The sequence below is a fragment of the Citricoccus parietis genome (assembly GCF_042433045.1).
Classification (GTDB): domain Bacteria; phylum Actinomycetota; class Actinomycetes; order Actinomycetales; family Micrococcaceae; genus Citricoccus; species Citricoccus parietis.
The window spans coordinates 1-230,686 of the sequence record NZ_JBHLWH010000014.1 but is presented as its reverse complement, the minus strand read 5'-3'; the positions used below and the strand labels follow the sequence as shown (position 1 = coordinate 230,686).

Here is a 230,686-nt window from a genome sequence, read left to right as displayed (position 1 = left end):
CCCGCTGCTCAAGCTCTCCCTGTTCCGCAACGTGAACTACTCGATCACCTCGATCATCGCCGTGGTGGGCATGTTCGCCTTCCTGGGCATCTGCTTCTCCTTCTCCATGTGGCTGGGCCCGGTCCAGCACCAGAACCCCATCAACATCGGCCTGCTGTTCCTGCTGCTGCAGGGCCCCGCGTTCGTGCTGATCCCGCTCATCTCCTGGCTGATGACCCGCGTTGCGGACCGCTGGATCCTCACGGCCGGGCTCGGTCTGCTGGCCCTGGGCGGCTTGCTCGGGGCCACCACCCTGGACGCCACCGACCACTCCATGGGCCAGTTCCTGCTGCCGGCCCTGCTGACCGGTCTCGGCTTCGCCTTCACCCTGAGCCCCATGACGGCGCTGGCCATCAACACGGTGCCCCGGGAGCTGGCCGGCATGGCCAGTGCCACCACCAACCTGCTGCGGGACCTCGGCTTCGCCCTGGGCCCGGTCCTGGTCGGTGCGGTGGCCCTGTCCGGCGCGGCCGGTCAGCTGGGTGCCTCCCTGGCCACCTCCACCCTGCCGGCGGACCAGCTGGGGCCTGCCCAGGGAATCTTCGAGGCAGGCGGACCGTTCGCCCTGAACTCCATCCCGGCGGAGGCCCCCGGCGGCGCGGCCGCGGAACTGGCCCTGCAGGCGCTCGGCAGCGGCTTCGGCACGGCGTTCCTCGTGTGCGCCCTGGCCGCCGCGGCCTCGGCCCTGCTCGTGCTGTTCGGCCTGCGCAGCGCCCCGGAGCCCGTCGACGCGCAGGAGCTGATGGCTGAGCCGCTGCCCGGAGCCGTGACGGCCCGGCCGGAGGGCGTCAGCGCCAGCTAGCCCCGCACCCCGCCCGGCCTGAAGGCCGTTGAACGACGGCGGCGCCTCCCCTTACGCAAGGGGAGGCGCCGCCGTCGTGGTGTGGGGATGGTGGTGACGGGTGGGCCGATCAGCCCTGGTTCAGGAAGCGCCCGACCTCCGTGAACGCCTGGTAGAGCTCCGGGATCCAGGCGAAGTTGACCATGAAACCGTGGTTGGCGCTGCCGTAGCGGCTGACGGTGGCCTCCACGCCGGCCTGGCGGAGGCGTGCGGCATAGGCCTCGCCCTCGTCCCGCAGCGGGTCGAACTGGGCGGTGATGACGAGGCCCTTCGGCAGCCCGGAGAGGTCGTCCCGGCGGATGGGGGAGACCAGGGGGTCGGCCGGGTCGGCACCGGAGTCCAGGTAGAAGGAGTTGTGGCCCACCAGCCCGGCGGTCTCCAGGCCGTAGCCGGTGGCGTTCTCCGTTCGGGAGGGGTATCGCGCGGTGCCGGCCTCGGTGAAGTCCAGGTCCACGGAGGGGTAGAGCAGCACCTGGTGGGTGATGCCCTCGAAGCCGTCGTCCCGGGCCATGCCGGTGACGGCGGCGGCGTAGGTGCCGCCGGAGCTGTCCCCGGCCACCGCGAGGGTGCCGCCGTCCCAGCCCAGCTGCTCGCTGCCATGCTCGGCGGTCCAGCGGAGCACCCCGTAGCAGTCCTCCAGACCGGCCGGGAAGGCGTCCTCTGGGACCCGTCGGTAGCCCACGGACACCACGGTCAGGCCGGACTCGGCCGCCAGGGCTCGGGCAGCGCCGTCGTGGGTGTCCAGGGATCCGGAGAAGAAGGCACCGCCGTGGAAGTACACGATCACGCCGCGCTGCTCCCGCTCGTCCGGGGTGTAGATCCGCACCGGGACGTCCCCGTGTGCGGCGGCGGCCACGGCGTCCCGCACCCGGGGAAGCTGCGGGGTGCGCTCGGCCGGAGCGGGCACACGGGACTCCTCGGCCCCGCGCCAGCCCTCGACGCTGGGCGCGGAGCCGTCGGACGCGGGGATGTGGGCGAGGATCTCGGCGATCTGCGGGTGGATCCGGGGGTCGGTCTGGGGCTGCTGGCTCATGGGGGTGATCCTTTCATCGGGGGGGGACTTCCGGGGAGTCCGCGGGAGAACCGGTGGGGGAGACGGGCATGGCGACGGCGCCCTGAGGCTCGATCGGGGTGATCGGGTCAGGGCACCGTCGCCGGGCGGTACGGGGACTGACGTGGTCAGTAGTCGATGGCTTCCTTCTCGGGGAAGGCGGTGGTGATGGCGTTGGGATCCCACGAGGCACGGGAGATCTTCTGCAGGGCCTGGGTGGGCTCCTTGCGCTCGGCGGTGTAGGCGTCGAGGGCCTCGGCCACCGTGGCGGAGGCGACCAGCTGGTCCGCGAGGATGCCGCCATCGAGCACGGCGGAGTTCGCACCCTGGCCCTGGTGGTGCAGCATGGCGTGCGCGGCGTCGCCGATGAGGGCCACGGACCTGGAGTTCCACACGTCCACCGGGTCGAGGTCATGGGCCGAGCGGGCGTTCAGCTGGTCCATGTCCAGCTTCTCCACGATCCGCTTCAGCCGGTCGTCGAAGTTCCGGATCGAGTGCAGGACCTCCTCGCGCGTGACCTGCGGGTTCCAGGAGGAGTCCTCGCTGGGAACGGTGATGTCGAAGGAGACCTGGTTGCGGTGGCGCAGCGGCAGGAAGTAGATCATGCCGTTGGTCTCCTTGTCGATGTACATCCGGAAGGCGTCATCCGTCATCAGCCCCTCGGCATCCTTTGCGTCGATGACGATCCGGTAGGCGTGGCAACGGGCGAAGACCGGCTGGTGGTCCGAGAACAGGGTGCGCACCTTGGACTTGATGCCGTCGGCGCCGATCACGAGGTCCGCGGTGACCTGAGAGCCGTTGGTGAAGGCCACGGTGGCGGAATCCCCGTGGTCCTCGATCCTCTCGGCCTTGTGGTTGAGCTTCAGCATGCCCTCGGGCAGCAGGCCGGTCAGCACGTCGATGAAGTCACCGCGGTGGATGAAGCGGGTGCTGTTGTCCTCGCCGTCGTCGTTGAGGTGCGGCCACTCCTCCGAGTGGATCAGGTTGCCCTGTGCGTCGAAGATGTCGTGGGAGGGGGAGGCCGTGGTGACGGCCGCGATGTCCTCGTAGACCCCCAGCTTGCGGAACAGTTTGATGACGGCCGGGCGAAGGCCGATGCCCGCACCGACCTCGTGGATCTGCCTGGCCTGTTCGTAGACGGTGACGTTCGCACCGATCTGGTGCAGGGCCAGCGCGGCGGTGGCACCGGCATACCCGCCGCCGATGATGGCGATCTTCAACTTCTGGAGGTCTTCAGCCTTCATGGTCTTCTCTTTCGTGGTTCCGGGTTGTGCCCGAGGGGAGGCCCGGGAGACAGGGGTCAGGGGGTGATCAGTTCTTCATGCCGAGGAACTCGGCGGGACTGTCCACGAGGAGGTGGTGGAGGGTCTGGTCGTCGATGCCGGCGGCCTTGAGGTCCGGGATCATGTCCTCGAAGAGGTAGTTGACGGTGTGGCCCTTGACACCGGGCCAGCCCAGCGGGCTGCAGTTGGCGTCCACGCCGACCATCAGCTTGTCCGTGTAGCCCTTGTCTACGAGCCGCTTGAAGTGCGCCACGCGCTCGGTGCGCTTGCGGCCCCAGAAGGGTGGGTCCGGTAGCTCGAGGTCGTAGCCGAAGGTGTCGAAGCCGATGCGGCCACCCTGCTCATAGATGTAGTCGTGAGGGGTAATCGGGGCATTGAGACCGTCGTCAGCATGGCCGAACAGGACGCGGTCCAGGTCCAGGCCCTCTTCCTTGAAGATGGCCACGGCAGGTTCGGGATCGATGGCCAGGTGCGTGAGGATCGGCACGCCGGTCACGACGGCGGCGCGGGCGCCGGCGCGGTAGATGCGCCGGTCCAGCTCGGTCATCTTTCCGCCACGACTGACACCGACCTTGATGACGCCGGCCTTGGCGCCGGTGTTGCCGATGCCCACGGTGATCTCGTGGATGAACACCTTCGCGAGGTAGTCCACGGTGGCCCGGGAGAAGTGGGGCAGGGCAGTGTCCCCGCCCACGAAGCCGGTGCAGGCGATGATGTTGACGCCGGTCTTGGCGGAGAGCGACTGGTAGTAGTTCGGGTCGCGACCGTTGCAGATACCGGTGACGTCCACGAAGGTCCGCCCTCCGTACTCATGGAACTTCCGCAGCTTCGGCACGGTCTCCTCGTAGGCCTGCTCCGGGCTCTTCCACCACTGGGTGTCGAGTTCGGAGCCCGGCATGCCGTAGCCGATGTGCTCGTGGATGGCCACGATGCCCAGTTCTGCGGCCGGGATGGTGCCCAGCACGGTGTTCACTCTGGTCATGGTTCTACCTCTGCTTGCCTGAGGGGTTCGAAAGCTGGTGTGTGGGGGTACTCGTCGTCGGCCAGCTCGGTTCCGTGCTCAGCGCACGGTGAGCAGCCGGGCGGGGTTGTCCACGAGGATGCGCCGGGCGTCCTCGTCGCTGAGCCCATAGCCCATCAGGAACGGGATGAACGTCTGCAGGACATGGCCATAGGGCAGGTCGTAGTCCGGAAGTCCCTTGGCGACGCCGATCGCGTTGGAGGACAGGATGATCTTGTCGGTGTGGCCGGCGGCGACCAGGTCCAGGACCAGTGCGGCGCGCTCGGTGTCGGTGAGGTAGCCGGCGTCGTCGTTCAGGCCCACGTGGTCGATGCCCACGAAGGCCCCGCGTTCGGCCACCGCGGCGGCGACACTGCTGGCGACCTTGCCGGCGTTCTCGGCGGTCGCACTCGGGGTGGGCCGGCGGTCCAGGTCTCCCACGAGCACGCGATCCGCGGAGATCTTCTCGTCCAGGACGATGTCCAGGTCGTGCACGGCATCGGCGCCGAAACGGATGGAGACCGAGACGCCGGTGTTCCGGGCCGCGCGGGCGGAGCCGCGGAACAGGGACTCCTCGGTGGCGGTCATGCCCGCCCGGTCGGCAACGGTGGCAACAATTCCGGCGGCCGCGCGGCGCTCGATGCGGGGGACCACCATGCCTTCCGTGACCTCCTTGCCGAAGAGATCCTCGAACTTCTCGGCTGGCCACGGCGTCGGCGGGTTGGTCTGCGGGGTCAGGAAGTAGCCGCCCAGCTCCTCTTCAGGGCCCAGGCCTGTCGAGGCGACGATGTGCACTCCAGTGGCCTTGGAGAGTGCTTCGTAGAGCGTCAAATCCCGTCCGTGGAACATGCCGGTGGAGTCGACGATGGTGCCTCCGCCGGCCTCACGGAAGGCGAGGACCTTGGCCGCCAGTGCCTCATAGATCTCCGCGCGGTCCATCGAGATGAACGGCGAGTACTGCGCCCCCGGCAGCACCGAGAGCAGGGCCTCATGGACGGCCACGACCCCCAGGTCCCCTGCCGGAACCGGACCCAGCACGGTGTTGACGGTGGGGGCATGGGGTGCGGAGTGTCGGTCCGCCGCGGGGGTTGCCGTCATGGGCACGACCTTTCGTGAGCGCCACGGTCGGTGGCGTAGTGTGATCCCGATTACCTGTCCACTAGATTGACACTGTGTCTTGTTAAAGTCAAGCAGGTCACAGCAGGCAGGTCACAGCGCGCGGATCACATCCCGCGGGTCAGGGCGAAGGGCCGGGGAGGCGCTCAGCGGCGCTCGACGAACCGGTACTTGAAGTCGTCGGCGCGGTGCACGGCTGAGCGGAAGCCGGCCGGCCAGCCGCCAGCGGCGAAGAACAGGGTCTCGATGGCGAGCAGCGGGCTCCCCACAGCCACCGCGAGGGCCTCGGCCTGGAGGGCCGTGGCCTCCGTGGCCCACACGTCGTGCTCGGCGTGGTCCAGGACGAGTCCGTGGTCACGCTCCAGCAGGGTGAAGGCCGAGCCGTGCTCCTCGAGCTCCGCGGCGGTCGGATCGAAGCCCCGGGGCACGCGCAGGTGCACCTCCGGGCGGGCGATGGGCCGGCCGTCCACCGAGATGAGGCGGGTGATGTGCAGCAACCGATCGTCCGCCGTGAGGGATCCGCCGGCCAGGGGCCCCGGCCCAGAATCCAGGTTCAGGGCCGTCCGCAGCCGATCGGTCGGTTCGGTCCATTCCAGGCCGATGACGTTCGAGGTGGGATTCAGACCCCGGTCCGCCAGGTAGTCGTGGAGGGCGCCCAGCCGCACATCGGCGGGCCGGTGGACGCGGGACCCGGGGACCGGGAACGTGCCCTTGCCCTGCTTGCGGTAGACGTAGCCTTCCGTGGCCAACTCCCGGAGGGCCTGACGGATGGGGGCCAGGCTCACCTCAAAGCGCTCCAGCAACAGGGCTTCGGTCATGGGGGTTTCGGGCCCGGCCGTCCCGTCCGCGATTTCTCGTCGCAGGATGTCCTTGATCTGCCGGTAGAGAGGGACGCCGGAGGAAGGGTTGAGCTCGGCCGAAGCCATGGGCTGTCCCCTCTCGTGTTGAACCCGATGAAATTCAGTGAAACCTCAGAAAAGTCAACCATAGAACGACGTCGGTGCCAGGGTTCCAGGCTTCTCCTCTCCCTTCTTCCGCTCTACCCCCTCGTGTCTATCCCCTTGCAGCCTCGCCTGGCCCGGACCCCTGGTGCCATCATGAGTCCATGGAGATCCGGCTACCCGACGACTGCGACAACGCCCCGCGCATCGGCATCCTGAACGAATTCCTGGTCCACTGGACCGGCGGTCGGCACATCGACGTGGCCGACAGGATGGCCACGGATGTCCGCTGGTCGATGGCTGGCGGGATCGCAGAAGGAACAGCATGAACCACGACGCCGGCCGCGGCCGTATCGAGGTCATCACCGGTCCGATGTTCGCCGGCAAGACCGAGGAGCTCATGCGCCGGGTCCGGCGGGCCACCATCGCCGGGCTCCGGGTGCTGGTCGTCAACCACGCCCTGGACGACCGGCGCGGTGCGAGCACGGTGTCTTCGCACGCAGGCGGCCGGATCCCGGCCCGATCCGTGAACGGCTCGGCGGATCTGTGGAGATTGGTGGACGGCACTGATCGCACTGACGGCCCGGGCGTCGGCACCCTGGATCTCCTGGCCATCGACGAGGCCCAGTTCTTCGGAGCGGACCTGGTGCCAGTGGCGATCGATCTGGCGGGCCGGGGCGTCACCGTGGTGGTGTCCGGGCTGTGCCTGACCTTCGATGACCAGCCTTTCGAGCCTCTGCCCGCGCTCATGGCCTCCGCCGAGTCGGTCACCAAGCTACTGGCCGTCTGCGCCGTGTGCGGGGCCGATGCGGCCTTCCACCGGCGCGTCGACGGCACCGAGACCGCGGTGCCGGTCGCGGGGGAAGGTGCGGGCGCCGTCGTCGGGAATTCCCTGGTGGCCGCTGCCCAGCACGTAGGCGGGGCGGAGCAGTACCAGGCACGGTGCCGCCGGCACCGCTGAGAAGTACATCCGGCGCGCAGACTGACGTGGGCTGACACAGAACTCACGCGAACTGACGCGGCGCGCGCTCGGACACCCGGACCGCCCGCCGAACGCCAAGGTTTCGTTCAGAAAACCCTGACAACGTGACTCAAATGAGTTTTGTCCGCAGAGCCACGTCCACCACGCTCGGCAAGATCCTCTCGTTCTTCGGGGTGAGCGCGCTCGCCGGACTCCTCGTGGCGGGGCTGTTCCTGCCGCTGGCCGTCACCGGCGGGGCCACGGCGTCCACGGGTTCGGACATGATCGATCAATTCCCCGCGGAGCTGCGGGAGGAGCCCGTCAGCGTGCCCTCCCGCATCCTCGCGGAGGACGGCACGGAGCTGGCCACGTTCTATGCGGAGAACCGCCAGCCGGTCGAGCTGGACCAGATCAGCCAGAACATGCAGGACGCCATCATCGCGATCGAGGACGAGCGCTTCTACGAGCACGGCGGCGTGGACCCGCAGGGCATCGGCCGCGCGCTGGTCACCAATGCCTCCTCGGGGTCCCAGCAGGGTGCCTCCACCATCACGCAGCAGTACGTCAACAACATGCTCATCAACGCGGACATGCTCCGGGGGGAGGAGCGGCTGACGATCTCCGGCACGAAGACGTACGCGGACAAGCTCAAGGAGATGAAGCTGGCGGTCTCGGTGGAGCAGGAGATGTCCAAGGAGGACATCCTCGAGGGATATCTCAACATCGTGCTGTTCGGCGGCCGCACGTACGGCGTGGAGGCGGCCGCGCAGTACTACTGGGGCATTCCCGCCGCAGAGTTGGACATCGCCCAGGCGGCCACCCTCGCCGGGGTGGTGAAGTCCCCGAACGGCTACAACCCGGAGACGAACCCCGAGGCGTCGGTGGAGCGGCGCAACATCGTGCTGAACTCCATGCTGTCCCAGGGGAAGATCACGGAGCAGGAGCACGAGGAGGCCACCAACGCGGAACTCGGCCTGGACATCCACCAGGAGGCCACGGGCTGCATCTCTGCGTCCCAGGCCCCCTACTTCTGCGACTACGTGCACCGCGAGATCCTCGCGAGCGAGGCCTTCGGACCGGACGTCGAGTCACGCGAGCAGCTGCTGAACCGCGGCGGACTGGAGATCACCACCACGCTGGACTCCGGGCTGCAGAACCAGGCCCAGCAGTCCGTGGAGAAGACCGTCCCCGCCGGGGACGCCTCGGGTGCGGGTGCCTCCCTCGTGACGGTGGAGCCGGGGACCGGCAACATCAAGGCGATGGCACAGAACACCAACTACTCGCCGGAGGAGAACGAGGGCGCCGGCAACACCGTGCTGAACTTCAACGTGGACGCGGCCCAGGGTGGCGGCAACGGATTCCAGGGCGGCTCCTCGCTCAAACCCTATGTGGCGGCGTCCTGGCTCGAGAGCGGCCGGTCCATGTATGACATGGTGGACGCCTCCCAGGACCACTGGCCGGCGAGTTCGGAATTCCAAGCCTCCTGCCTGGAGGGCGGGTCCACCGCCATCTCGGAGGACTGGAAGGTCAACAACGTCATCGACAACATGAAGCGGGAGATGACCGCCGACTTCGGCCTCTACTGGTCCACCAACACCGTAATGGTCAACATGGCCGAGGAACTGGACCTGTGTGACATCACGGACCTGACCACGCGCCTCGGCGTGCACCGCGCGGACGACGGCCAGCCCCTGAATCCCGCCAACCCCTCGTTCATCCTCGGTGCCGAGGAGTTCGCGCCCATGACCCAGGCCGCCGCCTACGCGGCCTTCGCGAATGACGGCCAGTACTGCGCCCCGCGCTCCCTGGTCTCCGTCAAGGACATCAACGGCAAGGAGTACGACGTCGGCGCACCGGAATGCGACCAAGCGCTCGATCCCGAGGTGGTCGCCCAGCTGAACGAGACACTCACCAACATCGCCCAGCGCACCGCGGACGAGACCGGCCAGACCGAGACGGTCGAGCAGGCTCCGATGGGCGGCAAGACCGGCACCAACAACGCGCAGTCCTCCACCTGGTACATCGGGTACACCTCCGGGCTGTCCACGGCCAGCTGGGTGGGGCGCTACCAGGACCTGAAGTCCCTGGCCGGCGTTCCCGTCAACGGGCAGCGCCACGAGGACTTCTGGGGCAGCACGCTCGCGGCACCCCAGTGGTTCGACTACATGGGCCAGACGGCGCAGCAGTACCCGGCCGAGGAGTTCCGAGCAGCCCAGGACTCACCGATCCAGAACCCGGGATCCCGTGACCGCTACCAGATGGGCGGAGACGGCACCGAACCGGGCAACGAACCCGAGCGGCCCGGCGATGCCGCTGATGGGACTCCGGACAACCCCGATGCGGACTCACCCTCCGGGCCGGCGCCCAGCGGGACGGCCCCGACGCCCGCCGAGTCCGGATCGCCGAGCCCGACGCCGTCGGGCTCCGGTGCGCCCGCGGCGCCGTAGTCCAACGGTCTGCGGCCGGACCACTGCCATGCCGGACGGTGGGACTCTCGGTGTATCCCAGTGGACCAGGGGTCGAAACCTAAGCTACTCATGAGTAGTATCTTGGTGTCACACCCAGTCACCACCGCTCCGGGAGGATCACCGTGCGCCGCCGCATATTCGAGACCGAACATGAAGACTTCCGCGATGCCGTAGCCGAGTTCGTCAGCCGCCAGGTCACCCCGAACATCGAGGCGTGGGCCGAGGCCAAGGGCCTGCCGCGGGAGTTCTGGCTGCAGGCTGGCCAGCAGGGCCTGCTCGGACTGGAGGTCCCGGAGGAGTTCGGCGGCGGCTATCCGCAGGACTACCGCTTCAACGCCGTGGTCTTCGAGGAACTGGCCAAGGCCAGCTTCGCCATCTCCTCCTGCGTGGGCATCGACGCGGACATCGTGCCGCCCTACATCGTGGACCTCGGCACCCCGGAGCAGCACGCCCGTTGGCTGCCCGGCGTGGCGGAGGGCTCCGTCGTCACCGCCATCGCCATGACCGAGCCGTCCGGCGGCTCCGACCTGGCCAACCTCAAGACCACCGCAGTGCGCGATGGCGACGAGTGGGTCGTCAACGGTTCCAAGACCTTCATCACCAACGGCTACTCCGCCGACCTGGTGGTGGTGGCCGCCCGCACCAGCCCGGAGAAGAAGGCCAAGGGCATCACCCTGTTCGGCGTGGAGACCGGGATGGCGGGCTTCGAGCGGGGCCGCAAGCTGGACAAGGTCGGCCAGCCCGAATCGGACACCGCCGAACTGTTCTTCACGGATGTCCGCGTCCCGGCCGAGAACATCATCGGCCAGGTGGACACCGGTTTCATCCAGATGATGAAGAACCTCCCGCAGGAACGTCTGGGCGCCGCCGTCTACGGGCTCGCCCACGCCCGTCAGATCCTGGACGAGACCATCGGCTACGCGAAGGATCGCAAGGCCTTCGGCCAGTCGATCGGGGCCTTCCAGCACAACAAGTTCCTGCTGGCCGAGCTCGTGACCAAGGTCGAGGTCACCCAGGCCTTCCTCGACGACGCCATCATGGCCCACACCGCAGGCGAGCTCTCCGCCGTGGATGCGGCCAAGGCCAAGTACTGGGCCTCGGACGTGCAGAACGAGGTCATCGACCACTGCGTCCAGTTGTACGGCGGCTACGGCTACATGAACGAGTACCGGGTGGCCCGCGCCTGGAAGGATGCCCGCGTCAACAAGATCTGGGCCGGCTCCAACGAGATCATGAAGGAGCTCATCGGGCGCGATCTCGGGCTCTGAACCGAGGATCACGTTCTGAGATTCGGTTGCGGGGGATCTCCCGCCGCGGGCACATCGGGCGCACCGGGCGCGTCAGTGGGCGGCGGCGTAGGACTCCGCAGCGGAGATCGAGAGCGGGAACTCCACCGGGGCCGCCCCGAACAGCAGCCGCCCGGCGGCCTGGGCCGCTTCCGTGACGATCCGATGCACGGCCGGCGCCTCCTCGGCGGGGCCGTGCAGGACCACCTCGTCGTGGACGAAGAACACCAGGCGGGTTTCCAGGGGACGCAAGCTCCCTTGGGCTGTGGTGGTGCCGTCGCGCAACCGCCGGCGGATCTCACCCATCCAACACAGGGCCCATTCTGCCGCGGTGCCCTGGATGACGAAGTTGCGGGTGAACCGGCCGGCCGACCGGCGCACGGTCCGGGCCCGCGCCTCCGCCTCGGCCGTGGACACGTTTCCGGTGACCTCCAGCCACTCCGGCGCGGCCGGCGGGGAGGTCCGCCCCAGCCAGGTGGAGACCTGTCCGCCCTCCTCACCGCGCCGCGCCGCGCGCTCCAGCAGGGCGATGGCCTCGGGGAACAACCGGCGCAGGTGGGGCATCAGCGCCGCTGAATCACCCGTCGTCGCGCCATACATGGCACCGAGCAGTGCCACCTTCGCCCGGGAGCGCTCGCCGAGCTCGGAGCCGGCGCGCCGGCCCTGCTCGGCGACGGCCAGGTAGAGGTCGTGACCGGAGCCGGCCTCGGCCAGGGCTCGGTCCCCGGACATGGCGGCGAGGATGCGCGGCTCCACCTGGGAGGCATCGGCCACCGTGAGCAGATGACCCGGGTCGGCTCGGACAGCGTCCCGGACCACGGCCGGGATCTGCATGGCGCCCCCGCCGTGGGCGGCCCACCGGCCCGTCACCACCCCGCCGACGGAGTAGGCCGGATGGAAACGGCCGTCCTGCACCCACTCGTCCAGCCAATGCCACCCGTTGGCCGTCCACAGCCGGTACAGACGCTTGTACTCCAGCACGCCGGAGATCAACCCGGACCGCCGCTGCGAGTCGGCGCCGCCCTCAGCGGCCCAGCCCTTCAGGTCCCAGGCCCGGGTGGAGGCCACGCGGATGCCGGCGAGGTTGAGCCCGCGCAACAGGTCCTGGGGTGAATCCGGATTGAGGCCGGGCACTCCGAGGGTGACGGCGATGTCCTCCGCGAGCTCCTGCAGGAGTCGGGGGCGCTGTCCCTCCGCCGGACGGGGGCCCAGCATCTCGGCGAGCATCCGCTCGTGGAGGTCCCGGCGCCACGGCAGGCCCTCGTGCAGGATCTCCGCCGCGATGAGAGCGCCCTGGGACTCGGCGGCCAACAACAGCTTGAGCCGGTGGCGGTGCCGAGATCCCGCCACCGCGTCCAGCTGGGCCACCAGTTCGCGCGCCAGCTCGGGCGCTGTGGGGGTGTCCTGCCCTCGACGGTTGGTTGAGGGCAGATCGAAGAACGTTCCCTGATCCGCCCGTGCGGCCGGTGGCTCTGCTTCCCACGGCTCGGGTTCCAGCACCGGGATGGGGACGGTGGGGGAGTAGGGGGTGCCGGGGGACGTGGAGGTATCGGCGGAACCGGTGGGGGTGCCGGCGGGGCCGGTGAAGGTGGAGGTGTCGGCGGGACCGGTGAAGGCGGTGGTTAGGATGCGCTGGCACAGACCCAGGTCCCAGCACCGGCCGATCTCCACGCCGGCCTCGAGCAGTGGCCGGTAGTCCCTCGCCACGGAGGCGAACACCCAGCGCACGGTCTCGGGGCTCAGTCCGAGCCGGCCGGGCAGCGAGCGCACCACATCGGGCAGCGCGGCGGCGGTGACCGGCGAGAGGGACTCGATCCGGCCGTCGTCGACCAGCACAGGTAGCCAGTGCCCGGACTGCCCGGAGCTCGAGCCGGGTGCCGGATCAGGGGCCGGGCCCAGGACGATGTGCATCCACCCATTCAACCCGACCCGGGCACTCAACCGTCTCCAGGTGCCCCTGGACACGGTTGGACCCGCTGGGGGCCGGCGCCAGCCAGTCAGTTTCAGTCAGTCAGTTTTAGCCAGTCCAGTCCGGACCCGGTCGGTCCGATGGGTGCGAGCGCGAGCGGAGGAATTCGCCCACGACGGCGGCGCCCAGGTCGTCCGCCTCCGGTGCCACCACGCGGCCGTCCACCCGGCGCGCCATGGCGGCGAGGAAGTCCACCAACCCCGGGTCGGATCCCAGCCGGAAGAAGGTGGTCTCCGCACCGAGCCGGCCGACGCGGTCGAGTTCGGCGATGGTGGCGCGCAGCGTTTCGCGGTCGGGCGGATAGGAGAACCACGCCTCGGGGCCGGCACCGCCGTGGTGCAGGAGATGCGCGGTCGGTTCGCCGTCGGTGACGATGAGCAGCACCGGCTGCAGGGTGGGGTGCTGGCGGAAGAATCGGGTGGCGAGCATCAGCCCGTGGTGCAGGTTGGTGCCCTGTTCGCGCATGGGCGGCAGGGCGGTGAGCTCGTCGATGTCCACTCGCTGGGCGTAGCGGCCGAACTGCACGAGTTGCAGCTGGTCGCCGCGGAACCGGGTCGCGACGAGGTGGTGCAGGGCCAGCGCGGTGCGTTTCATGGGCACCCAGCGCCCCTCGGCCGCCATCGAGAACGAGGTGTCCACCAGGAGCGCCACGGCGGCCTGGGTGCGGGCCTCGGTCTCCTGGACCTCGACGTCGGCCACCTCGATCCGCAGGGCGGTCCGGGGATTCCTGCCCTCGGTGACCGTGCGGCTGATCGCGTTCGTGATGGTCTGTGTGACGTCCCAGGGCTCGACATCCCCGTACTGCCACGCCCGGCTCGAACCGGTGAGTTCGCCGGCAGCCCCGGCCAGCCGGGTATCGCGCTGGCCCTGCCGGCCCGAGAGGCGGCCGGCGGCGTCCTTGAGCAGGGACGTGCCGAGCTTGCGCACGGCCTTCGGGGAGAGCCTCAAGTCCCCGTCAGCGCCGCGTCGCAGCAGACCGCTGTCCCTGAGGGCCTTCTCGAGTCGTTCGAGGGTCCTGGCGTCGGCGGCGGCCTCGTCCCCGAGCTGGCGGGCCAGCCGGTCCACATCCACGTCTGACAAGGTGGAACCGAGAGAGGATTGGGAGAGCTGGTCGCTGAGCTGATCGAGTTCGGCCAAGTCTTGGAAGGCCCCGGTGCCGTCTCCGAGGCCGAGCCCCTGGTCGCCGTCGAACTGTTCGGCACCGGTCCAGTCCTCGCCGGGGCGCAGGCCTTGGAGATTGGCGTCGAGACGGTTCAGCTGGTCCAGCAGGTCCGCCGAGCCGAAGGCCTGTGCAGACAGGGCCATCAAATCTTCACGCTGTTCCGGGGACATGGAGCGGAGCATGCGCTGGGCCGCAGCGGAGCGCTCGGCGAGGGTATCGATCAGCTCGTCGATGTCTTTCGGGTCTTCGGGGAACTGGTCACCGTGCTGGGCCATGAAGTTCTGGAAGTCCTCGGGGGTGTCCTCGCCACGGGCATGCTTGTCCAGCAGATCGTTGAGGTCCCGGAGCATGGCGGAGATCGCCGTTCGATCCTGCTCGGTGGCGTTCTCCAGCGCGTTCTTCATGCCGGCGAACCGCTGGTCGAGCAGCTCGCGGCCGAGCAGGTCCTTGATCTCCTCGAAGGCGCGGCGCGCGGTGTCCGACTGCCAGTCATACTCGGTCAATTCCGTGACGGCGGCGGCCGTGGAGGCAGGGAGGTTCTGCAACTGCATCTCCCGGAAGGCCCGGTCGGTGCCATCCATCCGGATGTCGCGGGCCAGCTGTTTGCGCTCCTCGAGGACGGCCTCATCCAGCAGCTTCTTCGCCTCCTGGAGGGTGCCGTCCAGGCGGTGCCGGCTGAGCAGGTCCCGGCGCTTCTGCTGGACGCGACCGGCGAGTTCGTCCAATCCGGCCATCGTCCGTCCGCCGCGGCGCAGGAACTCGCGCAGGGCCTGCGCGGGAGAGTATCCGGCCATGACGTCATCGGCCACGGCGTCGAGTGCCTCGGAGAGGTCGATCGGCGGTGCTAGTGGATCGGGGCCGCCGTCGTAGCGGCCATAACGTGAGGACTGGTGATGTCTCACGGTGACTCCTTCCCCTGACGAGGGGCCTCAGCCTTCCACCGCCACTCTACGTCTTCCCGACGCCGGCACCACTAGGTTCTTCCGCTTCTCCGGGCCCACCTTCCCGATGCCGGCACTGCTTGGTTCTCCGTTCCATCATCTTCCCGACGCCGGCATCATCAGATTCTCCGGTTCCGTTGTGGGGTCTTGGGGTCTTGGGGTCGACGGTGGCTCTCCGGTGCCGCTGTGCGGCGTGCGGCGGCCGCCGCCTGCACAGGAGTCCCATGCTCGGAGTGTTGTCCCCAGGCCCAGGACGCGGCCTCGTACCACGTCCGTGCCGTGTGTTCGAATATGTGTACTAGCCCACCCGGTGGGCATCGATCGACGGTCTCAACTGTCGAACAGCCGGCGAATCGTCATCGGGCATGACATGGATGGGCAGTGCCGGTATGAGAGGAACGGGGGTGGCAAGGACAGTGTTGATCGATAAGGATGGGGCGTCCTCTCTGGACCTGCCCGAACTCCTGGCGGTCGCCCGCGTGCTGGTGGAGGAGGTGGCGGCACGGGCCGCTGATCCCGGCCTGTTGGGATACCTCGACCGCTTCGCTGAGGAGCCGGAGGTCGATCGGTCGGCGGAGTGGGGCCTCTATGCCCATGTTGCCGACGAGGCACCCGGTGAGACGGCGACCGGTCCTGGTGCTGACAATCCCCAGCGGAAGGGATCGGCGGCGTCCTTGCCCATCGTTCTGGCTCAGGTGGAGGAACTGTCCCGGTGGCTCGACTCGGCTCGGACCGGATTGGCGGGGCATACGGATCGGATCTTCGACCTCCACACCACCCGGCGTGAGGTGTTGGGAATACCGGAGGGCAAGACTGCGTACCGCAATGGCCCGGACTATCTCCGGCAGACCTTGCGGATCCACCGAGTCGAGGCGAAGAAGAGAGTGGCGCGGGCGCAGTGCGTGCTGGCCAGCCATGACCCGACCAGCTTGCAGCCCGATGCCGTGGTCGCTCCGAAAATGCCGGAGCTGGCTCGGGCCGTGGCCGAGGCAACCATGGATTCGGCCTCGGTGGACACCGTGGCGGCAACCCTGGCTGAGGCTGCCCGGGATGCTGGGCTGGCCGGTGTCGATCCAGACCTCGTACACGGCCTGGTCACCGAGGGGGAGCGGATCCTCGTCGAACATGCCTGCCAGTCGGATCCTGAAACCGTGAAGAAGGTCTGCTCGCACTGGCGCCAGCGCTTCGATGCGCTGGTCAACCCGGATGGCCTGGAGCCGACGGACGCCCAGGCCAACGCAGCTCAAGGGTTGTTCTACCAGGGCAGAGGCCAAGCCAACCTGCATCGGTGGCTGCTGATGGCTACGGATCTCCAGCATGAGGTCCTGCAGACCATCGCCGCCGATGCCACCAACCCGCGCAAAGACCCGCGCAAGGACGAGGGCACCGGTACAGAAATCGACGCCGGGGTTCAGAACACAGGCGGCGACTCTGGGGTTCAGAGCACAGACGACATCGCGGTCGAACGCGAACGCGAACGCGAACGCAAGCCCGACGTCGACTCCGGTGTGTTGACTGGGTACGAGGGGGGAACGACGACTCGAAGCGCGGCTGACCTGGGAATCGGGGCCGCTGCGGAGCCCTGGGCCGGCCAGGTCCGAGAGATGGCGGCCCTGGATCCACGCAGTCTGGCGCAGAAACGGCTCGATGGCCTGGTGAGTGCCCTGACCGGCGCCTTGGCCCTCACCTCGACGCCCGCACAGTGGTCGAAGGACGGTGCCGAGGGCAGTATGGGCAACGACCGGCCAGATCTCGGCGGCGGCGCGTCACGGCCCCAGGTGCTGGTGACGATCGACTACCAGACCCTGGCCGGACGGTTCCGGGAGCATCAAGCCACCGTTTCGCCGGAAGCCACCGGTTCTCTGCTCTCCCAGGCGGCCTATACCGGTCCGGTGAGTCCGGCCATGATCCGGCAGCTGGCCTGTGACAGTGACCTGATCCCGATCGTGCTCGGCGGCAAGGGAGAGGTGCTGGACGTGGGACGGTCCCAACGGCTCTTCACGCGCAAGCTCAGACGGGCGATCACGGCCCGGGACGGCGGCTGCGCGGCACCGGACTGTTCCATCTACGCCCCGTGGTGCGAAGCGCACCACATCCAGCACTGGGAACACGGCGGTCCCACGAGTGTGGACAACGGAGTCCTGCTCTGCTCGCATCACCACCATGCTGTGCATGCCGGAGCCTGGGAGATCGAGGTCGTCGACGGGATTCCGTGGTTCATTCCGGCTCGCTATCACGATCCCACCCAGACGCCGCGTCGCAATCACTATTGGCGGACGGGCTCCAGTAATTCCACCACGATGAACGGTAATAAACCTTCAAGCAAGAACGAGGGTGACGGTCATGGTTGCGGTGAGCGCGACGACAGCCACGACGGCGAAAGCGGTGGCGAAGCAGACCAGCAGGGTGCGGCGTAACCGGTTCGATGTGGTGGGGTGGCCAGTGGCACCTTTAGCCGTAGACGGTCTGGCCGTCGTCAGACTCCTTGGAGAGTTCGCGGGCCAGGTACAGACCCTCGAGGGCCAGCTCGATGGCGCCGGCCCGATGCCCGAGGGATTGCCCGGCGGACGCATCCGGTGCCTGTCCTCCAGCATTGTGTCCTGCGGCAGTGTGTCCTACTGTGAGGTCTCCTGCTGTGGGGCCTCCTCCGGAGTCCGTCTGCGAAGTGGAATCTTGGGCAGCCAGGCCACGCAGCCGTTGGTCGATCTCGTCGTACAAGGTCGGATCCTCGAGTTCGGGCAGATCCGCCAGGAACTCGGCCGCGGTCACGCGTTCGCCGGTGGTGGTGCGGTGCCCGTCGAAGGCGTCGACCAGCGGTCCGAAGTCGAGGCCGGCAAAATGCTCCCGCACGGTCTGGGCGGTTGCGGTCCGCAACAGGTGCTCGAGGATCTCGTCCTCCCGGCCCTCCTCACCCGACTCGAACTCGATCTTGCCACCGAGCACTTCCGCAGCGGATTCCAGGTCCACGAGGCGTGCCACGGGTTCGTCGCCTCGAACGGTCGCCCGATGGCGGGCTGCGGCGGCGACGGTCTCGGCACCGGCAATGGCAAAACGAGCAGAGACTCCCGAGGACTGATTGACAGCGCTCGAGGATCGCAGGGCACGGGTGAACCTGGCCAAGATCTCCAGCACCACGTCCGGGACCTCCGCGGTGAGTCGTGCCTCCTGCCGGATCACCGCGATCTCGTGGGCCAACTCAAGGGGGTAGTGAGTGCGGATCTCCGCTCCGAAGCGGTCCTTGAGCGGAGTGATGATGCGGCCACGGTTGGTGTAGTCCTCCGGGTTGGCGGAGGCGACCACCAGCACATCCAAGGGCAGACGCAGCACGTAACCCCGGATCTGGATGTCCCGTTCCTCCATGACGTTCAAGAGAGCCACCTGAATCCGTTCGGCCAGGTCCGGCAACTCGTTGAGGGCGACGATCCCACGATTGGACCGCGGGACCAGCCCATAGTGGATCGTCTCCGGGTCGCCCAGACGGCGGCCCTCAGCCACTCGCATCGGGTCCACGTCGCCGATCAGATCGGCCACGGAGGTATCCGGCGTCGAGAGCTTCTCCACATACCGCTCCGAACGATGCCTCCACGCCACGGGCAACCGGCCGCCGTCGCGCGCAGCCCGTGCCCGGCTCTCAGAGGTGAGGGGCTCGTAGGGGTGCTCGTTGAGTTCGGACCCGGCGATCACCGGCGACCATTCGTCGAGCAACCCGCTCAGGGTTCTGAGCAGACGGGTCTTGCCCTGGCCTCGTTCACCCAGCAGGACGACGTCGTGCCCGGCAATCAGGGCCCTCTCCAGTTGGGGAATGACCGTTCGATCGAAGCCGTGCAATCCGGGCCATGGGTTCCGGCCAGCGGCCAGGGCTGCCAGGAGGTTGGCCCGGATCTCCTCCCGCAGAGACCGCTGCTCGTGGCCGGCGGCGCGCAATTCGGCGAGGATGCCGATGGAGGGCGGGGCCGTCTCAGGCGAGGTGGCCGAAGGCGAAAGGGCCGTGGGTGGCGTGGGAACCGTGGGGGGCGTGGGATCAGGAACAGTGGCCATGACGCTCACGCTATCGGCGGCGGCCCAGCGCGTACAGAGACCCACCTCATCCATAGGCTCACATCATGGGAGGGCCCGAATCGCGCCGGGACCCGCTTCGGACCAGCCGGGACCCGCTGCGGGCCAGCCAGGACCCCCTTTGGGCCACGACCCATGGTGAGCAGGTGGACGGACGGTGTCCACGCCGTGACTGTTCCGGGTCGCCCGCCTAGGCTGGCCGTGATGCCACGAGACGAGACGACGTCATCCCCACTTGAGGCCACGACCACCCTGATCCTGCTGGTTCGGCACGGTCAGACACCGACCACTGGGACGGTGCTGCCGGGCCGTGCGCCCGGCTTGCACCTCTCTGAGGCCGGGGTGGAGCAGGCAGGCCGGGTCGCCGAGCGGCTGGCGGCACTGCCGATTGCCGCCATCTATGCCTCACCCCTGGAGCGAACCCTCGAAACGGCGCGCCCGACGTCGGCTCGGACCGGGATGCCCGTCCTTGAGGACGAGGGGCTGATGGAGGGGGACTTCGGCGACTGGACAGGAGCCCGGCTCGCCGACCTGTACCGCAAGCCCGAATGGAAGACCGTTCAGCAACGCCCCTCGGCGTTCAGGTTCCCCGAGGGGGAGAGCTTCGTGGAGATCAGGGACCGGATGGCGGCCACCCTGGAACGGCTACGGCATGCCCATGACGGTGGGACGGTCGTATGCTTCTCCCACGCGGACCCCATTCGAGTGGCCGTTTCCGATGCCATGGGCACGCCGCTGGACCGATTCCAGCGGTTGAGCATCGGTCCCTGCTCGGTCTCCGCGCTGTCCTACCAGGACGGACACGATCCTGTGGTGCTCACGGTCAACTCGACGCAGGACACCCTGGCTCAGCTCAGGGCGTCGTAGGCGTCCGGGCAGGGAGGGGGGGCGAGGATTCATGGACGAGATTGACCGAGGGGATGAAAGGCGTGACGCACGATGCGCTGACCGAGACATCGATCTGCTTGAACGGGGCCCGATCCGACTCCTCGGTCAGTTGGCCCACAGCAGTAACGAGACGTTTCTCGTCGAGGTGGGCAACGACGCCGACCAGGCCGGTTCCTCACCCGTAACGCAGCGGTGTTGGGCGATCTACAAGCCGGAGTGGGGCGAAAGACCCCTGAGAGACTTTCCGCCCGGGCTGTACCGCCGTGAGCGCGCCGCCTTCCTGCTCAGCGAGTCGCTGGGGTGGGGTGTGGTCCCGCCGACCGTCATCCGGGAGGGAGGGCCCTTCGGGGTCGGCTCGTTGCAGCTGTTCATCGACCATGACCCGGCCGAACACTACTTCACACTGGTCGACGGCGATCCCGCCCACCTCGACGAGCTGCGGCGCTTGGCCGTCTTCGACCTCGTGGCAAACAACACCGACCGGAAGGCCGGGCATGTCCTGCACGGCTCGGACGGTCGTCTGTGGGGAATCGACCACGGGCTCTGTTTTGCCGCACCGTTCAAGTTGCGCACCGTGATCTGGGATTTCGCCGGAGAACGAGTCGACGCCGGCCTCTTGGCCGACGTCGCCCCGCTCGCCGATGAGGTGCCTGCGGCGCTGGCCGAACACCTCACGTGGTTCGAGGCCGCGGCACTCCAGCAGCGGGTGCAGCACCTGCTCGAGGAGCAGGTACTCCCGGAAGATCCCACCGGCATGAGGTTCCCGTGGCCGCTGGTGTGAACCGAGCCCCGTGGCGGAGTGAAGCGGACTAGAGCTTTACCTCGACGTCAGCTCCCTCGCGGAGCTCCCCCATCTTCTGGGTCAGGGCCTCGTTCTCCTTCTGGGACTTGACCTGCTGTTGCAGCTGAGGCTTGAGCTCCTCAAAGGACGGGGTCTCAGGCTGGGCGCTTTCGCCGCCCTCCGCAGGGGCGCTCGCGCCTCCCTGGGCCTCGGACTGAGCCGCGATCGAGGAGTCGTAGAGCTTCTTGAGTTCCTCGTCAGAGGGGTCCGGGATGTCCATCTCCTCGATGGACTTGTCCAGCATCACCTGCTTCTGGGCGTCAGTGCGGACCTGGTCCTCGGGGTAACCCTGCTCCTCGAACGTGGCCATCAGCTCGTCCACAGAGGCCAAGCCACTGGCCTTCGCGGTCTCCTCCAGGAAGGCGTTGACGTCCTCCTCGTTGGCCGAGTGGCCTTGTTCCGCTGCGTCCTGAACCAACAGCTCCGTGCCCACCATGGACTCGGCCAGCTGCTTCTTCATCTCGTCCTGGTTCATCTCCTGGCCGGACATCTGCGACTGCATGGCCATCTGCGGGAACTGTGCCTGATAGGCCGCTGTGAATTCCTCCCCGGTGATCTCCTCGCCGTTGACCGTGGCCACGACGTCAGGGACATTCTCGACGTCCGGTTCCGGCATGGACGGCTGGGCATCCTCGGGAGCCGCCTGGGCACCTTCGGAAGCGGGCTGGGAGGCCCCAGCGCTCGCGCCCTGGCTGCCGTCAGCCTCGGCGGAGCCCCCGGCATCGCCGCCGCCGCCACACGCGGCGAGACCGAACAGGGAACCGACCAGGGCGACGCTGGTCAGGAGCTTCTTGCTCGTGCTGAATCGTGCACTGGATCGCGTGGTGAGTGGCACTGCGAATACCGTCCTTTCGATGGTGGCTTGGGCAACCTAGCAAGCGAGTCTGGGAAATGCGGTCAGGTGGTGACCAGCCCGCGTTCAGATGACTGTCCGCAGTGGGGCGGGACCAACAGTCCCTCCGGCGCCGCCCCGGCGTCCTGCCCACCCTTTTGCCAACCCTTTGCCAACACTCTGCCCAACCATCTGCATTCACGCCTGCCGATGACGTGAGCATCAGCAAAGAACCTCTTGACGCGGCCGTCCGAGCTCACTAATGTACAACCACATGGTTGTATATAGAGCAGCCGACGTCACGTCTGGCACTGAGGCTTCCTGGCGGCAACTGGGCGACGACGAGGTGGACCGGATCTTCCAGGCCCTCGCCGACTCGACCCGCAGGGACATCATGAGCCGGACCCTCACGGAGCCGCTGTCCGTCTCCGTGCTGGCCGATGACTACGACATGTCGTTCGCGGCCGTCCAGAAGCACGTTTCCGTCCTCGAATCGGCGGGTCTCGTGAAGAAGAACAAGAAGGGCCGCGAGCGGCTCGTCAGTGGAGATCCAGACACCGTCCGCAAGGCCCAACAGTTGCTGGACCGCTATGAACAGCTGTGGCGCCAACGGATCGGACGTCTCGACTCTCTGCTGGCGGACGAGCCGGGCCCGGAACCAGATAGCCCCATCGGAAAGGCATGACCATGCCCGTCACCAACGTTTCCAAAGACCCCCAGGCCATGACGATGACCATCGTGGCTGACTTTCCCGTCCCCGTGCGCCGGCTCTGGGACGCCTACGCCGATCCCCGCCAGCTCGAGAAGTTCTGGGGACCTGTGGGCTGGCCGGCCACCTTCACCCGGCACGACATGTATCCGGGGGGTGAATCGCAGTACTACATGACCGGTCCGGACGGCGAGAAACCAGCCGCCTGGTTCGAGTTCATCGCCGTCACCGAGGGGCAGTCCTTCGAGGTCCTGGACGGTTTCAGCAAGGAAAACGGAAGCCGGGACCTGGGATCACCGGTCATGCGCATGGTGTTCGCCTTCGAGGAGACCACGGAGGGCTCCCGATTGGTGCACACCACCCACTTCAACTCCGCTGCTGAGCTGGAGCAGATCCTCGAGATGGGCATGGAAGAGGGCACGCTCTCGGCCATGAGCCAGATCGATGCCGTGGTGGCGGACCTGCAGTCCTTCGCCGCCGGCCAGGCCGTGAAGACCCAGCTCATCGGGGATCATCAGGCCCGGCTGAGTCGAGTCATCCGCGGCACCCTCGACCAGGTGTGGAAGGCCCACCACGACCCCGAGTTGCTCCGCAAGTGGCAACTCGGGCCGGCGGGCTGGACCATGCCGGTGTGCGAGGTCGGCACAGTGGTGGGGGAGACCTATCGCTACGAATGGGAGCGAGAGGGCGGTCAGGACCGCTTCGGGTTCACCGGCACGGTCCTCGAGATCGAGGCACCGCACCGGTCGGTCACCACCGAGGCCATGATCGGCCAGGAGGAGACCGCCACGACCAACGAGCTGACGCTCACACCGGTCGACGGCGGCACCCTCCTGTCCCTCCTCGTCACCTATCCGGACGAGACGCTTCGGGAAACCATCCTCGCCACCGGCATGGCCGACGGGATGGAGACCAGCTATGCGCGGTTGGAGTCCGAGGTGTTGTCAGTCTGAGGGGTGTTGTCCGGCTGGGAGGTGCCGTCCTGGCCGGGATGTCCTGCGGTACCGGTCGCCTGGCGGACGCGCCGCCCGGTGTGCGGACCGACGCGCTGGTGGATCTCCCGCTGCCGTTCGCGGCTGAGGGAGGACCACCACGTGTTGGCCGAGACGGGCCCGGAGTCCACGGCATCGTCGTCGCTCTCCAGGCCGAAGCGGTCGGAGATGTCCGCCAGGAACGCCATCCGGCGAATGGCCTCGGTCCGCTGGACATTGACGTGCAGCGCCTTGAAGACGGCGATGCACATCAGAACCATCAGGATCGTGAACGGCAGTCCGATGGTGATGGCCAGTGTCTGGATGGCGGACAGTCCGCCCGCCAGCAGCAGGGCGGCGGCCATCACGGCGGTGGCCACGGCGAACATCACGCGGATGCGGTTCGGGGGTTCGGGGTTGCCGCCGGTGGCGATCATGGCCATCACGAGGGACCCGGAGTCGGAGGACGTGATGAAGAAGATCGCCGAGAGCAGGATCGCGCCGACCACCAGGACGGCACCGCCCGGCAACTGTTCCAGGACCTGGAAGAGCGCCGAGTTGACGTCCACGGCACCGTCGGGGCCGACCACCGAGGTGTACCAGTCGGGCCTGGTGTTCTCGTAGTAGATGGCCGTGCCGCCCAGGACACCGAACCAGAGCACGGAGATCAGGGTGGGCACCAGGATGACGCCGAGCAGGTACTCACGGACCGTGCGGCCCCGGGAGATGCGCGCGATGAAGACGCCCACGAACGGGGTCCAGGACATCCACCAGGCCCAGTAGAACGTGGACCAGCTGGCCTGCCAGGCATCCCCCTCGGCGCCATAGAAGGCCGAGGAGTTGAGGGAGTTGCCGATGAAGTTCTGCAGGTAGTGGCCGAAGGTCTGGACCATCTCCTTGGCCAGGTACTGGGTGGGACCCACGATGAGCAGGAACAGCACCAGGCCGGCGGCGATGATCATATTGGTGTTGGATAGCCACTTCATCCCACGGTTCACCCCGGACACCACAGACCAGATGACGAAGCCGGTGACGACGGCGATCATGGCGTACTCGACCCAGAGGTCGCCTTCACCGACGACGCCCATGGACCGCAGGCCCGCAGCCATCTGGGTGACGCCCAGTCCGAGTGAGGTGGCCACACCGAACACGGTGCCGATCAGGGCGAAGCTGTCGATGGCATGGCCCCACCCGCCCCGGGTCGCCTTCTCACCGATCAGCGGCTCGACGGCCCAGCGCATGGACAGGGGCCGTCCGCGCCGGTGGATGGCGTGCGCGATGGCCAGCCCGACGACGGCGTAGATGGCCCAGGGCTGCAGGCCCCAGTGCAGGTAGGTCAGTGCGAGGGCGTCCTCGGCCATGGCGCCCGTGGAGGGGTCGGTGGCCTCCAGGCCGGGCCGGGGCGTGGCGAAGTGGATGAGGGGTTCGGTCATGCCATAGAACACCAAGCCGATGCCCATGCCGGCCGCGAAGAGCAAGGACAGCCAGGACAGCGTCGAGAACTCGGGCTCATGCTCGGGCCGGCCGAGCTTGATGTTGCCCTTACGGGAGAACCCGAGATAGACGCAGAACACCACGAATCCGAAGGCCAGGATCAGGTACCACCAGCTGAAGTTGCTGATGACGGTCTGCTGGACGGCCGAGATCCCGGATTCCATGGCCTCGGGGAAGGCAATCGTCACACCGACGAACAGCACGATGATGATCAGCGTCGGCCACAGGACCCACGGGATGAGCCGGGTGCTGTACTGATTCTCGGTGCCGGTGTCACCGTTGGTGGGCGGTTTCGGCTGTTTCTCGGTCGTGTTCTCGCTCGTGCCCGGCGGGTTACCGCCGGCGGATTCGATGGATGACATGGTCTCCACCCTAAACCGGCCGGTAATGAGGATCCTATCGACGGGACCACCGGGCTAGGCTCGGACCGTGTCTGACCTTCCTGTAAGCACCCTGCACACCAGCCGCATCGGCAACGCCGAGACCGCCGGGGACAGCATCGTCTTCCTGCACGGACTGTTCGGCCGCGGCAAGAATTTCACCCGGATCGCCAAAGACCTGGCACCGGAGTACCTCAGCCTGCTGGTGGACCTGCCCAACCACGGCGAGTCCGAGTGGACCGGCGTGGTCGACTACTGGCAGATGGCCGATTCGGTGGCCGCAACGCTCCGGTCCGGCGTCGCCGCAGACGGGCCGGTGGCCGTCGTCGGGCATTCCCTGGGCGGCAAGGTGGCCATGGTGCTGGCACTGCGGCACCCGGACCTGGTCTCCCGGCTCATCGTGGTGGACATCGCACCCACGCAGGCAGGCGGAGCGGAGGGCGAGTTCGCACACCTGCTGGACAGCCTGGCCGCCGTGGACCTGAGCGCCATCGAACGCCGGTCCGACGCCGACGAGGCGCTGAAGGATCCAATCCCCTGGGACACCACCCGGCTGTTCCTGCTGCAGAACCTGCGCAGCGGGCCGGACGGGTACACGTGGGAGCCGAACCTGGAACTGCTGCGGACCAGCCTGGACGCCATCGGCGGGTTCCCGGACACCGGCGGGGCCACGTTCGAGCGCCCCGTGCTGTGGGTGGCCGGCGGCCGCTCGGACTACGTCCGCGATGAATACACGGCACCCATGCGGGCTCTCTTCCCCAAGACCCACAAGGTCACGATCCGCGAGGCAGGCCACTGGGTCCATTCCCAGGCGCCCGAAAAGTTCGTCGAGGTCCTTCGCGGCTTCCTGGAGCACAGCTGAGCATGATGTTGAGCGCTCGACGCCGGCCCCTGGCCGCCGTCTGTGCGTCCACCTGCCGCCATCTACACTGGCGCCGTCATGTCCACCTGCACCGCCACGTGAATCTCAGCCTGCGGCAGCCTCCGGATTGAGCTGGGCCTGCGCCGCCTGCCGGTGTTCGGCCACGCCGGACTGAAGGGCGAACAATCCATAGGCCACCGGACCGGCGGCCATGATCTCCGCGCCGTGATCACCCAGCCGGGACCAGACGCGCCCGCCACGGCGGACATATTCATCCAGCGTGGCGGCGAACACCTCCGGGGGCACCACGGCGTGGTGGATCGCGAAGTCCTTGGCGGGGTCGCCCACGGACGCCGTGGTCCAATCCAGCACCGCCGTGATCTCCTCGTCCACCACGAGGGTGTGGGCGGGGTACACCTCCCCGTGGGTGACGACCGAGAATGCCGGCCAGAAACTGTCCTCGGCCAGCCACGCAGACCAGCGGTCCTGCAGTGCGGGGGACACCTCGAACTCCGCACCCACCTGCGCGATGTCCTGCGCCCACTGGGTCCTCACCTGATCCGGATCGCGGACCTCGACGCCGGCCGCGGCGGCTTCGGCGGGATCGATCGCATGCAGTTCGGCCAGGAACGCCCCGAGGGACCGGGCATACCGCTCTGAGGTGACGTCGAGGTGCCAGACGGGGGCGCCGTCCGGGTCCAGGGTGAGCCCGGGATCCCCCGGAAGCGCTGGATAGGCGATGAGGTCGGTGGCCTGGACGCGCCACTGGGGAACAGCCACGGACAGCTGCGGTCCGACCAGGTCCAGGAGCCGGGACTCGACCTCGGCTCGCTTCAGGGCATCCGGGCGGCGCGGGACCCGGAGGACCCAGCGCTCCCGGGCGGAGTCGTTCGGACTGGTGGCGCTGGAGGACGCCGTGGTGGCCAGTGCCACACGGAAGTCGAGGCCCATCTCATTGATGGACAGAGTGGACGGGTCGAGGTCGAAGCCATGGGTTGCCGCGAGGTCCAGCAGTTGTGTGGTCAGGTCAGGACTGCGCATCCCTCCACGGTGGCATCCCCGGCCCGCCCTGTCACGGCCCGGGGCGAGTTCGGCGGAGACGGAGAGAGACGGAGGACGAGACCGGGACCGGTGGTGAGGACCTCTACGCCGGGTGCATGCCGGCGATCCGGTCGAGTTCCACGGAGGTCGCCTGATAGGCCAGTTCGGCCCGCTCCGCGGTGTGCTCGAGGGACATCAGCGCCTTGAGGCCGCGGACCTTGGGCTTGCCACCGGTGGGCAGCACATAGACGGTGACCCCCTCGGGGACGTGCTCCAGGGCGTGGGTGAAGCTGTGCCGGCGGGTGATGTCCACGTAGACGTTGAGCGTCTCGACCATGGAGGTGGGGACCGTCATCTGCTTGTCGAGCTGGCCGGCCTGGAGTACGTAGATCGTTGTTGCCCCGCGGCGGACGGCCTGTCCCAGGGGCACCGAGGCCACCAGGCCGCCGTCGAAGTAGTGCTCGTGATCGATGACGGCGGGAGGCAGGAGTCCCGGCACCGTGGCCGAGGCGACGACGGCGGGCACCAGCGGTCCCGTGTCGAACGAGCGCTCCGCCGCCCGCTCGATCGAGGTGGCCACCGTGACGAAGGGAAGGTCGAGGTCCTCGATCTGGGTGCGGGGCGGGAAGTGCATGGAGATCAGGTCGACGAGGGGCTTGGCGGACAGCGTGTAGGTGCGGCCGCGGACCACCCGGCCGGCCTGGCGGGTCCATGACTGGCCGAAGACGGCCCGGGCCTCGTCCGTCTGCCACATCTGCAGCATCTCGTGGGCGACGTCCGGGTGCGGGTCGCGGGCCACGACGGCGCCATTGATGGCCCCGACGGAAGTGCCGACGACCAGATCCGGGGTGATGCCACGCTCGAACAAGGCTCTCAGCTGCCCTACGTGCACGGCACCGCGAACACCTCCGCCCGCGAAGACGAATGCGGTTCCCGACGATGTCGCTCTCACACCTCGACTGTATTCCGGCCGTCTGGACGGTCCAAGCCCCCGGTTTCGTGCCCTGGGTCTCGTTGAACTGTCCGCCTGGCTGCGCAGGATCGGAGGTGCGGTCCTCTCCCCGAGGGAACATGCTGGTGTCACAGCCTGAACAACCTGTCACAGCCCGAACCACCCCGCATGGGGCGCGACACCGCCCCGAAAACGACACCGCCCCGAAAACGACACCGCCCCGAGAACTAGGAGCACCCCATGAGTACCTCCCTTGCGACGTATATCTCCCTGCCCGGGCAGACCGCCGAGGCGTTCGAGCACTGGCATGAGGTGTTCGGCGGCACGCTGGACCTGTTGCGCTATGGCGATGTGCCCATGGAGGGCATGCCCTTCGAGCCAGACCCGCAGGCGGTGGCCCATGTGACCCTGTCCCTGCCGGGCGGCGAACTCGCCGGCGGCGACTCCATGGACGGCAAGGACTACCCGATCAGGGACACCGCTTACTCACTGCTCTACACGGTGGAGAGCCCGGAAGCCGCCCGAGAGCTGATCGGCAAGCTGATCTCCGGCGGCGGGTCCGAGAACATGCCGTTCGAGAAGGCCCCCTGGGGGGATTGGTACGGCCAGGCCTTCGACCGCTTCGGCGTGATGTGGGCCTTCTCTGTCGAGTCCGGCGAATCCGGCGAAGCGGCCGGCTAGGCCGACGGCTCGGACTCCGGGCCCTGACCCTGACCCGGACCCGGGCCCTGCGCTGTAGACCGGCGGCCCGGACGGTGACCGGCTACAGCGGCCCGGAGGGAGCCCTCCTCGTGGCCGGTGTCCTCCACGGCTTCGGAGGACTTGCCGATCGGCAGCAGCCGGAGCAGGGGATGCAAGATGGCCATGACGGCCAGGCCCCAGATCAGCCCGATCACGGCCGAGCACAGCGTGTTCACCAGCCAGCCGAGGAACCCGCCCACGGCGGGCAGCGCGGCCACGGGGGCCTCGAGGGCATGGACCAGGTCGTAGGGGGCATGCAGCCCCAGCTCCGCCGACTGCTGGAGCAGGATGTGCCCGCCGACCCACAGCATCGCGATGGTCCCGATGAACGTGATGGCGGCCAGGACCCGGGGCATGGCCTTGACCAGCATCTCGCCGAACCGCCGCGTTCCGGTGCCCTCTTTCTGCGCGAGGTGCAGGCCGACGTCGTCCATCTTGACGATCAGCGCGACGGCGCCGTACACGAGCACGGTGATCGCCACCGCCACCACGACCAGGATGAGGGCGCGGAACCAGATGCTCTCGTCGGCGACCTCGTTCATGGAGATGACCATGATCTCGCAGGACAGGATGAAATCAGTGGTGATGGCCCCCTTGATCACCTTGTCCTCGGCCTCGGGACCCTTCTCCGTGGCCGGGGCCTGCTTCTCGGCATGATGGCCGCGGAGCTTGTGCCAGACCTTCTCAGCACCCTCGTAGCAGAGGTAGGTGCCGCCCAGGATGAGGATCCACGGGATGATCCAGGGGATGAAGGCGCTGACCAGCAGGAGCGCCGGCAGGATGATCAGGAGCTTGTTCCGCAGCGAGCCCCAGAAGATCCTCTTGATCATCGGCAGCTCGCGGGACGGGTCGGCCCCGGACATGTACTGCGGCGTGACGGCCGCGTCGTCGATCACCACGCCCACCGCCTTGGTGCCGGCCTTCGCGGCCCCGGCAGCGATGTCATCCACCGAGGCCGCCGCGATGCGGGCGAGGGCGGCGACGTCGTCCAGGAGGGCGACCAGTCCGCCGCTCACCGGTTGCCCCGTGACTGAACGCGCCGTGCGGATGGCACGGCGGAGGGGCCCGGTTGTATTGGGTGCACCGGGGGCACCGGGGCTACCGAGGCGGGCAGGGTCTCGCGGTCATCTCGCGTGATCGGCATGCTCAGAGCATACGACGACGGCGGCGCGCCGACCCATGACAGGGCCGGCGGCGCCCCGGGCACCAGTCTCGGCCGACGCCGTTCGGTCAACCAGCTCGGTCAACCTGTTCGGTCACACATCCCGGCGGATGAGTTCCTCCAGGGCGACGGGGGAGAGCAGGTACGGGGCGACCTCCAGCACGGTGAACGCTCCCGTCTTCCCCTCGGCCGTGAGCCGGGCGGCGGCCCGGCCGTAGGCGACCTGGGAGGCGGCGGTGAAGTCCGGATTGGACCCCAGCTCAAGGACGAACTCCACCGAGCTGCGCGAACCGCCCAGATCGCCGGAGGTGACCACGTGGCCGCCGTGCGGCATGCCCTGGTGGTCGCGTTCGAAGACCTCATCGGAGATGAAGTGCACGGTGGTGTCATAGGGGGCGAAGTAGTCCGGCATGGTGGTGATCGCCTCGCGGATGTCGGCGTGGTCGGCCTCATCGGCCACCACGTAGCACTCGCGGACGTGCGCGGAGGTGGCGCTGATCTCGGCGCCGCGGCCGGCCTTGGCCTCCACGATCGCGTCCTCGTTGGGAATCGTGTACTGGACGCCCCGCCGCACTCCGGGTACCCGGCGGACAGCATCGGAGTGGCCCTGGGAGAGGCCCTTGCCCCAGAACGTGTTCTGCTGGGCGTCGGGGAAGAGGGCGGCGGCCAGGGTGCGGTTCAGGGAGAACAGTCCCGGATCCCATCCGGTGGAGATCATGGCGACGTGCCGGCCCTCACGAGCCGCAGCGTCCATCCTGGCGTAGTGGTCCGGGATCAGCTGGTGGTTGTCATAGGTGTCCACCGTGGTGAAGTGACGGGCGTAGCCGGCGGCCTGCTCCGGGATGTCGGTGGCGCTGCCCAGGCACAGGAACAGTACATCGATGTCCTGCGCATGATCAGCTGCTGCGGCTGAGGGAAATACCGGGGTGTCCGTGTCCAGCTCAGAACGTCGGGAGAAGATCCCCACCAGGTCCATGTCCGGCTGGGCGCGGATCAGCTTCTCCACGCTCTTGCCGAGGTTTCCGTATCCGACGATGGCGGCCCGGATGATCATGGGTGAGCTCGACATGGGTGGGAGCCTCTTTCTGTTCAGGCCTGGTGGTGTCTGTCCTCATCGTAGGTGTTGACCCGGGCCCAGGGCCCGAGCGGCGGGGACTACGGCCAATGAACCGTGACAGGGAGTGACGGGGAATAGCCGCGTCGGCCCAGGGGTTCAACCTTGGTAGAATCACCACACGGCGTCACGGGACCACCGGTCCCCATCGATCCGCATCCGGTCAGCCTCGGGTTTTCCCCGGGCCTGCCGGTCGATCGGTCCACGACGCCGAGCATCCGCTTCCATGGACGCGAAACCGGTCGAGGACTTCCCATGGACACATCTTGGAGGTCTTCTCGTCATGCCCGGCACTGTGCCCCACTCCACCAGCGACCCCACCCGCGACCCCACCGTCGAGCCCACCGACCCCACGTCAGACGCCGTCCAACGTGAGGTGCCGTTGGCCCCCGGCGGCCGCCGGGCCCTGATCGGTCGCCGCGTCTTCCCGACGCCGGCCGTCCGCCGCGTGGTCTACGCCGTCGTCTTCGAGGCGCTCGCCATCGGCTTCACCACGGTCATCCTCGCGCTGATGGGCAACCCGGCCGGCGCCAGCGCCGCCGTCGGGGTGTTGTCCTCCGTGGTGGCGCTGATCTGGAACATGGTGTTCAACACGCTCTTCGAGCGTTGGGAGCGGCGCTCGGGCCACACCGGCCGGCCCCTGCGGATCCGCCTGCTGCACACGCTGCTGTTCGAGCTCGGCCTCGTGATCGTCCTGGTGCCCGCCGTCGCGCTGCTGCTGCAGGTCAGCCTGTGGGAGGCCTTCCTCTACGAGGCGGCCCTGATCGTCTTCTTCCTCATCTACAACGCGGTCTACGCCTGGCTCTTCGACCGCGTGTTCGGGCTGCCTGACTCCGCCCAGTAGCGGTCAGCCAGCAGCGATCACACCGCCGGCAGGCCGAGGAACTCCCGGATGGCCGGCAGCTCCCGGCGTGCCTGGGCCAGCCCGGCCTCGTGGGCGGCGGCGAGCTTGACCACGTCCTTCTCGCCGTTGGACACCGGCATGGTCTCCGGCACGAACAGGTAGGCCCGGCCCTCCCGCTCGAGCTCGAACAACCGCTCCCGCGTCGCGTTGTACCGCTGCCACCGGGTGAGCAGGGCCTCAGCGATCGCCGGGTGCTTGCGGAAGTAGCGCAGGTAGAACCGGGGGAACCGTTCGGGGGCCTTGACGTAGTCGCGTTCGCGGGTGAGCACCGCCAGGAACCGGTCGTGGCCGGCGTCGATGGCAGCGGACAGGGGGATCCCGCCATCCGGGCCCAGCGCCCCGTCCACATAGGTCCGCCCGTCCAGCAGCACCGGCGGCATGAGCACCGGCATCGTGGAGGAGGCGCGGACCCGCACCATCAGGTCGGGGAGCTCCTGGATGTCCTCCCGACCCCACCACACGGGCTGTCCGGACTCGGCGTCGAAGGCGCCCAGACGCAGCGTCGCAGGGTTGGCCAGGAAGGTCTCCCAGGGGTAGGGGAGGGCCTGGTCCGGCAGGCCCGTCTCCTCGTAGATGTACTTGGCGTTGAACAGGCCGTCCCCGCGCAGGAACGTCTTCCAGCTGCCGAACTTCGGGTCGGCGGCGAAGTCCACGAACGAATGCCGCGCCCGCCACGGATCCCGCGCCAGGTAGTTGGCCGTATTGGACGACCCGGCCGAGATGCCGGCCACGAAGTCCAGGTGGATGCCCGACTCGAGCAGGGCGACCGCCACGGCGGACGTATAGGACGCCCGCATCCCACCGCCCTCGAAGAGCAGTGCGGTATCGGTGACATTGCTGCGCAGTTCCACCTCGCCAGCCTAAACCGCTAGGTTGGAGCGCATGGCAACCACCGCATTCAAGTCCAGCCCCGTCAACACCGTCGGGGAGCTGCCCGCCGAGGGCACCCCCGCCCCCGCGTTCACCCTCACCGGGTCCGACCTGGCTCCGGTCACCCTGGAGTCCCTGGCCGGACGCACCATCGTGCTGAACATCTTCCCCTCCATGGACACCGGCGTCTGCGCCCAGTCCGTCCGCACGTTCAACAAGGCGGCCGCGGACCTGGAGAACACCACCGTGGTGGCCGTCTCCGCTGACCTGCCCTTCGCCGCCGGCCGCTTCTGCACCGCCGAGGGCATCGACCACGTCACCACCGGCTCGGTGTTCCGCTCCACCTTCGGCGAGGACTACGGGGTCACCCTGGCCGACGGCCCCATGGTCGGTCTCCTGGCCCGCGCCGTCATCGTTATCGACCCGCAGGGCACCGTGACCTACACCGAGGTGGTCCCGGAGATCACGACCGAACCGGACTACGACTCCGCACTGGCCGCCGTCCGCGGCTGATCTGGTTCCGCCCGGTCCACCACGTCCCGTCCTGATCACCGGAGTACCGTGAACGACCCTGAGAACCCGGGGGATCCCGACCGCCCGCCGGTCGGGATCCCGCCCCTTCCGGACCGGCCCCCCGCGGTCGGCCCGATCTATGGCGTGCCCCCGCAGCAGTACCAGCGCTCGCAGCAGTACCGTCCCTCGCAGCAGTACCAGCCCCCGCGCCCACAGCCACGCCGCCGACGCCGGAGCCCCGCCTACCGCCTGATCGTCGCCTCGGGATTCCTGGCCGCAGCCATCCTGGCCGGTGGCGTGGGCCTGCTGATCTTCGAGGAGATCCAGGACATCGTGGCGGCGCAGGACCACGGACCGGCGCTACCGGCCACCGGAGGCGTTCCCCTCGGCGAGGCCCTGCAGCACAGCCACGACGGGATCCAGGTGGATTGGGCTGCCGGCCCGAACCTGGACGACGCCGGCCTGGACCAGGGCTCCCGGGTCACGGATGCCCCGGGGGTGCTCATGGTGGACACCCAGCTGATGAGCGGGATGGGCACCGGCACGGGCGCTGTCCTCACCGGCGACGGGCTGGCCATCACCAACTACCACGTCGTCGAGGACGCCTCCGAGGTCACGGTGACCGTCGCTGACTCCGGCGAGGTCTACACGGCCACGGTGCTGGGACGGGATTCCCTGCATGATGTCGCCGTGCTGCAGATCGAGGACGCGCCCTCCCTGGCCACGGCCTCCATCAACACCGAGCTCCCGGACCGGGGCGAGCCCACGGCGGCCGTCGGCAATGGTGGTGGCCAGGGCTATCTCACCGCCGTGACCGGTGAGTTGACGGGACTGGACGAGTCGATCGTGGCCTCCTCCAGTGTCCCCGATGACATGTCCCGGCTGTCGGGTCTCATCGAGACCAGCGCGGACGTGGTTCCGGGCTACTCGGGCGGGCCCTTGGTGGACGGGGACGGCCAGGTCATCGGCATCACCACGGCTGCATCCCAGGGGGAGACGGCCGAGGAGGTGGACGGGTATGCGATTCCGGTGACCGTGGCCCTGGATGTGGTGGAGCAGGTCCTTTCCGGTGAGGAGACGGACTCCGTCAGCATCGGGATGGACGGCGCCCTGGGCATCGTGGTGGGCACCGAGCAGGAGCAGGCGGTCGTCATCGAGGTGACGCCGGGCTCCTCGGCCGAACAGCTCGGCCTCCGGGAACGGGACATCGTCCGCACCGTGGACGGCCAGCCCGTGACCTCGGCCGCCGAACTCTCACAGATCGTCAACGACCACAACGTGGGGGACGTCATCACGGTCGAATGGACCACCGAGGCGGGCGAGGACCGCTCGGGTGAGGCCACCCTGCAGGAGGCCGTCGTCTACTGACCGGCGACCCGTGATCGATCAGCCCCGCTGCACCGTGATCTCGTCGTCCACATAGACGCGGGCGGAGACGCGGAGCCCGGCCAGTGCCATGACGAGTCCGGAGCAGGCCAGCAGGATGAGCACCAGGGTCCAGTTCCCGGTGGCCGCATGGATCAATCCGACGGCCATCGGGCCGATCGCGGCGACGATGTAGCCGTAGGGCTGGACGAATCCGGACAGCCGTGCGGTGACATGTGGCTGCCGGCTGCGGGCGGGGATCAGGGCGATCGCCGTCGGGAAGGCGAAGCCGCCCAGGCCCAGCAGGATGGCCCACCACAGGCCACCCTCGGCCGGGGCCAGCAGCATCCCGGCCCACCCGCCGGCGGTGGCGATGCCGAAGCCGATCATCCACGGCGCGAGGGTCCGGGACCGGTCGATCACGGTGGGCATCACGAGCCCGCCGACCACGCCCAGCGCCGCGACCACGGACAGCAGGGCTCCGGCCAGGTTGGCGTCCAGTCCGGCGTCCCGGAACATCTGTGGCAGCCAGCCGAACTGCACATAGGCGTTCATGGACTGGACTCCGAACAGCACCATGAGGAACACGGCCGTGGGGGAGGACCGCAGGGGCCGGTCCGGTTCATCCTGAGGCGGGGTCCCCGGGAAGTCGTGCCCCGTGCGGCGGGCCACCAGCAACCACAACACCAGGGGGACGACGGCGGCCAGCCCCCAGAATCCGAGCGACCACCTCCAGCCCTCGGCCGGGTCAGCGGCGGACAGGGTGGTCCCGGCCGCTTCGGCCAGGGGTGCGGCGAGGCCCGAGCCTGCGGATCCGCCCACGGTGAGGAACATGCTGTACAGGGTCATCAGGGCCACCGTGCGGCCGCCGCCGTGCCGCTTGATCCACGCGGGAACCAGGACGTTGCCCACGGCCATGCCAGCCAGGGCCAGGGCGGTGAACGGGATGAAGACCCAGATGGACGGGGCGAAGGGGCGCAGCAGCAGGCCGAGGACCATCACGATCAGGCTGAGGGCGATGGTCAGGGACAGCCCGGCCCGGCGACCCAGGCTCACGGCCACGAATCCCACGAGTCCGAACATCAGCCCCGGCAGTGCCGTGATGACCCCGGCCACGGTGCCGTTGATCTGCAGGGAGGCGGACACCTCGGCCAGGACCGGTCCGAGGGCGGTGGCCCCCGGACGCAGGTTGATGGCGATGAACACCACGGCCAGCACAGCCAGGGTGAAACCGACGGCCCGGCGGCCGCTGATGGCCTCGGCGGCAGTGCTGGTGTCGGTGCTCGGGTTGTTGCCGGGGTCGGTGGTCATGGGTCAGTTCTACAGCGTCGCGAACAGCAACAGCGAAACGGCCATGACGGCCATGCCGGCCACGAGCCCATACATGGCCAGGTGGTGCTTGCCGTACTCGCGGGCGGTCGGCAACAGCTCATCGAGGGAGATGAACACCATGATGCCGGCCACCAGGGCGAAGGTGAGGCCCAGGGTGAAGTCGTTCATGAAGGGCATCAGCAGGGCGAAGCCGATCAACGCTCCGGCCGGTTCGGCCAGTCCGGAGAGGAAGGACCACCGCACGGCCTTGCGGCGGGATCCGCTCGCCTCGCGGATCGGCACGGCCACGGCCACACCCTCCGGGATGTTGTGCAGGGCGATCGCCAGGGCCACGGGCAGTGCCACCTGCAGGTCGGTGAGTCCGGCGATGAACGTGGCGAAGCCCTCAGGGAAGTTGTGCACGCCGATGGCCACGGCGGTCACGGTGCCGGTCTTCATCATCCGACGGCGCTTCACGGCCGCAGCCGGATCGTGGACCAACCCGGGCTCGTGCGGGTTGATCTGCTCAGGCACCAGCCGGTCGATGACGCCGATCAGCAGGATCCCGGCGAAGAACGCGGCTCCGGCAGCCCATGGTCCAGCCGCCGGTCCATTGGCCGCGGTCAAGGAGTCCAGGGCCTTGGGCATGATCTCCATGAAGGAGACATAGAGCATGACGCCGGCCGAGAAGCCGAGCGAGACGGACAGGAATGCGCCGGACGCGCGCCGCGGGACCACCGAGATCAGCCCACCGATACCGGTGCAGAGGCCGGCGAGCAGTGTCAGCCCGAAGGCCAGCCAGAAGTTCTCCACCAGCCGAGTGTAGGGCGGCGAGGTCCCCATACCGGTGCGGGACATGGGGCAATGAGCTTCATTACGCTGGGTCCGTGCATGCCTCCGATCTCCTCGAGCTGGCGGCCTCGCGTGGGGCCTCGGTGCAGCTGGCGGTGATCCACTGCGGCCGGACCGTGGTGGAAGGGGCCGTCCGCTGCCGCCCCGACGCCCTGGGCTGGCTGTTCTCCGCGTCCAAGCCCTTCACATCTTTGCTGGTGCACCGGCTCGCCGGCGAAGGCCTGCTCGATCTTGACGCGCCCGTGGCCACGTACTGGCCCGACTACGGTTCCGGCCGCCGGTGGCCGCGGAGCGAGAGGACCTCGAAGGCCGGCACCACCCTCCGCGACGTCCTGACCCACCGCTCCGCCGTCCCCTCGGCGGGGCCCTATCCGGCCGCCGTGATGGCCATGCACCGCACCGAGGCCTCCCTGCAGCGGGTGGCGGGAGGCCGGCGTCGGAACCGGAGATATGGTGCCGGTCCCGCCTACCAGCCGTTGGACTTCGGATTCATCCTCGCGGAGGTGGCACGGCGGGCCACCGGGCAGGCCAGCGGTGGGGACGGAGACCTGGGGTGGGCCGGGCTGCTGCGGGAGCTGGTCCTGGAGCCGGCCGGACTCCAGGACGTCCATCCCGGCGTGCCGGATGCCGAGCTGCACCGCTGCCTGCCGTTCGACGGCTCCCTTCGCGCCGCTCCGGGCGGGCCGGTGGTCGCGGCCCTCCTGAACCGCCGGATCATCCGGCAGGCTCAGATCCCGGCGGCCGGGATCTCCACGACCGCGCTGGAGCTGGCGCGGTTCTACCGGTACCTGCTTCACGCCCCGGAGCGGGAGGCGCTGTGTACGCCGAGCTCGGACGGGGGCCCGGACGGCTGGACCAGACTTCCCACCCGCTGGGGGACCGGGGTGCAACTGGGCGGCACCGGAGCGGGATGTCCGCTGGGGCAGACCAGCACGGAACGGACCTTCGGGCACAACGGATCGGACGTCTGCCTGGGCTGGGCGGACCCGGATCTGGACCTGGCCGTCGGGATGGTGACCGACCGGGCCAGCGGCCACCCGGCAGATCGGAGGCTGCTGGTGGAGGTCTCCGACGCCATTCGTTCGCTGGCAGCGAACAGGCCCGAGAGCAGTCCTTGAATCCTGACTGCTTAAAGGAGCTCGCTCCGACCACCGCCGAATCCGGCTGAACGGTGCCGCCATGGGCCGTCTGGGCCGCCCTGCTTGGGTAGGGTGAACTGCATGTCCATCGCCCTCACGCTTGCCCTGCTGGCGGTCGGACTCATCCTCACCCCGCTGTTCTGCCGCTGGCTGGGACGCAACGCCGGTTGGCCGCTGGCCGCCGTGTACCTGGGCGCCGCGGTGCTCTACCTCCCGGCCCTGCAGGCCGGCGGCTCCGCTGGAACGGGAGTCGACGCCGGCCCGGCACCGAATGCGTGGTCCATCCCCTGGATCCCGGCGTGGGGGATCGACCTGTCCTTCGCCGCCGACCCCATCTCGAGCGTCTTCACGCTGATCTCCCTGCTCATCGGCGCCGTCGTGCTGGTGTACTCGACCCGGTACCTCGACGCCGGGATGCCGCCCTCGGCCTACCTGAGTTTCTACCTCGGCATGGCCCTGTTCACGGTGTCCATGGTCGGCCTGGTCACCGCCGATGACCTGATGGTGCTGTTCCTGTGCTGGGAACTGACCTCGCTGGCCTCGTTCCTGCTCATCGCCCGCTCAGGACGGGACGCCTTCGCTCCGTCCATGCGCACCCTGCTGGTGACGTTCCTCGGCGGGCTGGCCCTGCTCGTGGCGGTCGTCCTGGTGGCCGTGCGCGCCGGCACCACCGACCTCTCGGTGATCCTGGACCCTGAGGCTGCTGGTGGCCTATGGACGTCCGACCCCGCGTTCACCACCACCATCGGGCTGCTCATCGCTCTCGCCGCCATGACCAAGTCGGCCCAGTTCCCGTTCCACTCCTGGCTGCCGGACGCCATGGCCGCGATCACCCCGGTGTCCGCCTACCTGCACGCCGCCGCGGTGGTCAAGGCGGGCATCTTCCTGCTCCTGCGGTTCTCCCCGGTGTTCCATGACAACGCGCTGTGGTCCGTGCTGCTGGTCATCGCCGGCCTCGTCACCGCCCTCGTCGGCGGCTGGCGCGCCCTGCAGCAGCACGACCTCAAGAAGCTGATGGCCTATTCGACGGTGAGCCAGCTCGGGCTCATCGTCGCCGCCATCGGCACCGGCACGGAGGCCGGCATCGCCGCCGCCCTGATCCACACCATCGCGCACGCGCTGTTCAAGTCCGGGCTGTTCATGATGATCGGCGTGGTGGACCACGCCAGCGGCACCCGTGACCTGCGTCGGATGCCCGCGCTGCGCCGCGCCCTGCCCGGCACCTTCGCGGTGACGGTGCTCGGCGCCGGGGCCATGGCCGGCATCCCGCCTCTGCTCGGCTTCGTCTCCAAGGAGTCCATCTTCACCGCGCTCAACGCCTGGTCCACGGACTGGGTGGCCGCCGGAGGCGCGGCTGGAGGCGCGGCCAGCGGCGCCGCCGGCGCCCTGCCCGCCTGGGCGGGCCCCGTGGCCCTGGCCGGTGCGGCCCTCGGCTCCGTGCTGACGGTGGCCTACTGCGCCAAGATCGTGGTGGGCGGCTTCTTGGATCCCCAGCGTGCACCGGCGCCGGAGTCCGCACCAGCTCTGAGCCAGTCCCACGACTCCCACGACGACGCCGGGCACGCACCCGGTGCGATCCTCGTCGGCGCCACCGCGCTGCCGATCCTGGCCTCCGTGGCCGCCCTCTTCGCCCTCCCGCTGCTGGACACCGCCGTCGGCGCGGCGGCCACGGCGGCCCTGCCCGGAGCGGAGGTGCACCCGCACTTCGTCCTGTGGCACGGCGTCACCCCGGAACTGCTGACCACCGTGGCGGTGTTGGCCGTGGGCCTGGGCACCCTGGCGGTCCGTCACCGCCTGTGGCCCGCCCTGGAACGCGCCCAGCTGCCGTTCAGCGGGTCCGGCCTGATCGAGTCCGCCACCTCGGCGCTGACGGCGCTCGGCTCAGGCGTCAACCGCCTCACCGCCCGGGACGCCGCCGCCTCCCACGCGGCCATGATGGTGCTCTCCCTGGCCGCCATCGTGGTGCCCGGCGTGCTCCTGCTGAACGCCGGCGGCGTCCTGCCGCCGCTGCAGCCGAACCTCAACCGGGCGTCCGACGTCGTGCTGCTGATCCTGCTGGCCATCTCGGCCCTGGGCGTGGCCATGGCCCGCTCCCGCCTCGGCGCCACCGTGGCACTGTCCGCCGTCGGGATCCTGGTGACCGTGCAGATCGTCTCCCTCGGCGCCCCGGACGTGGCCCTCACCCAGCTGTTGGTGGAGTCCCTGACCGTCATCGTGATCATGCTGGTCCTGCAGAAGCTGCCGCGGACCTTCCAGCGCGTCCGCGCCCGGCGCGCGGTGCCGGCCGCCCTCATCGCCGTGAGCGCCGGACTGGCGACCGGCCTGGCCGTCTGGGGGCTGACCAGCCGGCGGGACAAGTCGGAGGTCGGAACGTACCTGCTGGAGAACGGCCAGGACATCACGGGCGGGGTCAACATCGTCAACGTCATCCTGGTGGAGTTCCGCGCCCTGGACACCCTCGGGGAACTGTCCGTTCTGGGCATGACCGGGGTGGCTATCGCCGCCATCCTCTCCACCATCCGCAACCGCCACCTGGACCCGGAACTGATCCCGGCAACGCCTGGCGAGGACGACGGCTCCGACGCCCCGGAGGGTCCCGACCTCGGCACCCCGACCGCCCGGCGCGCCATCCTGGACTCGTGGGGCAACACCAGCCAGCTGCAGCTGATGCTCAAGGTCATCCTGCCGATCCTGGCGGTCGTCTCCGCCATCCTCTTCCTGCGCGGCCACAACGAGCCCGGCGGAGGGTTCATCGCGGCACTGGTCGGCTCGGCCGTGGTCGGACTGCTGTACCTCTCGACCTCGAAGGACCGTCAGATCGGCCCGCCGCGCGCCCCGTTGTACCTCATCGGCGGCGGCGTGGTGATGGCCGTGGTCATCGGCCTGGTGAACATGGCCTTCACGGGGACCTACATGGAGCCCCAGCACGGTTATCTCCTGGGACAGCACGTGACCACGTCCATGATCTTCGACGCCGGCGTCTACCTCGCCGTGATCGGGCTGGTCATGCTGGCCTTCAACGTCCTCGGCACGGCGCCGGCCTCCGCCGAGCAGGAGGGCGGCGAGAGCACCCGGGAGCGGGTGGACGAGGCATTCCTGGGGGAGATGGACACCCCGGCACCGGACACCCTGGAGGAAGCCGAACCCGTGACCAGCTCCATCCCCGTCCGGCCGCAGACGCAGCACATCTCCTCCGGTGTCCCGCCCGAAGAATGGGGGCGGTGACATGTTCGACTCCACCTTCGTCCTCGCCATCACCGTGGGCGTGCTGACCACCGCCGGGGTCTGGCTGCTGCAGCAGCGGGACATGGTGCGCGCCATCTTCGGGCTCACCCTGATCTCCCACTCCGCGAACCTGCTGCTGCTCGCCACCGGGGTGCCCGGCTGGCGCCACGAGCCGCTCATGGACGGCACCACCGCAGCCGAGGCCGCCGACCCCCTGCCGCAGGCCTTCGTCCTGACGGCCATCGTCATCGCCATGGCCACCACCATCCTCATGCTCGCCCTCGCGGTCATCGGCCGGAACGACGACCAGGAGAGGGCGCCCACCGTCAGCGACCACGACGACGACCACGACTACGACTACGACGACCAGCCAGACGACCAGCCAGACGACCGGCCGGCCGGCCAGCCAGCCGGTCAGTCCGGCGGCCAGTCCGACGGCCAGCCAGAGAACCAGCGGGGGGTGGACCGCGCATGACCGACCAGTTCATCGGTTCCCTGCTGCCGCTCTTCGTGGCCGTCCCCCTGCTGTTCGCGGGCGTCTCGGTGATCCTGCGCCGCCGGATGCTGGACCGCGTCCTCATCATCGCCGTCCCGGTGCTGGTGCTGGCCGCCGCCATCGCGCTGATGATCCACCACGGGGACACCCCGGTCCTGGCCAGCGCGATCGGCAGCTATGAGGGCGGGATCGCCATCCCGTTCGTCTCGGACACCCTGACGGCGGTGATGCTGGCGACCACCGGCCTGGCCACCGCCGCCTCGTGCTGGTTCCTCACCGCGTCCGGTGAGGACCGCCTGCGGTTCGTTCCCGCCCTGGCCCTGATGCTGATGTCCGGCGTCAACGGCGCCCTGCTGACCGGTGACCTGTTCAACCTCTTCGTGTTCGTCGAGGTCATGCTGCTGCCCTCCTATGCGCTCATCGCGGTGACCGGCTCGTGGCGCCGGCTGGGGATCAGCCGCATGTTCGTGATCGTCAACCTCGTCACGAGCGCGATCCTGGTGATGGGCGTGGGTCTCGTCTACGGCTCGGCCGGCACCGTGAACCTGGCCGCCCTGGCCGGGCGCGCCGGCGAGGACCCGCAGGTGGCGCTGGCCGTCACGGTCGTGTTGCTGGCCCTGGCCATCAAGGCCGGCGTGGTCCCCGTCCACGGCTGGATGCCGCGCGCCTATCCGGGCACGTCGGCCGGCATCATGGCGCTGTTCTCCGCGCTCCACACCAAGGTCGCGCTGTACGCGATCTTCCGGATCTACTTCACCGCGTTCGCTCCCGGGGGCTCGGCCGGCACGGCCGGAAGCACGGTCACGACGCCGGCCCCCCACGGCACCGCGACCACGGTCGCGGTGGTGATCGCCGTCGTCGTGCTCGCCACCATGGTGATGGGGGCGCTCGGTTCCCTCGGAGAGAGCCGCTTCCGCGGGGTCATGGCCTTCCAGATGATCGCCGGGGTGGGCCATATCCTCATCGGCGTGGCCATCGCGTCACCGGCTGCCGTGGCCGCCGGCCTGTTCTACCTCATCCACCACGTGGTGACCATGGCGTCCCTGCTGACCACGGCCGGCGCCGTCGAACAGACCTATGGCACCGGGATCCTCGGCAAACTCTCCGGACTGCTGCACCGGGACCGGCTGGCCGCCGTGGTGGTGGCCCTCGGTCTGCTGTCCCTGGCCGGTCTCCCGCCGACCTCGGGCCTGTGGGCCAAGCTGGGGCTGGCCCTCTCGGTGGCCGGGCCCGAGGGTGGTGGCGGCAACCCCGAGTGGTACGCCCCGGTGTTCCTGACCGCGATCGTGCTGGCCTCCGTGGCGACCCTCGTGGCCCTGCAACGCTTGTGGGGCAGGTCCTTCGCGGGCGAGCCGCTGCGCACGTATCGGCCGGTCCTGGCCGACGGCAGCCGGGATCGAGGCCCTGAGGAGGCGGTGCCGGACTCCGTCCGCATCCCGGGCCGGCTGTTGGCTCCCGGTGTGGTGATGATCGGGGTCTCCGTGCTGCTCTTCGTCTTCGCCGGTACGCTGATGCCGTTCATCGAGACGGCCGCGGCCGGCCTGTTCGAGACCGGCCCCTATGTGGAGGCTGTCCTGGGAGGTGGCAGCGAATGAGTGACCATTGGCGCTTCAGCACCTGGAACATGGTGCGCTATCTGGTCTGGCTGATCGGCCAGGTCATCTCAGGTTCGCTGCAGGTCGCGCGGCGGGCCCTCACGCCCGGAACGTTCGCCGAACCGTCGATCGTGGGCTTTCCCCTGCGCTGTGCCACGGACCTGGAGGTGACGTGGATGGCCTCGTCCATCACCATCACCCCGGGCACCCTGGTGGTCGGCACGGCGCACGGCACGGACACCGAACCGGCCACGGTCTTCGTGCACTCCGTGTTCGACTCGGACCGGGACTCCGTGCGAGATGGACTGCGGGAGATGGAGGACCGGTTGCTGAGGATGACGCGGGGCAGCGGCTGGGAAACCCGATCCGGAGGGGCTTCCGGAGTGGGACCCGGAGCGGGACCCGGAACAGAGCCCGGAGCAGGAAGGGGGCGGCGCCCATGAGCATCGACTCCGTCCCTGACCTCCTGCTGGTCCTGGCCATGGGCGTCCTCGCCGTCGCGGTGGTCCTGGGCATGTTCCGGATCTATTCCGCCACCTCGGCCGCCGAACGGGCAGTGGTCGGTGACCTCGTCTACTTCGCGGCCCTCGGCATCCTGATGATCATCGGCATCCAGACCGGCTCGGCCATCATCCAGGACGCCGCCATGCTGGCAGCCTTCCTGGGCATCCTGGCGACCGTGGCGCTGGCCCGCATCCTGACGAGGGGGGAACGCTGATGGCTGGATTCGAGGTTTATGAGTTGACAGCCGCCGTGCTCATCCTCGGCGGGGCCCTGCTGGTGCTGCTCTCCGCCGTGTCCATGCTCCGGGCCAAGGACGCGCTGCAGATGATGAACGTCTTCTCCCCGGCCGCCGGGATGGGACTGCCCCTGGTGGTCATCGGGATCTTCGTCCACCTGACCGGCCGGGACGGTTTCGAGTGGTGGACGTTGATGATGGCGGCTGTGACGATCTGCGCCCTGGTGATCGTGTCCTCCCTGGCCTCGAACACCCTGGCGCGTGCCGTCTACCAGTCCGGTGCGCCCCTGGACCCGGCCACCCATCCGCAGGACCTGGCCGACGCCGGCTCTGGCCGGCAAGAGTCTGCAGAGTCAACAGAGTCAACAGAGTCAACAGAGTCAACAGAGTCAGGGGAGAGGACAGGCCGGGCGGCATCCGACGACTGAGCGCGGCATTCATCGATATCTCATCCACGGCTCATCCACGTCTCATTCCGACCCTGCAGGATATTCACAGGATCTTCAAAGGACGGAAGCAGACTCCATGGCTCAGCACACACCGCAGAACAGTGCAGGTACGCAGGCGGCGCGTACCAGCGGCGGCCGGCGGGCCGTCGTCGTCGGCTCCGGGCCGAACGGGCTCACCGCTGCCGCCGTGCTGGCCCGGGCCGGCTGGGCGGTGGACGTCTATGAGCGCCACTCAGCCTACGGCGGCGCCTCCGCGTCGACGGACCTCCTGGGGCCGGGAACGATCGTGGACCTGGGGGCGGCCGGGCACTCCTTCGGGGTGGCCAGTCCTGTCTTCCGCGACCTGGGCCTGACCGATCACGGCCTGGAATGGCTCCACCCCGAATACCCGATGGCGCACCCGCTCGACGGGCGGCCCGCGGCCCTCCTGCAGGACTCGATGGAGGCCACGGTCAGTGGACTGGGCCGTGATGGAGCGGCCTGGCAGCGGCTGCACGCACCATTGGTCGGGAACATCGACGCCCACCTGGAGAACATCCTCGGGCCCTCCCTGGTCCGTCTGCCCCCGCACCTGGTCAGCATGGCGAGGTTCGGGGTGCGTGCTCTCTGGCCGTCCGGGGCCCTCGGCCGCACGATCTTCCGCGACGAGCCGGCCCGGGCCCTGTTCGCGGGATCCTCGATCCACGCCATCCTGCCGCCCTCACACCTGTTGACCTCGGCCTTCGGCCTGATCTTCGGGGCCCTCGGCATGACCCGCGGCTGGCCCGTCGCCCGGGGTGGCTCCCAGGGGATCGCGGACGCGCTGGCCTCCGTCCTGCACGCCCACGGAGGCCGCATCCACCTGAATCACGAGGTCACCGACCTCGGTGAGTTCGCTGGTGCCGATGCGATCCTGCTCGACCTCACGCCTCGGCAGCTGCTGCAGCTCAAGGGCGCCGACCTCACCGATCGGTACGCCGGCCACCTGAAGCGGTGGAGATACGGTACCGGGGTGTCCAAGATCGACTACCTGCTCGATGGACCGGTCCCGTGGACGGACCCGCGGGTCGGTGGTGCCGGCACCGTCCACGTGGGCGGGTCGCTCGCCGAGATGGAGCACGCCGAGCGCGAGGCCAAGGCCGGACGGATCCCGGAGAAGCCCTTCGTCATGGTCTGCCAGCAGCAGGGGGCAGATCCGTCCCGGGCGACCGGTGAGGCCGCCGGCAAGACCGTGCTGTGGACCTATGCCCACGTGCCCGGCGGCTACGACGCCCCGGTCGATGACCTGATCGAATCGCAGATCGAGCGCTTCGCCCCCGGTTTTCGGGACCGCATCGTCCACCGGGTGGCCACCCCGCCGTCGGCCCTCGAGTCCTGGAACCCCAACCTCATCGGAGGGGACGTGGCCGGAGGGTCCATGGGCGGGCTGCAGCAGATCCTGCGCCCCGCACCGGTCCTCAGCCCACACCGCACCTCCACGCCCGGCCTGTACCTGGCCTCCTCCTCCACGCCACCCGGCGGGGGAGTCCACGGCATGGCCGGACTCCACGCTGCCCGGGCCGCCATGGCCGACGCCGCCGCACACCGCTGACGCGGCCCGGCCGCGCAGTGCCGCTCTGCCCCGGACCCGTTGCTCGCCGTACCCACACCGTCTCAGCCGTACCCACTCGTATCCGCATCCGCCCCTATCGCACTCACCCGTATCCGTTTCCACCCGCACCCACACCGAAAGGATCGATCGTGACCATCGACCTCTCGCACGACCTCTCGCACCGCATCTCACAGAGCCTCTCTGCGGCAGACCTGACTGCCGCCGTGAGCCGGTCCGCCATCCCCGCGTCACTCCACCCGGCTGCGCTGCCGGCGGCGGTGAGGGCCATCGTTCCGGCACCGCGCGCGGCGGAGCGCGACCTCTGGGCGCTGGCGGCCGGCGTCGCCTTCGCGGCCGTGTTGCTCTCTCCTGTACGCCACTACTTCAACGGCAAGGACAAGAACGAGGAGGACTCCTTCCCGCTGTCCACTTATCCGATGTTCTCCGATGACCGCAAGGACCGGACCCGGATCCCGCACGTGGCCGGATTCACCGCCGACGGCGAACGGATCGTCCCGCACTACAGTCACTTCGGTGCCGGTGGGCTGAATCAGGTCCGCAAGCAGATCACCCGCATGGTCCGCCAGGGCCGCGCGGTGGAGGTCGCCCAGCGCTACGCCGACGCCCTGGCCGAACAGCAACGCCGAGCCGCGGGTCAGGGCGCGAGCCCCGCAGCCCTGAGGCGGCGCAAGGAAGCCGGCATCGTCCGCGTGGAGATCGTGCGGTCGCGGTATTTCTTCGACACCTACTTTGCCGGCAACACCACTCCGCAGATGGAGACCGTCCATGCGCGGGCCGACGTCGGCGGGACCGCGACGGCCGTGGCCGAGACCCGGCATGACGACACGCAGGATGCACAGGGGCCGCCCACCGGACCCATGGCCCGCTCCGAGTTGGGCAACGTCCCGCCGCGGCCGATCGGCACCGGCAACACCGCAGGCGACTATGTCACCGAGAACACCGTCCAGACCGCACCCCGCACCGCAACCGAGCAGGAGGCCACACCGTGAACGGCGCCGGCAACACCTTCCCATCCTTCGATTCCCCGGCGTTCCAGAAGGCCGTCGACCTGTTGCGGCCCGCGGCCCAGCCGATCCGCCCCGCGGTGCTGAGGGTGGCCACCGGAATCTTCTCGGCGGTCCACAACATCAGGCGGCGGGCCATGTTCCGCAGGCTCCATGCCCAGGACGCCTCCCAGTTCACTCCGGTGGGAGTGGTCAAGATCCTCAAGAAGCCCCTGCCGCCGCGGGTGGCCGACGGGATTTTCGATGCGGCCCAGGCCGTGAACATCGCCGCCACCCTGGGCGTGGGTCACAAGTTCACCGGACCGCTCAATGCGGCCCTGCAGCTGTGGACCATCAGCTATCGCAACTCCTGGACCATGCTTCTGCACAGTGACAACATGCTCACGATGCACCAGATGGTCCTGGGTACCACGCGGTCCGCAGATGCCCTCAGCCTCGACTCACTGCTGCGCGATGGCACCCTCTTCCCCCAGCGCTACCACCGTGCCTATGGGGCTGTGCCGACCGCCATGAACGTGGCCACTGTGGTGGTGTACTTCATCTCCGGCATGGCGAAGGTCCGCGGACCGCTCGGTCTGAAGTGGGCCGGGGGAGACGTGTTGCGCGGCCAGATCGCCGTGGACGGGATGCGCAAGGACCTCTTCGGCTCCACCAAGCCGGAGGCCGGGGCCGCGCTGTACCGGCAGAAGGAGCTGTTCACCGTGATGGCGGTCGTGTCCCTGGCCGTGGAGCTCGGGGCGCCCCTGTCCCTGGTCAACCGCCGGCTGGGTCAGCTGTTCGCGGCCGGGGCGTGGGGGATGCACGTGGGCATCCGCATCATCATGGGGATCAAGTTCAAATACAACATCTCCGGAGTGTCCTACCTGCCCTACTTCCCGATAGGCCCGCAACTTCCTCGCTGAGCCGGAGCCGCAGGCCTGGCCGGACGGCCTGCGGCAGGGGTCACTTTCGGCGGAAACCTGCGGGTGGTGATGTGAAACACCCGTTTCGAGGACATTGTCTACATAGATAGTCACCTGCTGTAACGCCCCGGAAACACGCGGGATTACGGGACACCCGGCTAAGTTACGGGATGGTAACGATTGGCTCTTCGGCGGACTATTCAATGTTGCTTTCGTATGTTGCGGGGCTATTCTCTTTCACACCTTGTGGTGCTGCTCACCCTCTGTTGCCGAAGCGGAATCCCGCTTGGGCGCCGGAATCGGACCGGCCCTCCCACCCCATACCGGGTCGGATCGGGAGCAACCCCACGTCTCGCACCTGTTCGAATGGAGACGCTTTGATGAAGTACACAAAGCTTTCTGCCGCTGCTGCCCTCTTGGCCAGCTCGGCACTCGTCATGACCGCCTGCGCGCCGGGTGGTCCGGCCGAGAACAACGACTCCGGCAGTCCCGCTCCGGAAGGCAGCAATGGTGAGGTGTTCACCGGCGAAGCCGGCAACAAGCTCACGGTCGAACCCACGGACACCGGGATGGCCGACCTCGGCGATATCGAGACCCAGGACGGCTCGATCTCCTACTCCGTGGGCGAGGACGAGTTCATCTCCTACAACTCCATGACCCCGGAGACCTACTCCACCTACAACAACGCGATCACCGAGCGCATGATCTCGACCTTCGCGTACTTCGGCACCGACGGCGAGATCTACCAGAACGAGGAGTACGGCACCTACGAGAAGATCTCCGATGATCCGCTCCAGGTCAAGTACACGATCAATGAGGACGCCGTGTGGTCCGACGGCACCCCGGTGACCGCCGCGGACTACATCCTCAAGTGGGGTGCGGAGAACCCGCGGATCGCCACCGGAGAGGGCGAGAACGCCACGCCACTGTTCAATGCCATCGCCCAGGAGTTCGGTGGCCGCGTCCCGGAGGCGCCGGAGGGCGATCCGGCTGGCAAGGAATTCACCATCACCTTCGCGGAGCCCTATGCCGACTGGCCGATCCTCCTCGATGCCGCGCAGCCGGCCCACGTGGTCGCCGAGCAGTCCGGCATGGGCATGGACGCCATGATCGAGTCCATCCAGAACGAGGATGCCGAGGCGCTGGCCCCGGCCGCCGAGTTCTGGAACACCGGTTGGAACACCTCGCCGGGTGAGCTGCCGTCCGAGGAGATCGCCCCCTCCAACGGTCCGTACAAGTTCAAGAGCTGGGAACCGGGCCAGTCCATCACCCTGGAGGCCAACGACCAGTGGTGGGGCACCCCGCCGGCCACCCAGGAGCTGGTCATCCGCTTCGCCGCGGCTGACACCCACGTCCAGGCCCTGCAGAACGGTGACCTCAACGTCATCGAGCCGCAGGCCACCGTGGACACCCTTGAGCAGCTCAAGGGCCTGGGAGATCAGATCGTCATCCAGCAGGACGCCTCCCTGACATGGGAGCACCTGGACTTCAACTTCATGGAGGACTCGCTCTTCGCGGACAGCCCGGAGCTGCGCGAGGCCTTCGCCCTGTGCGTGCCGCGGCAGAACATCGTGGACAACCTCATCAAGCCGCTGGACCCCGAGGCGATCGTCATGAACGCCCGCGAGGTCTTCCCCTTCCAGGAGAGCTACCAGGAGGTCGTGGACGCCTCCTATGAGGGCCAGTACGACGAGGTCGACATGGAGCGTGCCACCCAGCTCGTCGAGGAGTCGGGGGAGTCCAACCTGGATGTCCGCATCGGCTACAGCATGCCGAACCCCCGCCGTGCCGAGACCGTCGCCATGATCAAGTCCTCCTGCGATGAGGCGGGCTTCAACGTCATCGACGCCGGCCACGCCGACTTCTTCGGCGTGGTCCAGCCGCAGGGCGACTGGGAGGTGGCCCTGTTCGCATGGTCCGGTTCCGGCCAGATCGCTTCCGGCCGCAACATCTACCACTCCGAGGGCGCTCAGAACTACGGCGAGTTCTCCAACGAAGAGGTCGACGCCGCCTGGGACACCCTTGCCAGCTCGGTGGACCCGGAGGTCCACGCCGAACAGGTGAAGGTGATCGAGAAGGCCCTGTGGGACAACCTCTTCGGTATCCCGCTGTACGCCCACCCGGGGATCGTGGCCCACTCCGCGGACATCGCCAACGTCCGCAACACTGCCACCCAGACCGGGGCCGTGTGGAACGCGGAGCAGTGGGCACGTGTCGAGTGAGTGCGTGAGCTGATCAGGTCTCTCTGATCTCCTGACACGCCTCCGCAGTCGGGGCCCGACCATCGCCGGCCGGGCCCCAGCTGTTTCCCCTCCTTGCATGGAAGGCAACGCCCCGTTGTGCTGAAATTTATCCTCCGCCGCTTCGGCAGCTCATTCCTGGTACTCCTCGGTGCCTCCCTGTTGTTGTTCGTCCTCACCATCAACTCCGGTGACCCGCTCAAGGACCTCCGGGAGTCCAATGCGGACAACCGCGAGTACCTGATCGAACAGCGCATCGACTTCATGGGGCTGGACCAGCCGTGGTACGCGCGGTACTGGGACTGGCTGACCGGCGTCGGCAAATGCGTCATCGGCCAGTGCGACCTCGGCACCAACCGCTCCGGCCAGCAGGTCATCGACCTGCTGGGGCTGGCGGCGGCCTCGACCCTGCGGCTCGTGGTGCTGGCCACCGTGATCGCCATGGTCTTCGGCGTCCTCATCGGCATCCTGACGGCCATCCGCCAGTACTCCGGGATCGACTATGTGGTGACCTTCCTGACCTTCATGTTCTTCTCCCTGCCGGTCTTCTGGGCTGCCGTACTTCTGAAGGAGTATCTGGCCATCGGCTTCAATGACTGGCTCGCCAGCCCGGACCCCGGATTCTCCTGGCCCACGATCATCGTCGTCGGCCTGGTCCTCGGCCTCGCCCTGCAGGCCATCCTGGCCGGAAATGCCCGACGCCGGCTGTTCACCTTCCTCGGCGCCTTCGCCTTCACCTGTGTCGCCCTGCCCTACATGGACTGGCTGAACTTCGCCCGTTATCCGCAGCTCGGGCCGGTCGTGATCACGTTGGTCGGCGTGGCAGCGGCCGTCGGGGCCACCGTCCTGGGAGCGGGCCTCAAGAACCGCCGCGTGCTGTACGCCGGCCTGACCACAGCCGTGCTCGGCCTGGTCGCCTACTACGCCACCTATGGCCTGCTGTGGGATCCGAACTGGCTGATCATCCTCATCCTCGCCGTGGTGGCCATCGGTGTGGCCATCGCCATCGGCCGCCTGATGGGCGGGTACTCCAAGGGCGCGGCGACCCTGGTCTCCGTGTTCACCGCCGTGGTGATGGGCGGACTGATCATCGTCGAGCACCTCTTCCGCTCGTGGCCGTCCTACCTGGAGATCGTGGGACGCCCGATCGCCACCATCGGCTCGGAGACCCCGAACTTCGCCGGCACGTTCTGGGAGGACTTCCTGGACAAGGGCACCCAGCTGCTGCTGCCGACCATCCTGCTCGCCCTGATCTCCCTGGCCAGCTACTCGCGCTACACACGGGCCTCCATGCTCGAGGTCAGCCAGCAGGACTACATCCGCACGGCACGGGCCAAGGGCTTGAACGAACGGCAGGTCATCCTCAAGCATGCCTTCCGCAACTCGCTCATCCCCATCACCACCATCATGGCCTTCGACTTCGCCGGCCTGATCGGCGGCGCGGTCATCACCGAGCAGGTCTTCGGATGGAAGGGCATGGGCGAACTGTTCCGCACCGGCCTGGAACAGGTGGACCCCGCGCCCGTCATGGCCTTCTTCCTGGTCACGGGCACGGCCGCCGTCCTCTTCAACCTGTTGGCAGACATCCTGTACGCCGTCCTCGACCCCCGGATTCGAGTGTGAGTCGCATGAGCAACGAAGACGGGACCCCCCGCAACATGCCCGAGTACACCCCGGAGGAGAACGCCCGCAACGGAGCCGGTCCCTCCCAGACCGCCGTGGACATGGCCAACCTGGCTGAGGTCGAGGATGCCAAGCTGCGCCAGCAGACCGGCAAGTCCTACAGCCAGGGGCAATTGGTCCGGCGGCGCTTCCGCAACCACAAGGCCGCCATGATCTCCGCCGTCTTCCTGGCGCTGATCTTCATCCTGGCCTTCACCTCCATCGGCTATGCCGGCATCCCGGGCTGGTGGGACAAGGACTATGCGGCGGCCGGCGCCGTGGTCAACGGCGGCAACCCCACACTGTCCCTCGTGCCCCAATGGCTGGGCGGCCAGGGCATCCAGTGGGGGGAGCACCCCTTCGGGCAGGACTCCACCGGCAAGGACTACTTCGCCCTCACCATGCGGGGGACCCAGCAGTCGCTGATCATCGCCCTCGTGGTGGGCATCGTCTCCACCGTGATCGGTTCCGTGGTCGGCTCCCTGGCCGGGTACTTCCGCGGTTGGATCGATGCCGTCCTGATGCGGGCTACCGATCTGGTCATCGTGATCCCGCTGCTGGTGCTTGCGGCGGTCCTCGGTCAGATGTCCGCGGGGCTCGGTGCCGGCATCCTGCCGCTGGCGTTGGTCCTCGGGCTGGTCACCTGGACCTCCCTCGCCCGCCTGGTCCGCGGTGAGGTGCTGTCCCTGCGGGAGAAGGAGTTCGTGGCCGCTGCCGTGGCCATGGGAGCCAAACCCGGGCGCGTGATCCTGCGGCATCTGCTGCCCAACACAGTGGGTGTGATCGTGGTGAACGCGACGTTCGCCATCGCCGCGGCCATCCTGCTGGAGACCTCTCTGTCCTTCCTCGGCTTCGGGGTGCAGCCACCGGACTCTTCCCTCGGTTTGCTCATCAGCCAGTACCAGAACGCGTTCACCACCCGGCCGTGGCTGTTCTGGTGGCCCGGCATGTTCATCCTGGCGATCGCCCTGTCCGTGAACTTCATCGGTGACGGCCTCCGGGACGCCTTCGATCCCCGTCAGGGCTCCCGCGGCAGGAAGCGGGGCTTCCTGGGCTTCTCCGGCCGGTCCAAGGACCTGGCTGCCGCCACCGCCGGCGCCGTCCACCCGAGCGTGGACACCGGGCCCAGAGTTCCCGGAGGCGGCTCGCAGATCGGCGGCAACACCCCGACCCAAGGACCCTCCGACCCTCGTGGCTCGGGAACGATTGGAAACCCATGAGCATCTTCGGACGCAAGAGGAACACGAACGACCAGAACGACCGCAACGACCAGGGCGCCCGCGGTGACCAAAGCGCCGGCTCCGGCGGGTCTCAGCGAGCCGGGCAGGCGGGCCGGGGCGCCGGCGTTGCGCGGCCGACGTCGGGCACGTCCCCGGCAACCGGCTCACTGGGGCTGGTGCAACGCCACCCCGACCGCGACGGCAGGCCGATCCTGTCCTTCCAGGACGTCTCCGTCACCTTCAACACCGAGTTCGGTGACGTCAACGCGGTCAAGGGTGTCAGCTTCGACATCAAGCCCGGCGAGGTTGTGGCGCTGGTCGGCGAATCCGGCTCCGGCAAGTCGGTGACCTCGTCGACGGCCATGGGACTGCTCCCGGCCAACGCGAGCGTCACCGGCACCGTCATGCTGGGGGACCGTGAGGTCACCAAGCTGGACGCGAACGGTCTGCGCAAGATCCGCGGCCGGCACGCCGCCATGGTCTTCCAGGAGCCCATGACCGCGCTGAACCCCGTGCTCACGGTGGGGGACCAGCTCACCGAGTCGCTCAACGTGCACGGCATCGCCTACGGCACCGAGGCGGACCGGCGGGCGGTGGAGCTGCTGGAGATGGTCGGGATCCCGGACGCAAAGCACCGGCTGAAGCAGTACCCGCACCAGTTCTCCGGCGGCCAGCGCCAGCGCATCGTCATCGCGATGGCCATCAGCTGCTCGCCCGAGGTCATCATCGCGGACGAGCCGACCACGGCCCTCGACGTGACCGTGCAGGCCGAGATCCTCGAACTGCTGCGCTCGCTGAAGGATCAGCTGAACACCGGCATCCTGCTCATCACCCACAACATGGGTGTGGTGGCGGACATGGCCGACCGGGTCTGCGTGATGCTGCGCGGCGAGCTCGTGGAGTCCGGCGAGGTCCACCAGGTCATGCAGAACCCCCAGCACCCCTACACCGAGCGGCTGCTCGGCTCCGTGCCGCGCCTGGGCACTGAACTGCAGGTGGCGGAGCCGTCACCGGTGACCTCCACGCAGACCACGGCGGTCTATGCGATCGAGGCGCAGGGCCTCTGCATCGAGTACGACCACCGGGGCAAGAAGAACCGCGTGGTCCATGACATCGACTTCACGGTGGCACCGGGGGAGATCCTCGGACTCGTGGGCGAGTCCGGTTCCGGCAAGTCCACGATCGCCAAGTCGGTCCTGGGGCTGTTGCCCGTGGCATCCGGCTCGCTGAAGATCCACGGCAGCGACCTGACCCGGCTCGCCGGGAAGGATGCGCGCGCCCTGCGCAAGCGGATCGGCGTGGTGTTCCAGGACCCGGCGGCCTCGCTGGACCCGAGGTTCCCGATCGGCGATGTCATCACCGAGCCGATGGTCATCCACAACGTCGGCAACCGTCAGACGCGGCTGGACCGCGCCTACGAGCTGCTGGACGCGGTGAAGCTGCCGCGCTCGGTGGTCAACCGGTTCCCCCATGAGCTCTCCGGTGGTCAACGTCAGCGCATCTCCATCGCCCGGGCCCTGACCCTGGACCCGGAGGTGCTGATCGCGGACGAGCCGACGTCTGCCCTCGATGTCTCCGTCCAGGCCGCGGTCCTGGACATGTTCGCCGAGCTGCAGTCCCGCTATGAGTTCGCCTGCCTGTTCGTCTCACACGACCTGGCGGTGGTGGACATGCTGGCGCACCGGGTCCTCGTCCTGAAGGACGGCCGCCAGGTGGAGCAGGGGCTGACGCAGGAGGTCCTGCACCATCCGACGCAGGAGTACACCAAGCGACTGCTCTCGGCGGCTCCGGTGCCGGATCCCGATGAACAGTTGACCAAGCGCACCGAGCGCCGTCAGCTGCTCGAGTCCCTCGGGGAACGCCCCTACTGAGGCGGGGCGGTCCGAGGCGTGTCCGAAGGGATTGGCTCGGTCCCGTATAATCGGACGGGGCCCTTGACGGCTAGCAACCTCTTGGCGCCCGCCAGCCCGCCGCCCTCGATGAACAGGCACCCCTATGACTGAAACCCTCACCCAGCGCACCGACCTCCGCAATGTCGCCATCGTGGCCCACGTGGACCACGGCAAGACCACCTTGGTGGATGCGATGCTGCGCCAGGCCGGCGCCTTCTCCAGCCACGGCGAGGTGGAGGACCGGGTGATGGATTCCGGCGAGCTGGAGCGCGAGAAGGGCATCACGATCCTCGCCAAGAACACCACCGTGTTCTACTCCGGTCCGTCCGCGAAGGGCGAGTCCGTCACCTTCAACGTCATCGACACCCCCGGCCACGCCGACTTCGGTGGCGAGGTCGAGCGCGGTCTGTCCATGGTGGACGGCGTCGTGCTGCTAGTGGACGCCTCCGAGGGCCCACTGCCGCAGACCCGCTTCGTGCTCCGCAAGGCCCTGGCCGCCAAGCTTCCCGTGATCCTCGTGGTCAACAAGACCGACCGCCCCGATGCCCGCATCGACGGCGTGGTGTCCGATTCCATGGACCTGCTGCTGGGTCTGGCCTCGGACCTCTCCGACGAGGTCGATGATCTGGACCTGGACTCCGTGCTGAACCTGCCGATCGTCTACGCCTCAGGCAAGGCGGGCAGGGCCTCCCTCAATCAGCCGGCCGACGGCGGACTTCCGGACAGCGAAGACCTGGAGCCGCTGTTCGCCACCATCATGGAGCACATCCCGGCCCCGACGTACACCGAGGGCGAGGTTCTGCAGGCGCACGTCACCAACCTGGACGCCTCTCCGTTCCTGGGCCGACTGGCCCTGCTGCGCATCTTCAACGGCACCCTGAAGAAGGGCCAGCAGGTCGCCTGGGCCCGTCAGGACGGCCAGCTGAAGAACGTGAAGATCACCGAGCTGCTGGGCACCAAGGGCCTGTCCCGCGCGCCGATCGACTCGGCCGGTCCGGGTGAGATCGTGGCCGTCGCCGGCATCGAGGACATCATGATCGGCGAGACCCTCACGGACGCCGAGAACCCGAAGCCCCTGCCGCTGATCACCGTGGACGATCCGGCGATCTCCATGACCATCGGCATCAACACCTCCCCGATGGCCGGCCGCGTCAAGAACGCCAAGGTCACCGCGCGCCAGGTCAAGGACCGGCTGGATGCCGAGCTCATCGGCAACGTGTCCCTCAAGGTCCTGCCGACCGAGCGTCCCGACGCCTGGGAGGTCCAGGGCCGCGGCGAGCTGGCACTGGCCATCCTGGTGGAGCAGATGCGCCGCGAGGGCTTCGAGCTGACCGTGGGCAAGCCGCAGGTGGTCACCAAGACCATCGACGGCAAGGTGCATGAGCCGATGGAGCTGATGACCATCGACACCCCCGAGGAGTTCATGGGGCCGATCACCCAGCTGATGGCCGCCCGCAAGGGCCGCATGACCGAGATGAAGAACCAGGGCACCGGCTGGATCCGCATGGAGTTCAACGTGCCGGCCCGCGGTCTGATCGGCTTCCGCACGCAGTTCCTCACGGACACCCGCGGCGCCGGCATCGCCTCCTCCTACGCCAACGGCTTCGAGCCCTGGGCCGGTCCGATCGAGTACCGGGACAAGGGCTCCCTCATGGCGGACCGTTCCGGCACTGCCACGCCGTTCGCCATGATCAACCTGCAGGAGCGCGGCACGTTCTTCGTCCAGCCGGGTGCCGAGGTGTACGAGGGCATGATCGTCGGCGAGAACTCCCGCGCCGATGACATGGACGTGAACATCACCAAGGAGAAGAAGCTCACCAACATGCGTGCGGCCTCCTCCGACTCCTTCGAGGGCTTGACCCCGCCGAAGAAGCTCACCCTGGAGGAGTCCCTCGAATTCGCCCGCGAGGACGAGTGCGTGGAGATCACCCCCGAGGAGATCCGCATCCGCAAGCTCATCCTGGACGCCGGGGAGCGCAGTAAGGCCGCCCGCGCCCGTGCCCGCTCCTGATCTGCGGGACCACCAGCAGGGTCCGACGCCGGCCGGGCAGTCCCCGGCCGGCGCGGGGCCGCGCTCGGGCCGGGAGCGGAGGGGCACCCGCCCCACAGGCCGACGCGGCTGGGTGCCGCTGCTGGTCGCGGTCCTGATCGGGGCCGGCGTCGGAATCCTCGGGACCGTGCTGCACCTGCACTTCAGCTGGATCGGAGGCACCACCACCGAGGAGGGCGCCTGGGTCCTGCCCTGGGGCGCCGTGCTGGCTCTGCTGCTCGTGGCCTCCGCCCAGCTCTGGTGGACCTTGAGGTCCTCACTGGCCTGGACCGGGGGAGTCGTCGCCATCGCGGCGTTCACCACGGCCATGGTCATGGGGAACTGGCCGGGCCTGGACACCTTCGCCGTGGCTGCCAATGACTACACCTTCGCGGTGGTCCCCGGTCCGGCCATCGCCGGGACGGTCTGGGTCTGGGGCCTCCCGGCCGTGGCCATCATCACGATGCTGTTGGCTCAGCCTCTTCTGCGCTACCCGGTGGCACGGGACTAGACTGGACGCAGAATCCCAGGTCCGGTGATGTCCGGACCCCATTCCGACCCCCTGGAAGGTGGACGGTTCCACGTGACGTATGTCATTGCCCTGCCGTGTGTGGATGTCAAGGACAAGGCCTGCATCGAAGAGTGCCCGGTCGACTGCATCTACGAAGGTGAGCGGATGTTGTACATCCACCCCGACGAGTGCGTGGACTGCGGCGCCTGCGAGCCCGTGTGCCCGGTCGAGGCCATCTACTACGAGGATGACACCCCGGACGAGTGGGCCGACTACTACAAGGCCAACGTCGAGTTCTTCGACGACCTCGGCTCACCGGGCGGCGCCGCGAAGATGGGCCTGATTCCCAAGGACCATGAGCTGATCACCGCCCTGCCGCCGCAGCCGATGCCTGAAGGCCTCTGACGGCTCCGGCTGACGAACCGACCCGGAGTTGACCCTGTGCTGACGCTGCCCGAATACCCCTGGGAATCCCTGTCGCCCTACCGCGCCACCGCCGCGGCCCACCCCGGTGGGATCGCCGACCTGTCCATTGGCACGCCCGTGGACAGCACCCCCGCGCTCATCCAGGACGCCCTCGCGGCGGCCGCCAACGCGCACGGCTATCCGACCACGCAGGGCACGGCCGAGCTGCGTGAGGCCATCGTCGCCTGGTTCGCACGGCGTCGCGGCGTAGCCGGGCTGGACCCCCAGGCCGTCTTCCCCACCGTGGGTTCGAAGGAGTTCATCGCCTGGCTGCCGCTCCTGCTGGGCCTGGGTCCCGGCGATGTGGTGGTCCGGCCGACCGTGGCCTACCCCACCTATGACATCGGTGCCCTGCTCGTGGGCGCCACCGCCGTGGCCGCGGACTCGCTCGATGAACTGGATGCCGAAACCCGCGCCCGGGTCAAGCTGGTCTGGACCAACTCCCCGGGCAACCCCACCGGGAAGGTGGCCTCGGTCGAGGAGCTGCGGGCCGTCGTCGCGCAGGCCCGCGAGGTGGGTGCCGTGGTGGCCGGCGATGAATGCTATGCCGAACTCGGCTGGGGCAGTTGGGACGGTGACGACAGCGACGCCAGTGAGGGTAGCGCGGACGGCGGGGATCATCGGAGTGGGGACCAGCGGGACGGGGGCACCGCCAGGGTGCCCTGCATCCTCTCGCCCGAGGTGTCTGACGGCGACCACACCAACCTGCTGAGCGTGTACTCGCTGTCCAAGCAGTCCAACCTGGCCGGCTACCGTGCGGCTTTCGCTGCCGGGGATGCCGCGCTGATGTCCACGCTGCTCAACAGCCGCAAGCACGCCGGGATGATCGTGCCGATGCCGGTCCAGGCCGCCATGACGGCAGCCCTCGGGGACGACGCCCACGTGCAGGAGCAGAAGGATCGGTACCGGGCCCGGCGCGCCCTGCTCAAGGACGCGCTCGAAGCCGCCGGCCTCGTGGTGGACCACTCCGAGGCGGGCCTGTACCTGTGGACCCGGGACGGCCGGCGGACCCCGGACGCGGGGGACGCCACCGGTTCGGGGGCCGACGCCGTGGCTGCGGCTCCCACCGAGCAGGACAGCTGGGACCTGGTCGGCGAGTTCGCCGAGCTGGGCATCCTGGTCGGCCCCGGCACCTTCTACGGCTCGGCCGGCAACGGCTACGTGCGAGTGGCGCTGACCGCCACCGACGACGCGGTGGCGCGGGCAGCTGAACGGCTGCGCTCCTGGCGCTGACCTGTGGCCCCCGGCGGTTGGTCCCTCCAGCGGCACTGCCAGGGGCCACAATCGTCACCGATTCCTTGTCTGGGTCCCCGTCTTGGTAGCGTTGACGTGGATTGGACCACCCCCGCTTCACATGGTCGCCGTCCCAGGCGGATGGTTTCCGGTGGTTCGCACACTGAACAACTCATGAGGGAGCACCCATGACCGAAAACACTTCAGCTCAGCTGTCCGTTGACGGCACGATCGTCGAGCTGGGCCGCGAGAAGGCCACCATCGGCAACGACGGTCTGAACATCGGACCGCTGCTGAAGGACACCGGTCAGGTCACCTATGACCCTGGCTTCATGAACACGGCCAACGCCAAGTCGGCCATCACCTACATCGACGGCGATGAGGGCGTGCTGCGCTACCGCGGCTACCCGATCGATCAGCTGGCCGAGCACTCCTCCTTCCTCGAGGTCGCCTACCTGTTGATCTACGGCGAGCTGCCGACCGGGGACCAGCTGGGCGAGTGGGACCAGAACATCCGCCGCCACACCATGCTGCACGAGGACCTCAAGGGCTTCTTCAACGGCTTCCCGCGGGACGCGCACCCCATGCCGGTGCTGTCCTCGGCCGTGTCCGCCCTGTCCACCTTCTATGCGGACTCCCTGGACCCGTTCGACGAGGAACAGGTCCACATCTCCACCATCCGCCTGATGGCCAAGCTGCCGGTGATCGCGTCCTACGCCTTCAAGAAGTCCATCGGCCAGCCGATGCTCTATCCGGACAACTCCCTGAACCTGGTGGAGAACTTCCTGCGCCAGAGCTTCGGTGTCCCCGCCGAGCCGTACGAGCTGGACCCGGACATGGTCAAGGCCTTGGACCTGCTGCTCATCCTGCACGCGGACCACGAGCAGAACTGCTCGACCTCCACGGTGCGCCTGGTCGGCTCCTCGCACGCCAACATGTTCGCCTCCATCTCGGCCGGCATCAATGCGCTCTACGGCCCGCTGCACGGCGGTGCCAACGAGGCCGTGCTGAACATGCTGCGCTCCATCAAGTCGGACGGCGTCAAGCCCGAGGACTTCATGGAGAAGGTCAAGAACAAGGAAGCCGGGGTGAAGCTCATGGGCTTCGGCCACCGCGTCTACAAGAACTACGATCCGCGGGCGAAGATCGTCAAGCAGACCGCGCATGACATCCTCGGCAAGCTCGGCGGCAACGACGAGCTGTTGGACATCGCCATGCGCCTCGAGGAGAAGGCCCTCGCGGACGACTACTTCATCGAGCGCCGCCTCTACCCGAACGTCGACTTCTACACGGGCCTGATCTACAAGGCCATGGGCTTCCCGGAGAAGATGTTCACCCCGCTGTTCGCGCTCGGCCGCCTGCCCGGCTGGATCGCCCAGTGGCGTGAGCTCATCGAGGACCCCGCCACCAAGATCGGGCGCCCGCGCCAGGTCTACACCGGCCACGACTTGCGGGACTACCCCAACCGCTGACGCATACTCGGCCCTGGAGGGCGGACTGCCCGGGATCTGCCGAGAACGTCACGATCAGTGCGTTGACAGTGGTGCCCCTCCCGGTCGGTCAGCTCACCCAGGTCACCGATGCCGTCATCCACGGTGACCTGAGGCGGGCCCGACCTGGGCAGGGGGCGCTGAGCCCTGCCAGGCCCGCGCCCACCACCACATCGACCTCAGGTATCTCCGCGACCCTCCCGGGCGGCGGACTCGACGAGGTTGTCGCCGACGAGGGCCTGCCCGGACCGCACGGCGTCCGTCCAGTCGCTCGTGGCCGCGACCGCTGCCCAGTTGGAGTTCAGGAGGGCCATGACGGTCTCGTGCACCTGCTGGGCGGGCGCAGATCCCGCGGCGTTCACCAGGCCGATGGCGCCCGTCGCATCGGAGAGCACCTCGACGGTGAATCCGAGGGGCTCGGCGGCGGCTGCGGATCCGATGACACAGTTGTTGGTCATGTAGCCGACCAGGGTGATCGTGGTGATCTCGCGTTCGCGTAGCCACGCCTCGAGGCCGGTGCTCGCGAAGACACTGGCGAAGGGCTTGGTGATGCGGTGCGCCGCCGTGTCCGCGCGGCTCGCGATCTCCGGGTGGAGTCCGAAGGTCGGAGACTCCGGTGCGAACACCGGGAAGCCCGCGGGTGCCTCGTGTTGGACGATGACGGTCGGAATGCCGGCTTGCTCGGCGGCGTCCATCGCCTCGGCGATGCGCGTGAGCGACTCATCACGGGCGGGATATTGAATGGGCAGCAGTCCATCGAAGTATTCCTGCTGGACATCGATGACGATCAGGGCGCGTCGTGGTGCTGACATGGGATCTCCGGTGTTTGTTTGGTTGGTTGGTTGGTTGGTTGGTTGGTTGGTTGGTGGAATCGGGCTCCGGCGGTGCCAGGAGCTTTCAGGGCTGGGCCGGTACACCGTAGTGCTCGGCGAGGAGCCTGACGGTGCGTTCATCGGCTCCGCGGGAGTGGGTGCCGAGCACGGTCATCACCTCATCGACAGCAGTCTGTTCCTGGAGCTCCTCGAGGCGGTGGGCCACGGTCTCGGCCGTGCCGGCGTAGGCCCGGTTCGTGTAGAGATCGAGGATCGCCCGCTCGTTGGTGGTGGTCTCGTAGGCCGCGACCTCCTCGGGTGAGAGCAGCGTGTACGGTTCCCGCTTGAACATGCGCAGCATGGCCATCGCCTGGGTGGAGGCCTCTCGTCTGGCCTCGGCGGCATCATCGGAGACGATGGTGCTCACGCTCACCAGTGAGTACGGCCGGTCGAGCACCGATGAGGGGGTGAAGTCCTCGCGGTAGATGCGCATCGCCGTGGTGATGTCGGCGTCACCGAACTGCAGTGCGAAGGCGTAGGGCCGGCCGAGCCGAGCGGCCAACCGGGCGGAGTACGGGGAGGAGCCGAGGACCCACACCTGCGGGTGGGTCTGGGGAGCGGGTGCGTGGTTCTGGGCGTTCTGCCACGGACCGGGCACGGCGTGGACCTCGCTGTAGGGATGACCTGCCGGGAAGTCGTCCGCGAGGAAGCCCAGCAGTTCGTCCACCTGCTGCGGGAACGCATCATTCGCCCCGGCGCCACGGCGCAGGGCCGCCGCCGTCGCCCCGTCGGTGCCCGGTGCCCGTCCCAGACCGAGGTCGACGCGCCCCGGAGCGAGGGCATCCAGCATGCCGAACTGCTCGGCGATCACCAACGGGGCGTGGTTCGGCAGCATCACCCCACCTGCGCCGAGCCGGATGCGCTCGGTGTCCGCGGTGAGTCGGGCGATCATCAGGGGTGGTGAGGCCACGGACAGGCCGGGCATGGCGTGGTGCTCCGACATCCAGAAGCGGTGATAGCCGTGACGGTCAGCAGCCCTCGCTGTGGCGATGGTGTCCGCGAGTGCCTCCTGCGCGGTATGGCCAACGCCTGGACCGCCACCGGTGTGTACGGACAGGGCGAAGGGGGCGGAGCCGAACGTCGGGGCTGATTTCACGGGGAGACCTAACTTATCACGGAATCTTTGGTTCGTTAGCGTGAGACCAGCGTAGCAAATGATCACGGTAAAGGAACACTGCTACCATGAGATACATGAATGAGACGCCTCTTCCACCGAGTCCGGGCGCGCGCGAGCACAGCAGCATCGACCTGGTGAACAGCGAGATCCATCTCCCGGGCGGGAAAGTCCACGAGTCCCTGAGTACTCCCGAGTCGACCACCGCGTGGCTCATCACGCGGGGACTCGTCGGTGAGGGGTCTGTGTTGCAGTCCTACTGCCAAAATCGCCTCGTCGGGCTCCGCGAGGACCTCCGGAACGCCTTCGCCGCACGAGTCTCGGGGGACACCGTCGACTCCCGGGCGCTCGACGGCATCAACGCGGCCCTCGCGGCCGCCCCGAACACCTCATTGCTGCACTTCGCGCCCGGCGAGGGGTTCTTCCGCTCACTGGAGCACCCCGCGACGCGGCTCATCGAGCACGCGATGTCCGTGGTCGCCGAAGACGCCGCGGCCCTGCTCGCCGGCGAGGAGGCCGAACTGCTCGCGCAGTGCGAGGCGGAGCCATGCACCCGGTTCCTGTTGAAGACCCATGGTCGCCGGCAGTGGTGTTCTACCCGCTGCGGAGACCGCGTCCGCGCGGCCCGCTCGTACGCACGCAAGCGGGCCCAGGCGGAGGCGACCGCCTCCTGATCGGAGGGTGGGCTGCCCGGGACCGGCCGAGAGCGTCACGATCACTGCGTTAACTCAGACGCGTCCGGGCCGGTCAACCCGCGAAGGTGAGGGTCACCGCGCCGTCGGTGCCCGTGGCCGGGGCCCAGCCGTGATCCGCCCGGACCCAGCCCTGCCCGCCGAACGAGGCAGAGGTGATGCCGAACTGGTCGGCGTTGGCCACGGCCCACTGCACGAGAGCCCAGCCTCGCGTCCCGGAGGCCGGGATGGTAGCCGTCCGGCCGTCGTCGGACACCCGGGGCTGCGCCGAGGACAACTGGTCCTGCAGTGCAGCGGTCATGGCCGTGGCGTCGCCGGGCTCGGCCGGCGACTTGAGCACACAGTTCAGGGCCGCGGGGGAGTGCCCGGTCAGCGCCGAGGCATAGGCCCGGCCCTCGGGCTCGTGGTCCGCGTAGGCGTCGGGGAACGCCGAGCGCTGGACCTTCTGGGCGGCCACCGTGATGTCGAGGTCCTCGAAGTCCGGCACCAGCTCCTCCAGCTCCTGGTAGAAGCGGTTCGCTGCATAGACCGGATCCATGACCTGTTCCTCGGAGCCCCAGCCTTGGGACGGCCGCTGCTGGAACAGGCCCCGGGAATCCGGGCCCGCCTCGTCCCCGTAGTCGATGTTGCGCAGCTTCGACTCCTGGAAGGCCGTGGCGATGCCGATCGAGGCGGCCCGGGCCGGCAGGCCGCGGTCCAGGGACACCGCGGAGATCAGGGCGGCGTTGGCCGCCTGGTCGGGCGCGAGCCTGAAGGAGTCGGCTCCCACGATCGCCGTGCAGTGCTCCCGGACCAGGATCTCCGAGGAGTCGATGAACCGGGAGGCGGCCCACGCGCCGGCGCTCACCACGGCCAGGCAGATCACGAGGACCACGAGCGCGCGCCAGCGCCGCCGGGAACGCTTGCTCATCGGGGCAGCACCCCTCGTTCGCGGTCCAAGGTGGACGGCCTCAGTGGTCGTGACACGGCTGTACTCGGCATGGTCTGGCTACGGTGGAGTCAGTTGGCGTGCAGGGCGTCGTTGAGCGCCACGGTCTGGCCGGCGCGGGGCAGGGCCTGGACCTGGCCGGTGGAGGAATCGCGGCGGAACAGCAGGTGGGGGACGCCGGAGAGGTCGAGGGCCTTGACGGTGGTCGCGGGAGCGGTTTCTCCACCAGCCTCGCCGCCTGTCTCACCAGTGGATCCGTCACGGTTGCCCATGCGCACGGCCACCCGGGTGCCCGCCGTGATGTAGAGCCCGGCCTCGACCACGGAATCGTCGCCGACGGAGATGCCCACGCCGGAGTTGGCGCCCAGCAGTACCCGCTCGCCGATGGTGATCCGCTGGGATCCCCCGCCGGAGAGGGTGCCCATGATGGAGGCGCCGCCGCCCACGTCGGAGCCGTCGCCGACCACGACGCCGGCCGAGATCCTGCCCTCGACCATGGAGGCACCGAACGTGCCGGCGTTGAAGTTCACGAAGCCCTCGTGCATCACGGTGGTGCCCTCGGCCAGGTGGGCCCCGAGCCGGACCCGGTCGGCATCGCCGATGCGCACGCCGGTGGGCACCACGTAGTCGGTCATACGGGGGAACTTGTCCACGCCGTAGACCTGCACGGGACCGCGGGCGCGCAGCCGGAGCCGCGTGGCCTCGAATCCGGCCGGCAGGCAGGGGCCGAAGTTCGTCCACACCACGTTGGCCAGCACCCCGAACACGCCGTCCAGGTTGATGGTGTTCGGCCGCACCAGCCGGTGGGACAGCAGGTGCAGGCGCAACCAGGCGTCCAGGGTGTCTGCGGGCGCAGCGTCGAGATCGATCTGCACGGTGTGGACCTGCTGGCTGGTGCCCCGGTCGGCGTCGGTGACGGCCACCGCGGCCAGCTCGGCCTCCAGCCCTCCGCCGTCCGTGCCGAGCACCGGGGCGGGATACCAGACATCGAGCACGGTGCCGTCGTCCGCCACGGTGGCCAGCCCGACGCCCGAGGCCGTGCGCACGCCGCCTGGGCGAGCAGCATCGGCGTGGTCGGAATGGTCGGCGGACAGGCTGGAACCCGGCTGGGTGGGGGTTGAGGTCATGGGAAATATCCTACTGGCACGGACTTAGACTGACGGGCATGAACAGCACCAGCCACGCCGGGCCCGCTTCCGGCCATCCGGTCCCCGTCCTGCCGCCCCTCGACTCGGATGTGGCGACGCTGACGGCCGCGCTGCTGGACATCCCCTCGGTCTCCGACCACGAGACCCCCCTGGCCGACGCCGTCGAGGCCGCCCTACGCCAACTGCCGCGGTTGGAGATCCACCGCATCGGGGACAGCGTCGTGGCGCGCACCGACTTCGGGCTGCCGGCCCGCGTCGTGCTCGCCGGGCACCTGGACACGGTGCCCCTGCCCACCACCCCCGGCGCGCGCGGTACGGTGCCCTCCAGCTGGGAGTCGCCGGCCGGCGCTGAGGCCCTGACGCCCGGGTACGAGACGTCCGGCGCCGAACCAGCCAGTCCGTTCAGTCCAGCCAGTCCAGCCAGTCCGGCGGACGCGGACGTGCTCTACGGCCGGGGTGCCACGGACATGAAGTCCGGGGTGGCCGTCCAGCTGGCGCTGGCCGGATGGATCGGGCACGACGCCGGCCCCCTCCCCGCGCACGACGTCACCTGGGTGTTCTACGACCATGAGGAGGTCGGTTCCGAACACTCGGGGCTGGCCCGCGTGGCCCGCGAGGCCCCGGAGCTGGTGCAGGCCGACTTCGCCGTGCTGCTGGAGCCCACCGACGGTGTGGTGGAGGGCGGCTGCAACGGGACCAATCGCTACGTCGTCACGGTGCCCGGGGTGGCGGCCCACTCCGGGCGGGCCTGGAAGGGGGAGAACGCCATCCACGCGGCCGGGCCCCTGCTGGCGGTGCTGGCCGCCTATCGGCCCGCCACCATCACGGTCGAGGGACTCGACTACCGGGAGGGCCTGAACGTGGTCCGGATCCACGGGGGGACCGCCGGCAACGTCATCCCGGACGCCTGCACCGTGGAGGTCAACTACCGGTTCGCCCCGGACAAGGACCTCGAGCAGGCCCATGCGCACGTGTACGCGGTGTTGGCCGAGGCCGGCATCGGACGTGACCGGGTGGAGATCGTCGACGAGTCGCCCTCGGCCCGGCCCGGACTGGACCGGCCGGCCGCCGCCGCCTTCGTCGCAGCGGTGGGGGGAACGCCGATGCCGAAGTATGGCTGGACGGACGTCGCCCGGTTCTCCGAGCTCGGGGTGCCCGCGGTGAACTTCGGCCCCGGGGACGCCCTGCTGGCCCACACGGACGACGAGCATGTCACCGCCGGTGCCATCCGTGACTGCCTGGCCGCCCTGCGCCGGTGGCTGGTGCCGGCCGCCGGCCCGGCATCCGCGTCGTCCTGACCCGCTGCGGATCGGGTTCCGCGCCGACTGTCTGACCTGCTACGGACCTAATGCGGATTTACTTGGCGACCTCGATGGTGGACACCATGGTGGTGGAGGTGGCCGGGGCCGTGTCTCCACCGGTGCGGGAGGACAGGTTGCCGGCCAGCTTCGTTGCCAGCCAGGTCAGGATGAAGTTGATGACGATGAAGATCAGCGCCGCCACCACCAGCGTCTGCAGGATGTTCGAGTACCCGGAGCCCAGCTGGCGGGAATACTGCAGCAGTTCGTAGAAGCCGATCAGGTAGCCCAGGGCGGAGTCCTTGAGGATGACCACGAACTGACTGAGCAGGGACGGCAGCATGGCGGTCAGCGCCTGCGGTACCTCCACGAGCCGCAACGACTGGTTGTTCGTCATGCCGACGGCCGCCGCCGCCTCGCGCTGGCCCTTGGGCAGGGATTTCACACCCGAGCGGACCAACTCGGCGATCACGGCCCCGTTGTACAGCGTCAGGCCCACGATCACGCCGTAGTAGGCGGCGTCCGCTGAGGCGATGAAGCCGGTGGGGGCCACCACGCGGGAGAAGAAGAAGTACAGGAAGAACATCATCACCAGCACCGGGACGGCGCGGAAGAACTCGACGATGACACCGGAGATCCCGCGGATGATGGCGAACGGCGCCAACCGCAGGAAGCCGAAGACCAGCCCGAAGACGAGTGCCGTGACCACGGCGATGCCGGAGGACTGCAGGGTGAACTGCAGGCCCGGCAGGTAATAGTTGGTCCAGGCGTTGGCGTTGAGGGCATTGGTCCACTGGGCGGGGGCCAGCTGACCCTGCCGGTCCAGCTGCATCAGCACGAGGACGACCACGACCAGGACCACGGCGAGGGCGATCGCATTGGAGATCAGGATATTGCGCCGGGCCCTGGGACCCGGGGCGTCGAAGAGGACCGAGGCCTGTGCCTTCATCGGGCCACCGCCAATTTGTCGGAGAGCCAGGTGGTCAGGATGCCCATGGGAATCACGATGATGCAGAATCCGATCGCGATGGTGAGGAAGATGTAGATCATCAGGTCCGGGTTGAACTCGATCATGGTCCTCATCAGCCCGGAGGCCTCAGCCACGGAGGCCGCCGCGGCCACCGTGGTGTTCTTGGTCAGGGCGATGAGCGTGTTGCCCAGCGGCGTGATCGCGCCGCGCAGGGCCTGGGGGAGCACCACCAGGCGGGCGGCCGGGAGGAAGCTGAGCCCGATCGCCCGCGCGGCCTCGGCCTGGCCGAGGGGCACCGTGTTGACGCCCGAACGGATCGCCTCGCACACGAACGCCGCGTGGTACAGGATCAACGAGATCACGGCGTAGGTGAAGAAGTTCAGGTCGAAGTCCGAGGAGAACGTGATCTGCAGCTGGCCCCACACGGCCAGCACGCCGAGCACCATGATGATGGTCAACGGGGTGTTGCGGACCGTATTCACATAGGCCGTGCCGATACTGCGGAGGGAGCCGACGGGAGAGATCCGGAAGACGGCCAGGATGGTGCCGAGGACGAAGGAGCCGATGGCCGCCAGGAATGTCAGCCTGACGTTCATCCAGAAGGCGCCGAGGATGTCATAGTCGGCGAAGAGTTCGAGGAATCCGTTCATGAGCTTCCTGAGTCGGAGGCCGGCAGCTGGGGGTGCGCTGCGGGTGCTGGCCTGAGGGGGACGACGGCGGCGAGCCGGGCGGGTGCCCGGCCCACCGCCGCATCACGGTGCGATGGTGGTGATCAGGCCTCGCAGGATTCCAGCTCCGCCTCGGGGCCGTTGTTCAACTCCTCGTCCGGTGTGTATCCGGTGCCCTCGGTGTTGGCGGTCAGGGCCTCTTCCCAGGCGCCCTCGTCCTTCATCTTGGTGATGGCGTCGTTGATGGCCTGGCAATCCTCGGAACCCTGCGGGATGCCGACGCCGTAGCGCTCCACGGTGAAGGCGTTGCCCACGACCTTGAACTTGCCCGAGTTCTCCGGGGTCGCGGCGAGGCCGGCGAGGATGATGTCGTCGGTGGTGACGGCGTCCACCTGGCCGGACTCGAGGTAGGTCACGCACTCGGCGTAGCCGCCCTGCTCCACCAGTTCCACGCCCTCGGCGTACTCGTCCTGGATGGTCTGCGCGGAGGTGGAGCCGGTCACCGAGCACAGGTTCTTGCCCTCCAGGTCCTCCGGGCCGGTGATCTCGGTGTCGTCGGCGCGGACCAGCAGGTCCTGGCCGGCCACGAAGTACGGTCCGGCGAAGCCCACGCGCTCGGCGCGCTCGTCGGTGATCGAGTAGGTCGCGAAGATCATGTCGACCTCGCCGCCCTCCAAGGCGTTCTCCCGGTTGGCAGAGGGGGTCTGGACCCATTCGATCTGGTCCTCGGTGTAGCCCAGTTCGGTGGCCACGTACTTGGCCACGTCCACGTCGAAGCCGGTCGGGTCGCCGCTGCCCTCGCGGAAGCCGAGGCCCGGCTGGTCGAACTTGATGCCGATGCGGACGGATTCGCCTCCGCCGCCGGCGGTCTCGGAGCCGCCCGGCTCGCCGCCGCCGTCGTCGGCGGAGGGCGAGCAGGCGGACAGGACGAGGGCGGCCGACGCGGCGATGGCGGCGGTGGAAAGGAGCTTCTTGCGCATTGTTCCTCCAGGAGCGGTGCTCGAGTGATGAGCGGTTGGGTGCGGTGTGAGTGCGGTGTAAGGGACGGGGTCAGTGGGTGAGGATCTTCCCGAGGAAGTCCTTGGCCCGGGGGTGCTGCGGATTCATGAAGAAGGATTCCGGATCGGTGTCCTCGAGGATGGCGCCCTGGTCCATGAAGATGACGCGGTCGCCGGCCTTGCGGGCGAAGCCCATCTCGTGGGTGACCACGACCATGGTCATGCCCTCGTGGGCCAACTGGACCATGACGTCCAGGACCTCCTGGACCATCTCGGGGTCCAGGGCGGACGTCGGCTCGTCGAAGAGCATCACCTTGGGCCGCATGGCCAGTGCCCGGGCGATGGCGACGCGCTGCTGCTGGCCGCCGGAGAGCTGGGCGGGCATCTTCTTGGCCTGCTGCGCGACCCCGACGCGTTCCAGCAGCGCCATGGCCTCGTCGTTGGCCTGAGACTTCTTGATGCCCTTGACCTTGATCGGCCCCAGGGTCACGTTCTCCACGATCGATTTGTGGGCGAAGAGGTTGAAGGACTGGAACACCATCCCGACGTCGGCCCGCAGCTGGGCGAGTCCCTTGCCCTCCGCGGGGAGCGGCTTCCCGTCGATGCGGATGGTGCCGCCCGCATCGATGGTCTCGAGGCGGTTGATGGTGCGGCAGAGCGTTGACTTGCCCGAGCCGGAGGGGCCGATGACGATCGCCACCTGCCCCTCGGGGATGGTCAGGTTGATGTCCTTCAGGGCCTGGAACGAACCGAAGTGCTTGTTGACGTTGTCGAGTTCAACGAGGGCTCGCTTCGCGGTGGAGTCGGCTGCGGGGGGATCCGTCGGGGCCGGTGTGCTCTGCGTCATAGGGGAGAGACTATAGGACAAGATCGGGCCAGATCATCAAGAGGTGGTCGTCAGGGTGCATTTAATCCAATCGTTGCCGTTCTGAAACACTTCTTGCGCGATTCGGCCGGGAGTCGTGAGTCCCGGTGCGGCGATAGGCTGGGCTCATGTCACATCACGGCGATGCGGACGCCTCCGGTCCGCGAATCCGGCGCGGCCCTCAAACCCTGCGCGGTGCTGCTGCTGCCGGTCCGACCTTCGACCAATTACTGCTGCGTTCCGACGACCCCCGCTCATCGGAACGGCAGTCCACCACCACGGACGCGTGGCGGGTGCTGCGCATCCAAGGAGAGTTCGTCGAGGGTTTCGGTGCCCTGGCGGACCTCGGGCCGGCCATCTCCGTGTTCGGATCCGCGCGCACCGGACCGGGCGCGGTCGAGTACGAGCAGGCCCGAGAGGTGGGGCGCCGGCTCGCCGAGGCCGGTTTCAGCGTGGTCACCGGAGGCGGGCCCGGGGCCATGGAGGCGGCCAACCGCGGCGCCAAGGAGGCCGGCGGGCTGTCGGTCGGCCTGGGTATCGAGCTGCCCCATGAGCAGGGCATGAACGACTGGGTCGACCTCGGCGTCGACTTCCGCTACTTCTTCGTGCGCAAGGTGATGTTCCTGAAGTACTCCCAGGGATTCGTGGTGGTCCCCGGTGGCCTGGGCACCCTGGACGAGCTGTTCGAGGCCCTCACCCTGGTCCAGACCGGGAAGGTCACCGCCTTTCCGGTGGTGCTGCTCGGGCGGGACTTCTGGGGCCCGTTGGTGGACTGGATCAGGGACAGCCTGGTCGCGCGCGGCATGGTCAATCCCGCCGACGTGAGTCTGCTCCAGCTGGCAGACTCCCCGGAAGAGGCCGTGGACCTGGTGCTCAACACGGTGGCCGGGGGGCGTTGGCCCGACCGGGAGGACTGGGACCCGGACCATCAGCGGCTCACGGCGGACCACGGGTTTGCGTCGGGTGATCCCCAGTGAACGTGTTCATGGTGCTGGTCCTGGTGGCCGCCGTCGTCGTGGTGGGGCTTCTCGCCCTGGCCGTCACGGGCAGGACAGGGTTCGCAGCGCCGCTGTCCGAGCCCGTGCGCGCCCTTCCGCCGGTCCTGCTGCCTCCGGCCCCGGAGGCGGGAGACGTGGACGCGCTGCGCTTTTCGCCGGGCCTGCGCGGATACCGCATGGACCAGGTCGACGAGGTGCTCGAGACACTGTCCGGGGCCCTGGCCGAGCGGGATGCGGAGATCGCGAGGCTGCGTCGACTGGCGGGGAGAATACCCGGCAAAAGTGCAGATGACGTCGTGTGATTAGCGGCACCGCGCCGAATCCGGAATAATAGGGGTGTCAAGCGCTCCGCGGGCCGCCAGGGGATGCCTTTAGCCCTGACGACCGCACGTATATTCTTGCGGCCTCGCTGTGACGAGGGGGACCGCATCGAGAAGGGAACACAGATGGCAGCCATGAAGCCTCGTACCGGGGATGGTCCCATGGAAGTGACCAAGGAGGGCCGGAGCCTGATCATGCGCGTGCCGATCGACGGCGGCGGCCGCCTGGTGCTTGAACTCAACAAGGATGAGGCGAACGCGCTCAAGGAGTGCCTCGTCGGCGTCACCGACGCCTGACCTCCCTGACCGGCGTTGCACGTCCGGTACCAGGAAGCCCCCGGATCCACGGCTCGAAGGCGGTGGAACCGGGGGCTTTCTCCTGCCCGGACGGTGAGGGTCTATGCGTTCAGCGGGAAGCGCGGGCGTTCAGCGGCGCACGGCCAACAGCACGCCGGACCCGGTGGGGACCAGCGAGGAATGCCAGGTCTCCTCGTCCCGCAGCAGCTTGCCGGCCTCCCTGGCGGCCACGGTGGACGCCTCCCGGACGGCGGGCTTGGGGACCCGGTCCTCGTCGAGGGCGTCGTTGACGATCAGCAGGCCCCCGGGACGCAGCAGCCGGGCTGACTGCTCCACGTGGAAGACCAGCGAGGCCTTGTCCGCATCGAGGAACACCAGGTCGTAGGCCTTGCTGTTGAGCCGTGGGACCACGGTGCGGGCCCGGCCCGTGATCATGCGGGTGCGGTTGGCGGGGAACCCGCCCTCGGCGAACCCCTCGCGCGCCGCGCGCAGGGCCTCGGCATCGGGGTCGATGGTGGTCAGCATGGCGTCCCGGGTGAGACCGCGCATCAGGGCGATGCCGGAGACGCCGGCACCGGTGCCGATCTCCACCAGGGTCGAGGGGGAGCGGGTGGCGGCCAAGACGGTCAGCAGGGCGGCGGTGCCCTCGGTGACGGGCACGATCCCCAAGTCGGAGGACCGTTCCCGGGCCCGCAGGAGCACGTCGTCCTCGGCCGGACGGGACTCCGCGAATGCCCAGCTGGCATGCTTGTCCGTCTGGTGGGGGCTCAGGGCCTTCATGGGGCGTGCTCGATTCTCTCGTGCGGCGGGGGAGTCGGGGGTGCCGACCGGCAATCCAGTCTACGGCGATTCAAGCGACACACTCCCATGCTCAGGCTCCTCTCAGCAAAAGGGGCCAGACTGGATGGGTACGGAAAGGAGTCGACTGCAGTGACCATTCCCACCTGCACCACCCCCTTCGTGCCGCTCCCCGCACACACCTCCGGAGGGAAGGGCCCGCGCTGATGGCGGTCTTCCATCCCCGGGCACGATTCGACTCCTATGTGGAGGATGTCCTCTCCCCGGCCGCCCGTGAGCGGATCTCCCTCCATCTCGAGCAGTGTGACGCATGCCGTCACGAGGTGGAGCAGCGCGAACGCATCCTGCAGGCCGCCTCATCCTTGTCCTCCCTTCCCGCTGCCTCCTCGACGTACTCGTCGAACGCGTCCTCGACGTCGTCTCAGTCTGATCCGGCCTCTCCGGCCTCCCAGTGGGCGGTGCCGCCTTCGCCCTACGCCTGGCCGTCTCACGCCGGGGAACCCATCACCGGGTCACGTCCCGCCGTGCCGCCGGTGCTGGAAGAACGCCAGGGCGTGGCCGGCTGGAAGGTGGTCATGGGACTGGGGGCCATCGGCCTGGCTGCCGTGGCGGTGTTGTCCACCGCCTGGATCGCGGGTGATCCGGAGGCCGTCGCCGGCTCGGAGACCGGGGAGAACCTCCTTCTGCCGTCCGCCTCCGTGAACTCCTCCACCGCTGATCCCGACGCCGGCGTGTCACCTGCGCCGTCCGGGTCGCCGAACGCTGGGAGCGCCGGCGCCGCGGACTCCGAGACCGGTGACCCCGGCGCGGGCACCACCGACGACCCCAGCGATCCCGCGGTGCTCTCGCCAGCCGGCATCGGCGGTCCGGCGCTGGCCCCCTCCCTCCCGTCGCCGTCGGCATCCGCCAATCCAGCTGAGGGCAAAGTCTCCGCCGGAGTCGCCCTGGCCGAGACCATGGCGTTGACCCCGGAGATGGTCAACGATCTGCGGCGACTGGGGTGGAACGTCCCCTCCTTGAACGGACTGGGACTGCACCACGAATCCACGGGTTGGACCGTGGAGGAGGAGACCGCCGAGGTGGTGATGTCACTCCAGGGTGAAGAGGCCTCCCTGGTGCTGCACGAGTGCCGATCGCTGGGCGAGGACGCCGGGATCCCCGGTTGTCCACTGGCGAACGGGGACGCCCGCGCCGCAGCCCGGGCCGACTCCGTGGCCGCGTCCGGGGAGACCCGCAGACTGCCCGTCGGCGTGGAGATGTCCGTCCTCGACCTGGGTGACGGCACGTGGACGGCCACGGCGCAGACCGCCAACGCCTCCTACACGGTGGATTCAGACCTGCCGGTGGACCGGGCAGAGCGGGTGATGACCCTCGTGGTCATCTCGGAACAGTCCCGTGTCCAGTCGGGAGAAGGGCCCGAACGGCCTGCGGACCGCCTGGCCCGGGGTTTCGAACGACTCCTGCCCTGGATGGACGAGTACGAGGATGGCACCCGATGACCGCTGCCGAGTTCGGCACGGGCAGATGACGGACGAGCACAGGACGGGCGGCCTGACCACCTCCGGCGACGCCCTGCCGCTCGGGTAGGCTGAGGCCTTGTGACCTTCGGTATCAACGGCGCTGAGCTGATCATCCTGGCCCTGCTGGCCGTGCTCATCCTCGGACCGGAGAAGCTCCCCGAGTACGCGCGGAAACTCACCGAATGGATACGGAACCTGCGGCGAATGGCCGAGGGCGCCAAGACCCAGTTCAGGGAAGAGACGGGCACCGACTTCGACGAGATCGACTGGAAGAAGTACGACCCCCGCCAGTACGACCCCCGCCGCATCATCAAGGATGCCCTCGCCGACCCCGTGGACGGGGAGGCCTCGGGTTCAGGCGCGGCCGGCGCCTCCGGCCCGTCCGGTGGATCCCACACGGTGGCACGGAGCGGACGGAGCGGTCTCCGGGGTGAACTCGACTCCGTGCGCTCCCAGCGCGATGAGCTGCGCGAGGACCTCAAGGACATGGATCCCCGAGCACTGTTCTTCGGCAAGACCTCCAGCCGATCGACGACCCACTCCGCAGGAAGCGCGGGTGGCGGTGGCAACGGCAGTGGCAGTGGCAGTGTCGACGCAAGTGCAAGTGCAAGTGCAAGTGCAAGTGCAAGTGCAGGTGCAGGTGCAGATGCCGATGCAGATGCAGATGCAGGTCAGCCGGCCGGCGCCGCCATTGCGCCGGCTGCCCCGCGCGATCCGGCACCCTTCGACGTGGACGCCACCTAGGCCGACCACCCTTCGACGTCGACGCCAGATAGCCGGGACGCGCGGGAGACCCGACCGGGACGCGCAGGAGACTCGATCAGTCCCGCGGTGTGACCGGCAGCTTCAGGCCGGAGAGACCGCGCGGTCGCACGGCCAGGGAAGCCGCGATGCGCCGCAGCTCCGTGCCCGCCGCGGAGTCCGGATGTTCCAGGACCACCGGGGTGCCGCCGTCGCCGTCCTCGCGCAACAGGGGGTCCAGCGGGACCGAGCCCAACAGCGGCACCGCCTGACCGAGGGACCCGGTGAGCCGGTCCGCGACGGTCTGGCCACCGCCGGAGCCGAAGAGGTCCAGGACGGTGCCGTCCGGCAGGGTCATGGCCGCCATGTTCTCGATGACACCGGCGACCTGCTGGCCTGTCTGTTCAGCGAGCTCACCCGCCCGGGCTGCGACCTGTGCCGCCGCCTGTTGCGGCGTGGTGACGATGAGCAGTTCGGAGGTCGGCAGCAGCTGGGCGGCAGAGATCGCGATGTCCCCGGTGCCCGGCGGCAGGTCGACCAAGAGGACGTCGAGGTCTCCCCAGTAGACGTCCGTGACGAACTGCTCGAGGGCCCGGTGCAGCATGGGCCCACGCCAGGCGACCGGCCGGTCAGCGTCGAGGAACATGCCGATGGAGATGACCTTCACGCCCTGGGCCACCGGAGGCAGGATCATCTCGTCCACCCGGGTCGGCTTGGCCGTGGTGCCGAGCAGGCCCGGAATGGAGAAGCCATGGATGTCAGCGTCCACCAGTCCCACGGAGAGACCCCGCTCCGCCAGGGCGGTGGCGAGGTTGGCCGTGACGGTGGACTTGCCGACGCCCCCCTTGCCGGAGGCGACCGCATAGACCCGGGCCAGCGAGCCCTTCTCGAATTGGTTCTTCGGGCGGCCGGCGGTCAGCAGCTCCTTGAGCGAGGCACGCTGCTCGGCGGTCATGACGGCCATGACGACCTCGGCGCCCGTGCATCCGTCCAGTCCCTCCAGTGCCCGTTCCACGTCCTGCGTGATGGTGTCCCGGAGGGGGCAGCCGGCGATGGTCAGGCGGATGCCGATGGTCAGATGGCCGGTGCCGGTGCCGGTTGATGACTCGGCTGGTTCGGTTGACTCGGTGATCGACGCGACCATGCCCAGTTCGGTGACGGGGCGCCGGATCTCCGGGTCCAGGACCGAGCCGAGCCGGGCCCACGCGGCCCGTTCCAGAGCGGTGGACAGTTCGGGGGTGTCGAAGGTGCCAGCTGCGTCGGATGCGCCGGGGGTGTCGGTCATGCGGAGGGGGTGTCCTTGGGCTCGTCCTGCGAGTCATCGCGGTCAGCCGAGGAGGCAGGCTGGTCTGCCTCCTCGGCGGCCATGATGGCCAACGTGGTGGTCTGGGGGCCGTCCTCGTCGCCCTCGATGCGTTCGCGGGCTTCGCGGCTGGGCCGGTTCTTCTTCTTCTTGTGCTTCCGGGGGCTGGACCCGGACGGCTTCGGCGCCGGGCCGGCGTCGGGATTCTGGTCCATCTCGGCCAGGATCTCGGCACGCATCTTCTCGCGCACCTCGTCCTTGAGCTCCTCGGTGATCTCGGCGACGGCATCGCGCATCTCCGAGCGCACGAAGTCACGGGTGGCCACGTCCTGCAGCGCGATGCGCAGACCGGCCAGCTCGCGGGTCAGGTATTCGGTGTCCGCGAGGTTGCGTTCGGCGCGGTTGCGGTCCTCACGCAGGGACACCTTGTCCCGGTCGTCCTGGCGATTCTGCGCCAGCAGCAGCAGGGGAGCGGCGTAGGAGGCCTGCAGGGACAGCACCAGGGTCAGGGCGGTGAAGCCGATGGCGGCGGAGTCGAAGCGCCACATCTCCGGGGCGAAGGTGTTCCAGCCGAGCCAGACGGCGCAGAAGATGGTCATCCACAGCAGGAACTGGGGTGTCCCCATGAACCGGGCGAAGCCCTCCGTGGCCTCGCCGAACGCGTCCGGATTGGGGTTCAGCCGGGGCCAGCGGCGTCCTCGCGCGCCCAGCGGTGTGTCGAGGCCGGTACGGCGCGGGCCGGTGGTCTCCGGGTTCTTGTCCGCCATCAGGACACCTCCTCAGGATCGTCCATGCTGCGCCAGTCGTCGGGCAGCAGGTGGTCCAGCACGTCGTCCACGGTGACGGCGCCTACCACCCGGTGATGCTCGTTGACCACGGGGATGCAGGTCAGGTTGTAGGTGGCCAGTTCACGGGTCACGACCGGCAGGGGCATGAGGTCGGAGACCGGCTCGAGGTTCTTGTCCAGGATGTTCCCCAGCGGCTCCGGCGGGGGATACCGCAGCAGGCGCTGGAAGTGCACGACGCCGAGGTAGCGGCCCGTGGGGGTCTCCAGGGGCGGCCGGGCCACGATCACCAGCGAGGCCATGGCCGGGGTGAACTCCTGCTGGCGGATGTTCGCCAGGGCCTCGGCCACCGTGGCCTCGGGCGGCATGATGACGGGGACCGGAGTCATGACGGACCCGGCGGTGTTCTCCTCGTACTCCATCAGGCGGCGGACATCGTCGGCGTCCTCGGGCTCCATGAGCTCCAGGAGCAGTTCCTGCTGGGAGTCCGAGAGTTCGTGGAGGAGGTCGGCGGCGTCGTCCGGGTCCATCTCCTCGAGCACGTCGGCGGCGCGCTCGATGTCCAGGTTGGAGATGATCTCCACCTGATCGTCGTCCGGGAGCTCCTGGAGCACGTCCGCCAGCCGCCCGTCCTGCAGCTCGGTGGCCACCTCAACACGGCGCTTCGTGGTCATCTCGTGCAGGACATCGGCGAGGTCCGCGGCCTTGAGGTCCTCGTGGGCGGCCACGAAGCTGGACGCACCCTGTGGTTCCTCGCGGGCGGCCCAGCGGGCCTCGCCCCACCCCACCAGCAGATGCTCGCCCCGGACGCGGCCGAAGGCGCTGCGGCCGGCATGCCGCCGGACATACAGGTCGCTGACCAGCCAGTCACCGTTGCGCTGCTGCTCCAGGCCCAGGTCCTCGAGCACGGCCTGCCCGGTGCCATCGGCGAGGGTGACACGGCGGTCGAAGAGATCGGCCGCCACCATCAGCTCGGCCCCGCGCCGCTCGAAACGGCGCAGGTTGATCAGACCGGTGGTGATGATCTGCCCGGCGCCCATGGAGGTGACCCGTGTCATCGGCACGAACACCCGCTTCTTGCCCGGAACCTCGATGACGATCCCGACGGCGACCGGCGGCTGACCCGGTCCGCGCTCCATGACGACGGCATCACGCATGCGGCCCAGACGGTCACCCAGGGGGTCGAACACGTCCAGGCCCAGCAGGCGGGCGACGAAGATCTTCGGGGCATTCACCCATTCAGCCTAGTCGGCCGGAACGGGGTGTGGTCCCTGCCCTCCGGCCACGGTTGCTCACGTCTCCTTACGCCGGTGGCGGAGAACCCGGGTGCCGTGATGACCCGCACCGGAACCAGCGGCACAATGGAGCCCATGTCCATGCTCTTCGGTCCCACGTCCTCCGACCCCTCGGTCAGCGGCTTGCCCCGCGGTGAGGTGCTGGGGTCCTTCCCCACCTACGCCGAGGCCCGGAAGGTCGTGGACCGGCTGGCCGAGCAGGAGTTCGACGTCCGCACGGTGTCGGTCGTCGGCACCGACCTGCGCACCGTCGAACGGATCCGCAACCGCCTGACCTACCCGTCCGTGGCCCTGCGCTCGGCCATCCAGGGTGCCTTCTTCGGTGCGATGCTCGGCATCCTGATGACGCTGATCGACCCCTCTGGATCCGGACTCCAGATCCTGTACACGGTGGGCCTCGGCGTGGCCATCTGGGTCCTCTTCGGCGTGATCGGGCACGCGATGCGCAAGGGCCGTGGCGTGAACTCGGTCCAACAGCTGGTCCCCTCCAACTTCGACGTGGTCTGCGAGTTCGAGACGGCGCAGCAGGCCAAGCAACTGCTGGGCCGCCCAGCCCAGGCCCCGACGACCGCAGAGCCGACCCCCGCCCCGTCGGCCAACCAGTCCGCCGTCCCACAGCCTCCGGTCAGCCAGACTCCCGCTCAGGAGCCCACGGTCAACCCGGGCCCGACGCCGGCCGCCCACTCCGCGGACACCGCACCGGCGCCGTCGGCACCGGAGACCGAGGCGCCCTCCCGCAACGGCACCTTCCCGGACCTGCCGGATGGCCGCCCCCAGTACGGGGTGCGGCTGCCGGAGGACGAGGCGAAGGTCGTCCAGGAACGCATCCTCAGCGAGAACGCCGCCAAGAACGCTCCGGGCGGCCCGGCCGCGGCGTCCTTCGAGGCACCGTCCTACGGCCAGCAGGGCCAGCAGGGCCAGCAGAATCAGCAGAAGTCGGGCCGCAACGGCCGTGCCGGTGGCTCCGGCCGCCGTTCCGACCCCAGCCGTCCCGTCGACGGGGAGGCCGTACCGACAGCGGGCGGTGACCGGCCGGCGTCGGGCACCGGGTCCGCGGAACAGGACCAGGACAGCACCGCGGCACCGGGCGAGACCGGTTCGGGGGAACCCGGCACGAGCGAGCCGGGCACCTTCGAACGGCCGGCCTATGGACGCCGGGCGGCCGTGGACCAGCCCGAGACCGATCAGCCCGGGGCCGATCAGCCGGACACCGCTCAGGACGAGCCCGAGCGGCGCGGCTGACGTATCAGACGGGCCCGTCAGCCGACCGTCCGTCAGCCGAGGAGCCGGGCCATCCATGCCTCGACGTCGTCGGGCGTGCGCGGCAGGGCGGCGGAGAGGTTCTCGGCGCCCTCGTCCGTGACGTAGATGTCGTCCTCGATGCGCACGCCGATGCCGCGGTACTCCTCCGGCACCGCCAGGTCCTCGTTCTTGAAGTACAGGCCGGGCTCGATCGTGAAGACCATGCCCGGGACGATCTCAGCGTCCAGGTAGAGCTCGCGCTTGGCCTGCGCGCAGTCGTGCACGTCCAGGCCCAGGTGGTGGCTGGTGCCGTGCGGCATCCACCGGCGGTGCTGCTGGCCCTCGGGTGAGAGGGCCTCGTCCACGGAGACCGGCAACAGGCCCCACTCGTGCAGTCGCTCGGCCAGCACCTGCATGGCGGTGGTGTGGACGTCCCGGAACCTCAGGCCGGGCTTCACCGCGGCGAAGGCGGCGTCGGCTGCATCGAGGACGGCCTGGTAGATGGTGCGCTGGATCGGCGAGAACGTGCCGTCGACCGGCAGGGTGCGGGTGATGTCGGCCGTGTAGAGGGAGTCCGCCTCCACGCCGGCGTCCACGAGGATCAGGTCCCCGGGACGCACCTCACCGTTGTTGCGGATCCAGTGCAGCACGGTGGCGTTGTTGCCGGAGGCCGCGATGGTGTCATAGCCCAGGTCGTTGCCCTCGAGGCGCGCACGGGAGAAGAACGCGCCCTCCACGATCCGCTCGCCGCGTTCATGGCCGCGGGCAGCGGGCAGAACCCGGACGATGTCCTCGAAGCCGGCGATGGTGGCCGCCACGGAGCCGCGCAGCTCCTCGATCTCCCAGCCGTCCTTGACCAGGCGCAGCTCGGAGAGGAACTCGGTGAGCTGGGCATCCAGGCCGTCCGAGAACTCCAGGTCCACCCCGGTGTTGATGCGGGAGGTGTCCACCAGTGCCTCGACGTCCAGGTCGGAGCCGCGCAGCAGGCGGATGCGGACCCCTCCGATCTCCACGGCACCGGCGTTCTTGGTGACGGCGACCTCCAGTTCGGACAGGTCGGCGGTGCGGATCCCGGTGCGGGCCTGCAACCCGCCGAGGGTGGGACGGGTGCCGATCCAGAACTCACCGGTGCGGGCGTTGGAGTAGAACTCCTCGGAGTCGCGGCCGGCCATGGGGCGGAAGTACAGGGTGGCCTCGTGGTGTCCGCCGTGGTCACCGGCGCCGTGATCCACCGGCTCCAGGACGAGGGTGGCCTCCGGCTCATGGTCCACGCCCAGGCCGGTCAGGTGGACGAAGGCGGAGTGGGCGCGGAAACGGTAGTCGGTGTCATTGGAGCGGACCTTGAGCGCGCCGGCCGGGATGACGAGCCGCTCGCCCTCGAACTGCTCGGACAGGGCCTTGCGGCGCCGGGCGGCGAACGGGGCCGAGGCATCCGGCAGGACCGGCGTGGTCACGGCGGGGGCCCAGTTCGAGCCCATGAACCGCTTGAACGCATCCGAAGTCGGCTTCTGGGACCGGTTGTTCACGCGGTCTTCTACGGGCTGGTCGGCTGCGGTGCCGGCCTGGTCGGCGGGCGTGGTCTGGTCGGTGGGCCGGGGTGTTTCGTCGTTCATGGTTTCCATCATTCCACTCATCGCCGCATTCTTCCCCGCGAGCCCGGGGCTGTTGGCTAGTCTGGGGGTCATGCCGTTCGACCTGCACACGCACTCCCACATCTCGGATGGCACCGAACCGCCTGCCGATGTGGTGCGGGCCGCTGCCGGGGCCGGCCTCACCGGCCTGGCCCTGACCGACCATGACACCACCGCCGGCTGGGCCGAGGCCGCCCACGCGGCCGTGGAGACGGGCCTGACGTTCATCCCGGGCATGGAGGTCTCCTGCGTCTCGGACACCGGGATCAGCGTGCACCTGCTGTCCTACCTGCACGATCCGCTGGCGCCCGGACTCAATGAGGAGATCGGCCGGGCCCGGTCCTCCCGGCTCATGCGTGCCCAGCGCATGGTCAGGCGGCTGGGGGAGGACTATCCCATCACGTGGGAGATGGTGCTGGCCCACGCCACCCCGGACGCCACGATCGGCCGACCGCATATCGCCGACGCCCTGGTCACCGCGGGCGTGATCCGGGACCGCTCGGCCGCCTTCACCTCGATCCTCACCCCGCGTTCTCCGTACTACGTGGGCCACTACGCCCCGGACCCGGTGGACGCCGTGCGGCTGGTGCTCGAGGCCGGCGGCGTGCCGGTCTTCGCCCACCCCATGGCGTCCATGCGTGGCCGCGTCATCGGCATGGACCTGTTCCGGGAGATGATCGACGCCGGACTGGCCGGCGTCGAGGTCTTCCACCGGGACAACCCGGACGAGGCCCGGCGCACCCTGCGGCTCCTCGCCCTGGAGCACGACCTCTTCATCACCGGCTCCTCCGATTACCACGGTGCCGGCAAGCCCAATCGGATCGGTGAGAACACGACTCCTGACGAGGTGGTCGCCCGGTTGGAGGAGCAGGCCACGGGCACGGAGGTCATCCGGCCGTGACATCGGCCGTGATATTGGCCCTGGCCCTGCCTGTGGTGGCGCCTGTGGCTGTACCTGTACCTGTACCTGTACCTGTGACCTAGCCGATCCGGGCCGCGAGGGCCGCCGTCTGCTCCGGGGCCAGCACCGCTGCCGGATGCGGTCCGGCGGCCAGTAGCCGGATGTGGAGGTCCGCCTGGTCCTGTCCATCGAGAGCGCTGCCGGCCGCCAGGACCGCGTTGCCGGCCTGCAGGCGGTCCAGCATCGTCGCGTCGGCCAGGGTCCAGGCCCCGGTGAGGCCCGCCCTGGCGGCGGCGCTCTCCAGGGCCTGGGCCTGCCGGGACAGGAACCGCAGGCCCGTGTCATCCCCGATGTTCACCAGCAGCACTCCGGATTCCGTCAGATGACCCAGCAGCTCACCGTAGAACTCGCTGCCCGTGAGATGCACGGCGGCGTCGACGGCGGTGTAGATGTCCAGGACGATGGCATCGAACTCCTGGCCCTCCAGGCGGGCGAGCTCGGCGCGGGCGTCTCCGATGACCACGGTCAGGTCCGTCCCCTCCGGCAGGGGCAGGACGGAGCAGACCAGCGTCGGCAGCTCGCGGTCGAGGTCCACCACCGTCTGGTCGGAGCCGGGACGGGTCAGCTGGATATACCGCGGCAGGGTGAGCGCACCCGCGCCGAGGTGGAGGATGCGGAGGGGCCGGTGGCCCGGCCAGCCGGCGTCGAGGACGTTGGCCACCCGGCGCAGGTACTCATAGCGGATCCGGGTGGGGTCGTGCAGGTCGACATGGGACTGGACCGCCCCGCCGATCTCCAGCACCCAGCCGTCGTCGTACTCGTCCGGGAGGATCCGGGCCTGTTCACCGCTCACACTCAGCTGGAGGCTCCGGCGGGTGGGGTGGAACGCGTCAGGATCGGCCATCACGCCATTCTGACAGGCTCCCGGTGCTCAGAGGTGGTCGGCCAGCCGGCGGCGCATGACCTCGAGGGCCTCGGGGTTCTGGTCCACGAGCACGAAGCGCCGCTGGAGCGCGGCCGCGGCGGCCCCGAGCGTGCCGGAGCCGGCGAAGAAGTCGAGCACCCAGTCGTCCCGGCGGGAGGACGCCGCCACCATCCGCTTGAGCAGGCCCAGCGGCTTCTGGGTCGGATAGCCGGTCTTCTCCTTGCCGGTGGGCGAGACGATCGTGTGCCACCAGACGTCGGTGGGAAGCTTGCCGCGGGCGACCTTCTCCGGGGTCACGAGCCCGGGTGCCATGTACGGCTCCCGATCGACCTCCTCGGAGTCGAACCAGTAGCCGTCGGGGTCCTTGACGTAGACCAGGATCGTGTCGTGTTTGCTCGGCCACCTCCGCTTGGACCGGCCGCCGAAGTCGTAGGCCCAGATGATCTCGTTGAGGAAGCACTCCCGGCCGAAGATCGCGTCCAGCATGACCTTGGCGTAGTGCACCTCCCGGTAGTCCAGGTGCAGATAGAGGGTGCCGTCATCGGCCAGGAGCCGCCAGGCCTCGCGCAACCGGGGCTCGAGGAACTCCCAGTAGTCGGCGAAGGCGTCGTCGTAGGAGGCCAGGGCGCCCTTGATGGTCTTGTAGCTCTGCCCGCCGAAGCCGACCCGGTCCGATTCCTCCGCGGCAGCCCGGACCATCGACATCTGCTGGCGCCGTTGGGTCCGCCCCGTGTTGAACGGGGGATCCAGGTAGACCAGGGTGAAGGCCCCGTCCGGCAGTGAGGGCAGGAACTCGAGGTTCTCCGCCCCCACCACCAGGTTGGGGCCGTCCGGCCGGAACTCATCCACAGCGGTCACCGTGCTGTGGCCGGCCACGATGCTGTGGTGACGGCGTACGGGGACACGTGCACGGTCGAGCGCCGGTCACTCGCCGGAGGGTGCCTGACCGCCGGTGGCCTCGCCACCGGCGCCGCCCTGCACCACGTTGCCGTTCTTGCGGCGCGTGCGGGACCGGCTCCGCGAGCGGCTGCGCGTGGCGCCACCCTCGGAGGCCGCGCCGGAAGCGTCTGCGATACCACGACGCCGGCCCGCACCCGCGGAGCGCGTCTCACCCGAGTCGCCCTCGCGCGGGGCGCGCTCGCTGCGGCCCGCGCGGTCTTCGCTGGAGTGCTCGCGGCCCTCGCCCGAACGCTCGCGGCCCTCGCCGGAGCGTCCGCGGCCCCGGCCGCCCTCGCGACCACCATCACGGCCGCCGCGTCCACCGCGCCCGGACCGGCCGCCGTCGCGCCCGCCCTCGCGGTCACCACGGCCCCGGCCGCCACGGTCGCCGCGGCTGTCCGACTTCGCGCCGGGACCGCCGAGGTCCTCGAGCGTCTCGCTCTCCAGGCCCGACTTGGTGCGCTGGTCGCGGGGCAGACGGCCCTTGGAGCCCTTCGGGATGTTCAGGTCCTCGAAGAAGTGCTTCGAGGAGGAATAGGTCTCCGGCGGCTCGGGGACGTCCAGTCCGAGGGCCTTGTTGATCAGACCCCAGCGCGGCATGTCCTCCCAGTCAACCAAGGTCACGGCGGTGCCCTTGTTGCCGGCGCGGCCGGTGCGGCCCACGCGGTGCAGGTAGGTCTTCTCGTCCTCGGGGCACTGGAAGTTGATCACGTGGGTGACATCGTCCACGTCGATGCCGCGGGCGGCCACGTCGGTGGCGACCAGCACGTCGACCTTGTCTCCGCGGAAGGCACGCAGGGCCTGCTCGCGCGCACCCTGGCCGAGGTCCCCGTGGATGGCACCGGCGGCGAAGCCGCGCTTGGCCAGTTCGTCCGAGACGCGCGCGGCGGTGCGCTTGGTGCGGGTGAAGATGATCGTCTTGCCGCGGCCCTCTGCGCGCAGGACTCGGGCGACGAGCTCGTCCTTGTCCATGTGGTGGGCGCGGTAGACCAGCTGGCGGATGTCCTTCTTGGTGATGCCCTCATCGTCGGGGTCCGCGGCGCGGATGTGGGTCGGCTGCGTCATGTACCGGCGGGCCATGGCGACCACGGGACCGGGCATGGTGGCCGAGAAGAGCATGGTCTGGCGGACCTCCGGGACGGCGGAGAGCAGCGTCTCCACATCCGGCAGGAAGCCCAGGTCCAGCATCTCGTCGGCCTCGTCCAGCACCACGATCTTCACGAGCTTGAGGTTCAGGTGACGCTGGCGCATCAGGTCGATGAGGCGGCCGGGGGTGCCGACGACGACCTCGACCCCGCGCTGCAGCTCCTCGATCTGGGGCTCGTAGGCACGACCGCCATAGATGGTGGCGATGCGTACGGAACGCTTGGATGCGGCGGTCGTGATGTCCTGGGCGACCTGGTTGGCCAACTCACGGGTCGGTGCCACGATCAACGCCTGCGGGGCGCCGGGGGAGTCGAGCCGGTCGAAGCCGGGCTCGCCCGGGCCCACCACGCGCTGCAGGGCCGGCAGGCCGAAGCCGAGGGTCTTGCCCGTGCCGGTCTTGGCCTGGCCGATGATGTCATGCCCGCCCAGGGCGACCGGGAGGGTCATGGCCTGGATGGGGAAGGGGTGCGTGATGCCCTTCTCGGCGAGGGCCTCGACCATGTCCGCGCGGACCTTGAAGTCGGCGAAGGTCTTCTCCGCCACGGGCTCGTTGGCCTCGGCGATGTCGATGGAGTCCTCCACCTCGATCGTCTCGATCTCGGAGGTGGCCAGGTCCTCGGTGTCGATGTCGTTGTCCGCGGCGATCTTCTGTTCAGGAGTCATGGGGAAATTCGGTCCCGTCATTCAGGCAGGGCGGCTCGGCGCGATGGCACTGGTTCCAGTGCACTCCGGCGCCTGGCTCCGGCTAGCTCGGCTAGCTGCGGGGTGGCGCGGATCGGCCGGACGCCGTGCGTCCATGGTGGAGCCGATCGCGGGAGGTGCAAGGCCGGCATCGAGGGGATGGGCCCTGGATTCGGGCTGGCCCTTCAGGGGCGCGTGCCGGATCCGGAGAGTCAAATCACGAGGGTGAACGCAGATGAACAATGCGATCGGTCATCCTTGATGAGGCCAGTCTACCGGGTCCGTGTGATCATCCGGTGCGAGGGCCCCTCCCGGGACCTCCGCGGGCCGGGGCGGAGGAGTCTGGCCGGCCACCCGGAACAGCACGGTGCGGTTGGCCATGTCCGAGGTGACGAGCACCGCCCGGATGCGCTGCCCGGCCTCGGCCTCGCCCTCGAAGCGGGCCAGGACCGGGGGCTGTTCCACCTGGATCTCTCCCCAGGGCAGACGCCCCTGGCTGCGGGCCTTCTCGGCCTGCTCGGAGCTCGGCGCGGAGATGACCACGGCGTTGAACTCCTGGCCCTCCATCCCGTGCAGGGACGCCGCCTCGACCAGGTCCAGTGCGGCATTGGTGGCCCGGGACGCCACGAGTGAGGAGTCCCTCATGGCCGCGGGCAGGCTCGGCAGCAGGCCGCGGACACCCAGGGGCACGTCCTCGCCGTTCTCCAGGGCCAGGCAGGTGGCCAGGACGAATCGGTCCACCAACCGCCGCAGTGGTGCGGTGGCGTGGGCGTAGGGCGACGCGATCGCGGACTGGACGGTCACCTCGGGCGTGTCGCCGTCGAAGGCGGTGTATCCGGCACCCCGGAACAAGGAGGTGGCCGCGTGCATGATGGCCAGCTCCTGTGGTCGCGTGATGTCCAGTTCCCGCAGGTATTCGCCGTACGGCTGGTCCTGTGGCCACGGATGTCCGAGGGCCCGCGTCCGGGCCCGGAACGTCGACTCCGCATCCGGGTCTGCCGGCGGCATGGTGCGCAGGATGCCCACGCCGCCTTCGAGCATGATGTGCGCCGCGGCGATGCCGGTCATCAGTGAGATCTGGGCATTCCAGTCCTCCACGTCCAGCGGAGGGGCGGTCAGGACCTGGTAGCCATGGTCCGTGGTGGTGATCTCCTGCTCGGGCAGGCGCAGGCTCGCTCCGCCGCGGGCCGTCTCCAGCCGCGCCCGCAGGAGCCCGACCTCCTTGAGCAGGGCCAGCGTGGAGCCGGGATCACCACCGGCGTCGATCCGGCACTGTGCCTCCTGGTAGGTGAGCTGTTCCCGGCTGCGCACCCGGGCGCGCTCCACCGTGGTGGAGACCACGGCACCGGTTCGATCCAGGCCGAACGTCCACAGGTACGCGCCGCGGTCCACGCCGGGCAGTAGGGACCCGGTGTCCTCACTGATGACCTCCGGGTGCAGCGGAATCCGCCCGTCCGGGAGATAGACCGTCTGTCCTCGGCGAAGGGTCTCGGCGTCCAGTGCGCCCCCGGGAGCGATGAACGCCGGGACGTCGGCGATCGCGTAGTGGACGGTGAAACCGTCATCCTGACCGCCGGAGCCGCGCTGCAGGTGGACGGCCTGGTCCAGGTCCGTGGAGCCCGGAGGGTCGATGGTGAGCAATGGCAGGTCCGTCCGGTCGTTGACCGGAAGGCGGTCCACGGCGTTCGCCGCGGCCTGCTCCGCCTCCGCCAGGACTTCGGGTGGGAACGCTGCGGGCAGCGAGAACTCCTGCCGCAGGGCGGCCAAGCGGCTGGCCAGCTCGGTCTGGGCGGCGGAACGGGCGAGATCCAGATGGTAGTGGGCCACGGGCTCACCCTATCCGGCGGCGGTGGCGTTGCCGAGAGTGCCGGGGGTCAGGAACCCGGGGTCGGGACGAAGCCGACCGGACGCGGGGTCTCGGTGCCGATCTCGACATAGCCGATGATGGCCGAGGGGACCAGAACCAGGCGGCCCTTGGTGTCCTTCAGGCGCAGGGTGCCGCCGTCGGACAACGCATCGGACACCAATCGGGCGGCGTCCTCGTTGGTGGCGTCCGACTCTATGACGACTTCGCGGGCCACGTTCTGAACACCGATGCGGATTTCCATGCCTGTCTCCTTCTGGTCACGGGGGCCGGTGCCCACGGGGTCCGTGGTCCGGCGAATACTGGTCCGACAGCAGACTAGAGGATCACCGGTCGCTGCGCGGTGGGGTCGGGCCCACTTCGGCCACGGGCGTAACGGCCAGTGACCTGTGCGCCCGGGACGTTCGCCAGCGGACTGTCAGCGTTCCTTGGGGAAACGGCTGATGCCGCGCCAGGCAAGACGGAAGGCCAGGTCGGCCGCGGTTTCCAGGTCCGGCCGCGAGTCGTCGCCGGACTGTCCGGCCCAGTGCCGAGCGGAGGACTTCACCAGTCCGGCCAGGCCGTGGCCCAGCAGCAGCGCCTCCTCGCGGGAGAGCGTGGTGTCGGCGGCGATGACCTCGGCGATGTCTGCGGCGAACCGGTGGTCCAGGCCTTCCATCCGCAGGGCGACGTCCGGGTCGTTGTTCAGCCCGGAGTCGAACAACAGGCGGTAGGCCCGGTCCGGACTGTTCACGAACTGGAAATAGGCGTGGATCGTGGCCTGCACGCGGGCCTTGTTGTCCGTCGTCGATTCCAACGCCGCGGTGATGGCGGACCCCAGCAGGTCGACCTGGGTGTCCATGAGGTCGAGGAAGAGCTCGTGCTTGCCGGGGAAGTGCTGGTAGAGCACCGGCTTGGAGACGGCGGCGGCCACGGCGATATCGTCCATCGAGGTCGCGTGGAACCCATGGTCGACGAAGACCTGCCGGGCGGCATCGAGCAACTGCTTGCGACGCTCCTCGCGGGGCAACCTCGACTGGCGCACGGGGGAGGTGCTCACGGTGATGCCTTTCTGGAATGACCCGTCAGGTGCAGACGGTGCAGGCCAGTCTACCGGCCGGTAGCCCCATCAGGCGATCCGGGCTGCTTCGGAGGCCGGCTCCACTGCTCCGGCGGTGGCGTCCGGTGCGACGTCCGCCGGGCAGGACTCGAGACCGGCCTGGGCCACGGGTGCGGAGACCTCCAGGCCGAACAGGATGTTCAGGGCGTTCTCGTACTCCTCGAGACGTCCCTCGGCCGCCATCTCCTTGGCCCGGACCGTGGGCTCGTGGAGCATCTGGCGGACCATGCGGCGCAGGGCGAACTCCACCTCTTCGGCGGCGGCGGTGCAGCCGTGCTTGCCGCGGACCCGCTCCATCTCGGATTCCAGCACCTGTTGGGTGTGCTTGCGCAGGGCGACGATGGCCTCGTTGGCGCTGCGGGACTTGCGCTCCTGCACGTACCCGGCCACCGCGCCGTCCACCAGTCGGGCGGCCTCCACGATCGATTCCTGCTGCCCTTCCGGGGCGGCCATCTTCACCGATTCGAGGGTGATCAGGTCCACGCCGGGCAGGTCGGCGATGGCCGGATCGAAGTCGTGGCTGAGGGCCAGGTCCAACACGGTCAGCCGGGTCTCGACGCCCTCGCGGAGCCGGCGCAGGGTTTCCGCTTCCAGTCGCCGATCGCCACCGGAGCAGCCGATCAGGACGTCGGCCTCGGCGATCGCACCGTGGATCTTCTCCCCGCCGAGGGCCATGGCCCATCCGCCGCGGTCGGCCACGAAGGCCTCCGCGCGGCCGGAGGCGGAGTGCACGCCCACGTGGACGGCGCCGCGATCGGCCAGCTGAGCCAGGGTGGTACCGGCGTAGGACCCGGTGCCGATCACCAGGATGTTGGCCTGCTCCCAGAAGGCGCGGGTCTCGGCGTCGGTGACCCCTGCATGCAGGTCTGCCGTCAGGTCAAGTGCCACGGAGACGATGGAGCGGCCTGCCGATCCCAGCGCGGTCCGCGTGCCGACGTCCTTGGCGGTGCGGGTGGCCGATTCGAAGAGCTTGACCAGGGTGCCGGTGGCGGTCCCCGTCTCTTGGGCGGTGCCCAGTGCGCGGCGCACCTGCCCGGCGATCTCGCGTTCACCCACCACGGCGGACTTCAGCCCGGAACCCACCTCGAACAGGTGGCGTACGGCGGAGTCACCGGTCAGGACCTTGAAGGAGGACTCGACCGTGGACGGAGCCAGGCCGGAGCCACGGGTCACAGCCTGCAGCAGCTCGGCGCGGGCCTGCTCGACCGACTGGTCATCCGGGGCCTCGGCGTAGATCTCCACCCGGTTGCAGGTGGCCAGCACGACCGCACCGCTGACGGAGGATTCGGGGATGACAGAAGCGACCTCGCCGGTGCCGTTGCTCAGCTGCGCCACCGTGTCGAGGTCAAGGTCGGTGTGCGAGGCAACCAGGGAAAACAATGCCACAATGCGCCGATTCTAGTCCCTCCGATCCTGTGGGTCTAAGAAGGGCACCCTGTGTTGATCGCCACGGCGCCGTCGCGATCCGTCCGCGATCCGTCCGCGATTCACCACTGCAGAAGGAAAATGGGACAATGTCGGTCATGTCCGAACCCCTGACCGGCACCTCTTTGCCTGCCGACCATCCGCTGGCCACCACCGACCCGGCCCGATCCACCGTCCGATCGCCCCTGGTCACCGCCTTCCGCGGCGGCACCCCCTCCCGCACCCCGGTGTGGTTCATGCGGCAGGCCGGCCGATCACTGCCGGAATACCGGGAGGTGCGCGAGGGCATCGGCATGCTCGAGTCCTGCCTGAGGCCGGAACTGGCCTCCGAGATCACCCTGCAGCCCGTGCGCCGGCATGACGTCGATGCCGCCATCTTCTTCTCCGACATCGTCGTCCCGCTCCGCCTGGCCGGCGTCGATGTGGACATCGTCCCCGGCACCGGCCCCGTGCTCGGTCAGGCGGTGCGCACCGCCGCTGATGTGGCTGCCCTGCCCGAACTGACGGACGAGTCCCTCGAGCCGATCCGGGAGGCCGTGCGCCTGACGGTGGCCGAGCTGGGCAGCACCCCGCTGATCGGCTTCGCCGGCGCCCCGTTCACCGTGGCCGCCTACATGGTGGAGGGCGGCCCGTCCCGCGACCACCTCGGTCCGCGGACCATGATGCACGCGGATCCCGAGACCTGGAACGCCCTGGCCACGTGGGCCGCCAACACTGCCGGCGCCTTCCTCCGGGCGCAGATCGAGGCCGGGGCCTCCGCCGGCCAGCTCTTCGACTCCTGGGCGGGATCCCTGTCCCTGGACGACTACCAGCAGTACGTCCAGCCGCACTCGGCCCGTGCCTTCTCCCACGTCCGTGACCTGGTGGACGGCAGCGGCCAGCCGGTGCCGCTCGTGCACTTCGGTACCGGCACCTCGGAGATCCTCCCGGCCATGCGCGACGCCGGAGCCTCCGTCATGGGCGTCGACTACCGGTTGCCGCTCGGCGAGGCGCACCGCCGCCTGGGTGCCACGCCGGGCCCCGACGGGCGCGGCACCGTCCCGCTGCAGGGCAACATCGACCCGGCCCTGTTGTCCGCCCCCTGGGAGGTGCTCGAAGCCCACGTCCGCGAGGTCGTCGAGGCCGGTCGCGTGGCCCCCGGGCATGTGGTCAACCTCGGTCACGGCGTCCCGCCCACCACTGACCCGACGGTCCTGACCCGGATAGTGGACCTGATCCACTCGATCCAGCCGTGACCTCCCGGCCGGCAGACACCCCCACCGCCCTCGTGGTCGGTGGGGGAGTGTCCGGGTTGCTCTCGGCCTGGGAACTGGTGCGCGCGGGATACGAGGTCACCCTGGTGGAGGCCGGCGCCTCCCTCGGCGGTTGCGTGGCCCCGCGGACGGTGGCGTTGCCCGAGGGCCGCGAGCTCACCCTCGACGCCGGCGCGGAGTCCTTCGCCGTCCGCACCCCGGCCGTGCGCGACCTGGTGGAGGAGCTGGGACTGGGGGAGGCCGTCGTCGCGCCCCACCCGGGCGGTTCGTGGCTGTATCTGCCGCCGTCCGGACCGGGGCAGGACCACCGCGCCGTGCCCGCACCGCGCCTGGGGATCCTCGGGATCCCGGGTGACCTGGAGGCCCCCGAGGTCGCCGAGGCGCTCGGCGCCGACGCCCTGGAGCGGGCCCGCCGGGACCTCGAGGACTCGCCGGTCGGTTCAGCGGATGCGACGTCTGCCACGCACACGATGCCCGCGCCGCCTTCACTGGACACCTGGCGCCAGGCCGTCGAGGAGGGGACCCCGGTCACCGTCGGCGCCGTCGTCCGGGACCGCATGGGGGAGGGGGTGCTGCAGACCCTGGTGGCGCCCGTGGTCGCCGGGGTGCACTCCGCGGACCCGGACACCCTGGACCTGCGCACCGTCGCGCCCGGCCTGCTGGAGGCCCTGGTCGCCGAGGGGTCACTGGCCCGCGCCGTGGCCGCCCGACGCGCCGCCGCCCCGCCGGGAGCCGTGGTCGCCTCCCTGCGCGGGGGCATGCACACCCTGACCGCTGCGCTCACCGAGGAATTGCGCCGCGCGGGTGCCCGCGTGCTGACCGGCACCCGCGCGGTCACGCTGGCGCGTGCCGCTCGCGAACCGCGTGCCGCAGCCGAACACCGTTGGACCGTGGAGCTGACCGCCGGCGCGGGCGGCACCGAGGCCGTCACGGTGGATCGCGTGGTCGTGGCCACGGACGGTCCCCGAGCCTGGGACCTGCTCGCCCCCGCCTCCGGCGGGGCACTGTCCGCCGAGGACCGCCCGCAGGAGGGGGCCGGCGTCGCGCTCGTGACCTTGGTGGTGGATGCGCCCGAACTGGACGCGAACCCCCGTGGGACCGGTCTGCTGGTCTCACCGGCCGTCTCCTCGGATGTAGTGGGTGCCAAGGCCCTGACCCAAGTCAGCGCCAAGTGGGACTGGGCTCGGCAGGAGCTCGGCGGCCACCGCCACGTGGTGCGCCTGTCCTACGGCCGGGTGACCGACGCCCCCGATTCGGCCGCGCCGGGGTACCGCACGCCGGAGGAGGACCTGCGGGCCAGGGCCCTGGCGGATGCCACCGCCCTCACCGGGGTGGACGTGGCCGCGGGGCTGGTCGACTCGTTCGTGGTGCGGTGGAAGTCCGCCCTGCCCGCGGCCACCACGGACCACCGGACCCGGGTGGAGGCGGTGCGCACCTGGCTGGCGGACCAGCCCGGGCTGGACGCGGTCGGGGCGTGGCTGGCCGGGACCGGACTGGCCGCCATCGTGGCCGATGCCCGCCGGCGGATCGTGCCGTGATCCCTCCACCGGTCCCGCGGGCCGACTGAACCCGGCTGAGGCATCCCGCCGCCGGGAGGGGTAGGCTGGGACCGCTCGTTCTACCGCTTGTAGAAACCGGCGGTGGGGACGGAACCCAGACCCTAGGTGACACCACAGGAGTTGTGACGATGACCGAGAACCAGCCTCATGGCGACGCAGACGCCGGCACCCAGGGAGTAGACAGCCCCGGCGATGCCGCGAAGGTCGAGTGGTTCACCACCTATACCGTCTTCGCGCGGAACGCGGTCGGCAACGGTGCCGGGGGCCAAACCGAGACCGAGCGGAATCGGGCTGTGGAGCAGTTCGACGCGGTCGTCGCCGGGCTCGCCGAGAAGGGCGTGACCGTCCGCGGCACCTATGACGTCTCCGGCATGCGCGCCGATGCCGACCTGATGGTCTGGATGTACGGCCACGTGGCCGAGGACCTGCAGGCCGCCATCCGCACCCTGCGCCGCACCGAGCTGCTGGCCGGAACCACCATCGTGCTGTCCGCCATGGGCTCGGACCGGATGGCCGAGTTCGCCAAGGACCACATCCCGGCCTTCGCCATGGGACGCAAGCCGCTGAAGTGGCTGTGCTTCTACCCCTTCGTCCGCTCCTACGACTGGTACCTGCTGGAGCCGGCCGAGCGTGGCCGGATGCTCAAGGAACACGGCATGCTGGGCCGCGAGTTCCCCATGGTCTGGGCCAACACCACCAGCGCCTTCGCCCTCAACGACTGGGAGTGGCTGCTGGGCCTCGAGGCACCGGAGCTGAACAACCTCGTGGACATGATGCGCCACCTGCGCAACAACGAGACCCGCATGCATGTGCGCGAGGAGGTGCCCTTCTACACGGGCCGCCACATCACCACCAGCGAGATCGCAGAGGTCCTGGCCTGATGACGGACACCGCCAAGCACGCGGCAGGGAACCAGCCCTTCGATCCCCTGGCCGGGGTGGATGAGAACGGCACCATGGCCGCGAAGGACTACGACTCCATCCTGCTGGCCTCCTTCGGTGGACCCGAGGGGCAGGATGATGTGATCCCTTTCCTGCGCAACGTCACCGCAGGCCGCGGCATCCCCGATGAGCGTCTCGAGGAGGTGGCCACACACTACCGGGCCAACGGCGGCATCAGCCCGATCAACGAGCAGAACCGTGCCCTGCTGGACGCCCTGCAGACCGAGCTCGCCGCCCGCGGGATCGACCTCCCGGTCTACTGGGCCAACCGCAATTGGGCGCCCTACTTCCCCGAGACCCTCAAGCAGATCTACGCCGACGGGCACCGGAAGATGCTGACCGTGGCCACCTCGGCCTACTCCTGCTACTCCTCGTGCCGCCAGTACCGTGAGGACCTGGGGATGACCCTGCGATCCACCGGCCTGGAGGGCAAGCTCGAGGCAGACAAGATCCGCCAGTACTTCAACCACCCTGGATTCGTAGCCCCCTTCGCCGAGGGCCTGAGTGCCGCGCTGGCCGAGATCCAAGCCGAGCTGGCGGCCGCCGGCCGGGCCGACGGCCGGCTGCACATCTTCTTCGCCACGCATTCCATCCCGACCTCGGATGCCGAGGCCGCCGGGCCCCGCCCGGTGGCTGCGGAACTGCAGGAGAAGACCGGGCTGGCGCCCGGCGAGGGCAACGGTGCCGACGTCTACTCGGCCCAGCACCTGGACGTGGCCGAGGAGATCCTGCGGCGCGTCCCCGAGGCCGCCGGCATCGAGTGGTCACTGGTCTACCAGTCCCGCTCCGGTGCCCCGCACGTGCCGTGGCTCGAGCCGGACATCAATGATGCGATCGAGCAGCTGGTGGCCGCGCCCGCCGGCGCGAATGCGAACCAACGCGAAGGCGAACGTGAGGGCGAACGCGAGAACCACGGCGAAGGGGCCGACGCCGGCCCGCTCGCCGGGGTGCTCGTGGTGCCGCTGGGCTTCGTGTCCGACCACATGGAAGTGGTGTGGGACCTGGACACCGAGGCCAAGGAGACCGCCGAGGACCTCGGCCTGGCTTTCCGCCGCACCCCGACGCCCGGGACGCATCCGGCCTTCGTCTCGGGCCTCGTCGACATCGTCGAGGAGCGCCTGGGCCGACGAGAGGGCCGGGCCGCTGTGGGCTGCTTCGGCGCGTGGAATGACGTGTGTGCGCCCAACTGCTGCGTCAAGGTCATGCGGGACGGCACCGTCCGCCCCACGGTGGCGGCCTTCGATTCCGAGGTGGGTGTTCCGACCCGATGACCGGTACCTTCACGATCGGCACCCGCGGATCCCGACTGGCCCGCACCCAGACGACCACTGTGGCAGAAGCACTGGCCGGCCTGTCCGGGCTGGACGCCGAACTGGAGATCATCCGCACCGAGGGGGACGTGACCAGGGGCTCCCTGGCCTCGCTCGGCGGCACCGGTGTCTTCGCCTCGGCCCTGCGCGCCGCGGTGCTGGATGCCAAGGTCGACCTCGCGGTGCACTCCCTCAAGGACCTGCCCTCCGTCCAGCCGGACGGCCTGGTCATCGCGTCGATCCCGAAGCGGGTGGATGTCCGTGACGCCCTGTGCGCCCGGGACGGCCTGCGGCTGTCCGAGCTACCGCAGGGTGCGAAGGTCGGCACCGGCTCGCCCCGGCGGGTCGCCCAGCTCAAGGCCGTGCGCCCGGACCTGGACGTCGTGGACATCCGCGGCAATGTGCAGACCCGCCTCGCGCGGGTTCCGGGGCTGGAACAGCACGATGATCACGCCCCTGCGGCTGCCGGCGCCCCGCGCGGCGATCTGGACGCCGTGATCCTGGCCTGCGCCGGACTCGACCGGATCGGCTTCGACTGGGCGATCACCGAACGCCTCGCGCCGACTGTCATGATGCCGGCCCCGGGGCAGGGCGCCCTGGCCGTGGAGTGCCGTCCGGAGACAGCGGTGACCGGCGCCGGGTCCACCCATCCGGTGGCGCAGGCCCTGGCCGGGTACGACGACGCCGTCACCCGGCTGCAGGTCACCGCCGAGCGGGCCCTGTTGGAGCGGCTCGAGGCCGGATGTGCGGCACCGATCGGCGCCCTCGCCCGGGTGGAGAAGGAACCTGCCCGGCTGGTGATGGACGCCGTGGTGGCCGCGACTGACGGCAGCCGCCTGCTGCGTGAGCACGCCTCCGTGGACCTGCCGGCCGTCCGTGTCCGCCTCGAGGACGGCTCCGCCGACACCGAGACGCTCGGGCTGGCCCGCCAGCTCGGCATCGACGTGGCGGAGGCCATGCTGGCCGGCGGCGCCGACCTGCTGCCTGCCCCGCAGTGACCTCCTGATGCCCGTGGCTGCCGGCCGTCCCGTGATCCTGACCCGCCAACCGGCCCAGGCCGGGGCGGTCGAGGCCGGCCTGGCCGAGGCTGGCTACCGGATCGCCTTCCTTCCTCTGACCGACTTCGCCTTGCCGGAGGACCTGACCGGGCTCCGTGGCCTCGTGCGGGACATGGCCCTTGATGAGCGGCCGGCACCCGTCCCGGCGTGGCTGGTCCTCACCAGCCCGAACACCGTCCGGGCCCTGGTCCGCGCCGGCTGGGACGGGCGGGTGGCTGCCGGCATCCGGGTGGCCGTCACCGGCCCTGGGACCGCCCGCGTCCTGGCCGAAGCCGGCTGCACCGAGGTTCCCTGGATGCCGGAGGGCGACGCCTCCGCGGCCGGGATCCTCGCTCAGTTTCCGCCACCAGGTGAGACTCCCCGCCGGGTCCTGTTGTTGCCGCAGTCCGCTCTTGCCACGGACGAGGTCGCAGAGGGGCTGGCCGAACGCGGCTGGGAGGTCCACCACGTGCAGGCGTACCGCACCGTGCCCTACCCGGCGGCCACGGATCGGCGGTTGCTGGAGGGGCCGGGGGGCGAGGGCGTGGCGTCCGCGGATGCCCTGGCGACTGTCGACGACGTGCCTGGGGCCGACGTCGTGCTGACGAGTCCGAGCGCGGTGCGGGAGCTGGTCCGCCGCCGGGGCACCTCCGTCCCGGCCGGTACCCGCTTCATCGCCCTCGGCCAGCCCACGGCCCGGTCGGCCGCTGAGGAGTCCCTGGACCTGGCCGCCACCGCACCGAGCCCGGACGCCCTCGGGGTCCTGGCCGCGTTGGACCTCGGCCGTCGCGTCTAGCCCACGCTGTACGCATCGGATACGTGGGCCCTGGTCAGAGTCGTGGAGGTCGGGCGACGACGTCCCGTAGGGGCCCGGACATCCACCGCTCGACCTGGGCCGGTGAGCGGAGGCGGATGATCGGCAGCTCGGGCCGCGCCGCGGCCAGGGCAGGGATCTTCTGGTGATACTTGCGGCGGCCGGTGACCGCATAGCGGACCACGTGATCGCTGTCCCGGAGGACCGTCCACAGTGGCGGTTCGACATTGCCGTTCCACAGCACTTCGCGGTGCCAACGTCGGCGGAGCGTCCGCTGCACCAGCCGGGGGAGAACGACTCGGGTGAAGGGCAGGTCGAGCCAGATCAGCACGTCCGCACGTTCTGCCAAGAGCTCCCTGACCTGGCTGTACTGCCATTCGGTGATCCACCGTTCCCGGCCGACCAGCTCTCGCACCTCGGTGACGAACTCCCCGCGCGGCACCCAACCGGGTCCATGGTGCAGCGCATCGATCTCCGTGTGCGGTATGCCGGTGAGTGCGGCGATTCGGCCGGCGAGCGTGGTCTTCCCGGAACCGGAGACGCCGGCCACGAGGATTCGGGACGGTGGCAGGAGGAGGGGATCATCCGGACCTGCTGCCGTCCACTCCGCCACCATGGTCTGAGATTACTGGAACGCCTTCTTCGGGACGAACAGCAGCAGGACCGCGGCCGCCAAGGCGGTGGCCGAGCAGACGATCCACACGGTGAGGTAACCGGAGAACGAACCGGCCGTGCCGACGTCGGGAGCTCCCGCGACCTCCGGGAGGACCTCGGGGCCCGGTATCCCCGCCGCGGCGGTGGTGGCCAGTGCCAGCCCGAAGATGCAGGAGGCCACCGCGCCGCCCACGGTCTTGACCGAGTTGGTCAGTCCGGTGGCCACGCCGGTCTGCTCTCGCGGGGCGGCCGCGGCGGCCGCCGCCGGCAGCGAGGCCACCAGGGCGCCGGAACCGAGGCCCACCACCACCATGTTCGCCACCACCTGGCCGATCTGGTCATGGAACGGCAGGAACAGGCCGAAGCCGACCGCCACGCACAGGGTGGCGAACAACAGGGCCAGCCTCGGACTCGTCCACCGCGAGGCCACCGGCAGCAGGCCGGCCCCGGCCACCATGGCGATGAGATAGGTGCCGATGATGAGGGAGGTCTGGAAACCGGTGGTCCCCAGTCCGTAGCCGTAGATCTCGGGGTCGGTCCGGGCGAACGTGGACAGCGGTGCCTGGGCACCGAGGACCGAGACCCCGAACAGGCCCGCGGTGGCGAAGACCGGCCACAGGGCGGGGTCGGTGAACATGCGGATGTCGATCAGGGGATCGGGATGTTCCCGCTCGACCCGGACGAACCGCACCAGTGCGAGGGCGCCGGTCACGAGCATCAGTGCCGAGAGCCAGAACCCGGGGCGGTCCGGTGCGAGGCCGGCACCCCGCAGCACGAACAGCGACCCCATGATCAGCACGAGGGCCACCGTGACCCAGAACAGCCCGGCCATATCGAAATCCCGGCGTCGGAAGTTCGCCAGGGAGGCCCCGGGCGTCTCCTCGACCCCGAGGATGATGGCCACCAGGCACAGTCCCACCACGACGGCCGGGACTACCAGCACGGCCTGGACGTCCATGGTGTCCACCAGGGCGCCGGCGGCCAGGGCTCCGGCGATGGCTCCGACCTCCAGGGCCCCGACCAGCACGGCGGCGGCCCGCCGCGTCAACGCCGCCGGCCCCGCTGTCGGCCCCGAAGTTGCCGCAGCGGCGTCCTCTCGTGCCGCGGTCCGCACGTAGATCAGGGCGACCTCCAACGGCAGCCACACCACATAGAACCCCTGGAAGGCCCACGCGACCAGGAACACCCAGAACTCGGGCGCCACCACGAGGGCGATCGATGCGGCCAGGGTCACGGCGGTGGACCAGATCAGCACCTTCCGGTGACCCACCTGGTCTCCGAGCTTGGAGAGCATCGGCACCACGAGCGCGGACAGCATCAGCTGGGAGCCCTCCAGCCAGTTCACATCCGCGTCATTCACCCCGAGGTGCCGGGCGATGTCCGTCAACAGGGGCGCGTAATAGCCCTGCAGCACCCCGGAGGTGAACTCGACGAAGGCGAGGAACCCCACGACGGAGGCCAGCCCGCCGAAGAGCAGCGCACCACCCCGCTGACGCCGCCGGAGGCCCGCCTTCACCCCTGGCCGCCGGGAGCCGTCATGGCGCCGGGGGCCGTCACGGCGGAGTCGGGGAAGCGGCCGCCTCGGCCGGTGATGAGCTTGCGGTGGAAGCGTTCACCCCGCTCCAGCGAGGCCACGGACACCCACTCGTTCTCCCCATGGATGGAGGCCCTTTGAGCGTCATCCATCCACAGTGGGGCGAACCGGTAGACGTGGCGGCACCAGGCATGGAAATGCCGGGAGTCGGTGGCGGCCATCAACAGGTAGGGCACGGTCGTCGCATCCGGCCAGGAGGTCCCGACGGCGGCGTCCAGCGCCGCGAAGCGATTACCGTCCGCGGGGGATTCGCCGGAGGGGTCCTGTCCGTGGAGGAGCTCGACCTGCACTCCGGGGTCGGCGATGCGGTGGACGATGCCGTCCCGGACACCGGCCACGGTCTCCCCGGGCACGATCCGGCAATCCAGGGTGGCGCTGGCCGTGGAGGGCAGCACGTTGTTCGCTGTCCCGGCCTCCAGCCTCGTCTGGGCCACGGTGGTGCGCACCATGGCGGCCGCCTCGCCGCCCATCGCGCCCAGGGCCCGGGCCGCCACGGTCCCGGAGCGGAGGGCCCACGGCAGCGCGCGGCCGGCCGCCCCGGAGGCGAGAGGGGTGAGCGCGCCGAGCATGGCCGACGTCGTGCCGTTCAGCCGAGCCGGGAAGGGCCGCCGCTCCAGCCGGCGCAGCGCGCGGGCCAGACGCGGGATGGGGGTTCCGGAGGGTGGGGAGGAGGCGTGGCCGCCGGCTCCGGACACGGTGAGCCGCAACTGGGCCTGACCCTTCTCGGCGAGGCCCACCATGGCACACGTGCCCTGGACGAAGGACAGCGGTGCGGGAACCACCGCGCCACCTTCGTCGAGGACCAGCCACGGTTCGGCGCCCTGGCCCTGTTCCTCTCGCAGGCGCTCGCGGAGCAGGTCCGAGATGGCCGCCGCGTTGCGTCCGCCGACCTCCTCGTCGCCGCCGAAGACCAGCCAGACATCGTGATCCGGAGTGAATCCTGCGGCCAGGAGGTTCTCCACCGCCTCCAGGAGGGCCACGAGCGGGCCCTTGTCATCGAGGGCGCCACGGCCCCTCACCACGGGTTCGCCGGACACGTGGTCCTCCGTGCCGGCGAACGGGTCCGTCTCCCAGCCGACGGCAGTCCACTGGGCCTGGTCCGCGGGTGCCGGGACCACATCCCAATGTGCCATGAGGACCAGGGGGTCTGCGGCCCGGGCACCCCGCCAGCGGAACAGCAGGCCGGTGGAATCCACGATCTCGTGATCCAGCCGTTGGTGGACGAGTGGGTAGAGCCGGGCCATGAGCTCCGGGAACGCCTCGAAATCCGCGGCGACGGCGGGCTGCTCCGGCTCACCGTGCAGGGCGGAGACGGTGCGGAGACGGATCAGCTCGGCCAGGCGGTGGCCGGCGCCGGGCCGGGGTGTGACGGGGGATACAGGCATGCCGGTCAGGGTATCCCGAAAGTTCCGGCGGGTAGCCGGGCCGGGACGGTCACATCCGGTTTCTGCCCTGCTTGAGGCGGACCTGCATGCGGGAATCGGCCGTGCGGTGTTCCAGGTAGGGCTGTTCGGAGACCAGGGTGCTCAGCTTCTGATGCCCGAAGTCACGGGGGTCGAAGTCCACGTGGGCGCGGCTCAGGTGCTGGCCGACACGGCTCAGGGAGGCCCAGCCGTCGTCACCGCTGGTGGCGTTGACGGCCTTGGACAGGGCGCTCTCGAGGTTGATCCGCGGGGTGTCCTCGTCCGCTGCATCTGGTGCGTCAGATGAGTCAGGTACGTCGACGGCGCCAGGTGCGTCGGCTGTGCCATCGGCGGCATCGGTGTCGTTGTCGTTGGCGACACCGCCCCTGCGGCCCCGGCGCGTGGCCCGCCGGGGCGGGGCGGGGTCTTCTGGGGCGCCCCCGAGCAGCTCGAGGTAGATGAACTGGTCCACGGCATTGCGCAGGGACTCCGGGGTCTTGCGCTCGCCGAGACCGATGACGCGTTTGCCGGACTCGCGCAGCCGGGTGGCCAGCCGGGTGAAGTCGGAGTCCGAGGACACGATCGCGAAGGCCTCCACGTTGCCCATCCAGAGCAGGTCCATGGCGTCGATGATCAGGGCCGAGTCGGTGGAGTTCTTGCCCACGGTGTAGGAGAACTGCTGGGTGGGCTGGATGGCCAGCCGGTTCAGTTCGTTCTTCCAGCCGCTGAGCTGGTTGGTGGTCCAGTCCCCGTAGGCGCGCTTGATGGTCGGGGTGCCGTACGTGGCCAGCTCCTCCAGCACCGCGCCTGCGTGGGTGGGGGAGACGTTGTCACAGTCGATCAGCACGGCGATCCGGGTGGTGGCGCTCGAGGTTTCGGTCATGGTGTCACCGTACCGGGATCCGCCGGACCCGCCGGAATCACAGGGATGGACGGCGGCGTTCCCGCCCCTCGGCACACCGGTCCTCCAGGACCCTTACATGCGTGCGGAATGTGGGCTACGGTGCGGGGAACGCCGCTACCGGAGAGCGTCCCGACCATTGTTCAGACATCCCTGAGGAGGGATACCGGTGACTGCACCCCTCGATCTCCCTGACCTGACTTCACTTCCGCTCGATCTGGCCAGGCCGCGATTGGTGCAACCGGGGCTGCTGCCCGTGGTGCCGGGACACGAACGGTATTGGGTCCGCCCCGGCGGCGTGACCGCCCTGGAACTCGAGTCCGGGGACGAGCTCACCGTGGTGGACCGCTTCGGGGCCCAGGCCGCCGAGCTGACCGTGCTGGGCAACGGCGGGGAGGACTTCTCCGCCCTCGGACTGCGGGCTGATGCGCCGGCGACGGTGCTGGGCGCGTTGACGGAGGCCTCATCCTTCGACAACCAGCAAGTGGCCACGGTGGTCACCGCCCTGGCCCTGCGCGGGCTGCGGCCGGATGCCGCCCACGGCGTTCGCCTGTTCGGCGGCTGGTCCCCAGCCGGGTCCCGGGAGACGTTCACGGCGCAGCGGCCGGTGACGGCCGTCGTCGGGAACCCCACCTGGGCCATGTCCTTCGAGGAGCAGAACCCGCCCTCGGACCTGATGATCGAGGTCCAGCGGGCGGACCCGTACCGGCCGCGGGAGATCGAGCTGCCCCCGCCCCTGGCCGAGCCGGTCCTGGACGTGCGGATCGACCACAGCACGGCGATCGGCTACGAGGTCAAGAAGGGCGACTACATCCAGATCATCGATGTGGCCGGCCGCCAGTGCTCGGACTTCCTGGCCTTCGATGCTCGGGCCCTGCAGGAGGGCCGGGAGCTGGGGCTGGACGCCAGCACCACCCGGCACATCGTGGGTCAGGCATACGCCCAGCCCGGGCTGCACGGCAAGTTCTACAACCAGGACATGGACCCGCTGGTCTCGATCGTCCGGGACACGGTGGGACGTCATGACGCCTTCACGCCGGCCTGCAACGCCAAGTACTACGAGGACTTCGGCTACCCGGGGCACGTGAACTGCACGGACAACTTCAACGGCCAGCTCAAGCGGTACTCGGTGGCCGCCCGGAAGTCCTGGCCGGCGCTGAACCTCTTCTACAACACCATGTTCGACGAGCACAACATGCTGGTGTTCGACGAGCCCTGGTCCCGCCCGGGGGACTACGTGATGATGCAGGCCCAGCAGGACCTGGTCTGCGCCTCCTCCGCCTGCCCCGACGACATCGACCCCTCCAACGGCTGGGTCCCCACCGACATCCACCTGCGCGTCTACCCCTCGGAGCGGAAATTCTCCATGGCCATCACCCACCGCACCAACCCCGACTCCGTGCCCAAACTCACGCGTGAGACCGCCTTCCACGAGCGGACGAGTGCGCTGACGAAGCAGTTCACGGAGTACCGGAACTTCTGGCTGCCGACGCACTACGACGGCTACGGGCCCAAGGCCGAGTACTGGGCGTGCCGGGAGAAGGCCGCCGTGATGGACCTGTCTACCCTGCGCAAGTTCGAGGTGATCGGCCCGGACGCCGAGGCGCTGCTGCAGTACTGCATGACCCGGAACATCCGCAAGCTCTCCGAGGGGCAGGTGGTCTACACGGCGATCTGCAACGACACCGGCGGCATGATCGACGACGCCACCGTGTTCCGCTGCTCCGACACCAACTTCCGGGTGATCCCCGGGGAGGACTACACCGGTGAGTGGATGCGGCAGGTGGCCACCGAGCGGGGCCTGGACCGGGTCTGGATCAAGGACTCCACGGACCAACTGCACAACATCGCCGTGCAGGGCCCGGCCAGCCGGGACATCCTGAGGGATCTGATCTGGACCCCACCACACCAGCCGGACTTCGACTCGGTGACCTGGTTCCGCTTCACGATCGGCCGGATCGGGGACCACCAGGGCACGCCCGTGATCGTGTCCCGCACGGGCTATTCCGGCGAGCTCGGCTACGAGCTGTTCTGCCATCCCAGCCACGCCAACGCCGTGTGGGACGCGGTCTGGGAGGCGGGCGAGCCCCACGGGCTCACGCCACTGGGACTCGATGCGCTGGACATGCTGCGGATCGAGTCCGGGCTGGTCTTCGCCGGGTATGACTTCAACGACCAGATCGACCCCTTCGAGGCCGGCATCGGCTTCACCGTGCCACTGAAGACCAAGGAGGACGACTTCTCCGGCCGGGATTCCCTGCTCAAGCGCAAGGAGAACCCACAGCGCAGGATGGTCGGCCTCGAACTGGCGGGCAACGAGCCCGCCGGGCACGGGGACACGGTGCACGTGGGCCGCTTCCAGGTCGGCGTGGTCACCTCCGCCACCCGGTCCCCGGTCCTGCGCAAGAACATCGCCCTGTGCCGGATGATGGTGGAGCACGCGGAGGTGGGTGCCGAGGTGGAGATCGGCAAGCTGGACGGCCAGCAGAAGCGGATCCCCGCCACCGTGGTGGCCACGCCCTTCTACGATCCGGAGAAGCTCAAGCCGCGGTCCTGAGGCCCGGGCCCCTCGCCACGGGCCCGGGGCCGGCGTAGCGTTGACGGGAAGACGAATTCCCTAAGGCGGACCTCCCATGGCATCCAAGCAGCGCAGCAAGTGGATCCCGGCCGTGGCGGCGCCGGTGATCGTGGGCGTGGTCGCGCTCGGCGGCGGCCTGACGGCCAACGCCCAGGCGGACCTGCCGGAACGGACAGCCGAGGAGGTCCTGGCGTTCGCCGCGGGGCACCACGACACCTCCTTCTCCGGCACCGTCGAGGCCAGTTTCGCGCTGGGCCTGCCACAACTGCCGACGCGGCAGGGCCCGGAGCGGGGCGGACCGGAAGGGTCGAGTGCCGCCGGAGCTGTGCCGGAGGGCCTCGCCGAGGCGTTCTCGCTGCTGTCCGGAACCCACGAGGCGCGCGTCTTCGCGGACGGTGCCGACCGGCTCCGGGTGCAGGTCTTCGACGGCACGGACGAGCGCAATGTGGTGCGCAACGGACAAGAAGTCTGGGCCTACGATTCGGCGGAGGGCCGGGCCACGCAAGTCATCCTGCCGGAGGGACCCGACGGTGCGGGCCCCGGCCACGGCATGGCGCGTGTCCCGGAAGGGGACATGACCCCGGAGCGGCTGGCCGAGAAGGCGCTGGCGGGGCTGGATCCCACCACGGAGGTCACCGTTGGCGAGGACACCCGAGTCGCCGGCCGGGACGCCTACACGCTGCGGCTCGACCCGCACACTCCGGACACGCTCGTCGAGGACGTCACCCTTGCCGTCGACGCCGCCACCGGCGCGCCGTTGAGCGTCCGTGTCCTGGCCGTGGGTCAGGAGGACCCGGCCATCAGCGTCGAGTACACGAGCTATTCGACCGAGGCCCCGGACGCCGGTCTGTTCGAGTTCACCCCGCCCGCGGGCGCCGAGGTCGAACGGCTCCGGCCCGACGGCGGCATGTGGCCTGATGCGCACCGTTCCGGTCCGCAGGGCGCCGGCGGACATCCGGCCGGCGGTGACGCCGTGCTCGGTTCCGGGTGGGACGCCGTCGCCGTCATCCCCGCCGAGAAGGTGCCCGCGGGCCTGACGGACTCGCCGCTCCTAGACCAGTACGCCATCGACTCCGCGGCGGGCCGGGTGCTGAGAACGCCGCTGGCCACGGTCCTGCTCGCCGACGACGGCCGGGTCCTCGCCGGTCCGGTCCCGCTCGAGCGCCTGCTCGATGTCGCCAGTTCCGGATGAGCACCGGGCGAGCTCCGCGTGAGCGGCCGGTGAGCCCCGGGTGAGCGTGCCCTCCGCCGACCATGGCGAGGCCGAGTCGGCCATCCGTACCCGGGGACTGAGCAAACGGTTCGGTGCCCGATTGGCCGTGGAGGGGCTGGACCTCGAGGTCCCCCGCGGCTCCGTGTTCGGCTTCCTGGGCCCCAACGGCTCCGGCAAGACCACCACCATCAGGATGCTGCTCGGCCTGGCCGCGCCGAGTGGTGGGACGATGAGCGTGCTCGGCCGGCCCATGCCCCAGGCCGCCATGGAGGTCCTGCCGCGCGTCGGGACCCTCGTGGAGGGCCCGGCGTTCTACCCCTACCTGACCGGGACGGCGAACCTGTTGCGCCTCGACGCGGCAAACCGGGCCACCGATCCCGCCACGCGGAAGCGGCGCATCGGCCGGGCCCTGGACCGGGTGGGCCTGGGGCAAGCGGCCGGGCTGGCCGTGCACGCCTACTCACTGGGTATGAAGCAGCGCCTCGGGCTGGCCAACGCGCTGGCCTCCGAGCGCGAGCTGCTGATCCTGGATGAACCGACCAACGGCCTGGACCCGCAGGGCACCCGGGAGGTCCGCCACCTCATCGGATCCCTGGCGGAGGACGGGGCCACCGTCTTCGTCTCCAGCCACCTGCTCAGCGAGATCGAGCAGGTCTGCACCCATGCGGCCGTGGTGGGCCGTGGCCGCCTGCTGGCCCAGGGGACGCTGGCCTCCCTGTTCGACGACGGCCCCCGCCGGATCCTCGTCCGCACCCGGGACGTCCCGCTCGCCGGGGACGTCCTGCGCGGCCTGGGCCTGGCGCCGGTCGATGAGGGCGTGCCCGCACCGGGTGCCGGGACATTGCGCGCCCCGCTGGGCGAGGACGGGCCGGAGCCCGAGCGGATCGTCGCCGCCCTCGTGGCAGCCGGGGTCGGGGTGCGCGGCGTCGAGGTGGAGCACGCCAGCCTGGAGGACCGGTTCGTGGAGCTGACGGGGGAGGGGTTCGACGTTGAGCAGTGACCCCGAGAGCCAGGTCCGTCCCACACGCACCGGAACGGTCCTGCTGGTCTCCGAACTGGGACTGCTCTTCCGGCGCCGGCGCACCTGGACGCTGCTGGCCGCACTGGCCGCGGTGCCCGTGCTCATGGGGGTGGCGGTGCGGGTGACGTCCGGGCCACCGCAGGGCAGGGGCCCGGCCTTCCTGGACCAGGTGGCCGCCAGCGGCCTGTTCCTGGCGGTGGCCGCGGTCATGGTCTGCATGCCCTTCTTCCTCCCCTTGACCGTCGCCGTCGTGGCGGGGGACTCGATCGCGGGGGAGGCCGCCCACGGCACGCTCCGGTACCTCCTGGTGGCCCCTGTCCGGCGGGCCGGTCTGTTGGCCGTGAAGTACGCGGTGGCGCTCGTCTTCTGCCTGGCCGCGGCGCTGGTGGTGGCCGCCGTCGGCGTGCTCACCGGGCTGGCGCTGTTCGGGACCGGACCGCTGGTGCTGCCCTCGGGGATGACCATCACCTCGGCGGAGACGCTCGGCCGGATCGGGCTGATGGTGCTCTACGCGACCGTCTCACTGAGCGGACTAGGCGCGATCGCCCTCTTCGTCTCCACGCTGACGGACGTGCCCGTCGGGGCGATGGCCGCCGCCGTGGTGCTGACCATCGTGGCGCAGATCCTCGGTGCCCTGCCCCAGCTGGCGTGGTTGCACCCCTGGCTGTTCACCCATCACTGGATGGGCTTCGCGGACCTGCTGCGCGCGCCCCTCCTCTGGGACTCGTTCCGGGAGAACGCGCTGCTGCAGGCAAGCTACGTGGCCGTGTTCGGGGCGCTCGCCTACGGCCGTTTCACCACGAAGGACGTGTTGAGCTAGCTCAGTAGACTGGGACGGCACCGACCGACCCACGGACCGTCGCAGACTGCCGAGAAAATGCCGAGGTACCCATGTCCTTTCCCACCCACCGTCCGCGCCGACTGCGCCAGAACGCCGCGATGCGCCGACTGGTCGCGGAGACCAGGATCCATCCGGCGGACCTGATCCTGCCGGTGTTCGTGCGGGAGGGCATCACCGAGCCGGTGGCGCTGCAGTCCATGCCGGGAGTCGTCCAGCACACCCGGGACACCCTGAAGGCCGCGGCCGCCGAGGCCGCCGGGCTGGGTGTGGGGGGCATCATGCTCTTCGGCATCCCCGAGACCCGGGATGCCACCGGCTCGGCCTCGCTGGACCCGGACGGGGTGCTCAATGACGGCATCCGCGCTGTCAAGGAGGAGGTCGGCGACTCCCTGGTCGTCATGTCCGACCTCTGCCTGGACGAGTTCACCGATCACGGACACTGCGGCGTCCTGACCGAGGGTGGGGCCGTGGACAACGACGCGACCCTGGAGATCTACGGCCGGATGGGCGTGGCCCAGGCGGAGGCCGGTGCCGACCTGGTGGGTCCTTCCGGGATGATGGACGGCCAGGTGGCCGTCATCCGTCAGGACCTGGACGACGCCGGCCACCAGGACACCGGGATCCTCGCCTACGCCGCGAAATACTCCTCGGCGTTCTACGGTCCCTTCCGCGAGGCCGTCGACTCCCAGCTCACGGGTGACCGCAAGACTTACCAGATGGATCCCGCCAACCGCCGCGAGGCCCTGCTCGAGGTCTCCCTGGACCTGGACGAAGGTGCGGACATGGTCATGGTCAAGCCCGCCATGAGCTACTTGGACATCCTGCGGGACGTGGCTGACGCCTCTGATGTACCCGTCTCCGCCTACCAGATCTCCGGGGAGTACGCGATGATCGAGGCCGCCGCGGCCAACGGCTGGATCGACCGTGACGCCGCCGTGATGGAGTCCGTGCTGTCCATCCGCCGGGCCGGGGCGGACACCGTGCTGACGTACTGGGCCACCGAGCTGGCCCGCTGGATCAAGGAAGGACGCCTCTGATGACCGAGACCACCTCGAACACCGCCAACACCGCTCCCACCACCAACGCCGCCCTGTATGACGCCGCCCGGGCCGTCATCCCCGGGGGCGTGAATTCCCCGGTCCGCGCCTTCGGCTCGGTCGGCGGTGCCCCGGTGTCCATGGTGAAGGCCGCCGGCCCCTACCTGACCGACGCCGAAGGCCGCGAGTACGTGGACCTGGTGTGCTCCTGGGGCCCCATGCTGCTGGGGCACAACCACCCCGCCGTCGTGGACGCTGTCCACCGGGCCGTGGATGCCGGGCTGTCCTTCGGCACCTCGACCCCGGACGAGCTGAGACTGGCCGAGCTGATCGCCGGGAAGGTCCCCGTGGACCGCGTCCGCATGGTCTCCACCGGCACCGAGGCCACCATGACCGCCATCCGCCTGGCCCGTGGCGCCACCGTACGCAACCTCGTGGTGAAGTTCGCCGGCTGCTACCACGGCCACTCGGACGGCTTGCTCGCCGCCGCCGGTTCCGGGGTCGCCACCCAGTCCCTGCCCGGGTCCGCCGGAGTGACCGAGGCTCAGGCCGCGGAGACCCTGGTGCTGCCCTACAACGACCGCTCCGCACTGGAGGAGACCTTCACGGCCCGCGGGCAGGAGATCGCCGCCGTCATCACCGAGGCCGCACCCTGCAACATGGGCGTGGTGACCCCGGAGGAGGGCTTCAACCAGTTCCTCCGCGGCATCACCGAAAGCCATGGCGCCCTGCTGATCTGGGACGAGGTGCTCACGGGCTTCCGTGCCTCGGAGACCGGCTACTGGGGCCTGTCCGGGAAGGTCGAGGGTTGGACCCCCGACCTGTGGACCTTCGGCAAGGTCATCGGCGGCGGCATGCCGACCGCAGCCGTGGCGGGCCGTGCCGAGGTCATGGACCTGCTGGCCCCCCTGGGACCCGTCTACCAGGCGGGCACCCTGTCCGGGAACCCGGTGGCCATGGCCGCCGGCCTGGCCACGTTGCAGAACGCCACGGGCGAGGTCTATGACGCGATCACCCGGCGCTCGCAGCAACTGGAGCAGATGCTCGTCGGGGCCCTGACCGAGGCCGGGGTGGACCACTCGATCCAGCGGGCCGGGACCCTGTTCTCGGTGGCGTTCGGCACCTCGGCCGGCGGTGTCCACAACTACGCCGACGCCCAGGCCCAGGACACCTTCCGGTATGCACCGTTCTTCCACGCGATGCTGGAGCACGGGGTCTACCTGCCACCGAGCGTCTTCGAGGCCTGGTTCGTCTCCTCCGCGCATGACGACTCCGCCATGGAGCGGATCGCCGCCGCCCTGCCGCATGCGGCCCGGGCTGCTGCCGCCGCGACCGCTCCGACCTCCTAGGGGTCGCCGACCTCTCAGGACGAGGTCCAGGGTGAGGATCAGGTGGAGGACGCGGACGAGCCCTATCGCAGCTGCACGGGCCAGTCGCCGTTGATCACGGCGGCGGGGTCCTTGCGGCGCAGGTAGTCCTGGAAGCTGGCGGCCTGCTCGGCCTTCCAGCGCACCTGGAGCGAGTGGAGCTCGGCCAGCCCGACCTGCAGGGCGGCGTACTTGACCGCCAGGCCGTCCGCCACGCCGACGGCCGCCAGTGAGTCCGCCGCGGAGGTGTGGGCGTCCAGGAGCGTCACGCCGTAGTGGGCGCAGACATCGGTCAGGGTGCGTTTGCCCTTGCGGAAGCGGTCCACCTGCTTGTCGATCACGAACGGGTCGATGATCCACCGGTTCTGCAGCGGTTCGAGGCCACGGCGGGCGAGCTCACGGTCCATGACGGTGAAGTCGTAGCAGGCGTTGAACGCGATGACCGGGATCCCGGCATCGAAGAAGTCCCGCAGGGTGTCGGCGATCTCCACGACGGCCTGGTCCGCGGGCATGCCCTCGGCCTGGGCCCTCTCGGTGCTCACCCCGTGGACGGCGGCGGCCTCCTCCGGGATCGGCACGCCGGGGTCCACCAGCCACTCGTAGCTGGCGGCGAGGTTGCCGTGCGGATCGACCACCACGAGGGAGGCGGTCACGATGAGGGCCTCGTTGGGGTCCCGGCCCGTGGTCTCCAGGTCGAAGCCGACACGGATCTGCTGGTGCCAGGGCAGCGCCGCGACGACCGCCTGGGCTGCCTGGACGGCGGGGTCCGAGACCGGCGCGGGGGCCGGCACTTCAGTGGGGGAGGATGCTGTTACGTCGCTCACGCCATCACGGTACCGCGTGGCACGGACGCCCTACACCCGCAACGCGGCCCGCTGTGGACAGGTCCGGCAGAATGGACACCCGTGGGCACCTTTCCCGACCTTCCCCCCGGACCATATGAGCTCTCTGAGGCGCTGGTCCTGGCTGCCCAGCTCGTCCCGCCGGGCCTTGCCGTGAGCTATGGGGGACTGGCCGGGCTGCTGGGTGCCGGCGGGCCGCGCCAGGCCGGCCGGGCGATGTCCCAGGCGCCCGAGGGGACCTGCTGGTGGCGGATCGTGCGCGCCGATGGTTCCCTGCCGGCGTCGTTGTCCGCGCGGGCGGCGCCGCACTACGCCGAGGAGCGCACACCGCTGAAGGGGCAGGCTGCCGGTCCTCCCGACGCCGGCCAGCTCGTGCGCGTGGACCTCGCCCGGGCACGCTGGTCACCGGACGAGGCCGCGAGGGCGGTGCTCGCGGAGCTGAAGGCCCGGCTGGGCTGATCAGTGGGGGTTTGGGGTCACGAGCCGGATTGACCAGTGTGGTTCGTTAAGTTGTCCGGGGCGGCTGGTTGAATGAAGACATGTCCCCCGAAGCGCAGCATGACGGCCTCCGCCTGACCGCACCGAAGCAGGTCCGCGCCGAGACCTTCACCCCCGATGCCGACCAACAGCAGGTACTGGACCTGGCTCCGGGGCACGGCGCGGTCCTGGTGCTCGGCGGACCCGGCACCGGACGCAGTACCCTCGCGGTGGAGTACGCGGCGCGGCGCATCGAGGCCGGGCTGGACCCCTCCCGGCTGCTGGTGCTGGCTCCGACCCGTCAGGCCTCCGCTCGGTTGAGGGACGCCCTGTCCGTGCGGTTGGACCAGGCCGGCCGGGGCACCCGTGCGGCCACGCCCGTGCGGACCTGGGCGGCGTATGCCTTCGACCTCATCCGCCGGGCCAGGACGGCAGGGTTCCTGCCGACGGTCGAGCGGACCCCGCGGCTGCTCTCCGGCGCGGAGCAGGACACGGTGATCGCGGAACTGCTGGAGTCCTACGCCTCCGGGGAGCGCGGCGGCCCGGACTGGCCCGAGGACCTCTCCGAGGCGGTGACCACCCGGGGGTTCCGCAAGGAGGTCCGCGAGCTGATCGACCGCACCAGCGAATATGGGATCGAACCCGGGCAGCTGGAGGACCTGGGCGGCCAGCACCGCCGCCCCGAGTGGACGGCCGCTGCCGTGCTCCTGCAGGACTACCGGGACCGGCTGGACCTCGGGATGAGCGAGGCGTTCGACCCGGCCGGGCTGATCACCACGGCCTCCCGCCTGCTGGAGGACTTCCCCGAGCTGCTGGACGCCGAGCGGGGAAGCCTGCCCGTGCTGGTGATCGACGACCTGCAGGAGGCGACACCCGCCGTGCACCGCCTCATCCGCGTCCTCGCCACCGGGCAGGACGTCATCGCGACGGCCAGCCCGGACACCGTGGTCCAGGGCTTCCGCGGCGCCCGGCCGGACCTCGTCCGCGACTACCCGGAGTGCCTGGCCACCGCCCAGCGGCCCGGCCGCACCCTGACCCTCACCACGGGCCACCGGATGGGCGGGGGAGTCCTGGCGGCTTGGCAACGGGTGGCCCGCCGGATCCCGGCACTGCCCGGCACACTGGCGCTGCGTCAGGAGCTCCTGCCGTCCCCGCCGGAGCCAAACCCGGAGGTGAAGGCCACGGTCCATGTCGTGGCCTCGCCCCCGCACGAGCAGCTCTTGGTGCTCCAACAGGTGCTGCACCTGCACCACCGCGGCGGCGTGCCCCTCGGGAACATGGCCGTCATCGCCCGCTCGGGGCCGCTCGTCGCCGAACTCGGACGGTACCTCGAGGCTGAGGGCATCCCCGTCAACCGCTCTGTGACGGACACCGTGCTCAAGACCGAGCCCGCCGTGACACCCCTGCTCTCCCTGCTCAGGACCGTCTCCACCCCGGCCGGGGAGCCGGACTCGGTGCTGGACCTGGACCGGGCGCTGTGGCTGGCCGGCGGCAGCTACGGAGGGGCGACGGCCCTGCACCTCCGCCAACTGCGCCAGCGCCTCCTGCAGGACGAACGCGCGGCCGGCGGCACCCGGTCCAGCACCGAGCTGCTCCTGCAGGCCTTCGAGGATCCGGAGGCGCTGGCGGACCACCCCGTCCCGGGGGCCGGCGTGCTGCGTCTAGCCCGGATGGTCTCGGCCGGCCGGGCCGCCGCGGCGGACCCGGCCGCCACCGCCGAGACCGTGCTGTGGGCCCTGTGGGCGGCCTCGGACCGGCCCGCGCGCTGGGAGCGGGAGGCCGTGACCGGTACCGGCCCCGCGGCCCGGCGCGCCGACCGGGACCTGGACGCCGTCGTCGGGCTCTTCCAGGCGGCCGAACGCTATGTGGACCAGTTTCCGGGGGCATCCCCGCTGGCCTTCGCCGACTACATGGAGGCCCAGGATCTGCCGATGGATTCCCTGGCCTCGACCGCCGTCCAGGAGGGGTCCGTGTCCGTGGTGACGCCGGCCTCCGCGGCCGGGAGGGAATGGGACGTGGTGATCATCGCGGGACTGCAGGACGGGGTCTGGCCCAACACCCGGCTGCGCGGACAGCTGCTCGGGGCCACGGACCTCGCCGATGTCGCCCAGGGCAAGGCCACCCGCATGGATCACCGCTCCCGGCTGGCCGAGGTGCGCCAGGATGAGCTGCGCAGCTTCGCCACCGCCGTCTCCCGAGCCCGGGAACGCGTCATCGGCATCGCCGTGTCCTCGGAGAACCACCAGCCCTCCGACTTCCTCGATCTCGTCGAGCCCTGGAGGGACGTGGAGAACGAGCGGCCCCTGACGGACGTGCCGCGACCCCTGACCGCCGGTGCCCTGGTGGCCGGGTTACGCCGCGAGCTGGAGCAGGAGGCCACCACCGGCCTGCAGGAACGTTCGCAGCAGCCCGATACGGTGGCCGCCCCCGGCGTGACGGGACACGGCACGGGGCCCGCGGGGCCGGAGCCGGCGGACGACGTCGGCCCGCCGGCCCGGGTGCGAGCGGCCGCCTCGGCCCTGTCCCGGCTGGCGGACGAGGGGATCCGCGGGGCGGATCCCGCCGACTGGTGGGGGCTGCTGCCACTGTCCACCGAGCAGCCGCTCGTGGACACCGCCTTGACAGCGGTGCCGGTGTCGCCGTCGCGGGTCGAATCGGCCCTGAAGTCACCGTTGAACTGGTTCATCTACCAGGCCGGCGGTCAGGCCGGGACCACCCAGGCCCAGTCCATCGGCACCTTCATCCACGCCATCGCGGAGCGCCACCCGGACGGCCCCGCCGAGGACCTCCTGGCCGAGCTGGAACGCCGGCTGCCGGGCCTCGGCCTGGAACCGGGATGGGAGGCGGAGCGGGTGGCCGCAGACGCGCGGCGCATGATCGGCTACTTCGTCGGGTATCTGCGCCAGATGGAGCAGGACGGCCGGTCGCGGGTCGCCGTGGAGCACCAGTTCCACCAGGAGCTGGAGCGTGACGGGCTGCGGGTCCAGATCAACGGCATCATCGACCGGCTGGAGAAGGACGCCGAGGGGCGGCCCTACGTGGTGGACCTCAAGACCGGCAAACGAGCACCCTCGAACGACGAGCTGCAGGAGTTGCCCCAGCTGGGCGTCTACCAGGCGGCCATCGCCGCGGGGGCCCTGCCGGCGGAGGACTTCGAGAGGCCCACCGAACCGGGCGGGGCCGCACTGGTCCAGCTGCGCACCACCAACAAGAGCGTCAAGATCCAGGGCCAGCCCGCGTTGGACCCGGGTCGACAGTGGGCGATCGAGCAGATCTTCACCGCGGCCCGCGCCATGATCGGGCCCCGGTACCTGGCGATCCACGGTGGTGCGGACAACCCCGGTTGTGCCCTGCCCGCCATCTGCCCGATCCACAGCATCGGAAGGCAAACCACCGAATGGCACCGATGAGTCCGGACGTGAGCACCGCCCGGTACAGCCCGGAGGAGCTGTCCCGGCTGCTGGGACAGCATGAGCCCACCGCCGAGCAGGCAGCCGTGATCACCTCGCCCCTGGAGCCCCGGCTCGTGGTGGCGGGGGCCGGCTCGGGGAAGACAGCGACCATGTCCGACCGGGTGGTGTGGCTGGTGGCCAACGGCTTCTCCGCCCCGGACCAGGTGCTCGGCGTGACCTTCACCCGCAAGGCTGCCGGCGAGTTGGCGCAGCGCATCAACCGCAAGCTCGATCTGCTGGTCGAATCGGGCCTGGACCTGTCCCCGGTGGCCTCCGACGCCGAGACCGAGGACGGACTGACGACGGAGGGTCCCGCCCGGGCAAGCGTCTCCACCTACCATTCCTATGCGAACACGCTCGTGCGGGACCACGGGATGCGCATCGGCCTGGAACCGGACACCGGCATGATCGGTGAGGCCCAGTCATACCAGCTGGTGTCCCGCATCGTGCGCGCCTACGAGGGCGACCTCGGCTTCGCGAACATCCCGGCCTCCACCCTGGTGAGGGGGACCATCAAGCTGGCCGCGGACTGTGCCGAACACCTTGTGGAACCCGACGAGGTGGAGAGATGCCTGGCCGAGAAACAGGTCTTCGGGGAGAACCTGCCGTTCAGCGAGAAGGCCGTCGAGGGCAGCAACGCCACGGTGGCCTCGGTGTTCACCATGCTCCGGCTGCGCCGGGTCATGTCCGAACTCGTGGTCGCGTACCGCCAGGCCAAGCACGACGCCGGCGTCATGGACTTCGGCGATTTGGTCCGGTATGCCGCGCGGATCGCCCAGGAGGTCCCCGCCGTCGGGGAGATCGAACGCTCCCGCTACCGGGTGGTGCTCCTGGACGAGTTCCAGGACACCTCCCATGCCCAGCTGGAGCTGTTCCGCGGGTTGTTCGGGGTGGACGGCCACCCGGTCACCGCCGTCGGCGACCCCAACCAGTCCATCTACGGATTCCGGGGGGCCTCCGCCGGTCAGCTGTTCTCCTTCCCGCACAGCTTCTCGGTGCCCGGCCCGGAGGGTGCGGCGGGCCCGGCGCCCGTCAGCTACCTGACCACGGCGTGGCGCAACTCCCTCACCGTGCTCGCGGCGGCCAATACGGTGGCGGACCCCCTCCGCAGCGAACCGGTGGGCGGAATCCAGGTGAAGCCGCTGGAGCCGTCGCCGGTGGCCGTCGAGGGCGAGGTCCGGGCCTCCTGGCTGCCGGACTCCGAGCAGGAGGCCGCGGCCGTCGTCGCCGCCCTGAAGGAGGCCGCACGCCAGGACCTGCCGGTGGCGAAGCGGCCCACGCGGGCGATCCTGTGCCGCACCCGCAGCCAGTTCGAACCGCTGATGGAGTCCATGAACGCCGCTGGCGTGCCCTATGAGGTCCTCGGGCTGTCCGGACTACTCTCCGTGCCCGAGGTGGCGGACCTCATCGCCGTGCTGCAGGTCATCTCCGATCCCAGCCGGTCTGACCACCTGATGCGCCTGCTGGCCGGTGCCCGCTGGCGCATCGGTGCGGCCGACCTGGTGGTGTTGCAGGAGCGGGCCGCGATGCTTGCCCGCACCCGGCGCCGCAGCCCCGGGGAGCCCGACGGCGGCGGGGCGGCCGAGCAGGACACCTCACCGGAGGAGGACGCCGAGTCCTCCTCCCTGATCGAGGCCCTGGACTGGCTCCCGGACCCCCACTGGACGAGCCGGTCCGGACGGAGCTTCAGCGCCCGGGGCCGGGAACGGCTGGAGCGGCTGTCACGGGAACTGCGCTACCTCGCCGGGCAGACCGGGCTGGACCTGACCGCCCTGATCCGGCTGGTCGAGTCCACCCTCGGGCTCGACATCGAGGTCGCTGCCCGGCCGGGACAGTCCGGAGTCACCGCCCGTCGGCACCTGGACGCCTTCCTGGACGCGGCCCGGGACTTCACCAACGGAGCCGCCGAAGGATCCGGCTCAGACCTCACGGCGTTCCTGGCCTGGCTCGAGGCCGCCGAGGAACGCGAGAAGGGCCTCGGCATCGCCGGCGTGGAACCCCGCCATGATGCCGTCCAGCTGCTCACGGCCCACGCCTCCAAGGGGCTGGAATGGGACATCGTGGCCGTGCCAGGGCTGGTGGACGGGCAGTTCCCCGGCAAGACCTTCGACACCTGGACCTCCGAACGCTCCGGACACCTGCCCTGGGATCTGCGGGGTGACCGGCACAGTCTGCCGCAGTGGAACACCGACTGGGAGAACCAACGGGACTGGGCCGGGCACGCCGTCGGGTGGTTCCTCAAGGGCCAGAAGGAGAACTACCCGGATTCCTACAAGGACAGTGCCGCCGTGCACCACCTCCAGGAGGAGCGGCGCCTGGCCTACGTGGCCTTCACCCGGGCCAGGACACTCCTGCTGCTCAGCGGCAGCCACTGGCGCGGTGTCACCAAGACCCCGTCCACACCGTCTCCGTTCCTGCAGGAGCTCCTCGACTCCAGCCGCGTACACATCACCACCGGCCCCTGGGCGGACCCGTCCGAGGCCGGGGAGGAGAACCCCTTCGCCGAGCGAAGGTTGTCCGCCTGGTGGCCGTTCGACCCGCTGGACGGTCCCGAGGTCCTCGTCATGGACCCCGCGGCCCCCGACGATCTCGACCGGGCGACGGCCCTGCCACCGAGGGCTCGTCCCCGTCGGGCGGCGCTGGAGACGGCAGCCCGCTGGGTGCGGGACGCCGATCCGCTGCGGGTTGAGGCAGACCAGACCGAGGCAGATCAGACCGAGGCCGAGCTGACCGAGGCCGACCTGAGAGAAGTCGGTGATGATGAGCCGGCCAGCGATCTGGCGCGTCAGGTGGAATGGGTCCTCGAACGGTCCACCCCGGTGAACCACCGTGGGAACCTGGTCGAGCTGCCCAGCCACGTCAGTGCCTCGACGTTCGTGGAGATGGCCAACGATCCCGAGGCCCTGGCCCGTCAGCTCCGGCGGCCGATGCCCCGTCCACCGGCCCATGCCGCCCGGCGGGGGACGGCCTTCCACGCCTGGGTGGAGGACCATTTCGGCAGCACCGGCATGCTGGACTTCGACGACCCGGAGGACTCGGCGGACCATTGGGTGGAGGATGCCCTGGACCTGGAGCCGATGAAGCAGAGCTTCCTGGCCAGCCGTTGGGCGGACAGGGTGCCTGCCTACATCGAGCCACCGGCGGAGACCACGGTCGGGGGAGTCACCCTGCGTGGCCGCATCGATGCCGTTTTCCGCGAGGGCGGTTCACCACAGGAGCCGAACGATCCGCAGGCGCGATGGGAGCTCGTCGACTGGAAGACCGGCGCGGTGCCCTCCGGCCGGGACCTGGAGGTCAAGTCCCTGCAGCTGGCCGTCTACCGACTGGCCTGGTCACGGCTGCACAACATCCCGCTGGAGAACATCAGTGCCTGCTTCGTCTACGTGGCGCACGGCACGGAGCGGGCCCTGCACAACCTGGCCGGCGAAGCTGAACTCGAGGCGATCCTGGCGCGGGCAGTCATGCCCCAGCGTGACTGATCCACGTCTATGCCGGGCCGGTCTTCATCGGTTCAGGACGGGTTTGAGGCCCGGCGGATGTCGAGTTGCCGGACCTCGTCCAGGTCCAGGGCCGTCGTCGGGGGCCCCTCCTGGTGGGGTGCCGCGGCATGGCTCCCAGAAAGATTGTGTTCAGAATCGTCGTTCTCGGAATCGCCCTGTTCTTCGGCGTGCTCCTGAACCTCGGTGCTGCTCACATGCTCGGCGTCTTCAGGGTCGTCAGCATTGTCCGGGTCGTCAGCATCGTCCGGGCCGACGGTCTCGCTCGGGTGGCCGGACTCGGCCGCATCTGCCGCCAGTTCGTCCGGCACCAGCTCATCCTCCGAGCCATCCGATGCCGCATCATGCGTCACCGACTGATCTGCACCAGGCGCTTCATCGGTGCCGTCTTGCTCGGGGGAGCGTGCGTGATCCATGATGACGGCGTCGTCATCGTCAGCGCCTTCCCCGGTGTCTTCATCGTCAGCAGGATCATCGGTGCTGGCGGGGGCAAGGCCCTGAGGATGCGCAGCGGGTTCCACAGCGGGCGCAGCGCTGATGACCTGCCCGCCGTGTTCCTCCACATCCGCCTCCAGTTCCTGCAGCATGGCCTCGGCCTCGGCGGCCATCTCCTCGTCATCGGCGGCGATGCCCCGGACGAGCCATTGGGCCAGGGCGAACTCGGCCGCCAGGACGGCCCGGCGCAACAGGTGCCCGTCCTGGACGGTTCCCCCGGACCGGTGCTGCCAGTAGGCCTTGACCACCTGGTCCGTGAACTCCTGGTTCCCGGAGGACGCCAGCCAGGCGAAGTCCTCGGCCGGATCGCCGATGTGCAGATCGGTCCACCCGGTCACCGAGACCAGCCGGCCCTGGTCCACGAGCAGGTTGTCCTCGTGCAGGTCTCCGTGGGCCACCACGGGGGAGAACTCCCAGAGCTCCATCTCCTCCAGCGCGTTCTCCCAGCGACGCAGCAGTATGGCGGGAATGCGGCCCGTGGTCGCGGCCTGGTCCAGCTCATTGAGGCGGCGCTGGCGGAACTGGTCCGCGGTGTAGACGGGAAGGTCGGCGTTCTCGACGACGGCGGCCGGCAGCGCGTGCACCGCGGCGATCACCCGCCCGATGTCATCGGGAGTCTTGCCGCCGAGCTCGGTGAGGTCCTCGAGCTCCATCTCCTCGCCCGGCATGTCGTGGTAGACGAAGGTGCGCATACCGTCGAGGCGAACCGCCCCGGCCACGGACGGCACCCGGAACGGCAGTCCGGCGCGGATGCCGGGCGTGAAGCCGGACAGCACCTGAAGCTCGGTCTCCAGCCGCATCGCCGCCTCCTCGTGGAGGGGGGACCGCACCCGCCACCGGCTTCCGTGGCGGTCGAAGACGACGGCGGCCGAGAAGTCCCGGGGATCGTCCGGGGAGCCGACCACACCGGTCGGGGACAGATCGGGGATGGCGGCGCTGGCCAAGGCAGCAAGTTCCATGGGCGTACGGTTCACACCCACCACCGTACTTTCCCGCCCCGGCGGCAGGGGGGCTCAGGTGCGGCGAGTCGCCGAATGACCGGACGTGGCGGATGGCGCCCTGGTGTGTCGCCGTGATGTGCCGCGGTGGTTCCAGCAGGACCCGGTCCTGCTCCACAGCCACTACCGGATCGACGCAACGGTGTCCGCACCGGGCGGTACCGTGGAGGTATGCGTACCTCGGACGAAATCCTTCCCGCCCTCGGCCGGCTTCCCCTGGCTCGGGAGAACGTGGACCGGGGTTGCGAGGAACGGGCCCGTGAGGGATGGCTGGAACAGGTCTGGGCGCAGCCGGAAGCCCGCGTGCTGTGGTTGACCGGCGGTCGTGCGCCCGTTCTCGGCGGTCAATTGGTCCTGGTCCGACCGGACGGTGAGCTGCCGGACGGTGCCGTGTACCTCGGCCGTTCGGCAGCCGGCGTCGAGCCTGATGCCGACGGGAGCGATCGGGAGACCCAGCCCCGGGCCGAACTGATCCTGCTGGTCGCCGACGAGCAGCCCACCCTCACGGAGGGAGAGGCCGGAGGCCGGCCGGTGAACCAGCCGGAACAGGTCGCCTGGGTCGGCCTGCGGGACGCGGCGGCGGCCCTGACAGACCGGGACGCCGGGGTCTTCGTGGAGGCCGTGGCGATCGCCAACTGGCATGCCGGGCACACGCATTGCCCGCGGTGCGGCACCCCGACCGCGATCACCCAGTCGGGCTGGGTCCGGGTGTGCCCGCAGGACCGCTCGGAGCACTTCCCGCGCACGGACCCGGCCATCATCGTGACGGTCACCGATCAGGATGACCGTGTGCTGCTGGGCAACAACGCCGCCTGGGGACCCGCGATGTACTCGACCTTGGCCGGCTTCGTGGAACCGGGGGAGTCGCTCGAGGCAGCTGTCGTCCGTGAGGTCCACGAGGAATCGAACCTGCGCATCCATTCACCCGTGTACCTGGGATCGCAGCCGTGGCCGTTCCCGCAGTCCCTCATGCTGGGCTATACAGCGGTGACCGACCATCCTGACGAGGCCGACGCGGACCGGGACGAGGTGGCCCACGTGCGGTGGTTCACGCGTGAGGAGCTGGAGGAGACGGTGGCCAGCGGAGACATCACCATCCCCGGGGCCGCGTCCATCTCCCGTGCCCTGATCGAACACTGGTTCGGCGGACCGCTGCCCGAACCGCGCACACTGCAGAACTGAACGACACCCTCCGGAGGACCGTGACCGACCACCCCGATATCGCCACAGACATCCTGGCGGGCCTGGACGCCGAGCAGCGCCAGGCCGCGACCACCCTCAACGGGCCCCTGTGCATCCTGGCCGGGGCCGGGACGGGCAAGACGCGCGCCATCACCCACCGCATCGCCCACGGCGTGCAGACCGGCGTCTACGACCCGCACCGCACCCTGGCACTGACCTTCACGGCCCGCGCCGCCGCCGAGATGCGCACCCGGCTGCGGGACCTCGGCACCCACGGGGTCCAGGCGCGGACCTTCCACTCGGCCGCCCTGCGCCAGCTGCAGTACTTCTGGCCCCAGGCGGTCGGCGGAGCCGTCCCCGAGTTGGTGGACCACAAGGTGAACATGCTCGCCGAGGCCGCTCGGCGCCTGCGCACCACCACTGACCGCGCCGCGCTGAGGGACCTGGCCGGCGAGATCGAGTGGGCCAAGGTCTCCATGCGTACCCCGGACTCGTATGCCGCCGCTGCGGCCGGCCGCGAGATGCCGACAGGCTGGGACGCCAACGGCGTGGCCCGGTTGTTCCAGGGGTACGAGGACGTCAAGACGGACCGGAACCTGATCGACTTCGAGGACGTCCTGCTGATCATGGTGGGCATCCTGGAGACGGAGCCGAAGATCGCCGCCCAGGTGCGGGACCAGTACCGCGTGTTCATCGTGGACGAGTATCAGGACGTCTCGCCTCTGCAGCACAGGTTGCTGGATCTTTGGCTGGGGGGACGGAACGAGCTGTGCGTGGTCGGGGACGCCTCTCAGACCATCTACTCCTTCACCGGGGCCACGTCCCGCTTCCTGCTCGACTTCCGCCAGGAACACTCCGACGCCACCATGGTCAAGCTCGTCCGGGATTACCGGTCCACCCCCGAGATCGTGGACCTCGCCAACCGGCTGTTGTCCGAACGCACCCGGCAACGGGTGCCCGTGCCAGGACCGGACGGTGTCCGTGGGTCGATGCCGCGGTGGGCCGAACCCCTGGAGCTCGTGTCCCAGCGGGACCACGGTCCGGCACCGGTGTTCGCCGAATGCTCGGACGATGAGGCCGAGGCCGGGTGGATCGCGGCCCAGGTGAAGCAACTGCTCGATGAGGGCATCCAGGCCGCAGAGATCGCGGTCCTGTTCCGCACGAACGGCCAGTCCCAGGCGTTCGAGTCCGCCTTTGCCGCCGCCGGCATCGGCTATCAGCTCCGGGGCGGAGAACGGTTCTTCTCCCGACGCGAGATCCGGGACGGCATACTGCAATTGCGGGCCGCGGCCCGGTCTGCCCAGGACGTATCCGGTGACCAGGTCCCCGGCCGGGTCAAGGACGTCCTGGCGTCCCTGGGCTACACCGAGGCGGCTCCGCAGGCTTCGGGTGCCACCCGCGAGAAATGGGAATCGCTCAACGCCCTGGTCGCCCTGTCCGAGGAACTGGCCACCACCCGTGGTGACCAGTTCACCCTCACGGACCTCGTGGCCGAACTGGACGAACGCGCGGCCAGCCAGCACGCGCCCACCGTCCAGGGCGTCACGCTGGCCTCACTCCACTCGGCCAAGGGCCTGGAATGGGACGCCGTCTTCCTCGTCGGACTCTCCGAGGGCCTCATGCCGATCAGCTTCGCGGACACCCAGGAGGACATCGACGAGGAACGGCGCCTGCTCTACGTGGGCATCACCCGCGCCCGGCTGCGTCTGTTCCTCACCTGGACCCTCTCCCGCGGCACCGGCGGACGCTCCACCCGCAAGCCCTCCCGTTTCCTGGACTCACTGGACCCCGAGGCGGACTCCCGGCATGGGGCCCAGAGCCAGGGCCGACGCCGGCCCGGCACCGCGGGAACGTCCGGTTCCGGTGCGCGCGGCTCGGGCCGCAAGCGCGCCCACCCGGCGCAGTGCCGCTCCTGTGGCACGCTGCTGGAGACCGGGGCCGAGCGCAAGACCGGCCGGTGCCTGGACTGCCCGCCGACCTATGACGAGGGATTGTTCGAGAACCTCAAGGCATGGCGCCTGTCCACGTCCCAGGAGGCCTCCATGCCGGCGTTCGTGGTGTTCACGGATGCCACCCTGGTGGCGATCGCCGAGGCCGCTCCGAAGACGCCGGCCGAACTGTTGCGCATCGCCGGGGTCGGCAAGTCCAAGCTGGAGAAGTACGGCGAGGATGTGCTCGAACTCGTCAACGGAACACCAACTGCCTGACTGACGGCCTGATGTCCTGACGGCCTGGCGACATGACGGTTTGGCGGTCCGACGGTTTGGCGGCCTGACAGTGTCATCCGGAGGTGGTACACCCGCACTCCGGGTGGGTGGCAACCGTGAGCGTGTCGATCCGGCTGCCGTCTCCGTGCACGTGCAGGACCGCACCCGCCGGGGCGGTTCCCGTCTCAGCCCATCGGATCACCTGGCGGGCCGCCAGGGCGCCGGCGGTCGTCGCCACGGCCACGTCCTCACGGCCGGCCCGTTGTCCCAGGAGGGCTGCGGTCCGCCGGTTCCGAGCCGGGTCCGCATCCCGGGCCGCGAGGTCCCAGCACAGGGGACACCGGCCCTGACCAGGCACGAACCAGGGGCCGATGAGTGCGTCGTCGTCCCGCATCACCACCGGCAACACCGGATGGTCGGCCGTGCGGGCGAGAGCGATGTAGTCATAGTCCGCGGCACCCCGGGTGACGCTGATCGTGAGGGCGCCCCCGGGGCCCGGGCGTACGGGGGAGGTGAGTGGCAGGACCACGGTGCCGAGGCCGGCGTCGTCCACGCGCCGTCCCAACGCGACGGGCCGGCTCCGGCCGAGGTCTGGGGCCAGGTAGGCGGTACCGAGATCCGCGGCCGTCACCGCCTGCGGATCCCACACCGCCAGCCGGCCGATGCCGGCGGCGGCCAGGACCCGGGCGATGACGGACCCGGTGCGCCCCAGTCACAGGATCTGGACCTGGATGCCCTGACGGCGGTCCAAGACCTCGGACACGCGCTCCAGTGCCTCGGTGCCGCGATTGCCAGGGGCACCATGAATGCCGTCAGTGTCACCAGTTCCATCGGTGCCGGTGGGCGCCGCGTCCAGGGCCAGCGCCATCGCCAGATCGTCGGCAAGCAGGTCGGCGGCATGGCCCGCGCCGGCGCGCGCGGGCGGATCATGCCACCGCAGGAAGTCCTCCAGGGACGACTCCAGGTCCCGGGCAACGGCCGGATCCAGGCCGCAACAGCGGGCGGCGTCCGCCTCCTGTCCGGCAGGGATCCCGTCGACGAGCCGCTGCAGGTACTCGACCGCGGCCGCTGAGCAGCCGGAAAGCTGGGTAGAGCGCGTTCCCGAGCCGATCTGAACGGTGTCCTCGGCGATCTGGAGCAGCGTGAGCCCGGGATCGAGACGCATGGAATCCTCTTTCATCAGGGGTGGACGGCCGGAAGTCGTCGGACGGCCCCCCACGGTGAAAGCGGGATGGTCTGCGCCGGTCGGGTCCGCCTCCGGAACGGGGCCGCCGTCTCATCGTGGCACCAACGTCGGTCCGGCGCGTGAGGTTATCCACAAGGGGGAGTCGATGTCCGCACCCTGGCGGAGGGAGCGGCAGAATGGGACCATGACGTCCTCACGGCCCGATGCCCGGCCTTCCACGCGAACCCCGGCCCGCACTGCGTCCGGGACCGGCCGTCGTCGTGCGTCGGGGCCCGGCGGCCCCGGGCGGGAGATCGAGGACCTGGAGGTGGATGGCACGTTCGTGAGGATCGTGCGGTCCTCGCGACGTACCCGCACCATCTCCGCTGCCTGGCGTGACGGCCGGGTCCAGGTCTCGGTGCCGATGGGCCTGGGCGCCGAAGCGGAACGGGACTGGGCGCGCCGGATGCTGAAGAAGGTGGCCTCACGGCAACCGGCGGGTCCCGACTCGGACGGGGACCTGCTGGCCCGCGCCCGGAAACTGGCCCGCACCTGGCTGGGCGGCGAGGTGGATCCAAGCGAGGTGGTGTGGTCCACCCGCCAGCAGCGCCGCTGGGGTTCGTGCACACCGACGACGGGCCGCATCCGCATCGCCGCCGAGGTGGCGGGGATGCCCGGGTGGGTGCTGGACGGCGTACTCGTCCATGAACTCGTGCACCTGAAGCACGGTGACCACTCGGCGGCGTTCCACGCGATGGCGGAACGCTATCCGCGGCAGAAGGAGGCCATGGCCTTCCTCAACGGCGTCAGCCACGCGACCGGGCGGGGCCTGACAGGGCCGGACGGAGAGCCGGACAGCGGTGAACCGGACACCGGCGATATGGACGACTGACTGGTCCGTTGACCAGCCGGTACCCCTGCTTCTGCCCTACTTCGTGTCGTCCCGAGAGGTGCCGTCGCCGTCGAACCCGCCCTCGAGGAGTCTGCGCAGCTCGTCGTCCAGGCCGGCCGACTCCTGTTCGCGGGTCTCGCGCCGGGTGACGTAGCCGTCCGGGTCGTCCAGGTCCTCGGCCGTGGGCTGCAGGTCGGGATGGCGCCAGATGGTGTCGCGGTATTCGCGGCCGTTGGCCTCGCCGATCTTCTCCCAGAGCGTGGCCGCCTCACGCAGCCGGCGTGGACGCAGGTCCAGGCCGACCAGGGTGCCGAAGGCGTGCTCCGCCGGGCCACCGGTGGCCCGGCGCCGATTGATGGTCTCCCGCAGGGCATTTGCCGCGTCCAGGGGCTTGGCGGCCTCGGTGACCACCACGTCCACCCAGCCCTCGATCAGTGCGAGGGTCAACTCGAGGCGCTCCAGTGCCGCCTTCTGCGTTCCGGTGGGCTCGGGGATGAACGACGCCCCGGCGAAGGCCTCCTGCATGGACTCCGGATCGGACGGGTCGATGGACCGGGCCGCCTCCTCGATCTTGGACATGTCGATGTGCACGCCCGAGGCATACTGCTCGATCGCCGCGTACAGGTCCCGTTCCAGCCAGGGGGAGTGCACGAACAGGCGCATGCGGGCCGCTTCCCGCAGGGCCAGGTAGATGCGGATCTGATCGTCCGGGACCTCGAGCCCGTCTCCGAACTCCTCGATGTTCACCGGGACCATGGCCAACTGGTGCCCGGCCACCGGGAAGCCAGAGTCGGTTCCGGAGAGGACCTCCTGGGCGAGGGCGCCGACGGCCTGGCCCAGCTGGAGGCCGAACATGGTGCCTCCCATGTTCTGCAGCATCGGCTGCATGCCGTCCAGCATGCCCTGCATCTCCTCGGGAACCTGGCCCGGCAGCTGGTCTCTCATGGCCCGGGACATGGCCTCGGACATGGAGACGGCAACGGGCTCGGTGAGTCGTTGCCAGGTGTCCATGGACGCCTCGACCCATTCGGCACGGGACCAGGCCTTGCCGAGCAGGCCGGTGGACTCGATCTCGGTGGCACCGTCCAACCAGAGTTCCGCCAGCCGCAGCGCCTCGTCGATCTCACGCCGGGCGAAGGTTCCGACAGTCGGGTCCTGCCCGGCGGCGGCCTGGCGCGCGGACTGCCGGGCCAGGGTCCAATTCACCGGGCCATCCTCGGGCGAGGACTGCATCATGGCCTGGAACTGCTGCATCATCTGGCTCATCATGGCCGGATCCAGCTGGGAGGGGTCGAACGGAAGGCCCCCGGGGCCGCCAGCACCATCGGCGCCGCCCATCTGTCCGAGGGCACGGCGCAGTTCCTCGGGATCGGGCCCACCCTCGCCGAACATGCGGCGGAGCATGTCGGACAGCGGGTCTTCGCCGTCGTGGGGACCGGGGCCGTTCGGGGGATTCGTCATGTCCACCAGCGTATCGGCGAGCCCTGACCGTGTCCGCAGTGAATCCACCGGTTCACTCTGGGCGCACAGGGGCATTGCGTCCCGCGCCACACCCCGCGCGCAGACCCCCTAGAATGGACGAAGACCAGAGCGGCCCGGGCAGCGGGCCGTACGCCTCTGCCCGCGGCTCGTTGGACCCATCGTCCCGGGGCAGTTTTCGTGAAGAACAGGTGCCCTGACGTGTCAGAGACCGGACACCCGCCGTCGTCGCCGTCGGACGTGCCCGGTTCCGTGACCCCGTCCGCGGACCAGCCACCGGCTGATGCGCCCCACCTGAGTGACGCCACTGACCTCAAGGCCTGGACGCGTCGCGCCCACGCCGGTCGCCGCCGTCGCCGCATCACCGCCGTGGCCGGTGCCGTGGCCGGTCTCCTGACCCTGACCGCAGTTGCCCTGCCCAGCCCGTTCATCATCGAGTCGCCCGGACCGACCTTCAACACCATCGGCGAGTTCGAGGGTGAGCCGGTGATCACCGTCAACGGTGCCGAGACGTACCCGACGGACGGCAACCTGGATCTGACCACGGTGTACGTGTCCGGGCCTCCGACTGGCTGGACGACGTTCCTGGACGTGATGAGCAGCTGGGTCAATCCGACCGCATCCGTCATCCCCCAGGAACTCGTCTACCCCTCCGGGACCACCTCTGAGGAGGTCAACGCGGAGAATTCGGCGGCCATGGCCACCTCCCAGAGCTGGGCCGTGGCCGCGGCGCTCGAGAACCTGGGCATCGACTACCGGCAGACCCTGTTCGTCGCCGGCTTCACCGATGACTCCCAGGCGACCGACCTGCTGCAGCCGGAGGACCAACTGGTCACGGCGGACGGAATCGAGGTCACCGGGCTCGAGGGGCTGAAGAACCGGCTCAACGACTCCGGCGGTGAACCGATTGAACTCGGCATCGTCCGGGACGGCCAGGAGCGCACCGTCGAGGTCCCCGTCTACGAGGGGGCCGAGGGGGAGTGGCTGATGGGCGTCTTCCTGGACTCGGACTTCGAGTTCCCGCTGGACGTGGCGATCACGCTGGAGAACGTCGGCGGTCCGAGCGCTGGGCTGATGTTCGCACTCGGGATCGTCGATGAGCTGACCCCCGGGGCCATGGCTGGCGGCCAGCACATCGCGGGTACCGGGACGATCGATCCGGATGGGACGGTCGGGGAGATCGGCGGGATAGTGCAGAAGGTCGCGGGCGCACAGGCTGGCGGAGCCCGTCATTTCCTGGCACCGGCGGGCAATTGTGCCGAGCTGGCGGGCAGCGTCCCCGAGGCGATCGAGGTCTACTCGGTGACCACCCTCGAACAGGCCCGGACCGTGGTCGAGACCGTGGGGAGTGGTGAAACGCCGCAGGCACCGACCTGCGGCTGATCGGGGCAGCGAAGAGTGAGCACGGCGCGCCACAGCGCGGTAGAACGCAGAACACGTAGGGACAATGCAAGACCAGGGACTTCGGTGGCCACACAGGGCCGCCAACGCAGTGCAGGACACGACCGGCGCCAGGGCGCAGATGGGTAAGGACACGTGAGTTTCGGACAAGGGTTTGGCGGTCTCTTCGGAGGACCGGACGATGGACGCGGCAACGACCGCGGAACAGGGGGCTCCGGCGGCCTGTTCGGTGGCCCGGGAAGCGGCGGACCGGGAGGTCCCGGTGGTCCCGGTGGTCCGGGGCAGCCGGCCGACCGCGGCGGTGATTCCCCGGCAGGACGCCCCGCCGGCTCCCGCCGCCCCTCGGCGCTGGTGCTCACCATCGTCGTCCTGGCCGTGCTCGTGGTCGCCTTCATGTTCTTCGCGGGTGTCTATGCCGATGTCCTCTGGTACAACCAGGTGGACTTCTCCGAGGTGTTCTGGACCGAGATCTGGACCCGTGCCGCGCTGTTCGCGATCGGCGGTGTGTTCATGGGGGCCGCCGTGTGGCTGTCCATGTGGCTGGCGTGGAGGTCTCGGCCCCAGAACGTGCAGAGCCAGACCCGTGATTCCCTCGCGCAGTACCAGAAGCAGCTCGAGCCCATGCGCCGCCTGGTGTTCATCGGCATCCCCGTGGTGATCGGCTTCTTCGCCGGTTCCGCCGCCATGAACGGGTGGCAGGACGTGCTGCTGTTCTTCAACCAGGAGCCCTACGGCCAGGTGGACCCGGAGTTCGGCCTGGACTTCATGTTCTACATGGCGACCCTGCCGTTCCTCGGTCTGATCGTCGGATTCCTGGTCTCGGTCGTGCTGATCGCCGGCATCGCCGGACTGCTCGTCCACTATCTCTACGGCAGCATCCGGGTGAAGGAGCAGGGCGGGGTCGTCATCGAATCGCCCGCCCGCATCCACCTGGGCGTCTTCGTGGCCCTGTTCCTCGTGCTGCAGGGCGGCAACTACTGGCTGGACCGCTACCGCACCCTGCAGTCGCAGAACGGCAATTGGGCCGGTGCCATGTACACCGACGTCAACGCCGTGATCCCGACCTCGACGATCCTCGCGGTAGCGGCTGCCCTGGTGGCCATCCTGTTCATCGTCACGGCCATCACCGGCAAGTGGCGGATCTCCTTGGTCGGCGCGGCTGGCCTGGTCATCGCCGCGATCGTGGCCGGTGCCGCCTATCCCTTCCTCATCCAGGAGTACCAGGTCAGGCCCTCCGAGGTGACGCTGGAGCAGGACTACATCAACCGCAACATCGAGCACACCCGCGAGGCCTACGGTCTGGCCGACGTGGAGTCCACCGACTACGCCGGTGCCACCGACGCCGAGCCCGGAAGCCTGGCCGAGGAAGCGGACAACACCGAGAACATCCGCCTGATGGACCCGAACCTGCTCTCGCGGACGTTCGGACAGCTGCAGCAATTCCGCCCGTACTACGCTTTCCCGGAGACCCTGCACGTGGACCGCTACGACGTGGAGGGAGAATCCCAGGACACCATCATCTCGGTCCGTGACGTCAACGTGGACCCCGCCTCGTCCTGGGTGAACCAGCACATCACTTACACCCACGGCTACGGCCTGGTGGCCGCGGACGCCTCCGAGGTGGCCGCCGGAGGACGCCCGTCCTTTTTGCTCTCCGGGATCCCGACCTCGGGCGCCCTGGGCAGCGATGAGACCTATGAGCCGCGCATCTACTTCGGCATGAACTCCCCGAGCTACTCGATCGTGGGCGCGCCGGAGGGGGCCCCGGAGCGCGAGCGTGACCGTCCGCAGGATGCCGCCAGTGACCAGGACACCACCTATACCTTCACCGGTGAGGGCGGTCCGTCCGTAGGCAGCTTCTTCAACCAGCTGGTCTACGCCATCAAGTTCGGTTCCACGGAGATCCTGTTGTCCTCGGACGTGAACTCCGAGTCACAGATCCTCTATGACCGCAGTCCGATCGAGCGCGTCCAGAAGGTCGCGCCGTATCTGACCGTGGACTCCAATGCCTACCCGGCCATCGTGGACGGCCGCGTGCAGTGGATCGTGGAGGGGTACACCACCTCGGATAAATTCCCGTACTCCACCGCCCAGCAACTGGACTCGGCGACCCGGGACGGCCTGAACACGGACGCCAACGCCAATCTGTCCGGCCAGGTGAACTACATGCGCAACTCCGTCAAGGCCACCGTGGACGCCTATGACGGCTCGGTTAGCCTGTACGCCTGGGACGAGGAGGACCCTCTGCTGAAGGCTTGGCAGAAGGTCTACCCGACCTCGCTGCAGCCGTACTCGGAGATGAGCGCCGAACTCATGGACCATGTGCGGTACCCCGAGGACATGTTCAAGGTCCAGAGGGAACTGCTTGGCCGCTACCACGTGACCAACCCGGTGGACTTCTACGAGAACAACGACGCGTGGTCCGTGCCGGCCGATCCGACCCAGGACGACGGCACGGTCAAGGTACCGCCGTACTACATGACCCTGCGTATGCCGGGCAAGGATGAGCCGGCCTTCTCGCTGACCAGCACATACATCCCGCAGATCACCCAGGGCGCTCAGCAGCGCAACGTGCTCTACGGCTTCCTGTCCGCCAACGGTGACGCGGGAACCGGCGAGGACGGCCAGAAGGCCGAGGGCTATGGGCACATCCAGCTCTTGGAACTGCCCCGCCAGACGGCGATCCCCGGTCCGGGCCAGGCTCAGGCGAACTTCGACTCCAACGCTCAGGTCTCCCAGGAACTGAACCTGTTGCGTCAGGGCGCGTCGGAGGTCATCAACGGCAACTTGATCACGTTGCCCGTTGCTGACGGCATCCTGTATGTCCAGCCGGTCTACATCCAGTCCACCGGTCCGACGTCCTACCCGACGCTGCGCCGGGTCCTCGTGTCCTACGGTGACGAGGTCGGTTTCGCCAGCACGCTCGAGGAGGCCCTGGACCAGGTGTTCGGGGGCGATTCCGGTGCCCAGACGGCGGACGGGGAGGACCCGGAGGCGGAGCCGGGTGGTGAACCTGGTTCGCAACCGGAAGTTCCTGAGACCCAGAGTCAACAGGAGCAACTCGGTCAGGCCCTGACCGACGCCAACGAGGCCATCCAGGCTTCCGAGGAGGCCATGGCCAATGGTGACTGGACGGCATATGGTGAGGCCCAGACCCGCCTGAACGAGGCGCTGTCCCGAGCGCTGGAGGCCGACGAGGCCATCCGTGGCGAGGCCGAGGAGGGTGCTGAGGCACCTGCCGACGGTGAGCAGGCTGAGCAGACCGAGCCGCCGGCCGAGGAGGGCACCGAGGGCTGACCCTTCGACCCCGCCTCATCCCATGCAGCAGGGGCCGCCGTCCGGATCACTCCGGGCGGCGGCCCCTGCTGCATCCGGTGGTGGGCGGTCAGTCCTGTGGGGCCACCGCACCCGTTCGAGGACGGGCCGATGACCGAGCGGTGGAGGCCAGATGAACGGGGACTGGCCGGTGGTGGACATCACGGTGGCCTCGATTTGGCTTTCCGGCAGTGACCCCCGTATAGTCATAGGAGTCGCCGCGGGGTGGAGCAGTTCGGTAGCTCGCCGGGCTCATAACCCGGAGGTCGCAAGTTCAAATCTTGCCCCCGCAACGAGAAGGGAAAACCCCCGAACCATTGGTTCGGGGGTTTTCTGCTGTCTGGACCACGACGCCGGCCCCTCACCTTCCAGCCGCTGTCCCTGGCGGGCACGGGGAAGGGGAGGGGCCGGCGTCGTAGTCCGGGCCGGTGATCCCGGAGCCGGGTACCGGAATCAGTTGGACTGGGTGGTGGCACCCTCGGAGTAGTCCAGCTCGTTCTCGCCGGTATCTGTGGCGTTGCCGGCGGTCAGGGACTGGGTCCCACCAGCCTTCAGCGCGGCAAGGCGGGCCTCGACCTCAGTCTGCTCGCCCAGGTCCTCGAGGGACTCGAACTGGGCGTCCAGGGACGAGGCGGCCAGCTCGTTCTGGCCCCGCACGCGGGCCTCCTCACGGCGGACCTTCTCCTCGAAGCGGTTGACCTCGGAGGAGGGGTCCATGATGTCGATCGACTTCACGGCGTCGTGCACCGCGGACTGTGCCTGGGCGGACTTGGCGCGCGCGGTCAGCTCGTCCCGCTTGGAGACCAGCTGGCGGCGCTTGTCGTTCATCTTGTCCAAGCCGTCCTTGAGCTTGGCCACGATCTCGGTCTGCGAGGCAATGGTCGGCTCCGCAGCCTTGGCAGACTTCTCGGAATCCATCTGGCGCTCGATGGCGACCTTGGCCAGGTTGTCGAACTTGTCCGCGGAGGCCGTGTCACCGGCGGTGCGGAACTGATCAGCCTTGGAGGAGGCGGCCAGGGCCTTCTGGCCCCAGCTCTTGGAGGCGTCCAGGTCCTCGTTGTAGTCGTCCTGGATCATGCGCAGGTTGCCGATGGTCTGGGCCACGGCGGCCTCAGCCTCGGAGATGCTGTTGGTGTAGTCACGGACCATCTGGTCCAGCATCTTCTGCGGGTCTTCGGCCTTGTCCAGCATCGAGTTGATGTTGGCCTTGGCCAGGGTTGCAATTCGGCCGAATATGGACTGCTTTACCACGTTGTCGCCTTCCGCTCATTCCGTGAGGGCCCCGGGGTTTTCCGGAGCTCCGTCTCCCGTGTCCCGCTGACGGGCGTTGGGCCCGGCACCTCGCGGCACCGGAAAATCTGTGGACCGTGTCGCCCTCTGGTCCGTTCCTAGAAGCTACCGCCACCGAAGTCGCCGAAGCCACCGCCGCCGAAGTCCCCGCCGCCGAGGCCGCCGCCACCGCCGAAGCCTCCGAAGCCGCCGCCGCCCCAATCGCCGTGGTCATTGTCCCCGCCGAGGATGCCGCCCATGAGGATGCCGCCGAGGATGGCCCCGCCGAGCCCGGCACCGAAGCCGCCGCCCCCGCCCCCGCCATAACCACCACGGCCGCCGTAGCCGGCACCGGCGCCGGCGTAGCCGCCCCACTGATTGAGGTCCTGCTGGGCCAGCTGGCTGGCGCGGTCCGCCAGGGAACTGGACTGGTTCGCCAGGTTCAAGGCGGTCACCGGGTCCTGTCCCGAGAGCCGGACGGCGTCCTGAAGGGTCCGCTCCGCCTCGGCCAGCTTGGTCCGGGCCTGGCTGCCCACGGCACCGCGGCGGGCCGCGATGAAGTCCTGGGTGCCATCGATCTGAGCCTGGGCCTGCCGGATGGTGGACTGGAGCGCGGAGGCGGCCCGACGCTCCTGCTCCTGACGGTCCCGGATACCGGACAGGGGTGCGTCGAGCTGGCGGTGGGCCTGCTCCAATGACTGCAACAGTCGGAAGGGGGCCGGCCGGCCTGCGGCGATCTCTGATCTCACGCGGGACAGGGTCTGCTGCAGACCGGCCGCCGGCCCGGCCAGCTCGGTGTGTTGGCCGGCCTCCACGAGGGCCTGGGCCTGGGCGAGGTCCTGCTGGGACTGGTTGACGCCGGTCTGCAGGTTCTCCATGGCGACCTCCAGGTGCTGGCGGGCCTTGGCCACGGCCTCCACCAGGGTGGTGGTCTGGGCCACGGCCTCCTCGCCGGCCCGGATCGCCAGCACAGCGGTGGAGGGGTCGGAGGCGTTCAGGGACTCCTGGGCCTTCTGAGCGGCGGAGCGGACGAACTCCAGGCGCTCCCTGGCCTGGGTGGCGTTGTCGTTGACCTCGGCCAGCGCCACGTCCGCGTACCGGTGGTGCAGGTCAACGAGTTCCTGTTCGGCCCGGGCCACCGTGTCCGCCACCTCGTCGGCACGGGCGTTGAGGGACTCCAGGGCGACGCCGGCGTTCTTCTCCAGGTCGCGGAGCTCGTCGAACTCCCGGGTGTGGGCGGAGAGAGACTCGTTGACGGCCTGGCACCGGGCGATGATGTCCTTGAGCCAGGCGCGCTGCTGCTCCTCGGTGTCCGGGATGTGATCGTCCAGCTGGTTCTGCAGCTTGTAGGACTCGCGCATGTGGTCCTTGGCGGTCTCGATGTCCTTCGTGAAGGTCTCCACCGACCGCTCGCCGTAGGAGGCCATAGCGAAGCCGACCTCCTGCTCGGAGGACCGGATCGCGTCATCGGCGCCGATGAGCATGGAGCCGGCCTTGGTGCGCAGATCCTTGACGGACATCTCATCGAGGGGGTCCTTCGGCCCCTGCGCCCCGCGGGCGGGCTGACCCTGCTGCTCCGCCTTGGACTTGTTGCGGCGCATCAGGGCGTAGCCGCCGCCGGCGAGGGCGGCCACCGCCACGCCGCCGGCGATCCAGCCGCCGGCCCCGCCGCCCTCACCCGACGTGGAGGATCCGGAGACCTGGCCGTCGGCGGCGTCCACGATCCCGTTCACCGTCGAGAGCGCCACCGCCTCCCAGTCGTCCTCGCCCACGGACGGCAGCTCCGGGGCGACGTACTCCTGGATGATCTCGTTCTGCAGCGGATAGATGCTGTTGGCCTGGTCGGCGCCATAGCGGTAATCGCCTGACTCCACGGACACGGCCAGGAGGGAATCGGTGGACCCCATCGAGTTGGCCTGTGTCACCTCGAACGCCCACTCGCTGGGATCCATGGTCTGACCGGCCTCATCCGTGAACTCGTCCACGTACACCACGAAGAGGTTCTGCCCCTCCTCGGTGCGCAGGTCGTTAATGGCCTGGGTGATCTCCTGCTCCTGGGCGGAGGTCAGCACCTCGGCCTCGTCCACCACGAAGGTACGCGGGGGGATGTCCACGGGGGCCTCGGCCCGGGCCGCCTCGGCGAGGGCCAGTCCGCCGGCCATGGTCAGTCCCGAGGCCAGCAGGGCACTCGAGGCCAGGACGGCGGGGGAGAGACGGCGCGGTTGCACCGCAGGGGCCTGGGACTTCATGGATCACCCTTCAGGGGTACACGTGGGATGGTGGCTGCTAGCAGAAGTCTATGGGGCGTTTCCGGACGTTCGCCATGAAGACGTGTGCGCCGTCGGCGAACCGTCGAGCATGCACTCAGGATTCGTCCAGCGAACACGATCCCCGCAGACAGGATCGAGCGGCAGGATAGACGGTGCGGTGCGGCCCGAGCGGCCTGACCGACCACGACGACGGACAACCCACGGCGGGTGCTCCGGCAGGAAAGGACGACGACCATGAACGAAGCGGACCACAACGGCACCGAGGGTACCGGCGGGCAGCACGGGGAGACGCCTTCCGTCCCGCCGCGTCCTGAGACCCCGCCGACGTCCGCCCGGTCGTCTGAGCCGCTCTCGGCCAGCAGGGAGCCCTACCCCCGCTGGAATGAGACCCAGTCCCTACCCCGCACAGATGCCTCAGACCAGGCCACGGATGCGCCGGAACCGGGCGCACCTGTCGCGGACTCATCCCACCAGGCACATCATCACGACGCCGGCCCGGCGAGGAAGCGCCGCACCGTCGGCGTCGGTGCACTCGTCGCCGGCATGCTGGTGGCCGGCCTGGCCGGTGGCGGCGTGGCCGTCGGGGTCAACGCGGCCACGGACGACAACACCGGCTCGGCCGGCACGGGCTCCGTCCAGGAGCAGGGCCACGGCCTCGACATCAACCGCTCGGAGGATGCCACCGCCGTCACGGCCGCGGCTGCCAAGGCGGCCCCGTCCGTGGTGACCCTCTCCGTCTCGGCTGGTCAGGCCTCCGGGTCAGGTTCGGGGGTCATCCTCGACAACGAAGGGCACATCCTCACGAACACCCACGTGGTGACGCTGGGCGGACAGGCCGGAGATGCCGACATCACCGTCCAGACCGCCGACGGGGAGGTGCACACCGCAAGCATCGTCGGGACCGACCCGGAGTCCGACCTCGCCGTCGTCAAGATCGACGCCGAGGGGCTGACACCCATCGAGATGGGGCAGTCCTCTGAGTTGAACGTGGGCGATTCCGCCATCGCCATCGGTGCCCCCCTGGGACTCTCCGGCACCGTCACGGACGGGATCGTCTCCAAGCTGAACCGCACGATCTCCGTGTCCTCCTCGGCCGTGCCCGAGGACAGCGGGGAGGGCGGCAGCCAGGATGCACCTGACTTCGAGATCCCCGGGTTTCCCGCCCCCGAGCAGCAGCAACAGCAGGCCCAGGGATCGATCTTCATCAATGTCATCCAGACCGACGCCGCCATCAACCCCGGCAACTCCGGCGGCGCGCTCGTGGACGCCCAGGGCCGGCTGATCGGCGTCAACGTGGCGATCGCCTCCGCTGCCGGGTCCTCGGGCTCGGATTCCTCCGGCAACATCGGCGTGGGCTTCTCCATCCCCGTCGACTACGCCCAGCGCGTGGCCCAGGACATCATCGAGAACGGAGAGGCCACCCACGGCTTCCTCGGCGTATCCGTGACGCCCCAACCCGCCACCCCGGCCGGTTCCGAGCCGAGTGCCGAGGCCAGTGGCACCGGTACCAGTGAACAGAACGCCCTGTCCTCCGGCGGATTCAGCGCCGGTGCCCGCGTGGTCGAGGTGGTTCCGGACACGCCGGCCGCCGAGGCTGGGATCGAGGAGGGTGACGTCATCACCGGCGTCGGCGACCGATCCGTCGCGGACAGCGAGTCGCTGACCGCCGTGGTGCGTGAGTATCCCGAGGGCGGAACAGCGACGGTTCACTTCACCCGGGACGGCGAGGAACAGTCTGCGGAGGTCACGTTCGTCTCGGATGCGAACCAGGACTAGCGACAGAGGGCACCATGGAGGTCATGATGCCGCTGACGATGCCTCTCAAGACTCCTGCCGAACTGGCTGCCGACCACGGCTGGACGAAGGTCCTGGCCTTCGGCGCCCATCCCGATGACCTCGACTTCGGAGCCGCCGCGACGGTCGCCGGGCTGACGCGGGCCGGCGTCGAGGTGACCTATGTGGTCATGACGGACGGGGACGCGGGAGGCTTCGAGGCCGAGAACCAGCACACCATGACGGAGCGCCGGCACCGGGAGCAACGGGAGGCCGCTGCCCATCTGGGCGTGCGGGACGTGGAGTACCTGGGGGAGCGGGACGGCTACCTGGAGCCCTCGCACGCCGTGATGGCCAAGGTGGTGGAGGCGATGCGCCGTCACCGGCCTGACGCCGTGTTCACCATGTCCCCAGAACGGGACTGGGACCGCCTGCAGCGGTCCCATCCGGACCACCTCGCCGCCGGTGAGGCGGTCGTCCGCGCGAGCTACCCGGCGGTGGAGAACCCCTTCGCCTATCCGGAGCTGGCCGAGCGGGGGCTGGAGGCGTTCCACCTGAAGTGGCTCGTGGTGTACTGTCACCCGGCGGTCCGGTCCAACCTCGCCGTGGACGTGACCGGGTTCGAACAGGACAAGCTGGCCGCCCTGCGCTTCCACGCCTCGCAGCACCCCGACGTGGCGGCGATGGAGGCCTTCGTCCTGGACGGCATGGAGCAGCTGCACCGGGACTGGCTCGCCGCAGCGGGCCCACCTTCCGCCGCTGGAACGGCGGACTCGAAGGCCCCTGCCGACACGGTGTCCGTGCCGGATCATCCCACCGCGACCACCGCTGCAGTCACCGCCGACGGCCGCCGCCGGTTCGTGGAGACCTTCCAACTGGTCAGCGTCAACGACCCCACCACGATCAGCGGGTTCTAGGCGAGGGTCAGTCCTCGTCACCTTCGTCGCCACCGGCGCCTTCGTCGTCACCGGCGCTGCCGTCGTCCTCGGGCGGCGTCGGGGTGCTGTTCGGGTGACCGCCGTAGATCGGTCCTTGTGTCACCTGGTGGACGAGGTCGACGTTGCCCAGCGAGGCCGACGTCGGGGTGTCCGAGCCGCCCTCCGGCTCCAGGGTGACCACGAGTTCGCGGAATCGCTCGACGCCGCGGAAGGTGACCGGGTCCTGGAGGTCCTCGAGCGTGTGGGTGCCCAGACTGTGCGGTGCCGAGCCGTCGATGGGGAACAGCCACAACTGGAACACGTTGCCCTCGCCCGGGGACGGCATGCCGGCGAACGTCACGTACGCGAGGTCCTGGTCCTTGGACACGTGTCCCTGCATGGAACCGCCGTCCGTGAGCGAGGTCTCCCGGGTGGTGAAGGAATCCTCGGCGCTGTCCACTGCCGAGACGATGTCCGGTCCCACGATCAGCCGCACGATGGTCCAGACGCCCAGGACCAGGATCAGCAGCCAGGCCACCACGAGCATCCACTTCTTCACGGGGCGCTTGGGCGTCCCCCCATGGTCCGGAGACTCGGAGGGCCCCAGTCCGTCCACGAGTCCCATGCCGACGTCCTGCGCCGGCAACCGGTGCAGCAGCTCGTCGAGCAGTTCCGAGGGCGGTTCGTGCGCCAACCCGCGGAACGCCCACGTGACGGTGCGGCGGGCTCCCTCGATCCGGGCACGCCACAAGGTCGTGAACTCGGGGCCCTGACGGGAGAGGAAACGGTCCAGTTCCTCGCGTTCGGGATCGGCCACGGCATCGAGGGCCACCAGGTCGGCCCACTCCTTGGCCAGGCCGTTCTCCATGTCCTGGCTCAGGTTTAGGGTGAAGTTGCGCGTGGTGCCGGTGCGGGCCGCGATCTCCGGGGTGACCGCACGGTGCAGTACCGGATCGTCCTCACTGGACCGCCCGAGGAACTTCTCCTGGTAACGCGTGGAGACGCGCTGGACGGCGTCCCGCAGCCGGGACTTCACGGTGGGCACGGCGATGCCGAGTTCCTCCGCCACCTGGCGGTAGGTCCGGCCCCCGGCCCAGGCCAGGTCCAGCGCCTGGAACTGGGCCGGGGTCAGCACGGACAGCACTGTGGTCGGCTGGCGGTGACCGCCCTCGGCAGCACCGGCGCCGTCCGGCAGCAGCCCGGCACCGTATTCTGGCAGCGCATCCTCGCGCAGCAACCGCGTCATGGTCTCGTGCGCCAGGACCTCGAGCCAGCACAGGACCGAGCGGTGACGGGCGCGGACGGAGTCATCGTCGAACCGCTCGTGCGGGGCGGCGTCCCAGACCCGGACATAGGTCAGCACCGTGGCCTCGTCGGCGTCGGCCTCGGAGGCGAAGATGGAGCACGCCAACCCGTAGACCCAAGGGGCCGTGGCATCGTAGAACGCGGAGAAGGAGGCCTGGTCGCCCTCGCCGGCCAGTCGCAGCAGGTCATCGAGGCCGGGGAGGCCGAGGTCCGTCGCTGCGGGCGAGGTCGCCGAGGTCGCCGACGGGACAGGCTCGTCTTCCGGGACGGTCGGACGATCGGGGAGACCGGGAGCGTTCTTCTTCATGGTGCTTCCAGCATAGGAACGCTGGGCCACCCCGCCCTGATGCCACGCGGACCGTGACCGGTCCGCAATGCGGGGATCAGCGGGGATCAGCACGGATCAGCGGAACCCAACGGCATTCAGCGGGATCAGCGCAAGCCGGCAGGGAAACAGCGCGGGGTGGCCCACAGCTCAGGCGGAGCCCGCGAAGCCGTGCTGGCGCCAGGCCTCGTAGACCGCGATCGAGGCGGAGTTGGCCAGGTTCAAGGACCGCCGGGAGGGCTGCATCGGCAGCCGCACACGGGAGGTGACCCGGGGATCGCTCAGGACCTCGGCCGGCAGGCCCGTGGACTCGCGGCCGAACATCAGGACGTCACCGGGGCCGTAGTCGATGTCTGTGAACAGGCGATCGCCACCGGACGTGAAGGCGAAGACCCGGGCCGGCAGCAGGGCCGCCAACGCCGTGTCCAGGTCCGGGTGCACGGTCATCACGGCGAGGTCGTGGTAGTCCAGGCCCGCTCGGCGGAGCTTGGCGTCGGAGAAGTCGAAGCCGACCGGTTCCACCAGGTGCAGCTCTGCCCCGGTGATGGCCGCCAGCCGGATCACGTTACCGGTGTTGCCCGGAATCTCCGGGGAGTGCAGGAGGATCCTGAACCCCGGGGTGCCGGGGGCCGGGCCCCTCGGGGCCTCCAGATGTGGGTTGGTCGGAACGGCGTCGGGCGTCGCGGCCCGGCGGGACACGGGATCGGGGGAGTCGGAAGGCACCCGGCCCATAGTAGTGGGGCCGCGTACTCGACGGCTCAGTACATCGCGCCGAGCAGCCGGGCCAGGAGCCGGCGGTCCACGGTGCCGGACAGCGGGCCGGTGCCGAGGAACATCTTCACGTCGCGGCTGAACTGCAGTGCGTTGGCCGGCGGGTCCGTGAGGAATCCCGCGTCCGAGTCCAGCACCGAGCGTGTGCGCTCCAGCTGGATGACGGGGGCGTGCGGATTCTCGTCCGGGCCGAGGACCAGGATGAACCCGCCGACGCTGCAGTCCGGGAAGGCCCGCTGGAGGGCGACCATCGCCGGGGCCAGGGACGGCGGTGAGAGGCGTCGGTCGCCGCGCCACATCTCCGCCCCGTCCCACCGGTAGACCCCTTCGGGGACCTGCATGGATCCGATCACCGCCAGCCGGTCCCCGCACAGCACCACGTGGTCGATGGCCCCGGAGTTGAGCCGTCCGAAGGTCAGGTGCAGGCCGGTCACGAGGCGGCTGGCCGGCAGCGATCCGAGCACATGGTTCTGCAGCGTGCGGATGGTGCGTGCCTCGCGCACAAGTCGGTGGCCGGCCGGCAGGATGCCACGCTTGCGGGGTGCCCCGTGGATCTGCTGGGAGCTGCGGGCCAGGTCGAGCACCATCTCGTCCTCCAGCGACGGCACATAGGTGATGGTCCCGGCACCGTTGCGGTCTCCTCCACTGCCCCTGCCCGCGGACCGGCCGCGCCCGGACCGGGTGGAGAAGGCGGGGCCCGACGCCGGCCCGGCCGGCCGCGACGACCCGCCCCGGGCGCTGAAACTGCGATCGTACTCGCGCCGGGACTCAGGGGTGCCGACCAGTTCCCAGGCGTAGCTGACCAGCCGGAACTCTGCTGCGTCCCCGCCATAGTCCGGATGGGTGCGGCGGGCCGCGCGCCGCCAGGCCGACTTGAGCGTGGCGGTGTCCGCGTCGAAGGGGACGCTGAGGACCTCGTAGGCCGAGCGGCCACCGAAATCTGCGGGAGTCACGGTGCCGTCACCCGGTACCGCAGGAACAACGCCCCGTCTTCCTCGAGCAGGCCCACGAGGTCCATTCCGGCGGGGCTGGCCAGGTCCGCGCCCCCGATGATCCGGCCGCCCGCACCACCGGCGAGCAGTGGCGAGAGGGACAGGCACAGCTCGTCGGCCAACCCGGCGGCGGTGAAGGCCCCGAGCAGCGTGGGTCCACCCTCCGAGTGCACGAGCCGATGGCCGTGTTCGGCCAGCACGGCGCGGATCCGGGCCGGTTCGGCCTGATCCGAACCGCAGTCCACGACGTCGGCGACCTCGACGAGCGCGGCCCGCCGGCCGGCGTCGGCCCCGGTGGTGGTGAGGAGGAGCGGCCGGACCGGGGCCGTGGTGAAGAAGGTGCTCTCCGGGTCCAGGTCGAGGGATCCGGAGACCAGGGCGACCGCAGGGTGGGAGGGCAGCCCGCGGGCCTCACGCCAGGCCCGATCCTCCGCGGAGACCAGGTCGCCGCCGTAGCCTTCGGCACGAACGGTCCCGGCCCCTACAAGGATGACGTCCGCGGGCCGGCGGAGCAGGGCGAAGAGCCGCTGGTCGGCCGGCGTTCCGAGACCATCGGAGCGTCCGTGGACGGTGGCCGCGCCGTCGGCCGAGGACACGAAGTTGAAGCGCACCCACAGGCCGTCCCGCGAGAGGTCCCCGCGGCGCTGGTCCTGGCCGGGCGGGGCATAGAACGCCACGAGGTCGTCGTCGGTCAGGTCCGCGGTGAGGGTTGGACTGGCCAGGCCCGAGGGGTAGGGATGGACGAGTGCTCTCATGGGTTGACTCCTTCGGTCACGGGGGAGGCCGGTTCCCGGCCGTCCCAGTGGGCGGCATCCCCGGGTCCCGCTGAGCGGCCAGCGTCCCGGTTGAGTCCGTGCATGTTGTGCTCCAGTCGGTGCGGCTCACGCCAGCCCATGATGGCCTCGGTCATCCGGATCGCCGAGACCGACGGCCCCACCTGGTGCATGCGCACCACGCGGGCACCGTTCAGGACGCACACCTGGGCCGCCGCCAGGGACCCCGCCAGCCGGGCCGATTTGTGCTGGTCCAGGGTCTCGCCGATGAAGTCCTTGTTGGACACCGCCGCCAGGGCGGGGAATCCGAGGGTGGCGAAGGCGTCGAAGCGCCGGGTGATCTCCAGGGAGTGCCGCGTGTTCTTGTTCAGGTCGTGACCCGGGTCCACGATGATCTTCTCCTCCGGGACCCCGAGGGAGACGGCCAGGTCGATCCGCCGCAGCAGGTACTCGCGGATCTCGGCCACCACATCGTCGTAGCGGGGCGACGGCACCGGGGTGCGCGGCGTGGCGAGGGAGTGGGTGATCACCAGGTGGGCGCCACCGGCGGCCACCACGCGGCCGAGATCGTGGTGGAACAGACCGGTGGTGTCATTGACGACGTCGGCCCCGGCCGCGATGGCACGCTCGGCCACCAGCGGCTGGAAGGTGTCCGCGGAGAGGATCGCGGTGGTCGCGGGGCCGCGGCCGGACCGCAGGGCGGCGATCACCGGCACCACGCGGTCGGCTTCCTCGGCCGGGGGCAGCTCCGGTCCGGGGGAGAACGGGACCCCGCCGACGTCGACCCAGTCCGCGCCGTCCTCGGCCGCCTGCCGGGCGGCGCTCACCGCGGCATCCAGGGCGAAGGTCGCGCCGTCGTCGTAGAAGGAGTCCGGGGTGCGGTTGACCACGGCCATCAGCAGGATGCGCGAGCGGAAGTCCACGGTGCGGTGCGCGAAGCGCTGGACCGGGTGTCTGAACTCCGGCTCGACCATGGGCATCGGTGGCGGACTCCTCGGGTGGATGCGGCCGGCGGACCACGTGCCCGCCTGCAGACATTCTGGCAGGAACCGCCGGCATCGAGATTCCGATCGCCAACGATCATGGGGCCGCCTACGGGGCCGGGTCCACCACCACCGGCTACTTCAAAGACCTCGGCGGGACGATCTACTACGAGTACGAGCCGCCACGGACGCCGACCTTCAGCCGGCGGGAGTTCCTCCGCGGCATCCCCAACCTGGCCCAGGGACTGGATCCGGACGGCAAAACCGTCAAGGTCGAGCTGCCCGAGCCGGACTTCCACCGCCCCATCACGATCAGCGGCGACGGCCTGGACGCCGACGGGAACCGACTGACCCAGCCACGTGGCGTCCGGATCGGCGGAGGGGCACTCTCGGTCCTGGCCGCCGGATTCACGTTTGCCAGCGAGCGGGAGGCAGCCGAGGAACGCATCCTCCAGGAGGACCCGAACATCTCGGAGGAGGAATTCGAGAACCGGGTGGGCGAGGAGACCCTGATCCGCGGCGGCTCGTCCATCGCCACCGGTGCGGTCACCGGCCTGGCGATCGGTGCGGCCGTCGGCTCAATCGTCCCGGTGGCCGGCACCGCCGTCGGAGCTGTCGTGGGACTCGTCGGCGGTACACTCGTGGGCATCGCTCTGGAGGCCAGCGGTGCCCAGGATTGGATCAATGACCGAGCCATGGAAACCTGGAACGCCATCATGCCGGAGGCCGTCCAGGAGGCGGCCGGTGAGGCCGGCGATTTCGTGGGAGACCTCGTGACCGGAAAATGGGGAGAACTGTTCGACTGATGACCGTACAAGCATGGCGGCAGCGACGGTGGGACGGGATAGAGTTCGACACCCCCGAATCCTGGGCGGACGTTCCCGGTGAGACCTTCCGGATGATGCACCCCGAGCGGTCCGATCTGGCCTACCGGCCGACGTTCACGGCGCGGGTCATCCATCCACAGGGACGCTCGCTGACCCAGGTCGCCTCTCTCACCGCAGCGTTCAACTCCTCGGCACTGGGTGCCAGCCACTGGGTCGACGCCGCACCCAGCCGACTGAGTTCACCACGGGGCCTGATTGCCGGCCGTCGCATGGTCTTCCTCCACGAGTCGCCCGTGGGCGACCTGGTGACCTACAGCTGGGCGTATGTCCTGGACGAGGAACGTCTCGTGGAGATGAACGCACACTGCACCGTGTTCCAGAGCATCGACCTGCGGCCACTGCTGCTGCACCTGGGCGACACAGCACGGTGGGAGGGAGCTGCATGAGCGCCGAGGACACCGGATCGCTGGGCCGACGGCTCCGGGGCTTCCCGGACCGGGTGCCATCCCTGGACGCCAACGCCTCGTCAGCCCATGGAATGCCGCTGGAATCCCTCGACAAGGTGCGTTCCAGCCAACGCTGGGATCATGCCGGCGAATGGTTCACACCCCAGCAGATCCAGGCGATCCCCGGTGAAGGGCAACCCCTTGATCCGGACCTCGCCGGACGGCCGGGCCTGGATGCGGAGCAGCGCGACGGGTGGCCGAACGTGGCGGCGACCTTGAACTCACCACACGCCCACCGGGTGGACTGCTTCTCCGAGGTCGGCCACACGGCCCTGGAGCTCGTCCTCTCCCGGGACGGATTCGCCGGCTGGGCCGGGCCGGATCCCGTCCGCTCGCTGACGGGCTCCGGTTCCAGCGGGACGCCGACGTCCCACGGGGCACGCCAGTTCGTCACAGGCCCATGGTCGCTGTTGCCCCGACTCATCCTCTCCTGGGCGGGGGTGGCGCCGGTCTGGGCGGGGTGGCCGCCCCTGAGGGGCCCGGCCCGCCTCATCGAGGATCGGCTGTCCGGAGACCGCCTGCACACCGGCGGAACAGCCGACGTGGCCGAGGAACTGGGTCATTGGTGGCTCGTGCGCCTGTCCGGCATCGGACCCGGCGCCGAACCCTGGCTCATCTCGGAACGGCGGGGCTGCATGGTGGTGACCGGTGACTCCTCGTCGGAGGACGTGACGTTGGTCCAGGTCAACTCCCTGAGCATGCTCACGGCGGTGGTCTCCTATTGGGACGCCGCGTTGGCAGGCCTCGCAACGGAAGGTCGGTAAGCCACCATGTGGATCTTCGGCGTGGCCGGCCTGCCGGTACTCCTGCTGGGAATCAACGCCTACCGGGGCGTCTACCGCGGATGGATGGTCAGGCCGTGGATCTACCTGGGCTATCTGGGGCCCGCTGCCCTGGTCATGGGCATCGGCCTTCTCCTGATCGGGCTGGCGGAGACCGGCCGACTGTGGGCTCAGGAGGGCCCCACGACGATGAGCGGCATCATCGGTGTCGGGGGGTTCTTCGGCGGACTGGCCGTGGTGGTCATGGGGCACTTCTTCGCCCAGGTCGGGATGCCGGCCCGCCTGCTGCCGGGATGGGTTCGGGACATCGAAGGGCTGCCCACCCGTCCCCGGGATCCAGACCCCGACGTCTCCGCGATGGCGCCGGACTGGACGTCACTGAAGCGGGGAGCACCGGGCCGTCCCGGCACCGTTCCGGCGGATCCACCGGGCGGGACCGCCGGTTACCGGCCACCGCTCGAACCGGTGTCCGGCAGGACGGGGATGGCCCTGGAGTTCTCCCTCTACGGCAAAGCCAGAACCAAGCAGAAGGAAGGCGGCGAACTGGACCGCCTGCGTTCTTGGGGACTGCTGGATGAGAAATACCACCCGACGCTGGCCGGAAGCCTGATGTTGTCCCGGGTAGCCCGGCGTGGTGTCGACATCTACAGGGTCGCGGTGGAACCGGAAGGCCGGAGGGTGGTCCTGGCGACCCGGGCCGACGACGTCACGGTGCTGGAGTTCCGGCAGGACTGGGATGGCCGGAGAACCGACCTGGACGTCGCCCGCGTCACCTGGGACGTCGTGCAGATGACCGACCCGGAGGAAATCGGGGATCTGGCACACCACTGGCTCGTCTCCGCACCCTGACGGCTCTCGGACCCTCCTACACTGGAGACATGAGCACTTCCGCCTCCCGGACCCGTGTCTACCTCGACCACGCCGCCACCACGGCACTCCGCCCGGTGGCGCTCGAGGCGTTCACGGCCAGCGCCCGGACGCTCGGAAACCAGTCCTCGCTGCACCAGTCCGGCCGCGGAGCCAAGCTCCGGGTCGAGACGGCTCGGGATGCGCTCGCGGCCACTCTGGGCGCCCACCCCAGCGAGGTCGTCTTCACCTCCGGAGGCACCGAGTCGGACAACCTGGCGCTCAAGGGGCTGTACTGGGCACGCCGGGACCGCGCCCGCGCGTCGGGAGCACCAGAATGTCATCGCATCGTGCTCACGGGACTGGAGCACCATGCTGTCCTGGACGCAGCCACCTGGCTGGAGACCCATGAGGGCGCCCGGCTGGACTTCGTCCCGGTCCACGCGGACGGGCGGGTGGACCTGGACGCCTGGCGGGCCACACTGGCCCGGGACCCCGAGACCATCGCCGTGGCCACGCTGATGTGGGCCAACAATGAGATCGGCACCGTCCAGCCGATCGCCGCGGCGGCCGCCCTGGCGGCGAACCACGGGGTGCCGTTCCACACCGACGCCGTCCAGGCCTTCGGCGCCGTGCCCCTCGACTTCCAGGCCTCGGGCGCCACCACGATGGCGGTGACCGGTCACAAGATCGGCGCGCCGGTCGGCGTCGGGGCCCTGCTGGTGCGGCGGGATGCCGCGCTCACGCCGGTGCTCCACGGCGGTGGCCAGGAGCGTGATATCCGCTCCGGGACCATCCCTGCCGCACTCATCGAGGCCTTCGCCGCCGCCGCCACCGAGGCCCATGCCCACCTGCCCGCCGAGCGGGAACGCGTCGGTGCCCTGCGGGACCGGCTGATCGACGGGATCCGTGAGTTCCTGCCCGAGGCACGGCTGACGGGCGCGGAGGACCTCGATCCCCGCACCGGGGAGAGGCTGCCTCCCGGCACCCGCCGTCTGCCGGGCAACGTCCACTTCGTCTTCCCGGGGTGTGAGGGTGACTCCATCCTGTTCGGCCTGGACATGGCCGGCGTGGAGGCCTCCACCGGTTCGGCCTGTTCAGCCGGGGTGCCCCGCCCCTCGCACGTGCTGATCGCGCTGGGCATCGAGGAGGAGTTGGCCCGGTGCGTGCAGCGATTCAGCCTCGGGCATACATCGGAGCCAGCCGACGTTGAGCAGGTGTTGTCCGTGTTGCCGGATATCCACGCCTCGGCCCTGCGCGCCGGCCTGTCCGGGCACGACTCGAGGATCAAGACCGCGAACAGCCAACGCTGACGGGAACCACCGCAGATCGCCGTACACCGAAGGGAAACCACGAACATGAAGGTCCTCGCCGCCATGAGCGGGGGAGTCGACTCCGCCGTTGCCGCCGCCCGCGCCGTGGACGCCGGCCACGAGGTGGTCGGGGTGCACCTCGCCCTGTCCCGCATGCCCGGAACCCTGCGTACCGGCTCCCGTGGCTGCTGCACCATCGAGGACTCCCGTGACGCCTGGCGCGCCTGCGAGAAGCTCGGCATCCCCTTCTACACATGGGACTTCTCCGAGCGATTCAAGGAGGACGTGGTGGATGACTTCGTGGCCGAGTACGCCGCGGGCCGCACCCCGAACCCGTGCATGCGCTGCAATGAGCGGATCAAGTTCGCCGCCCTGTTGGAGAAGGCACTCGCCCTCGGCTTCGACGCCGTGTGCACCGGTCACTACGCGACCGTCCTCCGCAATGAGGCCGGCAGTCTCGAACTGCACCGAGCGGCCGACTGGGCCAAGGACCAGTCCTACGTCCTCGGAGTGCTCACCGCCGAGCAGCTCGAGCACTCCATGTTCCCGCTCGCCGAGACCCCGTCCAAGGACCTGGTCCGGGCGGAGGCGGCCGAGCGCGGCCTGTCGGTGGCCGCCAAGCCGGACTCCCATGACATCTGCTTCATCCCGGACGGGGACACCCGGGGATGGCTGAACGAGCGCATCGAGATGACCGAGGGGGACATCCTGGACACGGAGGGCAACCGCCTCGGCTCCCACCCCGGCGCGCAGGCCTTCACCGTAGGCCAGCGCAAGGGGCTGAGCCTCGGACGTCCCGCCCCGGACGGCCGGCCCCGGTTCGTCCTCGAGGTCCGTCCCAAGGACAACACCGTCGTCGTCGGGTCCAAGGAGATGCTCGCCGTGGACCGGGTCACGGGCATCCGCCCCTCCTGGGCCGGGGCGCCACTGGCCGAGGAGGCCACGGGTGAGTGGTTCGACTGTCACCTGCAGGTCCGGGCGCACGGGGACCCGGTGCCCGCCCGCGCCCGGGTGGAGCGCCCAGGCCGTCCGGACGCCGCGCCGGACAGCCCGGTCAGCCCGGTCGGTGATGGTGCTGCGGACGCTGAGCCTCAGACCCACGACGCCGGCACCTGGGTCATCGAGCTCTTCGAACCTCTCGCGGGGGTCGCGCCCGGCCAGACGGCCGTGCTGTACCAGGGCACGCGCGTGCTGGGCCAGTCCACGATCGACGCCGCCGTCAATGCCGCCCGGGTGGCCTGACGGGGTCTACCCACCGGTACGGTGCATGCGACTCGCCGGTAACTTGAGTTCGGAATTCGACGGATCGCGGCGTACAGTCTGATGTGATCCTGGTCATAGTGACCGTGATCACCTTCACTCGCACCCGCATTCGCACCCGGGTCGGTGGTGTCCTCTTCGGCGTCCACCGACCCTGAGGAGGACACCGTCATGGCCACTATCCGACGCCGCCTGAGCGCGGCCATCGCCCTGGGCGGGGTCACCGCCCTGGCCCTCACCGCCTGCACCGGGCCCGCCCCGAGCGGCGAGGGCAGCGAAGGCGGTTCCGGCGAGGGCGGCGCCAGCAGCGCGCCGATCGTCTACGGCACCACGGACAAGGTCACCAGCATCGACCCGGCCGGTTCCTACGACAACGGCTCGTTCATGCTGATGAACCAGGTCTACCCACTGCTGCTGAACTCCGCCCCGGGCTCCGCCGAGGTCGAGCCGGACCTCGCCGAGAGCGCCGAGTTCACCTCCCCGAACGAGTACACGGTGACGCTGCCGGAAGGCCTGACCTGGGCGAACGGGAACACCCTGGACTCCGCCGACGTCAAGCACACCTTCGACCGTCAACTCGAGATCGCCGATCCCAACGGACCGTCCTCCCTGCTGGGCAACCTGGAGTCCGTCGAGGCCCCGGACCCGACCACCGTGGTCTTCACCCTCAAGGAAGGCGACGACCAGACCTTCCCGCAGGTCCTGTCCTCGCCCGTCGGCCCGATCGTGGATGACGAGACCTTCCCCGCGGACGAGTTGCTCCCGGACGAGGACATCGTGGCGGCAGAGGCCTTCCACGGGCAGTACTCGATCGATTCCTATGAGAAGAACCAGCTCGTGAACCTGGTGCCGTTCGACGGCTACCAGGGCCTGCTGGGGGCGCCGAAGAACTCGCAGGCCTCCATCAAGTACTACGCCGACTCGAACAACCTGAAGCTGGACATCCAGCAGGGCAACATCGACGTGGCCGCCCGCGCCCTGACGCCGACCGACGTCGAGGACCTGTCCGGGGACGACAACGTGGTGGTGCACGAGGGTCCCGGCGGCGAGCTGCGGTACATGGTCTTCAACTTCAACATCATGCCCTTCGGTGCAGAGACCGAGGAGGCGGACGAGGAGAAGTCGTTGGCCGTCCGCCAGGCGATGGCCGATCTGCTGGACCGGGAGGCCCTGTCCGAACAAGTCTACAAGGGCACCTACACCCCGGCCTACGGTTTCATCCCGAAGGAGTTCGAGGGCGCCACCGAACCGCTCAAGGAGAAGTACGGAGACGGCGAGGGAGGCCCGGACCAGGACCGCGCCGCCGAGCGGCTGGAGGCGGCCGGCGTCGAGACCCCCGTGGCCCTGAACCTGCAGTACAACCCGGACCACTACGGCCCGTCCTCCGGTGAGGAGTACGCCCTGGTGAAGCAGCACCTCGAGGCCAACGACCTCTTCACGGTGAACCTGCAGTCCACCGAATGGGTGACCTACCAGCAGGACCGCATCGACTCCTACCCCGTCTACCAGCTGGGCTGGTACCCGGACTACTCGGACGCGGACAACTACCTGTCCCCGTTCTTCGCGATCGAGAACTTCCTCTCCAACGGCTATGTCAACGAGGAGGTCGACCAGCTGATCGCCGAGCAGCGGGTCACCCCGGACGAGGCCGAGCGCAGCGAGAAGCTCGGGCAGATCCAGGACATCGTCGGTGAGGAACTGTCCACGCTGCCGCTGCTGCAGGGTGCCCAGGTGGCCGTGTCCGGTCCTGACGTCGCCGGCGTGGAGGACACCCTGGACGCCTCGTTCAAGTTCCGTCTGGGAGCCGTGTCCAAGGAGGGCTAGTCCACCGTGACCGTAACCGCTGACCTGCCGGGGACCCCGGCCGGCGACGAACCGGTGGCGCTGCCAGGAGACGAGGGAACCGCCCCGTCCGCCCCGACCCGGAAAAGGGGTCTGGGCGGACTGGGCCGCTACATCCTGATCCGCTTCCTGCTCATCATCCCCACCGTGTTCATCCTCGTGACCATGGTGTTCTTCCTGATGCGGGTGACCGGCGACCCGATCACCGCGGCCATGGGCGGGCGCCTGACGCCGGCCCAGCTCGCCGAGCGGATCGCCGCCGCCGGCTACGACCGGCCGCTGCCGGTGCAGTACGTCGAGTACCTCGGCCAGTTGCTCACGGGCAATTTCGGGACGACCCTCTCGGACAACCGTCCGGTCACCGAGGTGCTGGCCACCTACGGCGCGGCCACCCTCGAACTCGTGTTCTTCGCCGTGATCGTCGCACTCGTGGTCGGCATCCCCCTGGGGATGGTGGCCGCGAAGTTCCGCGACCGCTGGCCGGATGCGTTCCTGCGCATCGCGGCGATCCTGTTCTACGCCACCCCGGTGTTCTTCGCCGGCCTGCTGCTCAAGCTCGTCTTCAGCGTGTGGCTGGACTGGCTTCCGACCAACGGGCGGCTGACCATCAGCAACCAACTGGCGCTGGACGGCCTGCAGGCGCCCACGGGCATCTACTTCCTGGACGCCCTGCGCTCCGGGAACATGGCCGCCCTCGGTGACGTGCTCGAACACGCCGCCCTGCCCGCCCTGGCCCTGGGGCTGCTGACCGGCGGCGTGTTCCTGCGCCTGGTCCGCACCAACATGATCGGCACCCTCGGACGCGAGTTCGTGGAGGCCGGCCGGTCCCGCGGAGTCAGCGAGTACCGGCTCACCACCCGCCACGCGTTCCGTCCGGCGCTGATCCCCATCATCACCGTGATGGGGATGCAGATCGCCATGATGATGGGCGGGGCCGTGCTGACCGAGACCACCTTTGAATGGAAGGGACTGGGATTCCAGTTGGCCGAGTACCTGGCTGCGCGTGACTTCGTGGCCGTGCAGGGGATCGTGGTCATGCTGGCCGTGATCGTCGCCGTGACGAACTTCCTCGTGGACATCGTCGCCGCCCTCATCGACCCGAGGGTGAGGTACTGACATGTCCCTGGCCACCACGGTCCGCAAACTGCCGGTCGTCTCCCACCTGGGCCAGTCGGCAGGACTCCAGCGCGGCATGCTCATCGCCGGGCTCGTCCTGACGCTGATCTTCCTGCTCACCGCGGCGCTCGCCCCGGTGCTCGCCCCCTACGGCTACGCACAGATGTCCCATCCCGACGGCGGCGGTGCCTTCCCCACCCAGGGCGCCCCCTCGGCGGAGCACCCCTGGGGCACCACGGTCGGCGGGTTCGACGTGCTCTCCCGCACCCTGTGGGGCGCGCAGACCGCCGTGGCCGTGATCGTCGTCGCGGTGGTGATGTCCCTGATCCTCGGCGTGCTGCTGGGTCTGGTCTCCGGGTACCTCGGCGGCTGGGTGGACCGCGTGCTCGTGGTCATCGCCGATGCAATCTACGCGTTCCCGTCCCTGCTGTTGGCGATCGTCATGTCGATCGTCATCAGCCAGGGCCAGTCGAGCCTGTGGGGTGGCATCATGGCGGCGGCCCTGTCCATCACCGTGGTGTTCATCCCGCAGTACTTCCGCGTGATCCGCGCCGAGACCATCCGCCTCAAGGCCGAGCCCTTCGTGGAATCGGCCCAGGTGGTCGGCAGCTCGCCGTGGCGCATCATGACCCGGCACATCCTGCGCAACGCCACCCGGTCCCTGCCGCTGATCTTCACCCTGAACGCCTCGGAGGCCATCCTCACCCTCGCCGGACTGGGCTTCCTGGGCTTCGGCATCCAGCCCACGGCCGCGGCCGAGTGGGGCTACGACCTCAACCGGGCGCTGTCCGACGTCACCAGCGGCATCTGGTGGACCGGCCTGTTCCCGGGCCTGGCGATCGTGCTCACGGTCCTCGGCCTGACCCTGGTGGGCGAGTCGATGAACGACCTGAACGATCCGCGTCTGCGCACCCGTTCACGGTCCCGCAGCAGGCGCGCAACCGCCGCTGCTGGCACCGCTGCTCCTGCGACGACGACCGCTGCCACTTCCACCGGCACCGCCCCGACCGGCACCGCCCGGACCGACCCGGAGGTCTCCCCGTGACCGAACAGATCGACAGCGCACACCGCCCCGGTCCGGCCGCCCCGGTCCTGGAGGTCCGGGACCTCTCGGTGACCTTCGCGACGGACGGCGGCGACGTGCATGCCGTGCGGACGGCCGACTTCTCCGTCGCACCGGGAGAGGTGGTCGCCGTCGTCGGCGAGTCCGGTTCCGGCAAGACCGTCACCGCCAAGACGGTGCTGGGACTTCTCCCCGAGACCGCGTTGGCCACCGGCGCCGTGGTGGTGTCCGGCCAGAACGTCCTCTCGCTCCCCGGCGCCGAGCTGCGCCGGCTGCGGGGCAGCGCTGCGGCGATGATCTTCCAGGAGCCCTCCACCGCCCTGAACCCGGTCTACACGGTCGGCTGGCAGATCATGGAGGGCCTGCGGGCCCGTCGTCGGGCGAGCACAGCGTCCGGTCGCAGGGCCACCCTCGGCAGGAAGGAGGCCCGGCGCCGCGCCATCGAGGCCCTGCGTGCGGTCGGCATCCCCGACCCCGAGCACCGGGTGGACTACTACCCGCACCAGTTCTCCGGCGGCCAGAAGCAGCGCGTGGTCATCGCCGCGGCCCTGGCCCTGGAACCCGGACTCATCGTGGCCGACGAACCCACGACCGCCCTGGACGTCACCGTCCAGGCCGAGATCCTGGACCTGCTGCGGGAGCTGCGGGATTCCCGTGGCGTGTCCATCATGCTGATCACCCACAACATGGGGGTGGTGGCCGATCTCGCCGACCGCGTGGTGGTGATGTACCGCGGGGAGATCGTGGAGCAGGCCCCCGTGTCCCAGCTGTTCGCGGAGCCCCGAGAGGACTACACCCGGTCCCTGCTGGACGCCGTGCCCCACCTCGGACGGAACTCCGCCTCCGCCGGGGACACCGAGCGCCGCCACCGTGAGGCCACGCCCGTGGTCACCGCCCGGGGCCTGGAGATCGAGTTCGCCGGACGGATGGGGCAGCAGCCGTTCCGTGCCGTCAAGGGGGTGGACTTCGACATCCACGCCGGCGAGGTCTACGGGCTCGTGGGCGAGTCCGGTTCCGGCAAGACCACGATCGGCCGCGCCATCGCCGGGCTCACCCGCGCCACGGGCGGCTCGCTGACGGTCTTCGGGCACGAGATGGTCGGGTTCAGGGAGAAGACGTTCAAGCCGCTCCGCCGGGACATCGGATTCGTGTTCCAGGACCCGGCCGCCTCCTTCAACCCGCACCTGACGATCGGCGAATGCGTGGCCGAGCCCCTCCTCGTCCATCCCGGGGCCCGCAGCGGTGGCGGCGTCAGCGCGGATACCGACCGCACGGTCGCCGAACTGCTGGACGCGGTCCAGCTGCCGTCCGACTATGCCCGGCGCTATCCGCACGAGCTCTCCGGAGGCCAGCGGCAGCGGGCCTCGCTGGCGCGCGCGCTGGCCCTGGACCCCACGCTATTGGTGGCGGACGAGCCGACGTCGGCCCTGGATGTCTCCGTGCAGGCCAAGGTGCTCGACCTGTTCCGCGAGGTCCAGCAGCGCTTCGGCTTCGCGTGCCTGTTCATCAGCCACGACCTGGCCGTGGTGGACCACCTCGCCAGCTGGGTGGGAGTCCTCTACCGGGGGGACCTGGTGGAGGAGGGCATCGGCTCGCAGGTGATGGGCAGCCCCCGGCACGACTACACCCGCCGGCTGGTGGCCTCCCTGCCCGTGCCGGACCCGGAGGAACAGTCACGTCGCCGGAATGAGCGCCGCACGACCGTAGGCTAGGGGGATGATTGATGACCCGGCCGCCGAGACCGGCCAGAACCCGGCCTCCGGATACGACCCGCACGCCTCATCGCTCCAGGGCGAGGCCGATCCGGCGGTGCTGGAGGAGCTGTATGCGATCCGCGGGAGCATCGACAACTTCGATGCCACCCTGGTCTACCTGCTGGCTGAACGCTTCAAGTGCACCCAGCGGGTCGGCCGGCTCAAGGCCGAACACTCCTTGCCACCCTCGGACCCGGGCCGTGAGGCTGCGCAGATCAAACGCCTGCGCACCCTGGCCGAGGACGCCGAGCTGGACCCGGCGTTCGCCGAGAAGTTCCTGAACTTCATCGTCTCCGAGGTCATCCAGCACCACCGCGCCATCGCCGCCGACCGCGCCTGATGCCTGCCGTTCGCGCCACCCTGCTCGGGGCCTGGCCGGGGATGGACCCGGTGTCCGCGTCCCGTGACCTCCTCAACGCCCTGGGTGCCCCACACCTGCCGGTGCTGCCCGAGCTGCCCGCCCGGGGTCCCGGTTCGGATCCCATCGGTCGAACCGCCGGGCTTCTCGAGGAGCTCGCCGTCGACCTGCAGCCTCACGGCTGGAGGCTCGTCCCCGAACCCGGGATGGACCACCGCCGGGCGGTCTCGGCCCTGACCACGGATCGCCACGCCCTGACGGACGTCGCCGGGGAGTCCGGTGTCGACCTGGAAGACCTGCTCGTCCGGGTCACCGGCCCGCTGACGCTGTCCGCCGAGCTGTGGCTGCCCGGAGGTGAACGTTCCCTCTCGGACCACGGGGCCCGCCGGGACGTGGCCCAGTCGTTGGCCGCCGGCCTCGCCGCACACGTCCGGGCGGTCCGGTCCCAGACAGGTGCCGAACGGTTGACCGTGGTGCTGGACGAGCCCCGCGCCGCCGCCGTCCTCTCCGGTGCGCTGCCCACCGCCAGCGGCTACCGCACCGTCCGCTCCCTGCCCCGCTCCGAGGTCCGGGATGCCTGGACCCTGGTCGCCCAGGCCGTGCTCGACGCCGGCGCCGCCGGAATCGTCCTGGCCCCCGGCCGAGCGGGCGCCGGGGAGGAATGGGCCTGGGCGGACTTGGCACTGCTGGCCTCGGAAGCGCTGCCGAGACCCGAAGGAGCCGTGCAGGAGACCCGCTCCGGGACCGGCCGGGATGAGGAGCAGAGGACGGTCGCCCTGGCCCTTCCGCTGGTTCCCCTCGAGGGCCCGGGGTCGGACAGTTCGTGCTGGGACATCGTCGCGGGCTGGACCGAGGCGGGCCGGGACATCGTGTTCCGCCTCCCGTCCGCGCAGACAGCACAGGCGGCACAGGCGTCACAGGCATCACAGTCGACGAAGGCCGTGAAGCCCGAACTCGCAGCCGGCAACGGGCACCCGTACCGGGGCACCGGGGTCACGATCGCCCGGATCTGGGAGCGGATCGGACTGGACCCGGATCTGCTCGGACGGCTGGTCCTGGCAGCACCGGACCAGTCCGCGGCCTCTCACCTGAAGGCCAATCAGGCTTTGGCCTCCGCGGTGGCCACGGCGGAGGAACTCGATCGGATCCGCCAGGACGGCGGCCTGGGCTAGGGGTGCTGCCGAGGGGCCCCCACGCCTTCCCACCGGCCCCACCCCCTTCACCTTCAGTCGAGTTGGGGTGGGTCGCGGGCCGGAAGACCCACCCCGAGTCGACTGAAAACGTCAGTGTCGCAGGGGTCAGAGGCGGCCGGCGGCCTTGAGCCGTAGATAGGTGTCCGCCAGGGCCGGCGGAAGGCGGTGGGGTGCCTCGTCGACCACCTCGACGCCGTGCATTTCCAGCTCGCGCGCGGCGGCCCGCCGTTCCAGCCCCGCGCGTTCGGCAGCCGCTGCACGGAAGGTGGTCTCGGCGTCGTTCCGGGTGCGCGCCATCTCCGCCAGCTGGGGATCGGCCACCGAGGCGACCACCACCTGGTGCCGCGAGGTGAGCGCCGGCAACACGGGGAGCAGCCCCTCCTGCAGGGACGCGGAGTCCAGGTCGGTCAGCAGCACCACGAGGGAGCGCTGACGCGAGACCTTGGCGACCTCCACCGGGATGTGGGACCAGTCCGCGGCCAGCAGGGTCGGCTGGACGGGGGCCAGCGCCGTGACCATCCGGTGCAGCAGGTTGCCCTTCTCCGTGGAGGAGACCCTGGACCGGACGCGGCGGTCGAAGGCCAGCAGCTCCACGCGGTCGCCGCCGGCGGACGCCAGGGCTGCCAGCAGCAGGGAGGCCTCGATCCCGGTGTCCAGCTTCGGCTCGTCGTCCACCCGGGCCGCGGCCGTGCGGGAGGTGTCCAGCACGATCACCACGCGGCGGTCCCGTTCGGGGCGCCAGGTCCGCACCACCACGTCCTGGCGCCGGGCAGTGGCGCGCCAGTCGATGGAGCGGACGTCGTCCCCCCGCACGTAGTCGCGCAGGGAGTCGAACTCGGTGCCGCCGCCCCGGGTCTGCACGGCGGAACGCCCGTCCATCTCGCGTAGTCGGGCCAGGCGGGAGGGCAGGTGCCGGCGCGAGCGGAACGGCGGCAGGATGCTGATCTGTCCGGGGACCGGATGCGTGACCTGCCGGGCCGCGAGGCCCAACGGTCCCCAGGAGCGCACGGTGACCGTGGCGGTGCGCAGCGTACCCCGGCGGCGCGGCATCAGGGTGGTGACCGTCCGGCGTCGTTCACCGGTGGGCACGTCCAGCGCCACCGCCGCATCCGGGCGATCGGAGGCGGACGCCTGACCCGCCGAGGGCTGCCAGGCATCCCGGAGCGAGCCGCGCAGCCGGCGCCGGCCCCGGTTGGACACCAGCACCGCATTGGCCACCGGCTCGTCGAGACGGCTGGAGGCGGGCAACTCGCGCTCGAGCACCAGCGACCGGGGGGAGGCCGCCAGCGCGAGGTCGACGCCGGACACCAGGGTCAGCGCGAGCAGGCACCAGCCGATCGTGTCCAGCCCGGGGCGCAGCACCACCGGCAACAGGCACACCAGCGCCACCACGAGGAAACGGCCGGAGAAGACCATCAGCGCACCATCCTCAGCCCGCCGCCAGCCTCAACAGCATGTCCAGCGTCTCCAGCATCTCCGTCATCACCGCGGCATCGTTCCGTCACGGGATTCAGCGCGGGACCGGCACGGTGGCGAGCAGGCCGGAGAGCACCTGGTCCGTGCTGACGCCGTCCAGCTCTGCCTCCGGGCGCAGCGACACCCGGTGCCGCAGGCAGGGCAGGGCCATCGCCTGGACGTCATCCGGGGTGGTGTAGTCCCGGCCGTTGAGCCAGGCCCACGCCTTGGCGGTCTGCAGCAGGGCGGTGGACCCCCGGGGGGAGACGCCCAGCTGGAATGAGGGCGAGACCCGGGTCGCGCGGGCCAGGTCTGTGATGTAGCCGAGCACCTCAGGCCCGGACTGGACGTTCCCGACGGCGGCCCGTGCCGCCTGGATCGTGGCAGCATCGGCCACGGCGCTGACCCCGGCGGAGGCCAGGTCCGAGGCGGAGAACCCCTCGGCATGGCGGCGCAGGATCTCCACCTCGTCCGCCCTCTCGGGCAGCTCGAGGGTGACCTTGAGCAGAAAGCGGTCAAGCTGGGCCTCGGGCAGGGGATAGGTGCCCTCGTACTCGACCGGGTTCTGGGTTGCGGCCACCATGAAGGGGTCCGGCAGCGGCCGGGAGACCCCGTCCACGGAGACCTGGCCCTCGGCCATGGCCTCGAGCAGGGCGGCCTGTGTCTTGGGCGGCGTCCGGTTGATCTCGTCCGCCAGCAACAGGTGAGTGAACACCGGTCCCTCGCGGAACTCGAATTCTCCGGTCTTGGAGTCGTACACCAGCGAACCGGTGACGTCGCCGGGCATCAGGTCGGGGGTGAACTGGACGCGATGGGTGCCGAGGTCCAGGGCGGCGGACAGCGTCCGCACGAGCAGCGTCTTGGCGACGCCGGGTACGCCCTCCAGGAGCACGTGGCCCTTGCACAGCAGCCCGATCAGCAGTCCGGTGACCGCCGGCTGCTGCCCGACGACGGCGCGCGCCACCTCCTCGCGGACGCGGCCGAAGGCGTGGCGCAGCTCGTCATCGGTCCGGTGGGCTGGCGGGGTTGCCGGAGGTGCCGCGGCTGCCGTGGCTGTCGTGGCTGCCGGGGAATGCTCGGGGTACGGGGTCGTCATGGTGTCCTTCCGTCGGAGTCTGATGCCGGCTCTGCTGCGGCGCGGTCGGTGGTGAGGGCTGCATGCACGGCGTCCTCGAGGTCCAGGAGGGCCCGCCCGGCCGAGACGAGGTCCCGGGCCGTGGTCAGGTGGCTGACGTCAAGGACGGCGGCCACCTGAAGAGGGTCCCGGCCGGTGGTGCGGGCCGCCGCTGTCGCCACGGCTTCGATGGACGCACCGTGGCCGAGGCGGAGCACCCGGGACAGCCGGAGGAGCGTGGCCGAGCGCAGTGCACGCGCCGCAGAGCCGTGCTGGCCGGAGCGTTCATACAGCCGGGCCCGGCCCACGGCGGTCTCCGAGGCCGGAACGATCACGGGCAGCGGCTCCACGGCCAGGGGCCCGTGCCGGCGCCCGCGCCACAGCATGAGCACCGCGAGGCAGAGGATGAGCCAGATCCCCGCCGGGCGGACCCAGTCAGGCAACAGCTGGTCCATGGTCGGCGGGCCCGGCTCGATCGCCACGTCCGCCAGTCCGGGCAGATACCAGACCACGTCCGAGGCCTGGCCCAGGGACCACAGGGCGAGCACGGGATGGCCTTCAGCATCGGCCGACTCATTGGCGAACACGCCGACCTGACCGATCACCACGGTGCCGTCGGCCGTCTCCAGGACTGCGTGGGCCGGGTCCGTGGTGGAACCGGATTCCGTGCCGGGGACGGGGAAGCAGGCCTGCGCGCCGGCGCTCCGGTAGGCGCGGCCCGATGCCTCGATCGACTGCGCCTCCCGGCCCATCGGCAGGCCGCAGCCCTCCCCGGACGCCAAGGGGTCGCCGTCGGGCACCTGACCGGCCTGTGAGACCGCGGGGGCGAGGGCGCCGAGAGCCTGGAAGCCCGGCTCGACGAGCACCCGCCGCCCCGGGGCGACCTCCTCGGCGAGCCGGTCCAGGCCGGCCTCGGGAAGGTGGTCGGCGGCATCGTGGAACAGCACCGGGGCCTGAGGATGCTCGTCCGCCAGGGCCAGGGCCTCCTCGAGGGACTCGGCGGGGTGCACCGTGATGCCCTGGGCCTGAAGGACGCGGACCACGGCCTGGCCACCGTTCGGCGCGGGCGAAGACGGTGAGAGCTGGCGAGTGTCCGGGTTCTGGCGCAGCATCGAGGGCAGGGCCACGAGCAGCAGCAGGGCGGCCAGGACGAACCAGATCCAGGCCGTCCGCAGCCACCGGGACAGGGCCTGGCCGGTGCCCGGAACGGCGGGGCCCGGAGGGGTGGAGGCCTGCGAGGTGGAGCCCTGAGAGGGGGAGGCGGTCCGGTCGGATCGCTGGGTGGCGGCGGTCGGCGTGGCGCTCGTCGTCATCGTGGAGCCACCATCCTCCCAGCCGTTCCGGCACGATGCAGAGACCCGGATGGCGTGGTGTCCAGCGGCATTGCGGCCAACCGGGCATCGAGGTCACGGACGTCGGTGGCCCGGGCGGCCGTCGTCGGCCGATCGCCGTAGACCACGGCATTGAAGGCGTCTGCTGCGGTCTCAAGGGCCCGGCGTTCCGTGGGGAAGGCCGCCCCGAGGCCATGGGCGGCCTCGGTGGCCGTGCGTCCGGGGCGCGGGTCCAGAACGGTGCGTTCCTCGGCGTGCCGCACCAGGGCGCGGAACCAGGCGACGAGCGCCGCCCCGTGGTCGCCGGCCGCGAAGGCCGTCTCTGCCATCCGGCGGTGCTGCTCCGGCGTGACCGTCCGGTCCGAGAGCACGGCGGCGGTGCGCCGGGCCCGGGCGGCGGCGTTGGCGCGGGGGCGCAGCAGCACCAGGACGACGACGGCCACGGCCACCAGGATGAGCGGCAGGACCCAGCCGGGCAGGGAGGGAGCGGCACCGCCGAGGGTGCCGAGCCACTCCAGGGCGGCGGACAGGACCCCGCCCAGCCATTCCAGGAGGGGATTCGGCTCGGCCTGGGCGTACTCCGGACGGGCCAGCTCCTCCTGGATCAGGCGTCGAGCCTTGTCCCGGTCCGGCTCCCAGCCGTCAGGGGTCACCGGTGCGGTCATCACCGTCATCTCAGGTCAGCGCAGCGCGGATCAGTGTCCGGACGGGCCGGACGTGCCTGCGGGAGTGGACGGACCGGAGGGGTGGCGGCCGGGGACCAGCTGGTCGGTGCCGGCCGCCGCCTGCACGTCCCGCACGGTGCTGAAGCGCTCATCGTCGCCCGCCCCGGCCAACTCGGCAGCCGCGGCCAGGTCCAGGTCGAAGCTCTCGTGGCGGATCCGGTAGTCGATGTACAGCAGGGCGATCAGGCAGGAGCTGTAGACGAGGGCGAGGGCGTTGACCAGCGAGGAGACGGCCACACTGAGGAGGGTCCACCATCGCGTGGAGTCCATCATCTCCTCCATCGACGTCGTCGGGTCCAACGGAGCGAACACACCACCGATCATGGACAACGGCGTGGTGATGATCGAGGCGATGATGCCGACGATGACGGCCACGAGCAGGATGATGCCCAAGGTCCGCCACCAGTGGCCGCGGGTCAGGGACCAGGAGCGGCCCATGGCCTTGAACGGTCCCTTGAGCTCCACGGCGGAGGCCGCCGCGGCGAGCACCAGCTTGATGTAGAGCCACACGGAGATGACGACCGACGCGACGGTCAGGATGAACAGCAGGATGCCCATCAGGCCGGCCATGCCACCATCCTCGCTGACCACCGCGATGACGAGCCCCACGAAGACACCGATGAACAGGACGAAGACGATGGCCCCTGCGACCAGGTAGACGAGCGCGAGGCCCATGAGGGACCAGATCTGACGGCCGGTCAGCCTCCAGGCCTGACCCAATGAGGTCTTGAGTCCCGCGGCCGAGCGGAGGACCACCACGGCCAGGACGCCATTGGCGATGATGCCGGCCAGCGCCGCGAGCAGGGCCCCCAGGAAGAGCAGGGCGATCGATCCGAACAACTGGCCGAAGACCGGGTTGGTCAGGGGGTCGCCCAGGAAGGGATCCTGGCCGCCTTCCTCCATGAGGATGATGCTGTAGGTGGCGTCGAAGAGCACGTTGGTGGCGAAGACGGACACGACGATCTCGATCAGGGCCACGATCAGCGCGGTTCCCAGGACGGCTGCCGCATTGCGACGGATGGCGGCGAAGGAGCCGCTGAGCAGGTCGCCGAGCGCGAGGGGCGTCAGCGGGATGATGCCCGGCCGCCGTGACGGCGTCCCGTATCCGGGCTGCTGGCCGTAGGGGTTCTGCTGGCTCGCGGGCTGTCCGTAGGCCCCGTAGGGGGACTGGCTGACCGCCGGACCGTAGGGCGACTGTCCCCAGGGCTGGTGCGCCGGCGGGGCCGGCTGCTGGCCTGGCTGCTGAGGCTGCTGAGGCTGCTGAGGCTGCTGAGGCTGCTGAGGCTGCTGGGCTGGCTGCTGGTCCGGGCCCTGGCCCGGGACCTCGTTCTCGTTCATTGGAAGGTCCCCCTGATGGTCTTGCGGTCGCCGGCCGTCGGCGGGTGGATCCACCGATGTCAGTGCGGCGCGCCCACCTGCAGGGCTGACTATATCCGTCGCATCCCTCCTGGTCGGATAAGGTGGAACGGATGGCCGTTCGGTCCGGTCCGCACGGGGCCACCGGGCGGCGGCGTCGGCGGGCGGGACCCACCGGCGGGAACTTCAGTCAGGGGAGGACGAATCCGGTGAAGGCCAGAATTCTCGTAGTCGACGATGACGAGGCGCTGTCGGAGATGATCGGCATCGTGCTGCGCAACGACGGCTTCGAACCGACGTTCTGCGCGGACGGGTCCCAGGCCCTGGAGATGTTCCGTTCCACTCGGCCAGACCTGGTGCTGCTGGACCTGATGCTGCCCGGCATGGATGGAATCGAGGTCTGCCAGGTCATCCGCGCCGAGTCGGACACCCCGATCGTGATGCTGACCGCCAAGTCGGACACCTCGGACGTGGTGCGTGGCCTGGAGGCCAGCGCCGATGACTACGTGCCCAAGCCCTTCAAACCCGCTGAGCTGGTGGCCCGGGTCCGCGCCCGGCTGCGTGAAGGTGAGACCCGCGCGCCGGAGACCCTGAAGATCGCCGATCTCACGATCGACGTGGCCGGCCACCAGGTCACCCGCGGCGACGGGGCCATTCAGCTCACGCCCCTGGAGTTCGACCTCCTCGTGGCCCTGGCCCGCAAGCCGTGGCAGGTCTTCACCCGGGAGATGCTGCTCGAGGAGGTCTGGGGCTATCGCCACCAGGCGGACACCCGGCTGGTGAACGTGCACGTCCAGCGCCTGCGTTCCAAGGTCGAGAAGGACCCGGAGAACCCGGAAGTCGTCCTGACCGTCCGCGGCGTCGGCTACAAGGCCGGTCAGAGCTGAGTTGACCACGGGCACCGTCACCGCCCCCGAGCAGGCGGACACCGTCGGCTCAGACTCGGGTGCGGGGACCGGGATCCGTGCAGTGATCGGCCGGTGGCTGATGGCCCTGCGACGTCGCTGGACCGCGTCGCTGCAGCTGCGCACCGTGGCGATCACCGCCGTGTTGACCCTCGTGGCGGCCGGGGTGCTGGCCCTCTTCCTGAGCCAACAGATCACCTCCGGCCTGTTCCAGTCGCGGTTCGACCAGGTCGAGGCCGAATCGAACCGGGGGCTGAACCAGGCCCGGTCCATCTTCGACAACGCCGTCACCAACGACTCCGAGTCGACCGACCTGCTGGTCACCAACACGCTGAACCAGCTGGCCGGGGACACCGGCGCCACCGTGGTGAGGGACATGCTCCTGGTCCCGTTGGAGGAGGCCCAGAACCTCTTCGTGGGGCCCAAGTCCAGTTCCGGGCTGTCCACGGAGGTCATCCCTGAGGAGCTGTCCCAGGCGGTCCAAGAGGACAACGGCACCTATTGGCAGTCCATCAGTCTTCCGGCCGAGGACGGCGGGACGAGTCCAGGACTGGCCTTCGGCACCCAGGTGACCCTGCCGCCGGGCAACATCTATGCGCTCTACATGGTGTACGACCTCTCGGGCGTGCAGGACACCCTGGACTACCTCATGCGCGTCCTCGTGGTCGCCGGGGCCATGCTGGTGATGATGAACTCCCTCATCGCCGTCTACGTCACCCGGTCCGTGGTCCGCCCGGTGGGACAGGCGGCCTCCGCCGCGGAGTCCCTGTCCTCCGGGGACCTGACCGTGCGCATGCCCGTCCACGGCGAGGACGAGATGGCCCGGCTCGGCTCATCCTTCAACCGGATGGCGGACAACATCCAGGACCAGATCACCCAGTTGGCGGAGCTCTCACAGATGCAGCAGCGGTTCGTCTCGGATGTCTCGCACGAGCTGCGGACGCCCCTGACCACGGTGCGCATGGCGGCGGAGGTGCTCTACGACTCCCGGGAGGAGTTCGACGCCATCAACCGCCGCTCCACCGAGTTGCTCTACCACCAGGTCGAACGATTCCAGGCCCTGCTCGCCGACCTGCTGGAGATCACCCGTTTCGATGCCGGAGCCGCCACGATGGCTCCGGAGGAGACGGACATCCTGCACCTGGCGACCGACGTCGTCCTCACGGCACAGCCGCTGGCCCACAAGGCCAACACGGCCGTCTTCGTCGTCCCGATGGACATGGAGGTGACGGCCGACGTCGATCCCCGCCGCATCGAGCGCATCATCCGCAACCTCGTCAACAACGCGATCGAGCACGGCGAGGGCCGTCCCGTCGACGTGATCGTCGGGGCCGGGGAGGACACGGTGGCGGTAGTGGTCCGTGACCACGGGATCGGCATGTCCGAGGAACAGGCCTCCCGCGTCTTCGACCGGTTCTGGCGGGCGGATCCCGCACGGGCCCGCACCACGGGCGGCTCCGGGCTGGGCCTGTCCATCGCCACGGAGGACACCCGGCTGCACAACGGGCGCCTGGACGCCTGGGGTGCGCCGGGGGACGGTTCGGCCTTCCGCCTGACCATCCCGCGTCGCAGCGGCGGCACGGTCGGGGACGGCGCGCCGCTGGACCTGCCGCCCGTCTACACCGAGTCCCAACGTCGGCTGCCGTTGGAGTTGGAGAACCCGGAACCCGCGCAGCTCCAGGGCGAGGCGATGCCGGACCGGATCCATGAGCAGTCGTTGTACCAGCCTCGCCCGAATACCACGCAGCCGGAGGTCGAATCCTGATGACGGATCCCCAGCACACCGTGGACGGTGGTCATCCGGCCCGCACCCGAGGCCCGATGGCCGCGCTCTGTGCCGCACTCGTGGCCGGGCTGCTCCTGCTGAGTGGCTGTGCCCACCTGCCCCAGAGCGGCCCGGTCGGCACCTCGGACCCCCTGCCGGGTGCTGAGAACCAGGTGAACTACTCCTTCACCCCGGCTGGTCCAACGGAGGATGCCAGCCCGGAGGACGTCATCCGTGGCTTCCTCACCGCCGGGACCGGCGTCCAGGACGATTACGCCACTGCCCGCGAATTCCTGACGCAGGAGGCTGCCGAGGCCTGGAACCCCGAGGCCCGGACCTTGGTCTACAACGAGACACCCACCGTGGTCCCGTCGGCCCAGGACAACCAGTACGAGGTCCAGATCGAGGTGGACTCGGTGGTGGATGAGCGCGGCATCATGAACCGGATGCCGGCCAACACCTCCGAGGCCGTGGGCTTCTCCCTGGCGCAGGAGGACGGTCAGTGGAGGATCGCGGAGGCGCCGGGCGGCACGATGCTGGAATCCGCCCAGTTCCGTGCCCTCTTCGCCTCACATGAGCTGTACTTCTACGACCAGTCCTATTCCTACGCGGTTCCGGACCTGCGGTGGTTCCTCAACCGGTCGGGTTCGGCGGCGGACATCGTCGGCGCCCTGCTGGACGGGCCCGCCCCGTACCTGGACGGCGCCGTGCGGACGGCGTTCCAAGCCGGTTCGGAACTGTCGCGTCCCTCCGTTCCGGTCGACGCGGGCTCGGCCAAGGTCGACCTCACACAACAGACGGTCGAGAGCGCCGATCCGTTGATGCGACAGCGGATGCAGCAGCAGCTCGAGTTGACACTGGACGGCCTGAACAACGTCTCCAGTGTGGAGATGTCCGTGGATCTGAACCCGCTCGACCTGGGGCCGGTGGCGGACAACTTCGAACCGGCCCAGATCAACCCCGGGGTGGGCTCCACCCAGGTCGCCGTCGCCAACGGAGAACTCGTCTATTTCGAAGGCGACGCCACGGTCCCGGTGGGTGGGCTGCAACTGGACATCGATGGCGGGCCGGTGGACCCGGCCATGAGCCTGGACGGCACCCGTTTCGCGTTCCTGAACAGCGACAGGACGCAGATGGTCTCCGCCGGTACCGACGGGTCGCAGGAACTCGAGTTGGAGGGAGAGAACCTGACGCGGCCGAGCTTCGACTCGTCCGGTTGGATCTGGACCGTGGACCACGCCAACGGCACCCGCATCATGGCCCTGCAGACCTCCGGCCAGGACGAGGCGCCCCTGGAGATCAGCGCAGAATGGCTCGGCGACCGCACCGTCCAGGCTCTGCGCATCTCCCGCGATGGCACGCGGGCGGCCATCGTGGCCGGGGCAGGGGAGTCGTCCCACCTGTACCTCTCCGGCGTCATCCGCGATTCGGAGGGCGTCCCCCGTGGACTCGGCTCGCCGGTCCGGTTGGAGCCCACGGTGCCCGTCAATGACGTCAACTGGGTCTCCGACCAGAAGCTGCTGGTGGCCGCCACCAGCAGCACGTCCTCGGTGGAGGCACAGCTCGTCGGACTCGACGGCTCGCTCGACACGCTGCGGCCGTTGCTGGGCATGACGGGATTCTCCACCGGTCCCGGTGACAATCCGATCTATGCGGAGACCGCTGAGGCGGTGCACACCCTGGCCGGATCCACGTGGCGGTCCCAGGCCGGGGCCGTGGCCCACGACATGGCCTTCCCCGGCTGACTGGGGTCTACCCGGGCGTGTCATCCACAGCGGACCCCGACTGGTGTCCCCGGCGTCGGTCGCGAGGAGCAGGCTGGGATCATGAGGATCCCCTCTGGATGTGCGGTTGGACTGGACCGGCTGGTCCATGCCCCGGCGGCGCGTGCACTGGGCCGGTCGGGACGCGAGCTGGCGGGACTGCTGATGCCCAGCCTCTGCGTCCTCTGCGGACGGCAGGACGGCACGGTGTGTCCGGAGTGCGCCCCCGGACTGGTGACCGAACTGCTCCACCCCTTCCGGGCGGAACAGGACGCGGCTGCCCTGCCGCTCTACCCCGTCTGGCCTGCCCGGACACCGGCTCGGCACCGGCCGGCCAGGTCACCCGGCGGCGTGATCCTGCCCGCGGCCCGTTCCGGGGACGGAGATCCACCGCAGCCCCTGGTCGGTCCGGAACCGTCCCTGCACCCGGTGCCCGTGGTGGCGGCCGCGCGCTACGGGGCGGAGGCCTCGCGGGCACTCCTGGCCTTCAAAGACCACGGCCGGACGGCCGTGGCCGGGTACCTGCGTCCGGCCGTCCACCGGGCACTGGCCGCCGCTCCGCGGTTGCTGGAGGCACAGGGCCCGTTCACACTGGTGCCGGTTCCGTCCAGCGCAGCCGGATTCCGCGGCCGGGGTTATGACCCGGTGGAGGAACTGCTGACCGGCGCCCTGCCACCCGGTTGGCAGGTGGCCCCCGGCTGGCTGGCGCACCGGAGGAGGCCCCTCGTGGCCGCCTTCCGCCCCCGCAGCAGTCATGCGGGCACCGGATCGAGGCAGCGGCGCCATCGCGGACGGGACCGGTTCCGGACCACCCGGCGTCTCGTCGCGGAGGCCCACCGCGATCCCGGACGCAACGTGGTGGTGTTCGACGACGTCATGACCACGGGCGCCACCCTCGCGGCCACGTGGCACGCCCTCGAGCAGGCCGGAGTCCGGCCGGTGGGCGCGGTGGTGGTGGCCGCGGTGACCGCACCGGGTACGGCGCCTGACGAAGGTCTTAACTCGGCGTGAAGAAAGTACTAGGGTGAGGGCAACGGACCCCTCGGGGATCGTCTTCGGCGGCTGGAAGGAGGAGTTCTTCCCGCCGCCGAGGTGCATTAAGGGGCCGGCGCAGGGCCGGCTGCACGGTGCACGCACATGTTCGAATAGCCGTCAGGCTCCTAGGAGGACATCATGACCATGGACGTCAGCTACGTCGCCCGCAACGTCTCCCTTCCGGACCGGTTCCGGGACTACGCCGAGGAGAAGTTCAGCAAGATCGAGCAGCTGTCCACACGCGCTCAGGGGCTGGAGATCAAGGTCACCAAGCAGACCAACCATCGTCATTCGGATGAGAAGCTCACCGTGGAGTTGACCGTCCACGGCAAGGGCAAGGTCATTCGCGCGGAGGCCCAGGCTGACGACAAGTTCGCCGCCTTCGATCTTGCCTTCGGCAAGCTCCTGGAGCGGTTGCGGCGCCTCCGTGACCGGCAGAAGGACCGCCACCAGAAGCGGGTCTCGGTGGCGGATGCGACGGCGGCGTTGCCTCTGGTCCAACCGGGGCAGTCACTGGTGTCGCAGGTCATGGCGGACCAGGCTGCGGAGAACCATGCCGCCGAGGAGGAGAGCGGCGAGGCCCCCGTGCAGATCCGCAAGAAGGTCTTCCCCGCCAGGCCCGTCAGCGTTGACGACGCCGTCGATGCCATGGAGCTGGTGGGACACGATTTCTACCTCTTCATCGACGAGTCCACCGGCCGGCCCTCCGCCGTCTACCGCCGCAAGGGCTGGAGCTACGGCGTCATCACCCTCGATGCCGACCATCCTGACGCTGAGGTCCAGGAAGAGGACGTCCACTATCGAGCCGCAACCGTCTGAGTCCCTGGCATCACGCCATGGCCGCCGACCGCCCGGCCCTTCGGGGCCGGGCGGTCCGGTGCTCGGCTACTCCGAGGCCCGCCGGACGGCGCTGGCCGCCCAGCTGATCCACCAACGACGCCGGCCGGCCCCGCCGGGCGCCCGGAAGATCAGATCGACCCTGGACCGGCTCGGCGTGCTCCAGGTGGACTCCGTCAACATCCTGGCGCGCGCCCACTACGTGCCGCTCTTCAGCCGGCTGGGTCCCTATGATCCGGCTCTGCTGGACCGGTTGTCCCATCAGGTGTCCCACCAGAGGCAGCCCCCGTGGACCGAGTACTGGGCCCACGAGGCCTCCCTGGTCCCGGTCCGGTTGCGACCGGCGCTCGTGGCGGTCCAGCGTCGCACCTGGATGACCGCCACGGACCTGGACACGCAGATCAGGGCAGAGCTGTCGCACCAGATCCTCACCTTGCTCTCGGCTTCCCGCCCGCTGACGGCGCGGCAGGTCGAGGGCCGGCTGGGGCACCACGGCGGCCACCAGGGACACTGGGGCTGGAATTGGTCCGTGGTCAAGCGCGTCCTCGAGGACCTCTTCGCGTCCGGGCAGATCGCGAGTGCCGGCCGCAATCCCCAGTTTGAACGCCGCTTCGTGCCGGCCTCGGCCATCGATCCGGCGGTCGAGGTGCCGGACCGGCACGCGGCGGCACTGGAGCTGGTGGACACCGCCGCCCGGGCCCTGGGGGTGGCCACCGAGGCCAGCCTCGCCGACTACTACCGGATCACCGTCAAGGCCGCCCGCGCCGCAGCGGTGCAACTGAACCACGAGGGCGTGCTGGAACCGGTCCGGCTGCCGGGTCTCCGCGGGACGACCGTGGCGGCGTGGCGCCATGCCGAGGCGGTGACACCCAGGGCCGCGACGGGCCGGGCCCTGGTCAGTCCCTTCGATCCACTGGTGTTCCACCGGCCGCGGGTCGAGGCACTGTTCGGCGTCCGGTACCGCCTGGGGATCTACACCCCCGCTCCGAAACGGACCCGTGGTTACTACTCCCTGTTGTTCCTGCTCGGGGAGAGGCTGGTCGCGCAGGTCGACCTCAAGGCGGACCGTGCCGGCAAGGTGCTGCTGGTGCGCGGTGCCTGGTCCGAGGATCCGGCCGCGGTACCCGGCGGCCCAGGGAAGGCGAGCGGGTCAGGGGGCCGGGCGGCCGGCGTCGGGCCGGTGGTGGTGGAGCTGGCCGCCGAGCTGGGCGAGCTGGCTGGATGGCTGGGCCTCGAGGGCGTGGTGGTGGAGGGGAATGCCGACGGGGACCTGCCAGTGGAACTGCGGCGGGCATGGAGGAGGCTCCCAGAGATTAGACCGTAGACTGTCCGGGTATCCCCGAGGCCGCTGGCCGAACCGGGGTACCCGAGCGCAACGCATACCGACGCACCCGGTGCACCGGGGAACAGGGAGTCTAGGCACGTGGCATCATTCATCGAACGAATCCTGAAGACCGGGGACAAGAAGGTCCTCAAGCGCCTGAGGGGATTCGCCGACGCCATCAATGTCCTCGAGGACGAGTTCCGCGAGATGTCCGACGCCGAGCTGCGCGGCGAGACCGATGCGTTCCGTGAGCGGATCGCCGGCGGCGAGTCGCTCGACTCACTGCTGCCCGAGGCCTTCGCGGCTGTCCGCGAGGCGGCCGGACGCACCCTCGGCCAGCGTCACTACGACGTCCAGCTGATGGGCGGGGCGGCCCTGCACCTCGGGAACATCGCCGAGATGAAGACCGGTGAGGGCAAGACCCTCGTGGCCACCGCCCCGGCCTACCTCAACGCCCTCTCCGGCCAGGGCGTCCACATCATCACGGTCAACGACTACCTCGCCAGCTACCAGTCCGAGCTCATGGGCCGCGTCTTCCGGTTCCTCGGCCTGGAGACCGGCGTGATCATCGCCAACCAGGACCCCGCCACCCGGCGTGCCCAGTATGCCGCTGACATCACCTACGGCACGAACAACGAGTTCGGCTTCGACTACCTGCGGGACAACATGGCCTGGTCCAAGGACGAACTCGTCCAGCGCGGCCACCACTTCGCCATCGTCGACGAGGTCGACTCCATCCTCATCGACGAGGCCCGTACTCCGCTGATCATCTCCGGTCCGGCCCAGGGTGACGCCTCCCGCTGGTACACGGAGTTCTCCAAGCTGGTGCGCAAGCTGACCCTGGACGAGGACTACGAGGTCGACGAGAAGAAGAAGACCGTCGGGGTACTCGAGCCGGGCATCGAGAAGACGGAGGACTGGCTGGGCATCAGCAACCTCTACGAGTCCGCCAACACCCCGCTGATCCAGTACCTGAACAACGCCATCAAGGCCAAGGAACTGTTCAAGAAGGACAAGGACTACGTCGTGCTGGGCGGCGAGGTCAACATCGTGGACGAGCACACCGGACGCGTGCTGGCCGGCCGCCGCTACAACGAGGGCATGCATCAGGCCATCGAGGCCAAGGAGGGCGTGCAGATCAAGGCGGAGAACCAGACCCTGGCCACCGTCACCCTGCAGAACTACTTCCGCCTCTACGAGAAGCTGTCCGGCATGACCGGTACCGCCGAGACCGAGGCCGGCGAGTTCATGTCCACCTACAAGCTCGGCGTGGTGGTCATCCCCTCCAACAAGCCCAAGCAGCGCGCGGACCAGACCGACCTCATCTACAAGAACGAGGTGGCGAAGTTCGACGCGGTGGTCAAGGACATCGCCGAGCGGCACGAGAAGGGCCAGCCCGTGCTGGTGGGCACCACCTCGGTGGAGAAGTCCGAGTACCTCTCCAAGCTGCTGGCCAAGAACGGCGTCCGGCACGAGGTGCTCAACGCCAAGAACCACGCTCGTGAGGCGTCGATCGTGGCCCAGGCCGGCCGCAAGGGGGCCGTCACGGTGGCCACCAACATGGCTGGCCGCGGCACCGACATCATGCTGGGCGGCAACGCCGAGCACAACGCGGTCGATGAGATGCAGAAGCGTGGCGTGGATCCCGTCGAGGATGCCGAACGCTACGAGGAACTGTGGGACGAGGTCCTGGCTGCCGCCCAGGAGGGCGTCAAGAAGGAACACGAGGAGGTCCTCGCACTCGGCGGGCTCTACGTGCTCGGCACGGAGCGCCACGAGTCCCGGCGCATCGACAACCAGCTGCGCGGCCGTTCCGGTCGTCAGGGTGATCCGGGCGAATCCCGTTTCTACCTCTCACTGACCGACGACCTGATGCGCCTCTTCAACCCGGGTGCCGCGTCCCGCATCATGAACTCCGCGTCCGTTCCCGATGACATGGCGCTGGAGTCGAAGATGGTGTCCGGCGCCATCCAGAACGCCCAGCAGCAGGTCGAATCGCGCAACACCGAGCAGCGCAAGAACGTGCTGAAGTACGACGACGTGATGAACCGCCAGCGTGAGGCCATCTACACGGACCGCCGGCACATCCTGGAGGGGGAGGACCTGCGGTCCAAGATCCAGAACTTCCTCGAGGATGCCGTCTCCACCGTGGTGGATGAGGCCACGGGTGCCGGGCACGCCGGCGACTGGGACCTGGACCAGCTCTGGACGGATCTGAAGCAGATGTACCCGGTGGGCGTCACCGTGGACGAGGTGGTGGAGGAATCCGGCGGCTTGACGAAGCTCAAGGCCGAGGATCTGAAGCGTGAGCTGGTTTCCGACGCCCGGCTGGCCTATGAGGACCGCGAGAAGGCCATCGGGCCGGACACGCTGCGCGAACTGGAGCGCCGCGTGGTGCTCTCGGTTATCGGCCGGAAGTGGCAGGAGCATCTCTACGAGATGGACTACCTCAAGGAGGGCATCGGGCTGCGCTCCATGGCCCAGCGTGATCCCCTGGTGGAGTACCAGCGTGAGGGCTTCATCCTGTTCGAGGCCATGATGGAGGCCATCCGAGAGGAATCGATCGGCTACCTGTTCAACCTCGAGGTGCAGACCGCTCCGGCCCCGACCTCGTTGCCCGGTGTCCAGGACGCCCGGTCGGCGACGATGACGCCGGTCCTGAACGTCAAGGGCCTCGACGCGCCTCGCCAGCCGTCCACCCTACGATTCTCCGCGCCGTCCGACTCCGGTGAGGTCACCACGCAGGTGCGCCGCACCGAAGGGGCGGGCAACGGTCAGACCTCTGCAGGGGCCGCTGATGCGGCCGGCCAGAGAGACTCCGGTAACGGAGCCGGCGGGGCGAAGGGCGCTCCGCGCGGTGCCAAGAAGTCCAAGAAGAGCCGCCGCTAGCCGAGTTCCAGCGCCGTGACCTTCCACCGGTTGCGGTGTTTCTCGATGCGCAAGGCCATGGCCCGGGCGCGGTCGGGCAATTGGACGGTGGCACTGGCCTCGTAGACCTCCTGGCCCAGGCGGCAGGCCCGGGCCCCGAGGGCCTTGGGTGCCGCGGCGGGACCATCGGTCCGGGTGGCGCGGATGCGTTGGGCCAGGTCGGCCCGGCGGATCATCTTCTGGTAGGTGGCCAGGTCGAGCCACGCGGACAGCTGACGTGCCGGCCGAAGCCCGAGTTCGGCCTCCACACAGGCCAAGGCCACGATCCGCGCCAGGGAACGGACATGGCGTTCTTCCTCCCTCCGGCGTTCGGCCTGGGCACGCTCGGTCGTCGTGGTGTCGTCGAGTGGTCGCTGCCGGGGCGTCCATGCCGGGTGCTGCTGACTCCGCGGTTCCCGGGAGGCCAGCCCCAGGCGGGAGCCGGCCACGTGGTCCAGGGGCGGCAGGGTGGCGGGAACGGTGGTGACGGTCAGGGCCGGAGTCCGCTCCGGGGCCTGCTCTGCTGCCGTGGTCAAGGTGGTCATGGTTCCTCCGGTTGTACTGGAATAGAGCGTGTTCGGGTTCGGTGGGGGCTTCGGTAGGTCGGGCGCGCGGTGCGGGGTGCCGCCTAGCTCAGGGGCGGTGCCGTGAGGACGGTGCCGGGGATGAGTACGTCGGCATCGGCCCCGATGACGGTGCGGTTGTGGTCATGCCACTGTCTCCATCGGCCGTCCACCTCCAGATCGGTGGCAGTGGGACCCAGTTCATGCGCTGCGATGTCCCACAGGCAATCACCCCGGCGTACCGTGACGGTCTTGACGTCGTCCGTGGCATGCTGGTCCGAGCGCGGTGCACCGGGCGCGGACGGTACCGGGGCCGAGGGCTTCCACGTGGGTGTCGGCAGGGGCTGCTCGTCCGGCATGGATGCGGAGGCGGCCGAGAGCCAACCCGGGTGTGGGAGGGCGGTGGGCGTATACACCGAGGCCGCCCGCGCTGTGGAGACGTGGGCTGCCGGGAGTGGCTCGACGGTGGAACCCGGCGTGGCCCAGGCCCCTGGCGCCAGCAGCAGGTTGACTCCCAGGACTGACGCCGCCACCCGGCGAAGGAAGGTGGGGGAGAGGGTGCTGCCGCAGCGGATGAGGCGGAGCGACCTGGTCCGGTGACCCAGAGCCACCAATGCGGTGCCCAGCACCGCCAGGAACCACCATGCGGCGACCACGGCGCCCGCTCCGGCACACAGGGAGGCCACCAGCCGCTCGACGAGGGGCAGGCCCGCGCTGGGAGCGGCCCCTCCCAGCCCGGTGGAACCGAACCACCACAGCAACGGTCCGGCCACGGTGCACAGCAGGGTCAGGATTAGGTCCTCGCCCCGGAGTGCCGGGCGGCGGTTCTCAGACGATGCACTCACGTTGTGCCCCTTCAGCCACGCGGGCGTAGGACGCCCGTCGTTCTTCCTCGATGCACTAAGGCAACAATAGTTGGCTGTGGATGTCAATAGGATGAAGTAGTAAATGTTTGAGGTCGTGTGATCTCGTTTGATGCAGTTTGGTGTTCATAGATGCTTGTGCGACGTCAGATCCTGGACCGTGCCCCACGATGGCCCGTTCAACCCTTGAGGCGGGTGAGGCCGGTTCCCCCGTCTAGGCTGGGGAGATGAGATGGGATGGGCTGTTTGCCGATCTGGAGGCCCAGCTGGCCCAGGGACACTGGCAGGACACGGAGGCCGAGGCGGCCGAGATGACGCGCGGTGAGCGATCCGCGATCGCCCTGGTCGATCGACTGCGCGGTGCGGTGGGGACGCCGCTGGCGCTTCAGCTGGCGGACGGACAACGGCTGGAGTTGAGCCTCTCCACAGTGGGGTCCACCTGGATCGGCGGGACGGACCGGAGCGGGGGCCTGGTGGTGAATCTCGCCGCCGTGGCGGCCGTCGACAGCCCCCTGGCCGTGGTGGCCCAGGAACCGTCCCCCGGGCGGCGGCGGCTGGGCATCGGCTCCCTGTACCGGCAGTTGTCCCGGGCCCGCGTGGCTCTCGTGGTCACCGGCCGGGACGGGCGGCTGCTCGGGGAGGGGACCATCGACCGGGTGGGGCTGGACCACCTCGACCTGGCGGTCCATCCCCGGGACGAACAGCGACGCGGGCGCAGTGTCCGCGGGCTCAGGGTGATTCCCTTCGACGCCGTCCACCTGGTGCGTTCGGCTCAGGCGTCCTCGGTCTGAGGTGCACCGGCCTTCCGGGCCTCGGCCTTGGCGACCTGCTGCACGTAGAGGTCTTCGATGTACTCGTCGAGCTTGACCTGCTCCACCCGCCACTGGCCACGGCCGCCGATCTGGATGGCCGGCAGTTCCCCACTGCGCACCAGCGCTCGGGCCTGCGCCATGGAGACCTGGAGCTCCTCGGCGACATCGGTCAGGGTCAGGAAGCGGGGCATGGGTCCTCCGGGTCGAGAGCGGGCATCGGTCACCTCCATTCTTCCACGGTCACCTTCCGTGCAGGGGTTGTCCACAGCAGCGTCCCTGTGCACTCGGTTCACCCCGTGTTGTCCACACCCTGACATGGGCGGGGCCGGCCTTGGCTAAGGTGGTCGAGGACGTCAGCGGCGAATGGGGCTGCTGGAACGGAGAGGGAGGACGCCCGTGGAGGGGACGAACACGGCGGAGGCTCCGCGGCTCACGCGGCCGGGGTGGAAGGATCCCCGGCTGCTGGCCGGGCTCCTGCTGGTGCTGTTGTCGGTGGCCGGCATCGTGGCACTGGTGCAGTCACTGGACCGATCAGAGGGCTATTGGGCCGCCGGGCAGGACCTGGTTCCGGGCAACGTGGTCGAGGCCGACCAGTTGACGGTGGTGCAGGCGCGGTTGGGAGACGCGGCCGACGACTACCTCCGTGCAGACGAACCGTTCCCCGGGGACAGCGCGGTGGTGGGCACGGTACGCCAGGGTGAACTGCTCCCGGCCGGTGCCGTGGCCGTGGTGGATCCGCAGTCCCGGCAGGCTGTGTCCCTGACGGTGGCCGACCCGCTCCCCGAGGGAACGGCCTCGGGGTCCCGGGTGGATGTGTGGATCGCTGCCAAGGACGGCAATCAGGGCTTCAGCGAACCGCAACTGGTCGCACCGTCGGCCGAACTGGCCGAGATCACGGAGGCCACCGGATCGTTCGGCTCCACTGGCGGGATGAACGTGCAGATCCTCGTGGGCCCGGAGCAACTGCCACAGGTCCTGGACGCCAAGGGCAATGGCGCGCGCATCAGCGTGGTCCCGTCGCTCGCCGGACAGTAGGAGTGCACGTGCGCAAGGTCTCGGTGGCCACCACCATCATGCCCGGCTTCGACCACGTCTCCGGACTCGAGCGACTGCGTGGACCCGTGACGGTGATCCGCCGCTGTGAGAGCCTCGCCGAACTGATCTCGATGGCCCGCACGGGTCTGGCGGACGTCGTGCTCGTGGCCGGAGACACCGATCAACTCACCCTGACGTTCTTGGAGTCCCTGAGTGCCGGAGGTGCGGGTTCCCGGACCGCTGCAGTGGTGGCGCTCAGTGAGGTGGCCGCTGAACGCGACCGCGTCTCCGGCCTCGGTATCCCGGTGGCCTCCCCGGATCTGGACCCGGAGGAACTGGCCGCGCTGCTGGCCGACGCGGCTTCCCAGGACCAGCAACGCCTACGCGTCACGGCCGGGCCCGGGGCACGTGGCCGTGGGCGCCGGGCCGCCCAGAACGGCGCTGACGACCCGACCGAGGCCGAAAACCTGACGACGCCGGCTCGCCCGGCCGACGACGAGGTGTTCACCCCCGGCCCCGGAGCCGATCATGCCCACGCTCTGTCCTTCTCCGTCACGGGAGCTGACGCCGTCCGGGACGGCGCAGAACCGGCTAGCGCAGAGCGGGATGGAGCAATCCGAGGCGACGCCGGCCCGGCCGTGCCGGGCGTTCTGGCGCCGGACCCCGGCGACGATCCGGCCATGGAAGCCCCGTCCGATCGGCACGGCGAGCCGGAGCCCCTGGTCCCCGAGGGAATTGTCACCGAGCCCGCGGCACCGCCCCGGGTGACCGCCGTCTGGGGCCCCGCCGGGAGCCCGGGGCGCACCACGGTGGCCGTCAACCTGGCGGTGGAGCTGGCCCTCGCCGGACGCAGGACCCTGCTGATCGATCTGGACACCTATGCGGCCTCCGCCGGCATCCACCTCGGCCTGCTGGACGAATCCGCGGGCATCGCCCAAGCGTGCCGGACCGCCGACCAGGGAGGGATCTCCCCGGAGGGGGTCGGACGAGCAGCGCTCCGGGCGCGGGTGGCCGGAACCACCCTCCAGGTACTCACGGGACTGACCCGTGCGGACCGGTGGCCGGAACTTCGCCGCGCCGCCCTGGACGGCGTGCTGTCGGCAGCCGCAGCCGGCTGGGACGAGGTCGTGCTGGACTGTGGGTTCTGCCTGGAGGAGGACGAGGAACTGAGTTTCGACATCCCCGCTCCACAGCGCAACGCGGCCACGTTGGCCGGATTGGCCGCCGCGGACCGCATCCTGGCCGTCGGCACCGGCGACCCGGTGGGACTGCCCCGGCTCATCCACGGCCTGGACGAGCTGGGCCTGCACGTGGACACCGTGGAGCGAAGCCGGGTCGAGGTGGTCGTCAACCAGGTCCGGACGGACGCCTCGGGGGTGGCCCCACAATCGCAGATCACCGGTGTCCTCGAGCGGTTCGGCGGTTCCTGGACCGTCGGAGGGTTCCTGCCCTGGGACCGCCGGGCCTTGGACCGTGCGCTGCTCGGCGGGCAGGTGCTGGCCGAGGCCGCACCGAAGTCGGCCCTGCGCCGCGCCGTGGCCCGGCTGGCCGGTACGGCTGCCGGAGGCCTCCAGACGGGACCCGCCACGGCCGCCGTCGGACAGGGTCTGCGGACGTTGCTGCGGCGCAGCTGAGCCCCGCGCCGCTCTGCAGCGGGCACACGTCGTTCACGCTTTGACCTGCGGGCCGTTAGGCTCGCCCTAGTGGACCAAGGACGTTCCACTCATCCGGTTGCACCCGGCCCAGGCCCGGTGCCCCCGGTACAGCTGCAGCGATGGAAGAGGACACCCCCCAGATGTCGTCGTCAACCCCTTTGTGGACCGATCAACAGGCCGCCGGCACCCCGGACGCCCCCCTCGGTCTCGAGCACCTCGCCCGCGCGTACTTCGAGCACGTCTCGGAGGCGGACCTGGCCGAGCTGGACCCGCCCACGCGTGAGAGGCTCGTCGCCACGCACGTGGAGATGGCCGCCGGGCGTGGCACCAACGAAGCGGTCGTGAAGGTGACACCCAGCCGGCCCCACGGCTTCGTCCAGATCGTGCATGCGGACATGCCCTACCTCGTGGACTCCGTCACGAGTGAGCTGACCCGCCAGGGGCACGCGATCCGCATGGTCGCCCACCCGACCGTGATCACCCATCGGGCCAAGGACACCGGGACGCTGACCGCCGTCCACCGCGTCCCCACCCAGCAGGGCACCGCCAGCGGTGACACCACGGCAGCGCTCGCCGACCTCGGCCCCCTGGTAGCCGGTGATGGCGAACGCACCGGCGTAGAGTCCTGGATCGGCGTGCAGACCGTCGGCCCGTTGGACGATGAGGAGGCCGCCCGGCTCGAGAAGGGACTCGGCCACGCACTCGCGGACGTGCGCGCGGCCATCGCCGATGCTGACCGCATGCGCGCGGCCGCCTTCACCGCCGCCCGCACCCTGACACACGATGCCCCGGCGAACGTGCAGGGCGTGCGCGAGAGCAGTGAGCTGCTCAACTGGATGGAGGACGGCCACTTCACGTTCACCGGCTACCGCGAGTACGTGCTGCACAGTGGGGACAACGGTCAGGTCCTGGTCCCGGTGGAGGACACCGGCCTGGGCATCCTGCGCCGACGGCCCACCACGCCGCCGGCGCCCCTGTCCATCGCCGGTCGCAACCAGATCGAGCGCCCCATCCCGCTGATCATCACCAAGGCGAACTCGCGCTCCCGGGTGCAGCGTTCCGCCTACATGGACTACGTGGCCGTGAAGACCTACGACCGTGACGGCAAGGTCACGGGTGAACGCCGGTTCGTGGGGTTGTGGGATCCCAAGGCGTACTCGGTGTCACTCGAGGACATCCCGCTGGTGCGGGAGAAGGCAGCCGAGGTGCTGCACCGGTCCGGTTTCCCGCGGGACTCCCACTCCGGTGCCGAACTGCAGCAGATCCTCGAGACCTACCCGCGTGACGAACTTTTCCAGGTGGGTGTGGACGAGTTGTGGGAGACCTGCCGGCAGATCCTGCAGCTGCAGGAACGCCGCCGCACCAGGCTGTTCCTGCGGCCGGACACCTACGGCCGTTTCATGAACGCCCTCGTCTTCCTGCCCCGCGACCGCTACAACACGGATGTGCGCGGCCGTATCCAGAACGTGCTCCTGGAAGCCCTGGGCGGGGAATCCCTGGACTTCCAGGTCAGGCTCACCGAATCCGTGCTGGCACGTCTGTACTTCCGCATCCGGCTGCCGCGCGAGCGCGAACGCGCCGCACCGGTGGACGCCAAGGACCTCGAGAACCGGCTGGTCCGGGCCGTCCGGTCCTGGAAGGAGGGGGTGGACGAACAGGCGGTCGAGGCGTTCGGCGCCGATTCCGGCGTGGACGCCGCCCGATTGTGGGACGAGGCCTTTCCGCCCGCCTACCGGGTGGCCTACGAGATCGACAACGCCCTCGAGGACATCGGCCGGTTCAACGGGCTTCCGGGGGAGGGCGCGCCCGTGGTGCACGTCGTCCCCGAGCACCAGGACGAGCGATCACGGATCGCCGAGGAACGGTTCACGGACCTCACGATCGGGCGGATGAAGGTCTATGCGGACCGGCCGCGCACGCTCACCGAGATCCTGCCCGTGCTGCAGAACCTCGGCCTGTCCGTGCTGGATGAGCGGCCCTTCGAGGTGGAACCCGCAGACGGACGGAAGTTCTACCTCTACGACTTCGGGCTGGGCTACCCGGTGGGCACCGAATCCGAGGACACAGCCGGGCTGCTCGAGGACGCGGTCGTCGCCGCCACCACCGGCGTCGCCGAGTCCGACGCCCTGGATCGCCTCGTCCTCGCCCACGGCCTGGACTCCCGGACCGTGAGCGTTCTCCGCGCCTACGCGAAGTACCTGCGACTGCTCGGGGTGCAGAACTCCTTCGACTTCATGGCGGACGCACTCCTGGCCCACGAGGCCGTGACGCGGGCCCTGGTCGACTACTTCTTCACCCGCTTCGATCCCACGACCCCCTCGGCCGCAGACGACGACGGCCCGGATGCCGGCGTGACCCGGCGGCAAAGCCTGGAGCAGGTTCGTGAACAGGCCGAAGAGGCGCTGGAGGACGTCGTCACCCTGGACGCCGAACGCGTGCTGCGAGGCTTCCTGACCGTCATGCAGGCCACTCAGCGCACCAACTTCTTCCAAGGGCATCGGCGCCTGAGCTTCAAGATCGCGACCTCGGAGATCGACTTCGCCCCGCAGCCCCGGCCCGCACGGGAGATCTGGGTGTACGACCCGGAGGTCGAAGGCGTGCACCTGCGGTTCGGTCCCATCGCCCGCGGCGGATTGCGCTGGTCGGACCGCCGGGAGGATTTCCGCACCGAGGTCCTCGGACTCGTCAAGGCACAGCAGGTCAAGAACGCGGTCATCGTCCCCACCGGGGCCAAAGGCGGATTCTTCGCCAAGCGCCTGCCGGACCCGGCCGTGGACCGCGGTGCCTGGGTGGAGGCGGGCCGGGAAGCCTACCGGACCTTCATCCGCGGGCTGCTGGACATCACCGACCAGCAGTCGCGCAGTGCCGACGGAACCGAGATGGTCTTCTCCACCCGGGAGCGGATCGTGCGCTATGACGAGGACGACGCCTATCTCGTGGTGGCGGCGGACAAGGGTACGGCGTCCTTCTCCGACACCGCCAACGCCATCTCCGCGGAGTACGGCCACTGGCTGGGCGACGCATTCGCCTCCGGCGGTTCGGTGGGCTACGACCACAAGGCGATGGGCATCACCGCCCGGGGTGCTTGGGAGTCGGTCAAGAGCCACTTCGCGTCCCTCGGCCGGGACACCCAGACCGAGGACTTCACCGTGGTGGGGATCGGGGACATGTCCGGCGACGTGTTCGGCAACGGCATGCTGCTGTCCGAGCACATCCGGCTGGTGGCCGCCTTCAACCACCTGCACATCTTCCTGGATCCGAATCCGGACCCGGCCGTGTCCTTCGCCGAGCGCCGGCGGCTGTTCGACCTGCCCCGGTCCTCGTGGTCCGACTATGACGCGTCGCTGCTCAGCGAGGGCGGTGGCGTGTATGACCGCACTGCCAAATCGGTCCCGGTGAGCCCCCAGGTCCGGGAACTGCTCGACCTGCCGTCGAGCACTACCGAGATGAGGCCCAACGAACTGCTCCAGGCCGTCCTGAAAGCTCCCGTGGACCTGCTGTACAACGGTGGCATCGGCACCTACGTCAAGGGCGAGTCAGAGGTCCACGCCGAGGTCGGGGACCGGGCCAACAATGCGATCCGCATCAACGGCAGTGAGTTGCGTGCGGCCGTCGTGGGGGAGGGCGGCAACCTCGGTTTCACCCAGCGGGGCAGGATCGAGGCCAGCCTGTCCGGGGTGCTGATCAACACGGACGCGATCGACAATTCGGCCGGCGTGGACTGTTCCGACCACGAGGTCAACATCAAGATCATGGTGGACCAGCTGGTCTCGACCGGCGCGTTGGACGCAGAGGACCGGTCCGGCCTGCTGGAGTCCATGACGGAGGAGGTCGCCGAGCTGGTCCTGACAACGAACGTCGACCAGAACACCCTGTTGCGCAATGACTCGCAGAAGGTGTCCGAATGGTTGCCGAGCTTCGAGCGGCACATCCAGTGGCTGGTCGAGAACGCGGACCTGAACCGTGAGCTGGAGGACCTGCCCAGTGACGACGAGCTGGGAGAACGCCTCGAGCAGGGCCAGTCCCTGGCCACGCCCGAGCTGGCCGTGCTGGTGGCCTACGCGAAGACGAACCTGTCCGACCAGTTGCTGGACTCCACCTTGCCGGACGATCCCTGGTATGACCGGACCCTGGACGCCTACTTCCCCTCCGCTCTGCGGGACCGCTATGCCGAGCAGATCCAGCAGCATCCGCTGCGCCGGGAGATCATCGCCACCGTCGTGGCCAACGACGTGGTCAACACCGGCGGTACCACCTTCGTGTTCCGGGCCATGGAGGAGACGGGGGCGGATGCCGCGACCGTGGTCGCCGCCTACTCGGCGATGAAGGAGATCTACGGCTACGGCGACTACTTCGAGTCGATCCGGGCACTGCCCGCCAGCGTGGACGGCGAGGTCAAGGCCCGCGTCTACCTCGATGCCCGCAGGCTCCTCGACCGGGCGGTGCGCTGGCTCGTCAACCACCGGGCGGAAGGCGAGGGCATCGGCGCGGTCGTCGAGTACTACGCCGCCCCCCTTCAAACCCTCGTCGAGGACCTGCCCCAGCTGATGCAGGGCCAGGACGCCGAGCGCTTCGCCGAATGGCGGGACGCCTCCCTGGAGGCCGGCCTGCCCTCAGAGCTGGCCAGCCGGCGCTCCATCCTGTTCGAGTCCTTCGGTCTGCTGGACGTGGTCCGCCTGGCCCGGCAGACCGGACGGGAACCGCGGCGCGTGGCGGACGTCTACTTCCGTCTCTACGACCGGTTCGACGCCGAGGACATGCTCAACCTGATCACGGACCTGCCCCGGAGCGGACGCTGGGAGGCGCTGGCCCGTGCCGCCTTGAGGGATGACCTGTACGCCCTGATCGTGAACGTCACCACCGACGTCCTGGCCGGCGGGACCGAAGCGGACACGGACGACGGGGCCCACCTGGTCGAGGCCTGGGAGAAGGACAACACCACCCGGCTGGAGAGGGCCGAACGCTTCCTCGAGGAGATCCGCGAGTCGGGGTCGGACGATCTGGCCTCGCTCTCCGTGGCGTTGCGCCAACTGCGATCGGTGACGGCCCAGTAGAACTGTTCCATGGCCTTGTTCACCGACCCCCTCCACGACGACCCCGATCTGGCGGAGGGCGATGTCGACTGGCTGCACATGGTGGTGGGTGAGTGGCAACTCATCGCGGATCTGGACTTCGCGGACCTGGTGCTGTGGTACCCGGTCGCGGGTTCGGAGGCCACCGGCCGCGGCTTCGTGGCCCTGGCCCAGGCCCGGCCCTTCACCTCGCAGACCTCCCTGCACCGAGACATCGTGGGCAGCCGGGTCCGGACCGACCTGAAGTCCCTGGTGGACCAGGCCTGGACCACCGGCGAGCCGACGGCCACGGCGCCCTCGGTGCACGGCCCGGACAGCTCCATGCGGGTGGCGGTGTGGCCCGTGGTCCGCCACCACCGGAGCATCGGGGTGGTCACGGTCCACCAGAACCTCACCGGCCAGCGCACGCCGTCCCGGCTCGAGTTGGTCTACCGGGAGAGCGCCACGCAGCTGCTGACCATGCTGTCCCGCGGCCAGTGGCCGGAGACGGACGACCCCGTCAGCGGCTCTCACCGGGGTTCGCCCCGGGTCGGGGACGGTGTCCTGCGCCTGACGGCCGAGGGGCTGGTGGACTTCGCGACGCCGAACGCCGTCTCGGCCTTCCGCCGGCTGGGGGAGACCGAGCCCCTGGAGGGGCGGTCCTTGGCGAGGATCGTCACGGACCTGCAGGATGAACGCCGGCCCGTGGACGAGTCCCTGCCGTTGGTCCTGACGGGCAAGGCCGCAGCCCGCGCCGAGCTGGACGTCCGCTCGGTCAATCTCACCCTGCACACGGTGCCGCTGCGCGATGAGGCAGGACGTTTCGGGGCGCTGGTACTCCTGCGGGACGTCACGGAGTTGCGCCGGCGGGAGCAGCAGCTCATCGGCAAGGACGCCACCATCCGGGAGATCCACCACCGCGTGAAGAACAATCTCCAGACCGTGGGGTCCCTGCTGCGGATGCAGTCGCGGCGGATGCACTCAGAGGAGGCGAAGAAGGGCCTGGAGCAGGCCATGCGCCGGGTGGACACCATCGCCCTGGTCCACGAGACGCTGTCCCGGGGCCTGGACCAGCAGGTGGACATGGACTCCCTGCTGGGGCGCCAGTTCCGGCTCGCCGTGGAGGTGGCCGGCGACGGACGGGAGATCAGCACGGAGTTCCGAGGCGGTTTCGGCCAGTTGCCCTCCGACCTTGCGACCCCCTTGGCCCTGGTGATCAATGAACTCGCCATGAACGCGGTGGAACACGGGATCGGTCCGGAGGGTGGCCATGTGGGACTCTCGGCTCGCCGGAGGCAGACGCCCTCCGGCGAGCGGCTGGAGGTCCGCCTCTGGGACAGCGGAATGGAGGGTGCGGGAGGCCATGATCAGATGTCCGACGCCGGCAGCGAACCCGGGCGGGCCGCCGGCGGTCTGGTGACGGGCACCGGAGCCGGTCCCCGGAACGCCCGAGGTGAGTCAGCCGGCGTCGTTCCGGCACCGGGGCAGAGCCCCGGACTCGGACTGCACATCGTCCGCACGCTGGTGGCGGGGGACCTGCGGGGCACCATCGACTGGGTGGTGCTGGAGTCCGGTGGCACCGAGGTGGTCATCCAGGCGCCGGTCCCGGAGCACTGATCACTGGTGGAGTGCCGAGAGTCTTGACGGGACACGTCACAGGCCCTGACCCCACGGGGTCAGGGCCTGTGACGTGGCTGTGGTGTTCGAAGGGTTCCCGGTCTGGCTTCCGGACTAGGAGGCGCGGCGCGCGCGGGCGGCCCGGCGCTTGAGGGCGCGGCGCTCATCCTCGCTCATACCGCCCCAGACGCCGGAGTCCTGTCCGGACTCGATGGCCCATTGCAGGCACGTGTCGACCACTTCACAGGTGCGGCAGACAGCCTTGGCCTCTTCGATCTGGAGCAGGGCCGGACCCGTGTTCCCCACCGGGAAGAAAAGTTCCGGGTCCTTGTCCAGGCACGCTGCCCGGCTACGCCAATCCATGCTGATCGTTCACTCCTTCGCTGCCGGGCACACGGGTGGCCCCGGCAATACTGTCTCGGGTCATCGGACGGTAGTCCTCATGCGGGGGTTGATCTGCAGCATCCTGTCGACGGCAACAAAAAAGGGCCGTTGCGACGACCCCCGCTGAACTTCGTGAAATATCTTTTCATGTCGATTACGAGTAAACAAGAGGCCCAGCAGGTTAACTTGCGGTTATCATGCGATGTTGATCACAGCGCGGAACGGGTGCCGTAGACTATTCCGGCCCGCCGTCACCACTGTCAAGGGTGCGGCCATCAGCCCGCAGAGCAACAGAAAGCCGGATGCCGTGCCCACGCCAGAACACCAGGCCGACCCCCGGTCGTCCACCCCTCGCGAACGCGCGCACCGGCCGCCGGCGGTGGTGGCGCTGACCTCGCTGTTGCTCCTCCAGGCCCTCGCGGTCCTTGGTGTCGCCGTGGTGTTCGCCCTCGAGATCGGCAGCGGCGTGTTGAACCTGGGCGCGCAGATCTTCCTGGTGGTCCTGGTGGCGGCCGCGGGAATCTGGATCGGTGCTGCCGGCCTGAGCCTGTGGGCCGGCAGGGCCTGGGTCCGGGCCGCCGTGGTGGTGATCGAGCTGTTCGCCGTGATCCTGTCCGTCAGCTTCTTCTCCGCCGGGAACGTGGCGACCGGGCTGCTCTTCCTGGTGCCGGCCGCCGGGATCCTGTTCTTGATGTTCAGCCGCCAGGTTGCCGAGCACCTGGCGGGGCTCCACCGCTGAAGGGCGGCTCCGGGCCAAAACATGCGGGCCCGGCACCGTCCGAGGACGGGGCCGGGCCCGGGGGTCTGTTCAAGAGGTGGCCGTTGGTGCGGCCGGGGTGCATGTCAGTTCACGGCACCGGTGTACTTCTCGCCCGGCCCCTTGCCCGGGGCATCCGGGAAGGTCGAGGCCTCGCGGAATGCCAGCTGCAGCGAACGCAGTCCGTCGCGCAAGGGGCCGGCGTGCTGGCTGCCGATCTCCGGGGCAGCGGACGTGACCAGGCCGGCCAGCGCGGTGATCAGCTTGCGCGCCTCGTCCAGGTCGATCAGTTCCTCGGCGTTCGGCATGTCAGCCAGGCCGACCTTCACCGCAGAGGCGGTCATGAGGTGCACGGCGGCGGTGTTGATGAGTTCCACGGCCGGGACCTCATGGATCTCCCGCACCCGATCGTTGACGGGATCGTCCGAGGGGGAGGGATTCTGCTGTTCGTCATTCATGCTGGTAAGCTTGTCACAGACCAGCTGGTCCCGTGTCCCATTCCACTGCAGTACGTGTGTGAGATGGGTGACGAGATCAGCCATCGAAGTGGAGGCCCTCTCCCACCCGCGTCAGCAGTACGTCCGCCTCGGCGGACCGAGTTGCCGGGTCACCGGTCGGATGGCCCCGGAAGGGGACCAGTCGGCCGATGGGTCGGCGGATACGTCCGTCGGCCAGGCCTCCGTCTGCGTTGAGCACGGAGGCCTTAGTTGTCTCCGGATCTGCGCAGGGAGCCGCACCGGGATGGCGGCCCCGCATCCACAGCGTCCAGAAACAGGAGTTGCAAGATTAGCGAGCCAAGAATCAACGAACGGATCCGCGTGCCCGAGGTGCGCCTGGTCGGCCCCCAGGGCGAACAGGTGGGAATTGTGCGCATCGAGGATGCGTTGCGTCTAGCCGCCGAGGCCGATCTGGACCTCGTTGAAGTGGCCCCCACGGCCAAGCCGCCGGTCTGCAAGCTCATGGACTTCGGCAAGTGGAAGTACGAGGCCGCTGTCAAGGCCCGTGAGGCCCGGAAGAACCAGACCAACACGATCCTCAAGGAAGTCCGCTTCCGTCTGAAGATCGACAAGCACGACTATGAGACCAAGACCGGTCATGCCCGCAAGTTCCTCACCGCTGGGGACAAGGTCAAGGCCATGATCCAGTTCCGTGGACGTGAGCAGCAGCGCCCCGAGCTGGGCATCCGCCTGCTCCAGAAGTTCGCCGAGGACGTGGCCGATGTCGGCATGGTCGAGTCGAGCCCGCGCCAGGACGGCCGCAACATGGTCATGGTGATCGGTCCGCTGAAGAACAAGTCGGAGGCCCGTGCGGAGGCCCGCAAGCACCAGGAGCCGAAGCAGGAACGCGTCGGTTCCCGCCGTGACGTGGCGGCCCGCGAGGCGAAGCAGAAGGTCGCCGAGGACACGTCCTCGGCGCCGCTGTCCAGCACGATGTCGGATGCCATGCCGGAAGAGCTGAAGAAGCTGGCCCAGGCCGGTACCGAGGCTCCGGCCGCGGAAGCTCCGAAGGCTCCGGTGGAGAAGCCGGCCGAGAAGCCTGCAGACCAGCCGGCTACTCCGGCCAAGGAGGCTCCGGCAGACAAGCCGGCTCCGGTGAAGGCAGCCCCGGCCGCCAAGCCGGCGACCGCGAGGCCTGCCGCCGCCAAGCCTGCGGCGGCACCGAAGCCCGCGGTGGCCAGGCCTGCCGCGGCACCCAAGCCTGCGGCGGCCAAGCCCGCCGCGAAGCCGGCACCGGCTCCCAAGCCGGCCATGCCGAAGCCGTCTGCGGCACCCAAGCCCGGTGCAACGCCGAGGCCCGGCCCCAAGCCGGGCGGAAGCAAGTAGACCAGCACCACCCTTTCGTCACCGGCTTCAGGCCGGTACGGACCAGATCGGCCCCACCTCCGGGAGGGTCCACGTAGCACTGTCCGCCCGACGGGCGGACGGCCAACATGAAGGAGAACGGCAGCCATGCCGAAGATGAAGACCCACAGCGGAGCCAAGAAGCGCTTCCGCGTGACCGGTTCCGGCAAGCTGATGCGTCAGCAGGCCAACCGCCGCCACTACCTGGAGCACAAGCCCTCCACGCTGACCCGCCGTCTGGCCTCCGACCAGTTGGTCTCCAAGGCCAACGTCAAGACCATCAAGCGGATGCTGGGCATCTGACATTTCCCCGTGGCCTTCTCGGCCGCACACAGCTAGCCGCCGCGACTGACGAAGAACGCGGTGGGCATCGAATCGAAGGAGTACGCACGTGGCACGTGTGAAGCGGGCAGTCAACGCCCACAAGAAGCGCCGGGTGGTCTTGGACCGCGCGGCCGGTTACCGCGGACAGCGTTCCCGCCTTTACCGCAAGGCCAAGGAACAGCTGCTGCACTCGTATGTCTACAACTACCAGCACCGCAAGAAGCGCAAGGGCGACTTCCGCCGGCTGTGGATCACCCGTATCAACGCGGCCTCGCGCGCCAACGGGATGACCTACAACCGCTTCATGCAGGGCCTCAAGCTGGCCGGCATCGAGGTGGACCGCCGCATGCTCGCCGAGCTGGCCGTGTCCGACTCTGCCGCGTTCGCCGCCCTGGTGACGGCCTCCCGCGCAGCCCTGCCGGCTGACGTCAACGCCCCGGCAGCCGCGAAGTAAGTACGCGCACCCGGTGACGGTGGCGGCCCAGGGCCGCCACCGAACTCGGAACACCATGAACGAGCGCCCCGATCAGGACGTGATGACCAACCCCCGGGCAGACCGGGTCAGGAAGGTCGCACGCCTGGCGGGGCGCTCGTCGCGTTCCCGGGACGGCCTGTTCCTCGCCGAGGGGCCGCAGTCCTCCCGGGAGGCGCTGCGGGCTCACCTCGGGATGCTGGGCCCTCATCCAGACCACGACGCCGGACCCGCCCATGCCGCCGGCGGTCAGCCCTCTCGTCCGGAGGGCTACACCCAGTGGATTCCGGGCCGGGTCGTGGAGTCCGTCTACCTCTCCACCCGGGTGGCAGACCGTGACCCGGAGCTGGCGGAGCTGGTCCGCCGTGCCGTCGACCGGGGTGTGATGGTGCGGTGGGTGACCGACGAGGTCCTGGCCGCCATGGCCGATGCCGTCACCGGGCAGGGCATCATCACCGTCTGTCACATCCCGGACACCGGCGCCGCCACCGTTCTCGCTGCGCTTCCGGAACCACGGCTGGCCGCCGTCCTGTGCCGAGTCCAGGACCCCGGCAACGCGGGGACCATCCTGCGGGCGGCCGATGCCTCGGGGGCCGGCGCGGTGGTGCTGACGGCCGGTTCCGTGGACGTGTTCAACCCCAAGGTGGTGCGCTCCACGGCCGGCTCGCTGTTCCACGTACCGGTCGTGACCGGGGTGGAGGCCGCCACCGCCGTGGGCGCTCTTCGCGACCGTGGTCTGGCGGTGCTGGCAGCGGACGGCTACGGGTCCGTGGTGCTGGACCGGCCGCCGTCGGGCCTGCTGGCCGGTCCGACGGCCTGGTTGTTCGGCAACGAGGCCCAGGGCCTGTCCGCCGATGAGCTGGCCCTGTCCGCCGAGAGGGTGGCGGTCCCGCTGTACGGTCGGGCCGAATCACTCAACGTGGCCACGGCCGCCACCGTCTGCCTCTATGCCTCGGCCATGGCGCAGCACGCGCCAGGCGGCACCCCGGCCTGAGGTGATCCGGGCCGGAATCACGGCCGCAGGCACCACCACGAGATGACGAAGGGCGCCCCCTGTATCAGGGGGCGCCCTTCGCGGTCGGGGAGGTCGGGTATTGAGGTTTGCTGGGTTGCCCGGGTGATCAGGCCGTCGTGCGGTCTCGCCGGCCGGTGATGGCCTGCCAGATGAAGGCAACGATGATGCCGCCGATGATGGCGAAGACCCAGGTCCAGAAGTCGAAGAAGCCTTCGTTGAGGTCGAGGTTGAACAGGGCGCCGCCGATCCAGCCACCCAAGATGGCGCCGATGATGCCGGTGATCAGGGCCCCGATCCAGCCACCTCCCTGCTTGCCCGGAAGGATGAGCCGGGCGATGGCGCCCGCTACGAGGCCCATGATGATCCAGCTGATGATGCTCATGTTGTCTACCTCTTCGTGCTCGTGAAGCGATACGGATACGGATAGTGTCCGTCTGCGGCGGGCCCCCGTCCACTGTTGATGGACGGGCTGGGGCCGCGCCTGTGCACAACATAGCAAGCCGGAGCGGAATTCTCAGGTGTTGCGGGACCGGAGCAGGACCAGGGAGAGCAGGAACCCGACGCCGGCCAAGGCCGCTCCGGCGCCTGCCGGCACCTGCAGGCCGAGACCGGCCTGGATCACGGCGGCTCCCACCCAGGCACCCATGGCATTGGCGAGGTTGAGGGCCGAATGGTTCAGTGCCCCGGACAATTGGGGCGCCTGCGGGGCGGCGTCGACGAGCAGGACCTGCAGGGACGGGACCAGGGCTGAGGCGGCCATGGCGGCGGCCAGCAGCGGCACCAGCGAGAGGATCCACCACGGGGCGGTGAAGCTGAAGCAGGCCAGGGCCACGGAAACGATGGCGAGCATCCACTGCAGGGTCCGCCGCGCCGAGCGGTCGGACAGGGTCCCGCCGACCAGCGTGCCCACCACCATGCCGACCCCGTAGAGGGCCATGATGACCGGCACCAGCTGCGGGGCCATTCCACCGACGTCCGTGAAGACGGGGGCGATGTAGGTGTAGAGGGCGAACATGCCCGCGAAGCCAATGATGCCGACCACGATCGCCCGCCAGAGCGCTGGAGATCTCAGGGCCGTGAGCTCACTGCGCACGGAGGCGCCGGGAGGAGCCGGGACGCGAGGAACCAGCCACGCCACCGCGGCCAGGGTGGCGGCGCCGAAGAGGCCCGTGACGATGAACATCCACCGCCATCCGGAGTTCTGTCCCAACCAGGTGGCCAACGGGACCCCGATGAGGTTCGCGACGGACAGTCCCGCCATGACCCAGGCGATGGCCTGGCCGCGGCGGGCCGGTCCGGCCAGGTGGGCGGCGGCCAGGGCCGCGGCCGAGAAGTACGCGCCGTGTGGCAGGCCGGAGATGAACCGGGCCACGAGCATGGTGGTGAAGTCCGGGGCGAACAGGCTGGCGGCGTGGCCGATGACGAACAGTGCCATCAGCCACAGGGCGGAGGTGCGCCGGTCGATCCGGGCCATGCCGGCGGCCAGCAGCGGCGCCCCGATGACCACGCCGAGGGCATAGGCCGAGATGAGGATGCCGCCGGCGGGCAGGTCGACGCCCAGGTCTGCGACCGCCTCGGGGAGCAGGCCCATGATGGCGAACTCGGTGGTGCCGATCGCGAAGCCGCCGAGGGCCAGCGCGAGGATGCCCGGCAGGATGGCGCGACGACCAGGCGGGTCGGAGCGCCGGGCGGCAGGTGAGGAAGATGAGGCAGATGACGCGGATGGGGAGGCGGGAGATGACGTGGATGGTGAGGTGGAGGATGAGTCGTCGGCAGCGGTGTTCGGCACTGATCCAGACTACGGTCCCCTCGCTCCCACGGCGCGCTATCGGAGCGATCCCCACCGGTGGGGATCGCCCGGAAAGCGCAGGGGGAGGTGGGTAGGCTCGGGGGATGAGCGACATCACCCCGGAGACCCCGGCCGTGCCCCTCCACGTGGATCCGGATGCGGTGTCCCGTCCAGTCTCCCGCCCCGCCTCCGGAGCTCCCCGGCCGGTCGTGGGAGCTGCCGTGATGGATGAGGAGGCGGCCCCGACGGTGCTGCTGGCCGCGCGGCGAAGCGCACCGGAGGTCCTGGCGGGCCTGTGGGAGTTCCCAGGCGGCAAGGTGGAATTGGGGGAGGACCCCCGCGCCGCGCTGGTCCGGGAGGTGCGCGAAGAGCTCGGGGTCCACATCCGGCTGGACCGCGAGGTGACCGCCGACCATCCGGAGGGTTGGCTGCTGGGCAACGGGGCCAGGATGCGGGTGTTCACCGCGGTGATCATCGAGGGCGACCCCCAGCCGCTGGAGGACCACGACCTGCTCGAGTGGCGTGCCCTCGACCGGGCTGCGTTGCAGGAACTGGACTGGATTCCGGCGGACCGGCCCATCGTGGATGCGCTGGTGGAGCTCGTGCGCCCCGAGGGCTGAGACTCTAGAACAGGGCCGGCTGCGGGGCGGGAACCGGCTGGGCAGGGACCGTGGTCCCGGCCGGAGCCCGGTGGGCGCCCACTCCGGGGCGATGGACAGCTGGACTCGGTCCGTCACCGTCCGGGCGGGTGATGCGGTGGGCCCCCTCGTGGTGCAGGCCATGACGACGGGCTGCGGCGGAGGCTCGGCGTCCGAGTGCCTTGCGGTAGGAGGTGGGGGCGTAGGAGCTGCGGCCGTAGAGCTGGCGGTATCCGTCCAGCAGGTCCGGGTGGTCCTCCTCGATCCATTGCAGATACCACTGCCGCGCCCCGGGCCGCAGGTGCAGGGCCCCGGCCAGTACGGACTGGGCGCCGGCACCGGCCAGCGCGGTCATGAGGTCCTCCAGCTGGCGGTCGGAATCTGTGAGCCAGGGCAGCAGGGGCATGGCCATGACCGTGACCCGGGCGCCGGCCGCGGACAACTTCTCGATGAGCTTGAGCCGTGCAGCCGGGGTGGGGGTGCCCGGCTCGACCCGGTGGGTGAGTCCCGCGTCCAGCATGGCCAGGGAGACGGAGACCTGCACCGGCACCTGGCGAGAGGCCGAGGCCAGCAGGTCCAGATCCCGCCCCAGGAGGGTGCCCTTGGTCAGGATGGAGAAGGGGGTGCCCGCATCCGCCAGGGCCGTGATGATGCCGGGCATGAGCCGGTACCGGCCCTCGGCCCGCTGATAGGGGTCCGTGTTGGTGCCCAAGGCCACCAGCTCGCGGTTCCAGCTGGGGCGTGCCAACTCCCGCCGGAGGATCTCGGGGGTGTTCACCTTGACGACGATCTGCTGATCGAAATCGGCGCCCGCGTTGAAGTCCAGATACTCGTGGGTGTTGCGCGCGTAGCAGTACCGGCACGCATGGGTACAGCCCCGGTAGGGATTGACGGTCCAGCGGAAGGGCATGGGGGAGGAGTCCGGGACCTTGTTCAGGGCCGACTTGGCCACGACCTCGTGGAAGGTGGTGTCCGCGAACTCCGGCGTGGTGATGGAACGCTGCAGACCGGAGAGCGGGAGCAGAGCGGCCGGTGCGGCTGGAGTGCCGCCGTCGCCCTGCTCGATCCCGTCCCCGGCCTGCAGAGTCTGCGCTTCCCATCGCATGCCTCGATTAGAACACATGTACTAACGGTGGTGCAAGGGGGCGCTACGCTGAAGCCATGACCGGTACTGGCCCCGCCATCGCAGCCCACCACGCCCCTGGCCTCGCACCCCTCCTGTCACCCATCCTGCTCACCGGCTTCGAGCCCTTCGCAGGGGATGGGCACAACCCCTCCTGGCCCGCGGCGCAGGAGGCGGCCCGTCGCCTCCGGGACCGCGGCTTCGACGCGGTCGCCGTGAGGCTGCCCTGTTCCTTCGCCGGATCCACCGAGGCCCTGGAGCGGGCACTGGCCGAGCACCGCCCCGGGACCGTCATCGCCTGCGGCCTGGCCGGCGGCCGGACGCGGGTGGCCGTGGAGAGGGTGGCCGTCAACCTCCAGGATGCCCGCATCCCGGACAACGCCGGGGCCCAGCCGGCAGGACAGGCCGTGGACGATACCGGCCCCGCCGCCTATTTCTCCACCCTGCCGGTCAAGCGCATCGTCGCCGCGCTGCGCGAGGCCGCGATCCCGGCCGAGTTGTCCCTGAGTGCGGGCAGCTTCGTCTGCAACCACCTCTTCTACGCGCTGATGGCCCGGGCCGAAGCCGGTTCCGTGCGAACCGCCGGGTTCATCCACGTGCCGTGGGACGAGAACGCGCCGAAAAGGACAGCACGGGCGGGAGCCCACGCCGATGACGGGCACGGTCCGGAACCGTGGCCGACCCTGCCGGGCAGCCGGCTGGCCGAGGCGCTCGTGATCGCCGCGCTGGAAGCCGCGCGGCCGGCGTCGGACCTCGACGTGCCAGAGGGCTCGCTGTACTAGCCGGACCTAGGCGGAGGGCCGCTGCACCGAGGCCCGGGCGGCCAGCAGCCCGGCGATGCTGAAGGCCAGGGTGGCGGCGAGGACCAGCAGGATCGGCGCGGTCCAGCCGTCGGTGGCGGTGTGCAGCCAGCCGGCGAACGGAGGGGCGATCGTGGCGGCCAGGTAGCCGCCTGTCTGGACGAAGGCTGAGCCGGAGGCGGCCTCGGAGTCATTGCCGGCCATCCGGGCGATGATCGAGAAGATGGCCGTGAATCCGCCGCCCTGCGCCACTCCGCCGGTGAGAGACCAGAGCGTGTAGGCGTCGGGTGCCAGCAGCAGGCCGAGCGGCAGGGACAGCCACAGGGCCGCCACCACCGCCATGGGGACCCAGGGCCTCGTCCGGGCCGCCAGGAGCGGGACGCCCAGGGCGCCCACGATGGCGGCGACCTGGAACAGGGACGCCGTGGCACCGGACCCCGCCGTGTCCAGACCCTGGGAGTCCGCCAGGATCGTGGGCAGCCAGGTGGTGGTGGTGAAGTAGCCGGCCGACTGGCCGCTGAAGGCGATGACCAGCAGCCACATGACGCGGCGGAACTGCGGCGCGGGTCGGCCATCGGAACTCCGGGCTGTCGGAGCTTTCTGCCCGGAGCCTGGGTCAGTCTCGGAGGAATCAGACCGTCCGCCGGGGGCCTGCCGCAGGCGCCGCCGGACCAGGGTCAGCCAATAGGCCATCCCGACGACGGCGAGCACGCCCCAGAGCGCGAGGGCCCAGCGCCAGCCGACGGCGGCGGCCAGGGGGCCGGTGCCGAGCAGGGTGGCCATGGAGCCCACGTTCATGCCGGCGGAATACAGTCCCGTCGCCAGGGAGACCCGATCCCACGGAACCTCCCGGCGGATGATGACCGGCACCACGATGTTCCCCAGGGTCAGCGACAGGCCGATCACCACGGTGCCGGCCAGGACCATCCACGCCGGCCCAGCCGAGCGCAGCAGGGTGCCGGCCAGCACCCCCGCCAGGCAGGCGAACACCGTGGCCTCGGAACCCCACCGGCCGATGGTCCGGGTGGCCAAGGGGGTCGCCAGGGCGAAGAGCAGGATCGGCAGTCCGGTCAGCAGTCCGGCCCCGACGGCGTTCAGTCCGGTATCGTCCTGGATCTGCCCGAGGATCGCGGTGGGCGCGATGATCGGCGCTCGGAGGTTGAGGGCGAGGATGACGATGCCGACGATGATCCACGGCAGGATCGGGCTGGTGACCGGAGGGCGGCGCGAGGTGACTCCTCGGTTGGAAGGGCGTGGGGGCCGGTGGGGGCCACCCCTGATCCTAGCGAGCGGGTGCCGAGACCGGCCGAAGCCCCCGAACCGTCCACCGGCCCCGTCAGAGCGTCCCGGGGCCGGGAGAGCGGGGCAGGACCACGGGGTGTCCGGTGTCCGGATCGGGGATGATGCGTGCCCGCACCCCGAAGACCTCGTGCACCAGGTCCTCCGTCAGGATGTCCGCCGGTGGACCCTGGGCCACCACCGCCCCGGAGCGCATGGCGATCAGATGCGTGGCGTAGCGGGCGGCCATGTTGATCTCGTGCAGCACCGCCACCACGGTGCGGCCCTCGGAGCGCAGGGTCGCGACCAGGTCCAGCACCTCGAGCTGGTGGGCGATGTCGAGGAAGGTGGTCGGTTCGTCCAGCAGGATCAGCGGGGTCTGCTGCGCCAGGACCATGGCGATCCAGACGCGCTGGCGCTGGCCGCCGGAGAGCTCGTCCACGTGCCGTGCGGCCAACGAGGTGATGTCGGTGGCCGTCATCGCCTCGTTGACGGCCCGCTCGTCCTCGGCCGACCAGCCGGAGAGCAGGGACTGGTGCGGATAGCGGCCCCTGGCCACCAGGTCCGCCACGGTGATCCCCTCGGGTGCCACCGACGACTGGGGCAGCAGCCCCACCCGGCGGGCCACCTCCTTGGTGGGCCACCGCCGGATGTCCTGGCCGTCCAGCACGATGCGTCCCGAGGCGGGCGGCAGCAGCCGGGCCATCGATCGCAGGAGCGTGGACTTGCCGCAGGCATTGGGGCCCACGATGACGGTGAGCTCCCCGTCCGGGATCTGCAGGTCGAGGCCGGACAGGACCGTCCTGTCGTCGTACCCGGCGGTGAGTCCCTCGGCGGACAACCGGCTCATGCTGTACTCCTTTCACGGCGGCTCTCGCGCACGAGCAGCCAGACCAGGTACCCGCCCCCGATGCAGATGGTCACGGCCCCCGTGGGCAGCGGGACCCCGGGGACGGCGTGCAGGGCGATGAGGTCCGCACCGAGCAGCAGGGCGGCGCCCACGACGGCAGAGCCGGCGAGATCCACGGAGGCCCCCTGGCCGGTGAGGCGGCGGGCGATCTGCGGTGCGGCGAGGGCGATGAAGGCGATGGGTCCCGCCGCGGCGGTCACCAGGGCCGTGGCGGCCACCCCCATCAGGATCAGGGCCAGCTTGGTGGGTTCCACGGGCACACCCAGGGCGGCCGCCGCGTCGTCACCGAGTTCGAGCCGCCGCATCCGGCGCTGGGCTTCCGGGGCCACCACGAGGAGGACGGCCAGTACCGCGGAGCCGATGCCCACGGAGGTCCAGTTCACCGCTCCGAGGCTGCCGGCACCCCAGACGGCGGCATGCAGGGCCAGGTCCACGTCCACCTTGGCCGTGAACCACGTGTTGATGCCGTCGAGGAAGGCGCCCAGGGCGATGCCGATGATGATCAGCCGGAATCCCTGGATGCCCCGGCGGAAGGCCAGCAGGTAGACGGCGAGCGCGGTGAGCAGTCCGCCGATCAGGGCCCCGGCGCCCATGGCCACGTACCCCGTGGCGCCCAGCAGCAGGGTGACCACCACGCCGGTGTACGCACCGGAGGCGAAGCCGATGATGTCCGGGCTGCCCAGCGGGTTCCGGGTGAGCGACTGGAAGACGGCACCGCTGATCCCCAGGGCGATGCCGAAGACCACGGCGGCGACGATGCGCGGCAGCCGCCACTCGACCACCACGGTGTGGACGCGCTGCGGCGCCGTCCCCTCGACCAGACCCCACAGTTCGGCGGCGCTGATCGCGTAGCTGCCCAGGGTGGTGGCCCAGACCATGAATGCCACGACCCCGGCGGAGATGACCGCGATCGTGGTCACGGACCGGACCGAGGCCCGTGCACTGAACCGGCCGCGGCGGATCGTCAGGGTGCCCTTCGGTGTCCCGGCCCGGGCCTGCAGACCGCTCACAGCGCCGTCGCCCGGGTCCGGCGGACCAGCAGGATCAGCATCGGGGCGCCCAGCAGGGCGGTGACGATGCTGACCTGGAGCTCGGCGGGCATGAGCACCAGGCGCCCCACCACGTCGGAGGCGAGGACCAGGGCCGGCGCCAGGAGGGCCGAATAGGCGAGGATCCACCGCCAGTCGGGGCCCGTGATCCAGCGGACCGAGTGCGGCATCATCAGCCCCACGAAGGCGATGACGCCGCTGGCGGCCGTGGCGGCACCGCACAGCAGGGTCACCGAGAGCACGACGCCGGCCCGGGCCCATCCGAGGCGCGCCCCCACGGTGCGGGCCAGGTCGTCACCCAGGGCCACCGCGTTCAGCGGTGTGGCGCAGAGTGCCGCGAGCACCAGGCCCACGAGGATGAACGGCAGGATGGCCTCCAGCGTTCCCGGCGGGCGGTCCGCGATGGTGCCGGCACTCCAGAACCGCATCCGGTCGAAGGTCTCGGCGTTGAGCAGGGCCAGGGTGCGGGAGATCCCCATCAGGACGGCGCCCAGGGCCACGCCCACCAGGGTGAGGCGGACCGGCGTCGGGGTTCCGCGCACGCCGCCGGCCACGAGATAGACCGCCACTGTGGCCGCGATCGCCCCCAGGAAGGCGAAGGGCAGGTACTCGCTGATGCGAGTGACCCCGAAGAAGGCCACCGCCAGGGCCACGGCGAATCCGGCGCCGGCGTTGACGCCCAGGATGCCGGGATCGGCCAGGGGATTGCGGGTCAGGGCCTGGATGAGCGCACCGGAGACGCCGAGGGCCGCGCCGACGGTGATGCCGAGCAGGGTGCGGCCGACCCTCGCCTCGGACACGGTGACGTGGGATGCGGAGCCGTCGTTGGCGGTCAGGGCCGCCCAGACCACGTCCAGGGGCAGCATCGCCGCCCCGACTGCCAGGCTGGCCAGCGCGCACGCCGCCAACAGGGCCGCAGCCAACACGAGGCCTGCCGTGCGGCGAAAGGTCACGAGGCCACGGGGACGGCCCCGGTGCGCAGGGCCCCGTCAGGGCGGGCCGTGAGATCGGCCATCGGGATCCCGGTCTCGCGGGCCAGGGCCCGGAGGAACCCGGTGCGGGTCCCATAGCCGGCGATCATGGCCGCGGCCGGAATGCCGCCACCGATCAGCAGGTGGGCCACGGCCGGGTTGAGCCGGGCGCGCACCCGCCACTGATGGAAGGGCAGTCCGGTCTCCTCCACGAAGATCCGCAGTAGTTGCCGCTGGCTGATGCGGTACTGCGCTGCCAGCCGGTCGAGGGTCCGCTGGGTGGCGGCGGCATCCCGGGCCACCGCGGCCGCCACCGGGTGACGCGGGTGGACCAGGGGGAAGTAGTCGAGCGCCTGCGCCCGCAGCAGGGCACCGATCGCGGAACGGAACGGCGCCACATGGTCCGTTGACGAGGGGGCCGCCACCAGGACGGTGGTCAGGAGGTCCACCAGGTCCGGGATGACTCCGAGCGGGCGGACCCGCTCGGGCGGGGCGCACCCGGGTTCCAGCAGCGGGCCCAGGACCATGCCGCCGGAGCGGGTCTCCACGGCGTGGGGGACGCCGGGCGCCAGCCAGGCTGCCTCGTGGCGGTGCAGCAGCAGGTCGCGGCCGTCGGCCACGAGCAGGGCCTGGCCCGTGACCACGAAGACCAGGTGTGGTTCCGGGTGTTCGTGGGTGGGATGGCCCACGAACCGGATGGCGTGTTCCGGCACTACGGATTCCCATGACGTCATGGGGACGGACCTCCAGGTGAGACGGTGCGGTGGGCGGCTCGGCGTCGAGGCGCGGCAACCTGCCCAGCGAATCACCTCGCTCCGGCCGTGGCCGGGCAGATGTCCGTTGGGGCGAGCACCGCGTCCGGATCGTCACCGGAATCCTGCCACATTAGGTAAGGCTTGCCTTAGGATTGCGTGCGGCTACTGTACCAATCCCCGAAGAGGACCGATGAACACCACCGCCCGCTACACCCGCACTGCTGTTGCCGTCCTGGCTGCCCTGTCCCTGGCGGGATGCGGGGGCGCTGGCGAGGCCGGTGACGCCTCGGGCTCCCCGGCCGGGGTCAGCTCCGGCGCCGCGCAGGCCGCCGGCCCGGTCTCCGTGGAGACCGACTACGGCACCGTGGAGGTCCCGCAGGATCCCCAGACGGTGGTGGTACTGAACTACGCCCTGGCCGGCTACCTCTACGACCTGGACATCCCCGTGACCGCGACCATCCCGGAGGACACGGAGGCCGGCGGCGAGCACTCGGAGTTCTGGGCCGAGGAGGCGGAGGAGGACGGCACCGTCTACCTGCCGTGGAGCGCCGACGGCTTCGACCTGGAGGCAATCCTCGCCCTTGAGCCGGACCTGATCATCGGCGGCGGCATCGGCTTCCCGCTGTTCCAGGCCGAGGAGGCCTACGAGGACCTCTCGGCGATCGCCCCGACCCTGCTCGTGGGCCGTGAGCTGACCTCCTGGCAGGATCAGTTCTCCTTTCTCGCCGAGGCCTTCGGCAAGGGCGACCTCTACGAGAAATACGTCCAGGCCTATGACGAGCGAGAGGCGGAGGTGCGCGAGGCCATCACCCCGCCCGAGGGCGAGGTCGCGTTCCTCTCGCTGACCGCAGACGGCACCCCCTACGGCCTGGTCGAGGACGTCGGTTTGCCCACCACCTTCACCGATCTGGGTTTCGAGGTGGCCCCGGTCTTCGCTGACGGCGGCTTCGAGGTCTACGGCCCGGGCGGTGACATGTTCGAACTCTCCACGGAGAAGGTCGGCCAGGTCATGACCCAGGAGACCCTGTTCATCGCCGGCTTCAATGCCGAGACCACCTCGGTGGAGGACCTCCGCGAGAACCCGGTCTACGCCGCCCTGCCGGCGTTCCAGGACAACCAGGCCCAGGAACTGCCGTACTGGTCGATCCGCGGCGACTATGACGAGGCCCTGGCGCTGCTGGACCAGATCGAGGAGCTGTACGGCTGAGATGGCCCAGCACGAGTTCGTCTCCCATCCGCTCACCGTCCGCCGGGTGCAGGTCCTGCGGACCACCGAGGTCACCCCGCGGATGCGGCGGGTCACGCTGACCGGCGACCAGCTCGGTGCCTTCGCGGTCGGCGGCCTGGACCGGCCGGGCTTCGCGTCGCCGACCTTCGACGACCACGTCAAGCTGATCTTCGCCTCGGACGGGGATATCGCCTCCGCCCTGCCCGAGCAGGTGCCCGGCGGCATCGAGTGGGGGCCGTCGTCCACGCGCCAGGGCCGGGACTACACGCCCCGCCGCGTGGATCCCGTCAGGCGGGAGGTGGACCTCGACTTCGTGCTGCACGGCCACGGTCCCGCCGCGAGCTGGGCCCGTGACGCGCAGCCGGGCGATGACCTCTGGTTCGTGGGACCGAAGTCCTCCACGGTCCTGCCCGAGGGTCTCGACTGGATCGTGCTCGCGGGAGACGAGACGGCGCTGCCCGCCATCGGCCGCTTCCTGGACGAACGGCCCGTGCAGGTTCCCGCCTACATCGTGGTGGCCGTCGCCGCTGACGAGGCACGGCAGGAGCTGAATCTCGGCCCGGAGGACCGGATCGAATGGGTGGTGTCCGATGATGCGGCTGCCGCCGCCGGCCTGCTCACCCCGGCCGTCCGCGGCCTCGACCTGCCGCCGGGGGCGGGCCAGGGGAGCGGATACGTCTGGGCCGCCGCGGAAAGCCGCGCCCTGATCCCCCTGCGCCGGTACCTCCAACGCGACCTGGGCATGCCCAAATCCCATCTGAACATCACCGGATACTGGCATGCGGAGGTCCCGCGTACGACGCCGGCCGGGCCGCCTCCCGCGGAAAGCGCGGCCCCGTCTCCGATGGACACGGAGTCCGCGTCCGCGCAGTGCGCGCCCACGGCGGAGTCACTGGAGCCGCCGGTGGCCTGGTTCGCGGCCCGTGCCGCCCTGCAGCTGGGCCTGATCGAGGCCGTCGCGGACCATCCGGGCGCCTCGCGGGGCAGGCTCGCCGGCCTCCTCGGCGTCCCCGAGGAGCCGCTGGGACCGCTGACGGCAGTCCTGGTGGACAGCGGCATCCTGACGGGGGACGACTCCACCCTCGACCTGGGTCCGCTGGGCGAGGAACTCCTGGTGGACGATCACCTGCAGGGTGACCTGACCGGGCTGGAGGCAGAACTCGTCCTGGCCCTCGATCAGCTCGCCCCGGCGCTGCGTGATCCTGGCACCGGGGCGTCGGCGTGGTCCCGGCGGCACGGAGCCAGCCTCTGGGGCGGCGCCCTGGCCAGCCGGGACCGCTACGCCGAGCTCCTTGCGGAGGGCGACATCCTCGACTACCTGCTCGACGTCGCCGTGGAGGACCCGTTCTGGACCAGCGTGGAGACCGCCGGCATCAGCGGTCCCGGAGCGGCCGCCGTCGTCCGGGCCCTGGTACGGCGTGACGCCCACCCGGCCCTGACCGTCTACGAGGACTGCGCCGGCCTGGAGGTCCTGCGAGCCGAGCTGGCCGGCAGGGAGGCCGTGCGGTTCAGCACCCTGACGGTCACCGATCCTCCGGTACCGGCGGACGTGCTCGTCGGTGGACTCGCCCTGGCCTACCGCACCGACGCCGAAGCAGTTGATTTCCTGCGGCGGGCGCACCAGACCGCCCCGTCACTCGTCCTGGTGGAGGCCTCGCGCCCGGACGGGCTGGATGCGCAGGCCCGCGAGCACGCCCTGCTGTCCCTGGCCGGCACCGGAACCGCGCACCGCGGGCGGGAGGCCATCGTCGCCCTGGCTGCCGGCTCCGGGTGGAGCCTGGACCGAGTGCTGCCCCTGGGCTGGGGCATCGAGGCCTTGTTCCTCACGGCCGGGTCGGACTCACCCGTCTCACCCGATCGGATCATGTCAGGGGAGTCTTCCGTGGAATAGAAGGGCCGTCAGCGGTGGTTGTCCCTGACGTACGCACCTGCTTCTGCCAACGTGAGGAACTTCGACAATTGTCTGTGCCCCTGAGCATCCTTGACCTGGTCTCCATTTCCGAGGGATCCACTGCCCGGGACGGTATCGCCGCCTCGATGGATTCGGCCCGCATCGCTGATCAGCTCGGCTTTCACCGGATCTGGTTCGCGGAGCACCACAACACCCCCAATCTGGCGTCCAGCGCCACCGCACTGCTGATCTCCCAGGCAGCCTCGGTCACCGAACGGATTCGGCTGGGCTCCGGCGGAGTCATGCTGCCCAACCATGCCCCGCTGATGGTGGCCGAGCAATATGGGACCCTGGCCAACATCCATGGGGACCGGATCGACTTGGGCCTGGGGCGTGCTCCGGGAACGGACATGATGACCGCCCAGGCCTTGAGCCGCTCCTCAGCCGAGCCGCAGGCCTTTGCCCAGAGCATCTACGATCTGCAGGGCTGGTTCAGCGAGACCGGAACCGCCCACAGCGTGCCCATCGTCTCCGCCGTGTCCGCTGGGACCGAGGTGCCCATCTGGGTCCTCGGATCGACCGTCAACGGAGCGTCCATCGCCGGCCAGCTGGGCCTACCGTTCTCCCTGGCCTCGCATTTCGCACCCGACCAGCTCGATCAGGCCATCCAGGTGTACCGGGACTCCTTCACGGCCGATGCACCCACCGCGCAGATCGACGAGCCCTACGTGATGGCGGGCATCAACGTGATGGTGGCCGCCACCGACCAGGAGGCAGCACGGGAACACACGGTGATCGAGCAGATGTTCCTCGACATCCAGCGCGGGCAGCGCCGCAAGCTCCAGCCGCCCGTGGACCCGGACACCCTTGCCGGTCCTGGCGGAGAGGGCAACCCGATGCTGCGGATCAAGGCCGTGGGCGCCCCCTCGACGGTGAAGGCCCAGCTGGAGGAATTCGTGGAGCGTACCGGCGCCGATGAGCTCATCACCGTCACCTACGCCTTCGACCCTGCCGTGCGGGACCGCTCCCTGGAACTGCTGGCCGAAACCTGGCTCTGAGTCCCGCAGGACACGGCGGACAGGCACCGGCCGACCAGCCCTCTACCGCCGCCGTGGCCACCGGGCCGGGCGCTCGCGGTAGCCGCCGGCCACCAGGCCGGCATGGCGCTCGAAGGGATTCCGCGAGGCCGGATCGCCGGTACGCAGCAAGGACCAACCGGCCGCGGTGAAGTACAGCACCAGGAACGGCAGCCCCAGGCACCACGCATACTGGGTGGCATGCCGGGACTCGTGCTCCAGCAGCCGGGCGGTCGGAGCGGTGTGGGGCCGGAACAGGACCACGTTGCCCACGGTGAAGGCGCCGCCGTCGGGAAACGCCCACCGGTAGCCGAACGCGAGGACCAGCCCCTCCGGGCCCCGCTGTATCCGGCAACCGGAGGCCAGGGCCAGCACGAGTCCCAGGGGCGTGGTCAGGTTCGCGGCGTTCCACAGCTGGCGAAACCGCAGGCGGAGGGGCATGGGCCCATTCTGCCCGGACAGGCCCAGGCGTCGTCGGTATGCCGTGCCTGCCCTCCGGCCATTAGACTGGCCGAGGCCTTCCGCCGGGTGCGGGTGGCCACACCCGAGGTCAAACTCGTATCTCTACGCTTTTTACATTCGCAACCTCAGAACATGAAGGTCGTTGCCCACCATGACGGAAACCCCCCAGTCGGACCCCAACAGGCCGGAGATCTCCCCGGCCGACGAGACCGCGGTGCACGCCGCCGTCGAGCAGGCCCTGGCGTCCTTCGCCGCCGCCGCCGACCTCGATGACCTCAAGGCGGCCCGACTGGCCCACACGGGGGAGAAGGCGCCACTGACGCTGGCGAACCGGGGGATCGGCAAGCTGGCCAAGGACCAGAAGGCCGTGGCCGGCAAGCTCATGGGCGGGGCCCGCAAGTCCATGGAACGGGCGCTCGCGGCCCGCACCGAGGTCCTCGAGGCCGAGCACGCCGCCCGCATGCTCGTCGAGGAGACCGTGGATGTCACCACGGCCGTGCGCCGCCGGCGTGTGGGCGCCCGGCACCCGCTGTCCGTGCTGCAGGAGCGCGTCTCGGACATCTTCATCGGCATGGGCTGGGAGATCGCCGAGGGGCCCGAGGTCGAGTCAGAGTGGTACAACTTCGATGCGCTGAACTTCAAGCCGGACCACCCGGCCCGCGAGATGCAGGACACCTTCTTCGTGGACCCGGCCGAGTCCCACCTCCTGCTCCGGACGCAGACCTCGCCCGTGCAGATGCGCGCCATGCTGGAACGTGGCGTCCCCGTGTACGTGCTCTCGCCCGGCCGGACCTTCCGCACCGATGAGCTGGACGCCACCCACACCCCGGTCTTCCACCAGTTCGAGGGCCTGGCCGTGGACAAGGGCCTGACCATGGCGGACCTGCGCGGCACCCTCGAGTACTTTGCCCGCCAGATGTTCGGGCCCGAGGCCACGATCCGGCTGCGCTCCAACTTCTTCCCGTTCACCGAGCCCAGCGCGGAGATGGACATCTGGCACCCCGGCGCCAAGGGTGGCCCGCAGTGGATCGAATGGGGCGGCTGCGGCATGGTGCACCCGAATGTGCTGCGTGCCGCCGGGCTGGACCCGGAGGTCTACTCCGGGTTCGCCTTCGGCATGGGCGTGGAACGCACCCTGATGTTCCGCAATGAGGTCCTCGACATGCGAGACATGATCGAAGGCGACGTCCGCTTCTCCCAGCACTTCGGAATGGAGATCTGATCACCCGTGCGCATCCCGCTGTCATGGCTACGTGAATATGTCCCGGTCCCGGCGGACGCGACCGCCGAGGATGTCATGGCCGACCTGGTGAGGGTCGGCTTCGAGGAGGAGGACGTCCACCGTCCCCTGGATGAGCTCTCCGGCCCCCTGGTGGTCGGCGAGGTCCTGGAGATGGTGCCCGAGCCCCAGAAGAACGGCAAGACCATCAACTGGTGCCAGGTCCGCGTGGTGCCCGAGGGCCAGGAGCAGACCCTGTCCGGCGAGGGCATCGACCCCTCCGGCGTGCAGGGCATCGTCTGCGGCGCCCACAACTTCCAGGTGGGGGACAAGGTCGTCGTCACCCTGCCCGGCGCTGTGCTCCCCGGTGACTTCCGCATCACCCCGCGCCAGACCTACGGCCACCTCTCCGCCGGGATGATCGCCTCGGCGCGCGAGCTCGGCCTGGGCGAGGACCACGACGGCATCATCGTGCTGTCCTCCCTCGGCTTCTCGCCCGAGAACGGCAACGACCCGGAGCCCGGCACGGACGTGTACGACCTCCTGCACCTGCGGGACGAGGCCGCCGAGATCAACGTGACCGCGGACCGCAGCTACGCCTTCTCCATCCGCGGCGTGGGCCGCGAGTACGCGCACGCCACCGGGCTGCCCTTCACCGACCCGGCTTCACTGGTCACGGCCCCCGAGCCGAACGGCCAGGGCCACCCGGTGCGCCTGGAGGACGAGCGCCCCATCTACGGCGTCCCGGGCTGCGACCGCTTCGTGACGCGCACCGTCACCGGCATCGACCCGAGCCGCCCCACCCCGCCGTGGATGGCCCAGCGACTGCGCCTGGCCGGCATGCGGTCCATCTCCCTGGGAGTGGACATCTCCAACTACGTCATGTGGGAACTCGGTCAGCCGCTGCACTTCTATGACGCGGCGAAGCTGCAGGGCCCGATCGTGGTCCGCCGCGCCGCCGAGGGCGAGACGCTGACCACCCTGGACGGCAAGTCGCGGACGCTCTCCTCCGAGGACCTGCTCATCACCGACGACCGTGGACCGATCGGCCTGGCCGGCGTCATGGGCGGCGGTGAGACCGAGGTGTCCGCGTCCACCACCACGATCGTCATCGAGTCCGCGCACTTCGACCCCGTGTCCATGGGCCGCACCCGCCGCCGCCACCGCCTGCCCTCCGAGGCCTCCAAGCGCAACGAGCGTGGCGTGGACTGGGAGATCGCGGACGAGGCGGCCGAGCGCGCCGTCCAGCTGCTCGTCGAGTTGGCCGGCGGCACCGCTGAAGCGGGGATCACCGAGGTGGGCACCCGTCCGGAGTCGATCGTCATCGAGCTGCCGGCCTCCTACCCGGGGGCCCGCATGGGCATCGAGTACACCGAGGACCAGATCGAGACGACACTGCGGGATCTGGGCGCCACGGTCGAGCGCGGCACGGCACCGGAGGCGGGACTTCCCGACGCCGGCCCGGCCGGGACGGTCTTCACCGTCACCGCCCCGACCTGGCGCCACGACCTGGAGATCCGGGATGACCTGGTCGAGGAGATCGCCCGCCTGATCGGGTACGACCAGATCCCGTCCACCCTCCCGGTGGCACCTCCGGGGCGCGGGCTGACCCGGGAACAGGCGGCCCGGCGCCGGGTGGTCCAGGGACTGGCCGACGCCGGACTGACCGAGGTGCTGGCCTACCCCTTCGTGTCCGAGGCGCAGAACCGCTTCTTCGGCTCCGCCACCGGGGACGAGGGCGCCGCGCAGAGGATGGTGCACCTGGCCAACCCGATCTCCGCCGAGTTCGGGTACCTGCGCACCTCCCTGTTGCCCGGGCTGCTGGACATCGCCCGCCGCAACCACTCCCGCGGCTTCCGGGACCTGGCCCTCTACGAGTCGGGCCTGGTCTTCCTGCCCGGTGAGCAGGTGGGCTCGGCCACGATCCCGCCGCTGGGGGCCCGCCCCGCGGACGAGGTGCTGGCGGATCTGGAGGCCGGCATCCCGGACCAGCCGCGGCACCTGGCCGCCGTCCTCACGGGACACGACTCCGCACCCGGTGCCGGCCACCAGCCCCGTCCGTACGACTGGCAGGACGCCCTCGGTGCCGCCCTGGACGCCGCAGCGATCCTCGGCGTGGACCTGCAGGTCGCCCAGGGATCCCATCAGGCCTTCCACCCGGGCCGCACCGCCGAGCTGCGGTTGGCCGGTTCTGCTGGTTGCGCTGGTTCCAATGGTGCCGACGGCATCGTCATCGGGGTGGCCGGGGAACTGCTGCCGTCCTGGCTCGAGGACGCCGACCTGCCCGCCCGCATCGTGGCCATGGAGCTCGACCTGGACGCCCTGATCGCCGCAGCAGCCGACGTGGTGGTGGCCCGGCCGATGTCCACCTTCCCGCTGACCAGCCAGGACGTGGCCCTCGTGGTCGCGGACGACGTGGTGGCGGGAGATGTCCTGGAGACCCTGCGTGAGGGGGCAGGGGAGCTGCTCGAGGACGTCAGGCTCTTCGACGTCTACTCCGGGCAGGGCGTGGAGGACGGCCACCAGTCGCTGGCCTTCTCGCTGCGCTTCCGTGCCCCGGACCGGACCCTGACCGCGGACGAGGCCTCCGCGGCCCGCACGGCCGCCACCGACCTGGCCGCCCGTCGCCACGGAGCCGTCCAGCGCTAGCGTGCACTCGGCCACCAGGTCGGGGACTCCGCCGGCAGGGCAGTCAGGGAAAGCCGGGAACCGAGGGTAGGCCGGGAACTCAGGGCAGGCAAGGCAGGCAGAGAAAGTAGGGACCATGGGCACAGGTGACGGGCCGGCGTCGGGCCCGGGATGGCACGTGGTGGTCACCGGCCCCCGGACCGGTGACCAGCGCCGTGAGGCCCTCGACTTCCTCGCCGTGTCCCTGGGGCACCGGCCGGGGACCTTCGAGGTCATCCACCGCTGTTCCCACTGTGGGTCCGAGGACCACGGCCAGCCGGAGCTGCGTCACAGCCGGTTGGCCCGGCGCCGGCGGGGTCCCGACGCCCTCGCACCGGGGGACCTGGCCGCGCCGCTGCCGGCCGTGAGCTTCAGCCGGGCCGGAGGCTGGCTCGCCACCGCCTGGCTCGGGGTCCCGGACACGGTGGCGGGCTGGCGGATCGGGGTCGACCTCGAGCAGGCCGGCTCCGCGGCCTTCGCCGAGCCCTCCGAACTGGCCGGCGTCGGCTTCTCTGCGGAGGAGGAGCGGCTGCTCGGTGCCCTGGAGGACCACGTGCGCCCGGGAACCCGCGGCCTGCTGTGGTGCGCCAAGGAAGGCCTCGCCAAAGCCCATGGCACCGGATTCATCGGCGACCCGGCAGACGTGGCGGTCACGCTGCCCGGGACCCTGGAACTGGCGGTGCCGGACCGGCCCGGTTCCGTCATCGTCCCAGACCGCGACTGGCCAGGGGGCCCTGCCCCCGATCACCTGCTCGGCGCCGTCGTGCTCCTGCCGCCGGCCGGGCCAGGGTCCGAAGGGACTCCCGCGGCGTCAGCGTGACGTGGGGAAGGCCGGCAGTGCGGGCTCGCACAGCCACGGCAACATGACCGCACGCGCATGACCGGCCGGGTGACCGGCCGCCTCGGCCTGGCGGTCGGCGTGGTCCAGGAACATCCCCGTGTCCACGGAGGAGTGCCGGTGCTCAGCCACCCAGGAGCGGATCAGGTCCGTGAACACCTCATCGCCCACGGCCCGGTTGAGGGCGAACAGGGTCAGGGCCCCGCGCTTGTAGATGCGGTCGTCGAACATCAGCTCGGGCCCCGGGTCCGCCACCACCAGGTCCTTGGCCTTCAGCGCCAGTCCTCGCCAGGCGGTGCGGGCCAGCGAGGCCAGCGTGCCATGCCCCGATTCCGCGCCCCACAGCCATTCGCTGTAGCAGGCGAACCCCTCGTGCAACCAGATGTCCTGCCACCGGCGCAGGGTCAGCGCGTTGCCGAACCACTGGTGCGCCAGCTCGTGGGCCACCAGCCGCTCGGCGGCCCAGGAACCCGTCAGGTGATTGGACCCGAAGATGGACAGGGACGCCGCCTCCAGCGGGATCTCCAGCACGTCGTCCGTCACCACGGCCGTGTACCGGTCGAAGGGGTAGGGGCCGAAGTGCCAGCTGAAGCACGCCATCATCTCGGTCTGCCGCCCCAGGGCCTCCAGGGCGCGGTCCTGCAGGGCCGGGGAGACCGCCAGGAACACGGGAGCCGGCTCGTGGTCGGTCACGCCCGCGAGGCCCGTCTCGCCGTGGCCCTCGCCCCCGTGCCGGCTGTGGTTTTCCTGGCCGTCTCCGGCCTCCGGGACATGACCTGGCCGCCATTCCCCGTCCGTGCCCGGCAGCAGGTCCTGCACCAGGCCCCGCACCCGCTGGCGGAAGGAGCCGGTGGCGCGGTGGCGCCCCGTGGGGTGTTCCGGCACGGCGACCAGCTGGTACCGGCCGATCTGCAGGGTGACCAGGTAGGTGGGGGCCGGGTCACGCAGCTCCCAGGTCCACTCCTCACGGGAGGACCGGCGGCGGTGACCGGTGGGCAGGCCGTTGCAGACCGGCAGGTATCCGGCGTCCGTGGCCACGGTGAAGTGGTAGGTGGACTTCACGGACGGGTGGTCCACGCATGGGAACCAGGTGGCTGCGCCGTTGGGCTGGCCCGCCACCAGCACCCCGTCGTCCAGTTCTTCCCAGCCGATCTCGCCCCATGGCCCGTCCAGTATCTTCGGCACCCCGGCGTAGGTGACCTCGAGGGTCAGGGGGGCACCGGCGTCGAGCCTGGTGGCCAGGTCGACGACCAGCCGGCCCCTGCGCACAGCGGACTTGGCGACCTTCACGGTACGGCTCTCCGAGGCAGCGGTGACCTTGCTGACCGAGAGCTCATGCAGATCGAGCTCGATCCGCTTGGCCGGCCGCAGGACGGTCCCCTCGAGGCGGGCCTTCCCGGCGATCCGGTTGGCGGCCAGCTTGACCTCCAGCTGCAGATCGTAGTGGCCCACCGTGAAGTCCGGCGTCCCCGATCCGGGGATGTACGGATCGGGTAGAACCGGGGTTTCCACACTCACGGGCGGCTGTGCTCCTCAGGGTCTTCGGCCGCAGTCGCGGCTGTTGTCTCGGCGTCTCGCTCGGCGGCTCGCCTTTCGGCGGCCCTCTCGGCTGCCTTCTCGGCCTTCTCCTCGAGCCGTTCCAGTCTAGTGATGGCCGCAGCGCGGCCCTTCACCTTCGGGCCCTTCCACGGGGCCACCGGGTTGCCGGTCCACCAGGAGTGGCCCGGGACCATCTCACCGCGCATGATGAGCGATCCCGCGCCCACCGTGGCGCCGTCGTCGATGGAGGCCGCAGGCAGGATCACCGAGTTGGGCCCGAGGGTCGAACCCTCGCCCAGCTGCACGGTGTCCAGGGACATGACGCGGTCATGGAACAGGTGGGTCTGGACCACGCAGCCCCTGTTCACGGTCGAGGAGTCGCCCAGGGTCACCAGGTCGGCCTCGGGCAGCCAGTAGGACTCGCACCACACGCCGTGGCCGATCCGGGCTCCGAGGGCGCGCAGCCACCAGACGAGGGAGGGAGTGCCGGAGGCGATCCGCCCGAACCACGGGGCGGAGACCACCTCGACGAAGTTGTCCACCACCTCGTTGCGCCAGATGAAGGAGCTCCAGAGGGGATGCTCCCCGGTCTTGATCCGGCCGACGAGGACCCTCTTGGCCAGGACGGAGGAACCGGCCGCCAACGCGCCGGCGGCCATGAGCACCACTCCGCCGAGCACGACGGCGAGCCACCAGCCCCCGGGCCCGGCCCCCTCGGCCGCGCCTCCGCCGAGGTGGGCGAGCCCGTCGAGGGCGACCACCACGAGCACCGCGATGACGCTGGAGACCCAGACCGCCAGCAGGCGCAGGGACTCCCAGGCACTGCGGACGCGCTTGAGGCGGGCCGGCGGATCATAGGTCAGGGCGTCGTCGGCCTCGACCTCGGTCCGGCGCAGGCGCACGGGCGGGGACCCCAGCCAGGAGGAGCCGGCCTTGGTCTTCTTCGGGGTGGCGGACAGCACGGCCACGAGGGCGTTCTTGGAGAGCTTGCGTCCGGCCGCGACCATACCGGAGTTGCCGACGAAGGACTTCTTGCCGACCTTCGCCTGGCCCACGTACATCCAGCCGCGCTGCAGCTCATAGGAACCGATCATGGTGTCATCGGCCAGGAAGGCGCCATCGCCGATCTGGGTCAGGGCCGGTTGCAGGATGACGGTGGACGCCTCCACGTTGGCGCCGACCTCGGCCCCCAGCCAGCGCAGCCACACCGGGGTGAACCGGGAGGCGTACAGCGGGAAGAGCAGGTCACGGGCAGTGTCCAGGACGCGTTCCGTAGCCCACAGTTGCCAGCCGATGCGGGAGCGGACGGCGTGGTAGCCCTCGGCGACGCCGAGGGACAGCAGCCGCACGGACACCACGGTGAACAGCATGTTCGCGCCGAACCACACGGCGGCGATCAGGGGGCTGGCGGCCAGCAGCCGCCAGGCGGAGCCGAGTGCGGTCTCGGGGGCCGCGCCGGCCCCGCCGGACTGCCAGTCCGGCCACCAGGTCAGGGACCACAGGCCTACGAGGGCGGCCGCCACGGCCGCGGCAAAGGGCAGCAGGGCCAGGACGCCGGAGCCGATGGCGGACAGCACGAGCCAGCCGGTGGCCCGCGGCGGGTCGATGTTCGGGCCGTCGTACTTGGCCTTGCCGAGGCGCTGGGCGGGGGAACCGGCGTACTCGAGGCCGTCCTTGGCCTTCCCGGTCACCGTGGAGCCCGGCTGGATGACGGTCCCGGTGCCGATGACGGCGCCGGGCATCAGCGTGGAGCGGGAACCGACCACGGCGTCCTCGCCGGCAGTGATGGCGCCGATGTGCACCACGTCACCGTCGATCCAGTAACCGGACAGGTCGACCTCGGGCTCGATGGAGCTGCCGGAGCCGAGGTCCAACAGCCCCGTGATGGGCGGGACCGAGTGCAGGTCCACGTGCTTGCCGATCCGGGCACCGAGCAACCGGGCGTAGGTGGGGACCCACAGGGCGCCGCCCAGGGACACCGGGTCCACGAGGTCGGAGATGTGCTGCGCCAGCCACAGGCGCAGATGGACCTTGCCGGACCGCGGATAGGAGCCGGGTTGGATCCCGCGCAGCAGCAGCCGGGCCGCCACCACGGAGATCGCCATGCGCCCCGGCGGGGAGACGAAGACCAGCCAGCCGGCCAGCACCCACCACCAGGAGACGGTCGGTGCCCCGGGCAGGACGCCCCAGGCAGCGGCCAGGTTGGACCCGGCGGCCAGGTAGACGACCCAGCGTAGGGCCACGAGGATGACCAGGGGGATGCCCATCAGCGTCTGGAAGACCTGGGCCTTGCGTGCGGTGCGCACCACGGGGCGCGGTTCCACGGGCTCGGCCGGTTCCACCGGCCGGCCGTCGTTGCCGGTCACGGCCTCCAGCAGGGCGCCGGCACGGGGGTGGGCGTAGATGTCCCGCACGGTGACGGAGGGGTAGCGGGTGCGCAGGCGGGAGACCAGCTGTGCGGCCGCCAGGGAGCCGCCGCCGGAGGTGAAGAAGTCGGTGTCCAGGTCCTCCGGGGCTACGCCCAGCACGTCGGACCACTGGGACAGTACCCAGCCGCCGGGGGACTCGGGATCCAGGGGGAGGTCGGAGTTCGGGCCGGAGCCGCCGTGGCCGGAGCCCTGTCCGGCCTGACCTGGCAACGGCCACGGCAGGGCGTTGCGGTCCACCTTGCCGGAGGTCTTGGTGGGCAGGGTCTCCACCGTGACCAGGCGGGGGACCAGTGCTCCGGGCAGTTCCTTCTCGAGGAGCCGGCGGAAGGCCTTCAAGTCGGGTTCGCCGTGTTCCGTCGTCGACGCCGGCACCGCCAGGTACCCGATGAGCAGTTGGGTTCCGGCTGGGGTCGTCTGGACCGCGGCGGCCCCGCCGGCGACGCCCGGCAGAGCCTGGAGGGCCGCATCGATCTCTCCGAGTTCGATGCGGCGGCCGCCGAGCTTGACCTGCTCATCGGCGCGGCCCACGAACAGCAGTCCGTCCGGGTCCCAGACCACGAGGTCCCCGGAACGGTAGGCGCGGTCCCACCCGAGGGACTCCATCGGGGCATACTTCTCGGCATCCTTGGCCGGGTCGAGGTAGCGGGCCAGGCCGACGCCGCCGATGATGAGCTCTCCGGTCTCGCCCTCGGCCACGGGGATTCCGGTGGCGGGGTCCACGATGGCCAGGTCCCAGCCGTCCAGGGGCAGGCCGATGCGCACCGGTCCGGTGCCGTCCATGGGGGCTGCGCAGGCCACCACGGTGGCCTCGGTGGGTCCATAGGTGTTCCAGAGCTCACGGTCGTCCTCAACCAGCCGGGCCGCGAGCTCCGGTGGGCAGGCCTCGCCGCCGAAGATCAGCAATCGGACGTTCTCCAGGGCCTCCGGGGGCCAGAGGGCGGCCAGCGTCGGCACCGTGGAGACCACGTTGATGGAGCGGGAGACGAGCCAGGGGCCGAGGTCCATGCCGGAGCGGACCAGGGAGCGTGGGGCGGGGACGAGGCAGGCGCCATGGCGCCAGGCCAGCCACATCTCCTCGCAGGAGGCATCGAACGCGACGGAGAGCCCGGCCAGGACCCGGTCGCCGGGTCCGAGGGGGTCGTTCTGCAGGAAGATCCGGGCCTCGGCGTCCACGAAGGCCGCGGCGTTGCGGTGGGTGACGGCCACGCCCTTGGGCGTGCCGGTGGACCCGGAGGTGAAGATGATCCAGGCATCGTCCTCCGGCCCGGGTGGGCGGGGGCTGGGGAACGGCTTGGGACGCTTCGAGGACGTCTGCACCCGGCCCTGACCGGAGAGGATGGCGGCCACCTTGGCCTCGGAGAACACCAGCCGGGCCCTCTCGTCCGGGTCGTCCGCGTCCACCGGGACGTAGGCGGCGCCGATGTACAGGGTGGCCAGGATGGAGACGTAGAGCTCCACCGTTCCGGAGGGGATACGGATGCCGATCCGGTCCCCGGCGCCGAGGCCGGCACCGTGCAGGGCTCGGCCTGTTACTTTCACCTCGTCCAGCAGTTCCGCGTAGGACAGGACGGTCTCGCCGTCGTCCAGGGCCGGCGCCTCGGGGTGCTGCTGGGCGGTGGCCTCCAGCAATTGGACCAGGGTCCGGACCGGAGGGGCCTTCTCGGCGGAGGGCAACTGGGGCACATGGGGGGACACGGTGGTGTTCGGCCTACTTCCGACTCAGGTTCAACGGGATCGAAACGGGATAAAAGTGCGGATCGGAAAAAGAATGCCTGTCATCCTATCGTGATTCCTGTCCGTCGGTCCGGAGATGTCGGCGCCTGACGGCCGCCCGACGATGCGCTCGGCCGGTGTCCCGGCCGCCGGCTGGTCTACGGCAGCAGCAGGGACTTTCCGGTGGTGCGGCGGGATTCGAGGTCCCCGTGCGCCCGGCCTGCCTCGGCGAGGGGATAGGTCGCTCCGATCCGGAAGTCGAGGGTGCCGGCGTCGAGGGCGGAGAACAGCTCCCGGGCCCGCCACCGGGTCTCCTCGGCGGTCAACGTGTGGTGCACCAGGGTGGGGCGGGTGAGGAACACCGAGCCGGCGGAGTTGAGGCGCTGGGGATCGACCGGCGGCACCGGCCCCGAGGCGCCACCGAAGAGGGCCAGGGTTCCACGGATCCGCAGGGAGGCCAGGGACTCGTCGAACGTGTCCCGGCCGACTCCGTCGAACACAGCGTCCACGCCGCGTCCGCCGGTGAGGTCCCGCACGGCGTCGGCGAACCCCGAGTAGTCGAGGACGTGGCTGGCGCCCGCCGCGCGGGAGAGCGCCCTCTTCTCCTCGGTGGAGGCCGTGGTGATGACGGTGGCGCCGTGGGACACGCACAGCTGGGTCAGCAGCAGGCCCACGCCCCCGGCGCCGGCATGGACGAGGACCGTCTGGCTCGGCTGGACCTCCACGGTGGACCGGCACAGGTAGTGGGCGGTCATGCCCTGCAGGGGGATGGCCGCGGCCTCCGCCGGGTCCACTCCGCTCGGCACCGGCAGCAACTGGTCCACCGGGGCGGTGAAGTACTCGGCGTAGGTCCCGGAACCGGCCGCCGTGGCGACCACATCGCCGACCGCCGCGGACGCACCGTCGGCCTCGGGGCCGAGGGCGATCACCGTCCCCGATCCCTCGGAGCCGGGAGTGAACGGGTGGGGCATCCGGTACACACCCGAGCGCTGGTAGGTCTCGATGAAGTTCAGGCCGGCGGCCGCCGTTCTGACCAGGACCTCTCCGGGGCCCGGCGAGGGGACGGGGACCTCCGTCCACTGCAGGGTCTCGGGCCCCCCGGAGGCGTGGACGCGAACGGCATGCTGGGTGCTGGGGAGGGGAGTCTCGGTCATGGTGCCTACCGTAGTCGCGCCCGGCGGCCCGAGGGGCGGTGGCGCGTAGACGGTGCGTGGTCCCACGGTGACCGTCGGGTGAACAACCCGCCGGTGCCGGACCGCCCGGCGAGGGTGTGCACGCGGCCCGATCTTGCATAAATATTGGCAACACTGCATATTTCACCTAGCATGGGCGCATGAGTCTCACAGTTGCCGTCTCCGGTGCCAGCGGATATGCCGGAGGAGAAGTCCTGCGCCTTCTCCTCTCCCACCCCGAAGTGGAAATCGGGGCCATCACGGCCCACTCCAACGCCGGGGAGCGCCTGGGTGCTCTCCAGCCTCATCTGCATGCCCTGGCCGATCGCATCCTGCAGGAGACCACGGCTGAGGTGCTGGCCGGCCATGACGTCGTCTTCCTGGCCCTGCCGCACGGCACCAGTGGGGCCATCGCCGCCGAACTCGAGCTGCTCTCGCCCGGAACCCTCGTGATCGACGCCGGCGCGGACCACCGCCTGCAGTCACCGCAGGCCTGGGAGAGGTTCTACGGCTCCGACCACGCCGGGACCTGGCCCTACGGCCTCCCCGAACTGCCTGGACAGCGGGCGGAGATCGCCGGGGCGTCGCGGATCGCCGTCCCGGGCTGCTATCCGACCACGTGCCTGCTCGCCCTCGCCCCCGGTTTCAGCGCCGGGGTGCTCGAGCCCGACGACGTGGTGATTGTGGCCGCCACCGGGACCTCCGGTGCCGGTAAGTCCCTCAAACCCCACCTGCTGGGCAGCGAGATCATGGGCTCCATGAGTCCCTATGGCGTGGGTGGTGGACACCGTCACACCCCCGAGATCGAGCAGGGGCTCACCCAGGCGGCGGGGGAACCCGTCACGGTGTCCTTCACCCCGACGCTGGCGCCGATGCCCCGCGGCATCCTGGCCACCGCCACGGCCCGCCTGAAGCCCGGCGTGGACCCCACCGAGGTCCGTGCTGCCTGGGAGCGGGCCTACGGGGAGGAGCGGTTCGTCCACCTGCTGCCCGAGGGGCAGTGGCCTACCACCCAGTCCGTGTTGGGCTCCAACCACGTGGTCATGCAGCTGGCCGTGGACGCGCACGCCGGCCGCGTCATCATCACCGCCGTCCTGGACAACCTGACCAAGGGGACTGCTGGCGGCGCCATCCAATCCATGAACCTCGCTCTCGGCCTGGCCGAGGAGACGGGCCTGACCCAACAGGGGATCGCACCATGAGCGTCACCACAGCCCAGGGTTTCCGCGCCGCAGGTGTGGCCGCCGGACTGAAGTCGACCGGGAAACCGGACGTGGCCGTCGTCGTGAACGACGGACCGGACCGCCACGCGGCCGCCGTCTTCACGTCCAACCGGGTGGCCGCCGCCCCCGTGGTCTGGTCGCGCCAGGTGATCGCGGACGGGCGGGTGGATGCCGTGGTGCTGAACTCGGGCGGGGCCAATGCCGCCACCGGCCACCAGGGGTTTCAGGACACGCACGCCACCGCGGAGCATGCCGCGGGACAGCTGGGGATCTCCGCCGGGGACGTGCTCGTGTGCTCCACCGGCCTGATCGGGCTGCCCCAGCCGATGGACCGGTTGATCCCGGGCGTGACCGCCGCCGCGGAAGCGCTGGGCGCCGACGGTGGTGCCGATGCGGCCGAGGCCATCATGACCACGGACTCGGTGCCCAAGACCGCGGTCCATCGCGGCCCCGGGTACGTGATCGGGGGTATGGCCAAGGGAGCCGGCATGCTCGCACCGGGAATGGCGACCATGCTGTGCGTCATCACCACTGACGCGGTCGTGGACCCTGCGGACCTGGGCGCGGCCCTGACCGAGGCGGTCCGGACCACGTTCAACCGCACGGACTCCGATGGCTGCATGTCCACGAACGACACCGTGGCGCTGCTCGCCTCCGGCGCGACCGGGACCCGACCGGACGTAGCGGAGTTCCAGGAGGGACTGCGCACGGTCTGCGCGGACCTGGCGCGGCAACTGATCGCCGACGCCGAGGGTGCCGCCCACGAGATTTCCATCCAGGTGGTCAACGCGAGCACCGAGGAGGCCGCCGAGGCGGTGGCCCGCGCCGTGTCCCGGTCCAACCTGTTCAAGGCCGCCGTGTTCGGCCAGGACCCGAACTGGGGGCGTGTCATCTCCGCCGTCGGCACGGTGCCGGAGGAACTGGCCCCGTTCGACGCCGAGCGTCTCGACGTCCACTTCAACGGCGTCCAGGTCTGCCGCGACTCCGGGGTGGGCGAGGACCGCGAGCTCGTGGACCTCTCCCCACGCGAGGTGAGCGTGGTGATCGACCTGCACGCGGGCGAGGCCACCGCCACCATCTGGACCAACGACCTCACGCACGACTACGTGCATGAGAACTCCGCGTATTCGAGCTGAGAGCCACCATGAGCGAGATGACTGACACGACCGGTGTTACTGACACCACCGGTACCCCCGACAGCAGCGGGACCACCGACGTTCCGGGTTCCCCGGAGGGTGCCGCCGCCAAGGCCGCCGTGCTGGTCGAGGCCTTGCCCTGGATCAAGCGCTTCGCCGGCACCACCATGGTGATCAAGTACGGCGGCAACGCCATGGTGTCGGAGGAGCTGCGCCGGGCCTTCGCCGAGGACATCGTCTTCCTCCACCACTGCGGCATCCATCCTGTCGTGGTGCACGGGGGCGGGCCGCAGATCAACACCATGCTGAACCGGCTCGGAATCGAGTCGGAGTTCGCCGGGGGGCTGCGCGTCACCACGGCCGAGGCCATGGACGTGGTCCGGATGGTCCTCACGGGCCAGGTCGGCCGGGAGCTCGTAGGCCTGGTCAACGGGCATGGACCCTATGCCGTCGGGATGTCCGGCGAGGACGCCGCCCTGTTCCAGGCCCAGCGGACGGGTACCGAGGTAGGCGGCGAGCCGGTGGACCTCGGGCTCGTCGGCGAGGTCACCCAGGTCAACCCCGGTGCCATCCGTGACCTGGTGGAGAACGGGCGGATCCCCGTCGTGTCCTCGGTGGCCCCCGAGATCAGCGCCGACGGCCTGGCCACGGGGGAGGTGCTCAACGTCAACGCGGACACCGCCGCTGCGGCCCTGGCCGTGGCGCTCGGTGCCTCGAAGCTCGTGGTCCTCACGGACGTGGAGGGCCTGTACTCCCATTGGCCGGACCGGACATCGCTGGTCTCGTCCCTGTCCGCCGGCGAGCTGCGTGAGCTGCTGCCCACCCTCGAGGCCGGGATGATCCCCAAGATGGCCGCGTGCCTCCATGCCGTGGACGGCGGAGTGCCCCAGGCCCACATCGTGGACGGCCGAGCGCCGCATTCGATGCTGCTCGAGGTCTTCACCACGGCCGGGGTGGGGACCCAGGTCCTGCCCGATGACCACACCGACTGAGGGAACATGATGAACGATTCGACCCCTGGCGTCTCCGCCACCGCTGCCCAGGCGGAACTGCTCGGGCGCTATGCCTCCTCGCTGACCGGAGTCTTCGGTGCCCCCAGCCGGGTGCTGGTCCGTGGCGAGGGCGTGCATGTCTGGGATGCCGACGGCCGCCGGTACACGGACTTCCTCGGCGGCATCGCCGTCAACGCGCTCGGCCACGCCCACCCGGCCCTCGTCGCGGCGGTGACCGAGCAGCTCGGCACCCTGGGCCACATCTCCAACCTCTTCACCTCCGGCCCGCAGATCTCCCTCGCCGAGCGACTGGTGGACCTGGCCGAGGCCCCCACGGGGTCCACCGTGTTCTTCGCCAACTCCGGGTCCGAGGCCAACGAGGCCGCCCTGAAGCTGGCGCGCCGTCATGGCCGCGAGGATCCGTCCGGGCGCCGCACCCGTGTCCTGGCGATGGAGCACAGTTTCCACGGCCGCACCCTGGGCGCCCTGGCCATGACCTGGAAGCCCGCCTACCGCGAGCCGTTCGAACCCCTGCCCGGCGGCATCGAGTTCATCCCCGCCGGTGATGCGGCCGCGCTCGAGGCCGCTCTCGATGAGACCGTGGCCGCCGTCATCATCGAACCCGTGCAGGGCGAGTCCGGCGTGCACGGCTGGCCGGCCGGCTACCTGCAGGCCGCACGGGACCTCACCCGCCGTCACGGCGCGCTGCTGATCTTCGACGAGGTCCAGTCCGGCACCGGCCGCACCGGGACCTGGTTCGCCTACCAGAACCCCGCTGTCACCGGACAGGATGAGCCGGTGGTGCCGGACGCGATGACGCTGGCCAAGGGCCTGGGCGGTGGCTTCCCGATCGGTGCCATGATCAGCTTCGGCCCGCAGGTCTCCGACTTGCTCACCGCCGGTCAGCATGGCACCACCTTCGGCGGCAACCCCGTGGCCACCGCCGCCGCGCTGGCGGTGCTGGACACGATCGCCCAGACCGGTCTGCTGGAGCACGTCCGTGACCTCGGCGCCCGGTTGGCACGCGGGCTCGGCGCCGTGGACGCGGTCACCGAGGTGCGCCAGTACGGCCTGCTCATCGGCGTGGACCTCACCGTGCCCGCCGGCGCGGAGGCCCCGGTGCCCGACGGCGGCCTGGCACCGGCCGTGGTCCGCGCCGGTCTCGAGGCGGGGTACCTGCTCAACGCCACCGGACCCTCAACCCTGCGCCTTGCCCCGCCCCTGGTCCTGGGGGAGGAGGAGGCCGACCGCCTGGTGGCCGACCTCCCGTCGCTCCTGGACTCGGCCCTGCGGGCGCACCAGCAACAGCACGATCAGGAGAACTGAGCATGACCCCCAGCACCACGCCGTCCTCGGCGCCACTCCGCCACTTCCTCGTCGACACCGACCTCACCGCGGCCGAACAGTCCGAGGTCCTGGACCTGGCGCAGGCCATGAAGGCCGACCGCTACCTGCACCGGCCCCTGGCCGGACCCCAGACCGGCATCGTGTTCTTCGACAAGACCTCCACCCGGACGCGGGTGTCCTTCGCCGCGGGTATCGCCGACCTCGGAGGGCAGCCCCTGATCGTCAATCCCGGTGAGGCCCAACTGGGCCACAAGGAGTCCATTGCGGACACCGCCCAGGTGCTGTCCCGGATGGTGTCCGTCATCGTCTGGCGCACGTACGCGCAAGCGGGACTCGAGGAGATGGCCGAGCACGCCACCGTGCCCGTGATCAACGCCCTCTCGGACGACTACCATCCCTGCCAGCTGCTGGCCGACCTGTTGACGGTGCGCGAGCACAAAGGGCGCACCGAGGGCTTGGTCATGACCTACCTGGGGGACGCCGCGAACAACATGGCCAACTCGTACCTGCTGGCCGGCGTGACCGCGGGGATGCACGTGCGGGTCACGGGCCCTTCGGGGTACCTGCCGGACGCGGACGTGGTAGCGGCCGCCGAGGCCCGGGCCGCCGAGACCGGGGGGTCGGTGCTGGTCACGACCGATGCCGCGCAGGCCCTGGACGGCGCCGACGTCGTGGTCACCGACACCTGGATCTCCATGGGCCAGGAAGAGGAGAAGGAGGCTCGGCAGACCCTGTTCCGTGACTACGCCGTGGATTCCCGCGCCATGGCGAAGGCCGCACCGGACGCGGTGTTCCTGCACTGCCTCCCGGCCTACCGGGGACTCGAGGTCTCTGCCGAGGTCATCGACGGACCGCAGTCCGTGGTGTTCGATGAGGCCGAGAACCGCCTGCATGCCCAGAAGGCCCTGATGGCCTGGCTGCTCTACCGTTCCGGTCTGGCCACTGCACCGGCCGCCTCACCGGCCGGCGCGGCGCTCGGTGACGGAAGTGTCTCCACCGCCGGTTCTGACGTCCGATGAGTGCTCCGGCCACCAAGACAGCACGTCAGGCGGCCATCAAGGACGTCCTCGCCGCCACCGACGTGCATAGCCAGGCCGAGTTGCTGGCGGAGCTGAGCGCCCGGGGGGTCTCGGTGACGCAGGGGACGCTGTCCCGTGATCTCGTCGAGCTGGGCGCCTACCGGGTGCGCGCTGACAGCGGACAGCTGGTCTACTCGGTTCCGCCGGAGGGGCCGGTGCCGGGCGAGCTCGCCGCGCGGCGAGCCCCGGAGGCCCTGGAGCACCGGCTCTCCAGCCTGTGCCGGGACCTCCTGGTGGCGGCTGAATCCAGCGCCAACCTGGTCATTCTGCGGACCCCGCCTGGCGCGGCGCAGTTCCTCGCCAGCGTCATCGATCAGTCACGCCAACCGGACATCCTCGGCACGATTGCCGGGGATGACACGATCATGATCGTGACGCGTGCGCCGGACGGGGGAGTCGCCGTCGCCGGACGGTTCCTCGAATACGCGGGGTAGCTCCGCACGGTCCCGACGGGCGGCCGGGACCGTGAAGCGGCGACCTAGAGGCCCGGGACGGAGAAGATCGTGTCTTCGGCGGGCATCTCCACCGTCTCCACGGCGTCCCACTCGGAGAAGTCGATCGTGCCGGTGCCGGACGAGGAGTCGGTGGAGGCCGAGGGGGAGGCGGACTCGTCGTCGGAGGGTGCCGCTGCGGCCTCGACGCGGACCAGCTTGTTGTCCTTGGACACGTAGAGGCTCACGGGTTCATCGGAGTCCTCGGTGCTGCCGGTGTACTTGTAGACCTCTTCGCCGTTCAGATCGACGGCCTCGGAGGTGTACTCGGAGTCGTTGAATTCATCGGACGAGGGAATGTCCTCGGTGAAGGCCTCCCACAGGGTGGACATGGTGAAGCCGCCCTGTTCGGCGGGCATCTCCAGCCACTTGTCGCCCACCATCTCCTGCAGCTGGGCGCCGCCCCCGTTCTCCTCGTAGAACGCGGTGTTCGGTTTCATGTAGGTGTACTCGTCATTGCCGAGGACCTCGACCGCGACGTCCCCCATGGCCACGTTGCCGGAGTAGGACGAATCGTCGATCTGACCGGAGATGGCCACGGTCATGTCCTGGCCGCCCTGGCTCACGCTGCCGTCGATGGCCACGGAGGTCGCGTCCTCGATCGAGGCGTGGGCCTCGGGCCACACGTCCTCCAGTGCCGGAACGCCGGAGCCGGCGCAGCCGGCCAGGGTCAGGGCTGCCGTGGCGCCCAGTGCGGTGATGCCCAGGACGCGGAGCGGCTTGCGCTGGGTGGTGGTGATGCTCGTCGGCATAGAGGTCCCCCTCGAGACTGTTGAACCGGTGATGTCCGGCCGCAGGGTGCGACAGGGCGAAACGATCACGGGTCACGTCAGCCTATCGGCGTCCGGCACCAACGCAGAACGCGTTGGATGGGGAGTTCTCCCCATCCAACGCGTTCGTTGTGCTGCTGGCAGCCGGCGGACCACTGGTCCGTCCGGTGCCGTCAGCCGGTGCTACACATCTGAACCGTCAGGATCAGGCCGGCAGGTGCAGGGTCTGGCCGACGAAGATCAGGTTCGCATCAGCCACGGTGTCCGCGTTGGCCGCGTACAGGGCCTCCCAGCCGCCGTCGACCCCGTGGGCGTCGGCCAGCTTGGAAATGGTGTCGCCGGCCTGGACGGTGATGGTCTCGTCCGACTTCTCGACCGGGGACACGGAGGAGGCGCGCTCCTCCTGGACCGGGGCCTGCTGCTGAGGTGCCTGCTGCTGCGGCTCGGCCTGCTTCTTCTCGGCCTTCGGAGCAGCCTCCTGGGTCTGGGAAGAGGTCTCGGCCGACTGGGTGGTCACCTCGGCGCTGCCGCCGTTGCCGTAGAGGCCCAGCTTGGCGGAGCAGGCGGGCCAGGCGCCCCAGCCCTGCATGGAGAGCAGGTTCTCGGCCACGCGGATCTGCTCGGCCTTGGAGGCCTGGTGCGGCATGCCGGAGCCGCCGGCGGCGCTCCAGGAGCTCGCCGAGAACTGCAGGCCGCCGTAGTAGCCGTTTCCGGTGTTGATGGACCAGTTGCCTCCGGACTCGCACTGAGCCAGGGAGTCCCAGCTGGAGGCCGGGGCGGCGGTGGCGGGTGCGGAGAGGGCGGTCAGGCCGGCGCCGGCCACGGCAACGCCGGCGAGGCCTGCGGCCGAGCGGCGGATGATGGTGCGGCGGGTGGACTGGGAGGCAGTGGAAGTCTTCTGCATGGTTTCTTGGGGTTTCGGCCCACCACTGCTCAGGTCGTCCCCGACCGTCCATGCAGCACCGTCCGCCGTCCGCGATGGATTTCACGGCACGGGGTTCCCAGGGGACGGTGCAGGTGGGGGAACCCCGCAGGCTTCCTGCCAGATCACGAAAAGATCACGAAGCAGGACTAGGTCTAGTGAAATGCATCAGAACGATAACGTCAAATTATCCTCGGCGTTCGGGGTGGATTCTCATCCTGCTCTCATGCGCGGAGCTCCGGATCGTCCAGGAGTGCCCGCATCGATTCGAGCCCGAACATGTCGACGGCGGCGCGGGCGCTCACGGGGCCCTCGTCCGGGTCCGCGCCCGCGGCCAGGAGTGCCCGCACCGACTCCTCGTTCTGCACGAAGACTGCGCAGGACAACGCTGACTGTCCGCGGCCGTTGAGCCGGTGCACGTCGGCGCCCCGCCCGATCAGGGCCGTCACCAGCGCCGGATGGTTGTTGTAGGTGGCGAGAATCAGCAGGGTGTCGCCCTTGTGGTTGGCGAGATCGACCGGGACGCCCTGGTCGAGGACGGGTAGCAGCCGGTCGCCGTCCCCGGCGCGGGCCAGATCGAAGAGGGAGTTCAGGAACTCCAACTCCTCGTCGGTCAGCTCCGGCGTGCCGTTCACTGTCGGTTGGTCGTCGGACTGGCTGGCGTGTGGGGTATCGCTCGTCATGGCACCAGATTACGGTGAGGGCACGGCGTCGTGGAGAAGTCCCGGGGAGAGAACGGCGCGGTCTGTCCGGCGTCGAGGGGTGGTTCGGCATGCGCTGCATAAATATGTAGACTCTTGCATAGAGCAGGCCGGCCGTTCCGTACGCGGTGCGCGGCCCCGTGGCAGGCACCATCGCAGGCGGCAACGCCGGCACTATCGCAGGCAACAGAAGGAGTATGCAATGACAGAGCGCATCGTCTTGGCCTATTCGGGCGGACTGGATACGTCGGTGGCCATCGGTTGGATCAGCGAGGCCACGGGCGCCGAGGTGATCGCCGTGGCCGTGGACGTGGGCCAGGGCGGCGAGGACCTGGAGACGATCCGCCAGCGCGCCCTCGACTGCGGCGCCGTCGAAGCCTATGTCGCGGATGCCCGGGACGAGTTCGCCGAGCAGTACTGCATGCCCACGCTGAAGGCCAACGGCCTGTACATGGACGCCTACCCGCTGGTCTCGGCCATCTCCCGGCCGGTCATCGTCCGCCACCTGGTCGCCGCCGCCCGCCAGTTCGGGGCCTCCACCGTGGCCCACGGCTGCACCGGCAAGGGCAATGACCAGGTGCGCTTCGAGGTCGGCATCCAGACCCTGGGCCCGGACCTGAAGTGCATCGCGCCCGTCCGGGACCTCGCCCTGACCCGGGACAAGGCCATCGAATATGCGGAGCGCCATGAGCTGCCGATCGTCACCACGAAGAAGAACCCCTTCTCGATCGACCAGAACGTCTGGGGCCGCGCCGTGGAGACCGGCTTCCTCGAGGACATCTGGAACGGACCGACCAAGGACGTCTACGACTACTCGGACGACCCGGCCTTCCCGCCGGCTCCGGACGTGGTCACCGTGACCTTCGACCAGGGCGTTCCCACCGCCCTGGACGGCCGCTCTCTCACTGCGTTGCAGATCATCGAGGAGATGAACCGCCGCGCCGGCGCCCAGGGCATCGGCCGCATCGACATCGTCGAGGACCGCCTGGTCGGCATCAAGTCCCGTGAGATCTACGAGGCCCCCGGCGCCATGGCACTCATGACCGCCCACCGGGAGCTCGAGAACGTGACGCTCGAGCGCGAGCAGGCCCGCTTCAAGAAGACCGTGGACCAGCGCTGGACCGAGATCGTCTATGACGGCCAGTGGTTCTCCCCGCTGAAGAAGAACCTGGACACCTTCGTGGACGAGACCCAGAAGTACGTCTCGGGCGACATCCGCATGGAGATGCACGGCGGCCGCGCCACCGTGCAGGGACGCCGCTCCGACACGGGCCTGTACGACTTCAGCCTGGCCACCTACGACGAGGGCGATGCCTTCGACCAGTCCTCGGCCCGCGGGTTCATCGACATCTTCGGCCTGTCCTCGAAGGTGGCCACGGAACGCGACGAGCGCGTGGCCGGTGACGTGGACTCGCTGGCCGACGTCGCCCAGCTCTCGAACGAGAGCTGAGCCGTGCCCGAGAACGTGTCGGAGAACCACCAGGGCTCCGAGGCCGCAGGACGGTCGGGAGCGAGGGAACGCCACGGCACCAACGAGGGCTCGTTGTGGGGCGGCCGGTTCGCCGGCGGTCCCGCCGATGCACTTGCGGCGTTGAGCAAGTCCACCGACTTCGACTGGCGGCTGGCCCGGTATGACATTGCCGGGTCCCGGGCCCACGCCCGGGTGCTGCAGGAGGCCGGCCTGCTCGACGACGGCGAGCTCACAGGCATGCTGGCCGCCCTCGACCGCTTGGAGGACGATGTCGTCTCGGGCGCCTACGTCGCCTCCGAGGCGGATGAGGACGTGCACGGCTCCCTGGAGCGTGGACTCATCGAGCGGGCCGGGCCGGAGTTGGGCGGCAAGCTCCGCGCCGGCCGGTCCCGCAATGACCAGATCGCCACGCTGGGTCGGATGTTCCTGCGCGACCACGCTCGTGTGATCGCCGCCCGGCTGGTGGAGACGATCGACGCGCTGGTGGCCCAGGCCGAGGCACACCCGTACGCGCCGATGCCCGGCCGGACGCACCTGCAGCACGCGCAACCGGTGCTGTTGAGCCATCACCTGCTGGCCCATGCCTGGGCGATGGCCCGGGACGTGGAACGCTTCGTGGACTGGGACCGCCGTGCCGCCGTGTCGCCCTACGGCTCGGGTGCCTTGGCCGGGTCCTCGCTCGGGCTGGACCCGAACGCGGTCGCCACTGAGCTCGGATTCGACTCCGCGGTCTGGAACTCGATCGATGGCACCGCCGCGCGGGACGTCTTCGCTGAGTTCGCCTGGGTGAGTGCCATGGTCGGTGTGGACCTGTCCCGCATCAGCGAGGAGATCATCTTCTGGGCCACCAAGGAGGCCGGCTTCGTCACCCTGGACGACGCCTACTCCACGGGCTCCTCGATCATGCCGCAGAAGAAGAACCCGGATGTCGCCGAACTGGCGCGCGGCAAGTCCGGGCGCCTGATCGGCAACCTGACCGGTCTGCTGGCGACCCTCAAGGGGCTGCCGCTGGCGTACAACCGTGACCTGCAGGAGGACAAGGAGCCGGTCTTCGACGCCGCGGACACCCTGGAGCTGTTGCTGCCCGCGGTCTCCGGGATGATCGCGACGCTGACCTTCAACACGGAGAAGATGGCAGAGCTGGCGCCGCAGGGATTCGCCCTGGCCACGGACATCGCGGAATGGCTGGTCCGCCAGGGCGTGCCGTTCCGTGAGGCCCACGAGCTGTCCGGTGAGGCGGTCAAGCTGGCCGAGTCCCGTGGCGCGGAGTTGTGGGACCTCACCGATGAGGACTATGCCTCCATCTCCCCGGCCTTGACCCCGGAGGTCCGCACGGTCCTGTCCACCGAAGGCTCACTCAACTCCCGCAGCGCGCAGGGCGGTACCGCCCCGGTGGCCGTTGCGGCGCAGCTGTCCGAGCTCAGGTCCCAGCTGGAACCGCTGCGCGCCTTCGGGGACTCATCGGTCCTTCCGTGACCCCGAGAGGACTGGAGCCACTGGAACGCGGGAGCCTGCACGCGGCACCGCTGCTGCTGGGCTCCACTCTGACCGTCGCCCGTCAGGGGGCGGCGGTCAGCGTGCGCCTGACGGAGGTCGAGGCCTACGAGGGGGCCCGTGACCCCGGCTCGCACGGCTTCCGGGGACGCACCGCCCGCACGGCCACCATGTTCGGGCCGGTCGGTCACATCTACGTGTACTTCACCTATGGGATGCACTGGTGCGTGAACATCGTGTGCGGTCCGGAGGGAACCAGCTCGGGCGTGCTGTTGCGCGCCGGCGAGGTGGTCGCGGGGATGGACACCGCACTCGTGCGCCGCGGCGCCGGTGCCGTGGCCGGGACTGCAGTCCGTTCCCGACCGGCCAGGACGGCCCGTCAGCTGGCCTCAGGCCCGGCCCGCCTGGCCCAGACCCTGGGCATCGGAGCCGGCGACGACGGCTCAGCACTGCTCCTCGGGCCGGCACCCGGTGAGGTGCTGGACCCGGCCCCGGAACAGCCGGCGCCGGACGGGATCTGGTTGTCCGGCCTGCGGTCCCGACGCCGGCCCGGGACCCTGAGCGGTCCGCGCACCGGGGTCTCAGGCGAGGGTGGCGGACCGGACTACCCGTGGCGCTTCTGGCTGCCGGATGAGCCCTCGGTGTCTCCCTACCGGGCGGCCCAGCCACGGCGCCGGCGGGAGAGCCGGGAAGAGAGACGGGATTAATATGGCGTTCACCCCAACGGCTGTACCATGGATGGTCACTCGTTCCGAGGTGCCCAGGGGTTCTGGCGGATTCGTCGGACCCTTCGGGCGCCATCGATAGCCCTAAGGTGTGCAAGGCATGACTGATGTGGTTCCGATCCACCAGACCGAACTGGAGCATGAGCGCGAATACGTCGCCGGGCTCTATGAGCGCCTGGACGAACTGCGTGCCGAGAAGGAACGCCAGCTGGCCCGTGTCCGCAAGGACGGCCCGCAGGGCTCGGTGCAGAACGTCTCCGAGCGTGATGCGTTCGCCAGCCTCTACGAGGACCGCCTCGCCCAGCTCTACGCCGTTGACGACCGGCTGGTGTTCGGCCGGCTGGACATGGACGAAGGCGACGAACGCTACATCGGGCGCATCGGCCTGACGGACGAGGACCAGGTCCGGCTCATGGTCGACTGGCGGGCGCCGGAGGCCGGCGCCTTCTACCAGGCCACCGCCCATCAACGGCTGGGGGTGCGCCGCCGCCGGCACCTGATGTTGCGCGGCCGCACCGTGGCCGATCTCGAGGACGACGTCCTGGACGCGACGCTGCTGGACGATGAATCGACGCACCACGGCGCGGGTGCCCTCCTGGCGGCCGTCACAGCCCGGCGCACCGGCCAGATGGGTGACATCGTCGCCACCATCCAGGCCGAACAGGACGCCATCATCCGCTCGCCCCTCAAGGGGGTGCTGGTGGTCCAGGGCGGGCCCGGCACCGGCAAGACAGCCGTGGCCCTGCACCGCGCCGCCTACCTGCTCTACACCCACCGCGAGCGGTTGAAGACGGCGGGCGTGCTGCTCGTGGGGCCGTCCCAGTCGTTCATGCGCTACATCGACCGCGTGCTGCCCTCCCTCGGCGAGACCGGCGTGGTCATGTCCTCCCTCGGCCGGCTGATGCCCGGCATCAAGGCCGTCCCGGAAGCTGACCGGCGGGTCGCGAAGGTGAAGGGCCGGCTGTTCATGGCCGAGGTGGTGGCCAACGCCGTGGCCAACCGCCAGCGCCTCCCGGACGGGCCGCGCCGGGTGGACGTCGGCGGGACCACCCTGACCATCCGCCCGAAGCAGGTCCGCCGGGCCCGCGACCGGGCCCGGGCCACGGGGAAGCCGCACAACGAGGCGCGCACCACGTTCGTGAAGATCATGGTGCGCGAGCTCGCCGACCAGCTGAAGGACAAGCTGGAGAAGTCCTCCGGGGCGGGCAACAACATCGACCGCTCCTACCTCTCCGAGGACGTCCGCACCTCTCGGGACGTGCGCATCGCCCTGAACCTGTGCTGGATGCCGCTGACTCCGGAGAAGCTCCTCTCTGACCTGTTCTCCAAACCGGGACACCTGGAGATGGCCGCCCCGTTCCTCAAGGCGAAGCAACGCCGCCGCCTGTTGCGTGCGGCCGACGCGCCCTGGACCGAGGCGGACGTCCCGCTGCTGGACGAGGCCGCGGAGTTGCTGGGGGAGTGGGACGCCAGCGCCGGCCGTCTCCAGGCCACTCAGCAGGCCGACCGCAAACGGGACGTGGCCAATGCGGAGGCCACCCTGGAGAACGTCCACGCCATGCTCGAGGACTTCGGGGTGGACGGCGTGGTCTCCGCCGAGGCCCTGGCTGATGCCAACCAGGCCGGGGACCACCATGTCTCCGCCGCCGAGCGGGCCGCCACGGACCGCACCTGGACCTACGGACACGTGGTGGTCGACGAGTCACAGGAACTCTCGCCCATGCAGTGGCGGTTGCTCATGCGCCGCTGTCCGCTGAAGTCGTTCACCATCGTCGGGGACATCGCCCAGGCCTCCTCGGCGGCCAACGTGACCTCCTGGGCTGAAGCCCTCGAGCCGTTCGTCCAGGACCGCTGGCACCTGGAGGAGCTGACGGTGAACTACCGCACCCCGGCCAAGATCACCCGGCTGGCCGCACGCGTGGCCCAGGAGGCCGGCCTGCCGGTGTCCAACCCGCAAGCCGTGCGCGAGGGTGACTGGGAGCCGACGGTCACCCGCGTGGCCACTGCGGACCGTCAGGACGCCCTGCTGTCCGGCATCGCCGAAGACCTGGAACGGATCGACGGCGGCCTGCTCGCAGTGATCGCACCGGTCTCCCTCGAGGGCCAGGTCGCCACCCTGCTGCGGGCCAAGTATGGCGATCGGGTCGGCTCCGGCGGCGGGGGACTGGGCCAGGACATCGTGGCCACCACCCCCGGCGAGGCCAAGGGCCTGGAATTCGATGCCGTCGTGCTGCTCGAGCCGGCCCAGATCGTGGCCGAGGCCGGCGGCATCGTCGGCGACCTCTATGTGGCCATGACCCGGTCCACCCAGACCCTGCGGATCCTGGCCACCGGCGAACTGCCGGCCGGACTGGACTAGCCACCGGGCCGGCGTCGGGCCCTCACCGCCACCGACGTACCCGCTGACCCTGACGCATCGACACTCCCCGAGAGGCCCTCCCCGTGACCAGCACGTCCACCACCGGTGCCCCCACCGTGAACCCGGCCCTGGCCGGACAGACCAATGACCCGTCCTTCCCCACCCTCTGGCAGGAACTGCAGTGGCGCGGTCTTGTCCACGTCTCCACGGACGAGGCAGCCCTGGAGGAGTTGCTCGACGGCGAGCCGGTCACCTACTACTGCGGTTTCGACCCGACGGCTCCATCCCTGCACCTGGGGAATCTGGTGCAGATCCTGCTGCTACGCCGGCTCCAGCTGGCCGGCCACAAGCCCCTCGGACTGGTGGGCGGCTCCACCGGGTTGATCGGCGACCCGCGGCAGACGGCCGAACGTGTGCTGAACGACCGGGACACCGTCACCGAATGGGTCGGGTATCTGCGCGGACAGATCGAGCGCTTCCTGTCCTTCGAGGGGGACAACGCCGCGCGCATGGTCAACAACCTGGACTGGACCGGTCAGATGAGCGCGCTGGACTTCCTGCGGGACGTGGGCAAGCACTTCCGGGTGGGCACCATGGTCAAGAAGGAGACCGTGGCCAAGCGTCTGAACTCGGACGAGGGGATCTCCTACACGGAGTTCTCCTACCAGGTCCTGCAGGGCATGGACTTCCTGAACCTGTACCGCGACTACGGCTGCCTGCTGCAGACGGGCGGCTCGGACCAGTGGGGCAACCTGACCTCGGGGACGGACCTGATCCGCAAGGTGGAGGGCGTCTCCGCCCACGCCATCGGCACTCCGCTGATCACCAATTCGGACGGGACCAAGTTCGGCAAGTCGGAGGGCAACGCCATCTGGCTGGACGCCCGGATGTGCTCGCCGTACACCTTCTACCAGTTCTGGCTGAACACCGCGGACGCGGACGTGCTCGACCGCCTGAAGGTCTTCACCTTCCTGACCCGCGAGCAGATCGGGACGCTCGAGGCCAAGGTTCGTGAGGAGCCCTTCCGGCGGGAGGCACAGAAGACCCTCGCCTGGGAGGTCACGTCCCTCGTGCACGGGGAGGACGCCACCCGCAAGGTCATCGACGCCTCGGCGGCGATCTTCGGCCAGGGGGATCTGGCCTCGGTGGACGAGCCCACCCTCGCTGCAGCCACCGCCGAGCTGCCGACCGCAGCCGCGGGCCTGGGAACGCACGGTCCCGTGGGCATCGTGGACCTGCTGACCTCCACCGGGTTGTCCGCCTCCAACTCGGAGGCACGTCGCACGGTCAACGACGGCGGTGCCGCGGTGAACAACGTCAAGGTCACCGACCTGGAGGCCACCTTTGGCACGGACGACGCCCTGCACGGGAAGTACCTCCTGGTGCGCCGCGGCAAGAAGAACATGGCTCTGGTGGATCTGACCGCCTGAACATCTGACCACCGGCCCGCCCGACCACCCGCGCCTCGGACGCGCGGCGGGCCACCTCTCGAATCACAGCACGGTGCCTCACCGACTGGCCGCTCCCCTCACCGAGGGGGCGGCCAGTTCCGTCTCGGCTCAGTCCTGGACACCGGGGGAGACCTGCCTCACAACCTCATGGCACGTGGGGTCGCAACCCTGGAAAAACCGCGGAATCACGCGCATCCGAGGCCGGTGGGCGACGCCTGAGGCTGATTTTGCGGCCACGCGAATCCGTGTGTATAGTTCTTCAAGTCGCCAGCCGCGAAAGCGGAAAACAGGTGGCCACCCCGAACAGAAATGCAGACCTAGACTTCTGCGCCCTTCAAGGTGTAGCGTCAGGGTCCCGCACGAAGTACGGGCCATGCAGGAAGAAGTGATTGAGCCCCTAAGCGGCCGTCATGGATCACCTGGATGGATATAACCGAAGAACTGAGATTTGATTCGAAGAAATCGCCGGAAACGCCGATTTGACGGGATGAAATCGAAGGGATAAGGTTGAGAACCGCGGATGAGAAAAGCCGGAAAGCGGCCCAAAGAATTGGGTTTATCTGGTCAGTATTTATTACGTACCTGTTGTTTGAGAACTCAATAGTGTGCCAAGTTTGTTGATGCCAATTTTTTGAATTGGTTGATTGG

Annotated in this window: 193 protein-coding genes and 1 tRNA gene (1 of these 194 cut by a window edge); 114 read left to right on the top strand and 80 right to left on the bottom strand. The window is 69.8% G+C overall.

All coding sequences use genetic code 11. The annotated features are described in order from the left end of the window. Positions 1 to 841, top strand: partial view of an MFS transporter gene (locus ACFFIO_RS06040; protein ID WP_378040685.1) — the 3' portion only. 809 nt of this gene lie to the left of the window's left edge; the window shows 841 of its 1,650 coding nt (coding positions 810-1,650); its start codon lies beyond the left edge, outside the window; its stop codon occupies positions 839 to 841. Between the two features lie 109 nt (positions 842 to 950). On the opposite strand, the gene ACFFIO_RS06035 is transcribed toward ACFFIO_RS06040, so the two are convergent. The 5 genes from ACFFIO_RS06035 to ACFFIO_RS06015 form a co-directional block, all read right to left on the bottom strand. Next, positions 951 to 1,913, bottom strand: coding sequence for an alpha/beta hydrolase (locus ACFFIO_RS06035; RefSeq protein WP_378040684.1), 963 nt, complete (start codon positions 1,911 to 1,913; stop codon positions 951 to 953). Positions 1,914 to 2,059: 146 nt separating this feature from the next. Beyond that, a complete protein-coding gene (locus tag ACFFIO_RS06030) occupies positions 2,060 to 3,175 on the bottom strand; it encodes an FAD-dependent monooxygenase (protein WP_378040683.1) in 1,116 nt (371 codons plus the stop codon). Between the two features lie 67 nt (positions 3,176 to 3,242). Then, a complete protein-coding gene (locus ACFFIO_RS06025; RefSeq protein WP_378040682.1) occupies positions 3,243 to 4,196 on the bottom strand; it encodes a phosphotriesterase family protein in 954 nt (317 codons plus the stop codon). 78 nt (positions 4,197 to 4,274) lie between these two features. Beyond that, a complete protein-coding gene (locus tag ACFFIO_RS06020; protein WP_378040681.1) occupies positions 4,275 to 5,312 on the bottom strand; it encodes a phosphotriesterase family protein in 1,038 nt (345 codons plus the stop codon). Positions 5,313 to 5,476: 164 nt separating this feature from the next. Beyond that, positions 5,477 to 6,256 (bottom strand): GntR family transcriptional regulator, encoded by a 780-nt coding sequence (locus ACFFIO_RS06015; RefSeq protein WP_378040680.1) that lies wholly within the window; start codon positions 6,254 to 6,256, stop codon positions 5,477 to 5,479. 179 nt (positions 6,257 to 6,435) lie between these two features. Between ACFFIO_RS06015 and ACFFIO_RS06010 the strand changes: the two genes are divergently transcribed. From ACFFIO_RS06010 to ACFFIO_RS05995, 4 genes are all read left to right on the top strand, one after another. Further along, positions 6,436 to 6,600 (top strand): hypothetical protein, encoded by a 165-nt coding sequence (locus ACFFIO_RS06010; protein ID WP_378040679.1) that lies wholly within the window; start codon positions 6,436 to 6,438, stop codon positions 6,598 to 6,600. Beyond that, complete coding sequence (locus ACFFIO_RS06005) at positions 6,597 to 7,232, top strand: thymidine kinase (RefSeq protein ID WP_378040678.1); 636 nt, start codon at positions 6,597 to 6,599, stop codon at positions 7,230 to 7,232. The genes ACFFIO_RS06010 and ACFFIO_RS06005 overlap by 4 nt, the downstream gene beginning before the upstream one ends. A gap of 134 nt (positions 7,233 to 7,366) precedes the next feature. Beyond that, entirely contained in the window at positions 7,367 to 9,679 is a 2,313-nt protein-coding gene (locus ACFFIO_RS06000; RefSeq protein WP_378040677.1) for a transglycosylase domain-containing protein, read from the top strand. A 143-nt stretch (positions 9,680 to 9,822) separates the two neighbouring features. Further along, the gene (locus tag ACFFIO_RS05995; protein WP_378040676.1) at positions 9,823 to 10,968 is read left to right on the top strand and encodes an acyl-CoA dehydrogenase family protein; all 1,146 of its coding nucleotides are present in this window, start codon (positions 9,823 to 9,825) and stop codon (positions 10,966 to 10,968) included. A 72-nt stretch (positions 10,969 to 11,040) separates the two neighbouring features. Here the strand turns inward: ACFFIO_RS05995 and ACFFIO_RS05990 are convergent, their stop codons facing one another. Together ACFFIO_RS05990 and ACFFIO_RS05985 are read right to left on the bottom strand one after the other, a co-directional pair. Next, entirely contained in the window at positions 11,041 to 12,897 is a 1,857-nt protein-coding gene (locus ACFFIO_RS05990) for a bifunctional 3'-5' exonuclease/DNA polymerase (RefSeq protein WP_378040675.1), read from the bottom strand. A 106-nt stretch (positions 12,898 to 13,003) separates the two neighbouring features. Further along, positions 13,004 to 15,019 carry a vWA domain-containing protein gene (locus ACFFIO_RS05985; RefSeq protein ID WP_378040674.1) on the bottom strand — a complete coding sequence of 672 codons (2,016 nt, stop codon included), beginning with the start codon at positions 15,017 to 15,019 and terminating at the stop codon, positions 13,004 to 13,006. 458 nt (positions 15,020 to 15,477) lie between these two features. Between ACFFIO_RS05985 and ACFFIO_RS05980 the strand changes: the two genes are divergently transcribed. Then, positions 15,478 to 17,475: an HNH endonuclease signature motif containing protein gene (locus tag ACFFIO_RS05980; RefSeq protein WP_378040673.1), complete on the top strand. Its 1,998-nt coding sequence runs from the start codon at positions 15,478 to 15,480 to the stop codon at positions 17,473 to 17,475. A gap of 34 nt (positions 17,476 to 17,509) precedes the next feature. Here ACFFIO_RS05980 and ACFFIO_RS05975 read toward each other — a convergent pair whose 3' ends face one another. Then, the gene (locus ACFFIO_RS05975) at positions 17,510 to 19,096 is read right to left on the bottom strand and encodes a sigma 54-interacting transcriptional regulator (RefSeq protein ID WP_378040672.1); all 1,587 of its coding nucleotides are present in this window, start codon (positions 19,094 to 19,096) and stop codon (positions 17,510 to 17,512) included. A gap of 222 nt (positions 19,097 to 19,318) precedes the next feature. Between ACFFIO_RS05975 and ACFFIO_RS05970 the strand changes: the two genes are divergently transcribed. Further along, the gene (locus ACFFIO_RS05970; protein ID WP_378040671.1) at positions 19,319 to 19,981 is read left to right on the top strand and encodes a histidine phosphatase family protein; all 663 of its coding nucleotides are present in this window, start codon (positions 19,319 to 19,321) and stop codon (positions 19,979 to 19,981) included. A gap of 31 nt (positions 19,982 to 20,012) precedes the next feature. Then, positions 20,013 to 20,783: an Rv2133c family protein gene (locus tag ACFFIO_RS05965; RefSeq protein ID WP_378040670.1), complete on the top strand. Its 771-nt coding sequence runs from the start codon at positions 20,013 to 20,015 to the stop codon at positions 20,781 to 20,783. Positions 20,784 to 20,811: 28 nt separating this feature from the next. Here ACFFIO_RS05965 and ACFFIO_RS05960 read toward each other — a convergent pair whose 3' ends face one another. Then, complete coding sequence (locus ACFFIO_RS05960) at positions 20,812 to 21,678, bottom strand: SurA N-terminal domain-containing protein (RefSeq protein ID WP_378040669.1); 867 nt, start codon at positions 21,676 to 21,678, stop codon at positions 20,812 to 20,814. A gap of 271 nt (positions 21,679 to 21,949) precedes the next feature. On the opposite strand from ACFFIO_RS05960, the gene ACFFIO_RS05955 reads away from it, so the two are divergent. Together ACFFIO_RS05955 and ACFFIO_RS05950 are read left to right on the top strand one after the other, a co-directional pair. Further along, positions 21,950 to 22,360 carry an ArsR/SmtB family transcription factor gene (locus ACFFIO_RS05955; protein ID WP_378040668.1) on the top strand — a complete coding sequence of 137 codons (411 nt, stop codon included), beginning with the start codon at positions 21,950 to 21,952 and terminating at the stop codon, positions 22,358 to 22,360. 2 nt (positions 22,361 to 22,362) lie between these two features. Further along, on the top strand, positions 22,363 to 23,337 hold the full coding sequence (locus ACFFIO_RS05950) for an SRPBCC family protein (RefSeq protein ID WP_378040667.1): 975 nt from the start codon (positions 22,363 to 22,365) through the stop codon (positions 23,335 to 23,337). Here the strand turns inward: ACFFIO_RS05950 and ACFFIO_RS05945 are convergent. Beyond that, positions 23,301 to 25,211, bottom strand: a complete 1,911-nt coding sequence (locus tag ACFFIO_RS05945; RefSeq protein WP_378040666.1) for a BCCT family transporter — start codon at positions 25,209 to 25,211, stop codon at positions 23,301 to 23,303. The genes ACFFIO_RS05950 and ACFFIO_RS05945 overlap by 37 nt on opposite strands. A 67-nt stretch (positions 25,212 to 25,278) precedes the next feature. Between ACFFIO_RS05945 and ACFFIO_RS05940 the strand changes: the two genes are divergently transcribed. Then, the gene (locus ACFFIO_RS05940; protein ID WP_378040665.1) at positions 25,279 to 26,091 is read left to right on the top strand and encodes an alpha/beta fold hydrolase; all 813 of its coding nucleotides are present in this window, start codon (positions 25,279 to 25,281) and stop codon (positions 26,089 to 26,091) included. A gap of 105 nt (positions 26,092 to 26,196) precedes the next feature. On the opposite strand, the gene ACFFIO_RS05935 is transcribed toward ACFFIO_RS05940, so the two are convergent. Further along, positions 26,197 to 27,132, bottom strand: coding sequence for a macrolide 2'-phosphotransferase (locus tag ACFFIO_RS05935; protein WP_378040664.1), 936 nt, complete (start codon positions 27,130 to 27,132; stop codon positions 26,197 to 26,199). Positions 27,133 to 27,235: 103 nt separating this feature from the next. Then, positions 27,236 to 28,084, bottom strand: a complete 849-nt coding sequence (locus ACFFIO_RS05930) for a patatin-like phospholipase family protein (RefSeq protein ID WP_378040663.1) — start codon at positions 28,082 to 28,084, stop codon at positions 27,236 to 27,238. Positions 28,085 to 28,324: 240 nt separating this feature from the next. Here ACFFIO_RS05930 and ACFFIO_RS05925 point away from each other — a divergent pair, with 240 nt between their 5' ends. After that, positions 28,325 to 28,765, top strand: coding sequence for a VOC family protein (locus ACFFIO_RS05925; RefSeq protein ID WP_378040662.1), 441 nt, complete (start codon positions 28,325 to 28,327; stop codon positions 28,763 to 28,765). On the opposite strand, the gene ACFFIO_RS05920 is transcribed toward ACFFIO_RS05925, so the two are convergent. Next, positions 28,762 to 29,841, bottom strand: coding sequence for a DUF808 domain-containing protein (locus tag ACFFIO_RS05920; protein WP_378040661.1), 1,080 nt, complete (start codon positions 29,839 to 29,841; stop codon positions 28,762 to 28,764). The two genes, ACFFIO_RS05925 and ACFFIO_RS05920, sit on opposite strands and share 4 nt — an antisense overlap. 240 nt (positions 29,842 to 30,081) lie before the next feature. Beyond that, the gene (locus tag ACFFIO_RS05915; RefSeq protein WP_378040660.1) at positions 30,082 to 31,056 is read right to left on the bottom strand and encodes a diaminopimelate dehydrogenase; all 975 of its coding nucleotides are present in this window, start codon (positions 31,054 to 31,056) and stop codon (positions 30,082 to 30,084) included. Positions 31,057 to 31,384: 328 nt separating this feature from the next. Here ACFFIO_RS05915 and ACFFIO_RS05910 point away from each other — a divergent pair, with 328 nt between their 5' ends. Then, positions 31,385 to 31,945, top strand: a complete 561-nt coding sequence (locus tag ACFFIO_RS05910; RefSeq protein ID WP_378040659.1) for a PACE efflux transporter — start codon at positions 31,385 to 31,387, stop codon at positions 31,943 to 31,945. Positions 31,946 to 31,962: 17 nt separating this feature from the next. Here ACFFIO_RS05910 and ACFFIO_RS05905 read toward each other — a convergent pair whose 3' ends face one another. Continuing rightward, positions 31,963 to 32,856: a patatin-like phospholipase family protein gene (locus ACFFIO_RS05905; protein ID WP_378040658.1), complete on the bottom strand. Its 894-nt coding sequence runs from the start codon at positions 32,854 to 32,856 to the stop codon at positions 31,963 to 31,965. A gap of 31 nt (positions 32,857 to 32,887) precedes the next feature. Between ACFFIO_RS05905 and tpx the strand changes: the two genes are divergently transcribed. Both tpx and ACFFIO_RS05895 read left to right on the top strand, forming a co-directional pair. Further along, on the top strand, positions 32,888 to 33,388 hold the full coding sequence (gene tpx / locus ACFFIO_RS05900) for a thiol peroxidase (protein ID WP_115931671.1): 501 nt from the start codon (positions 32,888 to 32,890) through the stop codon (positions 33,386 to 33,388). Positions 33,389 to 33,436: 48 nt separating this feature from the next. Then, entirely contained in the window at positions 33,437 to 34,756 is a 1,320-nt protein-coding gene (locus ACFFIO_RS05895) for a S1C family serine protease (RefSeq protein ID WP_378040657.1), read from the top strand. Positions 34,757 to 34,774: 18 nt separating this feature from the next. On the opposite strand, the gene ACFFIO_RS05890 is transcribed toward ACFFIO_RS05895, so the two are convergent. Then, a complete protein-coding gene (locus tag ACFFIO_RS05890) occupies positions 34,775 to 36,064 on the bottom strand; it encodes an MFS transporter (RefSeq protein ID WP_378040656.1) in 1,290 nt (429 codons plus the stop codon). Positions 36,065 to 36,073: 9 nt separating this feature from the next. Further along, positions 36,074 to 36,877, bottom strand: a complete 804-nt coding sequence (gene zupT, locus ACFFIO_RS05885; RefSeq protein ID WP_378040655.1) for a zinc transporter ZupT — start codon at positions 36,875 to 36,877, stop codon at positions 36,074 to 36,076. A gap of 74 nt (positions 36,878 to 36,951) precedes the next feature. On the opposite strand from zupT, the gene ACFFIO_RS05880 reads away from it, so the two are divergent. The 19 genes from ACFFIO_RS05880 to ACFFIO_RS05790 all read left to right on the top strand — a co-directional run bounded on the left by ACFFIO_RS05880 (position 36,952) and on the right by ACFFIO_RS05790 (position 60,780). Further along, on the top strand, positions 36,952 to 38,034 hold the full coding sequence (locus ACFFIO_RS05880) for a serine hydrolase domain-containing protein (RefSeq protein WP_378040654.1): 1,083 nt from the start codon (positions 36,952 to 36,954) through the stop codon (positions 38,032 to 38,034). A gap of 102 nt (positions 38,035 to 38,136) precedes the next feature. Continuing rightward, positions 38,137 to 41,280: a DUF4040 family protein gene (locus tag ACFFIO_RS05875; RefSeq protein ID WP_378040653.1), complete on the top strand. Its 3,144-nt coding sequence runs from the start codon at positions 38,137 to 38,139 to the stop codon at positions 41,278 to 41,280. A 1-nt stretch (position 41,281) separates the two neighbouring features. Further along, a complete protein-coding gene (locus tag ACFFIO_RS05870) occupies positions 41,282 to 41,755 on the top strand; it encodes a sodium:proton antiporter (RefSeq protein WP_378040652.1) in 474 nt (157 codons plus the stop codon). Beyond that, entirely contained in the window at positions 41,752 to 43,371 is a 1,620-nt protein-coding gene (locus tag ACFFIO_RS05865; protein ID WP_378040651.1) for a proton-conducting transporter transmembrane domain-containing protein, read from the top strand. Before ACFFIO_RS05870 ends, ACFFIO_RS05865 begins: the two co-directional genes overlap by 4 nt. Then, on the top strand, positions 43,368 to 43,814 hold the full coding sequence (locus ACFFIO_RS05860) for a Na+/H+ antiporter subunit E (RefSeq protein WP_378040650.1): 447 nt from the start codon (positions 43,368 to 43,370) through the stop codon (positions 43,812 to 43,814). Before ACFFIO_RS05865 ends, ACFFIO_RS05860 begins: the two co-directional genes overlap by 4 nt. Next, positions 43,811 to 44,089, top strand: a complete 279-nt coding sequence (locus tag ACFFIO_RS05855; protein WP_378040649.1) for a monovalent cation/H+ antiporter complex subunit F — start codon at positions 43,811 to 43,813, stop codon at positions 44,087 to 44,089. Before ACFFIO_RS05860 ends, ACFFIO_RS05855 begins: the two co-directional genes overlap by 4 nt. Next, the gene (locus ACFFIO_RS05850; protein ID WP_378040648.1) at positions 44,089 to 44,538 is read left to right on the top strand and encodes a cation:proton antiporter; all 450 of its coding nucleotides are present in this window, start codon (positions 44,089 to 44,091) and stop codon (positions 44,536 to 44,538) included. Before ACFFIO_RS05855 ends, ACFFIO_RS05850 begins: the two co-directional genes overlap by 1 nt. A 97-nt stretch (positions 44,539 to 44,635) precedes the next feature. After that, positions 44,636 to 46,129 (top strand): phytoene desaturase family protein, encoded by a 1,494-nt coding sequence (locus tag ACFFIO_RS05845; RefSeq protein ID WP_378040647.1) that lies wholly within the window; start codon positions 44,636 to 44,638, stop codon positions 46,127 to 46,129. Positions 46,130 to 46,278: 149 nt separating this feature from the next. Further along, positions 46,279 to 47,139 carry a hypothetical protein gene (locus ACFFIO_RS05840; protein ID WP_378040646.1) on the top strand — a complete coding sequence of 287 codons (861 nt, stop codon included), beginning with the start codon at positions 46,279 to 46,281 and terminating at the stop codon, positions 47,137 to 47,139. Further along, positions 47,136 to 48,056, top strand: coding sequence for an HTTM domain-containing protein (locus ACFFIO_RS05835; RefSeq protein ID WP_378040645.1), 921 nt, complete (start codon positions 47,136 to 47,138; stop codon positions 48,054 to 48,056). The genes ACFFIO_RS05840 and ACFFIO_RS05835 overlap by 4 nt, the downstream gene beginning before the upstream one ends. A 380-nt stretch (positions 48,057 to 48,436) precedes the next feature. Continuing rightward, positions 48,437 to 50,278, top strand: a complete 1,842-nt coding sequence (locus tag ACFFIO_RS05830; RefSeq protein WP_378040644.1) for an ABC transporter family substrate-binding protein — start codon at positions 48,437 to 48,439, stop codon at positions 50,276 to 50,278. A 117-nt stretch (positions 50,279 to 50,395) separates the two neighbouring features. Next, complete coding sequence (locus tag ACFFIO_RS05825) at positions 50,396 to 51,919, top strand: ABC transporter permease (protein WP_378040643.1); 1,524 nt, start codon at positions 50,396 to 50,398, stop codon at positions 51,917 to 51,919. A gap of 101 nt (positions 51,920 to 52,020) precedes the next feature. Further along, positions 52,021 to 53,178 carry an ABC transporter permease gene (locus ACFFIO_RS05820; protein WP_378040734.1) on the top strand — a complete coding sequence of 386 codons (1,158 nt, stop codon included), beginning with the start codon at positions 52,021 to 52,023 and terminating at the stop codon, positions 53,176 to 53,178. After that, a complete protein-coding gene (locus ACFFIO_RS05815; RefSeq protein ID WP_378040642.1) occupies positions 53,175 to 55,049 on the top strand; it encodes an ABC transporter ATP-binding protein in 1,875 nt (624 codons plus the stop codon). Before ACFFIO_RS05820 ends, ACFFIO_RS05815 begins: the two co-directional genes overlap by 4 nt. A 124-nt stretch (positions 55,050 to 55,173) precedes the next feature. Next, entirely contained in the window at positions 55,174 to 57,081 is a 1,908-nt protein-coding gene (typA, locus tag ACFFIO_RS05810) for a translational GTPase TypA (protein WP_378040641.1), read from the top strand. Next, positions 57,068 to 57,610 carry a hypothetical protein gene (locus tag ACFFIO_RS05805; RefSeq protein ID WP_378040640.1) on the top strand — a complete coding sequence of 181 codons (543 nt, stop codon included), beginning with the start codon at positions 57,068 to 57,070 and terminating at the stop codon, positions 57,608 to 57,610. The genes typA and ACFFIO_RS05805 overlap by 14 nt, the downstream gene beginning before the upstream one ends. A gap of 72 nt (positions 57,611 to 57,682) precedes the next feature. After that, a complete protein-coding gene (gene fdxA, locus ACFFIO_RS05800; RefSeq protein ID WP_159551716.1) occupies positions 57,683 to 58,015 on the top strand; it encodes a ferredoxin in 333 nt (110 codons plus the stop codon). Positions 58,016 to 58,051: 36 nt separating this feature from the next. Then, a complete protein-coding gene (gene dapC / locus ACFFIO_RS05795; RefSeq protein ID WP_378040639.1) occupies positions 58,052 to 59,308 on the top strand; it encodes a succinyldiaminopimelate transaminase in 1,257 nt (418 codons plus the stop codon). A 188-nt stretch (positions 59,309 to 59,496) separates the two neighbouring features. Continuing rightward, positions 59,497 to 60,780 (top strand): citrate synthase, encoded by a 1,284-nt coding sequence (locus tag ACFFIO_RS05790; RefSeq protein ID WP_378040638.1) that lies wholly within the window; start codon positions 59,497 to 59,499, stop codon positions 60,778 to 60,780. Positions 60,781 to 60,977: 197 nt separating this feature from the next. On the opposite strand, the gene ACFFIO_RS05785 is transcribed toward ACFFIO_RS05790, so the two are convergent. Together ACFFIO_RS05785 and ACFFIO_RS05780 are read right to left on the bottom strand one after the other, a co-directional pair. Beyond that, positions 60,978 to 61,610 (bottom strand): cysteine hydrolase family protein, encoded by a 633-nt coding sequence (locus ACFFIO_RS05785; protein WP_378040637.1) that lies wholly within the window; start codon positions 61,608 to 61,610, stop codon positions 60,978 to 60,980. An 85-nt stretch (positions 61,611 to 61,695) separates the two neighbouring features. Then, the gene (locus tag ACFFIO_RS05780) at positions 61,696 to 62,766 is read right to left on the bottom strand and encodes an LLM class flavin-dependent oxidoreductase (protein ID WP_378040636.1); all 1,071 of its coding nucleotides are present in this window, start codon (positions 62,764 to 62,766) and stop codon (positions 61,696 to 61,698) included. 95 nt (positions 62,767 to 62,861) lie between these two features. On the opposite strand from ACFFIO_RS05780, the gene ACFFIO_RS05775 reads away from it, so the two are divergent. After that, a complete protein-coding gene (locus tag ACFFIO_RS05775; protein ID WP_378040635.1) occupies positions 62,862 to 63,458 on the top strand; it encodes a CGNR zinc finger domain-containing protein in 597 nt (198 codons plus the stop codon). A gap of 73 nt (positions 63,459 to 63,531) precedes the next feature. On the opposite strand, the gene ACFFIO_RS05770 is transcribed toward ACFFIO_RS05775, so the two are convergent. Then, positions 63,532 to 64,386, bottom strand: coding sequence for a hypothetical protein (locus ACFFIO_RS05770; RefSeq protein ID WP_378040634.1), 855 nt, complete (start codon positions 64,384 to 64,386; stop codon positions 63,532 to 63,534). A gap of 89 nt (positions 64,387 to 64,475) precedes the next feature. Continuing rightward, positions 64,476 to 65,531, bottom strand: a complete 1,056-nt coding sequence (dapD, locus tag ACFFIO_RS05765) for a 2,3,4,5-tetrahydropyridine-2,6-dicarboxylate N-succinyltransferase (RefSeq protein ID WP_378040633.1) — start codon at positions 65,529 to 65,531, stop codon at positions 64,476 to 64,478. 38 nt (positions 65,532 to 65,569) lie between these two features. On the opposite strand from dapD, the gene dapE reads away from it, so the two are divergent. Next, on the top strand, positions 65,570 to 66,850 hold the full coding sequence (dapE, locus tag ACFFIO_RS05760) for a succinyl-diaminopimelate desuccinylase (protein ID WP_378040632.1): 1,281 nt from the start codon (positions 65,570 to 65,572) through the stop codon (positions 66,848 to 66,850). A 58-nt stretch (positions 66,851 to 66,908) separates the two neighbouring features. On the opposite strand, the gene ACFFIO_RS05755 is transcribed toward dapE, so the two are convergent. The 4 genes from ACFFIO_RS05755 to ACFFIO_RS05740 form a co-directional block, all read right to left on the bottom strand. Continuing rightward, positions 66,909 to 67,799 (bottom strand): amino acid ABC transporter permease, encoded by an 891-nt coding sequence (locus ACFFIO_RS05755; protein WP_378040631.1) that lies wholly within the window; start codon positions 67,797 to 67,799, stop codon positions 66,909 to 66,911. Next, a complete protein-coding gene (locus tag ACFFIO_RS05750) occupies positions 67,796 to 68,470 on the bottom strand; it encodes an amino acid ABC transporter permease (protein ID WP_378040630.1) in 675 nt (224 codons plus the stop codon). The genes ACFFIO_RS05755 and ACFFIO_RS05750 overlap by 4 nt, the downstream gene beginning before the upstream one ends. A 122-nt stretch (positions 68,471 to 68,592) precedes the next feature. Beyond that, positions 68,593 to 69,468: a glutamate ABC transporter substrate-binding protein gene (locus tag ACFFIO_RS05745; RefSeq protein ID WP_378040629.1), complete on the bottom strand. Its 876-nt coding sequence runs from the start codon at positions 69,466 to 69,468 to the stop codon at positions 68,593 to 68,595. Positions 69,469 to 69,538: 70 nt separating this feature from the next. Next, the gene (locus ACFFIO_RS05740; protein WP_378040628.1) at positions 69,539 to 70,333 is read right to left on the bottom strand and encodes an amino acid ABC transporter ATP-binding protein; all 795 of its coding nucleotides are present in this window, start codon (positions 70,331 to 70,333) and stop codon (positions 69,539 to 69,541) included. Between the two features lie 146 nt (positions 70,334 to 70,479). Here ACFFIO_RS05740 and ACFFIO_RS05735 point away from each other — a divergent pair, with 146 nt between their 5' ends. The 3 genes from ACFFIO_RS05735 to ACFFIO_RS05725 all read left to right on the top strand — a co-directional run bounded on the left by ACFFIO_RS05735 (position 70,480) and on the right by ACFFIO_RS05725 (position 71,966). Next, positions 70,480 to 71,328 (top strand): LOG family protein, encoded by an 849-nt coding sequence (locus tag ACFFIO_RS05735; RefSeq protein ID WP_378040627.1) that lies wholly within the window; start codon positions 70,480 to 70,482, stop codon positions 71,326 to 71,328. Further along, positions 71,325 to 71,651 carry a DivIVA domain-containing protein gene (locus ACFFIO_RS05730; RefSeq protein WP_378040626.1) on the top strand — a complete coding sequence of 109 codons (327 nt, stop codon included), beginning with the start codon at positions 71,325 to 71,327 and terminating at the stop codon, positions 71,649 to 71,651. The genes ACFFIO_RS05735 and ACFFIO_RS05730 overlap by 4 nt, the downstream gene beginning before the upstream one ends. A gap of 144 nt (positions 71,652 to 71,795) precedes the next feature. Continuing rightward, on the top strand, positions 71,796 to 71,966 hold the full coding sequence (locus ACFFIO_RS05725) for a DUF3117 domain-containing protein (protein WP_159551692.1): 171 nt from the start codon (positions 71,796 to 71,798) through the stop codon (positions 71,964 to 71,966). Positions 71,967 to 72,095: 129 nt separating this feature from the next. On the opposite strand, the gene ACFFIO_RS05720 is transcribed toward ACFFIO_RS05725, so the two are convergent. Continuing rightward, the gene (locus ACFFIO_RS05720) at positions 72,096 to 72,746 is read right to left on the bottom strand and encodes an O-methyltransferase (protein ID WP_378040625.1); all 651 of its coding nucleotides are present in this window, start codon (positions 72,744 to 72,746) and stop codon (positions 72,096 to 72,098) included. 224 nt (positions 72,747 to 72,970) lie between these two features. Here ACFFIO_RS05720 and ACFFIO_RS05715 point away from each other — a divergent pair, with 224 nt between their 5' ends. Both ACFFIO_RS05715 and ACFFIO_RS05710 read left to right on the top strand, forming a co-directional pair. After that, on the top strand, positions 72,971 to 74,263 hold the full coding sequence (locus ACFFIO_RS05715; RefSeq protein ID WP_378040624.1) for a zf-HC2 domain-containing protein: 1,293 nt from the start codon (positions 72,971 to 72,973) through the stop codon (positions 74,261 to 74,263). Between the two features lie 99 nt (positions 74,264 to 74,362). Further along, positions 74,363 to 75,028 (top strand): twin-arginine translocase TatA/TatE family subunit, encoded by a 666-nt coding sequence (locus ACFFIO_RS05710; protein ID WP_378040623.1) that lies wholly within the window; start codon positions 74,363 to 74,365, stop codon positions 75,026 to 75,028. Between the two features lie 76 nt (positions 75,029 to 75,104). On the opposite strand, the gene ACFFIO_RS05705 is transcribed toward ACFFIO_RS05710, so the two are convergent. Genes ACFFIO_RS05705 through ACFFIO_RS05695 form a run of 3 tightly spaced genes read right to left on the bottom strand, consistent with a single transcriptional unit; the run spans position 75,105 to position 78,348 of the window. Next, positions 75,105 to 76,310 (bottom strand): Mrp/NBP35 family ATP-binding protein, encoded by a 1,206-nt coding sequence (locus ACFFIO_RS05705; RefSeq protein ID WP_378040622.1) that lies wholly within the window; start codon positions 76,308 to 76,310, stop codon positions 75,105 to 75,107. Next, positions 76,307 to 77,095: a DUF1003 domain-containing protein gene (locus tag ACFFIO_RS05700; protein ID WP_378040621.1), complete on the bottom strand. Its 789-nt coding sequence runs from the start codon at positions 77,093 to 77,095 to the stop codon at positions 76,307 to 76,309. The genes ACFFIO_RS05705 and ACFFIO_RS05700 overlap by 4 nt, the downstream gene beginning before the upstream one ends. Continuing rightward, positions 77,095 to 78,348, bottom strand: coding sequence for a magnesium transporter MgtE N-terminal domain-containing protein (locus ACFFIO_RS05695; RefSeq protein ID WP_378040620.1), 1,254 nt, complete (start codon positions 78,346 to 78,348; stop codon positions 77,095 to 77,097). The genes ACFFIO_RS05700 and ACFFIO_RS05695 overlap by 1 nt, the downstream gene beginning before the upstream one ends. A gap of 135 nt (positions 78,349 to 78,483) precedes the next feature. Here ACFFIO_RS05695 and ACFFIO_RS05690 point away from each other — a divergent pair, with 135 nt between their 5' ends. Continuing rightward, positions 78,484 to 79,650: a general stress protein gene (locus ACFFIO_RS05690; RefSeq protein ID WP_378040619.1), complete on the top strand. Its 1,167-nt coding sequence runs from the start codon at positions 78,484 to 78,486 to the stop codon at positions 79,648 to 79,650. 32 nt (positions 79,651 to 79,682) lie between these two features. On the opposite strand, the gene ACFFIO_RS05685 is transcribed toward ACFFIO_RS05690, so the two are convergent. Next, positions 79,683 to 81,263, bottom strand: a complete 1,581-nt coding sequence (locus ACFFIO_RS05685) for an aminopeptidase P family protein (protein WP_378040618.1) — start codon at positions 81,261 to 81,263, stop codon at positions 79,683 to 79,685. A 70-nt stretch (positions 81,264 to 81,333) separates the two neighbouring features. Here ACFFIO_RS05685 and ACFFIO_RS05680 point away from each other — a divergent pair, with 70 nt between their 5' ends. Next, positions 81,334 to 82,182, top strand: coding sequence for a PHP domain-containing protein (locus ACFFIO_RS05680; protein ID WP_378040733.1), 849 nt, complete (start codon positions 81,334 to 81,336; stop codon positions 82,180 to 82,182). A 79-nt stretch (positions 82,183 to 82,261) separates the two neighbouring features. Here the strand turns inward: ACFFIO_RS05680 and ACFFIO_RS05675 are convergent, their stop codons facing one another. From ACFFIO_RS05675 to ACFFIO_RS05645, 7 genes are all read right to left on the bottom strand, one after another. After that, positions 82,262 to 83,086 (bottom strand): spermidine synthase, encoded by an 825-nt coding sequence (locus ACFFIO_RS05675; RefSeq protein WP_378040617.1) that lies wholly within the window; start codon positions 83,084 to 83,086, stop codon positions 82,262 to 82,264. A 27-nt stretch (positions 83,087 to 83,113) separates the two neighbouring features. After that, positions 83,114 to 83,983 carry a DNA-methyltransferase gene (locus tag ACFFIO_RS05670; protein WP_378040616.1) on the bottom strand — a complete coding sequence of 290 codons (870 nt, stop codon included), beginning with the start codon at positions 83,981 to 83,983 and terminating at the stop codon, positions 83,114 to 83,116. Positions 83,984 to 84,031: 48 nt separating this feature from the next. Then, a complete protein-coding gene (locus ACFFIO_RS05665; RefSeq protein WP_378040615.1) occupies positions 84,032 to 85,855 on the bottom strand; it encodes a DEAD/DEAH box helicase in 1,824 nt (607 codons plus the stop codon). Between the two features lie 270 nt (positions 85,856 to 86,125). Beyond that, complete coding sequence (locus tag ACFFIO_RS05660) at positions 86,126 to 87,700, bottom strand: RNB domain-containing ribonuclease (protein ID WP_378040614.1); 1,575 nt, start codon at positions 87,698 to 87,700, stop codon at positions 86,126 to 86,128. Positions 87,701 to 87,747: 47 nt separating this feature from the next. Next, complete coding sequence (locus tag ACFFIO_RS05655; RefSeq protein ID WP_378040613.1) at positions 87,748 to 87,981, bottom strand: DUF3107 domain-containing protein; 234 nt, start codon at positions 87,979 to 87,981, stop codon at positions 87,748 to 87,750. 174 nt (positions 87,982 to 88,155) lie between these two features. Next, a complete protein-coding gene (locus ACFFIO_RS05650) occupies positions 88,156 to 88,776 on the bottom strand; it encodes a TetR/AcrR family transcriptional regulator (protein ID WP_378040612.1) in 621 nt (206 codons plus the stop codon). A 69-nt stretch (positions 88,777 to 88,845) separates the two neighbouring features. Further along, positions 88,846 to 90,222 carry a glutamyl-tRNA reductase gene (locus tag ACFFIO_RS05645; RefSeq protein ID WP_378040611.1) on the bottom strand — a complete coding sequence of 459 codons (1,377 nt, stop codon included), beginning with the start codon at positions 90,220 to 90,222 and terminating at the stop codon, positions 88,846 to 88,848. A 137-nt stretch (positions 90,223 to 90,359) separates the two neighbouring features. Here ACFFIO_RS05645 and hemE point away from each other — a divergent pair, with 137 nt between their 5' ends. From hemE to ACFFIO_RS05615, 6 genes are all read left to right on the top strand, one after another. Next, complete coding sequence (gene hemE, locus ACFFIO_RS05640; RefSeq protein ID WP_378040610.1) at positions 90,360 to 91,496, top strand: uroporphyrinogen decarboxylase; 1,137 nt, start codon at positions 90,360 to 90,362, stop codon at positions 91,494 to 91,496. After that, entirely contained in the window at positions 91,493 to 93,052 is a 1,560-nt protein-coding gene (locus ACFFIO_RS05635) for a protoporphyrinogen/coproporphyrinogen oxidase (protein WP_378040609.1), read from the top strand. The genes hemE and ACFFIO_RS05635 overlap by 4 nt, the downstream gene beginning before the upstream one ends. A gap of 149 nt (positions 93,053 to 93,201) precedes the next feature. Next, positions 93,202 to 93,954, top strand: a complete 753-nt coding sequence (gene hemQ, locus ACFFIO_RS05630; RefSeq protein ID WP_378040608.1) for a hydrogen peroxide-dependent heme synthase — start codon at positions 93,202 to 93,204, stop codon at positions 93,952 to 93,954. Then, on the top strand, positions 93,954 to 95,285 hold the full coding sequence (locus ACFFIO_RS05625; protein ID WP_378040607.1) for a ferrochelatase: 1,332 nt from the start codon (positions 93,954 to 93,956) through the stop codon (positions 95,283 to 95,285). Before hemQ ends, ACFFIO_RS05625 begins: the two co-directional genes overlap by 1 nt. After that, on the top strand, positions 95,282 to 96,322 hold the full coding sequence (gene hemC / locus ACFFIO_RS05620; protein WP_378040606.1) for a hydroxymethylbilane synthase: 1,041 nt from the start codon (positions 95,282 to 95,284) through the stop codon (positions 96,320 to 96,322). Before ACFFIO_RS05625 ends, hemC begins: the two co-directional genes overlap by 4 nt. Positions 96,323 to 96,329: 7 nt before the next feature. Further along, a complete protein-coding gene (locus tag ACFFIO_RS05615) occupies positions 96,330 to 97,157 on the top strand; it encodes a uroporphyrinogen-III synthase (RefSeq protein ID WP_378040605.1) in 828 nt (275 codons plus the stop codon). A gap of 34 nt (positions 97,158 to 97,191) precedes the next feature. Here the strand turns inward: ACFFIO_RS05615 and ACFFIO_RS05610 are convergent, their stop codons facing one another. From ACFFIO_RS05610 to ACFFIO_RS05595, 4 genes are read right to left on the bottom strand one after another with little or no spacing between them, the layout of a single operon-like run. Further along, positions 97,192 to 97,791 carry a P-loop NTPase family protein gene (locus tag ACFFIO_RS05610; protein ID WP_378040604.1) on the bottom strand — a complete coding sequence of 200 codons (600 nt, stop codon included), beginning with the start codon at positions 97,789 to 97,791 and terminating at the stop codon, positions 97,192 to 97,194. A gap of 9 nt (positions 97,792 to 97,800) precedes the next feature. Then, entirely contained in the window at positions 97,801 to 99,345 is a 1,545-nt protein-coding gene (locus tag ACFFIO_RS05605) for an MFS transporter (protein WP_378040603.1), read from the bottom strand. Then, complete coding sequence (locus ACFFIO_RS05600) at positions 99,342 to 100,808, bottom strand: M20/M25/M40 family metallo-hydrolase (RefSeq protein ID WP_378040602.1); 1,467 nt, start codon at positions 100,806 to 100,808, stop codon at positions 99,342 to 99,344. Before ACFFIO_RS05600 ends, ACFFIO_RS05605 begins: the two co-directional genes overlap by 4 nt. Positions 100,809 to 100,857: 49 nt before the next feature. Then, on the bottom strand, positions 100,858 to 101,709 hold the full coding sequence (locus tag ACFFIO_RS05595; RefSeq protein WP_378040601.1) for an NYN domain-containing protein: 852 nt from the start codon (positions 101,707 to 101,709) through the stop codon (positions 100,858 to 100,860). Between the two features lie 187 nt (positions 101,710 to 101,896). Between ACFFIO_RS05595 and ACFFIO_RS05590 the strand changes: the two genes are divergently transcribed. The 6 genes from ACFFIO_RS05590 to hemL all read left to right on the top strand — a co-directional run bounded on the left by ACFFIO_RS05590 (position 101,897) and on the right by hemL (position 109,766). Then, entirely contained in the window at positions 101,897 to 104,284 is a 2,388-nt protein-coding gene (locus ACFFIO_RS05590) for a trimethylamine N-oxide demethylase (RefSeq protein ID WP_378040600.1), read from the top strand. Between the two features lie 76 nt (positions 104,285 to 104,360). Then, on the top strand, positions 104,361 to 105,497 hold the full coding sequence (locus ACFFIO_RS05585; RefSeq protein WP_378040599.1) for a LolA family protein: 1,137 nt from the start codon (positions 104,361 to 104,363) through the stop codon (positions 105,495 to 105,497). Positions 105,498 to 105,543: 46 nt separating this feature from the next. Further along, a complete protein-coding gene (locus tag ACFFIO_RS05580) occupies positions 105,544 to 106,518 on the top strand; it encodes an ABC transporter ATP-binding protein (RefSeq protein ID WP_378040732.1) in 975 nt (324 codons plus the stop codon). After that, a complete protein-coding gene (locus ACFFIO_RS05575; protein ID WP_378040598.1) occupies positions 106,508 to 107,359 on the top strand; it encodes an ABC transporter permease in 852 nt (283 codons plus the stop codon). The genes ACFFIO_RS05580 and ACFFIO_RS05575 overlap by 11 nt, the downstream gene beginning before the upstream one ends. Positions 107,360 to 107,430: 71 nt before the next feature. Continuing rightward, entirely contained in the window at positions 107,431 to 108,417 is a 987-nt protein-coding gene (gene hemB / locus ACFFIO_RS05570; protein WP_378040597.1) for a porphobilinogen synthase, read from the top strand. Continuing rightward, positions 108,417 to 109,766, top strand: a complete 1,350-nt coding sequence (gene hemL / locus ACFFIO_RS05565) for a glutamate-1-semialdehyde 2,1-aminomutase (protein ID WP_378040596.1) — start codon at positions 108,417 to 108,419, stop codon at positions 109,764 to 109,766. Before hemB ends, hemL begins: the two co-directional genes overlap by 1 nt. Before the next feature lie 62 nt (positions 109,767 to 109,828). On the opposite strand, the gene ACFFIO_RS05560 is transcribed toward hemL, so the two are convergent. Further along, positions 109,829 to 110,512, bottom strand: coding sequence for a 3'-5' exonuclease (locus ACFFIO_RS05560; RefSeq protein ID WP_378040731.1), 684 nt, complete (start codon positions 110,510 to 110,512; stop codon positions 109,829 to 109,831). Positions 110,513 to 110,689: 177 nt separating this feature from the next. Between ACFFIO_RS05560 and ACFFIO_RS05555 the strand changes: the two genes are divergently transcribed. The 3 genes from ACFFIO_RS05555 (at position 110,690) to ACFFIO_RS05545 (ending at position 118,034) form a co-directional block, all read left to right on the top strand. After that, a complete protein-coding gene (locus ACFFIO_RS05555) occupies positions 110,690 to 111,085 on the top strand; it encodes an MGMT family protein (protein WP_378040595.1) in 396 nt (131 codons plus the stop codon). 80 nt (positions 111,086 to 111,165) lie between these two features. Further along, positions 111,166 to 114,513, top strand: a complete 3,348-nt coding sequence (locus ACFFIO_RS05550) for an ATP-dependent helicase (protein ID WP_378040594.1) — start codon at positions 111,166 to 111,168, stop codon at positions 114,511 to 114,513. An 8-nt stretch (positions 114,514 to 114,521) separates the two neighbouring features. After that, on the top strand, positions 114,522 to 118,034 hold the full coding sequence (locus tag ACFFIO_RS05545) for an ATP-dependent helicase (RefSeq protein WP_378040593.1): 3,513 nt from the start codon (positions 114,522 to 114,524) through the stop codon (positions 118,032 to 118,034). A 32-nt stretch (positions 118,035 to 118,066) separates the two neighbouring features. Here the strand turns inward: ACFFIO_RS05545 and ACFFIO_RS05540 are convergent, their stop codons facing one another. Then, a complete protein-coding gene (locus ACFFIO_RS05540) occupies positions 118,067 to 119,506 on the bottom strand; it encodes a phosphotransferase (RefSeq protein WP_378040592.1) in 1,440 nt (479 codons plus the stop codon). 210 nt (positions 119,507 to 119,716) lie between these two features. Between ACFFIO_RS05540 and nudC the strand changes: the two genes are divergently transcribed. Together nudC and ACFFIO_RS05530 are read left to right on the top strand one after the other, a co-directional pair. Beyond that, positions 119,717 to 120,727 carry an NAD(+) diphosphatase gene (gene nudC / locus ACFFIO_RS05535; RefSeq protein ID WP_378040591.1) on the top strand — a complete coding sequence of 337 codons (1,011 nt, stop codon included), beginning with the start codon at positions 119,717 to 119,719 and terminating at the stop codon, positions 120,725 to 120,727. 20 nt (positions 120,728 to 120,747) lie between these two features. Then, positions 120,748 to 122,934: an ATP-dependent DNA helicase UvrD2 gene (locus ACFFIO_RS05530; RefSeq protein WP_378040590.1), complete on the top strand. Its 2,187-nt coding sequence runs from the start codon at positions 120,748 to 120,750 to the stop codon at positions 122,932 to 122,934. Positions 122,935 to 123,007: 73 nt separating this feature from the next. On the opposite strand, the gene ACFFIO_RS05525 is transcribed toward ACFFIO_RS05530, so the two are convergent. Together ACFFIO_RS05525 and ACFFIO_RS05520 are read right to left on the bottom strand one after the other, a co-directional pair. Then, positions 123,008 to 123,565: a hypothetical protein gene (locus ACFFIO_RS05525; protein ID WP_378040589.1), complete on the bottom strand. Its 558-nt coding sequence runs from the start codon at positions 123,563 to 123,565 to the stop codon at positions 123,008 to 123,010. Between the two features lie 81 nt (positions 123,566 to 123,646). After that, positions 123,647 to 124,099: a hypothetical protein gene (locus ACFFIO_RS05520; RefSeq protein ID WP_378040588.1), complete on the bottom strand. Its 453-nt coding sequence runs from the start codon at positions 124,097 to 124,099 to the stop codon at positions 123,647 to 123,649. Between the two features lie 205 nt (positions 124,100 to 124,304). Here ACFFIO_RS05520 and ACFFIO_RS05515 point away from each other — a divergent pair, with 205 nt between their 5' ends. After that, on the top strand, positions 124,305 to 124,991 hold the full coding sequence (locus ACFFIO_RS05515) for a M48 metallopeptidase family protein (RefSeq protein WP_378040587.1): 687 nt from the start codon (positions 124,305 to 124,307) through the stop codon (positions 124,989 to 124,991). Between the two features lie 36 nt (positions 124,992 to 125,027). Here ACFFIO_RS05515 and ACFFIO_RS05510 read toward each other — a convergent pair whose 3' ends face one another. Beyond that, positions 125,028 to 126,452, bottom strand: coding sequence for a zinc-dependent metalloprotease (locus tag ACFFIO_RS05510; protein ID WP_378040586.1), 1,425 nt, complete (start codon positions 126,450 to 126,452; stop codon positions 125,028 to 125,030). 219 nt (positions 126,453 to 126,671) lie between these two features. Between ACFFIO_RS05510 and ACFFIO_RS05505 the strand changes: the two genes are divergently transcribed. From ACFFIO_RS05505 to ACFFIO_RS05495, 3 genes are all read left to right on the top strand, one after another. Continuing rightward, positions 126,672 to 127,853, top strand: a complete 1,182-nt coding sequence (locus ACFFIO_RS05505; protein WP_378040585.1) for a YlbL family protein — start codon at positions 126,672 to 126,674, stop codon at positions 127,851 to 127,853. 153 nt (positions 127,854 to 128,006) lie between these two features. Then, positions 128,007 to 131,168 carry a UPF0182 family membrane protein gene (locus ACFFIO_RS05500; RefSeq protein ID WP_378040584.1) on the top strand — a complete coding sequence of 1,054 codons (3,162 nt, stop codon included), beginning with the start codon at positions 128,007 to 128,009 and terminating at the stop codon, positions 131,166 to 131,168. 237 nt (positions 131,169 to 131,405) lie between these two features. Beyond that, positions 131,406 to 131,479, top strand: a tRNA-Met gene (locus ACFFIO_RS05495). A 160-nt stretch (positions 131,480 to 131,639) separates the two neighbouring features. Here ACFFIO_RS05495 and ACFFIO_RS05490 read toward each other — a convergent pair. Both ACFFIO_RS05490 and ACFFIO_RS05485 read right to left on the bottom strand, forming a co-directional pair. Next, positions 131,640 to 132,437, bottom strand: coding sequence for a PspA/IM30 family protein (locus ACFFIO_RS05490; protein WP_378040583.1), 798 nt, complete (start codon positions 132,435 to 132,437; stop codon positions 131,640 to 131,642). A 137-nt stretch (positions 132,438 to 132,574) separates the two neighbouring features. Continuing rightward, a complete protein-coding gene (locus tag ACFFIO_RS05485; RefSeq protein ID WP_378040582.1) occupies positions 132,575 to 134,704 on the bottom strand; it encodes a TPM domain-containing protein in 2,130 nt (709 codons plus the stop codon). A gap of 255 nt (positions 134,705 to 134,959) precedes the next feature. Here ACFFIO_RS05485 and ACFFIO_RS05480 point away from each other — a divergent pair, with 255 nt between their 5' ends. Continuing rightward, positions 134,960 to 136,501 (top strand): S1C family serine protease, encoded by a 1,542-nt coding sequence (locus ACFFIO_RS05480; RefSeq protein ID WP_378040581.1) that lies wholly within the window; start codon positions 134,960 to 134,962, stop codon positions 136,499 to 136,501. Between the two features lie 23 nt (positions 136,502 to 136,524). Further along, positions 136,525 to 137,415, top strand: coding sequence for a PIG-L deacetylase family protein (locus ACFFIO_RS05475; RefSeq protein ID WP_378040580.1), 891 nt, complete (start codon positions 136,525 to 136,527; stop codon positions 137,413 to 137,415). Between the two features lie 7 nt (positions 137,416 to 137,422). On the opposite strand, the gene ACFFIO_RS05470 is transcribed toward ACFFIO_RS05475, so the two are convergent. From ACFFIO_RS05470 to folP, 5 genes are all read right to left on the bottom strand, one after another. Next, on the bottom strand, positions 137,423 to 139,027 hold the full coding sequence (locus tag ACFFIO_RS05470) for an anti-sigma factor domain-containing protein (RefSeq protein ID WP_378040579.1): 1,605 nt from the start codon (positions 139,025 to 139,027) through the stop codon (positions 137,423 to 137,425). 168 nt (positions 139,028 to 139,195) lie between these two features. Continuing rightward, positions 139,196 to 139,696, bottom strand: coding sequence for a tRNA (cytidine(34)-2'-O)-methyltransferase (locus ACFFIO_RS05465; protein WP_378040730.1), 501 nt, complete (start codon positions 139,694 to 139,696; stop codon positions 139,196 to 139,198). A 107-nt stretch (positions 139,697 to 139,803) separates the two neighbouring features. Beyond that, entirely contained in the window at positions 139,804 to 140,769 is a 966-nt protein-coding gene (locus tag ACFFIO_RS05460; protein ID WP_378040578.1) for a J domain-containing protein, read from the bottom strand. Continuing rightward, a complete protein-coding gene (locus ACFFIO_RS05455; protein WP_378040577.1) occupies positions 140,766 to 141,563 on the bottom strand; it encodes a pyrimidine reductase family protein in 798 nt (265 codons plus the stop codon). The genes ACFFIO_RS05460 and ACFFIO_RS05455 overlap by 4 nt, the downstream gene beginning before the upstream one ends. Further along, complete coding sequence (folP, locus tag ACFFIO_RS05450; RefSeq protein ID WP_378040576.1) at positions 141,560 to 142,561, bottom strand: dihydropteroate synthase; 1,002 nt, start codon at positions 142,559 to 142,561, stop codon at positions 141,560 to 141,562. Before folP ends, ACFFIO_RS05455 begins: the two co-directional genes overlap by 4 nt. Before the next feature lie 2 nt (positions 142,562 to 142,563). On the opposite strand from folP, the gene ACFFIO_RS05445 reads away from it, so the two are divergent. From ACFFIO_RS05445 to ACFFIO_RS05390, 12 genes are all read left to right on the top strand, one after another. Then, positions 142,564 to 143,370, top strand: coding sequence for a hypothetical protein (locus ACFFIO_RS05445; protein WP_378040575.1), 807 nt, complete (start codon positions 142,564 to 142,566; stop codon positions 143,368 to 143,370). Beyond that, positions 143,370 to 143,837 (top strand): hypothetical protein, encoded by a 468-nt coding sequence (locus ACFFIO_RS05440; protein WP_378040574.1) that lies wholly within the window; start codon positions 143,370 to 143,372, stop codon positions 143,835 to 143,837. Before ACFFIO_RS05445 ends, ACFFIO_RS05440 begins: the two co-directional genes overlap by 1 nt. Continuing rightward, positions 143,834 to 144,661, top strand: coding sequence for a hypothetical protein (locus ACFFIO_RS05435; protein ID WP_378040573.1), 828 nt, complete (start codon positions 143,834 to 143,836; stop codon positions 144,659 to 144,661). The genes ACFFIO_RS05440 and ACFFIO_RS05435 overlap by 4 nt, the downstream gene beginning before the upstream one ends. 6 nt (positions 144,662 to 144,667) lie before the next feature. Next, the gene (locus ACFFIO_RS05430; protein ID WP_378040572.1) at positions 144,668 to 145,528 is read left to right on the top strand and encodes a hypothetical protein; all 861 of its coding nucleotides are present in this window, start codon (positions 144,668 to 144,670) and stop codon (positions 145,526 to 145,528) included. A 29-nt stretch (positions 145,529 to 145,557) separates the two neighbouring features. Then, the gene (locus ACFFIO_RS05425; RefSeq protein ID WP_378040571.1) at positions 145,558 to 146,838 is read left to right on the top strand and encodes a cysteine desulfurase family protein; all 1,281 of its coding nucleotides are present in this window, start codon (positions 145,558 to 145,560) and stop codon (positions 146,836 to 146,838) included. A gap of 45 nt (positions 146,839 to 146,883) precedes the next feature. Further along, positions 146,884 to 148,080 (top strand): tRNA 2-thiouridine(34) synthase MnmA, encoded by a 1,197-nt coding sequence (gene mnmA / locus ACFFIO_RS05420; RefSeq protein ID WP_378040570.1) that lies wholly within the window; start codon positions 146,884 to 146,886, stop codon positions 148,078 to 148,080. Positions 148,081 to 148,269: 189 nt separating this feature from the next. Continuing rightward, positions 148,270 to 149,922, top strand: coding sequence for an ABC transporter substrate-binding protein (locus tag ACFFIO_RS05415; RefSeq protein WP_378040569.1), 1,653 nt, complete (start codon positions 148,270 to 148,272; stop codon positions 149,920 to 149,922). A 54-nt stretch (positions 149,923 to 149,976) separates the two neighbouring features. Beyond that, entirely contained in the window at positions 149,977 to 151,056 is a 1,080-nt protein-coding gene (locus ACFFIO_RS05410) for an ABC transporter permease (RefSeq protein WP_378040729.1), read from the top strand. A gap of 1 nt (position 151,057) precedes the next feature. Beyond that, positions 151,058 to 152,101, top strand: coding sequence for an ABC transporter permease (locus tag ACFFIO_RS05405; RefSeq protein WP_378040568.1), 1,044 nt, complete (start codon positions 151,058 to 151,060; stop codon positions 152,099 to 152,101). Further along, positions 152,098 to 153,831, top strand: coding sequence for a dipeptide ABC transporter ATP-binding protein (locus ACFFIO_RS05400; RefSeq protein WP_378040567.1), 1,734 nt, complete (start codon positions 152,098 to 152,100; stop codon positions 153,829 to 153,831). Before ACFFIO_RS05405 ends, ACFFIO_RS05400 begins: the two co-directional genes overlap by 4 nt. Positions 153,832 to 153,835: 4 nt before the next feature. Next, positions 153,836 to 154,213: a chorismate mutase gene (locus ACFFIO_RS05395; RefSeq protein WP_378040566.1), complete on the top strand. Its 378-nt coding sequence runs from the start codon at positions 153,836 to 153,838 to the stop codon at positions 154,211 to 154,213. Continuing rightward, a complete protein-coding gene (locus ACFFIO_RS05390) occupies positions 154,213 to 155,403 on the top strand; it encodes a uroporphyrinogen decarboxylase/cobalamine-independent methonine synthase family protein (RefSeq protein WP_378040565.1) in 1,191 nt (396 codons plus the stop codon). The genes ACFFIO_RS05395 and ACFFIO_RS05390 overlap by 1 nt, the downstream gene beginning before the upstream one ends. 126 nt (positions 155,404 to 155,529) lie before the next feature. On the opposite strand, the gene ACFFIO_RS05385 is transcribed toward ACFFIO_RS05390, so the two are convergent. The 5 genes from ACFFIO_RS05385 to ACFFIO_RS05365 form a co-directional block, all read right to left on the bottom strand. Continuing rightward, positions 155,530 to 156,840, bottom strand: a complete 1,311-nt coding sequence (locus ACFFIO_RS05385) for a DUF58 domain-containing protein (RefSeq protein ID WP_378040564.1) — start codon at positions 156,838 to 156,840, stop codon at positions 155,530 to 155,532. 94 nt (positions 156,841 to 156,934) lie between these two features. After that, a complete protein-coding gene (locus ACFFIO_RS05380) occupies positions 156,935 to 157,975 on the bottom strand; it encodes an AAA family ATPase (protein ID WP_378040563.1) in 1,041 nt (346 codons plus the stop codon). Further along, positions 157,972 to 159,306, bottom strand: a complete 1,335-nt coding sequence (locus tag ACFFIO_RS05375; RefSeq protein WP_378040562.1) for a DUF4350 domain-containing protein — start codon at positions 159,304 to 159,306, stop codon at positions 157,972 to 157,974. The genes ACFFIO_RS05380 and ACFFIO_RS05375 overlap by 4 nt, the downstream gene beginning before the upstream one ends. Beyond that, positions 159,303 to 159,989, bottom strand: a complete 687-nt coding sequence (locus ACFFIO_RS05370) for a DUF4129 domain-containing protein (RefSeq protein ID WP_378040561.1) — start codon at positions 159,987 to 159,989, stop codon at positions 159,303 to 159,305. Before ACFFIO_RS05370 ends, ACFFIO_RS05375 begins: the two co-directional genes overlap by 4 nt. A 30-nt stretch (positions 159,990 to 160,019) precedes the next feature. Further along, positions 160,020 to 161,387 (bottom strand): DUF7847 domain-containing protein, encoded by a 1,368-nt coding sequence (locus ACFFIO_RS05365; protein WP_378040560.1) that lies wholly within the window; start codon positions 161,385 to 161,387, stop codon positions 160,020 to 160,022. Between the two features lie 227 nt (positions 161,388 to 161,614). Here ACFFIO_RS05365 and mtrA point away from each other — a divergent pair, with 227 nt between their 5' ends. The 7 genes from mtrA (at position 161,615) to secA (ending at position 171,923) form a co-directional block, all read left to right on the top strand. After that, on the top strand, positions 161,615 to 162,292 hold the full coding sequence (mtrA, locus tag ACFFIO_RS05360) for an MtrAB system response regulator MtrA (RefSeq protein ID WP_378040559.1): 678 nt from the start codon (positions 161,615 to 161,617) through the stop codon (positions 162,290 to 162,292). 1 nt (position 162,293) lies between these two features. Then, positions 162,294 to 164,075 carry an MtrAB system histidine kinase MtrB gene (gene mtrB / locus ACFFIO_RS05355; RefSeq protein ID WP_378040558.1) on the top strand — a complete coding sequence of 594 codons (1,782 nt, stop codon included), beginning with the start codon at positions 162,294 to 162,296 and terminating at the stop codon, positions 164,073 to 164,075. Next, positions 164,075 to 165,820 carry an LpqB family beta-propeller domain-containing protein gene (locus ACFFIO_RS05350; protein ID WP_378040557.1) on the top strand — a complete coding sequence of 582 codons (1,746 nt, stop codon included), beginning with the start codon at positions 164,075 to 164,077 and terminating at the stop codon, positions 165,818 to 165,820. The genes mtrB and ACFFIO_RS05350 overlap by 1 nt, the downstream gene beginning before the upstream one ends. An 81-nt stretch (positions 165,821 to 165,901) precedes the next feature. Next, positions 165,902 to 166,849, top strand: coding sequence for a ComF family protein (locus tag ACFFIO_RS05345; RefSeq protein WP_378040556.1), 948 nt, complete (start codon positions 165,902 to 165,904; stop codon positions 166,847 to 166,849). A gap of 162 nt (positions 166,850 to 167,011) precedes the next feature. Then, positions 167,012 to 167,692, top strand: a complete 681-nt coding sequence (hpf, locus tag ACFFIO_RS05340) for a ribosome hibernation-promoting factor, HPF/YfiA family (protein WP_378040555.1) — start codon at positions 167,012 to 167,014, stop codon at positions 167,690 to 167,692. 58 nt (positions 167,693 to 167,750) lie between these two features. Beyond that, positions 167,751 to 169,034 (top strand): winged helix-turn-helix domain-containing protein, encoded by a 1,284-nt coding sequence (locus ACFFIO_RS05335; RefSeq protein ID WP_378040554.1) that lies wholly within the window; start codon positions 167,751 to 167,753, stop codon positions 169,032 to 169,034. 99 nt (positions 169,035 to 169,133) lie between these two features. Beyond that, on the top strand, positions 169,134 to 171,923 hold the full coding sequence (secA, locus tag ACFFIO_RS05330; protein ID WP_378040553.1) for a preprotein translocase subunit SecA: 2,790 nt from the start codon (positions 169,134 to 169,136) through the stop codon (positions 171,921 to 171,923). Here secA and ACFFIO_RS05325 read toward each other — a convergent pair. Both ACFFIO_RS05325 and ACFFIO_RS05320 read right to left on the bottom strand, forming a co-directional pair. After that, positions 171,920 to 172,486 carry an Rv3235 family protein gene (locus ACFFIO_RS05325; protein WP_378040551.1) on the bottom strand — a complete coding sequence of 189 codons (567 nt, stop codon included), beginning with the start codon at positions 172,484 to 172,486 and terminating at the stop codon, positions 171,920 to 171,922. The two genes, secA and ACFFIO_RS05325, sit on opposite strands and share 4 nt — an antisense overlap. 83 nt (positions 172,487 to 172,569) lie before the next feature. Then, a complete protein-coding gene (locus ACFFIO_RS05320) occupies positions 172,570 to 173,349 on the bottom strand; it encodes a LysM peptidoglycan-binding domain-containing protein (protein WP_378040550.1) in 780 nt (259 codons plus the stop codon). Between the two features lie 245 nt (positions 173,350 to 173,594). Between ACFFIO_RS05320 and ACFFIO_RS05315 the strand changes: the two genes are divergently transcribed. Beyond that, the gene (locus tag ACFFIO_RS05315) at positions 173,595 to 174,158 is read left to right on the top strand and encodes a hypothetical protein (protein WP_378040549.1); all 564 of its coding nucleotides are present in this window, start codon (positions 173,595 to 173,597) and stop codon (positions 174,156 to 174,158) included. Here ACFFIO_RS05315 and ACFFIO_RS05310 read toward each other — a convergent pair. After that, a complete protein-coding gene (locus ACFFIO_RS05310; RefSeq protein WP_378040548.1) occupies positions 174,140 to 174,370 on the bottom strand; it encodes a helix-turn-helix domain-containing protein in 231 nt (76 codons plus the stop codon). The two genes, ACFFIO_RS05315 and ACFFIO_RS05310, sit on opposite strands and share 19 nt — an antisense overlap. Before the next feature lie 205 nt (positions 174,371 to 174,575). On the opposite strand from ACFFIO_RS05310, the gene ACFFIO_RS05305 reads away from it, so the two are divergent. The 4 genes from ACFFIO_RS05305 (at position 174,576) to ACFFIO_RS05290 (ending at position 183,537) form a co-directional block, all read left to right on the top strand. Continuing rightward, on the top strand, positions 174,576 to 175,214 hold the full coding sequence (locus ACFFIO_RS05305; RefSeq protein ID WP_378040547.1) for a flagellar biosynthesis protein FlgA: 639 nt from the start codon (positions 174,576 to 174,578) through the stop codon (positions 175,212 to 175,214). Between the two features lie 8 nt (positions 175,215 to 175,222). After that, complete coding sequence (locus tag ACFFIO_RS05300; RefSeq protein WP_378040545.1) at positions 175,223 to 176,848, top strand: CpaE/TadZ family protein; 1,626 nt, start codon at positions 175,223 to 175,225, stop codon at positions 176,846 to 176,848. 161 nt (positions 176,849 to 177,009) lie between these two features. Further along, positions 177,010 to 181,923, top strand: a complete 4,914-nt coding sequence (locus tag ACFFIO_RS05295; protein ID WP_378040728.1) for an NAD-glutamate dehydrogenase — start codon at positions 177,010 to 177,012, stop codon at positions 181,921 to 181,923. 9 nt (positions 181,924 to 181,932) lie between these two features. Then, complete coding sequence (locus ACFFIO_RS05290) at positions 181,933 to 183,537, top strand: sensor histidine kinase (RefSeq protein ID WP_378040544.1); 1,605 nt, start codon at positions 181,933 to 181,935, stop codon at positions 183,535 to 183,537. A gap of 114 nt (positions 183,538 to 183,651) precedes the next feature. Here the strand turns inward: ACFFIO_RS05290 and ACFFIO_RS05285 are convergent, their stop codons facing one another. Beyond that, a complete protein-coding gene (locus ACFFIO_RS05285; RefSeq protein ID WP_010144519.1) occupies positions 183,652 to 183,900 on the bottom strand; it encodes a WhiB family transcriptional regulator in 249 nt (82 codons plus the stop codon). A gap of 328 nt (positions 183,901 to 184,228) precedes the next feature. Here ACFFIO_RS05285 and ACFFIO_RS05280 point away from each other — a divergent pair, with 328 nt between their 5' ends. Continuing rightward, positions 184,229 to 184,660, top strand: a complete 432-nt coding sequence (locus ACFFIO_RS05280; RefSeq protein ID WP_378040543.1) for a hypothetical protein — start codon at positions 184,229 to 184,231, stop codon at positions 184,658 to 184,660. 104 nt (positions 184,661 to 184,764) lie between these two features. On the opposite strand, the gene ACFFIO_RS05275 is transcribed toward ACFFIO_RS05280, so the two are convergent. Then, positions 184,765 to 185,136: a DUF1844 domain-containing protein gene (locus ACFFIO_RS05275; RefSeq protein ID WP_378040542.1), complete on the bottom strand. Its 372-nt coding sequence runs from the start codon at positions 185,134 to 185,136 to the stop codon at positions 184,765 to 184,767. 76 nt (positions 185,137 to 185,212) lie between these two features. Beyond that, positions 185,213 to 185,374, bottom strand: coding sequence for a hypothetical protein (locus ACFFIO_RS05270; RefSeq protein ID WP_378040541.1), 162 nt, complete (start codon positions 185,372 to 185,374; stop codon positions 185,213 to 185,215). 122 nt (positions 185,375 to 185,496) lie between these two features. Between ACFFIO_RS05270 and infC the strand changes: the two genes are divergently transcribed. From infC to ACFFIO_RS05250, 4 genes are all read left to right on the top strand, one after another. Next, on the top strand, positions 185,497 to 186,501 hold the full coding sequence (gene infC, locus ACFFIO_RS05265; RefSeq protein WP_378040540.1) for a translation initiation factor IF-3: 1,005 nt from the start codon (positions 185,497 to 185,499) through the stop codon (positions 186,499 to 186,501). Positions 186,502 to 186,627: 126 nt separating this feature from the next. Then, positions 186,628 to 186,822, top strand: a complete 195-nt coding sequence (gene rpmI, locus ACFFIO_RS05260; RefSeq protein WP_159551536.1) for a 50S ribosomal protein L35 — start codon at positions 186,628 to 186,630, stop codon at positions 186,820 to 186,822. Between the two features lie 88 nt (positions 186,823 to 186,910). Then, positions 186,911 to 187,297 carry a 50S ribosomal protein L20 gene (gene rplT / locus ACFFIO_RS05255; RefSeq protein ID WP_159551534.1) on the top strand — a complete coding sequence of 129 codons (387 nt, stop codon included), beginning with the start codon at positions 186,911 to 186,913 and terminating at the stop codon, positions 187,295 to 187,297. A 55-nt stretch (positions 187,298 to 187,352) separates the two neighbouring features. Further along, complete coding sequence (locus ACFFIO_RS05250) at positions 187,353 to 188,309, top strand: TrmH family RNA methyltransferase (RefSeq protein WP_378040539.1); 957 nt, start codon at positions 187,353 to 187,355, stop codon at positions 188,307 to 188,309. 127 nt (positions 188,310 to 188,436) lie between these two features. On the opposite strand, the gene ACFFIO_RS05245 is transcribed toward ACFFIO_RS05250, so the two are convergent. Together ACFFIO_RS05245 and ACFFIO_RS05240 are read right to left on the bottom strand one after the other, a co-directional pair. Further along, complete coding sequence (locus ACFFIO_RS05245) at positions 188,437 to 188,712, bottom strand: GlsB/YeaQ/YmgE family stress response membrane protein (RefSeq protein WP_378040538.1); 276 nt, start codon at positions 188,710 to 188,712, stop codon at positions 188,437 to 188,439. A gap of 132 nt (positions 188,713 to 188,844) precedes the next feature. Further along, positions 188,845 to 190,119, bottom strand: a complete 1,275-nt coding sequence (locus tag ACFFIO_RS05240) for an MFS transporter (RefSeq protein WP_378040537.1) — start codon at positions 190,117 to 190,119, stop codon at positions 188,845 to 188,847. 104 nt (positions 190,120 to 190,223) lie between these two features. On the opposite strand from ACFFIO_RS05240, the gene ACFFIO_RS05235 reads away from it, so the two are divergent. Next, positions 190,224 to 190,739 (top strand): (deoxy)nucleoside triphosphate pyrophosphohydrolase, encoded by a 516-nt coding sequence (locus tag ACFFIO_RS05235; RefSeq protein ID WP_378040536.1) that lies wholly within the window; start codon positions 190,224 to 190,226, stop codon positions 190,737 to 190,739. A 4-nt stretch (positions 190,740 to 190,743) separates the two neighbouring features. On the opposite strand, the gene ACFFIO_RS05230 is transcribed toward ACFFIO_RS05235, so the two are convergent. Then, the gene (locus tag ACFFIO_RS05230) at positions 190,744 to 191,862 is read right to left on the bottom strand and encodes an Rv2578c family radical SAM protein (RefSeq protein WP_378040535.1); all 1,119 of its coding nucleotides are present in this window, start codon (positions 191,860 to 191,862) and stop codon (positions 190,744 to 190,746) included. A 56-nt stretch (positions 191,863 to 191,918) separates the two neighbouring features. On the opposite strand from ACFFIO_RS05230, the gene pcp reads away from it, so the two are divergent. Continuing rightward, a complete protein-coding gene (gene pcp / locus ACFFIO_RS05225) occupies positions 191,919 to 192,662 on the top strand; it encodes a pyroglutamyl-peptidase I (RefSeq protein WP_378040534.1) in 744 nt (247 codons plus the stop codon). A gap of 6 nt (positions 192,663 to 192,668) precedes the next feature. Here pcp and ACFFIO_RS05220 read toward each other — a convergent pair whose 3' ends face one another. From ACFFIO_RS05220 to ACFFIO_RS05200, 5 genes are all read right to left on the bottom strand, one after another. Beyond that, positions 192,669 to 193,823, bottom strand: a complete 1,155-nt coding sequence (locus tag ACFFIO_RS05220; RefSeq protein ID WP_378040727.1) for an MFS transporter — start codon at positions 193,821 to 193,823, stop codon at positions 192,669 to 192,671. 193 nt (positions 193,824 to 194,016) lie between these two features. Beyond that, a complete protein-coding gene (locus tag ACFFIO_RS05215; RefSeq protein WP_378040533.1) occupies positions 194,017 to 194,808 on the bottom strand; it encodes an ABC transporter ATP-binding protein in 792 nt (263 codons plus the stop codon). After that, a complete protein-coding gene (locus ACFFIO_RS05210) occupies positions 194,805 to 195,878 on the bottom strand; it encodes a FecCD family ABC transporter permease (RefSeq protein WP_378040532.1) in 1,074 nt (357 codons plus the stop codon). The genes ACFFIO_RS05215 and ACFFIO_RS05210 overlap by 4 nt, the downstream gene beginning before the upstream one ends. After that, positions 195,875 to 196,870 (bottom strand): iron chelate uptake ABC transporter family permease subunit, encoded by a 996-nt coding sequence (locus ACFFIO_RS05205; protein ID WP_378040531.1) that lies wholly within the window; start codon positions 196,868 to 196,870, stop codon positions 195,875 to 195,877. The genes ACFFIO_RS05210 and ACFFIO_RS05205 overlap by 4 nt, the downstream gene beginning before the upstream one ends. Continuing rightward, a complete protein-coding gene (locus tag ACFFIO_RS05200) occupies positions 196,867 to 197,622 on the bottom strand; it encodes a helix-turn-helix domain-containing protein (RefSeq protein WP_378040530.1) in 756 nt (251 codons plus the stop codon). Before ACFFIO_RS05200 ends, ACFFIO_RS05205 begins: the two co-directional genes overlap by 4 nt. Before the next feature lie 211 nt (positions 197,623 to 197,833). Here ACFFIO_RS05200 and ACFFIO_RS05195 point away from each other — a divergent pair, with 211 nt between their 5' ends. The 3 genes from ACFFIO_RS05195 to ACFFIO_RS05185 all read left to right on the top strand — a co-directional run bounded on the left by ACFFIO_RS05195 (position 197,834) and on the right by ACFFIO_RS05185 (position 201,820). Continuing rightward, positions 197,834 to 198,850: an ABC transporter substrate-binding protein gene (locus ACFFIO_RS05195; RefSeq protein ID WP_378040529.1), complete on the top strand. Its 1,017-nt coding sequence runs from the start codon at positions 197,834 to 197,836 to the stop codon at positions 198,848 to 198,850. Between the two features lies 1 nt (position 198,851). Then, positions 198,852 to 200,762, top strand: a complete 1,911-nt coding sequence (locus ACFFIO_RS05190; RefSeq protein WP_378040528.1) for a siderophore-interacting protein — start codon at positions 198,852 to 198,854, stop codon at positions 200,760 to 200,762. A 68-nt stretch (positions 200,763 to 200,830) separates the two neighbouring features. Continuing rightward, on the top strand, positions 200,831 to 201,820 hold the full coding sequence (locus tag ACFFIO_RS05185) for an LLM class flavin-dependent oxidoreductase (protein ID WP_378040527.1): 990 nt from the start codon (positions 200,831 to 200,833) through the stop codon (positions 201,818 to 201,820). Positions 201,821 to 201,862: 42 nt separating this feature from the next. On the opposite strand, the gene ACFFIO_RS05180 is transcribed toward ACFFIO_RS05185, so the two are convergent. Continuing rightward, positions 201,863 to 202,279: a hypothetical protein gene (locus ACFFIO_RS05180; RefSeq protein ID WP_378040526.1), complete on the bottom strand. Its 417-nt coding sequence runs from the start codon at positions 202,277 to 202,279 to the stop codon at positions 201,863 to 201,865. A 172-nt stretch (positions 202,280 to 202,451) separates the two neighbouring features. Between ACFFIO_RS05180 and pheS the strand changes: the two genes are divergently transcribed. From pheS to ACFFIO_RS05165, 3 genes are all read left to right on the top strand, one after another. Further along, positions 202,452 to 203,522, top strand: coding sequence for a phenylalanine--tRNA ligase subunit alpha (gene pheS, locus ACFFIO_RS05175; protein WP_378040525.1), 1,071 nt, complete (start codon positions 202,452 to 202,454; stop codon positions 203,520 to 203,522). Between the two features lie 6 nt (positions 203,523 to 203,528). Further along, entirely contained in the window at positions 203,529 to 206,168 is a 2,640-nt protein-coding gene (gene pheT, locus ACFFIO_RS05170) for a phenylalanine--tRNA ligase subunit beta (RefSeq protein ID WP_378040524.1), read from the top strand. A gap of 115 nt (positions 206,169 to 206,283) precedes the next feature. Beyond that, positions 206,284 to 207,006 carry a 4'-phosphopantetheinyl transferase superfamily protein gene (locus tag ACFFIO_RS05165; protein WP_378040523.1) on the top strand — a complete coding sequence of 241 codons (723 nt, stop codon included), beginning with the start codon at positions 206,284 to 206,286 and terminating at the stop codon, positions 207,004 to 207,006. Here the strand turns inward: ACFFIO_RS05165 and ACFFIO_RS05160 are convergent. The 3 genes from ACFFIO_RS05160 to ACFFIO_RS05150 form a co-directional block, all read right to left on the bottom strand. After that, the gene (locus ACFFIO_RS05160) at positions 206,998 to 208,542 is read right to left on the bottom strand and encodes a M1 family metallopeptidase (protein WP_378040522.1); all 1,545 of its coding nucleotides are present in this window, start codon (positions 208,540 to 208,542) and stop codon (positions 206,998 to 207,000) included. The genes ACFFIO_RS05165 and ACFFIO_RS05160 overlap by 9 nt on opposite strands. Continuing rightward, a complete protein-coding gene (locus ACFFIO_RS05155) occupies positions 208,539 to 212,687 on the bottom strand; it encodes a Pls/PosA family non-ribosomal peptide synthetase (protein ID WP_378040521.1) in 4,149 nt (1,382 codons plus the stop codon). The genes ACFFIO_RS05160 and ACFFIO_RS05155 overlap by 4 nt, the downstream gene beginning before the upstream one ends. 176 nt (positions 212,688 to 212,863) lie before the next feature. Next, positions 212,864 to 213,859, bottom strand: a complete 996-nt coding sequence (locus tag ACFFIO_RS05150; RefSeq protein ID WP_378040520.1) for a quinone oxidoreductase family protein — start codon at positions 213,857 to 213,859, stop codon at positions 212,864 to 212,866. A gap of 179 nt (positions 213,860 to 214,038) precedes the next feature. On the opposite strand from ACFFIO_RS05150, the gene argC reads away from it, so the two are divergent. Genes argC through argR form a run of 6 tightly spaced genes read left to right on the top strand, consistent with a single transcriptional unit; the run spans position 214,039 to position 220,088 of the window. Next, positions 214,039 to 215,079 (top strand): N-acetyl-gamma-glutamyl-phosphate reductase, encoded by a 1,041-nt coding sequence (gene argC / locus ACFFIO_RS05145; RefSeq protein ID WP_378040518.1) that lies wholly within the window; start codon positions 214,039 to 214,041, stop codon positions 215,077 to 215,079. Then, the gene (argJ, locus tag ACFFIO_RS05140) at positions 215,076 to 216,236 is read left to right on the top strand and encodes a bifunctional glutamate N-acetyltransferase/amino-acid acetyltransferase ArgJ (RefSeq protein WP_378040517.1); all 1,161 of its coding nucleotides are present in this window, start codon (positions 215,076 to 215,078) and stop codon (positions 216,234 to 216,236) included. Before argC ends, argJ begins: the two co-directional genes overlap by 4 nt. Positions 216,237 to 216,253: 17 nt before the next feature. Continuing rightward, a complete protein-coding gene (gene argB / locus ACFFIO_RS05135; protein ID WP_378040516.1) occupies positions 216,254 to 217,228 on the top strand; it encodes an acetylglutamate kinase in 975 nt (324 codons plus the stop codon). A gap of 6 nt (positions 217,229 to 217,234) precedes the next feature. Further along, positions 217,235 to 218,554, top strand: a complete 1,320-nt coding sequence (locus ACFFIO_RS05130) for an acetylornithine transaminase (RefSeq protein WP_378040515.1) — start codon at positions 217,235 to 217,237, stop codon at positions 218,552 to 218,554. Between the two features lie 2 nt (positions 218,555 to 218,556). Continuing rightward, on the top strand, positions 218,557 to 219,594 hold the full coding sequence (argF, locus tag ACFFIO_RS05125; protein ID WP_378040514.1) for an ornithine carbamoyltransferase: 1,038 nt from the start codon (positions 218,557 to 218,559) through the stop codon (positions 219,592 to 219,594). After that, positions 219,591 to 220,088: an arginine repressor gene (argR, locus tag ACFFIO_RS05120; protein ID WP_378040513.1), complete on the top strand. Its 498-nt coding sequence runs from the start codon at positions 219,591 to 219,593 to the stop codon at positions 220,086 to 220,088. The genes argF and argR overlap by 4 nt, the downstream gene beginning before the upstream one ends. Before the next feature lie 44 nt (positions 220,089 to 220,132). On the opposite strand, the gene ACFFIO_RS05115 is transcribed toward argR, so the two are convergent. From ACFFIO_RS05115 to ACFFIO_RS05105, 3 genes are all read right to left on the bottom strand, one after another. Beyond that, positions 220,133 to 220,897, bottom strand: coding sequence for a hypothetical protein (locus ACFFIO_RS05115; protein ID WP_378040512.1), 765 nt, complete (start codon positions 220,895 to 220,897; stop codon positions 220,133 to 220,135). A gap of 223 nt (positions 220,898 to 221,120) precedes the next feature. After that, positions 221,121 to 221,819 (bottom strand): transglycosylase family protein, encoded by a 699-nt coding sequence (locus ACFFIO_RS05110; RefSeq protein WP_378040511.1) that lies wholly within the window; start codon positions 221,817 to 221,819, stop codon positions 221,121 to 221,123. A gap of 242 nt (positions 221,820 to 222,061) precedes the next feature. Continuing rightward, entirely contained in the window at positions 222,062 to 222,520 is a 459-nt protein-coding gene (locus ACFFIO_RS05105; RefSeq protein WP_378040510.1) for an ankyrin repeat domain-containing protein, read from the bottom strand. Between the two features lie 220 nt (positions 222,521 to 222,740). Here ACFFIO_RS05105 and ACFFIO_RS05100 point away from each other — a divergent pair, with 220 nt between their 5' ends. The 5 genes from ACFFIO_RS05100 (at position 222,741) to tyrS (ending at position 230,017) form a co-directional block, all read left to right on the top strand. Further along, positions 222,741 to 223,988, top strand: coding sequence for an argininosuccinate synthase (locus tag ACFFIO_RS05100; RefSeq protein ID WP_378040509.1), 1,248 nt, complete (start codon positions 222,741 to 222,743; stop codon positions 223,986 to 223,988). Positions 223,989 to 224,003: 15 nt separating this feature from the next. Further along, positions 224,004 to 225,485, top strand: a complete 1,482-nt coding sequence (gene argH, locus ACFFIO_RS05095; RefSeq protein WP_378040726.1) for an argininosuccinate lyase — start codon at positions 224,004 to 224,006, stop codon at positions 225,483 to 225,485. Then, positions 225,482 to 226,210 carry a DNA-3-methyladenine glycosylase gene (locus ACFFIO_RS05090; RefSeq protein ID WP_378040508.1) on the top strand — a complete coding sequence of 243 codons (729 nt, stop codon included), beginning with the start codon at positions 225,482 to 225,484 and terminating at the stop codon, positions 226,208 to 226,210. The genes argH and ACFFIO_RS05090 overlap by 4 nt, the downstream gene beginning before the upstream one ends. A 136-nt stretch (positions 226,211 to 226,346) precedes the next feature. Beyond that, positions 226,347 to 228,587: a HelD family protein gene (locus tag ACFFIO_RS05085; RefSeq protein WP_378040725.1), complete on the top strand. Its 2,241-nt coding sequence runs from the start codon at positions 226,347 to 226,349 to the stop codon at positions 228,585 to 228,587. Positions 228,588 to 228,670: 83 nt separating this feature from the next. After that, the gene (gene tyrS / locus ACFFIO_RS05080; protein ID WP_378040507.1) at positions 228,671 to 230,017 is read left to right on the top strand and encodes a tyrosine--tRNA ligase; all 1,347 of its coding nucleotides are present in this window, start codon (positions 228,671 to 228,673) and stop codon (positions 230,015 to 230,017) included. A gap of 368 nt (positions 230,018 to 230,385) precedes the next feature. Here tyrS and ACFFIO_RS05075 read toward each other — a convergent pair. Continuing rightward, on the bottom strand, positions 230,386 to 230,686 hold a 301-nt coding region (locus ACFFIO_RS05075), incomplete at its 5' end, for a hypothetical protein (RefSeq protein WP_378040506.1).

Coding starts and splice junctions, on each gene's coding strand:
- ACFFIO_RS06035 (WP_378040684.1), bottom strand. CDS start 1,913: ATGAGCCAGCAGCCCCAGACCGACCCCCGGATCCACCCGCAGATCGCC.
- ACFFIO_RS06030 (WP_378040683.1), bottom strand. CDS start 3,175: ATGAAGGCTGAAGACCTCCAGAAGTTGAAGATCGCCATCATCGGCGGC.
- ACFFIO_RS06025 (WP_378040682.1), bottom strand. CDS start 4,196: ATGACCAGAGTGAACACCGTGCTGGGCACCATCCCGGCCGCAGAACTG.
- ACFFIO_RS06020 (WP_378040681.1), bottom strand. CDS start 5,312: ATGACGGCAACCCCCGCGGCGGACCGACACTCCGCACCCCATGCCCCC.
- ACFFIO_RS06015 (WP_378040680.1), bottom strand. CDS start 6,256: ATGGCTTCGGCCGAGCTCAACCCTTCCTCCGGCGTCCCTCTCTACCGG.
- ACFFIO_RS06010 (WP_378040679.1), top strand. CDS start 6,436: ATGGAGATCCGGCTACCCGACGACTGCGACAACGCCCCGCGCATCGGC.
- ACFFIO_RS06005 (WP_378040678.1), top strand. CDS start 6,597: ATGAACCACGACGCCGGCCGCGGCCGTATCGAGGTCATCACCGGTCCG.
- ACFFIO_RS06000 (WP_378040677.1), top strand. CDS start 7,367: ATGAGTTTTGTCCGCAGAGCCACGTCCACCACGCTCGGCAAGATCCTC.
- ACFFIO_RS05990 (WP_378040675.1), bottom strand. CDS start 12,897: ATGCACATCGTCCTGGGCCCGGCCCCTGATCCGGCACCCGGCTCGAGC.
- ACFFIO_RS05975 (WP_378040672.1), bottom strand. CDS start 19,096: ATGGCCACTGTTCCTGATCCCACGCCCCCCACGGTTCCCACGCCACCC.
- ACFFIO_RS05970 (WP_378040671.1), top strand. CDS start 19,319: ATGCCACGAGACGAGACGACGTCATCCCCACTTGAGGCCACGACCACC.
- ACFFIO_RS05965 (WP_378040670.1), top strand. CDS start 20,013: ATGGACGAGATTGACCGAGGGGATGAAAGGCGTGACGCACGATGCGCT.
- ACFFIO_RS05955 (WP_378040668.1), top strand. CDS start 21,950: ATGGTTGTATATAGAGCAGCCGACGTCACGTCTGGCACTGAGGCTTCC.
- ACFFIO_RS05950 (WP_378040667.1), top strand. CDS start 22,363: ATGCCCGTCACCAACGTTTCCAAAGACCCCCAGGCCATGACGATGACC.
- ACFFIO_RS05945 (WP_378040666.1), bottom strand. CDS start 25,211: ATGTCATCCATCGAATCCGCCGGCGGTAACCCGCCGGGCACGAGCGAG.
- ACFFIO_RS05935 (WP_378040664.1), bottom strand. CDS start 27,132: ATGCGCAGTCCTGACCTGACCACACAACTGCTGGACCTCGCGGCAACC.
- ACFFIO_RS05925 (WP_378040662.1), top strand. CDS start 28,325: ATGAGTACCTCCCTTGCGACGTATATCTCCCTGCCCGGGCAGACCGCC.
- ACFFIO_RS05915 (WP_378040660.1), bottom strand. CDS start 31,056: ATGTCGAGCTCACCCATGATCATCCGGGCCGCCATCGTCGGATACGGA.
- ACFFIO_RS05910 (WP_378040659.1), top strand. CDS start 31,385: ATGCCCGGCACTGTGCCCCACTCCACCAGCGACCCCACCCGCGACCCC.
- tpx (WP_115931671.1), top strand. CDS start 32,888: ATGGCAACCACCGCATTCAAGTCCAGCCCCGTCAACACCGTCGGGGAG.
- ACFFIO_RS05890 (WP_378040656.1), bottom strand. CDS start 36,064: ATGACCACCGACCCCGGCAACAACCCGAGCACCGACACCAGCACTGCC.
- ACFFIO_RS05875 (WP_378040653.1), top strand. CDS start 38,137: ATGTCCATCGCCCTCACGCTTGCCCTGCTGGCGGTCGGACTCATCCTC.
- ACFFIO_RS05870 (WP_378040652.1), top strand. CDS start 41,282: ATGTTCGACTCCACCTTCGTCCTCGCCATCACCGTGGGCGTGCTGACC.
- ACFFIO_RS05865 (WP_378040651.1), top strand. CDS start 41,752: ATGACCGACCAGTTCATCGGTTCCCTGCTGCCGCTCTTCGTGGCCGTC.
- ACFFIO_RS05860 (WP_378040650.1), top strand. CDS start 43,368: ATGAGTGACCATTGGCGCTTCAGCACCTGGAACATGGTGCGCTATCTG.
- ACFFIO_RS05855 (WP_378040649.1), top strand. CDS start 43,811: ATGAGCATCGACTCCGTCCCTGACCTCCTGCTGGTCCTGGCCATGGGC.
- ACFFIO_RS05850 (WP_378040648.1), top strand. CDS start 44,089: ATGGCTGGATTCGAGGTTTATGAGTTGACAGCCGCCGTGCTCATCCTC.
- ACFFIO_RS05845 (WP_378040647.1), top strand. CDS start 44,636: ATGGCTCAGCACACACCGCAGAACAGTGCAGGTACGCAGGCGGCGCGT.
- ACFFIO_RS05830 (WP_378040644.1), top strand. CDS start 48,437: ATGAAGTACACAAAGCTTTCTGCCGCTGCTGCCCTCTTGGCCAGCTCG.
- ACFFIO_RS05820 (WP_378040734.1), top strand. CDS start 52,021: ATGGCCAACCTGGCTGAGGTCGAGGATGCCAAGCTGCGCCAGCAGACC.
- ACFFIO_RS05815 (WP_378040642.1), top strand. CDS start 53,175: ATGAGCATCTTCGGACGCAAGAGGAACACGAACGACCAGAACGACCGC.
- typA (WP_378040641.1), top strand. CDS start 55,174: ATGACTGAAACCCTCACCCAGCGCACCGACCTCCGCAATGTCGCCATC.
- ACFFIO_RS05790 (WP_378040638.1), top strand. CDS start 59,497: ATGACCGAAAACACTTCAGCTCAGCTGTCCGTTGACGGCACGATCGTC.
- ACFFIO_RS05785 (WP_378040637.1), bottom strand. CDS start 61,610: ATGTCAGCACCACGACGCGCCCTGATCGTCATCGATGTCCAGCAGGAA.
- ACFFIO_RS05775 (WP_378040635.1), top strand. CDS start 62,862: ATGAATGAGACGCCTCTTCCACCGAGTCCGGGCGCGCGCGAGCACAGC.
- ACFFIO_RS05770 (WP_378040634.1), bottom strand. CDS start 64,386: ATGAGCAAGCGTTCCCGGCGGCGCTGGCGCGCGCTCGTGGTCCTCGTG.
- dapD (WP_378040633.1), bottom strand. CDS start 65,531: ATGACCTCAACCCCCACCCAGCCGGGTTCCAGCCTGTCCGCCGACCAT.
- dapE (WP_378040632.1), top strand. CDS start 65,570: ATGAACAGCACCAGCCACGCCGGGCCCGCTTCCGGCCATCCGGTCCCC.
- ACFFIO_RS05755 (WP_378040631.1), bottom strand. CDS start 67,799: ATGAAGGCACAGGCCTCGGTCCTCTTCGACGCCCCGGGTCCCAGGGCC.
- ACFFIO_RS05750 (WP_378040630.1), bottom strand. CDS start 68,470: ATGAACGGATTCCTCGAACTCTTCGCCGACTATGACATCCTCGGCGCC.
- ACFFIO_RS05745 (WP_378040629.1), bottom strand. CDS start 69,468: ATGCGCAAGAAGCTCCTTTCCACCGCCGCCATCGCCGCGTCGGCCGCC.
- ACFFIO_RS05740 (WP_378040628.1), bottom strand. CDS start 70,333: ATGACGCAGAGCACACCGGCCCCGACGGATCCCCCCGCAGCCGACTCC.
- ACFFIO_RS05735 (WP_378040627.1), top strand. CDS start 70,480: ATGTCACATCACGGCGATGCGGACGCCTCCGGTCCGCGAATCCGGCGC.
- ACFFIO_RS05725 (WP_159551692.1), top strand. CDS start 71,796: ATGGCAGCCATGAAGCCTCGTACCGGGGATGGTCCCATGGAAGTGACC.
- ACFFIO_RS05720 (WP_378040625.1), bottom strand. CDS start 72,746: ATGAAGGCCCTGAGCCCCCACCAGACGGACAAGCATGCCAGCTGGGCA.
- ACFFIO_RS05715 (WP_378040624.1), top strand. CDS start 72,971: ATGGCGGTCTTCCATCCCCGGGCACGATTCGACTCCTATGTGGAGGAT.
- ACFFIO_RS05705 (WP_378040622.1), bottom strand. CDS start 76,310: ATGACCGACACCCCCGGCGCATCCGACGCAGCTGGCACCTTCGACACC.
- ACFFIO_RS05700 (WP_378040621.1), bottom strand. CDS start 77,095: ATGGCGGACAAGAACCCGGAGACCACCGGCCCGCGCCGTACCGGCCTC.
- ACFFIO_RS05690 (WP_378040619.1), top strand. CDS start 78,484: ATGTCCATGCTCTTCGGTCCCACGTCCTCCGACCCCTCGGTCAGCGGC.
- ACFFIO_RS05685 (WP_378040618.1), bottom strand. CDS start 81,263: ATGAACGACGAAACACCCCGGCCCACCGACCAGACCACGCCCGCCGAC.
- ACFFIO_RS05680 (WP_378040733.1), top strand. CDS start 81,334: ATGCCGTTCGACCTGCACACGCACTCCCACATCTCGGATGGCACCGAA.
- ACFFIO_RS05675 (WP_378040617.1), bottom strand. CDS start 83,086: ATGGCCGATCCTGACGCGTTCCACCCCACCCGCCGGAGCCTCCAGCTG.
- ACFFIO_RS05665 (WP_378040615.1), bottom strand. CDS start 85,855: ATGACTCCTGAACAGAAGATCGCCGCGGACAACGACATCGACACCGAG.
- ACFFIO_RS05655 (WP_378040613.1), bottom strand. CDS start 87,981: ATGGAAATCCGCATCGGTGTTCAGAACGTGGCCCGCGAAGTCGTCATA.
- hemE (WP_378040610.1), top strand. CDS start 90,360: ATGTCCGAACCCCTGACCGGCACCTCTTTGCCTGCCGACCATCCGCTG.
- hemQ (WP_378040608.1), top strand. CDS start 93,202: ATGACCGAGAACCAGCCTCATGGCGACGCAGACGCCGGCACCCAGGGA.
- ACFFIO_RS05625 (WP_378040607.1), top strand. CDS start 93,954: ATGACGGACACCGCCAAGCACGCGGCAGGGAACCAGCCCTTCGATCCC.
- hemC (WP_378040606.1), top strand. CDS start 95,282: ATGACCGGTACCTTCACGATCGGCACCCGCGGATCCCGACTGGCCCGC.
- ACFFIO_RS05615 (WP_378040605.1), top strand. CDS start 96,330: ATGCCCGTGGCTGCCGGCCGTCCCGTGATCCTGACCCGCCAACCGGCC.
- ACFFIO_RS05610 (WP_378040604.1), bottom strand. CDS start 97,791: ATGGTGGCGGAGTGGACGGCAGCAGGTCCGGATGATCCCCTCCTCCTG.
- ACFFIO_RS05600 (WP_378040602.1), bottom strand. CDS start 100,808: ATGCCTGTATCCCCCGTCACACCCCGGCCCGGCGCCGGCCACCGCCTG.
- ACFFIO_RS05595 (WP_378040601.1), bottom strand. CDS start 101,709: ATGACCGAAACCTCGAGCGCCACCACCCGGATCGCCGTGCTGATCGAC.
- ACFFIO_RS05585 (WP_378040599.1), top strand. CDS start 104,361: ATGGCATCCAAGCAGCGCAGCAAGTGGATCCCGGCCGTGGCGGCGCCG.
- hemB (WP_378040597.1), top strand. CDS start 107,431: ATGTCCTTTCCCACCCACCGTCCGCGCCGACTGCGCCAGAACGCCGCG.
- hemL (WP_378040596.1), top strand. CDS start 108,417: ATGACCGAGACCACCTCGAACACCGCCAACACCGCTCCCACCACCAAC.
- ACFFIO_RS05550 (WP_378040594.1), top strand. CDS start 111,166: ATGTCCCCCGAAGCGCAGCATGACGGCCTCCGCCTGACCGCACCGAAG.
- ACFFIO_RS05540 (WP_378040592.1), bottom strand. CDS start 119,506: ATGGAACTTGCTGCCTTGGCCAGCGCCGCCATCCCCGATCTGTCCCCG.
- nudC (WP_378040591.1), top strand. CDS start 119,717: ATGCGTACCTCGGACGAAATCCTTCCCGCCCTCGGCCGGCTTCCCCTG.
- ACFFIO_RS05520 (WP_378040588.1), bottom strand. CDS start 124,099: ATGCGTCTCGATCCCGGGCTCACGCTGCTCCAGATCGCCGAGGACACC.
- ACFFIO_RS05515 (WP_378040587.1), top strand. CDS start 124,305: ATGACGTCCTCACGGCCCGATGCCCGGCCTTCCACGCGAACCCCGGCC.
- ACFFIO_RS05510 (WP_378040586.1), bottom strand. CDS start 126,452: ATGACGAATCCCCCGAACGGCCCCGGTCCCCACGACGGCGAAGACCCG.
- ACFFIO_RS05485 (WP_378040582.1), bottom strand. CDS start 134,704: ATGAAGTCCCAGGCCCCTGCGGTGCAACCGCGCCGTCTCTCCCCCGCC.
- ACFFIO_RS05480 (WP_378040581.1), top strand. CDS start 134,960: ATGAACGAAGCGGACCACAACGGCACCGAGGGTACCGGCGGGCAGCAC.
- ACFFIO_RS05475 (WP_378040580.1), top strand. CDS start 136,525: ATGATGCCGCTGACGATGCCTCTCAAGACTCCTGCCGAACTGGCTGCC.
- ACFFIO_RS05470 (WP_378040579.1), bottom strand. CDS start 139,027: ATGAAGAAGAACGCTCCCGGTCTCCCCGATCGTCCGACCGTCCCGGAA.
- ACFFIO_RS05455 (WP_378040577.1), bottom strand. CDS start 141,563: ATGAGAGCACTCGTCCATCCCTACCCCTCGGGCCTGGCCAGTCCAACC.
- folP (WP_378040576.1), bottom strand. CDS start 142,561: ATGCCCATGGTCGAGCCGGAGTTCAGACACCCGGTCCAGCGCTTCGCG.
- ACFFIO_RS05440 (WP_378040574.1), top strand. CDS start 143,370: ATGACCGTACAAGCATGGCGGCAGCGACGGTGGGACGGGATAGAGTTC.
- ACFFIO_RS05435 (WP_378040573.1), top strand. CDS start 143,834: ATGAGCGCCGAGGACACCGGATCGCTGGGCCGACGGCTCCGGGGCTTC.
- ACFFIO_RS05430 (WP_378040572.1), top strand. CDS start 144,668: ATGTGGATCTTCGGCGTGGCCGGCCTGCCGGTACTCCTGCTGGGAATC.
- ACFFIO_RS05425 (WP_378040571.1), top strand. CDS start 145,558: ATGAGCACTTCCGCCTCCCGGACCCGTGTCTACCTCGACCACGCCGCC.
- mnmA (WP_378040570.1), top strand. CDS start 146,884: ATGAAGGTCCTCGCCGCCATGAGCGGGGGAGTCGACTCCGCCGTTGCC.
- ACFFIO_RS05415 (WP_378040569.1), top strand. CDS start 148,270: ATGGCCACTATCCGACGCCGCCTGAGCGCGGCCATCGCCCTGGGCGGG.
- ACFFIO_RS05405 (WP_378040568.1), top strand. CDS start 151,058: ATGTCCCTGGCCACCACGGTCCGCAAACTGCCGGTCGTCTCCCACCTG.
- ACFFIO_RS05395 (WP_378040566.1), top strand. CDS start 153,836: ATGATTGATGACCCGGCCGCCGAGACCGGCCAGAACCCGGCCTCCGGA.
- ACFFIO_RS05390 (WP_378040565.1), top strand. CDS start 154,213: ATGCCTGCCGTTCGCGCCACCCTGCTCGGGGCCTGGCCGGGGATGGAC.
- ACFFIO_RS05385 (WP_378040564.1), bottom strand. CDS start 156,840: ATGGTCTTCTCCGGCCGTTTCCTCGTGGTGGCGCTGGTGTGCCTGTTG.
- ACFFIO_RS05380 (WP_378040563.1), bottom strand. CDS start 157,975: ATGACGACCCCGTACCCCGAGCATTCCCCGGCAGCCACGACAGCCACG.
- ACFFIO_RS05375 (WP_378040562.1), bottom strand. CDS start 159,306: ATGACGACGAGCGCCACGCCGACCGCCGCCACCCAGCGATCCGACCGG.
- ACFFIO_RS05370 (WP_378040561.1), bottom strand. CDS start 159,989: ATGACCGCACCGGTGACCCCTGACGGCTGGGAGCCGGACCGGGACAAG.
- ACFFIO_RS05365 (WP_378040560.1), bottom strand. CDS start 161,387: ATGAACGAGAACGAGGTCCCGGGCCAGGGCCCGGACCAGCAGCCAGCC.
- ACFFIO_RS05350 (WP_378040557.1), top strand. CDS start 164,075: ATGACGGATCCCCAGCACACCGTGGACGGTGGTCATCCGGCCCGCACC.
- ACFFIO_RS05345 (WP_378040556.1), top strand. CDS start 165,902: ATGAGGATCCCCTCTGGATGTGCGGTTGGACTGGACCGGCTGGTCCAT.
- hpf (WP_378040555.1), top strand. CDS start 167,012: ATGACCATGGACGTCAGCTACGTCGCCCGCAACGTCTCCCTTCCGGAC.
- ACFFIO_RS05325 (WP_378040551.1), bottom strand. CDS start 172,486: ATGACCACCTTGACCACGGCAGCAGAGCAGGCCCCGGAGCGGACTCCG.
- ACFFIO_RS05315 (WP_378040549.1), top strand. CDS start 173,595: ATGAGATGGGATGGGCTGTTTGCCGATCTGGAGGCCCAGCTGGCCCAG.
- ACFFIO_RS05310 (WP_378040548.1), bottom strand. CDS start 174,370: ATGCCCCGCTTCCTGACCCTGACCGATGTCGCCGAGGAGCTCCAGGTC.
- ACFFIO_RS05295 (WP_378040728.1), top strand. CDS start 177,010: ATGTCGTCGTCAACCCCTTTGTGGACCGATCAACAGGCCGCCGGCACC.
- ACFFIO_RS05290 (WP_378040544.1), top strand. CDS start 181,933: ATGGCCTTGTTCACCGACCCCCTCCACGACGACCCCGATCTGGCGGAG.
- ACFFIO_RS05285 (WP_010144519.1), bottom strand. CDS start 183,900: ATGGATTGGCGTAGCCGGGCAGCGTGCCTGGACAAGGACCCGGAACTT.
- ACFFIO_RS05275 (WP_378040542.1), bottom strand. CDS start 185,136: ATGAATGACGAACAGCAGAATCCCTCCCCCTCGGACGATCCCGTCAAC.
- rpmI (WP_159551536.1), top strand. CDS start 186,628: ATGCCGAAGATGAAGACCCACAGCGGAGCCAAGAAGCGCTTCCGCGTG.
- ACFFIO_RS05250 (WP_378040539.1), top strand. CDS start 187,353: ATGAACGAGCGCCCCGATCAGGACGTGATGACCAACCCCCGGGCAGAC.
- ACFFIO_RS05245 (WP_378040538.1), bottom strand. CDS start 188,712: ATGAGCATCATCAGCTGGATCATCATGGGCCTCGTAGCGGGCGCCATC.
- ACFFIO_RS05235 (WP_378040536.1), top strand. CDS start 190,224: ATGAGCGACATCACCCCGGAGACCCCGGCCGTGCCCCTCCACGTGGAT.
- ACFFIO_RS05230 (WP_378040535.1), bottom strand. CDS start 191,862: ATGCGATGGGAAGCGCAGACTCTGCAGGCCGGGGACGGGATCGAGCAG.
- pcp (WP_378040534.1), top strand. CDS start 191,919: ATGACCGGTACTGGCCCCGCCATCGCAGCCCACCACGCCCCTGGCCTC.
- ACFFIO_RS05215 (WP_378040533.1), bottom strand. CDS start 194,808: ATGAGCCGGTTGTCCGCCGAGGGACTCACCGCCGGGTACGACGACAGG.
- ACFFIO_RS05200 (WP_378040530.1), bottom strand. CDS start 197,622: ATGACGTCATGGGAATCCGTAGTGCCGGAACACGCCATCCGGTTCGTG.
- ACFFIO_RS05195 (WP_378040529.1), top strand. CDS start 197,834: ATGAACACCACCGCCCGCTACACCCGCACTGCTGTTGCCGTCCTGGCT.
- ACFFIO_RS05190 (WP_378040528.1), top strand. CDS start 198,852: ATGGCCCAGCACGAGTTCGTCTCCCATCCGCTCACCGTCCGCCGGGTG.
- ACFFIO_RS05180 (WP_378040526.1), bottom strand. CDS start 202,279: ATGCCCCTCCGCCTGCGGTTTCGCCAGCTGTGGAACGCCGCGAACCTG.
- pheS (WP_378040525.1), top strand. CDS start 202,452: ATGACGGAAACCCCCCAGTCGGACCCCAACAGGCCGGAGATCTCCCCG.
- ACFFIO_RS05165 (WP_378040523.1), top strand. CDS start 206,284: ATGGGCACAGGTGACGGGCCGGCGTCGGGCCCGGGATGGCACGTGGTG.
- ACFFIO_RS05150 (WP_378040520.1), bottom strand. CDS start 213,859: ATGACCGAGACTCCCCTCCCCAGCACCCAGCATGCCGTTCGCGTCCAC.
- argC (WP_378040518.1), top strand. CDS start 214,039: ATGAGTCTCACAGTTGCCGTCTCCGGTGCCAGCGGATATGCCGGAGGA.
- argJ (WP_378040517.1), top strand. CDS start 215,076: ATGAGCGTCACCACAGCCCAGGGTTTCCGCGCCGCAGGTGTGGCCGCC.
- argB (WP_378040516.1), top strand. CDS start 216,254: ATGACTGACACGACCGGTGTTACTGACACCACCGGTACCCCCGACAGC.
- ACFFIO_RS05130 (WP_378040515.1), top strand. CDS start 217,235: ATGATGAACGATTCGACCCCTGGCGTCTCCGCCACCGCTGCCCAGGCG.
- argF (WP_378040514.1), top strand. CDS start 218,557: ATGACCCCCAGCACCACGCCGTCCTCGGCGCCACTCCGCCACTTCCTC.
- argR (WP_378040513.1), top strand. CDS start 219,591: ATGAGTGCTCCGGCCACCAAGACAGCACGTCAGGCGGCCATCAAGGAC.
- ACFFIO_RS05115 (WP_378040512.1), bottom strand. CDS start 220,897: ATGCCGACGAGCATCACCACCACCCAGCGCAAGCCGCTCCGCGTCCTG.
- ACFFIO_RS05110 (WP_378040511.1), bottom strand. CDS start 221,819: ATGCAGAAGACTTCCACTGCCTCCCAGTCCACCCGCCGCACCATCATC.
- ACFFIO_RS05105 (WP_378040510.1), bottom strand. CDS start 222,520: ATGACGAGCGATACCCCACACGCCAGCCAGTCCGACGACCAACCGACA.
- ACFFIO_RS05100 (WP_378040509.1), top strand. CDS start 222,741: ATGACAGAGCGCATCGTCTTGGCCTATTCGGGCGGACTGGATACGTCG.